This is a genomic window from Lysinibacillus sp. NPDC097287 (genome assembly GCF_044761695.1).
In the GTDB taxonomy this organism is placed as follows: Bacteria; Bacillota; Bacilli; order Bacillales_A; family Planococcaceae; genus Lysinibacillus.
This window is the reverse complement of the sequence record NZ_JBIWCX010000001.1, coordinates 1-230,686: the sequence shown is the minus strand read 5'-3', so window position 1 is coordinate 230,686 and position 230,686 is coordinate 1. Positions and strand designations below refer to the sequence as shown.

Sequence of the window (230,686 nt, the reverse complement as noted above, 5' to 3'; positions counted from 1 at the left end):
CAACTTGGGGAAAAGATCAAGTAGAAGAGTTAGTGGATAAACAACGCGATTTGTACAAGTATTTGCATGATCAAACAATACGTCTTGCAAACGAAGGATATACGATGGATGAAATAGCTGAAATGATTAAGTTACCAGATAGTTTGGCTAAGTATTGGGCGAATAGAGGTTACTACGGAACAGTTAAACATAATGTGAAGGCAATATATAATTACTATTTAGGTTATTACAATAGTAATCCATCAGATTTAGACCCACTTCCACAAGTTGACACTGCTAAAAAATATGTGGAGTATATGGGTGGAGAAAAAAATGTAATGAAACAAGCTGAAGCTGACTATAATGAGGGTCAATATCGTTGGGTCGCACAAGTATTGAAAAATGTTGTGATGGCAAACCCGACCAATGAACAGGCGAAAAATCTATTAGCTGATGCGTATGAACAATTGGGTTATCAAGCTGAATCAGCTATTTGGAGAAATGAGTATTTAACGGGTGCATCTGAGTTACGTAATGGCATTGATCGAGATTACTATATTCAACATAAAGCTAATACTTCAGGAATTACAGCATCAATGCCTGTACAGGATTTCTTGAATTTATTATCAGTTAAGTTAAATGGTATGAAGGCAGATAAGAAACACACAACTATTAACTTAAATGTATCTAATACAGATGAGAAATTTGTACTGACTTTAGAAAATTCTGTTTTACATTACAAAGTAGGTCAGGTTAGTACAGATGCTGATACGACCATTACATTAGATAAGGGTACTTTATTTGGTTTAGGTGCAGGTGCAATTACAATTGATCAAGCAGTCGGTACTGGGAAGCTTGAAATTGTTGGTAGTAAGGACAAATTAGTTGAATTACTTTCACTATTGGATACATTTGATCCAGTACCTAACATTGTTACTCCTTAATAAGAATTTAAATGATTTAACTTTCTCTGATGTATTTAATAATCCCACTTAACGCTAAAGTTAAGTGGGATTTAGTTTGATTTGGAAATTAGTATCTATATAGTCTACTCAATCAAATGCGATATTTGTTGAGTTGTTGAAAGGTATTGGTTATGGCATGCTAGCTTATCACAATTATGATTATTGCTGATGTGTTTATCATTATTTTTTTGGGGGAAAAAGATGAAATGTAATTGAGTAAAGAAATTTTATAGAAATGCAATTAAACCGCGCCGAATAATTTCAAAATATTAATAATGACAATACCGACAATGCCGAAGTCTGAATCACCAAATGTTGTACCTTCGTAACCGATATCGCCCATGAATATAAGCAGAATAGCTGGTATGAAGCTGATGATTACGCCATTAGCGAATGCACCAGCCATGGAACCGATTCGTCCACCAGTCGCATTCCCAAATACCCCTGCGGCTGCGCCAGTGAAGAAATGAGGCACAAGCCCAGGTACAATTACTTTTAAGCCTAAAAGTGGGAGGGCGAACATTGATAGCAATCCTGCTAGGAAGCTGAACAAGAAACCGATGATTACGGCATTTGGTGCAAAAGGAAAAATAGTTGGGCAGTCTAATGCAGGTTTTGAATTAGGTACGACCTTGTCTGCAATACCTTTGAATGCAGGAATAATTTCTGCAATGAGCATACGTACACCTGCTAAAATAATGTACACACCTGCAGCGAAGGTGATGGCTTGAATAATAGCGAAGACGATGAAGTTAGAACCGCCAGATAACTCTGTTTCAATATAAGATTGCCCTGCAAATAACGCCACAATGATAAAGAATAAAGTCATTGTTAAGGATACAGCGACGGACGTATCTCTTAAGAACCCTAGAGATTTTGGGACTTTAATATCCTCCGTTGATTTTCCTTTGTTTCCGAACAGCTTACCGATTTGAGCAGATACATAATAACCAACACTGCCAAAATGGCCGACAGCAAAATCATCGCTACCAGTAATTTGACGCACGAATGGTTGTAGCATAGCAGGGAAAACGACCATACAAATGCCTAGTAAAATAGAGCCTACAAGTATGAGCGGAGCACCACTCATACCACCAACTGATAGGGAAGCGGCGATTAAACAAGCCATAAATAATGTATGATGACCAGTTAAAAAAATATATTTTAAAGGCGTGAATCGCGCTAAAAGTAAGTTCGTGACCATACCAAATACCATAATCATTGCAGTGGATGTACCAAATTCCGTTTGAGCTGCCGCTACAATTGCTTCGTTGTTCGGGATAACCCCCTGCACATTGAATGCATGATCGAACATTTTACCAAAATGATCTAATGATCCAATTAAAACGGCTGCTCCAGCACCCAAAATGACGAAGCCCATAATTGTTTTTAACGTACCTGAAAGAACCGTTGAAGCTGATTTCTTTTGAATGAGTAAACCGACTAATGCGAATAGACCGACTAGTATGGCTGGGGTACCTAAAATGTCATTGACAATAACATCTAACATACCAACACCTCATCCTATTCAAATTTTTCATAGAAATGGTTCGAGCTTTAGTTTAATCTCCGAAACATTCATCATATTGATGATGCTCACAATTTTTCCTTTACTTTCGTCCAATCGCTCGACAATATCTCCTGCACCGATAAAAATATCTGCCTTTTCAGTTATGGCTGATGTTAAATCAGTGTGGGTTACCATTGCTGTTTTTCCGAGTTCAGTGAGCGCCTTTTCCACATTCAATTGCATAATGAAGCTACTGCCTAACCCATTTCCGCATACCACTAAAATTTTCATCATAACCTCTCCCCTGTAGAAAATTGTTTTATTTTATTGAGAATTTCGTCTGTATGCTTGCAGGCGATAACGATGTCGATTTGAGATGGATCATGTATAACTTGCGCTAGATCGACTAATGCCTGCAGATGGGACTCGCTATCTGTAGCAGCTAAAACAAAGATTAAATAAACCGGCTTATCTGGTGCGAACAGTACTGGGTTTTGTAAGTGTAATAAGCTCATGGATAATGCTTTGACGCCATCGGTTGGTCGTGAATGTGGAATGGCTACTTTGGGTGTAAGTACGACATAGGGACCGTATTTTTCTATGGACTGAATCATCGCTTGTATATAGCGGTTTTCTATTTTGTTCTGTTGCAATAATGGTGCTGAAGCTAGGCGAATTGCATCCTGCCACGTGTTTACTTTGTCGGCAATTTGAATTGTGTCTGTATTTAGTAACTCAGTTAGCAAGCAGAAATACCTCCTTTCAAAAGGAATCAAAAAAGCTTTCTATTCATGTTATTAATGCAAGGGAGGCAATTATGTCATGAAGGGGCTTAATTTTAGGGGTTTTGTTGAATGAAGGAGAGCTGTATTTATCTATCTATTTTAGAGACATTTTTGTATGCAGTAATTTTCAGAGGGGAATACGGAATTCGTGCCTCCTAGATGAACAGTAAATAAAAGATGAAATAAACAAGGACAAACTTGTTCTAACTTTTTCAATTTGGCTTACACTTACTATAGGATGAAAGTGAGTAAGGGAGGAAATAGCATAGTTAAAAAATGGGGAATTGTTTCGCTGATTTTATTCGCCTTATATGTTCTTTGTATGTATTTGTATATTTTTCATAGTGGTGGTGGTACTATACCACAAGCTTTGCAAGGGACAGCTGCGGATCCAGCAATATTTATGTCTGAGCGTGAACTATTTCTAAGTGGAGAATATTCAAAGATTAGAAATTTACTCTTCTTTGTTGTGACGCCGTTAGAATGGCTAGTATATTTTTATATTTTGATAATGGGACTTTCACGATGGTTTGAAAAAGTTTCAATTTCACAAACAAAATGGAAATTTTTGCAAAATGCAGCCTATTTATTTTTGTTATCGCTGTTTTTGTTTATTGTGTTATTCCCAATAGATTATTATCGCTATACGTTAAGTAAAAGCTATGGCATAAGTACACAAGACTTCTCTTCTTGGATGAGAGATGGTGTCATTGATTTTTGGGTGAACTTTGGCATGTCCGTTATTATTATATCGGTGCTATATTGGCTCATCAAAAAGAGTACAAAAAGATGGTGGCTCTATGCTTGGTTGTTAACAATTCCTTTTTCCATTTTCCTGATGTTTATACAGCCAGTTGTCATTGATCCTCTTTATAATGATTTTTACCCATTGAAAAATAAAGAATTAGAGACGCAAATTTTAGCGCTCGCCGAAAAAGCAAATATTCCCACAGAGCATGTTTATGAAGTGAATATGGCGGAAAAGACCAATGCATTAAATGCCTATGTAACGGGCGTTGGGAGCAATTCGAGAATTGTGTTGTGGGATACAACCTTAAACCGCTTAACGGAAAATGAAATTCTGTTTATCATGGCACATGAGATGGGGCATTATGTAGAGAAGCATATTTATTTTGGCATAGCGGGCTATTTGTTAATGACGTTGGTTGGACTATGGTTAACCGCAAAGTTAATGACATGGATGATTGCGCGTTATGGCCATATATTAAACATAATAAAGGTAAATGATATTCGCTCCTTACCACTGTTTTTCTTAATTACATCTGTATTATTATTCGCCTCAAGTCCTCTTTCTAATTATATTTCGAGATACCAAGAAACTAGGGCTGATGAGTATGCAATCGAGTTAATAGGGAATCAAGGGGCTGCGGTGACTGCTTTTCAAAAGCTTACGAAAGCAGGCTTAAGTGAAGTGAACCCACCATTACTTGTAAAATGGTTCCGCTATTCACACCCAACGATGCTCGATCGAATCGATAAAGTAGCTGAAAAAGAAGGACAGAAAAAATAAGCTTCACTATTCATGTTTGAAAAGAGCATATTGGATGTTAGGGTAGCGCATTTTGGGGTATTATAGGTAGAGAATGTATTAAATTTTTTTGTTTTAGAATGGTAGGAGAGTCGTTATGCGCAATATTATAATAATCATACTGGCATCAATTTTGGTTGGTTTTGCTTATAACTTTTTGCTAATTCCTCATGAAATTCTTAGTAGTGGTTTAAGCGGAATTGCCATTATGTTGGGGTTAGTAACGCCAGTGAATACAGGTGTTTTGAATTTTTTATTAAATCTTCCGTTACTGATTTTAGGAGTTATGAAATTAGGGAAACGGTTTATTGGGTATACCATTCTATCGGTCGTCGTACTATCGGTCAGCTTATTAGTCATTCCTGTTTACAAGTTAACAAATGAGCCACTCTTAGCTTCTTTATTTGGTGGTGTTATTACGGGCGTAGGGGTCGCAGTAATTTTCCGTGCCTCTGGATCATCTGGTGGCTTCGATATCGTAGCGATGCTTCTAAATAAGAAAAGGGATTTACCTTTAGGGGCATTAATTTCTGGGATGAATGCAGTAGTTGTATTGATTTCAGGCTTTATCTTTAGTTGGGATGCCGCACTGTACACGCTTGTATCGATTTACGCGACAGGCAAGGTGATCGATACGATTCATACAAGTCATATTAAACTTACGCTTATGATTGTCACAAGCAGAGGAGAAGAAGTGAAGAAGAAGTTACTGAGCAGTCTTTATCGTGGTGTGACGATCATGGATGCAGAGGGTGCTTATACTGGGGAAAGAAGAAAGGTGCTTTTCACGGTAATTACGCGCTACCAACTTGGAGAAGTAAAAGAAATGCTTAAAGAAGTTGATCCAACAGCGTTCGTAAACATCACACAGACAACAGAAGTTATCGGTATGTTTGATCGGGGAGGAAAATGAAGCGGCTACGTGAAAGATCATTTCACGTAGCCGCTTTATTACTGAATCTTAAGCATTGTAGCCATTTTCACCAAACGGATTTAGCGTGTCGAGCCATTTTTGTTCAAGCTTTTCCAATTCTTTTTTTGCATCGAAATAGCCTTCCTCTTTTTTCTTTAAATACTCAACAACTTCAATATCAAACGAATCCGCACCGAACGTATTGAAGTCAGCTTGTAAAGCCTTATTTGTATGTGTGTTTGTTTTCAGCATGAACTGAAAGCCATTTAAACGTTTTAAATTGTTGAAGCTTCCGACAAACACTTTACCATTCTGTTTGTTTGTCATTGTAAAAACGCCGGCTTCAATCGGTGTTTCTTTATATAACTCTTTCAATTGTTTCTTGTGATCCATAACGAGCCCCACTTTCTTATTTTTTCACCCAGTAAGCACTACCATCTTCTTGGCGGTCCATAAAGCCATATTCGATTAAATAACGACGAATTTGTACATAGTCCTCATAAATTGGTTGAATGATTTCGGTTAGTTCTTTTTCTGTATACTGTTTCGAGTCGTCCAGTAATTTCGTAATCGCACGTAGTACGACAATTTTATGTTTTTCACGTTTTGGGAAGCGTACAAGTTGCTGCCCAACTCCATTTGGGAAATACTTTTCGATTAGCTCTTGTTCCTCAGAAATCGTGACATCATAGCGTTCATCCACCATAGTAGCGGTTTTGTGGATGGGCACAAAGGTATCGGCTTTTTGATCTTTCTCCTTGTATAACTCCATCATGGCAAGGAAAATCTTTGCTTGACGTTCTTTTTCTTTTAACGCAAAACGGTGATGACGAATCGTTGTTGCACTACCAATCTCTAGCTCTTCTTTAATTTCTAAATCTGATTTCCCTTCATAAAATAAACGCAATATATGACTTTGATGATCTGTTAAGCCAGTCAATTTCTTATTTAAGCCATTTAGATAATGAAAAACGGACTGGTGCTCAGTTGTGATATGAAGTTGCATAAATTTTTCTGCTTCATAAAGGACATTTTCGTGTGGATAAATAATGCCTTTTTCAATCTTTTTACTGCAAAGTAAGCAAGTATAGTGATCATTTTCTTCAGTATAACCCTCTTTTATATCCTCTAAGGATGCTTGCCAAAATAGTTGGTCTAAATCCATGTTGATTCCCCTTTATTACAAACATAAATAAAAAACGTTTGTTTATTTATAAATAAAATAACAAATTGTTTGATAAAAATCAATGGGTAAGCATTTTTATATTTGGGGAATGAGATGTGACTAACTATTTTTGTGTGATATGTCACAACGATGGGGAAGAATTGAAATATAGGCACGTTCCATCATTTCGTTCATATTATATAGAGATAATCCTTTGTAAAACCTAAATTTTGCAAATTGGGCATTTGACATAGGTTTATTATTCAAGGACACATATAGATAACAAGACAATAAAATTAGGGGGCAAAAAAATGAACAAAGAATTTCTACTTTCTTTTAAGGATAAAGTTATAAGAGTAGATCGGGGAGGGCCAGAATCGCGTATAGGTCAATTACTGTCTGCTGAAGATGATCATTTTGCATTACTGACTGAAAAAGATGGTGTCGTTTACTATAGAACGCAGCATATTAAGAGTATTACAGTCAATTCGAAAGATGGCATGGAATTTAATGTTGTGATTCCTGAAAATTTCGAGTTTTCCATTGCTCCAGATTTTAAAACAGTTGTAGGTGGGTTAAAACATCAGTGGGTTAAAGTAAATCGTGGTGGTCCAGAAGCGTTAGAAGGGATTATGGATGAGGTTAGCGATGATTTTATAACGATTATCTCGAAAGATGAAATCATCCGTCTTGCTATGTATCATGTGCGTAACATTAGCTATGGCGTTAAGAGTGACAATGCGAATGATGAGAAAAATGAAAATAAAGACAAAGGCTCAAAAGACAATGATAATAATTCTAGAAATAGAAGAAGATAATCCGGCAAATGGGTTATTGTAGCTGCGTTTTTCTCTTTAAAGGTATTCCTATTTTTATGAAGTACTATGCTTAAATAAATTTCAACTATTTCTCTTACTACCCTCGGTTGATGCACATGACATTTATGAGGAATATGACCTGGAATACGTTTAAGATTTACTTACTAGTCTTATTTGTGACAAGAGTAGGTTTTTAGCAGTATTGCCAAATGGAATTACAATTGAAAGTATCGCTTTATTTTTCAAAGCAGTAGAGTGAGGACTGGATTGATGGACGCACTAAAGTTCCTTGATATTCCAATTGGCTTTTTTGCAACTTTACTTAGATTATATGTGGGTATGTGTACTATTCAACTGTAAAGGAGTGAGAAATTGAATAAAATGATTCAGAATCTTAATAAAGAAACAGTGAAATTGTATATATCAGGAAAAAAAGTACTTAAAGGAATAATTGTTGATTCGGGTAGTGATATGATTGTCCTGTACAACGGCGAAGATTATTATTACATCCCTAATAGTCATATCCATGAATTGAAAGTGGATGATTATAATGAGAATAACATTATAATGCCAACAGAAAACCCTGATATTGTTTTGAATAACAAGGATGAATTGACCTTAGAAAAAGTGCTTTCACATGCTGTAGGCATTTACTCTGAAATCTATGTGACTGGTAATCAGGCACTACATGGTTATATTTCTAATATTATGAGTGATTATTTTGTATTTCAATCCCCTATTTATAAAACGATGTATATTAAAACCGAGCATTTGAAATGGCTCATTCCATATACTGATAATCTATCCCCATATAAACTATCAGCTGCCGAATTTCCAATTCAACCTTTCAATGAAGCATTATCAAAAACGTTCGAGACACAAATTGACACATTGAAAGGTAAATTTCTCGTATTTAATCAAGGAGAAAAAAATAATTTTATTGGAAGAATGAATAATGTTAAAGGACACATCGTTGAGTTTCAAACAGCGAGAATGAATCCTATATATTTCAATCTTCTTCATATAAAAACGGTACATCAAGCTTAATTCTTTACTGTCGCTTTGAGCAGTTGAAATATAGCATAAAAAAATAAAAGCATGTCTTTGGAAAACAGCCACTGAATGGATGCCGTAGACATGCTTTTTTCTTTTGCAAATAATGTTATTTATCATGTGTATTGATTAACTAATTTTACCAAACGTAAATAATAGAAAAGGTGGATTTCCGCTACGGGCTACTCGCTTTCCTGCGGGCGAGCGCCGAGCCGCTTCCTCCGCGTTGCTCCGTGCAGGGTCTCGCCTGTCTCGCTTTCCCGCGGGAGTCGAGTAGCCCTCCGCTACAATCTATAAAGTTGGCATTAATAATATGGTTATTTTTCACAGAAATTATGAGAGAAAACGAAAAATAACCATACAATTATTCCTTAATGAACACGCCTGGTTATTTATTTTTCTTTTTGAAAATCATGATCGACAAAGTGGCTAGCACGACAATTGATACTAGAATGATTATGATGCTGGTCGTAGAACTTAGTAAATGTCCGTTAATGTCGTAGATAACGCCATAATTGACTTTGTATGCTTCGACTGTTGAAGATGGCGCGCCTTCGAAAACAGTCGTAATGGAGTTTTGCATAAAGGCATCTCGCAAAAGCACCGTAGTATGGCTGATTGGGAAGTACATAACTAGGTTTTGTGCAAAGCTAGGTAGCACGCCAACTGGTACGTAAACACCACATAAAAAGCCGATTCCTGTACCAAGAAGTGTGCCTAGTGTTGAAAAAGCATTTTGTGTGTTGACAAACTGCACAAGGAAAACATTAAAAATACTTGCTAATGTGACAGATAATAGTAAGATAGCAAAAACTTTAAAAAAATTAGCAAAACTGAGTAAACTGCCGCCAGTTGCAACGATGAAAATTTCACAGCCAATCAGTGCGACAAAGGAGAAGGCAAGCCCAATCAGAAAAGCATTTGCAACATAACTGAGTTGTATTGTAGCTCTGGATACAGGAGCGGTTAAAAAGTCTGCTGTTGCCTTCGTTTCGATATCCTTTACAGTAATTCCGAAGGCGGCAAGGGTGGTTGTCACAGCCATCATCGATAAAAGTCCAGCTACGAGCCATTCATTGACCATTGTCACCATCTCAGGTGTCGCCTTTGCTACCTGTTCAATAGCGTCAATTTGCATCTTTTGTAGGAAGATTGCGTAGAGGGCAATGACGATGATAACGGATAATAGTGAGAAAAAGACTTGAGTTTTATCTCGGCGAAATACTTTGTTATTGCGACTAACTAAACTAAGAAATGCGTTCATTCGGCAACCCCTCCATCTTCCATAATGTGAATAAAGACATCATCCATCGTCCCTTTAATGACCTCAAAGGATACTAATAGGGGCTCAGCCTTTTTCAGTAATGTTAGTGCATCTAGTGTAGAGTCAACCTTGATGGTATAAATCCCTTGTTTTTCGATGTATGGTAGCCCATTTTCAAGGAGCCACTTTTCACCGTCTGTTTCGTTGTGAAATACTAATGCCATTTGGTCGTATGCGTATGTCGTTTTGAGTGCATCTGGTGTGCCTTGTGCGACGATTTGGCCGTTTTTTAAGACAATGACTTGATGAGCGACAGCCGCTTCCTCCATATAGTGTGTTGTTAAAAAGATGGTCATATTAGTTTCTTGTTGTAATTTCTTGATGGCTTGCCATACGAACTGTCGTGTTTGTGGATCAAGTCCAGTTGTAGGCTCATCTAAAAATAAAATTTGTGGCTTATGGATTAGGGCACGCGCAATATCTGCACGACGTTTTTGTCCACCAGATAATGTGCCGTATTTTTTCTTTTCAATATCCTCTAGGTGGAGATACGTGGAGACGAACTGATAGTTAGCAGTGAGCTCAGCCTTTGTTAAACCATATGTCTTGCCACGATGAATGATATTTTCATAGACTGTGAGCCGTTCGTCGAGTAAGCTTTGCTGAAAGACGACACCGATGGATTTACGTATATCGGCATTATCATTTTTAGTATCGAGTGTGAAATCGTTAATGCGAACAGTCCCACTTGTTTTTTTAAGTAAGGTACATAAAATTTCAATAGTCGTCGATTTACCTGCACCGTTAGCTCCCAAAAAGGCAAAAAGTTCACCTTTGTTGACGTTAAAGGAGACGCCTTTAACTGCTTCGTGTGCACCATATTGCTTTCGTAAATTTTCAACTTGGATAGCAAATGTCATCAAAGGGTCCCTCTTCTCTTTTGAATGGATTTATTCATTTCCTTAATATCTAGCTTCAATAACACATAGATAATACACCAAGTGAGTATATAAATGATGACCATAGAAAGAAGGACACCTGCAACCGTAGAGAGATCTGAAATATCATACCATTCGCCGATATAACCAGCTGTTAACACACATATGGTAATGGCAATAAAGTGAATGAATAATAGAATCGTAAACGGTAAGCGTTCTGATTCTAAGATAAGTGTAATAAGACCAATGACTATGCCCATTACAGCTGCAATTGCGACTTGCTTAAGTAAATCTGCACCTGTCATCACTGCGTTCGGTTCAGAAAACACACTTAGCGACATAACCACATAGGAAGAACTTAGAGAGATGAGTAAACCGATGATTACCATACGTAAAACTTGCATATTATAATTCCCTCCCAATACCCAATTGACGTTTTAACTCTTTTAAATATTTACGACTGACATGAATAGAGACATCGTTATCGAGCACTAATTCTGTCGAGCCTATTTTGCCCATTTGAATGGAGGCAATTTTATTGATGTTAACAAGGGTCGATTTACTGACACGTGCAAAATCTTTGGCCAATTGATCTTCTAACTCATACAATTTGCGCTTCGATTCAAACTCCTGCTCTTCAGTCTGTAAAAAGACCTTCGAACCTTCCGCATAAATAGAATAAATATCATTAATTTTCAACATGTGAATTTCCTGCTGTAAGTAGCCGTCAATGATCGACGATTGTGTCGCTTGTAATTGCTTCATTAGTTTTTCAATTTGATCGTTATACTCTTTTGCATGGATGTGAATTTCAGTTTCTTGAAGCTCACTATTAATCGTTAAATGGATTTTCATTAGGGGCCTCCTTCCGTTAATGTAAATGTAACATAGAAAATTTTGGATAATACACATAGCTTGATAAGTGGTTAAAAATGATTTGTAACAGGTTGTTTTCAGCAGATGTAGTGCATGGAATGTAGTCGCTAGAAAAAGTACTTTTTTCCATGCATAATAGAACTATTCTATCGTAAAGGATTGGTGTAGGTGAATAAGGATTATAAAACTATGCTCCTTACGTTAATAGTTGGTTTTCTGGGTGTATTACTCTTTCGTTTTTTACATATTCCGATGGCTTGGCTGCTTGGCGCGATAGCAGCTGTGCTTTGTGTACAGTTATTTACGACAGTGCAGTTGAAATGGCATAAATTCTTTCGTGATTTTGGTTTAGTCGTTGCAGGTTATTCAATTGGCTATGCATTTACGCCTCAAGCGCTCCATGATATTAAACAGTATCTTGGAAGTATGATTGTGCTGAATATCCTCTTTATTTTGTTATTTATCGGCATTAGTTTTTTAGTCGCTAAGCGCACGGATTTAGATTTGGCGACGGCTTTGACTTGCTGTGTGCCAGGCGGTATGACACAGATTGTGGCATATGCTGAGGAGCAGGGGGGTATGGATATTGCTGCGATTACTTTTTACCAAGTACTGCGTGTGCTACTCATAGTTAGCTTTGTACCTTTAATAGTGGCTGGTACGAATGTAGGAAGCATTACAGAGGACGGGCATTATACTTGGGGGCTTGTTGGGGTGCTTGCTGTTTGTGGTATGGCAGGGTGGCTTGCGCAAAAGGGAAAGATTCCGACTGGCTACATGCTTGGCCCGGTCTTTTTACTGATGGGCTTGAATCTAGCAGGAGTTGATGTGCCAAAGATGCCGATGTCTCTACTACATATAGCGCAGCTTGTAATTGGCATTTATATTGGGCTTCTGTTGAAAAAAGAAGATTTGCATTTATCGAAGCGGCATATTTTTTATGCGTTTGTATCAGCGGGTATTTTTATTGGCGCAGCATATGGTTTTACGTTTGTAATGGAGGCATTATATGGACTTGATTTCGGGACGGGCTTTTTAAGCATTGTACCAGGTGGGCTCGACCAAATGGGCATTATCGCTGCTTCAGTACATGCGAACGTCACGATTGTTACAGCGTTTCAGCTTTTCCGAGTCCTAGTAGTGTCGATTTTGATTGTACCAATGGTAAAGTTTTTTGTGCAGAAATTGAGAGCATAGGTTGGCTATGTATAAAACGAAATTATGGTTGTTTCATATATTCCACGATGACAGATCAGAAGTATGAAAAAAGTATTTTTCATAAAGTTTCTATATATTAGTAACATTTTAACAAACTATTCCATTTTGGATGTTAAAGATGTATTATGAATGTATGTTTAAGTATTTCAATTTTCAAAAGAGATTGTATACAAAAAATTGATTAGCTAAACAGTAAGAACATTTATGACATTAGAGGAGTGGAGTAAGATGCGTGGTTTGATCGGAAATAAGAGAGTGGAAATATCGAAAGAAGAAGCACTCCAATTTTTAAAAACTGGACAAGTTGCACATGTTGCTTCGGTTGGAGAAGATGGATTTCCATATGTAATTCCATTTGTTTATGTGTATGAAGGGGAAGATAAACTATATCTTCATATTGGAAATATACGCGAAAGTCATTTTTGGACGAATATTAAAAGTAATTCTCAAATTAGTATCGAAGTAAGTGAGACGGGTGCTTTACATCCTGGTAAAAAGTATGCTTGCCAGTCTGCATTAGTTTATACAAGCGTTGTACTGTTCGGTACAGTAAAGCATATAACTGATGATTCAAAGAAAGAGTGGTTCTTTGATCGTTTGTTAGAAAAATACGGTGATCCTAAATGGAGATTTGAAAAGGAAGGTTATCCAGTCTTACCTAAAATTGAATTATTTGAAATACAAATTGAACAAGTTACAGGAAAACATAATGAGGGATTAATGCATTGAAAGTAACCAGCTTTAGAAGAGGCTTAATGGAACTAGTTCGCATTGGAAATGTATTGATAGAAAAACGAAAATCATCGTGATTGTTGCACGAGTCGGGGTGGTTATTTTTACTGTCATCAAAGTAGAACATACTTTAACGTCTAAAGATTTAATAGTTATTGAGCCATTTACAAGGGTGGTTTGGCTGTAATTGATCGGGGCTTAACAAGAAATAACAGTGTTACATCGAAATTGAGGTGATTAAAGAAAGGTTATTCAATATCAGTTTACTGATGATTGAATAACCTTTTTGCCTAATATTTAAATTGATGGATTAACGTGTGGAGATTTTCCGCGTTCTTGGATAGTTGTTCTGCGGCGTCATTAATGTCTTCCATTGATTGTAGATTTGTATCGGCAATTTGGGTAACAGAATTTGCCTGATGCCCAGCGTCAGTTGCGATTTTAGCTACCATTTGTGTTGAGGCATTTACCTGCTCAATACGAGCGTAAAGTTCTTCCGCAATACTGGACACCTCTTGGATTTTGCTAGTCACGAGTGTTACTTTTGTTGTGATTTCACCGAATGCAATGCTAGCAGTGTGCGCGACATTGGCACTAGCGGTTGCTTCCTGCTCACTTTGTAGCATATGCTCGCTCGCTTCCTTTGAGAGCTGTTGCATCGTGTAAATAGTTGAGGCAATTTGTGCGGCAGAAGTTTTGGATTGTTCGGCCAGCTTACGAACTTCTTCGGCAACAACGGCAAATCCCTTACCGTGTTCGCCAGCACGTGCCGCTTCTATGGACGCATTAAGTGCTAATAAATTTGTTTGGTCGGCTATGGCGTGAATGACCTCGATAATTTTTCCAATATCATCAGCGTGCGCATTAAGAGTAGTAACCGAAACAGTGCTATTATGTACAACGTTCGTCATCGAGCTCATTTGTGCTTGCATTGCTAGCACGGTTTCTTCGCCATGCTTTGCAGTGTTAAATGCATCAGTGACATATGTAGAAACTTCTTCATTGGCTTCTGTGACAAGGTTTATGCCACTTGCAATATCTGTCATTGTCTCCGCGTTTTCGTTGGCACTCAGCTTTTGCGTATTGGCACCGCTTGCCAGTTGTTGCATACTAGTAGTCATTTTTTTTGTTGTTGCTGTAGCTGAGCTTGCTGTTGCGGAAAGTTCTGTTGAAGAAGTTGACACTTGTGTTGCTGTTTCCTTGACGTTACGCATTAAAGTACGTAATGTGGTAAGCATTTCATTAAAGGCATTAGCAAGTGCTCCAACTTCATCTTTAGATGTAATCTCTAGTCGCTGAGTAGAGTCATTTCCAGAAGAAATCGTATCTAGCTGGACGATTAATCGTTTCAAGGGTTTTACAATGCTACGGACAAAAAGTGTGCCGATAAAAACAGCGATAATCGCAGAAATCAGTGCGATGACAGCCGTTTTGAGTAGCATTTTTTGTGCAAGCGCATTAATTTCTGCAGAAGGAACACCAGCAAATAGCATCCCAATTGTTTCGCCGTGTCCATTCTTAATTGGGTGATATTGTGTTAAGTAGGGCTCACCGATAACCTTAGCAGTACCGTTATAGTTTTTACCTTGTTCTAGTACTACCTTTGTGACGGCAGGATCGGCTGTTGTGCCAACTAAACGCTCGCCATCGACTGTAATATTCGTATTGACACGTGTTTCGCCTGCGAAAATGGTAATCGCTGCATCGGATAATTGTCCTAGCTTGTCTATTAAAGCTGTTTCGTCTGCGATTTTAACATCACCTTTATACAATTCGCCTTCTTGTAAATGCCAGTCTCCAGGAAAGGTTTGCTCTATATTGTATTCACTTAATGCGAAAATTTTTCCAAGGCGCGCATTGTATTCTTTTTCTAGCGTGTTTTTCATTTCACTTGTATTGACTAGACCTATAGCAATAATTACAAAAGTGATAATTGTCACAATCAGTACATTTAATTTCTTTTGCATACTTAAATTTTTCATAGACGACCTCCTGATTTTTTGCGCATAAGTAGGCAATAAGTTTAAGCTAATTAATATTTACTGCCATGTCAATGTATATTTAACTAAATGAAAACCCTTAGTTGGAAATTTTTTGTATTTATAGATAGTATATAACTACTTAATTTGTTTGTATATTTAAAATACAAATAATCTATAAAACTCACAATATATAAATCTTTGCTTATTGAAAGTGTTTTTTGTGCTACTATCAGGGCTCTTTACCGTAATCTGTACTTGTCTTTAATAGTAGCGTTGTTTGGAGCAGACGAATCCCACGACTTGCCCGCGGAAAGGGAGTGGGCAAGTCGCAAGCACATAATATGGTGTAGAGCCATTATAAGATTTAATTATTATGAGCAACACTTAACAAGAATAACGGCGTTACATCGAAATTGAGGTAATTAAAGAAAGGTTATTCAATGTCAGCTTTGCTGAAGATTGAATAACCTTTTTGCCTAATATTTAAATTGATGGATTAACGTGTGGAGATTTTCCGCGTTCTTTGCTAACTGTTCTGCGGCTTCATTAATGTCTTCCATGGATTGCAAATTTGTATTGGCAATTTCGGTAACGGTATTTGCCTGTTGGCCAGCATCGTTTGCGATTTCTGCCATTAATTGTGTAGAGGCATTTGCCTCTTCGATGCGCGCGTAAAGTTCTTCCGCAATACTAGACACTTCCTGAATTTTGCTTGTTACGGATGATACTTTTGTTGTGATTTCACTAAATGCAGTGCTTACGGTCTGGACGATATCGACACTTGAAGACGCTTCCTGCTCACTTTGTTGCATATGTTCACGCGCTTCTTTAGAGAGATGTTGCATTTTGTGAATTGTCTCAGTAATTTGTGCTGCAGAGGTTTTAGATTGTTCAGCTAGTTTGCGTACTTCCGCGGCTACAACGGCAAAACCTTTGCCATGTTCACCTGCACGTGCAGCTTCTATTGACGCATTAAGTGCTAGTAAATTTGTTTGGTCGGCGATGGCATGGATGGCTTTGACGATGTTTTCAATATCATCAGCATGGAGGTTAAGAGCGTTAATCGAGTTCGTACTGTCATGTACAGCTTTCGTCATCGCAATCATTTGAGCTTGCATGGCTTGAATAGTTTCCTCGCCGTGCTTTGCAGTGTCATAAGTAACGGATACATAATTTGAGACGTCCGCGTTTGCTTCTGTGACATGCTGAATACCAACGGCGATATCTTCCATTACCTCAGCGTTTTCAGTAGCGCTATATTTTTGTGTATTTGCACCGCTAGCTAGTTGTTCCATGTTTGCATTCATCTGTTGGGTTGTTGCTGTGGCTAAGCCAGCTGTAGTAGATAGCTCTACCGATGAGGCTGATACTTGTGATGCAGTATTATTCACATCACACATCATCGTGCGTAATGTGGCGAGCATTGCGTTAAAGGCATTTGCAAGTGCACCAATTTCATCTTTAGTAGAAACATTAAGCTGCTTTGTTAAATCACCTTTCCCGGCAGAAATCGTTTCAAGTTGAACGATTAGTCGCTTTAGTGGCTTTACAATGCCACGGATAAATAGGGTGCCAGCGATGATGGCGATAATTGCAGCAATGATGGCAATGGCTGTCATTTTTAGTTGCATTTTTTGTACAATCGCACTTATTTCAGAGGAAGGGATGCCTGCAAATAGCATACCTATCGTTTCCCCTTTTTTGTTTTTTATCGGTTGGTATTGTGTTAGGTATGGTTGACCAACTACCTCAGCATTACCGTTATAATTTTTACCTTGCTCTAGCACGGCTTTTGTAACGACGGGGTCTGCTGTTGTGCCAGTCGAGCGCTCCCCATCGATCTTGATGTTTGTATTGACGCGTGTGTCGCCAACGAAAATGGTAATAGCAGCATGAGATAGTTCACCTAGCTTGTCTATTAAAGCTGTTTCGTCTGTGATCTTAGCATCGCCTTTAAATAGTTCGCCATTTTCTAGGTGCCATTCTCCAGGTAATGTTTGCTCAAAATTAAATTCATTTAATGCAAATATTTGACCGAGACGTGCATTGTATTCTGCTGTTAGCGTATTTTTTACTTCCATTGTATTAACGACGCCAATTGCAAGAAGTACAAATATGATTATTGCAACAATCAACATACTTAATTTGTTCTGCATACTTAGATTTTTCATCGAAGCCCCTCCAAATTTTTTGCGCATAAATAAGCAGTAAGCCAAAACTAATTGAACTTACTGCAAATTCGTTTTTTGCTACATAAAACAACTATATTAGTTAGAAAATGCTATTTTTACTAGTATATAACCATTTCAAACGTTTGTATATTTTAAATTAATAGAAAGTGTAAATTTTCGGAAAATAAATTGTTAAACTTTTCTAAATTGTTTATAGTGTGATATTATAGAACTAATTATGATGAACGGAGGTGAGAAGGGATGAATCAAAACGCTACTGGAACAGGTGTGAAAGACGATAAAGCTATGTATTTTGCACGTGTAATTATTTTTGATTTTGCGACTGACGGGACAGGTCTGTTCATTTTTAGCAAAATTAAATAATAAACGTAGCGGATTAGCCATTCTTTTTCACAATAGGATTTCAGAAAAAGACTGCTTGTTAATGGAGCGGTCTTTTTGTGTTAAAAAATGCTCTTTTCGCTCGCTTTACGGAGGGAAAAACGATGCAAATAAAGGCAGAAAACATACAAAAAGTATTGGGTGGAAATGTAATATTCGAAGGGCTTCAATTGGAGGTAAATCATAGTGAACATGTGGCCATTGTTGGTGCAAATGGTTGTGGGAAAACGACACTCTTACAGCTTTTATCAGGAAATGGAATACCTGATGGGGGGCGTATTATTAAAAGTAAAGAGGCGACAATTGGGTATCTCCATCAAATACCTTATTATCCATCACTTACGGTGAAAGAAGTGTTAGAAGAGGCATTTACAGAAATTTTTGCTTTGAAAGCAAAGATGTCACAGTTAGAACGGGAAATGCAGCTAGAGAGTATTAACACTAAAGTATTACAACAATACGGTCATGTTCAGGAACAATTTATGCAGTGTGGTGGTTATGAAATTGATGCTCAGCTTGCTACTATTGCAAATGGCATTGGTATTGCTCATCTACTTGAACAATCTTTTTCAAAATTGAGTGGTGGGGAAAAGACAAAGGTCATGCTAGGACAAATTTTGTTGAAGAATACATCTATCTTGTTATTAGATGAACCTACCAATCATTTAGATATGAATGCGATTGAATGGCTTGAAAATTATGTGCAAAACTTTACCGGTATTGTGATAGTTGTATCGCATGATCGTCAATTTATGAATAGAATGGCGCAAAAAATCATCGAAATTGAGGATGGAACTGCCTGCACATATATTGGAAACTATGATGCTTTTGTTGCACAGAAAGAAGCGAAGATTGAACAGCAATTCGCTGAATTTGAGGAACAGCAGAAGAAAATTAAAAAAATGCAGGAAGCAATTAAACGCTTAAAGCAGTGGGCGAATGAAGCAAATCCACCAAGTGAGTCTTTACATCGTCGGGCGAAAAATATGGAAAAAGCGTTAGCGCGCATTGAGCGTGTAAAAAAGCCAGCGACTACAAAGAAAATGAATTTAGCATTAATGATGGCTGAGCGGAGTGGCAAAGAAGTTGTTCAAATGAAGGATATCAGACATGCATTTGAAAAAACTTTATTTAAGGATAGTCATTTATCGGTTTATTTTGGGGATCGATTAGCGATTATTGGTGACAATGGCAGTGGTAAATCTACATTACTTAAAATGATTTTACAAGAAATTGAGCCGGATAGTGGCTTTTCTAAAATCGGCAGTAATGTGAAAATCGGTTATCTCTCACAACAATTTGAACAAGAAAATCCAACGATTCGATTAATTGATGCCTTTCGTGAGTGTGTTCTTGTATCTGAAGCAGAAGCCCGACATATGCTCGCACAGTTTTTATTTTATGGCTATGATGTGTTCAAGAGAGTAAATGATTTAAGTGGCGGTGAAAAAATGCGACTGCGTTTGGCACAGCTTATGCATGAAGACATCAATTTACTAGTACTTGATGAGCCGACCAATCATCTAGATATTGAGTCTAGAGAGGTGCTTGAAGATACGTTAGACTCCTTTGAAGGAACGATTATTGGGGTGTCTCATGATCGATATTTTCTCCAAAAGATCTTCACGAGAATTGCATGGATTGAGCATGAACAAATTACGATGTACGATGGCGACTATGAATGGGCTAAGATGAAGCGTCAAACGCAAGAACAAATTCAACTGGCGGTCAATGTGCCAGTTAAGAAAGGAAGACTTGCAAAAGAAATCTCTTTAGAAGAGCAAATCGAAAAGCTTGAAAAAAGGTTAGAAGAATCGACACTTGCAGACGAACAGCGACGAAAGTTAGAGCAGCAACTTGAAACACTTTATGAAAAATGGGTAGGTGAGGGAGAGGAACTTGTATAATAAAGAATGAAGTGAAAATGAGTACTCAACATGTTTGATAGTAAAAGAAATTAACTATCAAACATATCTTTCTTCGGATTTCTGATTTATTATCAAAGTAGGGTTGGTTCTACGGTCATTATCGATCATGAACAGTATTTTTTAGTAGACTTGAAATTTCATAAATAGTTTTTCTAAGAAGAACCACGAACATTTAAGTGGAGCGAAAGGCGGCGACTCCAGCGGGAAAAGCAAGCGAACCGAGACCCTGGACTGAGCGTAGCGAGGGAAGCGGCTCGGTGCTTGCCCGCGGAAAGCGTCCGCCTGTAGCGTAACGATGCGAATAATCATATTTTTTATCTTTATAATGTTCGTATTTGTTGATGGAAATATGAATTATGAAATTGATTCACTTGTAATAATTATAAAAAATAAATCACGTGGATACCAAATTAAGAAATTTAGGAGATTAGAGGTAAATTACTTGAAAAAATTTGGTGTTAGATTTATGTTTTTTAAAGATATGCTTAAATTTTATTTCAAACAATAGGCTGAATAAAATTAAAGCCTCCGGTGGATGTCACAGATTTTGAATAGTTTTGGCACAATTCAAAATTTGGATGCAATGGTTTCTGCGCTTACGTGTAGTGACAGCGACAAATTTTCTGGGGCGAATTTGATTGGAACTTGGAGGATGTAAAAATGCACGGAATTTTAATACGCTATAATGTGTCTGAAGAAATGACTGAAAATCAGTGCTCCAAAAAAATGGATGCATTTGCTTATGTGCAGCGAAGCAAACCTCACGCTGAAGAAAAAATGCTTTCATCGGACGAATTACGAGATCATGCTATTCGCTATATTAAAAGTTTAAAAGAAAACGCAAGTGAACATCTGGTGGAACATCGCACTGGGGAAATTGAACATTTTGATCGACGTTATACAGAGTCATTGAAATCAAAAGAAAGTATTGAAGCACAACTCATTAATCTAGAAGAAATTCTACTATTATTACAATCAATGAATGTACTAGATTTATCACATGCATTTGTAGAAAATTCAGGGAAATTATTGCGCCAACTTAGCCCTTATGCCAATGATGCAGAGCATCCAACATTTCAGACGACGCGTGTGGAGCGCCATTTTTATACGGAATTGTTAGAGCATATTGAGGTAGTTCAAGCGCGTATATTGCGGATGCATAATCCATCCACTATAGAGATGCAGCACAATGAAAAACTATGGAAATCAGTTTGTGAGCAGGCGATTGAAAAAGTAGAAGCACGAATCGAACGGTTTTCAAATGTAAAAATTAAGTATGAGAAAAAGTTACTAGAGCTAAATGAATTAAAGCAGCAAAATGTCGAAGCGAAAGAACGTTTGGATCATGCTGTACACGAGTTAGACCAAATATTAGAAGCGCTAGAATCATAAAAAAAGCATGCCGCTATTAGTACTCTTTTAATGAGAGTATTTTAGCTTGGCATGCTTTTATTGTTTTTATTTTTCGATTGGCGATATATGCGTAGTAAATCGTAAGCGAGCAGTATCATAGCGAAATAAAACATTGGACTGTTTAAAGATAGTCCAACTTGTGAATGACCACCTAGCAATGTAAGCGTAATCCACAAGCCAATGATATAAATTGTTAAACTAAGACGCTGTTTTAGTGAGAGTTTATCTTCTCGCCCTTTTGTCACCACAAGCTGCAAAATAATAAGTGCAATAAACATGGCGGAAATGACTTTTTTAGAAATTACATCAGCAAATGCTATCGACGGAAAAAAATCGATAATTACCATGAAGGTGAAAATTGCAAGTACTGTATAGTTAATGACCCTTGGAAATTTCATGCAATTTCCCCTTCCTACTAATATTACATGTTTCTCCTTGAATAAAAAACACAAAGGAAAAAATCGTCATTTGTATTTTTAAAGTTTATATTTCTTTCCATTTTGATAGGCATGATGAGCTGCTGCCCATAATAAGGGAGATGGTTGGTAAGGTGTTTTTTTTGAGCTGGATTTCTTTTTCTTCCTATAATCAAAATCTGTCGCAGGTTTTTCTTGATATTCTTTTGTTTTTTGAAATTCTTTGACAGAATCTTGTAGCTGATTTGTGCGAACGAGGGCATCTCCAGCTGTCGAGTCAGATTTTCTAATGCCATCAATAGTTAGCAAGGGCACTTGCATTGTGCTGACTTTCGTGCGAGCCATGCGCATCATCAATTCAGTTTGCTCGCGTTCCGCAGAAATACGTAATACACGGTCCACACTTGCTGGGGCGTGTTTTATGAGATAGCTAAGTTCCTCAGTTGATAATTTTTTTCCGCTGTTAAATTTACTGATAATACGCTCGGCTTTCGAGTTACCTTCACCCGTTTTTATCTTCGCTTCCTGCATTTCAGATAACTGCTTTTGAATTGATTCTTTTAGAATAGCAGCAGGATCTTTTATTGCATTTTCTTCATCTGCAATTATTTCTGTTGTTTTTGGAGTATTTGTCTGTGAGGTTTTTTGGGGTAAAAATGTATCTATTGACGGATGAATTTTCATTAAGTAACCCCTCCTGATTTTAGTAAATATATCGGAAGTATTTGTAAAAAGTGAAGAGGGTCATCGGCAAAAATCACAAGATCTATGTAAATTGTAGAATTTCTAGTTGATTGTAAAAAATATACTTGTTATGACAAAGATACAACGTTTAAGAAGTAGTATCACTTTAATTGTTTGAAAATATTAATAATTTTGAAACCTAACGGTGAGTTCATCCGTATAGTAAGTAACGCGATGAAAGGGGTGAAACAATTTGACGCTATTTGGCTATTCGCTGGAGCAAATATATTTGGTTGTTTTAATTTTTGTCGGTCTAGGAACAATTTTGTACATGTTTTTTGGGGATGTCGCAGAGGGCATTGGTGAAGGACTACCCATTTTAAATCCGAGTGTCATTTTATCATTTATCACGATGATGGCTGCAGCTGGCTATATATTGGAGAAGCTTGCATGGCTTTCTAGTGGCATGAATATCGTCGTTGCTTTTATTCTCGGTGCCATTTTAAGCACTCTTTTCTATCTATTCATTCTAGTACCGTTAAAATCAGCTGATGTCTCGCTTGCTTATACCGAAGAATCACTTGGCGGTCAATTAGGGAAGGTCATAGTACCGATTCCGATAGACGGCTTTGGAGAGGTCGTAATCGAATCAGCAAGTGGCATGATTTCTAAACGTGCAACAGGTTTTGACAACGAAGCAATCGATTATGATACAACGGTTTTGATTGTGGAAGTTAAGGAAGGTACGTTATTCGTCAGGGAGTATGAAAAGAAATTTATATAATAGAGGAGAGATTTAGATGACAGGGATGACAGGAATTTTGATTGTTGTAGGAATTGTTGTATTTGTTTTAATCGCTATCGTAGCACTATATATCACTAAGTACCGTACGGCAGGTCCAGATGAGGCATTAATTGTTACAGGTAGTTACCTTGGCTCAAAAAATGTACATACGGATGAGTCAGGAAATCGTATCAAAATAATTCGTGGGGGCGGTACATTCGTATTCCCGGTTTTCCAACAGGCACAACCTTTAAGTTTATTATCAAGTAAATTAGAAGTTACTACACCAGAGGTTTATACAGAACAGGGTGTTCCTGTAATGGCAGATGGTACGGCAATTATTAAAATTGGTGGCTCGATTACGGAAATCGCTACAGCCGCAGAACAATTTTTAGGGAAGCAAAAATCGGAGCGTGAAGGGGAAGCACGTGAAGTTTTAGAGGGACACCTACGCTCAATTTTAGGATCAATGACAGTTGAGGAAATTTATAAAAATCGTGATAAGTTCTCACAAGAAGTACAACGTGTGGCATCACAGGACTTAGCGAAGATGGGGTTAATTATCGTATCATTCACGATCAAAGATGTCCGTGATAAAAATGGCTACTTAGATTCACTAGGGAAGCCGCGTATTGCGCAAGTGAAGCGTGATGCGGATATTGCGACAGCAGAAGCGGAAAAAGAAACACGTATTAAACGTGCAGAAGCATCAAAAGAAGCACAAAAGGCAGAGTTAGAACGTGCAACGGAAATTGCTGAGGCTGAAAAAGAAAATCAATTAAAAGTTGCAGAATTCCGCAGAGAACAAGATATTGCAAAAGCTCGTGCCGACCAAGCCTATGAGCTTGAAACAGCCCGTGCAAAACAAGATGTAACAGAACAAGAAATGCAGATTCGAATTATTGAACGTCAAAAGCAAATTGAGTTAGAAGAAAAAGAAATTTTACGTCGTGAGAAGCAATATGATTCGGAAGTGAAGAAAAAAGCAGATGCTGATCGTTACGCAGTGGAGCAAAATGCGGCAGCAGAAAAAAGTCGCGAGCTGGCACAAGCAGATGCTGAGAAATATCGTATTGAGTCATTAGCTAAAGCTGAAGCGGAAAAGATTCGACTAGACGGTCTTGCTAAGGCAGACGCCGAACGTGCACAAGGGGAAACAGATGCTGATATTATCCGATTACGTGGTCTTGCAGAAGCCGAGGCAAAACGAAAAATTGCGGAAGCCTTTGAATACTATGGTCAAGCAGCTGTACTCGACATGGTTGTGCGCATGATGCCAGAATACGCAAAAGAACTTGCGAGTCCACTTGGTAATATCGATAAAATTACAGTCGTTGATACAGGTGGCGGGGAAGGCTCAGGCGGTGCCAACAAAGTGACGTCTTACGCGACGAACCTGATGTCAACATTGCAAGAAACGCTGAGAGAAACATCTGGGATTGATGTGAAAGAACTGATTGAAAGTTATGCAGGAAAACATACACTACGTCCAGAGTTGTCTCAGATTGCTACTGGACTAGAGAAGAAACAAGATTCAGTGGAGACAGAGAACGAACCACAAACAGTTGAATAAATAAGAAATAGCTACCTAACCATTAACGTTTAGGTAGCTATTTACTATGGGGTTTTCGTCCATTCGTTTGCAAGCATACCGTATACAACATGATCGACAAAGTGGTCATATAGCCATTCTGCTGATCGGATTGTACCTTCATTTACGAAGCCTAGACGCTCAGGAATGGCACGACTTTTTGTATTGTCAACCGCTGCGCGAATTTCAACTTTATTGAATTGAAGTTCTTCAAATGCATACTGACATAAAGCTTGCGTGGCCCTTGTCATAATGCCATGTCCATGAGCTTCTTTACTTAACCAGTAACCGATATAGACTGTTTCGTTGGCATGGTTTATGTTATTGAATCCGGCGATACCGACGATTTTTCCGTCGAATAAAATGACAGTTGAAAGGCATTTATTTTCTTTGAATCCTGCGATATTGCTTTCAATAAAACTACGGGTATGCTCTTCTTTTGTAGTCATGTCCAGCCATGGGAGCCACTCACGTAATGTGCTTCTAGATGTGTCTGTTAGAGCAAAAACACTTTGCGCATCTTCTACTGTCACAGCGCGTAAGGATAATTTGTCATCAATTAATATTTGCATCTCATCTGCCCCTTTTCATTAAAATACTAGGTTAGTCACCATAAAACGAGGTTGAAATTAACGGGTGTATCACTTTGCCATAAAAAGGATATTTATCTATTGTAATTCATTTTACTATGTAATATCAATCATTATGATATAAATCTATCAACTAGGAGGATACACGTTCAATTTCAGGCACGACGGTTGTTCTATTCTTTTTATATAGACTAAAAGAATGCTAATGGCCTTATGGTTTGATATCGTTCTTATAAATGTGCAAATTACCAATGATTTAGGACAACTCTAACAAGGTGATTTTATAATGGTATGTTCGGCATAAGTTTAAATTCGCTGAAATTTGTCTATTTTTTGACAATTTTAGGTGTAATTCAATTAAAGTTGTATTAGAATAATAGTATAACCATAGATTTTTTAATAGATGAAGAGATAAAACAAAGAAAATAGGTTCGGGGAGGGAGAATATTTCGAGGATAAAAGTATTTTGGAGAATGTAACGAAGGCGAAAATTTATGGGGAGAATAAGAAATGGGCTATATAAAAAAGGGGACAAAAGAGTTTAATAAAGCGAATTGGGCATTATTTTTAGCGGGGTTTATTACTTTTGCGAATTTGTATGTGTCGCAGCCACTATTGCCGACATTTTCAGAGGAGTTTAACGTATCGCCTGCAGTTGCTAGTTTATCTTTATCGGTGACGACATTTGCACTAGCGGTGAGTATGATTATTGTGGGCTCATTATCGGAATCTTGGGGGAGAAAGCCGTTAATGACTATTTCCATATTTGCGGCATCTGTTATTACGCTAGCACTTGCATTTTCACCAAACTTTGAAACGATTCTTGGGTTACGAGTGATTCAGGGAGTCGTCTTTGCTGGTTTACCTGCAATCGCCATGGCGTATTTAGGTGAAGAAATTGACCCGCCAAGCTTAGGCGTTGCAATGGGTTTATACATAAGTGGTAACTCAGTAGGGGGACTGAGTGGTCGCGTCATTATCGGTACATTTACAGATTTGTATAGCTGGAAAGTTGGGATGATTGTTCTTGGTCTTTTAAGTATCATTATTAGCGTCATGTTTGTTATGATGCTACCGAAATCTAAACATTTCACGCCACGACCTTTACAATTTAAAGCATTAACAAAATCGCTTATTCAACATTTAAAAGACCCATCCATGCTATGTCTATTTGGCATAAGCTTTGTCTTAATGGGTAGTTTTGTCACATTGTATAACTACATAGGCTTTAAACTAATGGCACCGCCTTACAATTTGAGTGCAGCAATTGTTGGATGGATTTTTGTCATCTATTTAGTTGGCACGTTTAGCTCGGCTTGGTTTGGTAGTTTGGCTGATAAATATGGTAGGCAGAGAATGCTGATAATTGCCATTGCTATCATGCTATCGGGTGCCATTCTAACTATAAACGGCTTATTGATTATGAAAATTTTGGGTATTACGGTATTTACATTTGGCTTTTTTGCAGCGCATTCGATTGCGAGTGGGTGGGTGAGTAAACGTGCCACACATGCTAAAGCGCAAGCGTCATCATTATATTTGTTCTTCTATTATTTTGGTTCGAGTGTTGGGGGAACAGTAGGGGGCGTATTCTGGATGCAGTACGGCTGGATGGGCGTCATCTCAATGATTACCGTTTGTTTACTCGTAGCATGTACCCTAACATTTGTATTAAGGGGCGTTGTAGCGAAAAATCCATTAATAAAAGAAGTGAGTGACATGTGAATGTCGCTCACTTCTTTTTTAACCCATAATATTGTAACCAGCGTCGATGTAAATCGTTTCACCAGTGACACCACGTGATAGGTGAGAAAGCATTACCATTGTCATATCTGCAACTTCATCTTGTTGAACATTGCGTTTTAACGGTGCTGTTTCTTCGATTTTGTGTAAGATCGTATTGAATGAAGGTACACCTTTTGCTGCAAGTGTACGAATTGCACCAGCTGAAATGGCATTAACTCGGATATTATCTTTGCCTATATCTGCAGCAAGGTAACGCATTGAAGCTTCTAATGCTGCTTTTGCGACACCCATGACGTTGTAGCCATCAAGTACACGCTCAGCACCTAAATAACTCATTGTGACAATAGATCCGCCTTCTGTCATATAAGGATGTGCGGCTTTTGCAGTTGAAATAAGTGAGTACGCACTTGTATCCTGTGCAAATGCATAACCGTCACGGGTAGTTTCTAAAAATCGGTTGTGTAAATCTTCTGCATTAGCAAATGCAACTGAGTGCACAATACCGTGAATAACGCCAACTTTTGCCCCAATTTCATCGAAAGCTGCTTTTGTACTCTCATCACTGTTCACGTCGCATTGTACGATAAGTGTACCTTGTTGTCCGTAGTTTTCAAGTTGCTTTTGTAATTTTTTTAGTGAGCGTTCTTGACGGTAGGTGAAGATTACATTCGCCCCAACATCAAATAGACGTTTAGCGATCCCCCAAGCAATACTTCTGTCATTCGCAACGCCCATCACGACGATATTTTTATCTTTTAATTGTAATAGATTATCCATCATTTATATAATCCCCTTTTGAAATGATATCTGTTATTAGTACCAACTACTAAAATCTTATCATATATAAATTATGGATGCAATAACAACATAAAAAAGACGATGCACAAATGGCTCGTCTTTTTGAAAATTTAATTATGAAGTAGGATATGCAAATATCGATCAAGTTTCGTCTGGAGTCGCTCAAACATGGCAGTGGCTCGCTCAACCTCACCCATAAGTTACTTCATTTTAAATGTGAATCTTCTTATTTTTTGTTTGAATGTATATTATAAATGTCTAATGCTTGATAAAATGCGGCATTCACTGTTACCCTAAAACCGTTTTTGGAACGAATGGCTTGTGCAATTTTTTTTATCACACGTGTTTGATCCAAATGAAAGATTGCATCGCTAGTTGTGAAGTTTTTACTGCTGTGCGTAAGAAAGTATTCTTGTTCGAAATTACGATGTAAAATATCGAACGTGTCGTCGGTATTCAATAAATTGAATATCCAAAGGTTGACGGATTTACTAAATTGGAATGCTGTAATATAAAATAAATCATCGTCATTCATCTCGATAATTTTTCGAAAAACATGAAACTTTTCAAGTTCTTCCGTTAAAAAAGTATTGATTGAATAATGAATGGCTTTTGAAGGGCTAAGGATAAGGTTATTCTGATGGGATTTTATAAGAAGCCAGTTATTTAACACAACAGCCCATGTATCTATTTTATTTAAACATGTTGCATCTACATCATGTAAAACAGTTTTCCAGTTTGTAGCAAGTTGTTTAAATTGATCTATATAATCTTGCTGAATAATGTATAAGCTATGATCTATTTCTAATTGATTGAACAGAATAAATCCTCCTATGTAATTCTATATCTCTAGAACAAAAGGAATATAAATCTTAATTAAATGCTATATGTAAAAATTGCTAATTAAGAAGGCATCCTTAGGAAAGGATGCCTTGCTAAATGTATGTGTCACTGTGTAAAGACTACTCGAACTTTAATGAGTCACCATCGAAAGTTTCGTCTGCCACTTTGATAGAATCAGTTGGGCAACCTTCGAAAGCGTCTTGCATGTCTTCTAATAGATCTTCTGGAACTTCAGTAGTCCCCATGTTATCATCTAAAATAACGAAGGCAATTCCTTCATCATCATAATCATAAATGTCTGGTGCCGCTGCTCCGCATGCGCCACAAGCGATACATGTATCTTTATCGACAATTGTGTATTTAGCCATTTCTTTCTCTCCTTTTAAGATGTTCCTACGAAAGCTTCATACTCATTCTAAAGATGTTTAACTCACTTTTCAACATAATACTATTAAATTGGAGGAATTTGCGTCAATGTTTCAGCAAATACTATTGCAAATTTTTCAGAAACTGAATAATGAACGTACCGTTTCCGCTGCATATCATTTACTACGGGGAAAGCGTTCAGGCCAGACGATTCAAGATGTTGGGCTGTTTCAGCTACATGCATTTTTCGGTTTATTGCCAAAATTACCACGTGCTACATTTGATGCTGAAGTAGCTACATTTATGCAATATAGTTGGTTAGATATGCAAGAATCTGGTCGCTATGCTATGAAAAAGCTTGGTTTACAGCGAGCAGAACAAACGCCTGACTTTTTATTTGACGGCTGGCATTACCGAGGGAATGAGCATATGTTTTTTGCGAGATTATCGTTAATTGTACAGAGCTTATCCTATCAAAACGCTGGCATTCGTTCATTTTCACCAATTAGTAAAGACCCGCATGTCCAAGCGTGGGTTCGTACGTTTTTACTCGACCATTCTTACCAATCAGGGCAGGTACAGCAACAATTATTGAATGAGTGCGAGCGAGTATTTGCTATTATTCAAGTATCTAATGCCAACAAGCAACTTGTATTATACCGCTTGAATGGACATGGCATACCAGGGTGGACGTGGCAACAGCTTGCCAGCGAGCGAAAGGAAACAGTGCTAGACAGTCAATTAGCATTTATTGAAGTATTACATACATTACTAAATGAAGTGCATGCTACAAACTCTTATCCACTGTTGAGCAAAATCGCGGAGGGCTTGCGTGTAAAGGCGTTGCTAACAGATTCAGCGCAGCAAACCGCACATTTATATGAACAAGGTTATTCGCTTGAGCAAATTGTACAAATGAGACGTTTAAAACAAAGCACTATAGAAGATCATTTTGTAGAAATTGCTATGAATGAACCGAACTTTTCTATCGGTCCATTCGTCTCTTATATAGATGCAGAAAAAGTTTGGCAAGCTTCGAAGCAGTTACAAACAAAAAAATTAAAATCATTACATGAAGCCGTTGAAGGTATGAGTTACTTCCAACTGCGATTAATTCTTGCGAAGGGGGAGGTGTAGCATATGCAATTAGAACAAACTTTAGCAAAGTATTTTGGCTACACTTCGTTTCGTCCGGGGCAAAAGGAAGTAATCGAAGCTGTAATCGAAGGAAAAGATGTGATTGCCCTATTGCCAACTGGGATGGGGAAATCACTTTGTTATCAGTTACCCGGCTATATGTTTTCAAAACCTGTCATTGTTGTGTCGCCTTTACTTTCTTTAATGCAAGATCAGGTTGAGCAATTGAAGCGATTAGGGGAAAAACGAGTTGTCGCATTAAATTCTTTTCTATCAACGGAAGAAAAACGGTATGCCCTTCATTTTTTAGAGCAGTATCGTTTTATTTTCACTTCCCCAGAGATGCTGTTACAACACCAGGTACAAGAGAAACTTACGCGAATGGAGCTTAGCTTAGTTGTAGTGGATGAAGCGCATTGTATTTCACAATGGGGCTTTGATTTTCGACCGGATTATTTGCGAATTGGCGAGTGGTTTATGCAGAATAAGCGTCCACCAGTACTGGCTTTATCGGCGACTGCGACTGACAAGGTATTAACGGATATTCGTGCAACGTTATCTTTACACGCACCATTTGAATTTATTTATGATGTGGATCGACCAAATATCCATTTGGGCCGTGTAACATTTGAAGATAAAGCAGATAAGGCGAATTGGATTATGCATCATATACAAAAAACGGCTGGACCTGGCATTTTATATATGTCTTCAAGAAAACGAGCTGAGCAGTATAGTGAAACATTAAAACAAGCAGGTATTCGAGCGGCGGCTTATCATGCAGGATTTGGCACAGAGGATCGGCAGTTTATTCAGCAGCAATTTATTGATGGAGAGCTCGATTGGATAGTGGCGACCAATGCCTTTGGTATGGGCATAAATAAGGCAGATATTCGTCAGGTCATTCATGAATCGATGCCTTCAACGGTAGCGAATTATATGCAGGAAATTGGACGTGCGGGGCGTGATGGTAAACCTGCACTCGCGACGTTACTTTATAGCGACGGAGATGAGGACCTGGCTAAATTTGTGTCAACAGGGGATTTACCAGCAACCATTCATGTTGACCGTTATCAAGAACTATTGATGCAAAATGAACATCCATCACAAATGCTGAAAAACGGAGAAGTTGGTGAGACAGCTTTCCGCGTTCTTGATTATTGGATGAAAGAGGAGTCTGTTGAACAGGTAAAAATACGCTTAAATAACCTAGCACTCGAAAAATATCAGTCTATCTATGAAATGCAAAAAATTGCAGAGACTAAGGAGTGTATGCGTCGACAATTGGTTGGATATTTCGGTCAAAATTTACGAGAGAATCCAGAAAATTGTTGTGAAAATTGTGGCATAGATTACGATGAAATTATTAAAGAACGAACTGAAGTAGAGCAGAAAATAGAAATGGTATCGTGGGAGAGTCGGTTGAAACACTTACTAGTAGGTTTGTAGACAATTAACTACAGTCATTTACTTTTTTCGCAAAGTTCGTCATAATAATATGAAAGAATGGAAGTAAAGTTGGAGGGTAAGGCGAATGAGTAAAGAAGACTATCGTGATAAAATTGAAGAACATCGTCAGTCATTTGAAGAAGAAACAGATCAGACAACATTGTCTAGAGCTTCACGTGTGAAACGAAATGGCGGCAATTTAAAGAAACCAAAGAATACGAAACGTACAACACCACTAATGACGATTCTATTTATTATTTTCATATTAATTCCATCATCGATATTAATTTATTTCTTGGCGTTCTATGAGCCTGGAAAAACAATCGAGGAAGCGGAGAAAGATTCATCTGGTTCACCTGTTGAAGTTGCAAAACCCGGCGATAATTCTGGTGATAAAGTAACAATAGAATCTGAAGATAAAGAAGATAAAGCAGATATAGCGGACAAAGACGACAAACAAGCACAAGAACAATCTAAAAAAGATGCTGAATTATTAGCTGCACAGGAAGCGAAGAAGGTAGCAGACGCTAAAAAGGCAGAGGAAGCAGCTGCTGCCAAGAGAGCTGAAGAAGCGAGAAAAGCAGAAGAGGAACGTAAAGCTAAAGAAGAAGCTGCCGCGAAAGTTAAAACATATACTGTAAAAGATAAGGATAACTTATACCGTATCGCCCTAAATCATTATGGTGATGGCAGTGAAGCAACATTAGCAAAAATTCGTGCGGCAAATGGTATGTCTTCGGATATCGTTCAGGTTGGGCAAGTGATTAAATTACCATAAGTATTACGAATTTCATTGATTTGAAATGAAGTTTTTCTAGTATAAAATAATCGACATACGTCAACACCAAGAAATATTGAATCGTATGTCTAATTTAGCAAAGAGACGATACTTCATGGGAATGTATCGTCTTTTTGCTTTCGTTAAGGAGGAGTACGGGAATGATTTATGTTGGGGTATTTCTAGTAATTGCAATGGCATTCCTACTCTATATGTGGAAAGTGGCACACGAAAATAATGTGCTGAATCACCAATTGAAATTGGTTGGTGAACAAGAAAAAATTCGTGTGTTTTTTATTTCTGATACGCATTTGCGTAAAATCAATCGTGATATGATTAATGGGTTAGAGGGATCTTTTGATGCAGTAATTATTGGCGGTGATTTTGCTGATAGAAGAACACCCATCGAACGCATTCATGAAAATTTAGAGTTATTAACATCACTTGGACCCACTTATTTTGTATGGGGCAATAATGATCGAGAAGTTGGGGAAGAAAGACTTCAAGGTATAATGCTTGAGCATGGGGTGCATATATTAGCGAATGATGCGGTATTACTATCAAACAAGAAAAATCGCTTTTGGTTAAGTGCTATTGAAGATACGTCGACAAGAAAGTACAGCTTTGAGGCCGCTTTTGAAAAAATTGATGAAGAAGATCTTGTCGTTTTTATATCACATAATCCGGGTGTTTTTACTCGTGTACGCGCTAAATTTAGAGCTGATTTAATGATTGGTGGGCATCTACATGGCGGTCAAATTCGTGTCGGTCCTTACGGTGTCCATCCAAACGGTTCTTATAGGGAACGTGAAGGCGTCATGACGCTAGTTAGTAATGGTTATGGCACAACGTTATTACCTTTACGTTTAGGTGCGAAGCCGCAATGTCATATTATTGACATTGAAATAGCGGGTAAATAAACAACCATAACTGTATAAAGGGCGTATAATGGTAGCTATAGTCTTTCTTTAGAATTAAAAGGAGTGTCAAATAATGCAACAAGTAGATGCAATTATTGTAGGCGGAGGCCCATGTGGGTTAGCGGCAGCAATATCTTTGCAAAACATTGGCTTAAATCCAATTGTTATTGAAAAAGGAAATATAGTAAATGCCATTTATCATTATCCAACACATCAAACATTTTTTAGTACGAGTGAACGTTTAGCAATCGGTGACGTACCGTTTATCATTGAAGAACGTAAGCCAAAACGTAATCAGGCACTTGTTTACTATCGTGAAGTGGTGCGTCTGAAAAATATTCAAGTAAATCGTTTTGAAGAGGTAAGTAGTGTCGTGAAAAGTGGCGAAACTTTTACGGTAACGACAAGTAAAGATGTGTACGAAACACCTTATGTCGTGATTGCGACAGGCTACTACGATCATCCGAATTATTTGAACTTACCAGGCGAAAAATTACCAAAAGTGCATCACTACTTTAAAGAAGCGCACGAATTTTTTGATACGGATGTATTAGTAATCGGTGGGAAAAATTCTGCAGTTGATGCAGCGCTTGAGCTGAACAAAGCAGGCGCACGTGTAACGGTGGTATACCGTGGTAGTGAGTATTCGCCAAGCATTAAACCGTGGGTATTACCAGAGTTTGAAGGTGTCGTACGTAGCGGAGAAGTGACGATGCATTTCAATACGAATGTCAAAGAAATTCGTGAACATGAGGTTGTACTTGATATAGAAGGTCGTGAAGAAGTACTGAAAAATGACTTCGTCTTTGCGATGACTGGTTATCATCCAGACCATGCCTTTATTCGTGCGATGGGTGTGACGATTGATGAGGAATCAGGGCGCCCGTACTGCGAGCCGGAAACAATGGAAACGAATGTGAAAGGATTATTCATTGCTGGGGTAATTGCGGCAGGGAATAATGCGAATGAAATTTTTATTGAAAATGGCCGATTCCACGGTGATAGTATTGCGAAAGCAATTGCAGAAAGAAAATAAGAATACCGGCTGTATGAGCACTAGCTGCTGATACAGCTTTTTTATACGGATAGAAACGGGAAAGTGACGGATAAACATCATAAAGCGACGGATAAATACACAAACTTGACGGATAGAGTAGTATACCGTGCACAAAGGGGGATTGAAGGATGATTTGGCTGTACTGGTTATTGAGCTATAGTATCGGCAACTTTATGACAGCTTATTTCGTTGGAAAAGTATATAACGTTAATTTGCAGGAGGAACGAAGTAAAAACTTAGGAGCGAGAAATGCGGGGAGTGTCATTGGTAAGGCTGCCTTTACATGGACGTTATTGGGGGATTTATTAAAAGGTGTATTGATTGTCGTGTTAGGTCGTTACTTACATCTTGAGGAATGGGTAATTGTAGGTGGGGCATTCTTTGTTATTGTTGGGCATTTATTTCCGATTTGGCTTAAATTTAATGGTGGTAAAGGTGTAGCGACCTTTGTTGGTGTGGGGCTCGTGTTATCGCCAGAGTTATTTTTGTTTATGGTCATTGGTACGGTCTTAACAGCTCTTGTCACAAGAAGTTTAACACTTGGGATGCTAGGTGGTTTTGTCTTCTATGCAAGTGCTATTATCATTTCAGGGCAGTTACAGACATATATACTGATGCTCTTGGCAATAATATTGATGCTTATCAAACATAAATCAAATATTCAAGAATCTTTAGATAGAAAGAAGTGAGTGGATGTATTGGTGTAAAATTGCACAAACACAAGCTGAATTTGATGCTATTGCAAAGTTGAATTATGCTACTTTTGTAGAGGAAATACCGCAGCATGAACCAAATGAATCGAAACGAAAAATTGACCGTTTTCATACAGAGAATACATATTTAGTCGTTTACAAAAAGACTGAATTAGTTGGTATGTTGGCATTTCGCGATCAGCGTCCTTTTTCGATTGATGAGAAAATCGGGGCGGTCGAGAACTATTTGGAGGAAGATATTTGTGAAAAACTGTGTGAAATACGCTTACTAGCAGTAAATAAGAAATATCGGACAGGGCGAGTATTCCTGAAGTTAGCCCAAGCTCTATATAGTTTTGCATATGAAAAGGGTTACTCTGCAGCGGTCATTTCTGGTACGACTCTTGAGGAAAAAATGTATAAGCAAATGGGTTTTACACAATTTGCACCAGCAGTCGGGGCGGAAGAAGCTAAGTTTTTGCCAATGGTACTAACTAGACAGCAGTTTGAACGTTCTTTGCAACAACGATTAACAAAAGGTAGCTCTACGTTTTATCCAGGACCAGTGAAACAACTAGGGGATATTACACATTCAGATATTTCACATCGTTCGCTTACGTTTCAGGCGCTATTTCAGCGAATGCGAAAAGGCCTTTTGCAAATTTCACAGGCAAACTACGTAGCCACTTTAGTTGGGACAGGAACACTTGCCAATGATGTGTTACTTGGGCAGCTAAAAGGTCAAAATCTAGGACGCGGCCTTATTTTATCCAATGGTGAGTTTGGTGAACGATTAATTGAGCAGTCTAAACAATGGTCTTTAGCCTTTGATACGATTCAAAATTCTTGGGGTGATCCATTTGATCCGAAAATAATTGAGGAACGCTTAGAAACGGGTGGATACAGTTGGTTATTGTTTGTACACGGGGAAACATCGACGGGTACATGCAATGACATGGAGATGCTTGTAAATCTTACAAAAGAATTTGATGTGAAGCTATGTGCTGACTGTATTAGCACATTCGGTGCGATGCCATTTTCTCTAGAGGACTTTTATTTAGCGACGGCTGTAAGTGGGAAGGCAATTGGTGCAATGAGTGGTCTAGCGTTTGTCTTTTCACAAGGATTAGCTGAACCTTCGACATTACCAGTTTACGTTAACTTAGCAAATTATCAACGTGAGCATGTCCCATTCACGATCCCATCAGCTCTAGTGGCCAATGTAGAAAAAGCTCTACAAGCGTATCCTGAAAGATTCGAACTATTACAGGAGCGTTTTCAAGCACTACAACGATTACCTATTGTAGGAAAATATAAATTACAAACTCCACGGTATCCAATGATTATCACATTAAAGTTACCGAGAGCATTTCAAGGGCTTTGTATGGATTTAAAGCTTAATGGCCTGTATTTACATGGGGATAGCCTTTATCTACGTCAGAAAAATTTTGTGCAGATAGCTGTTATTCAGCCTGATTTTGAAGCGGCGCTTATGCAACTTAAAGAGATTACTTTTTATTACGAACAAATAGTGGAAATATAGAAAAGGGCTATCTTAAAAGTAAAATAGTTTGCTGAGGGTATCTATTTATTGATATACAGGTGAAAATCCGCGTAGACTCCTGCGGGAACAGCACAAGACGTAAGACGCAACAAACCGCGCGTAGCGAGGGTTGCGACTAACGCTGTGCCCGCGGAAAGCAAAGCGGATTTTCACCATATAGAAAGCCAGTTGTTCTGCTTAAAGAGATTTATTGGACATCCCCTTATAGTAATTAAGAAAAGAATTCTTTTAAATCAATCGTTTTGTCTAACTGATTGAGACCTATTAATAATTTCAAACGAGCTTTTTGACCGTTTATGCCTGTGGCAAAAAGTGCACCAAGATCTTCAAGCATTTTACCACCGCCAACATAACCATATACACCTTCTGCAATACCGTTAAAACAGCGAGATACAAGTACGACGGGAATGTCACGTTCAAGCAAGGTTTCAATGCCTTTGACGACAGCAGGGGGCACATTGCCTTGTCCAAGTCCTTCTAAAACGACACCATCATAGTGACAGGCAAGAACGACATCTAGTAAATCCTCTTCCATCCCAGCATATATTTTAAGCATAGCTACACGTTTTGATAAATCTTGTAACTCTACATATTGACGACGCAGTGGACCATGATGGAATAAAATACGTGATTTTGTAATAAGCCCAACAGGTCCATATTGTGGAGATTGGAAAGTGTTTACTGAGCTGGTGCTTGTTTTTGTTGTATTTACAGCAAGATGAACTTCATCATTCATCACAACAAGTACACCTTTTCCACAAGCTTCATCATCTACAGCGACACGTACAGCTTCTACCAAATTGTAGACACCATCGGCACCTAATTCATTGGAAGAGCGCATGGCACCGGTTAAGACAATTGGTATATGTAAATTTGTTGTGAGCTCTAAAAAATACGCCGTTTCTTCTAATGTATCAGTACCGTGCGTGATGACAACACCATCAATCTGTTCAGTCGATACTTTTTCTAAAATTAAATTACGCAATATTAGCATTTCGTTCGGCGTAATATGTGGTGAGGGAAGATTGAAAGCCTCTATTTCTATAATTTTGGCAATTGATTCAAGGGCATTACTTTCTTTCATTAGAGGATTTTCTTTATTGGGCAACACAGCACCTTCTTCGCTCATCGCCATAGAAATCGTACCACCTGTATGGATTAGTAAAATTGTTTTTTTCATAAATTATATACTCCTTTTCAAATTTTTCGGGTCTTAACATGGTATAATATTTGCAGTCTATTGTTGAAAGGGGCCGGCAACATGATCATCCTTTTATCAGCTGCCATTGCTCCCGGTCTAGCGCTATTTAGTTATTTCTATTTGCGCAATCAAATGGCAACGGAGCCAAGAAGAACATTAGTCCATACGTTTTTATATGGTGCATTTTTAACTTTCCCTATTATGTTCTTGCAGTATGTGCTGACAGAAGAAGGGGTTTTTCCAAATGCTTTTTTACAAAATGTCCTCTTTACGAGTACTATTGAAGAATTTTTTAAATTTTTTATCTTATTAATTGCCATTTACAACCATATGGAGTTCGATGATCCATATGACGGCCTTTTATATGGTGCGAGTGTTTCGCTGGGTTTTGCAACGGTTGAGAATGTGTTGTATTTACTGTCGTTCGGTTTAGATACGGCATTTATGCGTGCATTATTACCTGTGTCTAGTCATGCCTTATTTGGTGTCGTGATGGGTTATTATTTCGGAAAGGCGAAGTTTTCGAAGCTCGCAAAAACGAAAGAAATGATTGCGATGGCATTGTGTGCCCCAGTAATTTTGCATATTTTATATAATACAATATTATCATTTAAAGGGCATTGGGTATATTTAATGGTACCTTTTATGATGTTTTTATGGTGGTTTGGCTTGCGAAAAGTAAAGTTGGCACATTATCATCTTGTACAGCATTTGCATATGCATAAGAAAATATAAAAGCGTAGAAATCAAAAAAGGTTTCTGCGCTTTTATCTTTATGGAATTGAAGGAGATATCTCTAAGCTAGATGGAGATATCTCTTTTTCTTATGTAAAAAAAGCGTATAAATTTCTTCAATTGTTTCAAGCTATCTAAAAAAGGAGTGATTGTTGTGCGCTTATTAAGCATGATTTTTAGTTTGGTTTTTGCAATTAGTATCGTCTCAATTCCACAAAATGATGCCATTGCTTTTTCAGAGCAACAAATTTCGCGTGGTGCATATGGAGATGATGTCATTGAATTACAATCTAGATTACAATACTTAGGTTTTTACACAAGTAAGATCGATGGCAAATTTGGCTATAACACTTATTGGGCATTACGAAACTTCCAAGAAAAATTTGGACTTCCGGTTGACGGTATAGCTGGTGCGAAAACAAAGAAAGCTTTAGCGGGTAGATCAGATTATGATGAAAAATGGGTGAAGGCGCAGTTAAATGCGGGCAATAAGTTCACTTATTATGGTGGAAAGCCACTTGATCAACAAGTACAGAAAAATCCGAGTGGTGGTAATACTGCCAATAATAATAAAAATAATAACAATAACAATAACAATAATAAAGGTGGCGGAAGCGGTGGTGGTAAGAATACACAACTTCCACCGAAATATACGGAACGAGATTTACAGCTTCTTGCCAATGCAGTATATGGTGAAGCAAGGGGAGAGCCTTATGAAGGTCAAGTTGCAGTTGCAGCAGTTATTTTAAATCGTATCGAGCATCCTGATTTTCCGAATACAGTTTCAGAAGTTATTTTCCAACCACTTGCTTTTACTGCAGTAGCTGACGGACAAATTTGGTTAGAACCAAATCAACGTGCAAAAGAGGCAGTAATCGATGCAATGAACGGCTGGGATCCTTCAGAAAATGCAATTTATTATTTTAACCCAAAAACAGCAACAAGTAAGTGGATTTGGTCACGACCACAAATAAAAAAAATTGGTGAGCATATTTTCTGCTCATAGATAGGAGGGTATCAGATGAGAACAATGCTCGTTATTTTGTCAGCAGCAGTCCTCGGTTTAGGGATATATAGTATCACTTTGCACAACGACAAGGAAAATCTAGAGCGTACTGTGCATGCACAATACACGGAAAAATTAACGGATGCCTCAGAAAAATTATCATATTTACAAAGAGCTGTGTCACAATCGTTATTGTTTCAAGATGAGACAGCGGTTCATAACGAACTCGATACGATTTGGCGACTAAGTTCAGATGTACGTTCATCGATTTCTAATCTTCCAATCGATGAAGAAATGGCGAGTCAATGGTTGGGTTATTTAGGTAGACTCGGTGAAGAAGCGAAGCAAACTGCGAAAACAGGGGATTATATAGCATGGCGAGAAAAAATGCCGAAAATATCCACCAACCTTCAAGCGCTGTCAGAGGAGTGGACAAATGCAACTACAGACTTTTATAAGCAAGATGGAAAAGTAGATGTGTGGATGAAGCATGTAGCTAGCAAGGAGCCAAATACTTCATTTGATAATGTGAAAAAGAGCTTGAAGGATTACGGAGAAAGTGATTTCCCACTAACTTTAAGCGAATCCGATTGGCAGAAAAAAGTAGAGCTTGAAGCATTACAAGATTCACTTATTACGGAAAAAGAAGCGTTAGAAAAAGTGAAGACGTTATTCCCAATGATTAAAGATGCTACGTTCACGGTGACGAAAAGCAATGACAGTGCACCGTATCCATTTTATCATGTTCAATTCCATCAAGGCATTCGTCTTGGTTACGCTGATTTAACTGAAAAAGGCGGACATTTACTTTCTTATTTAGTAGAGCGACCTGTTGATGAGGCGAAACTTTCACAAGATCAAGTTATCAAAAAAGCAGAAGAGCATTTAAAGAAACTGGATATTACTGATGTGGCATTTGTTGAGTCACGTGAAAATCATTTAGCGTGGCATGTAACCTTTGCACGTGTCAATCCGAGTGACAAAGCTTTAATCTATGCGGATGGTGTGCAACTGAAAATTGCAAAAGACACGGGCGAATTACTTGGAGCAAATACGATGGAATATATCCAAGCGGAAACGATCAAACCTCAAACTGCAAAACCAATCGATTGGAACACATTTTTCCAAGATGATGTGCGTGTAGAAGAAGTGAAAAAAATCTATACGGATAATGGACAATTTGATCAGAGACTATGCTATCAAGTGATTGCGGTTCGTGGTGGAAAAACTTCTGAAACCTTCCGAGTTGTCATTGATGCTGAAAATCATAATGTACTAAAAGTGGAATATTTATCTTAAGGAGCAGAAAAGCTTCCAGATAATATAGCAAAAATTTGTATCTCATGCGATAATGAAATTATATTTTTCGTTCGGGGAGATGCGCATGGATATTAAAATTGGTACATTATTACAGTTGGAGACTACTTATAGTAAGCGAATTGAAAAATTTCGCTGTAAAGTGGTTGAGCAAAAAGATAATATCATTTATATTGATTATCCAATAAATGAGGTAACGAAGAAAACTGCCTTCCTTATAGATGGAACAGAATTTAGAGCAACCTTTCAAACGGAGGATAAACAAGCATTTGCTTTTAATACACAAGTAATGGGACGAAAGAGTGGCAATATTCCAATGATCATGTTGTCATGTCCGGAGGATTCGGAGTTCATTAAAATTCAACGTCGTGAATATGTGCGTGTGGAAACACCTGTCGATGTTGCGTTACGAATTGGTGATTACAAATATCAATTTGTAGCAGAAGATATTAGTGCTGGAGGGTTGGCGCTAATTTTAAAGGACTCAGTTAAGTTCAAAGATGGAGATGATGTTGAATTAACAATTGTTTTACCTTTCTCTAACGGAGAGATAAATTATGTTGTGACAAATGCATCCATCGTAAGAATTTTTGAAAGAGATAACATGAAAATTGCAACTATTCGTTTAACAGATACAGATGATATTGATCAACAACACATTGTTCGTTTCTGTTTTGAACGTCAACTAATAAATCGCAAAAAAGACTTGAATCCTTTATGACTAGTTTCAGCACTTTGGGATGAAGCTATAAAGTATCTTACAGCGCTAAAAAGCCCTCTTTTCAAAGAGGGCTTTTTGTTATTTCTGTGATACAATATTCAATGATAGAAAGTGGGGAATCGTATGAAAAAAAACATTCAAATTGCCATTGATGGTCCAGCAGGTGCTGGCAAGAGTACAATCGCAAAAATTGTCGCAGAAACACTTGGTTTCACTTATATAGATACAGGTGCAATGTATCGTGCGGTTACGTATAAAGCGTTGAAACAAAACATACATTTAGATGATGAAACAAAATTAGCTGAAATGTTAGCAGAGAGTACGATTGATTTGAAGCCCTCAGAGCAAGGACAACTTGTCTTTTTAGATGGGGAAAATGTGTCTGCAGAAATTCGTTCAAATGAAGTAACTTCATCCGTTTCACAGGTAGCAGCACATGCAAGAGTACGTGAGCTACTAGTGGCAGAGCAGCAAAAGTTAGCTGCAAATGGCAGCGTAGTCATGGATGGTCGTGATATTGCCACACATGTGTTAAAAGATGCAGAATTAAAAATTTTCATGTCTGCAACGGTGGAAGAACGTGCAAAGCGTCGATTCATCGACAATGAAAAACGTGGCATTGCGTCTTCTATTGAGACATTACAAGAAGAAATTGCGCTACGTGACAAAATGGACAGCGAACGTGAGGCATCACCACTGATTCAAGCAGAAGATGCATTATTCTTAGACACAACTGATTTATCAATCGATGAAGCGGCTCAGGCCATTTTGAAATTAGCAGAAGAAAAAATGGCTTAAATGCTAAAATTACAGACAATTTTTAGAATTTAAGGATTAATTTTTGTTTTTGTCATCAATATCGAATAAAATAGAAATTGAAGATGCGAAGGAGGGTTACATATGTCTGAAGAAATGAACTATACGGAAAACAAAACGTTTCAAGAAGGTGATATCGTCAAAGGTATTGCTGAGAAAGTGGATGAAAAAGCAGTAACTGTTTCAATTCCGGGTGCTCCATTTGATGGAATTGTACCAATTAGTGAGTTATCTAGCCTACACATTGAAAAAGCTTCTGATGCAATCTCCGTTGGGGATGAATTAGAATTGATGATTACAAAAGTTGAAGAAGAAAACTATGTATTATCAAAGCGTAAAGTAGATGCCTTAAAAGCATGGGACACACTTGAACAACAATTTGCTGCGGAAGAAATATTTGAAGCAGAAGTAAAGGATATTGTAAAAGGTGGACTCGTGGTCGATTTAGGAGTACGTGGCTTCGTTCCAGCATCCTTAGTAGAAGATTATTTTGTAGATGATTTTGAAGGCTATAAAGGTCAATCATTATCTTTTAAAATTGTTGAGTTAGATAAAGAGAAGAATCGCTTAATCTTATCTCATCGTGCAGTAGTAGAAGAGGAAAAAGCCTCTCAAAAGAAAAAAGTGATTAATCAGATTCATCCTGGCGATGTTTTAGATGGCAAAGTACAGCGTATTGCAGCATTTGGTGCATTTATTGATCTTGGAGGCATCGACGGACTTGTGCATATTTCACAAGTGTCGCATGAGCATGTAAGTGATGTAAGCGAGGTTTTAGCAGTTGGACAAGATGTAAAGGTAAAAGTTCTTTCTGTTGATCCTGCAAATGAGCGTATTTCTTTATCAATTAAAGAAACACTACCTGGACCTTGGGCAAATATCGAAGAGCGTGCGGCAAAAGGTGCTGTGCTTGACGGTAAAGTGAAGCGTTTAACATCATTTGGCGCATTTGTAGAGGTATTCCCAGGTGTGGAAGGCTTAGTGCATATTTCACAAATCGCACATAAGCATATCAACACGCCACATGAAGTACTAAAAGAAGGTCAAGCGGTACAAGTAAAGGTGCTTGAAGTTAATGCCGATGAAGGTCGTTTAGCACTTAGCATTAAAGAATTACTTGAAAATCCTGATGCTGAAGAAATCATTGATTATGAATTACCTGTAGAAACAACAGGCTTCTCGTTCAGTGACGTAATTGGCGATCAATTGAAAAACTTTAATAAATAATTAATTTTGATGAGACGGGGATGCGTAATGTATCCTCGTCTTTTTTGTGGTATAAGATTTTGGTGAAGAAAAGTGGAATAATGGAATGTTGTGGTTCGTCACCGAAAGTCGGGATCGTATTGGGTTTGAAATGTATTGATACTATAATGATTGTTGATTGGAGTGGAGGCTGGGCGACTCCTGGGGGATCAGCGTCTTAGATGAGACCCTGGAGCGAGCTTGCGAGTAAAGCGGCTCATCAGACGCCCCCGGAAAGCGCACAGCCGGAACGGAAATCAACCTCAGGATATGAGCAGCTATTACTTCATTTTTGGCAGGAATTCATGACTTATTTTTGCGCAAACTGTTAATTCAGGAAGCATGAGTGCTATTTCTTATGATATAATGTCATTTTTCGTGTATAATAGCGAAAGACAAGAAGTTGGAAGGATGAAGTACAGATGACGAAACCAGTAGTAGCCATCGTAGGTCGTCCGAACGTAGGTAAGTCGACGATTTTTAATCGTATCGTAGGTGAACGTGTATCGATCGTGGAAGATATTCCAGGGGTAACACGTGACCGTATTTATAGTTCGGCAGAGTGGTTAACACATGACTTTAATATTATTGATACAGGCGGTATTGAGATTGGAGACGAGCCGTTTTTAGAACAAATTCGTCAACAAGCTGAGATCGCTATTGAAGAAGCGGATGTAATTATTTTCATGACGAATGGTCGTGAAGGGGTAACAGCTGCAGATGAACAAGTTGCAAAAATTTTATACAAAACTAAAAAGCCTGTCGTTTTAGCAGTAAACAAAGTTGATAACCCAGACATGCGCGAAATGATTTATGATTTCTACTCACTTGGCTTTGGTGAACCTTGGCCGATTTCAGGTTCTCACGGTTTAGGTTTAGGGGATTTACTAGACGAATGTGCGAAGCATTTCCCACAAGAAGACGAAGAACAATATGGTGATGATGTTATTAAATTCTCACTAATTGGTCGTCCAAATGTAGGGAAATCATCATTAGTAAATGCCTTCTTAGGCCAAGACCGTGTTATCGTGAGTGATATTGCCGGGACAACTCGTGATGCTATCGATACACCTTATGTATACGATGATCAAGAATACGTGATTATCGATACAGCGGGTATGCGTAAGAAAGGGAAAGTGTACGAAACGACTGAGAAATATTCAGTGTTACGTGCCTTACGTGCTATCGAACGCTCAGACGTTGTTTTAGTTGTTTTGAATGCTGAAGAAGGTATTCAAGAACAGGATAAAAAAATTGCAGGTTATGCACATGAAGCGGGTAAAGCTATTGTTATCGTCGTAAACAAATGGGATACTATTGAAAAAGACGAAAAAACAATGAATTTCTACACGCAGCAAATTCGTGAGCATTTCTTATTCTTAGATTACGCGCCAATTATTTTCGTATCAGCGAATACAAAACAACGTGTACATCAAATTTTACCGATTATCCAACGTGTAAGTGAAAACCATGCAATGCGTATTCAATCATCTATTTTAAATGAAGTGATTGAAGATTCAGTAGCGCGTAATCCTGCACCGACAGATAAAGGTCGCCGTTTACGTCTATACTATGCAACACAAGTGGCAATCAAACCGCCAACATTTGTTGTATTTGTAAATGAAACAGAGCTTATGCACTTCTCATACGAACGTTTCTTAGAAAACCGTATTCGTGAAACATTTGACTTTGAAGGTACGCCAATCCGTTTAATTACACGTGCGCGTGCTTAATCAATAGCATAGTTACAAATGAAGTACGTCAACCCGATTATAATGGGGTGACGTACTTTTGAGTAAAATTTTCGAAAAATTATATAAAATAAGTTCCTCGTTATAAAAACGAAGGTAACCCACAAAGGGGGATTTTTGATGGAACGTGTTTGTGTGTTAGGGGCAGGCTCTTGGGGCTCTGCATTAGCGATGGTACTCGCTGAGAATGGGCATGATACACTGGTATGGACACATCGAGCCGACCAAGCAGATGAAATTAATGAAAAGCATACCAATAAAACATATTTGCCTGAAACAGTATTACCAACAAATTTACGCGCTACAAGTGATATTGCAGAAGCTGTTGCACATTCGGAAACGATTGTTGTAGCTGTTCCGACAAAAGCAATTCGTGAAGTATGCGAAAAGATGGTGGCAACACTTGATAAGAAAGTGTTGTTTGTCCATGTATCAAAAGGAATTGAGCCTGATTCATTAAAACGTATATCTGAAATTTTAGCAGAAAGCTTACCTGCAGAATTTGTAGAAGAAATCGTTGTTTTATCAGGGCCTAGTCACGCAGAGGAAGTCGTGCAACATCATCCTACTACGATTACAGCTGCTTGTGCGAATTTAGCGGCTGCTGAAAAAGTGCAAGATTTATTTATGAGCCAATATTTCCGTGTGTATACCAATGAAGACATCATTGGTGTTGAAATTGGTGGCGCATTGAAAAATGTTATTGCCCTAGCTGCCGGGATTACTGATGGCTTAAATTACGGTGATAATGCGAAGGCGGCACTTATTACACGTGGACTCGCTGAAATTACCCGTCTTGGCGTGAAAATGGGCGGCAATCCGTTTACGTTTTCGGGCTTAACAGGCATGGGTGATTTAATTGTTACGTGTACAAGTGTGCATTCTCGTAACTGGCGTGCTGGCAATATGCTTGGAAAAGGTATGAAGCAACAGGAAGTACTTGAGCAAATGGGTATGGTGGTTGAAGGTGTACGTACAACGAAGGCCGCTTATCAATTAGCAGAAAAGTATGATGTGGCGATGCCGATTTCAACAGCGCTATATGGTGTACTCTTTAATGATGTCGAGCCAAAAGAGGCTGTCGATGCATTGATGATGCGTGTGAAAAAACGAGAAATTGATGAAATGATGCAATAAGAGTGTATAGCCTCTTGTAGATGTTTTAGCATCAACAAGTTTAATTATTTCGCCGTAAAATGGACACAAACAGAAGGCTCTGAAAAGGTCCTTCTGTTCTTTTTTATGTCTAGCATAGTATAATATACGTTGATTACATAAAGTTATAGATTCCAGCGGATGTCATAGATTTTGAATGGAGCCAATTGTGGCTAAATTATTCAAAAATCTGGACGGATATTTAGTTGGACGAAATTACGCCGAAGCGTAATTGAAATGTGAAGTATAGGGAAAGGTGGTTGTCCATTATGGGTCCTTTATCGCATATGCATGCGCTGGATATTATGTGGGTTTCTTTTTATTGTATAGGTTTTATGATTGTATCTGTCGGTTTAATTTATTTAGGTCGACATAAAATTTCCAATGGCTTTCTTCGTACCATAGTGAATTTAATTGCATACATACTGTTTGGACTTGGCACATTTTTAATGGTGCTCGTTGTTGCCACATGGCCTGCTTAAAATGAAGGGGAGTAAGTAACATGAAAAAATTTAGCGCTTTACTTTTGATGGCGATCGTAGCGATATTAATGGTGGGTTGTGCATCTTCAGAAGAAGAAAAAATCGTCCAACAAATGCCAGACGTTGATCAACTTGCAGCTGTGCAACGTGCTGTAAATGAATACCGTGAGGATACGGGAGGACTTGTTCCGATTAAAACGAGCGATATGGATACGGATATTTTTATTAAATACTTGATTGACTTTGAAAAGTTAATACCAAAATATATTGCGCAAATTCCTGGAAATGCTTATGAAAAAGGTGGTATTTTCCAATATATTATTTGGGATCCTGAAAATACTGCTGCAGTAAAACTAGTTGATTTAAATGCAGCTGAGCGTATACGCGAGATTAATATTCGTAAAATGGGTATGAATTTTTTACCAACGATAGGTGAGATTTCTGATTTTGTCTACCAAATTAACTTTGAAAAACTAGGCTTTAAACCAGATAAAACCGTGAAAAGCCCTTATTCTGGAGCAGAATTACCAATAGTTATGACGGGTGATGGCGAATTGCACGTAGACTATTCGATTGATTTAAATCAACTGTTAAAAGAAGACAAACCAGATGTAAAGCCAGGCGAGGATATTCGTCACTTACTTGTCGATAAATACCCAGTTGTGCCAGCATACTCAGTTCCTTATACAGTCGATGAAAACGGTGAACCAACTTATATGATGGATGTCTATATGGCAGAAGCAGAAAAGAAAAAGGAAGCAGCTAAAAAAGCAGCACAAGAAGCGGCCAAAGAAGCTGCTGATGAATCTAAATAAAAAAAGCTCCTCACATTTGTGAGGAGCTTTTTTCATATCTGCAACTTCATTCGCATATAGTGAAAAAGCGTAGATAAAGGAGGCAGAAACCTTGAGTGAAGCGGTATTTAGAGAGATTGCAGAGCGCACAAATGGCGATGTTTATATTGGTGTAGTCGGTCCAGTACGAGTAGGGAAATCAACATTTGTAAAAAAAGTAATGGAGTCTGTTGTGTTACCGAATATTGTGGATGACACGGAAAGAATGCGCGCACAGGACGAGCTGCCACAAAGTTCGCCGGGGCCAGTTATTATGACAGCTGAGCCGAAATTTGTGCCTGCCCAAGCAACTCGAATTGCTGTTGGGGACGATGAGATGACGTTCCAAATTCGTCTTGCAGATTGTGTCGGCTATGTTATCGAAGGTACGAAAGGCTATGAGGATGAAAATGGTCCTAAATATGTGCATACACCATGGCATACTGAGCCGATTCCATTCCAAGAAGCGGCGAAAATTGGTACTGATAAAGTCATCCGTGATCATGCCAATATTGGTATTGTAGTAACTACAGATGGTACAGTAAATGGGATTCAGCGAAGAGCTGCAGAAAAAGCGGAAGAAGAAATTGTGGCTCAATTAAAAGAAATTGGAAAACCATTTGTAATTGTTTTAAATTGCCAAATGCCGGCGAGAGAAGAAACAGTACAGCTTCGCAATGAATTAATCGAACGTTATAATGTGCCTGTTATTCCAGTTGCGATTGATCAAATGCGCGTAGCGGATATTCAGTACATTTTACAAGAAGCACTGTTTGAATTTCCGATTCGAACAATTGAAGTAGAGAAGCCAGATTGGTTAGATGTATTAGATGCATCTCATCCGTTAAATGTAGCACTAGTTGATTCAATGGAAGATGTACTGTCTTCGGTCATGAAAATTCGTGATGTACAACAAGCATCAGATGCATTTAAGGAAATTGATTTCATTGCTTCTAGTGAGGTCGTGAATGTGGATTCTGGGATTGGTACAGCTGTTATTCGTGTAGCCTTACAAAGTGATCTTTATAAGGCAGTATGTAATGAGTGGTTAGATGAGCCGATTGAAACGAAGCGAGACTGGCTTCTATTCATTAAGGAGGCTGCAGAAGCTAAAGAAGCCCAATTGCGCTTTAGAGAGGCGATTAATGATGCAAGAGAGGGTGGCTATGGTGTTACATTGCCGATGATACAGGAGTTTGAGCCTACAGCACCAGAACTAATAAAACAAAATAATTTCTTTGGGGTGCGCATGAAGGCAAATGCACCGTCCTATCATATTATCCGCATAGATATGGAATCGGAATTCGCACCGCTCATTGGATCGGAATTCCATAGTCAGCAATTGTTAAAAGACTTAAATCATGCGTATTTACATGACCGTGATGCGTTATGGCAAACACAACTTTTTGGTACGCCGTTACATGAAGTGATAAAAGAAGGTATTCGTTATAAAATGAATGCAGTTCCAGATACTGCTAAAAAACGCATGCGTCAAACGATTGGTCGTATGGTAAATGAGGGTGAAAGAGGGTTAGTAACCTTTATATTGTAAAAAAGATAATTAAATTAAATATCGAAAAAACTGTGCAGGACTTCACATTTCTATGTGAAAAGTCCTGTTATTTCTGTTTTTTGGGTAAAAAATATATTTTTTGGGTATAATCATGGAGGAATACAGTTGCGTAGCGGTTTTCTATATGTTATTGTTTTTACAGATTGATTCATGACCCTTTGAGAGGAGGTGAATGGTGTGAATAAAACAGAATTAGTAAACTCTGTTGCTGAAGCTGCAGGTCTTTCTAAAAAAGACGCTTCTAAAGCAGTTGAAGCTGTATTTGATACAATTCAAGATGCTCTTGCAAAGGGTGACAAAGTACAATTAATCGGTTTTGGTAACTTCGAAGTGCGTGAACGTGCGGCTCGTAAAGGTCGTAACCCACAAACTGGTATGGAAATCGAGATTGCTGCTAGCAAGGTACCTGCTTTTAAGCCAGGCAAAGCGCTTAAGGATGCTGTAAAATAATACGCGTCTAGTAGTTACATAGAGCAGCCTTCATGTTAACGAACATGAAGGCTGCTCTTTTTGATGTTTTAACCTTGATACATAGAAAATAAACTAGAAATTACTTGAGATATGTTGAATTTTGTTTTGATGAGGTAAGCTGTTTTGCGCTTGCTTATGTGATATGCTACGATGCAAAGAGAAAAAGTGTAATGTTTTGAACCGCAGGAGGGTTTTTAAGAATGTCGAATGTTGATTTAAAGAAAATAGAGGAAGCAGTAAAAATGATATTAGAGGCAGTTGGTGAAGATGTAGACCGTGAAGGCTTATTAGATACACCAAAACGAGTAGCGAAAATGTACGCAGAAATGTTTAGTGGCTTACATGAAGATGCGAAGGATTATTTTAAGACGGTATTCCATGAAGATCATGAGGAATTAGTGCTAGTGAAAGATATTCCATTTTATTCAATGTGTGAGCATCATCTAGTACCATTTTACGGGAAAGCGCATGTGGCATACATACCAGAAGACGGGGTTGTTGCTGGACTTAGTAAATTAGGACGCGCAGTAGAAACAATTGCACGCCGACCACAATTACAAGAGCGTATTACTTCATCAGTTGCCGATACAATCATGGAAATGCTTTCACCTAAAGGTGTATATGTAGTGATTGAGGCTGAACATATGTGTATGACAATGCGTGGACTTAAAAAACCTGGTGCCAAAACAATTACATCTGTTGCGCGTGGCGTTTACGCGGAAGATGAAATAAAACGACGTGAAGTATTGTCATTTATTCAAATGTCTTAAATTACAGGTCTTATTATGTTATGATGTACAAAGAATTTGTCGGATTTAAGGAGCGTAAAAACTATGGCACAAGATTATATAGTTATTCAAGCAGAGGAAGATGGCGTGCATGTAATTGGCTTAACACGCGGTACAGATACGAAATTCCATCACTCTGAAAAATTAGATGCTGGTGAAGTAATGATTGCACAATTTACAGAGCATACATCTGCAATGAAGATTCGTGGTAAAGCACAAATCCATACAGGGCATGGCGTTATCCACAGCGAAGCGAAAAAGTAAAGCGCATAAAAAGAGAAAACTTTTTTATTCCAAATCGTTGCTTATGCTATAATGACACAGTAAGCGAGCGTTAGGTCATGCGAATGATAGACGTATTTGAAAGTGAAATGGAGAAAGGTCTATGGATGCAACATACATTCAAAATTCAATTGCACAGCTAAAAACAGATATTTTCATAGATGTTCGTCATAGAACTTTGCAAAAGTACACGGGGGATCCTGTGCTCGATGAAAATCAATTGTTTTACTTGTTAATACCTTTCTTTAATGGGGAAGAGTGGCAACAAGAGCAAACAGAAGCTGCAATTACAGTAGGTATTGTGTACGCAGCACTTGCGGCACATGATCATATAAAAGAATTAGATGCCACTTCAAAAGACCAACAGTTAACAGTGTTAGCAGGTGACTTTTATAGTGGCCGTTATTATGAGATTTTAGCATCGTCAGGAAATGTCGGATTAATTCGAAGTTTGTCTCAAGGCATTGCGGCACGATGTGAACATCAAATAAAAGTGTATGAACAAGAGGAACGTACGGTTGAACAATGGTTTGCTGCAGTAGAAAATATTGAAGCAGGCTTAATTGCTCAGTTTTTCAACCTTTATGCATTTGGGCACTATATAACGTTGGTAGAGAAAAGTTTACTCCTCCTCCGCTTGGAACGAGAAATGGCAGCACATCAGAACGGACAAGGATCGTTGCTTAATATATATATTGAAAAAAGTGCTATACTTGAAGGCACGACGTATGACATTGTCATGCAAAATAAAATTGTGCAATTAAAAACAGAGCTATTGCAAGAAATTAAACAATCTTCATTTTTACAGCAAGATATAAAGCAGGCTTTGCAGGCACGTGTAGAGGCGAACTTGGTTTCTACTAACTGATAAGAGGGGTTTGACAAGATGGCTAAATCGAAAGAAGAACACGTACACGAAGTATTTGAAAATATTTCGGAAAGCTACGACAAGATGAATGGGGTTATCAGCTTCCAAATGCATGTCGGCTGGCGCAATGATACGATGAAGCGTATGGACGTGAAACCTGGCTCAAAGGCTTTGGATGTTTGTTGTGGTACTGCGGATTGGACAATTGCATTAGCAGAGGCAGTCGGGGAAACAGGGGAAGTTAAGGGCCTCGATTTCAGTAAGAATATGTTGAAAGTTGGAGAGGACAAGGTGAAGCCTTATCCACAAATCGAGCTTTTACATGGCAATGCAATGGAATTACCGTTTCCTGATAATACATTTGATTATGTCACAATTGGCTTTGGGCTTCGTAATGTACCTGATTATTTACAAGTGTTAAAAGAAATGCAACGTGTTGTAAAACCGGGCGGAATGGTCGTTTGTTTAGAAACATCACAATCTGAAATTCCAGGCTATCGACAATTATTCCGATTTTATTTTAAATATATTATGCCGATATTCGGTAGAATCTTTGCGAAGAGCTATAAAGAATATTCTTGGTTACAAGAATCGGCAAATGATTTCCCAGGCATGAAGAAATTAGCGACAATGTTTGGACAAGCAGGTTTAGAAAAAGTAACGTATAAAGCATACAGCGGTGGTGCAGCAGCAATGCATATGGGCTTTAAAAAAGTACGTTAATGGGGGAAGGTTTTCACGCGTGGAAAAGATGAAGTTAAAACTACTCTATTCTGATTTGAAATCAGATTTAGATGTCATCGAAAAAGAATTAGAAACAGCGGTGAACTCGTCTTCACATTTGATTAATGATGCTTCTCTCCATTTATTACAAGCTGGTGGCAAACGGATTCGACCAATTTTTGTGTTACTTGGCGCAAAATTTGGCGACTACCAAATCGATAAAATAAAAGATGTCGCAGTTCCGTTAGAGCTTATTCATATGGCATCCCTTGTACATGATGATGTGATTGACGATTCGGATATGCGAAGAGGTCGCCCAACCGTCAAATCACAGTGGAATAACCGAGTAGCGATGTACACGGGCGATTTTATTTTTGCGCGTGCACTTGAATATATTACAAAGCTTGAAGACCCACTCGTTCATCAAATTTTAGCGCGAACAATGGTAGAAATTTGTAACGGTGAAGTCATTCAAATTGAAGATAAATACAGACTTAATCAAGGTTTGAAAGATTATTTCAGACGTATTAAACGAAAAACTGCATTATTGATTTCTTCTAGTTGTGAACTTGGTGCAGTCGCTGCAGGTGTAGATAAAAAAACTGTCAATCATTTAAAGCGCTTCGGCTATTTTGTTGGCATGAGTTTCCAAATTATAGATGATATTTTAGATATTGTAGCAACCGATAAAGAACTTGGAAAGCCTGCGGGTAGCGATTTATTGCAAGGGAATATAACTTTACCTATATTGCTGTTAAAGGATGACCCAAACATGCAGCCGTATTTAACAAAGGTGTTTGCAGGCACATTAACAGAGCCTGAACGTCAAGAAATGTTGAAATATGTGCGTAAATCAGATGCTATCAAGCAAGCCAATATTATGAGTGACAAGTACTTGAAAAAAGCATTAAAAGAGATTGATGCGTTACCAAAACATCCCGTAAAGAAAAAGCTTCGAGATATCGCTTTAGTTATGGGAAAACGTAAATTTTAGCTTTTTGTTGTACATTTGCTCATAGTTTGTTAATATTTATCGGTAGGTGAAAAACCTGTTAGACGAATTTAAGGAGTGTTTTATAACATGGCAATCGAACAAACATTTTTAATGGTTAAACCAGACGGCGTAGAACGTCAAGTAATTGGTGATATCGTAGATCGCTTTGAGCGTCGCGGTTTCGTACTAAAAGGTGCTAAATTAATGGTAATTCCAACTGAATTAGCAGAAAAGCACTATGCTGAGCACTCTGAACGTCCATTCTTCGGTGAATTAGTAGAATTCATCACTTCTGGTCCAGTATTCGCTATGGTATGGGAAGGCGAAAACGTAATTAAACTTGCTCGTACTATGATGGGCGCAACTAAACCAGAAGAATCTAACCCAGGTACAATCCGTGGTGACTACGCTACAACAGTATCTCACAACATCATCCACGGTTCTGACTCTTTAGCTTCTGCTGAACGCGAAATCGGTTTATTCTTTGGCGAAGATTTAGTTTAATCTGAATCTACTTAAAAGTATAGATGAACATAAACAACTATCGTTTTTTATAGCGATAGTTGTTTTTTTATTTCAAAATACATAGTGTTATAAGAATATCTTTCTATTTTTAGAATTGTTAGAAAATTTTGTTTATAGTACAATTAAATTCTTAACTAACTAATTTCTTAAAGGTGGGATTTCATGGATTTAACTGTACCGTTAATGTTACATGCACATCGAACGCCGAACAAGGTTTGTTTAGTTTATCAGGAAAAAGAGTACACATATCAATCTTTAAATGAGGAAGTCAATCGCTATGCCAATGGGTTATTGGCACAAGGGATTAAAAAGGGTGACAAAATTGCGGTTTTTATGAAAAACTCGGATGATTTTATTATTGCTGCTTACGCAATTTGGAAAGTCGGTGGTGTTCTTGTGCCGATCAATTTCCGCTTAACAGCCAATGAACTGAGTTATATTTTAAATCAGTCAGATAGCGTATTTATGTTAGCAGATGCAGAGCTAGAAGATGTTTGTAAAGAAGTGATAGTTCAGTTGCCCATATCAATATCAGTGGCGATTACGCCGATAGCTAGAACTGAAGGGTTTTTATCATTCCGTGCTCTGCGAACAGATAATATTACTGAAACTGGTGTTGATCTTTCGCCATTGGATGATGCGGAAATTTTATATACTTCAGGGACAACTGGAAAACCAAAAGGCGCCTTATTTGATCATCATACCGTTTTAAATGTGAATGTAGCATATAATCATATTGCGAGATTAAATGAAGAGGATTGTTATCTTTTAGTTGCGCCAATATTCCATTCAGCTGCATTGAATTTAGTGTTTTTAACAACGATGTTTAGTGGGGGCACGCTAGTTGTGCATCGTGATTTCCATCCAGTCGAGGTGTTGAAGGCGATTGAAACGCATAAAGTGACGACTTTCTTTGGCGTTGCAGCTATGTACAATGCGTTTTTACAAGTGCCGCCAAAGACATTTAACTTATCCTCCATACGTTTTTGTGCATATGGTGCTGCACCGATGTCACCAGCACTAATAGAAAAATCAATGGCGTATTTCGGAACTGACCAGTTTTACAATTACTGTGGTCTTACAGAGGGTGGCCCAGGTGGGATTTACCTTTCACCAGAACAGCATAAAACTAACCTTGGTGCTGGTGGGAAACCTATGCCATTTACGAATGCACGTGTTGTTAATGAGCAAATGGAAGATGTAGCACCTGGAGTAGTGGGGGAATTCGTTCTTCGTGGCGCTACTATCATGAAGGAATATTATAAAAAACCTGAGGAATCACGTAAAGCTTTTGTAGACGGTTGGTTATTAACAGGTGATTTAGCAACAATTGATGAGGAAGGGTTTATTACAATCGTTGATCGGAAAAAGGACATGATAATTTCAGGTGGTGAAAATGTTTACTCAGTTGAAGTAGAACAGGTGCTGGACGGGTATTCAAAAATACAAGAAGTAACAGTGATTGGCTTGCCAGATGAACATTGGGGAGAAAGTGTTGCAGCAGTCATAGTATTAAAGCCTGACGAAATAATTGTTGAGCAAGAGTTGAAGGATTATTGCAGAGAAAAATTGGCAGGCTATAAAATTCCACGTCAATTTTTTTATGTGGATCAATTGCCAAGAAATGCATCAGGGAAAATACTGAAATATAATTTACGTGAAAGTTTTGGCACGAAATTGATTAATAGATGAATAGTTTACGAAGATAGCGCATATTGTGCTCAGTGTGCAAAAAAGCTACGTTAAACAAGTCAGTAAGGGGGATTTTTTATGAGAGAAGTAGTAATTGTAGCAGCAGTTCGTACAGCGGTTGGGCGTAGCAAAGGTGCGTTAAAGGATGTACGTGCGGATGATTTAGCAGCGGATGTGTTGCAGGCCGCTGTTAGTCGTGCGGGTATTGATAAGGGGCAAGTGGAGGATGTTATTTTCGGCTGTGTCACGCAAACAGGGGAGCAGGGGGCAAATATTGCACGTACAGCGTTACTGATGGCTGGTTTCCCAGAGACAGTGCCAGGCGTAACGATTGATCGCCAATGCGGTTCAAGTCAACAGGCGGTACATTTTGCGGCACAGGCTATTTTAGCTGGTGATATGGATATTGTTATTGCTGGTGGTGTAGAGAGTATGACAAGGGCACCGATGTTTTCAAATATGAAAGACGCACATAAAGGAAAACGCTTACAAGAAAATCATAATATTATTCATCAAGGGCTATCGGCTGAGAAAATGGCGGAGAAATGGCAGCTTTCAAAAGATCAACTGAATGAATATGCACTCACAAGTCATAGGAGAGCCCTCGCTGCAATAGAAGCAGGTCATTTTGAACAGGAGATTGTTCCGGTGACAGTATCTCAAGAAGATGGTGAAAGCATTACTTTTGCGGTTGATGAAGGCCCACGAGCAGAAACGACAATCGACATTTTAAATGGCTTGAAAACGGTCTTTCAAGAGGACGGGGTGATTACTGCAGGGAATGCGAGTCAAATGAGTGATGGTGCATCGGCTGTAGTTGTAATGTCACTTGATAAGGCGAATGAACTCGGCATTAAACCACTTGCGAAAATTGTGACAAGGGTTGTCGTAGGCTCAGACCCGACACTTATGCTGACAGGGCCTATTGAAGCGACGAAGCGAGCACTTGAACGTGCAGGCCTGACAATCGATGATATCGATACGTATGAGGTAAACGAAGCCTTTGCACCAGTGCCGCTAGCTTGGCTTCTTGAGATTGGGGCAGACCCAGCAAAGCTTAATCCAGATGGAGGAGCGATTGCACTTGGACATCCACTCGGTGCAACCGGTACGAAGCTGTTAACAACTATGCTTTATCGTATGGAACGTGAGAATTTACGTTATGGATTACTTGCAATTTGTGAAGGCATGGGGATGGCGAACGCCACAATTATCGAAAAACTGTAAAAGGGGTTGTGTTGGATGAAATGTCATGAAGTAGTAGCGGTTGTAACAGGTGGTGCGTCAGGTTTAGGTGAGGCGACTGTACGCAAAATTGTAGGAGAAGGCGGCAAGGCTGTAATTTTTGATGTCAATGATGAACGAGCGACTGCCCTTGTACAGGAGCTAGGCGAAAATGTGCAATATGCACGTGTAGATGTAACGAATGAGGTAGATGTTGCAGCTGGGCTGGAACAGGCTCTAGCAGCATTTGGATCGGTGAATGTGGCTGTGAACTGTGCAGGGATTGCCATCGGAAATAAAGTGCTATCAAAACGTGGGGTACATGCACTCGATTCTTTTGAAAAGGTGATAGCTATCAATTTGATTGGCACATTTAATGTAATTCGTCTCGTTGCTGAAAAGATGCAACATAATGAGCCAGATGCAGATGGTCAGCGTGGTGTCATTATTAATACAGCGTCTGTGGCGGCTTTTGATGGGCAAATTGGACAAGCAGCCTATAGTGCTTCAAAGGGTGGTGTCGCAGCAATGACGTTGCCGATTGCGCGTGAGCTAGCGGATATTGGCGTACGTGTCATGACGATTGCACCGGGATTAATAGATACGCCAATGTTTGCAATGCTCCCAGAACCTGCAAGAGTTGCTCTTGGGTCTATGACACCGTTTCCGAAGCGCCTAGGTAAGCCATCTGAATATGCAATGCTTGTTGAAAGTATTATTCACAATGGGCTGTTAAATGGTGAGGTGATTCGCCTAGACGGTGCCATCCGAATGCAGCCAAAGTAAGGGGGAGTATTGATGCGCTATAGTTTTGAAACAGAAGAACATGATATTTTTCGGAAAACGATTCGGAAATATTTACAAAATCATGCGGAGCCGTTTATTGATACATGGGAGAGGGAGAAGAGTGTACCTCTAGCTTTTTGGCAAACACTTGGCGAAATGGGCTATCTATGCCCTCAAGTGGAAGAGCAATACGGAGGGCTTGGGCTGGACTTTGGCTATAATGTCGTCATTTCGGAGGAGCTAGAGCGCGTTGCCTCAAGTTTAGTCGGAATCGGACTTCATAATGATATCGTTGTGCCGTATATAGAAGCTCACGGTACAGAGGCACAGAAAAAGCGTCTGTTGCCGAAATGTGTTACGGGGGAAGTCATTACGGCGATTGCGATGACGGAACCGGGTGCGGGTTCAGATTTAGCAGCTATTCAAACGACTGCTAAAAAAGAAGGCGATACTTACATTGTCAATGGTCAAAAAACGTTTATTACGAATGGTATTCAAAGTAATGTCGTCATCGTCGTTGTCAAAACAGATGCGACTGCGGGGCATAAGGGCATAAGCCTGCTAATTGTTGAAGAAGGAATGGAAGGCTTTAAACGAGGGCGTAAGCTAGAGAAGGTTGGTCTTCATGCACAGGATACTGCAGAGCTTTATTTTGAAGATTGCCGCGTGCCTGTTGAAAATTTACTTGGTCAAGAGGGGCATGGCTTTTATTATTTGATGAATAAGCTACAGCAGGAGCGTTTAGGTGTTGCCATAGGCGCGCAAATAGCGGCTGAGGATATGTTTGAAACAACGCTAGCTTATGTCAAGGAGCGTACGGCATTTGGTCGGCCTATTGGTACTTTCCAAAATACACAGTTTAAAATGGCAGAAATGGCGACGCAAATTGAATTAGGAAAAAGTTTTATAGAAAGTTTGTTAGTGGCGCACATGGCAGGGCAAGACATTGTGACGAAAGTTTCGATGGCGAAATATTGGATTACAGAAAATGCGCGTCAAATGGCTGCTCAATGTATGCAGCTACATGGTGGCTACGGTTTTATGGAAGAGTATAAGATTGCTAGAAGATATCGAGATATTCCAGTAGCTTCGATTTATGCAGGAACGAATGAAATAATGAAAACGATTATAGCTAAGAATATTGGTTTGTAGAAGCAGTCTGCCTTGGATGTTAAATAATTTGAGAATGAAGGGGAGAGATTTTATGCATATGATGGATACACCTTTATTATTAACGAGTTTTTTAAACAGAGCAGAGCGTTTTTTCCATGCAAAGAAAATAGTATCTCGTACAGGCCCTACAACGATTCAGGAGTTTACTTATAAGGAATATGTAAGTCGTACACGTAAGCTAGCGGATGCATTAACGAAGCTTGGTATGACGAGAGGTATGAAAGTTGGTTCATTTGCCTGGAATCACCATCGACATTTGGAAACTTATTTTGCTGTGCCATGTGCAGGAGCTGTACTCCATATGATCAATATTCGACTGGCACCCGAGCATATTCTCTACGTTATTAACCACGCAGAGGATGAAATTTTACTGATTGATGATAATTTAGTACCGCTCATTGCGCCAATTGCTGCTCAGCTAAAAACAGTGAAGCATTTTATCGTCATGGGGGATGCGGTGACGTTAGAAAATTGTCCATTGCCGAATGCTCATTCATATGAGGAATTACTAGCAGCTGCAAGTGATGATTTTGTTTTCCCAGAAGATTTAGATGAGAATGCACCGGCCGGTATGTGCTATACAAGTGCGACAACAGGTATGCCAAAAGGTGTCGTGTATACGCACCGTAGTATTGTGCTTCATAGTATTTCGTTAGGACTATCAGATAATACAAGCCTTGGTGAGAACGATGTAGCACTTCCAGTCGTACCAATGTTCCATGCAAATGCGTGGGGGTTACCGTTTGCAAGTGTATTATTTGGGACGACACAAGTATTGCCTGGGCCGATGTTTACACCACAAATACTGCTTGATTTGATAGAGCAATACAAGGTGACTTTGACAGCAGGTGTGCCAACGATTTGGCTAGGTGTTTTACAGGAGCAACGCCAAAATCCACGCGATTTATCGGCGCTTCGTCTCATTCTTAGTGGTGGCTCAGCATCTCCGGTCGGTTTAGTTCGTGGCTTTGAAGAAGAACAGGGAATTCCGTTTTATACGGGCTATGGCATGACGGAAACATCGCCACTTGTTAGCATAGCGAGTTATCTATCACATATGCACAATTATACGCAAGATGAAAAAATGCAGATTCGTGCGTTGCAAGGATTAACGACGCCACTCATTGAGACACGAATTGTCAATGAAGAAGGTGAAGTACCGTGGGATGGTAAAACGATGGGCGAGCTTACGATTCGTGGGCCATGGATTGCGGCAGAATACTACAACGATGAGCGCACAGCTGAAGCCTTTAAAGATGGCTGGCTTTATACGGGAGACATTGCCGTTATGACGCCAGATGGTTACATTAAAATTACGGATCGGACGAAGGATTTGATTAAGAGTGGTGGAGAATGGATTTCATCTGTGGACCTTGAGAACGCACTTATGACACATAATAAAGTATTTGAAGCGGCGGTTATTGCTATGCCACATGAAAAATGGCTTGAGCGTCCATTAGCGTGCGTTGTACCAAAGCCTGAGTTTAAAGATACAATTACAAAAGAAGAGTTACTAGAGAGTCTTCGTGGTCAATTCCATAAAACATGGATTCCTGATGATGTACTATTCATTGACGAAGTACCGAAATCTTCTGTTGGGAAATTTTTAAAGGCAAAACTACGAGAAGACTTAAAAGATTATAGTATAGAGGTATAATCACAAAGGAGCTGACCATAACCTGGAAAGCTCCTTTATCATGGTTTAATATTCGCTCTAAGCAAAAATACATCCTAAGAATACCTAAACACATTTTTAAGGGATTCATCATCATGAATGAGATTGATTTCCGTTCCGGATGGGCACTTTCCGGAGAGTGTCTGATGAGCAGGTTTGGGGAAACAAGTGTTTTATGTAGCGAAAGGCGAATGCCGTTAGCTAAACTCACCTATGGAAAGCGAGTGCTGAAGGGGAATGAACTACCACTTTATTTAATAAAAGGGAATAGTTTATAATTTACTCATTAAAAGTTAAGAAATGAAACTATCCGTTTGTTTTATCGTATACTCTAGTTAAAGGAAGGATGTGGATGTATGAGCATTGCAATAGTTGCGATAATTGGTGGAGTGGTCATCGCGTTAGCCGGTATTTTTACGGATGCACTTACAAGGGGACAAAAGCTTAAAATGAAAACTGTTCAACAAGAAATAGAATTGGAAAAGCTACGACTTGAATCTTATACGATTGAAACTGAAAAAATGAGATTGGAACTTGAACATTCGAAAGTTCAGTTGCTAGAAACGAAGCAAAGTTCACTGAAGAAACCTTGATTCCCCTTGAAAGCCTATTTCAGTAATGCTATTTTTCCGCTATAATGGAAATAAGACGCTAGAGGGGAAGATGACCATATGTCTGATTATGTACATTTTGTAGAAGGTATTAAGCGTAAAACAGGTATTGATTTAGCTTTATACAAAGAAGCGCAAATGAAGAGACGTTTAACTTCTCTCTATGAGAAAAAAGGTTATCGTGATTTTGTTGATTTTCTAAAAGCGCTAGAGCAAGATCGAGATTTAATGAATGAATTTTTAGATCGTATGACGATTAATGTATCGGAATTTTATCGCAACGGTAAACGTTGGGAAGTATTAGAAAAGAAAATTCTCCCGAAATTATTGCAAACAAATAAACGTTTGAAAATTTGGAGTGCTGCATGTTCAACTGGAGAAGAACCGTACTCATTAGTAATGGTGTTGTCTCAATTAGTACCGCTATCACAAATTCAAATTATTGCTACAGATTTAGATGAAAACGTTATTCAAAAAGCAAAGTTAGGACTTTATCCTGAGCGTTCTTTAGCAGAGGTACCTAAGGATATTCAAGCGAAGTACTTTGAAAAAGAAGGCAACTTCTTTAAAGTAAAAGATGAAATAAAACGTTGTGTAACATTTAAAAAACATAATCTTTTGAGGGACAATTATGAGTCGAATTTTGATCTGATTGTCTGTCGTAATGTCATGATCTATTTTACAGAAGAAGCAAAAGATCAAATTTATGCGAATTTCAGTAAAGCATTGCGCAAGGATGGGATTTTATTTGTAGGCTCAACGGAGCAAATTTTTAATCCATCGCGTTACAATTTTGAAGTAGAGGATACGTTCTTTTACCGTAAAAATAGTTAATTTTATATAAAACCTTACGTACAGTGGGCAAGTCTTTATTCACGTACATATAGTACAAGCATTAGATATTGAGGGAAATACGCTTTTCGCTTGTTAGTGAAAGCGTATTTTTTAAGGTTTTAAATTGCTTCTTTTTGCGTAAATCGTTCAGAATATTCGCATATAATTATATGACGTTAACAAAGGCACTGTTTTTTTAGAAAAAATATGTTATAGTGAAAAATACATACTTTAGCGAGTTGAAGGGAGAAAGTGTTTATGCGTTACTTAACAGCAGGAGAATCACACGGACCACAATTAACAACAATTATTGAGGGGTTACCGTCACTATTACCAATTACAGCAGAAACGATTAATCATGATTTAAAAAGACGTCAAGGAGGTCATGGCCGTGGTCGTCGTATGCAAATCGAAACAGATACAGTAGAAATCGTTGCTGGCGTACGTCATGGGCAGACATTAGGATCTCCTGTCGCACTGGTTGTCACGAATGATGACTGGAAGCACTGGACAAAAATTATGGGGGCAGAACCATTAGCAGATGATGTGAATCCAGAAGATATTAAACGTCAGATTTCACGTCCACGTCCAGGGCATGCAGATTTAGTAGGTGGCATGAAATATGGACATCGTGATTTGAGAAATATTTTAGAGCGTTCTTCAGCGCGTGAGACGACTGTGCGCGTGGCAGTAGGTGCTGTTGCAAAAGCATTATTAAATGAACTTGGTATTTCAATCGTGTCACACGTAACAGAAATCGTGGGCATTAAAGCAGATACTTCAGTAATAGAAGGCAAGTCAGCAGATGAAATCCGTGCAATCATAGAAGCAGATCCATGTTACTGTGTAGATCCAGTAGCATCAGCCAAAATGGTAGAAGCTATTGATGAAGCGAAAAAAGCTGGCGATACAATCGGCGGAGTTGTAGAAGTTATTGTAGAAGGCATGCCAGCAGGTGTAGGCTCTTATGTGCACTATGATCGTAAACTAGATGCTAAATTAGCAGCAGCAATGCTTTCTATTAATGCATTCAAAGGTGTCGAGTTTGGTATTGGTTTTGAAATGGCTCGTCGTAAAGGCTCTGAAGTCCACGATGAAATCATTTGGTCGGAAGAAGAAGGCTACACACGTGCTACAAATCGTCTTGGCGGTCTAGAAGGCGGAATGTCTACAGGTATGCCAATCGTCGTACGTGGTGTGATGAAGCCAATTCCGACATTATATAAACCATTACAAAGTGTCGATATCGAAACGAAAGAACCATTTAAAGCAAGCGTTGAGCGTTCGGATAGCTGTGCAGTACCAGCAGCTTCAGTAGTTGCTGAGCACGTTATTGCCTGGGAAATAGCAAGTGCAATTATGGATCAATTCCACGGCGATCAATTACCACAATTAAAAGCTCAAATTGACGAACAGCGCCGTTATACAAAGGAGTTTTGATGTATGCGCGTACCAGTATCGACAAAATCTCATCAATATGATGTTGTGCTTGGGCATGATTTTTTAGCAGAGGCTGTTAAATCATTTGATGATAAACTGCAAAAAGCAGATAAATGTATCGTTTTTACAGATGCCAACGTATGGGAAGCACAAGGCAACTATTTCAAAGCCAATTTCCCATATGACTTTGAAGTCTTTGTGCTTCCAGGTGGCGAAGCTTGTAAAACTTTCGAACAATATAATGCAGCACAAACATTTTTACTTGAACAAAAATGTTCACGTAAATCATTCATTTTTGCATTTGGTGGCGGTGCAGTTGGCGATTTAACTGGCTTTGTTGCAGCGACATATATGCGCGGTGTGCCGTTTATTCAAATTCCAACGACGATTTTAGCGCATGACTCTGCAGTAGGCGGAAAAACAGCGATTAATCATCCACTAGGCAAAAATATGATTGGTGCTTTTTATCAGCCTGAAGGTGTGATTTATGACACGATCTTTACAGAAAGCTTACCAGAGCGTGAAGTGCGTTCTGGTACAGCTGAGGTCATCAAGCATGCAATGATTTCAAATGAAGCGTGGCTACAAGAGCTCATGGCTGCAGATTCGGTGATTCACTTCAGTACAGCTGAATTAGCGAAACAGCTAAAGGCTGGTATTGAAGTAAAAGCGAAAATCGTATCTGAAGATGAAACTGAGCAATCAGTACGCAAATATTTAAACTTAGGGCATACGTATGGGCATGCCATTGAAGCTGCTGCTGGCTATGGTAAAGTGGCGCACGGTGAGGCGGTTATGATTGGCTTAGTGTATTGTTTAATTCTTAGTGAACGTTATGGTGAGTTAGACCGTGCCTTCACGACAGAATTTTTACAATTTGCGCTCAAAAATGGCTACCCATTTGACGCAGTGAATCGTTATTCATTTGAAGAATTAACGGAGTATTTAGTGAAAGATAAAAAAGCGGAATACGGCGTGCTGCAATTTGTCTTACTCGAAAAAATTGGGGAGCCATTTGTGCGACCAATCGAACTAGCAGAGTGCGAAGAAGTAGACGCCGAATTTAGAAAGCTATTAGCGGAGGTGCTTGTATGATTCGTGGACTTAGAGGAGCAACAACAATTGAATCGGACAAGCAAGAGCTTGTATGGGATGAGACAGCAAAGTTAGTGCGAGAAGTAGTAGCCGCAAACAACGTCGATGTAGATGATATTGCCTCTATTATTATCTCAACAACACCAGATATTACATCAGCGTTCCCAGCGCGTTCGGTACGATTAATGGAAGGCTGGCAGTATGTACCGGTTATGTGTATGCATGAAATGGACGTACCAAATGCTTTGCCATTATGTATTCGTGTATTGATTCATGCGAATGTTGAAGTGTCACAAAAAGATGTGAAACATTTATATTTAAATGATGCAATAAAATTAAGACCAGATTTAGCCCAAGCTAAGTAAAGAGGAGACGGTAGAGATGAAATGGAAACAACAAATTCACGGCATGAAAGCCTATCAACCTGGTAAACCAATTGCAGAAGTACAACGCGAATTTGGTTTACAAGAAGTTATTAAACTAGCATCCAACGAAAACCCGTTTGGTTGCTCACCAAAAGTAACAGCCTATTTAAAAGATGATGCGACGAATCATGCAATCTATCCAGATGGCTACGCACAAAACTTACGTACAGCTGTGGCTGGGCATTTAGGTGTTAACGAAACACAACTTCTTTTCGGAAATGGCTCAGATGATATTATTACGATTATTACTCGTGCTTTGTTGTATCCGGGTGTCAACACTATTATGGCAGACCCATCATTCTCGCAATACTGGCACAATGCTGATATCGAAGGTGCAGAAGTGCGTAAAATCTCGTGCATCGAAGGCGCTCATGATTTAGATGCAATGGCGGCGGCAATTGACGACAAGACTTCTGTTGTTTGGGTATGTAGTCCAAATAATCCAACAGGAGTTGTTATTCCAGATGCAGATCTACGTGCATTCCTAAATAAAGTACCTAGTGACGTACTGGTTATCTTAGATGAGGCTTATATCGAATACGTGACGAATCCAGCGCATAAAGACACACTAACATTAATTGATGAGTATCCAAATGTATTATTAATGCGTACATTCTCTAAAGCTTATGGCCTTGCGTCATTCCGTGTTGGCTATGCAATTGGTCAACCAGAAGTCATTGCTAAGCTAGATCCAGTGCGTGCACCATTTAATAATACAATTTTAAGTCAAGCTGTAGCCACAATTGCACTAAGCGATCAAGACTATATTAAATCTTGTCGTGAAGCGAATGAAAAAGGTAAAAAGCAATACGTTGAATTTTGTGAGAAACATAATTTAAAATACTACCCATCTGATACAAACTTTATTTTCTTTAACACAGGAGCAGACAGTGATGTTGTTTTCCAAGAACTGATGAAACGTGGCTTCATTATCCGTAGTGGGAATGCATTAGGCGCACCGGGCTTTATCCGAATCACAATTGGTACAGAATCACAAAATGCAGCCCTATTAGCCCAACTAGAAGATGTGTTAAAAGAGCAAGGGGTTTTTGCATGACACGGAAAGTACTCGTTATTGGGCTTGGCTTAATCGGTGGCTCAATTGCCCTCGCATTACAAAAAGCGCCTGAAACGAAAATTATCGGCTACGATATGGATGAAAAAACGAGAGAACATGCAAAGACTCTTCAAATCGTGCATGAAGTCGTAACAGATCCTAAAGAAGCTGCAGCTGAAGTGGATGTGATTATTTTTGGTACTCCAGTCAACGCAACGCTAGACTGGATGGAACAATTAAAATCATGGCCTCTAAAAAATAAAGTGATTATTACAGATACAGGTAGTACGAAAAAGATGATTATGCAAAAAGCAGGAGAGTTACGTGCACTAGGCATAACGTTTATCGGTGGTCACCCAATGGCTGGCTCCCATAAAAGCGGTGTGTTAGCGGCAAAGCCTCATCTTTTTGAAAATGCTTATTATATGCTAACGCCACTTGCAGGCGAGGAAATCGTAAATATGGCGCAACTTGAAAGCTTGCTGAAATTTACACATGCAAAAGTTGTGAGTGTGTCTGCTCGTGAGCATGACCATATGACAGCGGTTGTTAGCCATTTCCCACATGTCATTGCTGCTTCTTTAGTGCATCAGCTTGGGGATGAAAAAGGCGAATACCCAATGACACGTTCACTTGCTGCTGGAGGTTTCCGTGATGTGACACGTATTGCATCATCAAATCCGATTTTATGGCGTGATATAACGCTACAAAACCGTGATGAACTTATTGCCCAATTAGATGGTTGGCAGTCAGAGATGGACCGTGTAAAGAGTTTACTACTTGATGGGAATTCGGACGACATTGAAAGTTACTTTTCGGTGGCCAAAGAATTACGTGATGAATTACCAGTGAGTGCGGGCGCGATATTTACATCATTTGATTTGTACGTTGATGTGCCTGACTATCCAGGGGTAATCTCTGAAGTAACAGGCTATCTCGCAGATGAATCGATTAGTATTACGAACCTACGTATTATTGAATCTCGTGAGGATGTTTTCGGGGTACTTGTTATTAGCTTTCAAACTGAAAGTGATCGAGAACGCGCTGCAACATGTATTCAACAACGTGCAAATTTCGAGACATATATATCTTAAAAGGGAAAGCGTCGAACAATCGGCGCTTTCTACACATTGTTGAAAAACATTAACGACAATGAATTTTTTATAGACGTTTATGAGAGTTTGTTCAAAGGCCCCGTTGATTTCCGTTCCAGGGGGCGAGCCTTGAGCCGCTTCGTCGCGTTGCTCCTGCAGGGTATCAAGCCACTCGCTGATCCCCTAGGAGTCGCCGCCTTCCACTCCAATAAACTAGAATTTTGTTGCTAAAAACTAAAATAATTCATTTTTGGGTAGTTTGTGGTATGAGACATGACATATTCATAAAAGTTAGTACCATCTTTTTTAGCAAAATCCACGTTATTCCCACGGGAAAGAATGTGGACTTTTGCTTATATTTTTAGGGGCATCACCATCACATGTACTTGATTAAAATAAAAGCCGCCTCCTTATATCTAGGGTAGAATGACAAGATATATTAATTTTAGATTGCTCATTGATTGGAGTGGAGGCTGGGAGACTCCTGGGGGATTAGCGTTCCGGATGAGACCTTGGAGCGAGCGTAGCGAGTGAAGCGGCTCATCGAATGCCCCCCGGAAATCACCCAGCCGGAACGGAAATCAACCCCATATTATTGTAGTGAAGTATGCTTTCAAGTACAGATTTTGGTGGAGATCCTCTTTAATTTTTCTTAAAGGGAAAGCATCGAACAATCGGCGCTTTCTATCTTCATAATAAGGGGGAGAAAGAACAATGAGTGAAAAAGTATTACAATATAATAAACCTTCCCTACAAGGGACGTTAACAATTCCAGGAGATAAATCCGTGTCTCACCGTTCTGTTATGTTTGGCTCAATTGCGACTGGTAGAACGACAGTAAGCGGTTTTTTACTAGGAGAAGATTGCTTAAGTACAATTGACTGCTTCCGTAAGCTTGGTGTGAAAATTGAGGTTGATGGCACAAACGTGACAATTGATAGTGACGGCATTGATGCGTGGCAAGAACCGACAGAGGTATTGTACACAGGGAACTCTGGTACGACAACGCGTCTAATGCTGGGTATTTTAGCGGGCTCAGCTGTGCATACAGTTATGACGGGGGATGCGTCTATCGGCAAACGTCCGATGCGTCGCGTTATCGATCCACTACGTCAAATGGGTGCTCACATCACAGGACGTGCAAACGGGCAGTATACGCCACTTGCTATTCAAGGCACAACACTACAAGCAATTGATTACCAAATGCCAGTTGCAAGTGCACAAGTGAAATCAGCTATTCTACTTGCGGGTTTACGTGCTGAGGGTACTACAATTGTCCGTGAAACAGAGGTTTCTCGTGATCATACGGAGCGTATGTTACGTCAATTTGGTGCACAGGTTGATGTTGAGAACGGTGTTGTTTCCTTTAAAGGTGGACAAACGTTAACTGGGACACACGTATCTGTACCTGGTGATATTTCATCGGCTGCCTTTTTCTTAGTGGCTGGGGCGATTTGCCAGGGTAGTGACATCACATTAGAAAATGTCGGTGTGAATCCAACACGAGACGGTATCATTGAAGTGCTACAAAATATGAATGCGACAATGTCGATGGTACAAGAAAATGACGGGCAAGCAGAACCGACTGCTACGATAAGAATTCAAACATCTACAATGAATGGAACAACAATCGAAGGTGCTATTATTCCACGTTTAATCGACGAAATTCCAATCATTGCACTGCTAGCGACACAAGCACACGGTAAAACAATTATTAAAGATGCCGAGGAGCTAAAAGTAAAAGAAACAGATCGTATTACAGCGGTCGTTGATGAGCTAAAGAAATTAGGAGCTAACATAGAAGCAACTGATGATGGCATGATTATTGAAGGGCCAACGCCATTAAATGGTGCAAGTTTGAAGACATATGGTGACCATCGCATAGGAATGATGGGGGCGGTGGCAGCTTTAATTACAAATGGTACTGTCACATTAGATGATGCAGATTGTATTGCTGTATCATATCCAGAATTTTTTGAGCATGTTGGAGCTGTGAAAAAATAGCCAACTCAAGACTTCCCAGACCTTTTGGGGAGTTTTTTCTTGTTTAGAAAGTTAATGTCTTGTAGCATAAAGATATTAAAGAAAGAATAGGTGAAGATCTGTGAACAATCCAATGAATGAACTCGTTCAAGCCCTTGAACAAGGTGACTTAACGTTATTAGACCAATTATTAGAATCTTTTTTAACAAATGCGATGCCAGAAGAGCAATATTCAATCGCTGAATTATTTATGCAGTATGGCTATATGAAAGAAGCAGACCGTGTACTCGAGCACTTGCAATTTTTATTCCCGGAAGAAGCTCAACTGAAAATTGACCGAGCAAATGTATGTATGGAGCTTGGGAACGAAGATGAAGCACTTGATCTATTATTAGAAGTCGAAGATACAGCACCTGAATATCCTCAAGCACTTCTTGTATTGGCTGACTATTATCAAATGCAGGGGTTATTTGAGGTGGCGGAAAAGCGTATTAATGAAGCACTAGCCATTTTACCAGATGAACCATTATTACAATTTGCAAAAGCAGAATTACTGTTTGAAACAGGTCGGTTTTTAGAAGCGGCACGATTATATGAAGAATTACTTGAAGTGCAAGAGGAGTTTGCGGGTATTAGCCTGATTGAACGTCTTGCAGAAGTATACCGTGCAGGTGCTGCATATGAAACAGCGTTAGAATTCTATTTAAAGGCACTTGAAGATGAAGTAAAACCGGATATTTTATTTGGTGCTGCCTATTCAGCTTTCCAATCACAAAAATATGAAATGGCTATTAAGCAATTAGAGGAACTAAAAGAATTAGATCCTGACTATTTCTCAGCGTATTTATTATTAGCTGAAGCTTATGCAATGACTGAAGATAATAAAAAAGCGTATGCCGCAATTCAAGAAGGTTTAAAACGTGATGAGTATGATAAATCACTATTCTTATTTGCCGGCAAGATGGCACTAAAAAATAGTCTCCCACAGGAAGCGGAAGGTTATTTGCGTGAAGCGGTCGCGTTAGATCCTGAGTATATGGAAGCGGTCCTAGCATTGATATCGGTATTGGCACAGCAAGAACGTCACGAAGATGTAATAGAACTATTTGAAACGTTACAAAAAAATGATTTTGAGTGGGACGCGCTTTATCCTTATACTGCCGAGGCTTATGCGAATTTAGAGCAGTACGACCGTGCATACGAATTTTACCGTTTGGCATATACTGAATTTAAGGAAGACGCAACATTTTTAGAAAAATATGTTTATTTCTTATTGGAAGACGGAAAACGTACGGAAGCTAGAGAAATTATTGAGCAATTGATTGCATTGCAACCTGGTGAGCCACAGTGGGAAGAGATGTTGGAGAGCTTAGAATTCGAATAGAGGAGGGAGTGGGTATGACTGCTTCTGTATCAGTTGTCGATAAAAAGGCATTTGTTAGATGGTTCTTAAAAAATTATCAATTGAAACGTCGGGAATGTGTATGGATCTTAAACTACTTATTAAGTAATGATGAATTGCTTAAACATATACGATTTGTAGAAGAAGCCCATTATTGTCCTAGAGCTATGGTGATGTCAACGGTCGAATCAACAGGTGTGCCATTCCGTTTTTACAAAGGGAACGTTATGACAGCGGATGCTGAAAAATCTTTTCATGATTTACGCTTAAACGAGAAGGAAGATATGTATCTGCAGTTAAACTTTCCTAATATACCACCAAGCACGCAATACTTAGCGGTTCTTGAAGAAAACCCATTTATGCCAGAGACGTTACTAGTCAGTGAAAAAGACCGTTTACTAGCTGAAGAAATGTTGTCGAGTAGTTTACTGATATTTCAACAAGAGAAACTATTAGCACAGATTGATGAGGCTTTGGATAAAGGTGACGAGGAACGTTTTTATGAATTGTCTAACTTGCTACAAGCATTGAAGCTAACTGCAGAACGGAACTGAGATATACCACTTCAAAAAAATGAGTGCCCTTTATGCATTTCTATATGGTAACATTACAAAGTGAAGTATACTTTTCACTTCGTATTGTCTAACCTAGTAGAAGTGAAAGAGGGTGCTTTTTTACTTTAGCAATACAAGGAGGATTTTTAGATGTATTTTAATGCAAAAGATATAACAGATTTTATGGCGCAGAAAGATTTTATTGATACAGCGATTGTTCCATTAGTATCAGTTGATTTAACCAATGAAAAGATAAAGCAAAGTGGTGCTGAAGCAGATTTTTTACTGTCCCTAACAGCATTTGTTGAACAACAATTTAAAGGACGTCTACTTGTCATGCCGCCATTTTCTTATAGCGCTGTCATGAAAGATGAAGAGATGCCAAAAGTGCTAGAAACACAGTTACATAATGCAGGTTTTAAACATGTATTTTTTATCACTTGTGACCATTTTTGGACAAATTTTGGAGAAACGGTAAATGTTATCTGGTTACCAGCAATACCGCTAGAATCAATGGATAAAGGCGTGAAAAACTCAATTCTTGAAGATCAATTACGCCAAGTTATACCAATTTTTTCGACTAAATGGGCACAAAATTAACATATTGTTTCAATATTTGTTCACATTATCTATGTTTCCACAGAATGCTATATTGACCAAGCTATGGTCTTGATATATCATAGATATGTCCTAGTAATTACTAATTGTAAAAGTATGTCCGTTGGACTGACCTTTAAAGTTAAAAGGGGGGAAAAGGATGAGTAACAATCGAGTTTCACGACGCCAGTTTCTTAGCTACACATTAACAGGTGTAGGCGGTTTCATGGCTGCAGGGATGTTAATGCCGATGGTACGTTTTGCGTTAGACCCAGTACTTCAAAGCAAAGAAGTTGGAGATTTCGTACAAACAGAGCTTAAAATGGCTGACATCACTGAAACACCAACTAAAGTTGACTTTACATTTGAACAAGTTGACGCATGGTACAAAGCTAATGTTACAAACACTGCATGGGTTTATAAAGATGGCGATAAAATCGTCGCATTATCACCAGTGTGTAAGCATTTAGGTTGTATGGTGGACTGGGAACATAAAGACGGTCACAAAAATGAGTTCTTCTGTCCTTGTCACGCTGGGCGTTACACGAAAGACGGAGGCAATGTTGCAGGTACACCACCTCTAGGTCCGTTGGATGAATTTGAAGTACAAGAAAAAGATGGTTTATTAATGGTTGGTCCATCAAAACCAAATACGCTAGTTTAATCTGTTAGGGGGTACGAAATCAGTGCTAAACAAAATTTATGATTGGGTCGATGAACGACTAGATATTACACCGATTTGGCGTGATATTGCCGACCACGAAGTGCCAGAGCACGTTAACCCTGCACACCATTTTTCAGCTTTCGTTTACTGTTTCGGTGGATTAACATTCTTCATCACAGTAATTCAAATTCTGTCTGGTATGTTCTTAACAATGTATTATGTACCGGATGTAGAGAATGCTTGGAAATCAGTTTATTATCTACAAAACGAAGTAGCATTCGGTGAAATCGTTCGCGGTATGCACCACTGGGGAGCTTCATTAGTTATCGTTATGATGTTCTTACATACGCTTCGTGTATTCTTCACAGGTTCTTATAAGAAACCTCGTGAGCTAAACTGGATGGTTGGTGTAGGTATTTTTGGAGTAATGATTGGTCTAGGCTTCACAGGCTATTTATTACCATGGGATATGAAAGCATTATTCGCTACTAAAGTAGGTATCGAAATTGCTGCATCTGTACCATTTATTGGAGAGATGATTAAAGTATTATTAGCGGGGGATGCAACGATTATCGGTGCACAAACGTTAACACGATTCTTTGCGATTCATGTATTCTTCTTGCCTGCAGTATTGTTTGGGTTACTTGCAGCACACTTTATCATGATTCGACGTCAAGGAGTCTCTGGACCGTTGTGATTTTTCTTGACGGTTTGATGATTTTTTAAAGGAGGGGACACTATGCATCGCGGAAAAGGAATGAAATTTGTCGGCGATTCACGTATTAAAGCGAATCATCGTATGCCGAACGTTCCAAAAGATTATTCCGAGTATCCAGGGAAAACAGAAGCTTTCTGGCCAAACTTCTTATTAAAAGAATGGATGGTTGGTGCTGTATTCTTAATTGGTTATTTATTATTAACTGTCGCTCACCCTTCACCACTTGAAGGGCCAGCAGATCCAACAAAACCATATACTCCATTACCGGACTGGTATTTCTTATTTATCTATCAATTATTAAAATACACATATGCGTCTGGTCCATACAATGTAATCGGAGCAATCGTAATGCCAGGTATTGCGTTTATGGCACTTTTATTAATGCCATTCTTAGATACAACTCCAGAACGTAAGCCATCTAAACGTCCATTACCAACTGCATTTATGTTATTAACTTTGGCTTCAATGTTCTACTTAACTTGGGAATCAGTTGTAAATCATGACTGGGTAGCTGGTAAAGCGCAAGGTGCTATCGTGCACGAAGTAGAATTTGATAAAGAATCAGAAGGTTACCAAGCCTATGCTGCTTCATCATGTATTGGTTGTCATGGTGGAGATTTGACTGGTGGCGCAGGTCCTGGTTTAACAAACACAGGTTTAACAGCTGATGAAATAAAGGACATCGCAATCAATGGTTCTGAAAGTGGTGCAATGCCAGGTGGTTTATGGCAAGGTACTGATGAAGATCTTCAAAAAGTTGCAGAATTTATCGAAAGCTTAAAAACTGAATAATTTCTAAAAAGAGTCGGGAAACTGACTCTTTTTTTCATCATTTTTATACATACTGGCAATAATGTAGAAAAAGTAAAACATAGAGGAGTTTTTACACATGCAACTAACATGCGCAAATATTTGGTATTTATTAACGCACCGTTCATTTTTAATAGTATTATTAATCGTGAATTTTTTAGGAACGTTATACGGATACTACTGGTACGGAGGGCAGCTTGCCGTAACGGATCCGATTTTTTATATTTTCGTGCCGGATAGTCCAACAGCTAGCCTATTTTTCTGCTTCGTGTTAGTGGCGTGGATTTTAGGTAAAAGCTGGCCGTTAATGGAAGCATTAGCGCTTATAACGCTCGTGAAATACGGAGTATGGGCAGATGTCATGAATATTTGGACTTTGATCGAAACAGGCTCGATTGGCGGGCAGGGCTGGATGCTTGTCGCTTCACATTTTGCGATGGCTGCACAAGCTGTGATCTATATGTCAAAATATACATTTAAATTGTGGCATGTAGGTGTTGCGGCAGTGTGGACCTTACATAATGATGTCATCGATTATGTGTTTGGACAAATGCCAATGTATCGAGATCTTGAGGCTTACACAAACTATATTGGCTACTTTACGTTTTGGTTATCCATTATTTGCATCAGTTTAGCAGTTTTTTCTGTTAAACGGCGCAATCATTTGCCGAAATAATAAAAACTAGCTAGAATTATATCATAAAGTTAGAAAGGGGTTAAAATATTGTCAACAGGTATGTATATTATCTATTTTGCAATAATTATTTTAGTGCCAATTTATGCACAGATGAAAGTAAAAGGCACGTATAAGAAATTTGCAAAAGTACGTACAGCGAAAGGACAAACTGGTGCTGAAGTTGCGCGTGCAATTTTAGATGCCAACGGTTTGTACGATGTACGTGTTGTGCCGACACAAGGTGTGTTATCTGACCACTATAATCCGGTGACAAAAACAGTTGCTTTATCAGAAAGTAACTTCTATGAATCGAGTATTGCTGGTGCTGCGGTTGCTGCCCATGAGGTAGGACATGCGATTCAACATAAAGAAGCGTATTCAATGCTTACTTTACGCAGTAAGTTAGTACCAGTTGCTAATATTTCATCAAATATGTCTTGGATTTTTGTTATGATTGGTATCTTTGCAAGTAGCTCAAATTTCTTATTGCTAGGTATTGTCTTGTTAGCAGCAGGTGTCGTGTTCCAAGTAGTAACATTGCCGGTTGAGTTTGATGCATCCAAGCGTGCGCTTGTGCAAATGAATTCAATGGGTATTATTACGAATGAAGAAGAACGTCCAGCACGTAAAGTGTTAAATGCCGCGGCATTAACATATGTGGCTGCAGCAGCAGTAGCTGTGCTTGAGTTATTACGTTTGATCTTAATTTTTACGAATATGCGTAGTGATGACTAAATAGAAAGCTCGTTGTAGTACATTTATTGTGCTACGACGAGTTTTTTTGTGTTAAATGTAGTGAAGGGGTGGTAACGCTCAGGTGTTCATAGGTATCGCTCGGTTAGCAGTAATATACGCTCAGGTATGGTGAGTCAAAGCTCGGGTAAATGGTGCGAACGCTCAGGTGTTCAAAGGTATCGCTCGGGTAGCAGTAATATACGCTCAGGTATGGTGAGTTAAAGCTCGGGTAAGTACGGCCAACGCTCCTGGGCACAGAAATATCGCTCGGGTAGAAGTAATTCACGCTCAACTAAGCCCGATTATCGCTCAGCAAACTTGGTTAAATTAGCTAAAAACGCCAGACACAATTTGTCTAGCGTGAAGTTTAGGCAATGGGTTGTTTTTGTTCATCGAGTGTGAAACCTTCACCTGCAACGTCGTGTACTTCAAAAATCGACACGAATGCATGAGGATCGACTTCGTGAATGATTGATTTTAGGCGAACGAGTTCGTTACGGCTCACAACACAGTAAAGTACTTCTTTTTGTTGTTTGGTATAATGCCCTTGCCCTTGCAATGTCGTTACACCTCGTTCCATTCGTAGCGAAATCATATCCGCAATGGCACTAGGATTTTGGGATATAATAATTGCCCCACGTGCTGCATAGGCACCGTCCTGTACAAAGTCAATTACACGTGCACCGACAAATACTGCCACGAGTGTATACATCATGGAGCGCGCATCTAAAAACGTCAGCCAAGACAATAAAATAACAACCGCATCAAACATGAACATTGATTTCCCCATGCTCCATCCGAAATATTTGTGAGCTAGGCGCGCTAAAATGTCGCTCCCACCTGTTGTACCCCCAAAGCGAAAGACAATCCCAAGCCCTAGTCCGACAAATACTCCTGCAAAAAGTGATACGAGGAATAAATCATCCTTTAATGGAATATCGAACTGATAAACTTGGAAGACTTTTAAGAAAATAGAGAGGGAAACCGTGCCAATTACTGTATAAATAAATGCCTTTTTCCCGAGTAAACGCCAGCCTAGGATAAACATTGGAATGTTTAAAAGTAAATTTAGCAATGCAGGGTCCCAACCTAGTGTAAAATAGAGCACGAGGGTAATACCACTAAATCCGCCTTCTCCAAGCTGGTGTTGCATATTAAAATGTACCAAACCAAAGCTGAAAATCGCTGCACCAATCATTATTGCTATGACATTGCGTATTTTAATTTGTTTGAGCATACTACCTCCCGGGAGTTATCTGACAAATGAAGTTGTGCATCTTATTATCTGTTATTTTATTGTTTTTGACAACAATAGTGTAAAATAAATACGATATAATGTAGGAGTGTGAAAATGAATGACTGAACAAATGTCAATGCAGGCTTTGCAAAAGCGAGTAGACGATTACATCGGACAATTTAAAGAAGGTTATTTTCCACCGTTTGAGCTGTTGGCACGTTTAACAGAAGAACTTGGTGAATTGTCACGTGAAGTGCAGGACGTTTACGGACAAAAGAAGAAAAAGAGCACAGAAGGCTCAAATAGTATTGAAGAAGAATTAGGCGATTTTTTCTTCGTCTTAGTATGCTTTGCAAATGCTCAAGGTATTAAACTGGATGAGGCACTACTTCGCGTCATACATAAATTTGAAACGCGTGACAAAGATCGATGGACGAGGAAGGATGAAGAATAATGGCAATTCGTGTAGCAATCGCAGGACCAAGAGGAAAAATGGGAGCTGAGGCTGTACATACTATCATGAAAAATGGCAAAATGGAGTTAGTTGCTGTACTTGATTATAAAGAGGTTGGTGCAACATTAGCAGATTTAGACATGTTCCCTTCCAATTATACAGCACCGATCTTTACGGATATGAAAGAGCTTGTAGCAGCGACTGATCCGGATGTATTAGTTGATCTAACAAATCCACATGCCGTCTATAAGCACACAAAAGAAGCATTAGCATTAAATGTAAGACCTGTTATCGGTACAACGGGCTTTACAGATGCTCAACTAGAGGAATTAACAGCACTGGCGAGAGAAAAGGAACTGGGTTGCATTATTGCACCAAACTTTGCCATTGGTGCGATTTTAATGATGAAGTTCGCCAAAGAAGCAGCGAAATATTTACCGGATGTTGAAATTATTGAAATGCACCATGATCAAAAGTTAGATGCACCATCTGGTACTGGTGTGAAGACAGCGCAAATGATTCAAGAAGTACGTTCACAGAAAAAGCAAGGTCACTTAGAAGAAACTGAAATACTTGAGGGCGCAAGAGGTGCTGATTTTGATGGCATGCGTATTCACTCAGTTCGTTTACCTGGTTTAGTAGCGCATCAACAAGTATTATTTGGTGGGGAAGGTCAACTTCTAACCATTCGTCATGACTCGTTAAATCGTGCTTCATTTATGTCAGGCGTTGCATTTTGCGTCGAAGAAGTGATGAAAATGGATCAACTAGTATATGGTTTAGAAAACATTATTTAATAATGAATGAATAGAGGAATTCTTTTTGTTCATAAGAAAATGGAACTAAATTGCCACAAGGTAAAATTGAGTAGAATAGGGATGATCGCCATGAAAATCGCATTAATTGCACATGATCGTAAAAAGGATAATTTAGTACAATTTGCTATTGCCTACAGAGATATTTTAAGTGAGCATACGCTCTTTGCGACAGGTACAACAGGACAGCGAGTTATAGATGCAACAGCTCTAGAGGTAACACGTTTCCGTTCAGGTCCATTAGGTGGCGACCAACAAATTGGCGCGATGATTGCCAATAATGATATGGACATGATCATATTTTTCCGTGATCCGTTAACAGCACAACCGCATGAGCCAGATGTTTCTGCACTTATTCGTCTTTGTGATGTTTATCAAATCCCACTGGCTACGAATATGGGAACTGCAGAAATTTTATTAAAAGGGCTACAAGAAGGTTTTGTGGATTGGCGATTGATTGCCGAGAGACGTGATTAACCTGATTCAGTGGTGCGTGTAGCACACTAAATTTAGTTAATGCCTTAGACGGATGTCGCAGATTTTTTTTAAAAAAGGGTCGTGCTGCACGATTCAAAATCTGGACACAGATACGTATAGACGTATTTGACTTAGAAAGGATGATAATCGAATGAGAAAGCTAAAAATCGGCATTACTTGTTACCCAACTGTTGGGGGCTCAGGTGTGATTGCAACAGAATTAGGGAAAATGCTTGCAGAGAGAGGGCACGAAATTCATTTCATCACCTCAAGCGTACCATTTCGATTAAACAAAATTTATCCGACCGTCTTTTTCCATGAAGTAGAAGTAAGTAATTATTCAGTTTTTCAATATCCGCCTTATGATATTGCACTTGCAAGTAAAATGGCGGACGTGATTACAGATGAAGGGCTAGACGTGCTGCACGTGCATTATGCAATTCCGCATGCTGTTTGTGCAGTATTAGCCCGTGATATGAGTGGGCAGGATGTTGGCATTGTGACGACATTACACGGTACAGATATTTCCGTGCTAGGTCAGGATTCAACACTTGCGCAGGCGATTAAATATGGTATTGATAAATCTGATGTTGTGACAACAGTGTCAGAGGCTTTAAAAGAACAAACTTATGAACTAATCGATACGGTGAAGCCAGTCGACACGATTTATAACTTCGTTGATGAGCGAGAATATCGCCCATTAGATCCGGGAGACTTAAAAGAACAGTTTGGCATTAGTACGGATGAAAAGGTCATTATTCATGTGTCCAACTTCCGGAAGATTAAAAACTTACCGCATATCATCGACGCATTTATGAAAATTCGTGCTCATACGAAAGCAAAGTTACTACTTGTAGGAGACGGTCCGGAAAAACATCGTATTATGGATATGGTAAAGGAGAGTCCTTACGCAAAAGAAGTGCTATTTTTAGGTAAGCAGGAAAATTTAGCCGAACTGTACGCGATTAGTGATCTTAAACTATTACTTTCCCAACAAGAGTCATTTGGACTTGTATTACTTGAGGCAATGGCTTGTGGTGTGCCGTGTATCGGTTCGGCTGTAGGCGGCATTCCAGAGGTCATTGAACACGGAGTAGATGGCTATATAGTTGAGCAAGGGGATACGGATGCAGTTGCACAATATGCAGTCGAACTATTGAATGATGAGGAAAAATTACAAAACTTCCGTGAGGCTGCAATTCGCGCAGTAAGTACAAAATTCCACTCATCAAAAATTGTCGAGCAATATGAAAATATGTACGAGAAGGTTGCTGAAAAAAGGCATGCAAAACAACAATGAATGGCAAGCGGCATTTACTGTCATTAAACAACTAGAAAATGCGGGCTTTGAGGCAGTCGTTGTAGGGGGCGCTGTGAGAGATGCGTTACTTGGTCGTGAAGTACACGATGTGGATGTTGCAACGAGTGCAATGCCATCCGAGGTCAAGGGGATTTTCACAAGGACGGTAGACATCGGAATCCAGCATGGTACGGTACTTGTACTCGTACCTGAAGCCCCTGTTGAAGTAACGACATATCGTACAGATGGTGAATATACTGATCACCGGAGACCCGAGGCAGTACAATTTGTACGCTCATTAGCAGAAGATTTAAAGCGTCGTGATTTTACGATGAATGCCATTGCGATGCGTCGTGATGGTTCTTTTGTTGATTATTATGGTGGCCGAGAAGACATTGAGGCTTGTGTGATCCGAGCAGTTGGGGAAGCACAGGCCCGTTTTGCAGAAGATGCGCTTCGCATGCTCAGGGCGGTGCGTTTTTCTGCGCAACTTAGTTTTACAATCGAGCCAGCTACGATGCAGGCGATGCGTGAGCAAGCCGCTGATATCGAATGGATTGCAAAAGAACGTGTCAAAGCAGAGTTCGATAAGCTATGGGTAGGCAAAGATGTCCATAATGGTATGGTGAAGCTTCAAGAAAGTGGCTTGGCGGCACATTTGCCAGGTGAATTTAAAGCTGAGCAATGGCAAGGTTTTTGCACGCAGGATGCGCAGGTTGGCTGGGCTTATTTTGCTCTATTACAAGGCGGAAATTGGCCAGAAGTTTTGCGTAGCTATCGTTTATCGAATAAGGAAACTTCATTTGTGAAGGCAGTTTTAGCAGCTTTTGAAGCGCTAAAGGTAGGCTGGACGAAAATGGATTATTTCACGTATTCAGAAGTGGAGCTAGGTGCGGCACTTCATTTTGCCAAGTTGCAAAAGCTCCATGTTGAAGTGACGCTGGACGTTATGCGTGAAGCGCAGGCAAGTTTGCCGATTCGAACGCGTAATGAACTTGTTGTGAATGGCCTGGATTTGCAAAAGTGGTCTGGACAAAAGCGTGGACCGTGGCTAAAAGAGGCACTACAAGCAATGCTAGAGGCGGTAGTGGCTGGCGAAGTAGAAAATGACTGGCAAGACATTAAGGCTTGGTTTGAACGTTTATATGAAGAAATGAAGAGTCTTGATAATACCTTTGAACAATAAAATAAATTTCATAACTAAATAGATAACGAATCCAGCAAAGCTATTATAGCCGAGCTGGTTTTTTTGTGTAAATAAACAAAAATCTACGTCTCAATATTAAATAGACCATCTAAATAGGAATAAATATTTATTGTTTTACGATAAATATAAATTGACTTAGAATGTATTTTTAATTATTATATCAATAGAAAGTTGAGGTGTTTTATGAAACAGAAATAATTATCAAGGTGGTTAAAATTGATAATTTTATTTTGTGGATTATTCGGTTTACTGTTCTGTATGTTGGACCTGGAATGGGGAAGGAACTATTGCTGGACTCAGAAAATTTAAAGGCATTATATATTCCTTTTATTGCATTCATTTGGATTACCGGAATTCCATTTTTTATAGCATTAGTATTGGGGTGGAAGATATGTTCAGATGTAGGCGCTGATCAAGACTATACTATCAAAAATGCCGATAGGCTAAAGCTAATAAGTGTATTAGCAATGACTGAAGGTGGTTTATAAGTTGTAGCATTACTTTACCTTTTTGTAGTAGGTAGTTATCACACAAATATTTTAGTCATTCTATTACTTATTCTATTTTTAGCAGCTGTTATTGCAGTCTTTACTTCTCTGCTTTCATTTTTAGTGAGAAAAGCCAGTGATATAAAACAAGATAACGATCTAACGATTTGAGGTGTTGATTGAAATAATGCCTATCGTTGTAAATCTTGATGTAATGTTGGCTAAAAGAAATATGAGCGTTACAGAGTTATCAGAAAAACTAGGGTATCACGATGGAAAACGTCTCAATATTAAAGAATGGAAAAGCAAAAGCAGTTAAATTTTCAACCTTAGAAAAAATATGCGAAGTTTTAGTCTGCCAACCAGGTGACATTTTGGAATATAAATAAAATCATAATGATGAAATGGAGAGAAATATATAATGAAAAAATATCTAATTGCATCTACGCCGATTCTAATAGGGGTTCTATGTCTAGTGATGAAAGGTATCATTGGTGATGAATTCCTGCCAGACGGAACTATAGTTGAAAAAAACTTCTTTTTAATACCACTAAGTTATATCTTCTTCTTTAGCGGTATTGTTGCCTTATTATTTGTGGCAATGGTTTCAGTATTAAAAAAAGTTACTATTGCCAAGTAAACTATCAAGTCCAGATACTCACAATTTAAAGAAGAGTGAACCCCGAGTGCCTAAAAGCAAATTTTTAGCAACAGTCGATGGTCAATTGTGTGAATTTACAGTATCATAAATACTGATATATATAGTATTTGAGAACTAAAGTAAATAAGTGATTGTTCACTTAACTAAAGGATTGGTTTGAAGATGAGTATTTCGATGAAAGATGAGATTCTGAGAAGATTATTAGCAGCAAATGGGGAAGCGGTTTCTGGGCAAGAATTAGCAGATGAATTAAGTGTGTCACGCACAGCCATTTGGAAGCATATGCAGACATTGCAAGAAGAGGGCTATACATTTGAAACCGTAAAGAAAAAAGGCTATGTACTTACTGGAGTACCAAATAGTTTAAGCCCAATGCAAATTGAACTGTTTTTAAATACTGAGCGCTTTGGTCGACACATTCATCATTTTGATGTAGTGGATTCGACACAAACAATTGCCCATAAGCTTGCACAAGAAGGCGCACTAGACGGCACAATTGTCATTGGGGAAGAGCAAACTGCAGGTCGTGGTCGTATGGCGAGACCGTGGGAATCTGCACATGGGACAGGTATTTGGATGACCGTTATTGTGCGCCCAGATGTGACGCCGCAACAGGCATCAGCTTATACACTTGTCGTAGCAGTTGCTGTGACAAAGGCAATTAAGACACTATATAAAAACGTAGAGCCAGCTATTAAATGGCCAAATGATTTACTGATTAATGGAAAAAAGTGTACAGGTATTTTAACGGAAATGCAGGCAGAGGCTGACTGTGTACAAGCATTACTTGTGGGCATTGGCATTAATGCGAACCAAGTAGAAGACGATTTCTCCCCGGAGATTGCTGACATTGCTACCTCTTTACGTCTAGCAGCAGGCGAAGAAATTAACCGGGCAGCACTTGTTGCGACAATTTTACAATACTTAGAGCAATACACGGAAGTATTCGTAAAGGAAGGCTTTGCGAGCATCAAAACATTGTGGGAGCAAGCATCTTGCACAATTGGTCAACGTATCGAAGTGACAACATTACGTGAGCAATTTGAAGGGATCGCAAGTGGGATTACTGATGAAGGTGTGTTACAGCTAACGCAGGATAATGGTAATGTGAGAACTATCTATTCTGGAGATATTAGAATTATATAAACGGAAAGCTGCAAGTAGATTGTTACTTGCAGCTTTTTGTTTATTTAAGTGATAAGTCTAGGTCTCCGTGTGAAAGTGAGACTTGTAGCTGATTGTCTCCGTTTTGTGATTGTGAAAAATCACCTTCTATTGATTGATCATTGAATGAAATTTCTCCAAAACTCATATTTAAGTCTAATCCAAGTTCACTTTCTTTGTTTAGTAGGTCAAGGTCAATATCGCCAAAACTTGAATCGATCGTCGATTTTCCGTTTAATTCACCGTCGATATCGATATCGCCATGCTCACTTTCTGCAACGAAACTCGTACTAGCAAATTGTCGTAACGACATGTCTCCAAAGGATTGAGTGATTTCAGTATGTCCTGCCACAATGTTTTCCATCGAAAGATCCCCATGTCTTACAATAAGATTGAGTTGTTGGAAATTTAAATGCTCAAGGTTTACATCGCCAAAGCTTGAGTCTAATGAAATGTTTGAGAGCTGTGTATCTTTTGGGACATAAATTTTAATCGTAGGTGTTTTAAATGATGTAAAACCAATTGTGATGCCATTATTCTTTGCGTTTTTGGCATCTACTGTAAGCGTACCGCCCTTTACCTCATACGTAATATCTGTAGTTTCAAAAGAGCTTACTTCTATCGAATAGCTATCCGATGGCAGTATTTCAACATCCACATGTTGATTGTCAATGTTAATGCTTGTAAATGCATCGAGTTCATTGGAATTAGTTACAAAAGACTGTTCATTTGGAACGTGAATACCCGAATTGTTTATTGTAAGAGACCATTTTCCACCTGAGGTATACCCAATAATGGCTAACACAATGCCTATCACAATCATGCTACCTGCAATCTGTTTAAGAGAAGTCATTAGATACGCCCCTTTCGTTTACGAGTAATTCTTTGAAATAACCGTGCTAAGCCTTCTACACTTGCTAGGCAAATTCTTTTAATAAGACGGATGGTAGGAGAGAAGATCAAAACTCCGAATCCTGTAATTGTCAGTCCAATACCTATAAAGAGTAGCGCAGTCGGCCAATGGTCTGTAAGGATGAGAAAACCAGAGACTAGGTAGAAGATTCCACCAAATAAAAATCCGCCCACAATGGCAACAATCGCGATGACCAAGCTGAATACAACGGCACCCGCTGAAAAGATGAGTGCAATTGCCGTCGCGAGAAGTGGTAGCGAAAGTGGTGCCGAAAGTATTGCAAGAATGATGAGCCAGAAAGCTGACATATTCTTTTTTGTAGAAGTTGGTGTTTCGTCTAAATCCTTAATGGCTAAATCAGCTAGTATTTGTGCAGCTACTTGGGAAGGGGGGCCAAGTTGCTGTATGACTTGCTGTTCGTTTCCTTCTCCGGCTTCATCGAAATATTCTTCATAATAAATAAGCGCAGCATCAATTTCATGCACCGGGAGTCGGTGTAATTTGCTTCTTAGACTTTTTAAATAGCCCGCTTTATCCATCTAAATTCCCTCCTATTAGTACACTATCTACTTTCTGTTTATAAATTTGCCATTCGGTAAGAAGCTCCAGTAATCGTAGGCGGCCATCCTTAGTAATACGATAGTAGCGTCTATTTCTTCCTTGAAATGGCTGGTCGTAGGTTGTTAAAAAATCGGCCTTTTGCAAACGCCGTAATACAGGATAAAGCGTCGATTCCGATATATCCATCACAGATTGTACTTGCTGTGTCAATGAATAGCCGTAAGCATCTTCTTTTTCTAATATGGCAAGTACACAGGCATCGAGTAAAGACGAGCCAAGTTGAAACGTCATTTTATCCACCTCACATTCATATCCCTATACAAGGTTTTATATTATATGCTGTATAGTATATAGATAGTATATGGCGTATAACATGGTTTGTCAATTAATGTGAAAATAGTGATTAGAAATGTCATGACCAAAATGTTGTGATTAGAGTGGAGGCTGGATGCCCCTCGGAAAACGCCCAGCCGGAACGGAACTCAACCTCAAGTTACGCGGTGAGATATTAGAAAATTAGAATAATAGAAAATATTGTTTGTAGATGAGACTGGGAATCTGTTATAGTATGTGCTGAAGGGCAGTATCCTTTTGTGAACGGCACCTTCAAAAACGTAAGACAAACTACAACAAATATCTGCCTTGATCTTAATAGACAGGGACGGAAGAAAACGAAGCGTTCTAATTGAACGAACACACTACCCTTCTGCCCATTTTTAGGAATAGAAGGGTTTTTATTGTTTTCTTCTCTTGGAAAAGGAGGAGTTCAATTGAAAACAACATCAGATTTTTTAAAGATGAAAGCAGCTGGTGAAAAAATCGTCATGCTCACAGCTTATGATCATCCATCGGCAAGGTTTGCAGAGGAAGCTGGCGTCGATATGATTCTAGTAGGAGATTCACTAGGTATGGTCGTACTAGGATATGATTCGACGATGCCTGTGACGGTGGCAGACATGGTGCATCACGCAAAAGCGGTACGACGTGGTGCGAAGGATACGTTTGTGGTCGTTGATATGCCATTTGGTTCGTATCATGGCGATGTCAACGATACTTTAAAAATAGCAGTAGCAATGATGCAAGAAACAGGCGCAGATGCACTGAAGGTAGAAGGTGCAGATGATGTTTTACCTGTTATTGCGAAGTTAACGTCTGCTGGTATCCCTTTAGTGGCGCATTTAGGCTTGCTCCCACAATCTGCTGGGGTTTTAGGTGGCTATAAAGTCCAAGGGAAAACAGCAGAACAAGCGAAAAAAGTTATTGAAGATGCAAAAAAATGTGAAGCGGCAGGTGCGTGCGCCGTTGTGTTAGAATGCATTCCACATCAGGTAGCTGAAATTGTATCAGCAAACTTAATAATTCCAACAATTGGAATAGGTGCCGGAGCTGATGTAGATGGGCAAGTGCTTGTTTACCATGACCTGCTTGGCTACGGATCGCATCATGTGCCGAAATTTGTACAGCAGTTTGGGGATATGGGGACTGCGGCAAGTCAGGGGATTACAGGCTATGTAGAATCAGTTAAGGCTGGGACTTTCCCTGCACCCAAGCACTTCTTCACGATGAAGGATGAAGCATTGGATCAACTGTACGGGGGCGTAAAGTAGATGAAAGTCGTAACTACCATCGCAGCATTATCAGCAGAAATTCAAGCAGCAAAAATAAATGAAAAAACAATTGGTCTTGTGCCGACAATGGGCTATTTACATGAAGGACATTTAACACTGGCTCAAGCTGCACGTGCAGAAAATGATCTCGTTGTTATGAGTATTTTTGTGAACCCTACACAATTTGGTCCAAACGAAGACTTTGAAAGCTATCCACGTGATTTACCACATGATCTAGCCTTAGCAGAATCAGTAGGTGTGGATATTGTTTTTGCACCGAGCGTGGAGGAGATGTATCCGCATGACGGAGGTATTCGTATTCATGCGGGCAAGCAAGCTAACGTATTGTGCGGAGCAAGTCGACCTGGACATTTTGATGGTGTCTTACAAGTCGTGGCGAAATTATTCCATTTAACACAGCCAACGCGTGCATACTTTGGTCAAAAGGATGCCCAGCAGGTAGCTATTATTGCCACAATGGTGCGTGACTTTAACTTCCCATTAGAAATGCGTGTCGTGCCGGTTGTGCGTGAAGAGGATGGTTTAGCAAAATCTTCACGAAATGTCTATTTAAGTGAAGTAGACCGAAAGCAGGCACCAGCGATAAACGAAGCGTTGGAGCTGGCTCGAGATAGCTTCTTAGAGAATGGTGACGTGGTGGAGGCAATTGAAATTGCGACAGTGCATATTGCGACGCGTACAAACGGCAAGATTGATTATATTGAACTTTTGGCGTATCCAGATTTAATTCCTGTTACAGATGACACAGAGCAAGTACTACTAGCGGCAGCAGTTTATATTGGTAATACACGTTTAATTGATAACCGTATTTTTAATGTGAAAGAGGGACTGTAATATGCTACGAATGATGATGAACAGTAAAATCCATCGCGCGACAGTAACAGAGGCGGATTTAAATTATGTAGGATCCATTACTATAGATGAAGATATTTTGGATGCAGTCGGAATGCTGCCAAACGAAAAGGTGCATATCGTCAACAATAATAACGGTGCTCGTTTTGAAACGTACATTATCGCTGGTGCACGTGGTTCAGGCGTGATTTGCGTCAACGGTGCAGCAGCTCGACTTGTACAGCGAGGGGATATCGTTATTATCATCTCTTACGTGTATGTTGATAATGCCGAGGCCAAGGATCATAAGCCAACTGTCGCGATTATGGGTGAGGGTAATACGATTAAAGAAATGATAGCGTACGAGCCGGAAGCGACGGTGCTGTAATTTAAGTGAGAAGTGTGTACATTTGTGCATGCTTCTTTTTTTGTGGGGAATATTGGGGATGGTGTGAAGGGTTGTGTGTGGATAGCTCAAGTTTAGTGGAGGGTCGCTCAACATGGAGAGGAAGTCGCTCAAGTTTGGATGAGGGTCGCTCAACATGGGGAGGAAGTCGCTCAAGTTTGGGTGTGAGTCGCTCAAGTTTGGATGTGGGTCGCTCAACATGGAGGGGAAGTCGCTCAAGTTTGGGTGTGAGTCGCTCAAGTTTGGCAAAGGGTCGCTCAACATGGAGAGGAAGTCGCTCAAGTTTGGCTGAGGGTCGCTCAACGTGGAGGGGAAGTCGCTTAAGTTTGGATGAGGGTCGCTCAAGATGGAGAGGAAGTCGCTCAAGTTTGGATGAGGGTCGCTCAACATGGAGGGGAAGTCGCTCAAGTTTGGCTGAGGGTCGCTCAACATGGAGGGGAAGTCGCTCAAGTTTGGGTGTGAGTCGCTCAACAAGGTGAAAAGATCACCCAACCCGACCACGAATCACTCCCCTCAACATATAAAACCTCGTAAAATGGCAGAAGCATGACCGATGAGCCGTATTTATGATAAAATTCATCTATACAAATGTGAACTGTGAGTTGAGATGATGATGGAAAGTCAAAAGTATGCAATTGTAGATTTGGAGACTACCGGTCATTCGCCTGCAAATGGTGACCGGATGATTCAAATTGCAATTGTTATTATGAAGGATTGGGAAATTGAGCGTACTTATACGAAGTTTATTCATCCGGGGAAAGCAATTCCGTCCTTTATTCAAGATTTAACGCATATTACGGATGATGACGTCAAGGATGCTTTGCCGTTTGAGGCACATGCTGATTACATATATGAACTAATTGCCGATTGTATTTTCGTCGCGCATAATACGGATTTTGACTTATCCTTTTTACAAGCAGAATTCAAACGAGCGGGTTTACCGAAGTGGCAGGGCAAAAGTATGGATACGGTCGAGCTGGCAAAGATTTTGTATCCAATGTCCCTAAGTTTTAAGTTGGGCGATTTAGCAGCGGATTTGAACATCGAGTTAAAAAATGCACACAGAGCCGACGATGATGCTCGCGCGACAGCTGAACTGTTCAAAAATTGCTGGAAAGAGTTACTGAACCTACCGCAATTAACACTCGAGCAAATGCACAAACGTTCGTTTCGTTTGAAATCCAATTTGTCACAACTCTTTTTCGAGGCACTACAAATTAAACGCCAACATGTTACTACAAATGAAAATGTTACGTACCACCGCAATTTTGCCATAGGTGATGGTCGAAAAAATCATACAAACAATCCTGATTTGGCTCCTTATCCACAAACAGCAGCCGACAAGGAAGCCCTCATGGCAAAATCGATGAAAAACTTTGAGCAACGTCCGGCGCAATTTGCGATGATGGACGCCATTTGGCAAGCACTAAACAAAAAAGAAGAATGCGTGATCGAGGCATCAACAGGTATCGGCAAAACAGTTGGTTATTTACTGCCAGCCATTTTGTATGCACGAGCGCATAACAAGAAAATCGCAATTAGCACATACACAGCTCATTTACAGGAACAACTTGTGGATGATGAGCTACCAAAAGTAGAAAAAATTCTCGGCACTAAAGTCAATATCGCAGTGTTAAAAGGTATGCATCATTATATCGACTTGTCACGATTTGAGCAATGTATCGCATATGGAGAAGAATCTTACGATGAAACGTTTACCATTTTACAACTACTCGTATGGCTTACAAAAACTGAAACCGGCGTATTGAGTGAACTCAATGTTTCTGGCGGTGGGCAGTTATTTTTAGATAAAATCAGAAAAATGCCTGACGAAAAACCGGCGAGAGGTTTTGACTTCTACGAACAAGCATTAAAACAGAGCGAAACTGCCGACTGCATCGTGACGAATCATTCAATGCTGCTTAGTGATTTAGTGCGTCAAACACCGATTTTCACACAAATTGATGGCTGGATTATCGATGAGGCCCATCAATTTATCCAAGCGGCTATGCAACAGGATGAAACAGTCCTATCCTATACGCAGTGGAAATATGTATTCGGCCAAATTGGCACAATGGAAGAATCTGCACTGTTCCAGCAGTTTAGCCAAGCAGCAAAGAAAAAACATCGTGTTCCTATGAAAAATCTACAACGTCTCGACGAGCAATTTATGCGCCTACAACGAATTTTTGATGAAACGATTCATCATGTCGTACAAAAAATGCAGCAATACTTCAAAGGGAAGCAAACGGTTGGGAGTAAACGTACACTCTTCTTAGAAGAATTACAACTGGCAAAAGAGCCGTTTATCCGTGTCAGCAAACTCCTACAACAGTGGGTTGATCTTGCTGAAGAAGCAGGTCGCTCTTTTGAAAACGACATCGAGCAACTCGACAAAAATGAGAAATTTATATTGTCAGAATGGCACTATTGGATTCGGGAAATAAAGTTAAAAATCACAGATTGGGAAGAAATATTCCTATCGCCACAAGAAGATAACTCCGTATGGCTTGAAATTGATCGACGCAGTGTGCCAGGGAGTTTGCACATCTTTAAAAAGCCTATCAATGTTACACCGGTTATTGAGAAAGTACTCGCGCCACTACGTTCACAAGCAAGCATCGTATGGACGTCAGGCACGATGACCGTACCGGGCAATGAACACTTTATCACGCGTCAACTGGGCATTCATGACAACATAAACGTACTGCAACTTCAGGCACCATCAGCCTATTATGCTGGGGCAAAGGCGTTTATTGTCACAGATATGCCTGACATCCAGCAGGTGACTCAAGCTGAGTATATCGAAGCGGTCGCATTAGCAATTACGCGGACTGTAAGAATGACAGAGGGACGCTGCTTTGTACTCTTCACCGCACAGGATATGCTACGAAAAACGGTCGAGCTTATTCAAGACAGTGAGCTTCTTGACGATTATATGCTCTTTGCACAAGGTGTTACAGGCGGTAGCCGCATGCGTATCCTAAAATCATTCCAAAAATTTAGCAATGCTGTTCTCTTTGGTACAAATAGTTTTTGGGAAGGAGTAGACGTACCTGGTGATGCACTCGCATCCGTTATTGTCGTACGCTTACCATTCTCTTCACCGGAAGAACCGGTATTCAAAGCACGTGCCAAGCATTTAACTGAGCAAGGTCGAAACTCGTTCAACGAGCTATCTCTACCAGAAGCCATTATGCGCTTCAAGCAAGGCTTTGGACGATTGATCCGTTCATCACAGGACAAAGGCGCCTTTATTGTCCTGGATCGTCGTATTACCACGAAATCTTATGGTAAGGAATTTATCAAAGCCCTGCCTCCGATTGATGTAAAAAAACTACAATTGCCAGAATTGCTGAAGGAATTGAGTAATTGGCAGAAATAAATGAAATCCCTCTAGGTCGGAATTTACGACTTAGGGGGATTTTTGGTGTGTCAGTATGGACGTAGGGGAAGTTCCGAGTTACGAAGAAAGATATGGTGGGCGGTAAATCTCCAGTCTGGGGAAAACGAACTTCATAGAATGAGTAGAGTGTGCTAACGGTTATTAAGAATAAAGATAGCGATTGCCTAGTTGGCGTGTGAATTATTATCATCACGAATGACCTTAATAGAATCCTCTACGTGTGATTTTTCTAAGTTCCAAGACTCATGTTTTAAATCAAAATATCGTCATAATCTTTTGGGAAAATGGCCAAAAATAATATTCTGAATTATAGAAATTTAAATAATTTATATAAATATAAGACTCTAAAAATTCCTATATCTTCATTGCAAATCTAAAATTTTATTTGCTTACAATATGTTATTTTGACACATCTATTAACAAATTTAATAGGAGTTCATTCTATTATTATTAAAGAACCTCTAAGTGGATTTTTATACCTTTTTCATAATAAATATTCATTGTTTGTAAAATGTTAAACTTAGCATTTTCATGTGATAAAGTGTATATGATTTAATTTTCATAGCGATTAATCACAAAAAAATATTAAAAAATAAATTGACACTCAATTATTTATGACTTAATATGAGTCTCAGCATAATAATATAGCTCTTATTAATAACCGTTGAGACGAGGGGTCGAAGATACGGTGGCCAAACAATTTAGTTCAAATTGAATTAAATCCAGTGGGCCGAACCTGAGCACAAAATTTACTTTTGTGAACAATAAGAGGAACAGCAGCTGATAGTAATCGAAGCTTTCCTTAAATTGGGTGAGCTTTTTTTTTATGCCCTAAATCTATGAATTTGTTAGGAGCAGTGAAAATTGTCAGAAAAAGTATTATTCACATCGGAGTCTGTTTCGGAAGGACATCCAGATAAAATTGCAGACCAAATTTCAGATGCAGTGTTAGACGCAGCACTATCACAAGATCCACTATCACGTGTGGCATGTGAAGTATTCACAACTACAAACACGGTAATTGTTGGTGGAGAGATCACAACAAAAGCAGAACTAGATTTCGAAAAAATCGCCCGTGATACCCTAATCGGCATTGGTTACACAGATGATAAGTTCGGTATTGATGGTCATACCTGCAATGTACAAGTGTTAGTACACACACAATCTCCTGATATCGCAATGGGTGTTGATGCTTCAAGCGATACAAAAGAAGTTGGTGCAGGTGACCAAGGGATTATGTTCGGTTTTGCGACGAATGAAACTGAAAACTATATGCCATTAGCAATTGAAATGGCGCATATGCTTGTAAAACGTGCAACTGAGCTACGTAAAAATGGTCAATTCAAATGGGCTCGCCCAGACATGAAATCACAAGTAACAATTGATTATACAAATAGTATGCAACCTAAAATTGATACTGTTTTAATGTCAATACAGCATGATGATGATTTTGACCAAGTAGATTTCGTTGAGTACGTTACAGAAAATATTATTAAAGCTGTTGCGAAGCAATTTGGAATGAATGATGACTTCCGTATTTTAATTAATCCAACTGGTCGTTTCGTAGTAGGCGGACCACACGGAGATGCTGGTTTAACAGGACGTAAGATTATTGTTGATACTTATGGCGGGGCAGCTCGTCATGGTGGTGGCGCATTCTCTGGTAAAGACTGCACAAAAGTTGACCGTTCAGCGGCTTACGCAGCGCGTTACGTTGCGAAAAATATTGTTGCAGCGGGCTTAGCAGATAAATGTGAAATTCAATTATCATATGCGATTGGTGTAAGTGAACCGATTAGTATCGCTTTAGAAACATTTGGTACAGAAAAAGTAGCGAAAGATGAAATTCTAGAAGCGATTCGTCAATTATTCGACTTAACGCCAACCGGCATTATCAACATGCTAGATCTACGTAAACCACAATATCAACAAGTTGCGGCTTATGGTCACTTGGGACGAAGTGATGTAAACGTATCTTGGGAAAAAACAGATAAAGTTTCGGAATTAGAGCAACTATTAGCAGTTGCGATGGGACAATAATGCAAAGCGTGCAGAATCGAGTGGCTACTGAGGAGTTTTTAGTCACTCAAGATCGCATGCCGTTATTTGAAGCTTTAGTTAACTATGCTAAACAAGACGTTACGCCGTTTGATGTACCTGGACATAAGATGGGGCTAGAAACAAACCCTTTAAAATGGGTGCTAGGAGAAATGACGCTAAGAATGGATGTAAACTCGATGAAGGAGCTTGATCTATTAAGTCATCCGGAGTCAGTTATTAAAGAAGCCCAGCAATTAGCTGCAGAAGCTTTTCATGTAGACCATGCTTACTTTTTAGTAAATGGAACAAGTGTCGGAATTTTAGCGATGATTTTAGCAACATGTAAACCAGGAGATACATTAATCGTACCTCGTAACTGCCATAAATCAGTGATGAACGGCATTATATTAAGTGGCGCAAAACCAGTATTTATCCAACCAGAAGTTGATCAACATTTTGGGATTGCACATGGCATTTCCGTTGAAAATGTAAAATTGGCACTTGCAGAAAATCCACAAGCGAAAACATTGCTTGTGACGTATCCAACCTATTTTGGTTCGATGAATACACTCGAAGAAATATGCAAGATTGCGCATGAGGAAAACGTAACAGTACTTGTAGATAGTGCCCACGGAGCGCATTTAACATTTTTACCCGATGCAAACGATGCGATACGTGCTGGTGCAGATGCAGTAACGATTAGTATGCATAAAACGGGTGGTTCATTAACGCAAAGTTCGCTTCTTCTACTAAAAGAACAACGAATCGATTCGAAGCATTTGCAAAAAGTATTAAATATGCTTCAAACGACCAGTGCCAATTATTTATTAATGAGTTCTTTAGATGTAGCAAGACGGGATTTAGCATTGTTTGGACAGCAACGTTTTAGCACATTAAAGCCCATAGTTGATGCGGCGATTGATGAAATTGAAAACAATTCAAGCTATGAAGTACTAAAAGCTGAGTACGTACAACAAAATTTCAAGCAATCGTATGATTGGACGAAACTTGTTATTCGTGTAAACGATATTGGTTTAACTGGTTTTGAAGTTTACACAATATTGAAACAACAGTATGGCATTCAATTAGAACTTGCTGAAGGATATGTCATAATGGCAGTTATAAGTCATGTTGATACGAGTGAAACAATCGGTAAATTAGTACAGGCATTAAAACAAATAGAACTTAAACACGCAAAAAAAGATGCAATTCAGTCACCTCATGTGACAGCGAATCAAATAAATAGTTTAGCTATGACGCCCCAACAGGCGTGTAATGCAGAAACAGAAACAATTTCAATTTATAAAGCAGTAGGTCGAATCAGTGCAGATTCGTTAATGATATATCCACCAGGAATACCATTAATAATCCCCGGAGAGGTTATTTCAGAGGACGTAGTAGAATTATATGACTTCTATTTTCTTAATCTTGGGAATGTTCTGATCGAAACAAAAGAAAAAAATCACATCACGGTCGTAAGGGAGACAAATAAATGAGCATTGAATTATCAACATTAGGTAGACACGTATTAATCGAATTTTATGGTTGTCCAAGTGAAATTATTGAGCAAAACGCTTTAATCGAGCAGTTTATGAATGAAGCGGCAGATTATTCTGGGGCAACAATTGTAGAATCGTGCTTCCACCATTTCAATCCTTATGGCGTTTCAGGTGCAGTCATTATTGCTGAATCACATTTAACGATTCACACTTGGCCAGAATACGGATTTGCATCTGTAGATGTTTACACTTGTGGTGATTCAGTAAGCCCTTGGAAAGCTGCAGAATATTTAGAGCAAAAACTACAAGCGAAAAAGACAGAATCATTTGAAGTACCTCGTGGAATGGCAGATAAAATCCGCCAATTTGCAGAACAAGAAATTGATGCAATTTTAGTGAAACAAGAAGTATTAGAGGGCGTGATTTAATGAAATGGTATACAGAGCAATGGAGCGATCACTGTAAATTTTCAATCGGATATAACGAAGAAATTCATAGTGAACAATCTCCGTTTCAAAAAATAGATTTTTATAAAGGTGAAGAGTTTGGTACGTTCTTTACTTTAGACGGATTGATGATGGTCAATGAAAAAGATGAGTTTGTTTATCACGATATGATCACGCACCCAGCATTCGCTACCAACCCAGCTATTAAAAAAGTATTAATTATCGGCGGTGGTGATGGGGGTACTGCTCGTGAAGTACTACGTTACAAATCAGTAGAAAAAGTAGTAATGGTAGAAATCGATGAGTTAGTATTCCGTTTAAGCCAAAAATATCTTCCAATTACAGCAGCAGGTGTTGAAGAAGATCCACGTATGGAAATGATTTTCGATGATGGCTTAGCTTACGTGCAAAATGCAGCGGATCAATCATTTGATTTAATATTAGTAGATTCGACGGATCCTATTTCGGTAGGTGAAGGGTTATTTACAACAGCTTTCTATAAAGAATGCTACCGTGTATTAAATGACAAAGGGATTCTAATTAACCAACACGAATCACCATACTTCACTGAGTATGCAGAAAACATGCGTAAAGCACATAAAAAAATTAAGGGTATTTTCCCAATCGCAAGCGTCTATCAATTCCATATGCCAACATATCCATCAGGACACTGGCTATTTGGATTTGCGTCAAAAGCATTGCACCCAATTAAAGATATCCAAGTTGATGCTTGGGACAAATTTGGTCTGAAAACGAAATATTACAATACAGATTTACATGTTGGTTCATTCGCACTTCCTACATTTGTAAAGGAGGCGCTTGATCGTGATGAATAAACCTTTAAACGTTAGTACTTTTATTGGCTGTGAAAGTGACTATTCTAATTCAGAAATCGTATTATTCGGTATTCCTTTCGACGGAACAACTAGTTTTCGTCCAGGAACTCGCTTTGCAATGCAAGCAATTCGTCCGGATTCATATGGATTAGAAACATACTCTGCATATTTAAAGAAGGATCTTGAAAATAGTGCGATTTACGACGGCGGCGATTTAGAAATGCCATTAGGAAATACGCAAAAAGCGATGGATACGATTTTAGAATATACACGTGGCTTAGTTCAAGATAATAAAAAATTCTTAATGGTTGGTGGCGAGCATTTAGTCAGTTTCCCAACAATCCAAGCAGCATATGAACAATATCCAGATTTACACGTCATTCATATCGATGCCCATACAGATTTACGCGATGAATTTTTAGGCGAAAAACTTTCACACGCAGCAGTTATTCGTCGCTGTCATAATTTCTTAGGAGACGGACGCATTTTCCAATTTGGTATTCGTTCTGGTACTGAACAAGAATTTGAATGGGCAAAAGAACATACGTATTTAGAGCCATTCTATTTAAATACATTAAAAGATATCGTTGAGAAACTTCGTGATGTACCAGTTTACATTACAATTGACTTAGACGTTTTAGATCCAAGTGTTCTACCAGGTACAGGAACTCCTGAGCCAGGCGGCATTACGTACCGGGAATTATTAGAAGCAATCGGGCACTTCCAAACATTAAATAATATTGTTGCAGCGGATGTGGTAGAATTATCTCCCCAATACGATCCATCTGGAGCATCAACAGCAGTAGCATGTAAAACAATTCGTGAAATGCTGCTGACTTTAGCTAAGTAGGTATAAATAACCGAACGTTCGAAGTGATAAACTTTGAATGTGCATCTAGTAATGTTGTTGGCGATTGACGAAAAAAAACTACAACTACCTGAATTGCTGAAAAAAATGAGTAATTGGCAGAAATAATTGAAATCCCCCTAGGTCGGAATTTGTGACTTAGGGGGATTTACTTGTTGGGATATTATAGGGGATAAGAGCGTGCATTTTCTCAAATATGCTTTTGAAGGAAAATTATAAAGAAAAAGGACTGTTGAAAATTACTTTTCAACAGTCCTTCACTAACCAAGTACAATAAAATGGTAGTTTAATTTATTCGTTTTGGTAGTTTATTTTAATTTCGGATTAGATAATCAAATGCACCTAAAGATGCAGTAGCACCAGATCCCATTGAAATAATGATTTGCTTATACGGGCTGTTCGTGCAGTCTCCAGCAGCAAATACGCCAGGGATATTCGTTGCCCCGTGTTTATTTACAATGATCTCACCGAATTTAGTACGTTCAACAGTATCACCTAACCAGTCAGTATTAGGTACTAGACCGATTTGAACAAATATTCCGGCAAGCTCAATGTGCTTAGCTTCTCCTGTTTCACGCTCAACATAAGTAACACCGTTTACTTTGTCAGTACCAGTAATTTCTTGAGTTTGAACATTTGTTAGAACCGTTACATTCGGCAGACTGTGTAGACGATCTTGTAATACAGAATCTGCTTTTAGCTCTGCATTAAATTCAAGAACGGTTACGTGCTTCACAATTCCTGCAAGGTCGATAGCTGCCTCAACGCCGGAATTTCCGCCGCCAATAACTGCTACGTCTTTACCAGCAAACAATGGACCATCACAGTGTGGGCAGTAAGCTACGCCTTTATTTTTAAACTCAGCTTCACCAGGCACACCAACATTACGCCAGCGAGCACCTGTTGAAAGGATAACAGTTTTGCTCTTTAGAACAGCACCGTTTTCTAGTTCAATTTCAATAAGGTCTTTCTTTTCTAAACGTTTAGCACGCTGTAAATTCATGACATCAATGTCATACTCTTTTACATGCTCTTCAAGGTTTGCTGCGAGTTTAGGACCTTCAGTTGCTTTTACGCTAATAAAGTTTTCGATGCTCAAAGTGTCCATAATCTGACCGCCAAAGCGTTCAGCGACGATTCCTGTACGAATGCCTTTACGTGCTGCATAGATGGCAGCACTCGCTCCAGCTGGTCCGCCTCCAACAACTAGGACATCATATGGATCTTTGTTAGCAAACTCCGACGCATCTGTTGTATTGCCCATTTTAGCAAGGATTTCTTCAAGTGTCATACGACCGCTACCGAATGATTCACCATTAAGGAAAACAGTAGGTACGGCCATAATGTCTTTGGCTTCGACTTCTTCCTTAAATGCACCACCATCAATCATCGTATGTGAAATGTTAGGGTTTAGAACGCTCATAACGTTTAGAGCTTGTACAACATCAGGACAGTTATGACAACTTAAACTAATGTATGACTCAAAATGATATTTGCCTTCAATTTTTTTCACTTGATCGATGATTTTCTGATCAACCTTTGGAGCTCTTCCACTTACCTGAAGTAAAGCCAATACTAATGAAGTGAATTCGTGTCCAAGAGGAATACCCGCAAACGTTACGCCAGTTTCTTCGCCGATACGATTTACGCTAAAGCTAGGTGTTCTCTGTAATTCTGCTTTTTCTACTTTAATTCTAGATGACATAGTGGCTAATTCATCTACTAAAGCCAACATGTCACGAGAAACATCATCGGATCCTGCACTAACTTTGAGTAGCACATCGCCCTCCATCATTTGAAGATATTGGGCTAATTGTTCTTTAATTTCTGCATCAAGTATCATGGATTGGACTCCTTAAATTTTACCTACTAGATCAAGGCTTGGTTTAAGTGTAGAAGAACCTTCTTGCCATTTTGCTGGGCAAACTTCACCTGGATTGTTACGTACATATTGAGCTGCCTTAATTTTGTTTACAAGAATACTTGCATCACGGCCGATGCCGCCAGCGTTGATTTCAAGTGCTTGTACAACACCGTCTGGATCGATGATGAATGTTCCGCGATCTGCAAGACCTGCTTCTTCGTCTAATACATCGAAAATACGAGTGATTTTTTGTGAAGGGTCACCGATCATAATGTATTTAATTTTGCTAATAGCTTCTGAGTGATCGTGCCATGCTTTATGCGTAAAGTGTGTATCTGTTGATACAGAGAAAACTTCTACTCCAAGTTCTTTTAGCTCAGCGTATTGGTTTTGTAGGTCCTCAAGCTCAGTAGGGCAAACGAATGTAAAGTCTGCAGGGTAAAAACAAACAACACTCCATTGACCTTTCATGCTTTGTTCAGTAACCTCGATAAATTCGCCGCTGCCAGCATTGTAAGCAGAAGCTTTGAATGGTTGAATTTCTTTTCCGATTAGAGACATAATAAATCTCCTCCTAATTATGTTTTGTTCTTAGTTAGTTTGAGTATAAAGTCATAATTTTATAAGGGAAATAAAAATTGTTATTACATATAATCATTATTCCTTAATTAAAATGATTCTAATACAAAACCTATTATTATATAGAATTAATTTTATGTCAATAATTATACTAGGAAAATTATTGTTATGTATCTGTACTGGTACTTCAATAGATAGTGGGGCTATTCTTTTTGTATAGAAATAAGCTAAAGAAAATCATCCTCAAAAATTATTTGAATATCAATGCCAAGGTACAATTAGCAAAAAATAATAAAAAGAACGATGGAAATTATGCTCTTACAGATATGTTTTTTCTCAATTTAGTATTCATATTGAGATTGACGAGGCTCATCATAATCTCAAGTTAAGAATGATAGTATAAGAGAAAATGGTATTTTTTCTGATAATCTTGGTAGACAGAATACATAACCACATTTAGTGCACTCGATATGACTTATGGGTGTGCTTTTTTTATCTCCAAAAAATTTCCTCATATATGGGGAAGGAATCTTGTCTTTAAAATAGTGACTGAAAATTCGGAATGTCTAATATAATGTACGGATAAAAGTTATTTTTTGAAGCAACTATGTAGTACCACCTATCGGCTAAACTTTATGAAAGAAATAAGTTGAGGAGGTGAAAAATTGCTTACGGTTAGAGGGTTTCAACTATTAACGAAGCTTCTAGAAGCGGGGAGTCCTATGAACTTAAAGGATTTGTCCGAAGAATTTGAAGTTAGTAAACGAATGATTAAATACGACTTGGACGACGTGAAAAGTTGGCTTAGTAAGCAAGGCATTGAGGTGTTCTCACAGCCAACGAAAGGGATTTGGATTGAATGTGACAAGGGAAAACGGAAATCTATTATTCAAACATTGCCTGAAATTGAGCGAAATAATGTCTATCTGAATCAAGAGGCAAGGGTAGGGAAAATGATTATGTATATGCTTGTCGACATGGAGTATATAACGGCATCTACTTTTTCAGAGCGTCTTGATGTCAGTAGAAATACATCTTTGAACGATATTAAACAAGTTATTGAATACTTACAACCTTGGGGAATTGAGTTAGAAAGAAAGCATCGAACAGGCTATAGGCTTGTAGGAGAGGAACTTTCATTAAGATTACTATTTGAGCATTTGATCCATGCAAACTTAACGAATAGTGAAGTGTATAAAATTATGAGCTATGTGACGAATCGTGATACATCGGGTGAAGGACTGATGTTATTTACTGACATCCTACCTTATTATCAAATTGTTGAAAAACAGATGGTCAAGTTATTTTCTTCAGCAGCTAAACATGCGCTCCATGAATCTGATTTATTAAGAATTTTATTTAGACTAACGATCTCCATTACGCGCATGAATGCAGGATTTACAATGAGTGATTACCGTATTTTAACTAAACCAGAGCCAACAAATTTAACGGTGCAGCTAATGGAGAATGTCTACCAACAGTTGCAGTATCCGTTGCTTGAAGAGGAGTATCGCTATGTCTCGGGGGAAGTGGATAATAATCTCAATCAAATTGATCTTGTAAAGGTGACAAAAGAAATTATTCAATATGTGAGTGATGTTCAAGGCATCCATTATTATAAAGATCCAAAACTATATAATAATCTATTTGCCCATCTGTCGCTTCGTTTTCAAAAAGGTGAAATTAATTTCATAGAAATTAATCCCTTTACGAAAGAGTTGAAAAGGGATTACCTAGAACTGTTTTTAGTTATTCAGAAGGCTTGTCAATTGTATTTGACACATCAAAAAGTTTCGGTGCCAGATTCGTTTGTTTCGTTAATTGTTCTCCACTTTATCGTCTCTTTTGAAAAAAGGTTCAATCAGAAAGGGAAAATTCGCACTTTATATGTTTGTTCAACTGGAAGAGGTGTAGCACGGCTCATTAAAAATCGAGTGGAAAGAGAGATATTTGATATTGAAATAATCAAAAATTGCTCAATTATGGAGGTAGATGAGATTTGCAGTCGGGAAAAAGTCGATTTCATTATTAGTATTTTTCCAATTGAAATAGATATTCCTGTTGTAATTGTAGATCCGCTACCTAGTAAAAAGGATATTGAAGCAATTAATAAAAAGGTGAAAGAATTACTTTGCAATAACAGTTTTCAATATAACAACTCGGTAGAGAGCATTGAGGAGAAAATTAGTAGTAAAAATACGGAATTTATCAGTCAAGAAATAATCTTAAAAGGTTTTGAAATTAATCAAGAAATTCAGTTAGCCTTTGTAGACGAAATTGAAGTATCTAAGAGACAGGCACTGATGCTACACATCTATTTAATGGTACATCGTTGTTATTTCGATAAGCAATATGATAACTATGCTTATTCTAGTAGCCATTGTCATAGTGAAGAAAGGATTGTCAGGGTTAGGGAAATTTTAGATGCACATGAGCTCCGAGCACACGAAGCTGAGGTCATTGCTATTCTGCAATATTTAAGAAGTTAGGGGTGTTCCTATGGGAGAGGGAATCATCATTAAAAATGGTACTGTCATTGATCCTCAACAACAGATAATCGAGAGAAAAGAAATTGCTATACAAAATGGGGTTATTGTAGCACCTGAAAAGATGGATGATACAAATATAACTTATATAGATGCTGAAGGTTGCTATGTTTCACCTGGCTTTATCGATATACACGTTCATATTTTCACTGAGCAGACAGAACTTGGTATAGACGCAGATCTAATCGGTATTAAGCAAGGTGTGACAACGGTCGTTGACGCGGGCAGTACAGGTATCTCGAATTATAAAGACTTTAAAGAAAAGGTAGTAAAGCGAAGTCAAACAGAAGTGCTGTCATTTTTAAATATCTCACGAAAAGGCTTAACGAGCGGTCTTTCTGAACTTGCCAATCTAGAAGATTTAATGACGTTGGAGGAGGCAAGGGAGATTTTCAAAAATGAGCCAAGTATTGTCGGATTGAAGGCTCGGATGAGTGGATCTGTTGTCAAAGACAGTGATATTAAACCACTTGAACATGCTCGTAAACTAGCCGACCAATTAAACGTTCCAATAATGGTTCATATCGGTAATCCGCCACCCAACTTACAGGAGATTTTGCCGCTTTTGCGTAAAGGGGATATTGTGACGCATGCATTCCATGGTAAGAAATATGGGATTTTAAACGCACAGGGAACGCTTATTCCAGAGGCCTCAGCTGCTTTACAGCGAGGTGTATTATTTGATATTGGACATGGTACGTCGAGTTTTAGTTACGAAACATTGATAACATTTCGCAAGAGCTATGATGAACCATTTACGACAAGTACAGATTTATATAGTTTAAATTATCAGTATCCAGTTTGTAGTTTGATGACAACAATGACTAAGCTATTGGAGCTTGGGATGCCATTTATGGAGGTTGTGAGGTCAGTGACAGTGAGAGCCGCGCAGGCGCTAAGATTAAATGATAGAGGAACGCTCGCTTTAGGAACAAAAGCTGATATTACACTTTTTAAGAAAGTAGAAAGGCGCGCAATGCTAATAGACTCAGAGGGAAAAAAGCTAGAAGCAAAGCAAATTCTAACACCTTATATGGTATTGAGGGATGGAAAGGTAGTGTATCACGATGAAACAACAAAGCCCAAATGAGCAGGAGATAATCTGTAAAAACGTGGATCCCGATTTATGTAGAACTATTTTAAGTTATTCAAAAAGACTTTTCGTAGATAACAACATTGTTATGACAGATGTTCAATGGTTGTCATTTGTCTCACATGTTTCAGGAATGGTGTCTCGCTCAACCTTTAAGGAATCGATTCCACCGATTGACAAAGAGATATTTAGTGAAGTTTCAGAAGAATCCATTGCATTGGCAAGTGAAATATGTCGCCAAATAAACCATTTGCAAGATGATGAAAAGTATCTTTTATCGATCCATATTGAGACGGCAAAATTTAATTAAACAATAGGGGGTATTGAAGCTGAGTAAAATTATTGTTGTGATTGGTGATCGGTTGGGGAAGGGACAAAATGTAGGGAAAGGGGTGGAGGCGGCAGGTGGTAAGGCAATCGTTATTAGTGGAATGGCTGCCGATATGAAACTTGGTGACATGATGAATGAAGTAAAAGCGGACATGGGGATTTCTTTTTGTGGAAGTGGAGGAGCGGGAGCTATTACAGCACAAACAAAATATGGATACCCTGCCCGCTATGGTATGCGTTCTATCGACGAGGGGTTAACGGCCCTTAGGGAAGGAAAAATCGTGCTTGGTTTTGGTTTTAATGACTCCGAAGAATTAGGAAAAAGACTTACGGAAGAGTTCATAAAAATAAGGGGTTGATTTTATGAAAAATATTATTGAAACGACAGTCCGTATCGAGGGAAAGGGAGATTCGAAAGAGAAAGCACTCAATATTGCTTTAGGAAATATTCAGAGAAAAATCATGAAGGACTATAAAGAGAACATGATAATTCGTATTGAGCCTATCAATGTTGAAGTGATTGAGGCGAAGGAAACTTCGCATATAGAGCGCTTTCTATTTTTCTTTTTCCCGAGACAAAGAAGCAAATATTCAGTTGTATTAGATGTAGATATAAACTTATTTCTTTTGGATGTAGAAAAGATTAATTTTGAAAAAAATGAACAGGGAAACAGCTTGAAGGGTCAAGTATTGGGAAGCCACTTTTTGAAATAGAAGGGGGATGAATAATGGAAATACTCATCATTATTTTTAAGTCAATCATCATTGGCGGATTAGTAGGTTTTGGTGTGGGTGCTGGTGCAGCTCGGATGTTTCACGCACCAAAAGCGCAAGGAATGGGTGCATTTCGAACATTGGGAGAGTTAAATGCGTGTGCAGGGGATTCTGCATCACACTTTTCATTTGGTTTGGGTTTTTTCTTTAATGCATGGGCATCGTCAGTCGGCGCGGGTGCATTAACGCAAGATGTTGATCATCGGATTATTCCAAACTGGGCTGCTGCTGTATTAATGAGAAAAGGTAAACGTCCAGAGGATACATTGCATAATCCAAAAAAGATGGCCATTGCAGGTGCAATTATAGGTGTATTTGTTGTTACATTTTTAAATTCAACAGCCTCGGCAATTCCAGAATCATTGCAGGCTATTGCGCTAAAAGTATTAGTTCCAGCAGCGAATTTACTCATCAACCCCGTCATGCCGGTTATCTTTTGGCTAGCTGCTTTAGATTCGGGTAAACGATCTGGTATTTGGGGAACGATTTTTGGAGGAGCGGCACATCTAGTTATGGGAAATGCGGTTCCAGGTATCGTGCTCGGAATTTTAATCGGTAAAGGTGTAGATGATGGCGGCTGGAACAAGGTTACGAAGACATTATTGATTTCAGTTATTCTCCTATTTATTCTAAGTGGATTTTTCCGCGGGTTTGATATTCAGCTTATTCAAGGGTTTAATCTCCCTGTACCTGAATGGTTGATCGATCTACACAAATTAATCGGATATGAGGTGAAGTAAATGAGTGGACCAAGTGAAATTAATGTAAAAAACTTTTGGTATGCAGATTGGTCATTCCCTTTTTTAGTAGCATTATTGTCATCGGGTGTGTTTGCCGGAACCCATATGTTTTACGTTTATAAGATTGGGGCTTTTAATGATGTTGCAATTGTTGCGATGCTTGAAGTGGGATTACAAGGAGGTGGCTATGGAGTAGCCGCAGCGTTTGGAGCTAGTTTTCTATTTGCACGTGTTTTGGAGGGCTCTCTTGTCGGGATATTAGACATTGGTGGTGCCATTCAAACGGGGGTTGGAATTGGGATACCTGCTCTGTTGCTAGCCGCAGGAATGACCGCACCAATTGAAAATTTTGCGTTTTCTTTACTGACAGGAGCAATTTTAGGTATTGCAATTGGATACATCGTCATTTGGATTCGTAAACTTACAGTGGGGCAATCGAATTCCACTTTTGGCGCAGATGTAATGATGGGGGCGGGGAATGCATCCGGACGATTCTTAGGACCTCTAATTATTATTTCAGCTGCCTCTGCGTCTATTCCAATTGGTGTAGGTGCTGTAACTGGCGCAGCAATTTTCTATGCTTGGAAAAAACCAATTGTTGGTGGTGCTATTATAGGAGCAATGCTATTAGGAGCATTTTTCCCGATTTCATTAGACTGAGGTGGAAAAAATGTCTATTTTTGAACAGCTAGGTTTGTCACCTGTGATTAATGCAAGTGGAAAGATGACAGCGCTTGGTGCATCGGCAGTAAGTGAGGAAGTTGCACAAGCACTGAAAGAAGCATCACAAGATTATGTCAATATTGATGAAATGATGAAATTTGCAGGCACAGTTATTGCTGAAATTACAGGTGCTGAGGATGGTTGCCCGACAAATGGTGCTGCCGCAGGAATTGCCATTAGCACTGCCGCGATCATTGCAGGAGAAAATCTGACGTATATTGAAAGGTTACCTAATTCAGATGGATTGAAAAATCAAGTGATTATTCAAAAAGGGCAGCAAATCCATTTTGGTGCAAGCATTGCGCAAATGATCAGTTTGGGTGGGGGAAAAGTAGTAGAAGTCGGTCAGGCAAACAAAGTCGAAGCACAACATATTGAAGAGGCAATTAACGAACATACAGCTGCGCTCATATATATTAAATCACATCATGCTATTCAAAAAGGGATGCAACCGATTGAAACAATGATTGAAATCGCAGAAAAGCATCATATTCCTTTAATAATAGATGCTGCTGCAGAAGAAGATTTAAAAGAATATATTGCCATGGGTGCAGACCTCGTGATATATAGCGGTGGTAAAGCATTAGAAGGTCCAACATCGGGATTTATTTGTGGCAGAAAAGAATTAATAGAAGCATGCCGGAAGCAATATAAAGGAATTGGTCGTTCAATGAAGATTAGCAAAGAAGGTACGGCTGGTTTACTTGTTGCGCTAAAGCAATATGCCTACAAGGATAACGATGCAATGGGACAGCTTTCGAGGATGGAAAGGCTCTGTGAGGCGTTAAAGGATGTTCGAGGAGTAACATGCTCAGTCAAACGGGATGAGGCAGGTAGAGAAATTTACCGTGCAAATATCGAAGTGGACAGCAGGCAAGCTGGTATGACTGCTGGTGAATTGCTACATGCATTAGAAACAGGAAATCCAGCCATCTTTTTGCGCCATCACTATGTGAACATTGGTATCGTATCTGTTGACCCTAGACCTTTGCTGAAAGGGCAAGAGGACATTATTGCAGAAAACATCAAACGAATATTAGCTAAAGGAGCGAAGTAATGTACATTAACCATCAAGTCGTTTTTAACGTATTGGCGAAGGATCTAAAAAATGCCCAAGAACTTGTGGAAATTGCGAGAGATCGCGTTTTAGTCGGAGTGATGGTCAAGGATTTTCCAACAGAAGGGGCAGCTATTCAGCTCATTAAAGAGTTTAAAGAAAATAGTATCCCAGTGTCAGTTGGACTGGGGGCAGGTGATCCTACGATGTGGAGAAAAGTTGCTACTGTATCTGTAGCAACTTTACCTAATCATATTAATCAGATATTTCCAGCAACAGGTTATACACTTGGAAGAATGGAGCAATCTACAGGAAAAGCTCCTATGATTAACGCTTTAGTCGAACCAACAGGTATTCCTGGAAAGGTGTACATTGCCACAGGTCCAATTAGTTCAGCTTATCGCGAGTCAGTAACTTGTGAACTTGCTGCGGTGATGATTGCTGAATTAGGCATTCCTTCTGTAAAGTTTTACTCTATAGAAGGTGACAAGCGTTTGGATGAATTAGCAGCAATGACAAAGGCCGCATCTAAGGCAGGCATAAAAATCATTGAACCGACCGGGGGAATTACCCTCGACAATGTTCATAAGGTCGTACAAATATGTCTTGAAAACGGTGCAGAAATTGTTATTCCACATCTATATACATCAATAATTGATAAAGACACTGGCGAAACGAAGCCTTCTGTGCTGAAGCAATTGGTGGAGATGGTCTGGTGACACTGTCATATTAATAGATTAAAGGTATAACTAGAGAATTTATTGATGAAATTCCTAATGAATAAAAATTTCTTAGGCAATTAGCTGATGTGTTAAAAATAAAAACTTATTTAGATACATCACGGTGAAGCGTAACATAAGTAAATGTGTTTTTCCAAAATAGAATATGTGAAAAGGTATGCGAACAGAGTTGTTTCGCATACCTTTTTAGATGAGATGGGTTCCAAAATGGTGTTTGAATTTGAGGCAGTCCCACTTTGAAAGAAGATGTTAGCTATTTATTTTGCATAGAAATGAGCCAAATAAAATCATCTTCATCAATAATTTGTATGTCTAGGCCAAGGCTAATCAACTGCTCAGCTTTTAATTGTTTTGTACTTATCCCTCGACGTTTCTTCCCAAGAATTAAGAAATCGGTCTCTTTTGTAACAGCCCCTTGCATCATCCCACCATAAGCACGCACTTTTCTTGCAGCTTCTGAACGTGTCATCGTGGAGAGGGCCCCTGTAAAGACGATTTGTTTATTAGTAAATGGATGCATTAAACGTTCGGATGGATCGGATAGGAAGATGACTTCTGTGTTGTCTATATTATTGTTCATGTAGGATCTCCTTGATTGAATGGCAAGATTTCTCCCTCATTATAGGTGAGATTGATTGATTCGAGAAGCGGGAACCCGTATACCAAGGAATAACTTTCTCGACGTAGACTCGATGCTGCTAAATAGTACTTTTTCGTAAATATGTTACATAAAATTGATTGGCGAATTGCTGTAAATTCGACGCCTAACTGAAAATCTCATTATATAATAAACTAAATGATATTGTCGGGTTGTTAAGACAGCCTATTCAAGTTGTCTATTGTCCTTTTATTATGGTAAGTTAAGAAAGTTATTTTGCACCAACAGGAGGAAAAACATGAAAAAATGGTTTTACTTAGCTGGCTTAAGTGCCTTGTTATTAGTTGGATGTACAAACGAGGAGCAAGGGAAAGAAGCGGTTAATGAAACAGAAAAAATGGAACAAGAATATCAAGTAGAAGTAGTAGAAGAAAAGCAAGTGGTAAATGCAGAAACACTTACTTTAGAACAAGCAATGCAAATTGATGAAAATAATTTTTACAATTTTAAAGACAGCTTCTCTACGACGGGTCCTTATTATGGAGACGAATATTTAGAAGAAGATGAAACACGCCAAGATTTATTAAAGCGATTCCATACATTTGCAACAGATCAATTCTTTACGGAAGAATTTCTACAAGAATTTAAAGAAAGTTGTATATCTTGTGATAGGGCTTACCCATTCCCACAAGCGATTAGTAGTACAATCGATCCAACACTCACTATAGACTCAAATCAGCAATTTACTTTAACAGGGCAGATTCCTATTACTATTTTCACAAATGAAGGTATACTGTCAAAAACATTCGTGCTAGCAGGCGAGCAGTGGAAGTTAAATAGCACATCTTTTACCGTGACAAGGAATGCGGCTGATTTTAGTTCAGAGGATGAGAAGGAATATGTAGAACCGGAGAGGTCTAATAAAGCACTACAATTTGAAGAATCGCTGAATCAATTACAAGAAACATATAATGATATTCAAAGTAACCACTTGAAAAATAGCCAAGGCGATCAGGTAAATGCTACGAATGAAGTACTGCTAGATATACAGGATGTCATAGCAGAAATGGAAGCAACCATTGTCCCACATGATGACTATTATCAAGCGAACAAGGCGGTTTGGGACAATGATGTACAAAAAGCTATTGCGAATATCGAACAGGAAACAATGGGGGATTCAGGGCAGGAATTAGCCATGAAAAAAGTCGAACTAGAAATGCAATTATATCGCGCATTTAACATTTTATGGCGATATAATGAAGTATTGTAATTCACCATCACATAAAATACTAATACTCCTCAAAGATATGACTACAACATATCTTGGGGAGTTTTTTTGGATTGTAATCGTCAAAAAAGTAGATACCAATGATGGCGGTATCTACTTAAATCAAATGTCACTCCTACCTTTGAACAATCATGGGAAATTAAATCATCAGCAAGTGAGAAGACCATAACGAATAATGATATGGTTTTCCAGTTTTTGAATTATTTATTATGTCAATTTGTCTAATAATCATCATTTATAAACTACTTTAAATCCTGAAATCTCCAAAATGAATCAAATACTGTACTAAGTAGAAGAAAAACGTGTAGTTTTAAGATGTCTTCGATTTGCCTTCGTAGTATATAATTGGTTTACTGTGTTTGAAACCGAAAATACAGCAAAAAACTTATGTAACATGAAATTTATTATTAAATATCACCTTTTTGATGTTTGAAAACGAATTATATTTAAATTATTTTATTTAATGTTCGGTTATTGATTTGCGTGTTACATGGATTGAAGGTATTATTTAATGAGTAAATTAGAGAATAAATGGATGCGTGCGGTGTTACCGGCACTGTTAATTCATTGTAGTATTGGTACGGTTTATTGTTGGTCATTGTTCAAGGGGGATATTGCCAATTATATTGGGAAGCCGATCGGAGATGTGGAATGGGCGTTTAGTATTGCCATTTTTGTACTTGGTATGTCTGCTGCGTTTGGTGGGAAGTTTGTAGAAAAAGACGTGCATAAGTCTTCTTTGCTTTCAGCGATATTTTTTGTAGCAGGTATGGTTGGTACAGGTTACTTTATTTATCAAAAATCACTGCTTGGTATTTATATTTGTTATGGTGTGATTATGGGGATTGGGCTAGGGATTGGTTATTTAACGCCAGTAAAAACGTTAATGCTTTGGTTCTATAAGCAAAAAGGTTTAGCGACAGGTCTTGCCGTAGCTGGTTTTGGTCTTGCAAAAGTAATTGCGAGTCCTGCTATCGAAATGCTTCTAGGTCCAACGAATACAGATGGAACGTTAGTTGATCCAACAAATATTTATAAGATGTTTTATATTTTAGCAGCTGTGTATTTAGTGATGATGCTGATTGGTCATTGGCTTATTAAGAAACCAGCTGGCTGGGTTGAGGAAAGTGTACATACAGAAAGCTTTAATTATATGGCGGTTTTAAAAAATAAAACATTTATTGGAATTTGGCTAATGTTTTATATTAATATTACATGCGGATTGGCACTTATTTCACAAGAAAAAGGGATTCTCTATTTCATTGGATTTGGTGCTGTAGGTCTTGTAAGTTCGTTAACAGCTGTCTTTAATGCTGGTGGTCGTTTGTTCTTCGCAGCATGGGCGGATCGTTTAAATGACCGAAATACAATTTATAAAATCATTTTCATTTCAGCAATTGCATTAATAGGAATGACAATTGCGTTTGATGGCGTAAATAATTCAATGGCACTACTTATTATCGCTTTACTTTGTGTCATTAATGCAGGTTATGGCGGTGGCTTCTCGAACCTACCACCACTATTAGTAGATCGCTTTGGCATCCATAGCATTAGTACAGTGCATGGTTTAGCGTTATCAGCATGGGCTTTTGCAGGTTTATCAGGAAATCAGCTAAGTGCGTATATTCTAAAACAGACGGGATCATATGATGCTGTACTATATGTCATCTTAGGCCTTTATGTAATCGCAACAGTCATTAGTATGTGGGTTGTGAAACCAGAAAAGGTTCATTTAGAAAATAACAATTCGAATACACAAGGCGAGAAGTTGGTAGCTAACTAAAAAAGTTGATTGTAGCGGAGGGGGCATACCCGGGGACAGTGAGCATTCATAGCGGAAATCAATTTACCACTTTAATAGTAATCTTAAAAATTAGTTAATCAACATGCCTGTAATTATAAATGAAATTAATGGAAATATGGTAAAATAAAGAGGCAACTGTATATTGTGAGGGTGGTTGGTTGTCACGCTTCTTTCTGAGTCAGAAAGGAGGTGATAATTATGGAAACATTTCTTGAATTCTTTCGTGAGATTTTGAAGGGCATTATGCGAGAAATCGTTGCATTCTTCTTTCGAAAGAACGTTTTAGAACACAAGAAAACCACTCCTCGCCACGTAAAGCACCAGAGTGGTTCTCGCAAGAAAGATAATTTATAGACAACCACCACCTTTACGGTAGAAGTTGCATTTGAGAAGTGTTATGCGACACTTCTCTTTTTTTATTCTATGACTATTATACATAAATTAATCACTAAAATAAACTCTGGGTTAAGCTTATACAAGAATGTAGGCGCCTAATTTACATAGTTAGTCATTATTACTCGGAAAAGCAAATGTTGAATGGGATTCACTATTTTCTTCAAACCACTTCTCTGAAATTGTTTTTGTTTTTGTGAAGAAGCGGACTTGGTCTGGTCCAAACATATGCCCTTCACCGAATCTCGAGCGTTTCCAACCGGCAAAGTTATGGTAGCCGACAGGGATTGGAATTGGCACATTTACACCGACCATGCCAACTTCGATTTCAGTAGTGAATTTACGAGCAGCTGCACCATTATTTGTGAAGAGTGTGACACCATTACCTAGCTCATGGGCATTGATTAGGTCAATGGCTTCCTCTAATGAATCAACTCGGACTACGTTACGAACTGGGCCAAATACCTCTTGTTCATAAATTTCCATACCTGGTTTGACATTATCTAATAGTGTAGGGCCTAAGTAGAAGCCATTTGAGTTTTCCGTGATGTCTGGGTTACGGCCATCGCATACGAGTGTTGTACCTTCTTCTAGGCTACGTTCGATAAAGCCAATGATTGTGTCCTTGGATTGTTTGGTAATAACGGGTCCAAAATCAACCTCTGGATCCGTATATGGTCCAACTTTTAATTTTGAGATTTTATCAGCTAGAATTTTTACAAGGTTATTCGCTGTTTCTTCGCCAACAGGAATAACAGTAGAAATGGCCATACAGCGTTGAGAAGCGGCCCCGTAAGCAGCGCCTAAAAATGCGTTTGCGACTTGCTCTAAATCGGCATCCGGCATGACAACCATATTGTTTTTACCGCCACCTAAGGCTGTGACGCGTTTACCATGTTTAGCTCCTGTTGTATAAATGTAATCGGCAACTTGTGTTGAGCCTACAAACGAAATGGCTTCAACAGTTGGGTTTTCTAGTAATTCATTGACAGTATCCTTGCCGCCGTTGATGACTGTCCAAACGCCATCTGGTAATCCAGCTTCTTTCCACAGTTCCGATAAAAATAGTGCTGAACAAGGTACGCGCTCAGATGGTTTTAAGATAACAGAATTGCCGACTGCCACTGCCATACTAGTAATAGCTAGTGGCACCATCACAGGGAAGTTGAAAGGGGAAATCGCTGCAACAACGCCGAGTGGTGCTTTTGTTGAGTATGCATTGATGTGTCCACCAACATTTACAGAATACTCGCCTTTTAGGAGGTGGGGGGCATTGATGGCTAAGTCAACAGACTCTAATCCCCGCGTGATTTCTCCCCTAGCGTCTTCGATTGTTTTACCACTTTCTGTACATATCATGTCGATTAATTCATCCATATTTTCTGTCATCAATTGACGGAACTTCATGACAATTTCTACACGTTTGCCAACGGACAGCGCACGCCATGCTGGAAATGCGGCTTTAGCTGTTGCAATTGCTTCTTGCACTTCTTCTTTAGTAGCGATAGGGACACGTGCAATGACTGAACCTGAACTTGGGTTGAAGACATCTGAGAATTGGCCACTCTTTCCTGGTACGATTTCCCCATTAATGAAATGCCCCAGTTCTGTTACTTCTATATTGGTTACCATAAAATTAATTTCCCCCTTTAGTTTTCGGCTCTGTTAAATTATATTGTTGTTTTTGTGCGAAAATGGCTACGCTTTCCGCGGGCAGTAGCTGAGCCTCCTCGTCGCTATGCTCCTGTGGGGTCTCAGCTTTACTGCTATTCCCGCAGGAGTCTCCGCCATTTTCGCACAATAAGTAAACAGCTTATAATCTTCTTCTAAAATACAATAGGACTGTATAACATAGCCTAGTTTTGATATGGTTTACGGCTGTTGTAGAAGTTCTTTTAGTGCGTTGGTGAATTTTTCTACGATGAAATCCTTTTCTTCCAATGAGATTATAAGTGGTGGTGAAAGTGCGAGAACATTGTTATATCCTGCAACGGTTACACCATTTTTTCCGATAATGAGACCCTGATCTTTACATAATCCAATCACTTTATTGACAGCAGTTACGTCGAGTGGTGCTTTAGTGTTTTTGTCGCTCACAAGCTCAATGCCGAGTAGTAAACCTTTTCCTCGGATATTGCCTACGTTTGGATGATCTTTTAAACGCTCTTGTAACTCTGCGAGGATAATCGCACCCATTTCTTCGGAACGTGCAAATAGATTTTCTTGCTCCATAATTTCGATATTTTTAAGGGCAACAGCACATGCCGCTGGAGAACCACCGAATGTGTTTACATGGCGGAAGAAGTCGTACTCCTCACTACCTGCAAATGCCTCGTAAATTTCACGTCGTACAGCTGTTGCAGATAGTGGCATATAAGCGCTCGTTAAACCTTTTGCCATTGTCACAATATCCGGCTGAATGCCATAGTTTTGGAAGCCAAATGCTTTCCCTGTACGTCCGAAGCCACAAATCACTTCGTCAACAATCAGCAGGGCACCATGTTTTTCACAAACAGCTTTTACCCCACGTAAATAATCTTCATGTGGCATAATCACGCCGCCACCAGTAATAATAGGCTCCAGAATCACACCAGCAATCGTTTCGGAATATTCCCATGTCATGACATTATCGATCGCTTGAACAGATGGTAGTGCAGATGGGTCTGTAATATGGTCTTCATTGGCACGGTAAGTATCTGGTGGCGCGACATGAAGAAAGCCCGGTGCTAAAGGTTCGTACTTGTATTTACGCTGTGCTTGACCTGTTGCCGATAATGCGCCCATTGTGCTGCCGTGGTATGCACGATAGCGAGAGATAAATTTTGTACGGCTTGTGTGTCCTTTTTGCTGATGATATTGGCGAGCGATTTTAAATGCTGCTTCGTTCGCTTCTGAACCGCTATTCGAGAAAAATACAACATATTCATCGCCTAATAACTCGCTAATTTTTTCACTCAATTGAATGGCAGGGATGTGACCAACTGATAGTGGTGTATAGGTATTTTCAAGCAATTGATCGTAGGCTACTTTGGCGATTTCTTCTCGCCCGTATCCAACGTTGACACACCATAATCCAGCCATGGCATCTAAGTAACGTTTCCCATCGATGTCAGTAATCCAAGCACCTTTTGATTTTTCTACGATCATTGTGGCATTTGGGTTGTATGGCTTCATCGAATGCCAAACATACTGTTGATCTTTGACTTGCCAATTTTGACCTGTTAAATTCGTCATCGAACATCACTCCTTTGCTATAAATCTATTATTCAATTTTTGCGGCAAATAAGCATTGTACAAAATGTAAAATAAATGGAATTACTCATTTTACATAAAGGTAAGATTAAGAAGAGTGAGACCATTCAGTTGCCACTAACATCAATTCTAGGGCTAGTCGCTTTTCTGGTTTCATAAAATCATGCCCAAGCAGTTGTTCGATTTTTTCCAAGCGATGATACAGTGTTTGTCTGACGATAAAGAGGCGCTCAGATGTCTCTTTTTTGAGCCCATTAGTTTGCAAGTACACTTTTAACGTTTCGACTAAATTGCTGTTATGTTTTTGATCATATTCGATGAGCGGATTGATATATTCTGCCACCATCTCCATAATGGCAGGGTTTTTTTGTAATTGAAAAATTAAATGGTGGAGGTGCAAATCATCGTAAAAATACGAGATTTCTTGTGATTTCCACCGGATTTGCAAGGTGTCTTTGGCTGTAGTGAAACTGTTTTTGACATCTTGTAAGTTGGTAACGTATTTGCCAACTGCGAGTGAAATTTTTAACTTAGCATATTTTTTATTATGATCGTGTATCTGTTCAATGGCTTGTTCTATGCGATGTTTATATGTCTCTCCCTCACGTAGATTCGCTAAAATGAAGATAAGCTGGTGATTTTTTTCTACAATAAAAGGGAAAAAACCAAAGTTCTCAAACACATTGCGTGTAAATAACTTATAGTACGTTAAATCACTATTTTTGCTTTTTTGGATTTGATGGATCATAACAATCCAGTGATTCGTAATAGTAGGTGCATGATGCTCATGAATGAAATGCGACAACTCCTCGATATTGGGTACCCCATTCAACCATTTCTCCAATATTTCACGATCCTCTAAACCTTTTTTCTCTTCTATATATAAATCTCGCAATAAATATTGTGATAGTGCAATAACAGTACGATCCAAAATGAGCGCATCATATTCATTGATGATACGCAGCGGAGAAAACAAACAAACCTCACCATAGCGTTGATTGAGGATATTGACATCACAACGGATTAAATGTTTTTCTTTATACTCGAAGCTCGCTTGTTGTTGCATCGACTCAAACTTGTCCTGATGAATATTTGGGATGAAAATCGGTTTTTGTCCGTTGAACGTAAAGATAACCTGCAAGCCCAAGTGTTTATATAAATGCATAAGAATTTGCTCGTAATTATTGGCAGTGAGTGTGTATTTATTAATTTGTTGCGCATAGTCTTCAAGGTTTTTCACCATTCCATATTGTTGATTGATGAGAATGCTGTGTATTTCTTGTGTGATTTCGACAAAAGCGACTTCCTCTTGAAAAATGATGAGAGGAAATTGGTAGTCTGTAGCCATTTGCTGTACGAAATCAGGGATAGTTTGAATTGAGCTACCTAGTTCAATGCATAGTCCAGCAGCTTTTGATGCAATTAATTGGTCAATAAATTGTTTAAAGCCATCATCATTGTTTTTTAAATGAATACCCGTCGTCAATATTAATTCATTGCCTTTTAATAACTTTGCAGTTTCCATATTTTCGACGATATGTACCCATTTGATGATATTTTGTTGTCCATTTGCACCTGCAATTAGCTTTGCGCTGCTGAATAATTTTTTTGTCAGTACATCTGCTACAGTGAGTGAAAAACCATTCATACCTTCCTCCTCCTAGAACAAGCAGCGTTTTCAAAATAAGTTAGTCAATAAATTCTTTGTGGAAGTTTTGAGAGTTTGTACAATGTACCCGTTGATTTCCGTTACAGGCGGACGCTTTCCAGGGGGCGAGACTTGAGCCGCTTCGTCGCGGTGCTCCTGCAGGGTCTCAAGTTGCTCGCTGATCCCCTAGGAGTCGCCGCCTTCCACTGCAATCAACTAGATTCTTATTTAAATTAAGTATTTTTACTTTACGAAATAGGTAAAGGAGATGAGCAATCTAATTTTGTAATAGATAGATTGTTGTTTTATATGATTTCATTATGGATTTTAGAATAACTAATTTTAATTGAATTTTCTGACTAAAAAGGTTTCACAATTACAAGCTTCAATTATTGATGCGTCAATACATCTTCTATTAAGAAAGCCATGTAAAGATTTGTTTTTGTAAATGGATTGTTTAAGTCCATATCTAATAGCATTTCTATTTTTTTTATTTTATAAAGGACCGTGTTGCGGTGGATAAATTGTCGTTCGCTAATTTTACTCGTACTGCCGTTTTCTTCGAGAAAAATGCGTAGAAATGTTGAATAATCGGTGTTATGCAAATCATCATATTGATGAAGTTGTCCAAGGATATCTTGGCTGAATGATTCGATCAAGGTCCGATTTTGCACACCCATAATAATTTTATATGCACCAATTTCTTTGTATTTGTAAAGGAAGCGGTTGTTATGCAGTTGAGCTAATTGAATGACAGTGAGCGATTCATCGTAACTTTTTCGGATGTTTTCATAGTCCTTGTAAAAATTACCTTTGCCGATGATGACATTTAAGCTGCTATTTTTCTGTGTGATTTTGTCGTAAATTTCTTCAACGGTTTTTGAGTAGGGGATATTTGGTGTGTTTATTTGTGCTCGGTCGATTAGGAAGATGAGGTGATTTTTATGCTTTAGTCTTAACAAGCGTTTATATCTATTTTGGAATGCGAATTGAATCATGACTTCATAGCGGTCAATCCTGCTTTGTGCATCCGTTGTGGTGCAGGTGATGATGGCAAATTCTGAGCTTGGTGGGAATCCGAGTTGAGCTAAATTCTGTTTAATAGATTCAGCGTGTTGTTTGAAGTGAAACAGTAAGTTGAAAAGGATTTTATCTTCAGTAGATTGTTCTTGCTGGTGATTGGCGATGAATTGAAATGTTGTTTTTAGAAGATCGGCAACACGACAATCCCAAGGCATTTGAAAAATGGGAAAATCATGTTCATTGGCAAAAGTGATGACCGATTCAGGAATGTCAGGAATGAAGGGTCCTGTATTAACGATAAAACCTGCTACTTTTTTTGTGTACGCTAGTTTAACTAGTTGTTCTAAAGAAGAATTTTGATGCGGAAAATTAATGCCTGTTGTCACGACTAATTCATTAGGTCGGCAAAACATGATTAGATCAATGCTTTCTACTACGTTAATACCTGTAACTTTTCGATACATACCGCTTTGTCCAGCTACTAATGTCAGCATAGGGAATAGAGCCCCCTCTACGATTTTACGAATCGTCCCCATAACAAACCCCCTTATTATGCAAATAACTTACCATAAATTATGTGCACTTGCACATTTTTTTTTAGCTTCCTATCCATATCTTGCAATTCTTTTCTATTTTAGAATTTTAATAATAAACACCTTTTTAGTAAATGTGAAAGAGAGGACTTGCATATGTATAAATGTAATAGTAGTCGTTTGCAAGAGTCGATTGAACAGTTTAGTCAATTTGGAGCAACTGCCAATGGTGGCGTAACCCGTTTGTCTCTTTCGAAAGAAGATGTGTTAGCGAGAGACTACTTCTGTGAAGTATGCGAAGAGTTAGGCATGGAGATAAAAGTAGATGACATGGCGAATATCTATGCCATTCTACGAGGAAAAAAAGATTGCCCACCAATCGTAATGGGATCACATTTAGATTCTGTTGAAAAAGGTGGGAGGTTTGATGGCGTCTTAGGTGTTTTAACAGCAATAGAGGCTGTCAGAACAATAAAGGAAAACGACATTGAATTAGATATCCCATTAATGATTGTGAATTTTACGAATGAAGAAGGCGCTCGCTTTGATCCCGCGATGATGAGCTCAGGTGTAATTGCATCAAAATTTAGTAAAGACAAAATGGTACAGTCTGTTGATAAAAATGGCACCACGTTTAAAGCTGCACTACAAGCGAGTGGTTATGAGGGAGAGAAAGAAAACCGTTTAACAGAAGCGCTTGCGTATATTGAACTGCATATTGAACAAGGGCCAGTACTAGAAGCGAAGCAACAAGAGATTGGTGTAGTCGAAGGCGTTTTAGGGATGGTTTGTTATGAAATTACGGTTACAGGCGAATCAGATCACGCTGGAACAACGCCAATGTCGATGCGTAAAGATCCGATGATTGTAGCGTCTCGCATCATATCGGATTTACATGAGCAACTTGGAAAGATTAATGAAGAACTTGTTTACACATTTGGTCGTATGAACGTTTCGCCTAATATTCATACAGTCATTCCAAACAAAGTTGCGTTTACCATTGATTCGCGCCATCAAAATCCAGAAGTGATGCGACAAGTAGAAGATATTCTAAAGGGATTACCGTCTGAGGAAAAAGGTTGCCACGTCCATCCAGTAAAGCTTTGGGGACGTGATACGGTGTTTTTTGATGCATCTATTTGCAATGAAGTAGAAAGATCTTGTCAGGACTTTGGCTACTCATGTCATCGAATGTTTAGTGGAGCGGGGCATGATGCACAGTATATCGCGGGTTTTATTCCTTCAGCGATGATTTTCGTACCGAGCATAAAGGGGAAAAGCCATTGCGAGGAAGAAGAAACGACATTTGAAGACTGTGCGAAAGGTGCAGATGTGTTACTTGAAACTGTGCTGACGCTACAAACGAAGTTCGTAATGGGAGAGACATATACTTTACATTAATATTTTCAAAATAGAAGACTTCTAGCGTGTCTATTACTTTATCAGCGCGAAATAGACTTCTATCAGCGGAAGTAGTCGTTTTATCGGCGGAATTTGCCATTCTATCAGCGATTCTAAATTTATTATTCAGTGTATTAAATTTATCAAACGAAGGGTGAGGGGTATATTGAAAAAAATTATTACAGGTGGACTAGTTGCGACAGCGTCAGATGTGTATGAGGCAGATATTTTAATAGAAAACGGAAAAATTGTTCAAATTGGCAAGGATTTATCAGTCGATGGAGCAGAAATTATTGATGCAACGGGTAAATATGTAATGCCAGGAGGAATTGATCCCCATACGCATTTAGATATGCCATTTAACAACACGGTGACAGACGATGATTGGAAGTCTGGCACGATTGCAGCTGCATTCGGTGGCACGACGACGATTTTAGACTTTTGCCTATCTGCAGGTGAAGAACAGCTTGCAGCAGCAGTCGAAAAATGGCATGAAAAAGCAAAGGGCAACTCGGCCATTGACTACGGATTCCACTTAATGATTGGTGATTTAACGCCTGAGACAGAGGCGGAATTACCGTTATTACTAGAGCAAGAAGGCATTACGTCCGTGAAGGTATTCATGGCATACGCGAAAGAATTCCAGGCAACAGATCGTACGCTTTTCAAAGCATTCAAAATTGCGAAAGACTTAGGTGCTGTCGTGATGGTGCATTGTGAAAATGGTTCTGTTATCGATGAACTAGTAGAGGAAGCAAAGCGAGCTGGTCATACAGAGCCAATTTATCATGCACTGACTCGCCCTGCAGAATTAGAAGGTGAAGCAACGAAACGAGCAATTGAATTAGCACATATCGCAGGTGCCAAACTTTACGTCGTCCACGTTACTTGTAAAGAAGCATTAGATGAAATTATCGCAGCGCGTGAAAAAGGGTATGACGTCTACGGGGAAACATGTCCTCCTTATTTAACACTTGATCAATCAGCTTTAGCACAGCCAGGCTTTGAAGGTGCTAAATATGTGTGGTCTCCACCACTTCGTCCGAAATACCATCAAGAGCATTTATGGAACGCCTTAAAAGCAAAGCAACTTCAAACGATTGGTTCTGACCAATGTTCATTTAGCTTTAATGGGAAGAAGCAATTGGGCTTAAATGATTTCTCTAAAATTCCAAACGGTGGACCATTTATCGAAGATCGCTTTGGGATTTTATATTCGGAGGGTGTAGCGAAAGGAAGAATTTCAATCAATGAATTCGTCGATATGATCTCAACAAGTGCTGCAAAAATTTTCGGCTTATACCCACAAAAAGGAACGATTGCAATCGGTTCTGATGCAGATATCGTGATTTTCGATCCTTCAGTAAAACGTAAAATTTCAGCAAACACACATCACATGAATGTCGATTATAACGCTTATGAGGGCTGGGAAGTGACAGGGGAGCCAGTCAGCGTACTCTTGCGCGGCGAGTATGTCATTAAGAATAAAGAGTTCGTAGGAGTATTAGGCAGTGGACAATATATCAAACGTAAACTACAACCGACTGCTGTACAAACGATTAAAGTGTAATTGTTATTAAACAACGATTGAACACATGAGGGGGATGTGGGAATGGTTCCGATTCAAGAAAATGCATTGACTGCACAACTAAAACGAAATTTTGTTGAAATGAATAGCAGGATGACGAAAAACGAAGCGCTAGAAGAAGCCAACCGCTGCCTATACTGCTATGACGCACCTTGTATTAAAGCTTGTCCAACAAGTATTCAAATCCCAAATTTCATCAAAAAGATTGCATCTGGAAATATGAAAGGTTCGGCCATGACGATTATGGAGGCAAATCCAATTGGTGCCAGCTGTGCGAGAGTTTGCCCGACAGAGGAGTTATGTGAAGGGGCTTGTGTATTAAATTCATCCACAAAACCAATTAAAATCGGACATTTGCAACGTTACGCAACGGATTGGGCGATGGACTCAGATGTTGAGCTATTTAAGCAAGGACAATCGAATGGTTTAAAGGTAGCGATAGTTGGCTCTGGTCCAGCTGGTTTATCAGCGGCACGTGAACTAAGTCGTTTCGGCTATAGTGTCACAATTTTTGAAGCGGAAGCAAAAGCAGGTGGTTTGGGGAACTACGGCATTGTGTCATTCCGATTACCAAATGATGTGGTGGATTGGGAAGTTGAACAAGTTGTAAAACTAGGCGTTGACATTAAAACGAATACAGCAGTTGGCGTTGATATTTCAGCGGATGAAATTTTAGCTGAGTATGACAGTGTTATTTTAGCGGTTGGTATGGGGGCTGTGCCTAACCTGGGTATTGAAGGTGAGGACTTAGCTGGTGTGCATGATGCTATTGAGTTTGTGAAGCAAACGAAAATAGGTTCACTTACTGAGGAGATAGTTGGTAAACGAGTTGCTGTCATCGGTGCTGGTAATACGGCTATCGATGGTGCGACATGTGCGGTTCGTTTAGGTGCTGAACAAGTAGAGATTCTTTACCGAAGAACAGAAAAAGAGATGACAGCCTACAAATTTGAATATGAGTTTGCCAAACAAGATGGTGTTGCATTTAAGTGGCTGACAGCTCCGAAGAGAATTATTGGTGATGAGGCAGGGAAAGTAGTTGGACTTGAATGTGTAAAAATGCGACTTGGTGAGGCTGGTGCGGACGGCAGGCAACGACCTGAAGAGGTTAAAGGCTCTGAGTTTATCATAGAATTGGATGCCGTCATTAAAGCAATTGGGCAAACGCGCTTCGTATCGCTAATTGAAGCGTTTGCGTTACAGCATACGAATGGTGTGGTTGATATTGACGAAACGACAATGCAAACATCTAATGAAAAAGTGTTTGCATGTGGAGATGTCGTATTCGGTAACGGTCAAGGGGAAGCGATGGTTGTAACAGCGGCACAGCAAGGTAAAGATGCGGCAACTATCATACACGAACGTTTTAAAAAACCTAGTGAAATTGCATAACTGCATTCAGCGGTAATGTTCACCTACTTTGGTGGTACGAGGAATGTGGTATTGGTATTGAGCAGTGGATATATTAACGAGTGCTGAATGAAGTTACAGCCTCCGGCGGATGTCACAGATTTTGAAAGGAGTAAAACGTGCTTGCACGATTCAAAATCTGGACACAAATTCGCTGGGGCGAATTTGATTGAGGGGGACAGGGCATGGCAGACTTACGAATTGACTTAGCAGGCATTAAATCACCAAATCCATTTTGGTTAGCATCAGCACCACCGACCAACTCAGGTTATCAAGTACAACGTGCATTTGAAGCGGGCTGGGGAGGCGCTGTTTGGAAGACGTTAGGTGATCCGATTTTAAATGTTTCTTCACGATTTGCGGCAGTTAGTTATAATGGGCAACGAGTAGCAGGTTTTAATAATATTGAACTAATTACAGATCGTCCGTTAGAGGTCAATTTAAAAGAAATCTATGAAACGAAAAAACGCTTCCCTAATCATGCAATTATTGCTTCTTTAATGGTCGAGCCAAAACAAGAAAAGTGGCATGAAATTGTGAAACGAGTAGAAGATGTGGGGGTTGATGGATTTGAGCTTAATTTTGGTTGTCCACATGGGATGGCAGAACGAGGAATGGGCTCTGCCTCTGGGCAAGTACCTGATTTGGTGGAAAAACAAACGTACTGGGCAAAGGAAGTAGCGCGCACCCCGGTCATCGTTAAGCTAACACCGAACATCACGGATATTACCGTAACGGCAGAAGCGGCGGTCCGTGGCGGAGCAGATGCGATTAGTATGATTAATACGATTAACAGCTTAGCCGGTGTTGATTTAGATACCTGGAATACAGTGCCACATGTTGCTGGCAAAGGAGCACACGGTGGTTATTGTGGGCCTGCTGTAAAGCCAATTGCGTTAAATATGGTGGCAGAGTGTGCCCGTAACCCTGCAATTAATGTACCGATTTCAGGCATCGGGGGTATTTCAAATTGGCAGGATGCTGCGGAATTTATATTGATGGGTGCATCAGGTGTGCAAGTGTGTACAGCGGCGATGCATCATGGATTTAGCATTGTTGAAGATATGATTGATGGTCTTAATAACTATCTAGATGATAAAGGCATTGCATCTGTAATGGATTTAGTCGGTCGATCCGTACAACGTTATTCTAATTGGGGCGACTTAGACTTAAATTACAAAATTGTCGCTGAGATTAATAATGATGTATGTATTAACTGTAATAAGTGTCACATAGCTTGTGAAGATACGTCGCATCAATGTATTGATTTGTACACAGAGAGTGGTCGTCCGATGCTAAAGGTCCGTGAAGAAGATTGTGTAGGTTGTAATTTATGCTCGATTGTGTGCCCTGTAGATGGTGCAATCACAATGGTCGAAAGAAAATCTAATATTGCACCAATGACTTGGAATGAACGCCAATCCCTTATCAGTAATTTTGCTCGATAAGATGCGCTGATTTTTTGTGAGCTGGAAATCTACCTTAAAGGAGAGACATGAATGGCGAATGGTGGGAATTATTTAAAATCACCAGATTTACTTCCAGTGACACATCAACAAAGAAGTATCGGGACATTTGGTTTTGCAGTGATTTGGATAGGGATGGCCATTGTATTAGCCGCCTTTGCAATTGGTGGATCAGGAATTATGAGTCTGCCATTGCCTATGGTGATTTTTGCAACAATAATAGGTTCTGTTTTAATTGGCGTATTTATGACGTTAATTGGTGACATCGGTATTGAACATGGCTTGTCTTTCCCGGTTTATATGCGAGCTCCATTTGGGACAATAGGTACGCACTTACCTTCGCTCGTTCGCGGCGTAACAGCAGCATGTTGGTTCGGGATTAACACTTATTTTGGTGCGATGGCGATTAACGGTATTTTGAATTTATTATTTGGATTTAATAATTGGTTTTTATGTTTCCTCGTTTTTGCAGCATTGCAGTTATTTAATACATCGCTTGGCATAAAATCTATAGAGCGCTTCGCAGATTTAGCTGCACCGATCATTATTTTAATTTCGTGCTGGATGTACATTACGCTAGCAGACAATGCAACGTCTCAGGGCAAAGATGTATGGACTTGGGTGGAATCACCAACGACAGGGATGGCAGCTTTTACAGCATTCATGGTTGTGGTCATGGCAAACATGGGATTCTGGGCGACATTGGCAGCTGATATGCCGACGTTATCTCGTTTCTTTAAAGCACCAAAAAATGAACGCAATTGGTTCAAACGCAATAAAACACAATTAGTTGGTTCTTTAATCGTCATGCCAATTACCAATACGTTTATCGTAGCGATTGGTGCGGTTTGTTATATGGCAGTGGCATCTGCTGATCCAATAAATGCGTTACAACAAAGTGCAAGCGGCTTCATTTTAGGGATCTTATTACTGATGATTGTGTTAGCACAATGGTCTACGAATACGTCAGCAAACGTTATACCTGCAGCAACGATTTTCTCTAATATCGGTGGACCAAAAGTGCCGTTCTGGGTTGGGGTTATCATTGCGGGTATTATTGGGATTTTAGCACAGCCTTGGAGTCTATTCGGCGTTTTGGTAAATGCATTATTAATCATTGGCGGTATTTTAACAGCAATTGTAGGTATTCTATTTGCCGATTATTATTTAATTCGTAAACGTCGGGTGAATGTAAAAGAGCTTTACGAATTAGACGGTCAATTTAAGTACTTGAATGGCTTTAACTTAGCAGGCTTAATTGCGTGGGTGATTGGCGGTATCTTAGCGAATGTGTTCCCAGCATATTCTTCATTAGTCGGCTTCTTCGTCGGAGCTCTCGTTTACTATGTACTAGCGAAATATTGGTGGTTCAAAAAGTACCCACAAGCGGAACTAGACGACCCAAGTGACGCAAAGTATCTAGGCATTACAGTCGGTCATGATTGGGACGATATACTCGTGCAAGAAACGGAAAAAGTACGATCAATTGTGCGGGTGAAGTGAACCCAATACTCGAAGTTATAGGTGCTGAATATTAGAGTGAGGTGTTGGTGGTATGTCGGATCATTTATTAAGTTTGGATGAAATGAAAAAAATAGATGACTTTTTAGACACAGGCTATAAAGTCCACTATGTTTATGAAAACTTAAGTGGTATGTTTATCGAGTTTGAACGGCAGGAAGAAGAAGTTTGTTTGCCGATTCTGACGGCCGAAGCGCGCAAATATTTTGCGTCAAAACTTCAAAATCAGGAGTTGTCGTAATTCAGTTATAAATGTTGTGTAGAGCAATATTAATCTACGAAAAGAGAAGCATCTTTGGGTTAAGATGCTTCTCTTTAAAAATTTAATGTATAACAATATACTTTTTACCAAGAGCCAACATCATTATACTGATTACTAAGAAGTATAATGGCATGGTCATTAGTGAACCATTATGAATAAGGCTGATGCCAAATGTTATGAGACTAACTAAAAAGTAATAACCTAAACTGAATATCGCGCCCGCTGTTCCAACAACATCTTGAAAACCTACTAGAGCAAGACTTAAACAGTTTGGTAACGCAATACCAGCACCTAATAGCATGATAAAAATAGCCATTAACATACTGATAATTACCATCAAATTAGGCAGTATTGTTAGCGTAGCTACAAGTACTAAAAATAATGATCCACCAGCCATGACTAAGCATCCGAGGTGAATAATCTTTTCAGGCTGACACTTATTTAATAGTTTTTTAGAAACCATAGCACCAATAATAGATGCTAACGCTACAACTATACCTAGAAAACCATAGAGTCCGGGTGACATGTGAAAGTGCTCAATAAAAATAAAAGGTGCTTCAGCATAATAACTGAATAAAATTCCGTTGATGCCACCAATCAGCAAGCCGAAGACAAGGACACGCGGTGATGAAATGATACGTTTCGCAACGGGAAAAATCGCAACTTTTTTTCTAGTTGAGTCATTTGTTGTTTCAGGTAGCCTCAAATAGGCATAGATAAACAACAAAATACTCATTATCACAAGGACAAAAAAGACAGCCTTAAAACCATATACTTGATCTACCCAGCCACCAATTAGGGGGCCTACTGCAGGCGTAAAAGCAATAACCGCCGATATTTGTGCAAACATGGCATGCCTTTTACTTCCTGATACACTTTCACGCAAAATAGTTTGTGTAATTACTGAGCCAGTAGCAGCCCCAAAAGCTTGAATGAGTCGGCTGAAAAGTAGAAATGCTACAGAATCAGCGTAAAAACACATGAAACTACCAATTCCGTAAAATAGTAAACCACCCAGCATTGCAGGTCTTCTTCCGATAAAATCAGAAATCCATCCCCAACAAAAAACTCCTACTGCAAACCCAACAAAATAAATACTTAAGGTTAACTGCACTGAGCTGTTGGTTGCACCAAATGCAACTGAAATATCTGGGAGTGATGGCGAATAAATCGTTTCGCTAATTTGTGGAAAAGCCACAAGTACAATCATTAAAAAGATAGACGGTGTTACATGTTTATTCAATTTGTTTTGCCCTCCTACAAGCATGGTCTATTTTCTAATAAAAGAGATAAACCTAGCTAGGGAAAGGGAGGGACCATTATTAATATACGATCATATGAAGACATGATTAAACCACCTTATTATGCTATTTGTAGGAGAACGTAGTGCTATGGACTATTATACATATTTTTCAGAGGGTATCTAGTAGGGATTGGAAAGAGTGGTCCATAACCATAAATGGTGATATTTTGACATGAAGTTAATTGCAGGATATTATTATATGTATCTTGCATTAAAAATCTAACCGAACTAGGAGATTAAATGATGACAGAGTTGAAAAAATTAACGATTCACCGAGCTTTAACTGAACTAAAAATGCTAAATCATCGTATTGAAGCAGCGACGAATGAAGTAAGTGTTGTCTTACCTAATCGAAAGAGCAATGAAAAGATAAATGGAATTGACATTAAAGAATATGAAAAACAGATGCAAGCTTCTTATGATAAGGTGACAAGCTTAATCCAATATCGTAACCGCATAAAAGCACTCGTTGTTGAATCGAATGCTACAACAAAAGTCATCATAGGTAGTGATGAAATGACTGTAGCAGAAGCAATTGAACGAAAACAGTCTATTGGTTATGAAAAACAGTTACTAGATAGAATGCAGCAACAATATCGTACAGCTATTAAAACAGTCGCAAAAGAAAATGATGCACTGCCAGCAAAACTCGAAACATACTTAGTAAACATTCTTGGAAACAAGGAAAAGCAATCTGCAGAAGAAGTAAAATTACATACTGAGACATTCATGAAGCGCAACGAATTTGAATTCGTTGATCCAATGAATGCGAAAAAAATGATTGAAGCATTGAGTAGTCGTATTGAGGAGTTCGAATCAGAGGTGGATGCCGTGTTATCGGAATCCAATGCGACAACGTTTATTGAAGTACAAGCTTAAATAGAAATACAAATTTAATAGATTTGCATGGCCTAGCGAAAACAGAAAACGTATCAGTCGCTCGTGCTTAGAGGGGTGTGTGCGAGTTGAAACATCAAAACACACCTCACACAAAAGGTTTTTAACCAACTCAACTTAACTTATCTAGCATTAATAATGCTATTAGTTAAAAGTTCAAAGGGTAAAGCTAAAAGCGCAAAGTTTACGTTTCAAAGTTCTTAATAATTTAAAGCTAAAACCTAAAAGTTAAAGGTTCTTTAAAATCCTGGGTTTCTGGTTGAGGTATCGACTTTTCAGGACCGTCTGTCATCCACCAGGCAGCTTGTGCTGTGCAAAACTATAAATTAATGATGTGGAGTTTACATAAATGATTAAGCCCGATGAGTTAAAAGAATTCTCTTTTGCTCTCAAAATAAAAAGGTAACTTTCAGTAGTTTGAACTGAAGGTTGCCTTTTTTATTTGTTTACGTGATTATATCGACTCTCATGAAAAAAAACAGCGTTCGCGGAGTGGAAATCAGCACTCATTGAAACAATTCAGCGTTCGCGGAGTGGAAATCAGCACTCATTGAAACAATTCAGCGTTCGCGGAGTGGAAATCAGCACTCATGGACACAATTCAGCGTTCGCGGAGTGGAAATCAGCACTCGTGGAACCAATTCAGCGTTTGTGGAGTGGAAATCAGCACTCATGGACACAATTCAGCGTTCGTGGAGTGGAAATCAGCACTCATGGATACAATTCAGAGTTCGCGGAGTGGAAATCAGCACTCATTGAAACAATCTTTCAGGTCAAACATTTACAACTTCATTAACGATCCAAGTATGCCAAATCGTAAATAATACATACTATCTATGCACGCATAAAAATTTATAAATTGAAAATATTTATTTTTATGTAACGTTAGTAGACTACCTACGTCTAATCACTTTGTAATCAAATATTTATTAAAAAGGAGAGTTTTTTTATGAAAAAAATGATAGTAATATTGCTAACGATGGTGTTAGCGATGGTAGTTTCAGCATGCGGGGTAGGTAAGACTTCCACAGATGATAAAACCACAAATATTGAACCAAGTAAATCTGCAAAAGAAATGACAGAGCAAATGCTAACAGAAGTCGAGCAACCAACTCTAATGGAATTATCGGCAGAGGAAATGCAGAACCTATACAATATAGATCCTGCAAAACTAGAAGATTTCTCAGTTCGAATTCCAATGATGAACGTAAAATCAAATGAAATTGCCATTTTTAAAGTGAAAGATGCGAATGATCTTGCAGAAGTTGAAGCAGCTGTAAAAACTAGAGCAGAAAATGTCATGAAGAATTTTGAACAGTATCTTCCGGATCAATATGAAAATGCAAAAAATCATAAAATAGTTGTAAAAGGAAATTATGTGTTATTTGTTATTTCCGATCAAGCAGACGAACTTATTAAAGTTTATGATAGCTTCTTCGAAAAAAAGTAGGCAGCTATGGTATTTAGTAGCCTTCTTTTCCTATTTGTGTTCTTGCCGGCAGTTTTAACGCTTTATTATTGTTCGCCAAGAAGTATTAGAAATCTCATTTTATTTATCATGAGCCTTGTCTTTTATGCTTGGGGCGAGCCGGTATACATCGTGATTATGTTAGTGTCTACGCTGACGGATTATTGTTTCGGTTTGCTCCTTGATAAACCGAATATGACCGCGGTCAAACGCAAGGGCGTTGTAGCATGTTCTATTGTAGTAAATCTCATGCTGCTATCTTATTTTAAATATGCTGATTTTCTAATTCAGAATGTAAATGCGTTAATTGGGACGAATATCCCTTTAACCGAACTTCCTTTGCCTATCGGAATATCTTTTTACACGTTCCAATCAATGTCTTACATTATTGACGTCTATAGAGGGACAGCGAAAGCACAGCGCAATTGGATTGACTTTGGCACATATGTCGCCCTGTTCCCACAATTAGTGGCAGGGCCGATTGTGAAATATAACTCGATTGCAGAACAGCTCAAGCAGAGAACTGAAAACATGAAGATGTTCGCAAAGGGTGTTCGTAGGTTTACAATTGGACTCGCGAAGAAGGTGCTACTTGCCAACAATATCGGCCTGCTTTGGGATACAATTTCTAGTTCCAATCCAGAGTCGATGCCAGTGTTAACGGCCTGGCTAGGCATCATTGCATTTGCCTTCCAAATCTATTTTGATTTTAGTGGTTATTCAGATATGGCCATTGGTCTTGGGCTCATGTTTGGCTTTCGATTTAATGAGAATTTCAACAAGCCATATATTGCGCAGAGCATTACTGACTTTTGGCGGAGGTGGCATATCTCGCTTAGCAGCTGGTTTCGTGATTATGTCTATATTCCACTTGGTGGCAATCGACGAGGGTTAGCCATTCAAACGCGTAATATTTTGATTGTGTGGATGCTGACAGGATTTTGGCATGGGGCTAGCTGGAACTTTATAATGTGGGGCTTGTATTTTGGTGTCATTCTCTTTTTTGAAAAATGGTGGGGACTAGCATTACTTCAACGTGCACCACGCTGGATTAGACATCTCTATGCAATCATCCTCATTCTTATTGGATGGGTGCTATTTGCCTTTGACCAGCCTTCCTTAATTGTAGGTTATTTGGCTGCCATGTGGGGACTCAATGGTCAAGCGCTTTGGGATAACGAAACCGTGTATTTCTTTTATACAAATGCCGTGCTACTCATAGTATTGATCGTCGCGTCAATACCTATGAAGCAATGGTCAAAATCGAATGAATTATCGATAGCTCATCTTGCTTGGTATGGCTTTCTCTATTTACTTTCTGTTGCCTACTTGGTAGATGCCACATTCAATCCATTTTTATATTTTCGTTTTTAGGGAGGTAGAACTTTATGAAGCACATATCAGAGCGATTATTAGTTGTTGGATTTGTCGGTACAACTTTTCTAATCGCTATACTCTTTTTCATTTTGCCTCATCCACGTTTTTCCGAACTAGAAAACAGGTATTTACAAGCAGCGCCACAATTCACATGGGATAACTTGATATCCAAGAAATTTGCCGAAGAAGCGGAGAGTTTTATCACAGATCACTTTCCGTTTCGAGACAAGTGGCTATGGGTTAAATCAACGTCAGAACAAGCCCGTTTGCAACAAGAAAATAACGGCATCTATCACGGCAAAGATGGCTATTTATTTGAAAAGTTTTTAGAGCCTGACTATACAAAGGTTCAGCGATATACAGCTTCGGTAAACCGATTTGCAAGCAATCATCCAACAGTGAAAATTACTTTCATGCTTGCGCCTACATCGATTGGTATCTATCCGGAGCGATTACCTTGGTTGGCACCGTCGTATCCTCAAAGAGACGTAAATCGGTTTATCGGTCATCAAATAGATGATGGAATCACCTTCATTGATGGCTTAGATGTTCTCACACCGCATGCATCAGAATCGATTTACTATAGGACCGACCATCATTGGACGACATATGGCGCCTATTTGGCTTATGTTGCCTATGCGGAGCAGCGAGGATGGCAGCCACTTTCACAGAGGGATTTTTCCATTAAAACCGTGAGCGATTCATTTCTAGGGAGCTATCATACAAGAAGTCAGTTTACGGGTTTAACGCCGGATACGATTCAAACCTACATACCTCGTAATCCAGCTCCTACAGAAATGTACATCGCGGATACGAATCAAACTGTGTCAGGCATGTATGATGAGAATTTTTTGACGAAGAAAGATCAGTATTCTTACTTTCTAGGTGGGGTTCATGCGCTAATGAAGCTAACAACTGCGCTTGACCCGAATCAAATTGAACAAGATAAGCTACTAGTCATTAAAGACTCGTATGCACATAGTCTACTGCCGTTCCTCACAAATCATGTATCAGAAATTCATGTAATCGACCTTCGCTATTATAATGGCAGCATTACTAATTATTTGAATGAGAATGGCATTAAAGATGTTCTATTTTTATTCAACACAGCAACGCTAGTTGAAGATGCATCACTTTTGAAATTGAATTAAGTGGAGAAGGATTATTTCTTTGCCGAACGAATCACTCCTGCACAATACAGTCCCATTCAAAAAAGCACATCACGCAAAGGTGATGTGCTTTCAAAATTTACTTCGCGAAAAAAACAGGTCAATCTTTTTTCTTCATAATAAAACTTAAATGTCGACCACTTTGTTTATCTTCACGATAAGAGAAGCAGCTCGGGCTTACAAACGTACATGTTGTGTCTACTGAAATTTGCTGAGACGGAATACCCGCTAACTCACATTGTTTTTTCACAGTAAGCTGATTGTCAATGTGGTACTTCCCAGTTTCTTCATTAACATACATGAAGTCATCTGCGTAGCCAAGGTCTTTGAATTGCACATACACATCTGTATCGACTTCGAATTTTTCCTGACTTAGGGCCATACCAATTTGTACGTGAAAATCACTAGGGTTACAATTTTCCACTTCTACTAAGTGCTTAAATAATTTCAGTGTGATTTCTTTAACAGTACCTTGCCAGCCAGAATGAACGACGCCGATAAGGCCATTCGCTTCATTGTAAAAAATAACCGGGACACAATCGGCCGTAAAGCTGCATAATAACAAATTTGGCTCATACGTGTAGAGAGCGTCGGTGTCCATAATAGCAGTATCTGGATTGTCGGCACCTCGACCTTTATCAGCGAGTGTTACCTTATGAAAATTCGCGCTATGCGTTTGATGGGTACAGACAAAATGATCTACATCGCAGTGCAAGGCAGCAGCTAATTTCTGACGGTTCATTAGAACATTGTCGGTGCTCTCGCATATGTGGAGGGCCATGTTGTTGCTTTCAAATTCAGTCTCATCTTTGAGGGTAGTCCCTGCGATGAATTTCTCGTTGTCTACATAAATTTTTGTTTTCATCTCATCACCTTCCCTTAATATATAGTAAAAATTTGCGAATGTATAGGCTGACCTAAATGAATAGGGGACACCGATCTGTTCATATAGTAACAGAGGCGAGTAGCGGTTTTCATTAATTAAAAGGATGGTGTATTTGACAAGTCATATTAATTGGTTTTTTGTGTTGCAATTAGGGATGGCTCTGTTTTGGATTGTGACTTACATACTCATTATATTTCGAGGATTTCGAGATAAAGCGTATGGCATGCCGATGGTCGCGATTTGTGCCAATATTTCATGGGAGTTCATTTTTGCATTCATTTACCCACAAAATGATTTACAACAGAAAATCACGATGATTTGGTTTGCCTTGGATATTATTATTCTGATGCAATATTTAATGTATGGTCCAAAGGAATTCAAAAAATACCTTTCAAGGACTCTTTTTTATTCATCTTTCTTCATCACACTGGGCATTAGTTTTCTCATGATGCTGACAATCATACATGAAATTAATGATTTCGAAGGGAAGTACATTGCTTTTTCACAAAATTTAATGATGTCTGGCTTATTTATCTCTTTATTGTTTTGGCGAGGGAATTTGAAGGGACAGTCTCTAGCTATTGCGGTCTTTAAAATGCTAGGGACATTATGCGCTTCAATAGCTTTCTATCTTTATTTCGAAACAAGCCTAATCACGATTATTAGTGTTGCTATTTTACTATATGATTGTTTTTATATTGGCCTAGTTTACAAGTTAAATAGAAAAAAAATCACTCTCTAACGTTGAGAGTGATTTTTTATATGTATTGCTATGCCTTTAGTGGGGATATGTCGTAGTAATATATTCCTGTTACAACTATATTTCAAACGTATTACTGAGGCGAATTGCAAGAAAACCGTTACCAAGGCAATCATCACCTACATAGTTTCCACCGTAATAGTACTGTAAAAATTCTACCATATATTTAGGGATGAATTATGCTAGAAAACTATTTACTATGGTTGTAGACACACCGAAAGGAATGGGTAGATGTTTAATAACATAAAAAAAGTGGCGATGGCCTCAGTATTATCTTTATCTTTAGTCGTACCAATGACTGCGATGGCAGCAGGTTCATATACAGTAATTTCAGGAGATACACTTTGGAAAATTGCCGTTAAAACGCAAACAGGTGTACAGGAGTTAATCGATTTAAATCCACAACTTTCAAATCCGAATTTGATCTACCCTGGTCAAATTATTAATGTCCCTACAAATGAACAAGCGAGTGTAGAACAAGAAGTCATCAAGCTTGTCAATGTGGAAAGAGCAAAAGCTGGTTTACCAGCATTGAAAGAAGATTGGGAGCTTTCAAGAGTAGCGAAGTACAAGTCTCAGGATATGCGTGACCAAAACTATTTCAGTCATACAAGTCCAACATACGGTTCACCATTTACAATGATGAAAAACTTCGGCATCACGTATAAATCAGCTGGAGAAAACATTGCACAAGGTCAAAGATCAGCAGCTGAAGTAATGAAAGCATGGATGAACAGTGAAGGGCACAAATCCAACATCATGAGCAAAAACTTTACACATATTGGGGTAGGGTATGTAGCAGAAGGCAACTACTGGACACAAATGTTTATTTCAAAGTAATGAAGAGAAGGGCTGTTCCACCAAGTGATTGGGGGACAGCCCTTTTTTATTGTTTCTTAAAAAGAATCGCTTTTGTTCGTGATTTGACACCGAGTTTACTATAAATAGTCGATAAGTATACGCGAACGGTACCTTCTGATAGATCTAGCTGTTCCGCGATTTCACGATTCGTAACACCTTCAGCTAATAAATTAAACACTTCTTGTTCACGTGGCGTCAGTATATTGTCCAATTCAATGTTTGTGCTGTAAGTTATTTGAAGCTGTTGTAAATAATACAGCGAAATAGATTTCCGTTTAGAGCCATCCACTTGTAATTGTTTAAAATAACGTTCTAAAAGTGGATGAATTTCTGTCTCATCTAAAAACGTACGAATGTAGAAATATGGAGCTGCTTGCTCTAATGCTTCATGTAAAATGTTTAGTGCAACATCTGTATTACCTATTCTGTTATGACAAATTACCTCAAGAACCGACGCCTCCATAATAGTGGCAACTTGATGGTCTTGCTGTGCTTTTGTTTTCGTTTGAATGACGATCATTAAAGCATCCTCAGGTTGTTCTTTCAATAGTAATAATCGAGCGTACACAAGCATCCAAAAGGGTTGTTTTGTTTTCGTTGCTAGTAATTCCATCTCGGCGCTTTTACTATCACCTGCTAATACATAACAATATGCCTGCATGATACGGAGGGTCATTACCCAATGTTTTTCTTTGACCACATCCTTTACTTGCATCAGCATAGCCTGTGCAGAAATTAATTGCTTTTCGGTTATATAAATTTTCGCCTTTAATAAATACATAGGGATCAATAAGCCAGGGTCACTATACTGATGGCCGTATTGAATCGCTAATTCAACTTCTTTTTTTGCAAGATCTAGTAAGTTTCGTTCATATAAAGATTCTGCTGATACCCCATAGCTAAATGCTGTGATAATGGTAGTCGTTTCTCGAAAGAAATTGGCGATGGCTGTTCCATCCTCCATTGTCGGCAGTTTTCCTTTTGAGCCTATACTTGTACGTAATAGTTTATATTCGAAAATATTATATTGCATCGGTACTTCATCCCAACGAGAGGGCACAGCTCCTTTGGTATGTTGTTTTTGAATAATTTCTTTGGCTATTTGTAAATCTCCACCTGTCGATATGATGGCATATGCCTTTACAGTTTCATAAATATACGCTATTGCCTCATTTTCTTTCTTATCCATCCATTGCTCGGTATGTTGGCGAATTTCAAGCTCCTGCATAAGTGAGGAGGCTACATCTATATCTAATGTAGAAAGAGAAGTAATAACACCCATGACAAGCATTTCATAGGGAACTGTATAGGAATCACTTCGTAATTGATGTAACCAGCGCATAAAGGTAGCAGTTTGGCCAGCTAAGTATAGCTCAACAAGGTGTTCTGTGATCCATAAATCTGCCAGTTCGAAAAGATCATGTTGCAGTGCAAGCTCAATAGCTGAGATGAAATCCCCAATGTCATGCAAGAGAGTAGCAGTATCCGAAGCAAATTTCGTTACTTGTTGTACTGAATACCTTCTTTTGAATTCGCTTTGTAAAACTTCCGCAAACAAATGATGGTAGCGAAAAACTGGTTTTGTTGACTGTAATCGAACGATAAAAAGCCCTTTCTCTTCTAATTCTCCAAGCAGTTCATAGCTATCTATTCGCTGCGTAAGTTTATTACAAATAGAAGGTTCTAGCTCATTTAATAGTGATGTACGTAAAAGAAACTCTTGTGTAGGTGGTGAGAGAGTCGTAATAATTTCCTGCAATAAAAATTCAGAAACATATGGCTGTGCTTGCATATGCCAATGCCGTTCCGACTCTGGATTTGTAGATAAACTAGCCAATAATAAGCCTGCTATCCAACCTTCCGTCCGTTCCACAATGAGTTGAAGGGTTTCCTGGTTGTGTAAGGTTAAATTTTTCATGGCATAAAATTGTTTTGCTTCTTGATGGGTAAAGCGTAATTGATCCGTATTAAATTCACAAACCCATTGCTTGGCTCGCCATTTTGCAATAGGTAGTGGCAATGCTGTACGTGTCGTTAGATAAACGTGTACATGCTCAGGGAGCTGCTCGATAAATTGCGTCATCATTTGGTGAATTAGTGTGTTTTCTATTAAATGATAGTCGTCCATTACAATATGCAAGGTCGCTTCCATAGCATTGAATTCGTGTAAAAGTGCGTCAATTAGGAATTCAAAAGTAGCCACGTCTTGTGATTGAAAGAGTGGTTTGAGCACTTTGTCAAGCTCGGATTGACTAGCATGAGCCACTGCATGTACAACATATGTCCAATAACGAATTGGGTCATTGTCGGCAGGGTCTACAGATACCCATGCGATTTGCTCTTTTGTCTGTTTTAGCCATTGACTTAGAAGTGTTGTTTTACCATAGCCTGCGGGTGCCCGTAAAATCGTTACCTTTTTAAGCGTATTGTTGCTGAAAGTATCATAAAGCCGCGTTCTTTCCACTGCTTCAGACATGCTGTGTGGGACATTTGTTTTAGAAGAGAGTAGTAAGACTGACATCTTGTAGCCTCCGTATGTTCAAAAAAATAGATAGTGTGAACATCGTATTTTTAAAAATATTCTGAAATCCATCTAATGTATATACAATTCTAATATAAAATATACAAATTTTATAGATGTTAATAGTAAAACATTAACATTCGTCAGTATTGCATATGTAATTTCTAATTTACAGTAGAAGATAGGTACTAAGGAAAGGACAGTATCAAACTATAAGGAAGGAGTTTTTCTTTATCAACATTTAAAGATGTGGAATTCTAGGGGGATTTACATTGAACAATTTGCTACCTGTTGTAGCCATGTTCTCGAACGCAAGTACGAAATTTTTTAAAAAAATGGAGGTTAGTAATTTATGCACACTACAATTGATATCGATCTTAAGTTAAAACAGGGGTTCCGTTCTTTATTCCCGGATTATGCAACAAAGCTCGAGAAGGCAACTTCCCAAGAGGAAATCAATAAGCTTCAAGCTGCTTTTATTGAAGAAAGCAAGCAAGCTTTGGCTGATGCTCTAGGCAAGGATATCTCTGAATTGGTAGCAAGTGATCAAACAGCACCAATTCTTTTGAAAAAGGAGACTTATGAATTTCTCGTAAATGCGACTGGTGATGACATAAAAAATCAAATGAAAGTACTTATTGATGGTCTTGGTCGATTAAAAGGTATGGAAAATGACGAAGCAGGTATTGTGGCTGCAAAAATTCTTCTTTCTGGTGCGATAGGAATTGGCTCCTTAGCCACTTCAGCAGCTATAGCAAAATTGGTGGCTGGAGCAGCTGAAGCAGTCGCCGTTCTTGCTGGTGTTACATTTGCGACAGTTCAAGTAGTTGTCGCGGTTGCAACCCTTGTCATCGTATCTGTCATTATTCCTATTATTTATTTTATGGTAAAACCAGCAACTGCTCTAGTGTTGTTAATCAATGAATTGGACAAGCCTCTTACATTTGTAAGCGATCACAATGTAAGCGGCAAGCCAGTGCTAATGACAACGCCTATTCCGGAAGGTGTCGAAATCCCTGGGGCTGGTAAATACCCTGTATCAGGATTTATTGTGACGGAGAAGAAAGAAATGGCTTTAGTAGGAACACAATATGGCTTTACGATGAAATACGGCAATACAGGTACTCAACTTTCTTTCGGCGTAGAATGTCCGTTAACATCTATTATGAAAGATAATAACTGTTATTGTGCCATAGATGAAAATGCTGAGACAGTTGCTGTGAAGACTACAGATAAGAATAAGCAATTCTGGGAAGCAGAAAAAAACGGTCTCAAATTAAGCATTCGTTGCAATTCAGGAAACGGTTCAATCGCTTATTACGTAGCACGAGCATATAAAGCGTAGACAGAAGAATAGGCCTAACTATTTCACCAAATTTGGTAGATAGCTAGGACGAACTATTTTCAAATGTTAATAGTCGAACCATTAACATTCGTCAATATTGCAGAACTTTTTTCTGTTATATAGTGGATGTGAGCAGATTACCTTTTTAGAGAATGAGTGTTTGCACTCTTGTTCTGCTACAGTGAAAAAGAAAGATAGAGGGAGGATGATTATGAAAAACAGGCTTCATAAAACACTGTCAATGTTGGCCATCTGTCTATTACTCTCGCAAACCTTTTTCGGGAGTTTGCCAGTGTTCGCACAGACTAAAAGTAACGAATTGACCATTATGATGACGGAGAACGGACAGCCATATGTAGAAGGTAGCGTCGCGACAAGTCCTGTCACGATTCAAGTGTCGACAACTTCTCCTGATAGTGCGGGCATAGAACTATCACTAGATCTTGGTGCCACATGGAAATCATATGATCCAACTGAGCCACTACTATTGGAGGATGCGGGCGATCACGATATTTGGTTTAGGCTAATAGATCAAACAGCCATTGAAAAACGCCGTATTCAAATCGCCCCAGTTTCGGCGTTCCTTTCGACACAGGCAACTAGTGCTACAACAGCAGACAGCGCCATTATTTATGTGAATGAAGCATCGTCTGCTGGAGGGGATGGGGGAAGCTGGGCAACCGCTTACAATGACTTACAGGCGGCACTAGACCAAGCAACTGATGGCAATCAAATTTGGATTGCCACAGGAACGTATAAACCATCAAAACAGTCAGATGTAAAAGATTCTCGAACAGTTTCATTTCAAATGAAAAATGAAGTAGGAATTTACGGCGGTTTTGTAGGTACAGAAACTACACTAGCTGAACGAGATTTCAAGACAAATGAAACGATATTAAGTGGTGATATTGGTATAGTCGGCGATAATAAAGACAATGCCTATCATGTATTCTACCATCCACAAACCTTAAGTTTAACAGATACAGCGATTTTGGATGGTGTCACAATCAGTGAGGGCAATGCGAGTGTACCTCTTCTTAATGTTCCAGAATCTTCAGGAGGCGGCATGTACAATGCCAGTAGCAGTCCGACTGTAACGAATGTGAAGTTCATCGGAAATACGGCTTCTGTTTTTGGCGGAGGCATGAACAATTGGAGTAGTAGCAGTCCGAGCCTTATGAATGTGGAATTCATTGAAAATACAGCTAATGGTTTAGGGGGCGGCATGCACAATGATAGTAGTTCCGGTCCAACCGTAACGGATGTGAAATTCATTGAAAATACGGCTTTTAATGGAGGTGGAATGTCCAATAGTAGTAGCAGTCCGACCGTAATGAATGTGGAATTCATCGGAAATGAAGCTTCTGGAGTCGGAGGCGGCATGTTAAATTGGAGTAGCGGTCCAACCGTAACGAATGCGGAATTCATTGGAAATGAAGCTTTTTCTGAGGGAGGCGGCATGTTCAATAGTAGTAGTAGCAGTCCGAGCCTTACGCATGTGGAATTCATTGAAAATACGGCTGCTAATGGAGGCGGCATGTCCAATTGGAGTAGCAGTCCGAGCCTTATGTATGTGGAATTCCGCGAAAATACGGCTTCTTCTGAAGGAGGCGGTATGTACAATAGTAGTAGCAGTCCAATCGTAACGAATGTGAAATTCATTGAAAATACGGCTTCTGATGGAGGAGGCATGTACAATAATTATAGTAGCAGTCTGTCCGTAACGAATGTGGAATTTCACGGAAATACTGCTTCTTCTGAAGGAGGCGGCATGTTCAATAGTAGTAGTAGCAGTCCGAGCCTTACGCATGTGGAATTCATTGAAAATACGGCTGCTAATGGAGGAGGCATGTCCAATTGGAGTAGCAGTCCGAGCCTTATGTATGTGGAATTCCGCGAAAATACGGCTTCTTCTGAAGGAGGCGGTATGTACAATAGTAGTAGCAGTCCAATCGTAACGAATGTGAAATTCATTGAAAATACGGCTTCTGATGGAGGAGGCATGTACAATAATTATAGTAGCAGTCTGTCCGTAACGAATGTGGAATTTCACGGAAATACTGCTTCTTCTGAAGGAGGCGGCATGTCCAATAGTAGTAGCAGTCCGATCCTTACAAATGTCACGATGAGTGGCAATACAACGAATGGTAGTAGTAAAGGAGCTATCTATAATAATTATAGTTTTCCTAAAATTAACAATAGCATCATTGTCGGAAATAACGGCCCAGCAATTGAGGGGCAAAGAGGAACGATTGAAAATAGTCTGATTGATGATGAGGAAAGCGGAATTGTAAAGTGCAAACTGTATGATCGTACAGGTACGCCTGGAAGTGCTGTTACTTATACAGCAGAAGAAATTTTCATTCGAACTGACCTTACCAAGGCAAATTATCGTTTAAAAGCAGATTCACCCGCGATTGATAAAGGAGCTTTATATCAAGAATTAGCACAAGTTACAAAGGACCTTGATGGTAATGATCGGATTCAAGGAGCGAGCATTGATTTAGGTGCTTATGAATATACTCCTCCATCTGCCTTAACAAATTTGCGGGCACCTGCGGGAGATAGAGAAGTTGCATTAATGTGGGACCCTGCACTTGACCATGCGTCCTATGAAGTATATCAGTATGAAGGACCAATTGCTCCAAATGATGAGCAACAGTGGCAGCTTGTGAATGGTAATGTAATCATTTCACAACCCACTCACATCGTCTCAGGTCTAACAGTTGGTTCGACTTACTGGTTTAAGGTGAAGGGAATTAGTAAAGAAGGCTATGAAAGTAACTTCTCACAAGTTGTATCCGCAATACCCTTTGCTGCAATAACGAGTTCGAATAGTATGCCACTTTCTGTAGAAAAAGGTACAAAAGTAGAGGATATTTCGTTCCCTACGACTGTAGACATTTCTTTAAGTGATGGTACGACATTACCTGCTATTTCTGTTGCTTGGGACAAGACAAGTGGCAGTTACCAATCAGACAAAGCGGGGACGTATACATTTACTGGGGAGTTACAAAACTTACCGAATCATGTGTTGAAGAAGTCAGTCGAAATTTCTGTTCAGGTATCGCCAAGTGCAAATGTAAGCTTGAAGAGTATTCATTTGAATGGCAGTGAGATACCGAACTTTGACGGACAAACGCTCGACTATACGGTTTCAGTCCCTTATGAAACAACATCTGCCAATCTGACGACAGAAACGGTCGATGCAGATGCGCGAGTGACAATCACTGGTGGCAATCCACAGAGCTTACATGTAGGCGATAATGTGGTGGAAGTGGTCGTGACGGCGGAAAATGGGGATTCAAGTACTTACAAAGTCTCTATCAAACGAGAAGCGAAGAAAACACCAACACCAGACCCTGGCGAAAATGGGGGAACAACCCCGAATCCGACACCAAATCCTAGCGGTAATGGGGGAACAACAACAGAGCCGACACTGAATCCAACTCCAGAACCGAAGCCGGAATCAAAACCAAAGCCAAAGCCGGAGTTAAAACCAGAACCAACCCCAATTCATTTTTCTGACATCGCATCAGATCACTGGGCGGCAGATTTTATTCACCAAGCAGCAGCGATGGGCATATTTAAAGGATATGATGACGGACGTTTTGGACCAAATGACAACTTAACACGCGCTCAGTCCGTATCCATTCTTGTGCGGATGCTTGGGTTAGAGCCTAGTTATACATCAAGCTTCACAGACATCCAAGGCTACGCGAAAGAAACACAAGCTGAAATAAACGCCGCCTACCAATTAGGACTTGTGAAGGGACAAAACGGTAAGTTTAATCCAACAAGCGAAATTACTCGCGCACAATTTGCGTTAATTTTGTATCGCGCATATGAAATGTTAACAGGCGAGCCATACAGCCCAACGCAAATCGCTCCATTTGGTGACATTGGCAAGTATGATGAAGAAACAAAAAATGCAATTTCTATGCTACATGAACTTGGCATCGCAGACGGCTTGGAAGGCAACTTCATGCCAAGCAAGCCTATCACACGTGCACAGGCAGCAAAAATACTTGTCAACACGGCAAAAATATTGGAACAATTAAAGAGTAGTAAATAAATAATAGGGCATCTAGAAGCTGAAATTTCAGCTTTCAGATGCCCTTTTTTTCTATTACATCATGAGCTGAGCAATCATTTTACAAAATAGTCCTTTTCTCTTATTTTTAAAATATTCTATTTTTTTAACCTAAATTTAACCTTTGCTATTTATTCTAGTTAAGAATGATGCAATATGAGTGTTTTATTTTGGGTAGTTATTATCTTTTTGAAAATTAATATGCGTACCATTAACATTCGTCAGTATTGCATAATCATTTCCTATTCTAAAGTGGAGTTGAGACGCTTAGAAGAGATAAGTATTTAAATATACAAGAAAGGGGGCTTACGAAAAGGTGGATCTAGGATTTTGTTATAGAGGTGTTGATAGAATACGAACCTAGATGCCAAGTAGGAACTTACTAACTAGATTGCTGTTAGTTGAAGTAATAGAAAATGCTGTGCGAAGGATAATAGAGTTGCTTATTGAATGTTTAATAGCAACGTTCAAGGAGGGCAAATGAATGAAGAAAAATAAACGGGCGGGATTAGTAGTTCTAATTTTATTATTATCTGTAATAGTCCCTGATTTTGCACCACTTGCTGTAGGACGTACAGTAACAAAGACTTATACAGCCACCGCGGATACGATGCAATTAAATGGCCAAGCGCAATATAACGGCATTTATGATAATTACGGTGATGGTTATCTTTATGTAGGCATGAGCAATAATGACGGCTTCGTCAATGTTCAGAATAGAACAGGCGTATCCTTCAATCTAGGGGCGCCAGAGGGGACTATCGTGTCTGCAGAGCTGGTCTTGACGGTCGCTACTGTTCTCAGAGTTCCTAACCATAATTTGTATATGGAAGTTAGGGGATCCGCGGTGAATGATTTGAATCTGGTAACTTTCCCCTCTGTAAATACGATTAGTTCCTATGCAGATAAATTCACAGCGAAGAGCATTTCTGAGGTGCCAATGGGTACTTATCTTCAGAATCAGACAATTACGCTTAATGTTAAGAGTGCTGTCGATGCCTTTACAGATGGCTCTGATCGCAAAATAACCTTGACACTTAACGGGAATGAAGCCGATGCGGATAGCGGGAAATTTTTATTGTACTCCTTAGAAGCTTCGAATGCTGCATTTCGCCCGAAACTAGTCGTTACTTATGAGACTGGACCTGTCAATACTCCTCCTACAGGTTCTTTCACGATTGCTGGAGGAGCAGCGACAAGCTCCAGCACAATCGATCTATCTATAACGGGATCAGATCCTGACGCTGGTGATCGTGTTACCCATATGAGATTTGCGGATAGCGTAGCTAATTTATCGATGGCATCTTGGTTGCCTTTCAGTGATAGAGCAACAACCAGTCTCACAGGAGGAGATGGAGCGAAGACCATTTATATGCAGTTGAGGGATTCCAATAATGGGGTCTCAGCCAATTACTCTCAGACCATTCTATTGGATCAGACACCACCAACAGGTACATTGAACATTAATAGTGGTGCTACATGGACGAATTCAAACACGGTCACTTTGAATGGAACCTATTCAGATGGAAGCGGCTCAGGAGTTACGCATGCACGTCTCTCTAATAATGCTGGTAGTTGGGAGACTAGTTGGTTCAATATAGCTGAATTGAACGGGAAGTCTTGGACTCTGCCGACTGGAGAGGGGGGTAAAACCGTCTATGTACAATATAAAGATAATGTCGGCAATACAAGCAGCTCAACGATCAGCAGTACCATTACGGTTGATACAATAGCTCCTATTATTTCGAATGTAGTGAATAACAAAGCATATACCAGCAAAGTTAATCCTCTATTTAATGAAGGCAGCGGATTGCTTAATGGGAGCCCTTATACCAGTGGTACAGATATTACGCAGGATGGAACGTATACGTTGATTGTCAACGATTCAGCAGGCAATAGTGCGACGGTGAGCTTCAGTATTGATACGGCGTTACCCATCGTGCTTGGAGTAACGAACGGCGGAATATACAATACGAGCAAAACGATTACCTTTAACGAAGGAACAGCAACCTTAAACGGAGCTGCTTTTGTTAGAGGTGCACAGGCTTCAATTGATGGTGTGTATACTCTGATTGTAACGGATACTGCAGGTAATGTTACAACAGTAAACTTCGAGATTGATAAGGTAGCCCCTATAGTGACAGGGGTTACAAACAATGGAAATTATAAAGAAGCTGTCACGGTTAATTATAACGAAGGAATAGCAACATTGAATGGCTCTGCGTTTGCCAGCGGGACGGAGGTTGATCAGGATGGCAGTTATATCCTGATCGTAACGGATGTGGCAGGAAACGCAACTACCGTAAGTTTTAAGATTGACACAGTAGCTCCCACGGTTTCGGGCGTAACCGCTGGAGGCAAATACAAAGAAATGGTAACGCCGAGCTTTAACGAAGGAACGGCAACGTTGAATGGCGTAGCCTTTACCAGTGGGACGGAAATTGATCAGGATGGCGGTTATACTCTTGTCGTAACGGATGCAGCAGGCAATGTGGCAACCGTGAGTTTTGAGATAGATATGACTGCGCCAACTGTGACAGGAGTAAGCAACGGTGGATCTTATAACTCGAAAGTAACTGTTGGCTTCAACGAAGGAACAGCGACACTGAACGGAGTGGCCTTTGCTAAGGATACAGAGATTGATAAAGATGGAGCCTACACGCTTGTTGTCACAGATGCGGTAGGCAATGTAACAACGGTAAACTTCACGATTGATACGACAGCACCGAGTGTAACAGGAGTGTCTGACGGTGAGGTTTACAAGAATAAGGTAACTGTCGGATTCAATGAAGGAACAGCGACGTTGAATGGAGTAACTTTTGCTAGTGGTATGGAAATTAATCAGGATGGTAGTTACACGCTGGTCGTAACTGACGCGGTGGGCAATGTAACGACAGTTAGTTTTGAGATTGACACAAAAGCTCCAATTATTACTGGAGTAACTGCTGGTGAGGTATACAAAGCGAAGGTAGCGCCTATCTTCAACGAAGGAACAGCGACGTTGAATGGAGCAACTTTTACCAGTGGTACGGAGATTGACCAGGATGGAGACTATGAGCTTATCGTAACGGATGATGCAGGTAATGTAACAAAGATTAAATTCATCATTGATAGAACTCCGCCCACAGGAACTGTGATTATTGATGGAGGGGCTGAGTGGACGAGCGTGAAAGATATAAGCCTTGCCCTTAATGGTGATGACGGAAGTGGCGTTGAAGAGATGCGCTTTTCTAATAACAATCTTGACTGGAGTACCTGGGACCCATTCAGCACCACAAAGGCGTGGATTCTTGAAGCAGGTGACGGGGAAAAAACAGTCTATGTACAATTTAAAGACAAGATTGGCAATATAAGTGGAACGATGATTACCAGTAAAATTAAGTTAGATCAAACAGTACCCACAGGAACGATTGCCATTAATAGTGGTTCTGCTACTACTAATAGCAAATCTGTGACGCTTAGTCTGACTTCATCTGACGGCGTGGGAAGTGGAGTCACTGAAATGCGTTTTTCTACAGATGAGCTAACTTGGTCAGCATGGGAAAAAGTAGCGCTCACAAAAAAGTGGGATTTAGTAGGGAATGCTGGGCAAAAGAAGCTTTACGTGCAATATCGTGATGCTGCGGGGAATTTAAGCGTTTCAAACATGGCATCAATTGAGTACAAGACTAGCAGTGGTTCAGATAATGGTGGCGGTGGCTATAATCCGACACCGGAGCCAAGCCCAACACCGAATCCGACACCAGTAGAGCCAAAGCCGGAACAACCAGCGCCAACACCGACAGAGCCAACGAAGCCAGTCCCAACACCAGAAGGACCGAAGCAACCAGAAATGCCTGAAGAGCCAAAGTCTAGCATTACATTCAACGATATTTCCACGAACTGGGCAAAGGACATGATTGAAGACATCGCAGCACGTGGCATTATCACAGGTTACCCAGACGGCTCATTCCGACCAAATGAACCAATCAGACGCGAGCATGTAGCGGTGATGTTTGCTCGTGCTTTTGAGCTAACACCAAAACGCGAGGCCACTCAGTTTAGTGATGTACCAACAAGTCATCCTTACTACGATGCCATTACAAAATTACAGCAAGCAGGCATCATAGACGGCTCAAACGGCAAATTCAATCCAAACGAACCGCTAACGCGTGCACAACTAGCGAAAATACTTGTGCTCGCATTTGGTTTAACACCAGGCGGCACAAGCACATTCCAAGACGTGCCAACAACGCATTGGAGCTATGACTATATTGCGGCATTAGCAGACGTCGGCATTGCACTAGGCGACAACGGTAATTTCAGACCAGATGAGCCAGTGACACGCGCGCAATTCGTGGCATTTATGTACCGAGCACTTAATTTATAAAAATAACACGCTACAAAAGTGAGAATCTAAACTTTTGTAGCGTGTTTTCCTTTGTAAATAAGTTAGTAGCCATAAATAAAAGTGAATGAAAATAAACACACTACGATATATAGACGAATAAGATGTGTCTGAAGAAGTACCTTAGAGGTAGGTGTTCGAGAGTGAAGAAAAAATGGATGGCTACACTTTGTTTAGTAAGTGCAATTGGATTAGCAGGATGTCAGGGGAAATCAGAGAAAGAGCAAAAAATAAACGACTCGGCACAACAAATCGAGGAAATAAAGAAGCCAGTTACCTACGAAGTAGATACACAAGAAGTCGTCAATATCGTCGATCCAAATACATTGGAAATCATACACACGCTATCGCCGCAAGACCTAGGTTATGATGAGGACTTTGAAACGTATAAAAAGAAAATTGAACAATTAGCAAAAGAGTTAGCGAGAGGGACTGACACAGAAGCGGGTTATGATCAGCGAATGGTGCTTGATCGGATGGATGAAAAAGGACAAATCATTAAAGGAAGTCCAATGATTCTTTTAAAAGAAAGTGAATTGGTGGAGAAGATTCTCGCTGTATCAGGAACTGGCGGGAATGTTGAAATGCCCTTGTATGTCACAGAAAGCGGCTATTATTTAGAAGATATTCCTTACTTAGAAGACGTAGTCGTTGCCTCCTATACAACGTATTTTAACACTACGGACGCTGGCAGAAACAAAAACATTGAGCTGTCAGCACAAGCTATTAATAACGTCATCGTTGGCAGTGGCGATCAATTCTCCTTTAATACAGTAGTAGGTCCAAGAGATGAGGCGAATGGCTATCAACCTGCGCCTGAAATCATCAATAAAAAAGTAGTGATGGGCATTGGGGGAGGTATTTGCCAAACCTCCTCAACACTTTTCAATGCAGTCGATCAGGTACCTATTAAAATGGTAGAAAGACACCACCATTCATTAGATATAGGTTATGTACCAAAAGGAAGAGATGCCACCGTATCGTATGGTGGATTGGACTTCAGATTTCAAAATACTAGCGACGTTCCATTTTTAATCAAGGCAATCTACGGTAAAGACTTTCTGACAGTGGAAGTAAGGACATCGGAGAGATATGAAGAGATTTTAAAGAAGCCCCAGTAAGCTAAAAATAGTAATTGGTAGAAAAGATGTTGGTTTTCTCATAATCAAAAGTCTAGGACGATATTTGTTTAAAGTACGAATTAGAATGCTTGTTGTTAGAGTGAAAGCTGGGTGAGCCTTGGGGAATTAGCGTCCTAGCCGGAACGGAAATCAACTCCTCAAGGCCTGATGTATGCAGATTTTAATTACTATAAACAAAAATAATAAAGGCTGTTGTAGAAAGTCACTTTTCACTGACTTTTTACAACAGCCTTGCGTACATAAGAATCAATTATTTATAGTTCGGATGGACAGTTCATTAATCGATTGATACATAATGCTGAATGCAGTACCGGCAAAATTGAATGTTTCAGCACGATCTTCTAAGTTTTTCTAGCTACAAGATATGTCATTTACTGCAAAAGTGGACTTTTACTTAATAGAAACAATGTGTTTTTTAGTCTGTCGCCGCTAATTGTGAACTTTGGCCGTTTGCACGGCACACAGCAGATATCGTGGATTTGGATAGCAGCAGTTAACATTCAATATCTGTGTGTGGTGATGTGCTACATTGAAACAGTTGCGACAGGTTGTAAATGCTTCAAACCGTATTCGAGTGATTCGATAATAGTTGGAATATGCTTAACTTCTGTATAAGGTGAGATTGAGAACACCTTTGCTGCAGCAACAGGTACAAAATCATTTGTATCTTGCGCTTTTACTGTGCAAATACGTGTCGTATCGCCAAAGAATACAGTATCTCGATTTTCTCCTAATATTTCAAATAGTTGATTGTTTAATTGGTTTACATGGGTAATTTGTTCTTTTGTCATAAGACCGCCTTGTTCTTTGTCCCAATCAAAGCCAGTAGGGTAATAACGGAATACTGTAACTGGTCCTATATTGTGTGGGTTGACAACCTCAAGAGGTAGGTTTGACTGCTTCAATTGCTTTCGGAAAGCGACATTCACTCTTACATAGTTAGCAAGAATTTTTTGGTATCCCTCTTTCCCAAATGCTTGTAATGCAGCATAAATTGTAATTGAACTACCCATACGAGAGCATTCAAGTGTGTAACCTGTATGGTATGACCCATAGCCACGATTCCCTACATACGGCGTCTCAAAATCATCTAAATCTAGTAAACCAAGGCTTTGACCATCCTTTACTAAAAATAAGCTCGTTAAATACGGTGTTTGCCCCAGTTTTTGGAAGTCGAAGCATAGCGAATCAGCTAACGATATATGTCTCATTTTTTCAGTAATTTGTTGTAAGCCTTCAAAAACGTCCGCTTCAAAGTGAAGTGGGTTTAGCGTATAATCATAGTCATTAAAGAATGCATAAAAACCGCCTAATGCTGAATCAGCATGGATGTGGATTGGTTTTAATTGGTGCTTTTCTTCAATCTCTGTTGCGATTTTCTTAATGATTGAAACATCATCAATAGCGAAATGGTCTGTTGCTCCTGTAGTTGCTAAGATATAGACAGGGATACCGCCTTTTGCGATTACTTCTTCAAGTCGCGCTTGTAAATCTTCCATATCCATAGTAAGGTCTTTGTCAGCTTTAATGCGGATCAAATTGTTACTACCAATGCCTACAGCTTCAACAGATTTCAGTAAGCTATAATGTGCATTTTCTGAAGCAAAGCAATATAAATTGTTCGGCACACCTTCTTCTTTGGCATGAGGGAATTGCTTGGCAATTGCTAATCGTAAACCACTAAACACGGCACCTTGTCCTCCCCATGTTGTGTAACCATAGCTTTTTGTGAAATCATAGCCAACAAGCTTAGACATCATAGAAATGACTTTTACTTCACACTCTGCACCAGCAGGTCCATATACATCCCATAAATTGTTCCCATTGAGTAAGGTAGTTGTCAGCATACCTAATATGCCTGGAACACTTGCCATTGGCATTACATTTGACACGAAATTATGTGACACGTAAGGATGGCCCTGCATCAATTCAGTAAGTTCTTCAACCACCATATCTAATGATGAACCAGTAGTGGGAACAGTAGAATTTTCCATGAAGTCTAGGTAAAGTGTTGGAGAATATACTTTCTTTTCGCCTAGAAAGGCTTTATTTGGATTCTTTAATAAATCCATTGCTGTTAAAATCTTTTCAATTTGGTGTAAGATAGCGTTTCTTTGTTCCTTGTTGCCATCTTCGCTTTGAAATAGTTGCTGGATATCGTTCATTGAATTATACATCTCTTTTCTAATTTCTTTTCTTCCTAAATTATCCTTCTCAATAGTAATACCATTATATCGAAATATTAATAAATACAATCTACTGATTTTTTTTCTTCCAACAACAAAAAAGGTAATGTCTCTAATCAACAAGACCCTAAATGGAAATACCAAATGCAAAATAACACTATTTTTAAGTTTTTTTATAATAATAATTTTTGTTTTGTACTCTGGAAAACGTTCCATATCCTGTCGTACATAAGATATGAATGATTCCCTGCAATATTGTGTAATGCTGGTAGAATCTCGCACTAAAGAGGACCGAGAAAATTCATTAACTATACTTTATATCTATATATTTTCATAATAAATAAATTATACTGATAAAAATATTTTCAGTTTTGTCGGCCGAAGGAGTCTCGACTTCAGCGGGAAATAAAAGAGAAACGAGACAATGCTCGGAGCGTAGCGATGGGAGCTAATGTTTTATAAGTGAAAGTGAGCATACCGTAGAGGATATCAACCTACCACTTTAATAAAAGTGGTGAAAATTAGTTAATCAAGATACCTGAAATAATAGGATAGACATGATATTTGAAGGAGTAGTAGATGAAAACTAAAGTAAAGAAAGTAGTGATGGATTTCAAGATTCCAGTCATGGCACAGAATAGATTCTACAATAAAGCTGAAAATTTACGCATAGTCTAGTAGCTGTGCTAGACTATGTCCAAAATTTCAGCTGGGGCATACACTTTGTAGTCCGGTTTTTCGGAGCGAACGACTTCAATAGCATCATACCCCCAGCTAACCCAAATAATTGGGATACCAACCTTCTTACAGGCAACAATGTCTCGTTGCTCGTCACCAACATATATCACCTCTGAAGGCTTCAAATGTTGATCTTTTAAGTATTTATGAATAATTTTATCTTTGCCAAAAATACGACTAGAGCAAATTACATTTGTGACAGTGTCAATTTTGTTCAATTTTAAAAATTCTAAAATATTTTCTTGATCATTAGAAGAGATGATGCTGATTGTGTAACCTTTCTTTTTGAGCTCTATTAACAAGTCTTTCATGCCATCAATAAGGTGGACATCCTTTATGGATTGGCGGTATAACCGATAAAATTGAGGAATAAAGATGGGCATTTTATACATTGGAAAGTTAAATAATTTACTACGCTCCATGATGGATAATTTTTTCAGAGATTCTAATTCATCGAGCTTAATCTTTTTATAATGATATTTATCGGCTAAGGTATTCCACGCAGACATAAAAACCTGTGTAGAATTGGCTAGTGTGCCATCAAAATCAAAAATGATATGTTTCATGGGTAGTTGAGCTCCTTTAGGATTTAGTTGTATCGTCGTCATATCTTAGTATGTTACGCATTGTGGGAAAATGTAGTCATACTTTTGTCTTGATGCCATTGTTTTGTTTTTTAGAACGTATCCATTATCCTCTAAAATTACTTTCATTTAAAGAATATACATACTCTAATTGTAATAACACTTCATTGATAAATTTCCTAAATCTATTGACAAAGAGACGGATTTTAAAGGTTAATGGAGATATATGACAAATTATGAAATCATCGATAGAATAAAACTACCTGTTTAGAAAGTGGGTTTAATAGTTGAAGAATAGATTTAAACAACCTACATTACTTATTCAATTAATTGGATTTATTTCTATTATTGTTTTGATCACAGTCCTTTCTGTAAGCGTTATCTTTTCTTCGATGATTGATGATATTACAAAGAAATCACTCGGCAATCAAGCGATGACAGTGGCAAAGATGGTAGCACAAAAGGATGTAATTATAGAGGCCTTTGATGATCCTGAGCCTTCTTTAACGATTCAACCTATAGCCGAGGAGATACGTAAATCAACTGGTGCAGGGTATGTGGTGATTGGGAATACCGACAATAACCGTTATTCTCATCATGAAACAGAAAACATCGGGAAAACAATGGGGACGAGTAACCGTAAAGTGTTTGAAGAGGGTGCTTCTGTTATTTATGAAGGTACTGGTATATCAGGTGAAGCGATTAAAGCCAAAACGCCTATTTATAAAAATGGAGTGATTGTTGGTGTATCATCCGTAGGTTTTTTAACAGATGAAGTGGAAGTAAGAATGAACGAGTACCGTTTAAAGTTATTCGAATTTTCTGTCGTTATTATATTTATTGGTATTATTGGGGCAATTATCATCGCAAGAAGAGTGAAAAAATTAATTTTTAACCTGGAACCGGAAGAAATTTCGTTTTTATTTAAGGAAAAAGAGGCAACGATCGAATCGATAAGAGATGCTACTATAGGTGTGAATAAAAATTATGTCATTACTTCAATCAATAAAAGAGCAAGAGAATTACTGCAAGGCGACCAAGTTGAGAGGGGGGGCAGAGTAGTTGATAGTCGGCTAATTAAATTGATTGAATCTGTTATTCTAACAAAACAAAGTCTAATCAATCAAAAGTATTTGTTTGGTCACCAGCTATACATGGTAGATGCTGCACCAATTATACAAAGAGAACAGACAAGCGGAGTAGTTTTGACGATCCGGCCAACATCGGAAATTGAACAGCTAACAAAAGAAGTCTCACAGATTAAGAGTATTTCTGATAATATTCGAGCCCAAAATCATGGATATTTAAATAGGTTAAATACGATATATGGGTTAATTTCATTAGAGCAATATGATGAAGCAAAAGAGCTGATCTCAGATGAAGTGAAAGAACGTCAGGATTTTGTTGTGTTTTTAACTTCTTCTGTAAAAGACCCATTTATTGCAGCTTGCCTTCTTGGGAAAATCAATCGTTCAAAGGAATTGAAAGTACTACTAGAAATTGATGAGGAGAGTAATTTGGCGCAAGTCCCAGAATCATTTAGCCCTAAATTATTTGTTACAGTTCTTGGAAATGTCATCGATAATGCCATGGAAGCGGCAAGCAACGCTAAAGGAGAACAAGCAAATGTCAAGGTATCGTTTACTGACATTGGGAGCGAATTGATTTTTGATATCGAAGACAATGGGAATGGTGTTCCAGAGAAGTGGCATGAAAAAATATATACGGAGGGCTTTACGACAAAGGTTGGAGAGAATCACGGACTAGGCCTAGCCATTGCTAAAAATACAATAGATCTAATGAATGGAGAAATCTATTTGTCTACCAGTGATTCTGGTGGAGCTCGATTTACAATTGTTATTCCAAAGAAAATGGTATAAGGGAGAGAGAACATGACGAATCGTCCTATTCATGTAATGATAATAGAAGATGATGAAATCGCCATCAAGATTTATGAAAATTTTACACATAAGGTCGAAGGATTTCAGGTAGTAGCAACCACGAGTACAGGAAAACAGGCAATAGAGTTAATTAATGTTTTTACGCCAGATCTGATTTTACTTGACGTATTTCTTCCTGATATAAAAGGTACTGATTTATTATGGGAAATTAGAAAAAAGCACAGGGGTGTAGATGTCATTTTGATAACTGCAGCCAATGATGTTGATACTGTTAGTGAGGCGATTAGAGGCGGTGCTTTCAGTTATCTTATGAAGCCCATTATAATTGATAAGTTTTTGGATACGCTAGAAAAATATAAAGAAACGAGATTAACATTATTAAATCTAACAACTGTTGAGCAAGATGATGTTAACAGTTTTTTTAGAATAAACAGTCGTGAAGAGCTAGTTGTGAAAACCGAAAAAGTAGGAAGTTTGCCAAAAGGTATCGACAAACATACGTTAAAAAAGGTCAGACAAAGTATGGAAAAAACAAAGGTAAGTATAAATGCGGAGGAATTGGCGAAAGTTTTTGGAGCGAGTCACTCTACTGCAAGGCGTTATCTTGAATATTTAGTAGCAAATGATGAGATGGAAGTGGAAATTTCATACGGAACGATTGGTAGGCCGGAACGTAGGTATCGAAAAAAGTAGGAATAGAAAAAAGGATGTTAGCGACTGTTAAGGTCAACTTACATCCTATTTTTTTATTTTTTTTCTATAAGTGCCATCCATTCATCTATGGTAAAGGATTGTAAATTGCCGTCGGTTGATTCTATCGAAAAGTAGTCTTGGATTGCTTTGCTAGCGTAAAGCAAATGGGTGTCCACTGTATTAATTTGTTCTTCGGAAGTTGTTGTCCGGCTAACCCAATCAGGATAGTTAAATGTTTTTTTACGATGTTCTGATTTTACTAAAGTTAAGTCAGCTTGTTCAATCCATGTTGTCCATTCTTGTACGGAGTAGCTGCGCACATGGCTGACATCACGTAACTTTTCCAACAGATTGACGAACTCATCCAATATCTTCTCTTCTGGAGCAATATTATCGATAAGAATAAATTTACCGCCCGGTTTTAGAACACGGGAAACTTCCTTAATAAAAATGTTTGGATTTGGAAAATGGTGTGGGGCAATCCTACATGTGACTGCATCAAACGTATTTTCTAAAAATGGCAGCGACTCTGCATCTGCTATTACGTAAAAAATATTAGATGCAGATGAGTTTAAATGGCTTCTTGCTGCTTCAAGCATTTGATAAGTTAAGTCTGTCGCTACTACTTCTGCCACATGAGGGGCTAAAGCTTTTACGACATGACCCCCACCAGTGGCAATATCAAGTACGATAGATGTGGAATTCACCTCTAGCCAATCTTGTAAAAGAGTTAGGTCTGATCCTTTTGCATGCGTGCTACTAGTGACATAACTTTGTGCATGTTGGCTAAATTGCTGCTGTACTTTTTGTTTGATTGATTTTGTTTTATCATTCATTTTTTATTTCTCCTTTAGTATAGATAAAAAAGAGAAGAGTAACCTCTGCTCTTCTGATTAAATTAGAGTACTTGTAATCTAATATTATTTTTGCATATTCAGGGATTCTAAAATTTCTTGTATCAAAATTTCTTGCTCTGCTAAAAATCCAGCAAATTCTTCAGAGTTTTTATAACCGTTCTCCCAACCATTTGTTTCTAGAGCAGTTTCCCATTCAGGTGTTTGGGTCATTTCTGTTAATGTTTCATCCCAAAAATCTACTGCATAGTCTGGCATTTCTTTTGGACCGAACAGCCCACGCCAAATAGTGAATTCTGCATCAATTCCTGCTTCTTTATAGGTAGGAATATCTGCAAAAATGCCTGTGAGTCTTTCGGGTGAGGACACACCAAGTACTCGGATTTTTCCAGCTTTTAAATATTCTCCTGTGCCAGAAATGTCAGTAGCAAGAACTTCTGCATGACCGCCAATCAAAGCTGTCATAGCCTCACCGCCACCATCATATGAGATGAACTTAATTTTCGTTGCATCTACACCAGCTTTTACGGCCGGTAACATTGCTACTAGGTGATCTTGAGAGCCAGGAGCAGAGCCACCTGCTAATGAAAGACTATCGGGATTTGACTTTAAATCTTCAAATAAAGATTGTAAATCCTTGTATTTAGAATCAGCGGGTACCACAATTGCACCATAATCCTTTGTTAGCTGTGCTAGCGGTGTTAAATCCTTATAAGAGTAAGGGCTATTTCCTTCTTTCTTTAAGTTATTAATAATTAACGGAACGGAAGGTAGATACAGACGATAAGGGTCTTTCGAATCTTGGTTCATAAAATCAGCAATACCAACGGCTTGACCACCGCCTGGTTTGTTTTCAACAGTGATCGCTTGCGTGACTAACCCTGTGTCAGCTAAGACTTTCGTTAATGAGCGTGCGGTCGTATCGAGGCCACCACCAGCCCCTGATGGAGCATTAATGGTAAAAGGTTTCTCAGGATAAGCTACTTTCTCTTTGTTATTGTCATCTGCTTCAGATGAGGAACTAGATCCACCACATGCTGCCAGACTAAGAACTAATGCCCCACTGGCTAAAACACTGCCCCATTTTTTCCAGTTGAATGTTGATAACATTTATTTTCCCCCTTTGTATGGATAAAGCTAATTGATAACGCTTTCAAAGGGAATCGTATCATTGGCAGAATATTTAAAACAGTTTGCGTACATTCATTCTATAAATCACATAAACCATATTTATTTCATATTTTTCACGAAAAATTAGACGTGAGAAATAAGATGCAGCACCAAAACCTGTTCTAGAATAATTTTATTTTAATATAAAGCACAGGTAGAAGAGGAGATCTAGCTCACGCCCGACAACGAAATAAATCCGATTCGTTTTATAGCAAAGACAGCCAAAAGATATGCATACCAAATATCCCTAGATACATAACAGAAACGCCTACTAAAGAATATAGAAATAGTATTTGGAATTTTTCTTTGCTTTTCTTATATACTAAATAGGATGCCAATAAAATCAAAATTGAAAGAACAATTTTTATACAAATGAATAAGTTTGGACTAGTCGCTGCAAAAAATTTCATAAGTGGATTTAATTCTTCTATCATATTGTTCATTAAGCCATAATTAGTAGCAATACCGTCGAACAAATTTAAAAAGGCAACCAATACACTGAAAGCTATAATAATCCGCTTATTTTTCAATTTAACATCCTTCTTTTTGCGTAGAGTATAGGTAACGTTAAATTGCATTATATACATGTCACAATTCATCTATTCATGATACGGGTGAATAGTAATTAGATAATTGCCTCAACTTCGAGAGTAGTTATTATTCTCATTGCTATGTATAATAAGAGTCTATGTTAGGAATTCATTTTTCGAAAATAGTAAAAAACAAATGAAAATAAAAGAGGCTTCGTAATGAGTAAAAATGGATTTAAGGATTATACATTAAGTAATGAAATAATAATGGCACTAGATCGCTTAGAATATACACAACCAACAGAAGTTCAAAGCAAAGTCATTCCGTTAGCATTAGAAAAAAAGGACCTTGTTGTAAAATCACAAACAGGTAGTGGGAAAACAGCATCGTATGGCATACCGATTTGTGAAGCCGTTGATTGGCTAGAAAACAAACCACAAGCGTTAGTGTTAACACCGACAAGAGAACTTGCAGTTCAAGTAAAAGAGGATTTTACGAATATCGGGCGATTTAAACGCATTAAGGCAACAGCGGTTTATGGAAAACAGCCAATTGCTATTCAAAAAACAGAACTAAAGCAAAAAACACATGTGGTTGTTGGTACGCCAGGACGTATGCTAGATCATATTGAAAGAGGCACACTGGTCTTAGACAAAATTCGTTATCTTGTCATTGATGAGGCAGACGAAATGCTGAACATGGGCTTCATCGAGCAAGTCGAATCTATCATTAAACAAGTACCTCAAAATCGTGTAACAATGTTGTTTTCAGCTACGTTGCCTGAAAAGGTGAAAGACTTAGCGCTTAAATATATGAAAACACCGACTGATGTAGAGATAAAGGCTACAGGGTTAACGACCGATAAAATCGATCATTCACTTTACGTAGTGGAAGAAGAACAAAAACTATCTGTGCTGCGTAACGTGACGATTGTTGAAAATCCAGATAGCTGTATCATCTTTTGCCGCACAAAGGATAGAGTCGATACATTATGTGAGCAGTTAATCAATTTCGGCTATAGCTGCGATAAAATTCATGGCGGTATGGTACAGGATGCTCGCCTTGAAGTGATGAATGATTTTAAAAGAGGCGATTTCCGCTATTTAGTTGCCACAGATGTAGCCGCTCGCGGGATTGATATTGATAACATCACGCATGTCATCAACTATGATTTACCTTTAGAGAAAGAAAGCTACGTGCATCGTACTGGAAGAACGGGACGAGCAGGTCTACAAGGGAAAGCAATCACACTTGTAACACCATTTGAAGATCGTTTTTTAAGTGAAATTGAAGACTATATTGGTTTTAAAATTCCTAACAAAGTAGCGCCTACTGAAGAAGAGGCTTCGAAAAAGAAAGCTGCTTTTGAAGCGAAAATGGATATTGAACCAGCATTGAAAAAGGCAAAAAGTGAAAAGCTGAACGAGCAAATCATGAAGCTATACTTTAATGGTGGTAAGAAAAAGAAGCTGAGAGCTGTAGATTTCGTTGGAACGATTGCCAAAATAGGTGGCGTAACAGTCGAGGATATCGGCATCATAACAATTACAGATACGTTTACTTATGTAGAAATACTAAATAATAAAGGACCTATCGTCTTAAAAAACATGAAGAAAACGACAATCAAAGGTAAGTTATTGAAAGTATATGAAGCGAATAAGTAAGAAAACAACAGCCAGTTCCCGGTATTTCACCAGGGACTGGTTGTTTATTTTGACGTTGCGTCCCGGAGTAAATACTTATGTCAGTAAGGATCTGATTGTCTTATCTTGATAATATAAAGAAATAATGGAGCTACTTAGCTGTTGCCATGCATGATTGGTATGTGAAGGGTCATATATTATAGGTAAAGAGATAGTTAGTAATTTATTGGAGTTGGGGGTAATTCAATTGACAGTTAAGAAGGAAGCTATATATGCAGTCTTTGGTCCAGAGTTTTCGGGGATTGTGCTTTCATTTCATGAATATCTAAATAGAGTAAAAGGCAAGAAAAAGACCATTGGCAAAAAGTTTTCATGTGAAAAAACTGCCTATCAATGGCTAGAAACCAATAAAGTATCTTCTGTGAATTCATTAAAATCAACTAAACCAAAAGAAACGGTTGCCAACAAAGCGAAGAAAGTGACTAAACAAAATACGGAAGTAGTTATCTATATAGATGGCAGCTACAAAAATAGTCGTGGGAAGTATGGAGTCATAGGTTTTGCACCAATGAAAACTGAGCCGTTATTTAAAACGTTTGGCTATGTTTTTGATGAGGAGTTCAATAAACTACATAATATCGGTGCCGAATTGATGGCCTGTTTACGCGCTCTAGAATGGGCTTACAGTAATGATATGAAAACGGTTCATATTATTTATGATTGCGAAGGTGTTATTTCTATCCAGGAGAAGGAGCAAACACAGGGTGCGCGGAAGACATATTATCAAACAGTTCAAGCATTTAAAAGTAAATTAGACATTCATTTTCTACATGTACGCCATGGCAATAATGCTTTACATCAGAAAGCACATGTACTATCTCAAATGGCAGTCCATTAAAATTATAGTTTGTAGAGCCCCTTACGTGTAAGGGGTTTTTTGTGCGTGGTGAAATAATAATAAGGCGAGACGGATAGAATCATTGAACTGACGGATAAAATGTTCAAAGTGACGGATAAAATTGATGAACAGACGGAGAAAATCTAAAAGTGACGGATAGGACCAGAAGCAGGGGATTATATTGCAGTTAAACTTGTGGAGACAAATAAATATGATGTAAACAAAAGTCGTAACTCTCGCAAAAAAGCAAGAGGGGGATTTATTTTTTTTGTGTGTTTTTAGTGTCTTTTGGACGGACTATTCACTTTTTACTAGTTTTATCGAGCTTTTATCTATCATATAACAGTTGATATTTTAATCTTTAAACAATTGTGATAGACTAGTAGAAGTTTATAATTGATACAAAGAAGTTGTGTGACTGGGTGCACTTTGGCTTGCTGTGATGACTATGGTGGAAGCGCCTACATCTTTTTTGCAAATATAAGGGGATAAGGAAGGTTAAAATGAGCAACAAACATAAAAAAACAGAAGTTATTTTAATTGGTGCTGGAATTATGAGCGCTACTTTGGGATCAATGCTAAAAGAATTAGCACCAGAATGGAATATCAAAGTGTTTGAGTCGCTTGAAAAAGCTGGGGAAGAAAGTTCAAATGAATGGAATAATGCAGGAACGGGACACGCTGCGTTGTGCGAGCTGAACTACACATCTGAAAAACCGGATGGTACAGTTGATATTAGCAAAGCGATTAATGTTAATGAACAATTCCAACTTTCAAAGCAGTTTTGGTCTTATCTTGTAAATAGTAACCTAATCAATAATCCACAAGACTTCATCATGCCAATACCTCATATCAGTATGGTACAAGGTGATAGCAATGTAGCGTTTTTAAAGAATCGTTTTGAAGCAATGTCAAAAAATCCGTTGTTCAAAGACATGGAATTTTCTAATGATCCGGAAACATTGAAAAAATGGATTCCGCTTATTATGGAAAACCGTCCAGCAGGAGAAGCGATTGCGGCAACAAAAGTAGACGAAGGTACGGATGTTAACTTCGGTGCTTTAACACGTATGTTAATTGACTACTTAGAAACTAAAAATGTTGAAATTAACTACAAACATACTGTCCAAGCGATTAACCGTACGAAAGAAGACAAATGGGAACTTAAAGTACACGATATTGATGGCTGTAAAATGGAATATCATACAGCAGATTTCGTCTTCCTTGGAGCGGGTGGAGGAAGCCTAGAATTACTTCAAAAAACAGGTATTCCTGAAGGGAAACACATTGGTGGATTCCCAATCAGCGGACTATTTTTGGTATGTAACAAGCCAGAGATTGCTGAGCAACATCATGCAAAAGTTTACGGAAAAGCTAAAGTTGGTGCTCCACCAATGTCTGTTCCACACCTTGACACACGATATATCGATAGCAAAAAATCATTACTATTTGGACCGTTCGCTGGTTTCTCACCAAAGTTCTTAAAAACAGGTTCAAATATGGATTTATTCGCTTCTGTAAAACCGCATAATATCACAACATTATTAGCTGCGGGTGTTAAAGAGATGGGCTTAACAAAATACCTAATCCAACAACTTCTATTATCAAAAGAGCAACGTATGGATGAATTACGTGACTTTATCCCGAACGCAAATATCGATGATTGGGATATTGTAGTCGCTGGACAACGTGTACAAGTTATTAAAGATACTGAAGCTGGCGGTAAAGGAACACTTCAATTCGGTACGGAAGTTGTTAGTGCCGCTGATGGTTCAGTTGCTGCATTACTTGGTGCTTCACCAGGAGCTTCTACTGCTGTTCACGTTATGATTCAGGTAATTAATAAATGCTTCCCGCAACATGTAAAAGAGTGGGAACCAAAATTAAAAGAAATGATTCCTTCTTATGGCAAGTCACTAGCAGAAAACCCAGAGTTATTACAAGAATTGCATACTTCAACATCACAGGTGCTAGGTCTAAGCGAAAAATAGTCAGAACTTAGTAAATCTTTGAAAGTAAAAAAATTTACTGATGAAATAGAGAGATAAGATATATAATTTACTTAATGCATTGAGTGAATACAAAAATATCATAGAAAAAACAATTAACCTTCAATCTTCGGATTGGAGGTTCTTTTTTTGTATGGAAGCAAAAGCAGAAGTTTTTAAAATAAAAAATCTTGAAATGGACAAAATACATGATGAAGAGTATTGATGCGGTAATGATTTCTTTGATCGATACTTTTCAAGACACATCAAATCACAAGGAGGAAATTTATGCCAAATATAGAAGTGAACTGTACTGTATCCAATTGTATCTTCCATGCAAAAGGGAATATTTGTGGGGCTGAAAAAATCAAAATCGATATGGATTACCACTCAAATACAAAAAATAATACAGAGTTTGCTTCTGACTTTGACTTTCACAGCATGTCTGAAGAAGCCAATCAATCTTCTGACACGTGCTGTAAAACGTTCAAATCTAAAGAAAAAAGCTAAAAATAAATTAGTTTTTAGAGTAAGTAGTTTGAACGTATGGGTTATTTAGCCATGTAGATGATAAAGATATTGAGAACTGCACCCCAACTGTTAGACATTAGCTAATAATTGGAGGTGCAGTTTTCTTATACGTTTACTGTTGAATTACCAATAATTAGGGTGTGTGTTTAGGTTAAAGTGGATCTCTAAGTAAATGTAATATGAGGTTTTTTTATACGATGTTGAGTATTCAACTTTTTTATCAAAAATATTCTCCGTCTAAGGTGTAAATGCATGCAAGTACAAATAGTGGGTAAAATTGTACGTATGTTTTATGGTAATTTGTAAGAAATAGATATAAATAAGGTCTTAAGTTATTGTTGAGTTTCTTGCGAGCGACACGATATGAGTCTTTAGTAATGAGTCTGGCTAATTAGTGAGCTAGTTATGTAATTTTTTTCAAGAAAGGATTATCTATTAAACAAGTTATTTAGTTGATTATTATAGTATAATATTAGAGATAGGAAGAGAGTATTGATTTTGCTTCATTTGCAAGTGAATAGTTAGAAGAAATTCACATGAACTACCGTTCGGATTAAAATGATAAGGAAGTACGAGGTTTTATGAAAAATCGCAAAATAAAGCTTATTTTAGTGTTATCTATGGTCTTATTATTATTATTCACAAGTTTAAATGTCATTACTTCTTATGTGAAGATGACAAAGACGGTCGAAGAATCAATCGCAAATCAAAGTCTTGAGTCAGCAATTTCTATAGCGTCTGCTATAGATACTGAAGCATATAAACAATTTTTGAAAGATCCCGTAAGGAACGAATATTACTGGGAAATAAGAAGTTACTTAAATGATGCAAGAGAAAAACTGGGTGCTTTACATGTCTATACATTAGAAATTGATAATCCGGTGGTTTCAAAGGCAATGATAAACGGTTTCCCTGAAGAATTAATAGATAGTTATACTATTGGTGAAGTTTGTACAGTTCCCGCAGCTCAGGTTAGAAAAGCTTATGCAGGAGATACATTTGTAACAGGTGTAATTGAGGATCAAAATTATGGCTCCTATCTTTCTGTTGGAGCGCCGATAAAGGATGAAACAGGTCAGGTTATTGCATATTTAGGTATCGATATTGGTGTCAATACACTAAATGTTATCAAAGGAAAAGTTCTAGAAAATAATGTGTTGAACCTAGTTTTTAATGGTGTATTTATATTGTTCGTTATTGTTTCATTTTTATTTTTGCAAAGCTGGTATCAAAAAGAAATGGCAAAAGAGGTAGGAGTTACTGAGGATATGTATCTAGGAGAAATAAAAACCTTGATCACCTCTGTTTCTTCATTAAGACATGATTTTATCAATCACATTCAAGTAATTCATGGGCTACTTCAATTAGGGGAGTCGGATCGGGCACAAAAGTACTTATCGTCACTATCTAAAGAAGTTCAGTCGATTCAATCTCTAAAATTGAATATAGATCATCCTGGTTTGTCTATATTATTACAAACCAAAAAATTAGCTGCACAAAATAATAATATTAATGTAGATTTCACGATTTCTCGTGATTCATTTGATAAAATAAAAACAACAGATTTAATCAAAATACTATCGAATCTAGTTGATAATGCTATTGATGCAACAATTGAATTGCCTGAAGAGCAACGAAAAATTACGATTTGTTGTACAGCGGATGATAACCAGTATGAATTTAAGGTTACGAATACGGGTCCAACTATTGTTGAGAAGGATCAAATATTTAAACAAGGTTTTTCAACAAAGAGGGCTGAGCAAGGAAAGTTAAGAGGGCAAGGTTTATTTATTGTAAAAGAAATTGTGCGTAAATATGATGGGGAAGTTTCTATTGATTCGACAAATGATTTAGAGACGACAGCCATTGTAAAAATCCCACTGAATTAAATAAAAGATAGTAAGCTTCCTACAAATTGCTGTGGGAAGCTTTCTATTTTGAAATTTATTATATTATGATAGTATTCTTAGATAGAAGTTTCTTAATATAGTTTCGATAAGTAAATGAATGTTCTAGATGAGATTCGGATAATTTAAGCGATTATCCAACCTTTTAATAAAAAAGATGAGGAAGTACAAGTTTATATGAAAAACCGTAAAATAAAGCTGATTTTAGTGTTAGCGATTGTCTTATTATTGTTATTTACAAGTTTAAATATCTTTACCTCTTATGTGAAGATGAAAAAGACTGTCGAGGAGTCAATAGCAAACCAAAGTCTGGAAGCAGCAATATCCATTGCGTCATCAATGGATATTGAAACTTATAAGAAGTTTTTAGAAAATCCAGGTAGGAACGAATATTATTGGGAAATTAGAAGATACTTAAATGATGCAAGAGAAAAGCTAGGTGCTTTATATGTATATACATTGAAAATTGATAATCCTAAGATTTCCAGAGCAATGGTAGTAGGTTACTCTCCAAATGATTATATGTTTGAAGATTATCCGATAGGTGAAGAGACTATAATTCCAAAAGAACAGATATCACTAGCTTATTATGTTGGAAAAACATTTGTAACAAAAGCTATGGAAGATGTAAGATACGGTAGTTATTTAACGGTTGGTGCACCTATAAAGGATGAAGTTGGGAAGATGATCGGTTACCTTGCTATTGATATTAGTACCAATACACTGGATGAAATCAAAGGTAAAGTGCTAAAAAATAATATCCTTCTTTTTGTTTTTAATGGTGTAGTTATTTTGGTTGTAGTAGGCTCTTTTTTAGTTTTGCAAAGATGGTATCAAAAAGAAGTAGCTAAGGAAGTGGGGGTCACTGAAGATGTGTACCAAGCAGAAATTAAAACATTAATTACTTCTGTATCTTCATTAAGACATGATTTCACCAATCATATTCAAGTTTTACATGGGCTACTCCAATTAGGAGAAATTGAACGAGCACAAAAATACATAGCATCGCTGTCTAAAGAAGTTCAGACAATTGAATCGCTAAAATTAAATACAGATCATCCTGGTCTGTCTATATTATTGCAAACAAAGAAACTAGCTGCACAAAATTATAATATTGATATGGAGTTTACGATTTCTCGTGATTCATTTGATAAAATAAAAACAACGGATTTAATCAAAATATTATCGAACTTAGTTGATAATGCCATTGATGCAGCGATAGAATTACCAGAGGGTGAACGTAAAATAACGATTTGTTGCACTGCGGATGATAACCAGTATGAATTTAAGGTTATGAATACAGGTTCAACTATTGTTGAGAAGGATCAAATATTTAAACAAGGTTTTTCAACAAAGAAACCGGAGCAAGGTAAGATAAGAGGGCAAGGATTATTTATCGTAAAAGAAATTGTACTTAAATATGATGGGGAAATCTCTATTGGTTCGACAAATGATTTAGAGACAACAGCTATTGTGAAAATTCCATTAAAGAATAATTAATCGTAAGTTGTAAACTTTGTAAAAATCCAGTATACTTTCTTCGATAAAGAATGCTACCTATGACAGAGCTAAAGGATGAAAATAGATGACATTTGAAGAGATATTACCACGTTTAAAAGCAGGCGAGAAAGTAATTCGTGATGGTTGGGGCGGTGCCGAGTTATATGTAAAGCTTGTTGGACAAAGTGAACATGATGGCGAGAACTTAAACCCTTATTTTTTAATTAATGTACGTGGTGAGGGCTACACAATGTTCACACCAACTGTTTGTGACTTGTTAGCAGAAGATTGGATAATTGTAGACTAATAGAAAAGGCTCATGAGCAATCATGGGCTTTTTGTTTTGAGGAGAGATGTTATGAAATTTGAAGAGTATGCAGGTAAGACTGTATTTGTAACGGGGGCTGCCTCTGGTATTGGTCAGGCGCAAGCCATTGCTTTTTTAGAGAATGGGGCAAATGTATTTGCGTTTGATTTGGATGAGCAGGGGCTACTACAGCTACGTAAACAATATCATGAACGCTTTGCTTATCGGGTAGGGAGTGTTTGTAATAAGGAGGATGTAGTGAGAGCATTTGAGGAAGCTGTAGCGACATTCAAACATGTGGATATTTTACTTAATACTGCAGGTGTGTTAGATGGCTTTGCAAAAACGCTCGATACAGATGAGGCGCTTTGGGATCGAATCATGAATACGAACGTTAAGGGTACATATTTTGTGACGAATACGATTTTACCTCATATGTTAAAACGGAAAACGGGTGTAATTGTTAATATGGCGTCTATTGCAGGACTCGTGGCCGGTGGCGGTGGTGCAGCGTATACCGCATCAAAGCATGCCATCGTTGGTTATACCAAGCAGTTAGATTTAGATTATTGCAGTGAAGGGATTCGTGCTAATGCGATTGCACCTGGCGCTATTCAGACACCGATGAATAAGGCCGATTTTGAAGGAGATGGTGAAATCGCAAAATGGGTAGCAAAAGAAACACCAGCTGGCCGTTGGGCGCAACCAAGTGAAGTGGCAAGTTTAACACTTTATTTGGCGAGTCAAGCAGCTGACTATATGCACGGAGCTATCATACCGATAGATGGTGGTTGGCTTACAAAATAAACCTGTTAAACTATGGTTTTTTCTGTTACAATGCGCAAGTAAGCAAAATTTGGCTTGCACTACGGCACTTCTGTTAGGGCGAAATGCTCTCTTCCTTTGGTCGTAGTTATTACTAAAATAGCGATCGCGCTATTTTACAAAGGAGAATGAAAATTGGATACGTCTGTTTTTAAAGATTCATCACGCACTTCTGTAAGTGAACTTACAAAGACTGCGCTTGTTGCAGCTTTGTATGTGGCGGTAACTGTCTTATTGTCAGTTATTAGTTTTGGCGCTGTACAACTACGATTATCGGAGATGTTCAACTATTTGGTATTGTACCACAAGCGGTATGTAGTGGCAGTGACGCTTGGCGTAGTACTCGCAAATTTCTTGTCACCAACTTGGATACTAGATGTACCAATCGGTGGAATTGCGACATTTCTTGTATTACTACTATGTCGACGTGTAACGAAAAATATTACAAATGATATTATGAAAATGGTTGTGACCGCATTGATTTTTGCTTTTTCAATGTTCACAGTTGCAGGGCAATTAACCATCCTATACGATCTTCCGTTTTGGGCGACTTGGTTTACGGTTGGAATTGGTGAGCTGTTGTCGATGACTGTTGGTGGGTTGACGATTTTCTTATTAAATAAAAAGATCGATTTATCGAAATGATAAAAAACGCATTCGCTTAGGCTAACGGGTTCGGAGTAAAAAATCAAATTATAGTAGTAATTTTAGGTCCAAATCTCAAATGATTTGGACCTTTTGTATTTATAAATAAAGGGTTATGATTTAAAAGTGTATAAATTAGCACGTTGACGATAGTTTGAAATCTCTGCTAAAATGGTTACTGATTTTTATGTTAAGTTGATTGCTGAAATAATTGAGTTTATTTTAATGAAGTTTATTAAACCAAAGAATAATACAATAGAACATCCTTTAGCAACGCTAGTAACAAATTTATTGTTTCTCCGTCAAGGGATAAGACATTAAGATATTCTTACCATTGATATGAAGTAATTGCTAAATAGAATCTAAGCAATTCTGGTGCTTTGGAAATTCTATTTTAATGTACTCTAAAAATATGTTGGCAGCATTAGAAATGTGTTTCGTATTTGAGTAAATCCAGCCAGAGGATGACTTTGTTGAATGATGATCGACTAGTTCGATTGCGACAAGGTCACCATTTATATAATGAGGGTCATTTAACATTGTGAAATCTGAAGCAAAACCTAAAGCCGTACCTTCAACTCCGGCTTTGATGAGCTCTTCTGTATTATTTGAACTAAATAAAATATTCAATGGTCCATAGTTTTTGAAGAAATCATCGATGAAACCTTGATCTCCATTATAATATACAGCGGTTTGATTCAGCAGTTCCAGAGGACTTATTGTGTCTTGGAACGCTAACGGAGAATTTTTGCTTACATATACTTTTATTTTTCCTTCTAACCAAACTTCAAAAGACAAATCTGTTCCTTTTTTTAATATATCCCCGTACACAGCGACAAAACCCATGTCTATTTTATTTTGTTGGATTTTTTCAATTATATCTGGCGTTCCAGTTTCAATAATTTCAAAACTTACATTAGGGTAGGCGGCATTAAATGAAATCATGGACTTGATCAGGTATTTCATAAAACCAGGAATTGTAGCTATTTTTAATTTCCCATGGATCAAGGAGGCATCTATTTGAGCTTCCTCTTTTAATTTTTGTAGTTGTATCAAAATATCATTTGAATTTTTAATGATTTTTCTTCCTTTATTTGTAGGTATTGTACCTTTTCTTGAGCGTTCAAATATTTTTATTCCAAATTCTTTTTCTAGATTAGAAATAGATTGGCTGATTGCAGAAATAGATATATGCAAGTTTTGAGCAGCGCTAGTAATAGATCTCGTCTTCGAAACCTCCACAATATGGATCAATTGTTCGATATTCATAGTAACACTTCCTTTAATTATATTTAAATGATACTTCAGAAAAATCGAATTTACTTGAGTATAAAATAATCGTATATTAAATTCAAGATATTCCTAATTTTCGGAATATTGAACTTCTAGTAAATATGGAGGCAACCTATGAATTCTAGCTAGAATGGAAATTTCGAGAGAATTGCTATGGGGCTCCTAAACATTATGCACTTGAATGTCGTGATTAGAGAATGACTTATGTAGTATTCAATCTGATAAATTATCGCATTACAGCTAGCGTATCTCCTTAAGAATCAGTAAGGAGATACTGTGGCCTTATTTGTGGTCTTCTATTAAAAAAGAACGACGGCCTATGTGAAAGATAAAACTAATTTAAAAACTGTGGGAGGAAATCATTATGACGAAAGAGATAATGACTGTGTTAGGTCCTATAGCTCCTAACCAATTGGGTTTTACATCTATGCATGAACATATCCTTGCTGATGTAGGTTTTTATGCCAAAGTGGCTGAAGAAACAGTTCCTACAATTGACAAAATTTTTTTTCCCGCTAAACCGGATGAACCAGTTAAAATCGAAAATTTGAGTTTTCTTAATCATGGTTTTTTTAGTATATCTAAAGACAACACAAGCTTATTAGATGAGGAACTGATGAATGCAGAAGTTAAGGACTTTAACATAGCTGGCGGTTCGGCCATCCTTGAACTCAGCATACCTGGTATTCGAGGGGATGTTGAAGGGCTTAGAAGAATCTCCGAGAAAACAGGTGTGCATATTGTGGCATCAACTGGATTATATGCGGAAGATTCTTGGCCAGCAAAATATCTTGAAATGTCAGTGGATGATTTCAGTAATTATATGAAAAATGAAGTTGAACAAGGTATTGAAGGAACGAGTGTCAGGGCTGGTCATCTTAAATTTGCTCCCAATTCATTGAGTTCTAGATCAGAGAAAATGGTGAGAGCGATTGCTCGAACTTCCGTGAATACAGGCCTTGCTGCTACTCTACATCAAGGCCTTCAAATGACTAAAGACGATGGGCGGAGAATGGCGAAAATGTTGATTGAAGAGGGAGCGGATCCTCAACGGGTAGTGTTTGCTCATATGGATAAATTAACTTTCAACTACCCTGAGTCTTATCAATTGAACAATTATTTGTTAGATCCTGACTCACGTCGACTTGATATGGAGTACGCGAAAGAACTGCTTGATCTTGGATTTACGCTCAGCTTCGACACTTTTGGTCATAATTGGAACCTTGAGCCGATTGGTCTATTAAACCAAACAGATTACGAAAGACTTGCTGGTTTGGTAGCTTTGATAAAAGAAGGGTATTCCAAACAACTCGTGATTGGTTGTGATGTTTTTACTAAGATGTTGACTCGTCGTTATGGTGGAGACGGATATAGTCGTATATTAAATTTCGTCGTACCGGCTCTAAGAAATATAGGGACTCCTGAGGTAGACATTCAAAATATAACGGTAGAGAATCCAGCTCGTTTGCTAGCGCGTTAATAAAGGCAGAGAAAAAAGATGACATTGAACAAGTTTTTGTATTCTTTTGAGGGCAATGAAAACCTTATATATCTATCATGACCATGTAAAATAGGGCACTTAAGGTTCAATTTTGAACAAAAAGTGCCCTATTTCTTTGATCTTTTTTATTCTTTTTCTTTTAAAGTGTTAATGTCCGCTTTAGATTTACCAATGAAATAAGGCTTTAAAGATAAAATTAGAATTATCACATATTCAACAGAAGGATACTGAATGTTACACGAGATTGAATACAATGGTGAAGTGATAAAATCAACAACTGATACATATGGGTCTGGTAGTATAAATACAGCAACCTGCAGATCCATAGATGTTAAAGAGGCGAAGAAAGAACTGATTACTCATTTACAGGTTGTGACCAAACCAATATAGATATAAGCATTATAACAATTTGGAAATAAAAGTAGGTTCTATTTGAAATAAAAAAAGCAAGGTACTCGACAATTCAATCGTCGAATACCTCGCAAAAATAATTGGTCTTTTTCAGTACTCTCACATAAGCGAGAAGGGAGGATCTGTGGAAACTTTAGTCTAAGGGGGGTACTAAGCTTCCGCAGATTTTAAAAAATCATGGATAAAATAAATGTCCAAATACAAACAAATGCAAGTAATGCAATACTGTATTTTAACGTCATTTTTGTTAACTCGGCTTCTTTACCAGTTTCTCCAACGGCAGCAGTGGCAATGGCTATCGATTGTGGGGAAATTAGCTTAGCCATTACACCACCTGCTGTATTTGCAGATACTAATAAAGCTGAATCGACACCTATAATGCTACCGGCTGTAGCCTGAATAGGGGCAAACAATGTATTGTTATTTACGACGGATCCAGTCATAAATACGCCAATCCATCCGAGTATTGGTGATAATAATGGGAAGATTGCTCCTGTAGTTGCTACAGCCTCACCTAATGCACTTGTTAATCCTGCATATGTCATGAGCTTAGCAATACCGAGAATCGCACAAATCATCACAATTGGAATCCAAAATTCTTTAATAGTTCGTCCTAAAAGTTTAAAACCATGACTGAAATTAATGGATTCTGTTGTTAAAATCGTTGTGATACCTGCCAGCAAAATGGCTGTACCTGTTGCACTTACTAAATCAATGCTTGAACTTAATGATGAACCTGGAATGCTAAACGTTAATTTAGTAAAGGCTAGCGCGCCACCTTCTGCGAATAATGCCTTAAATGGCGGTAAACTCCAAATGAAGATAAAGATACTTAACAAATAGAACGGTGACCAAGATTTTATGACGTCACTCGTTGAATGTTTTTCAATTTTAACTTCTTTACCGTTAAGCAAGAAGATATTCTTCGGCTTCCATTTTTTTAAGAAAACCGCTAATAATCCCATCGCTAGTAAAGGCGGAATAATATCAGCTAATTCTGGGCCCATAAATACGGTAATAATGGCTTGCGTAACCGTATAAGTACCAGATACAACAAGAATCGCTGGTAAAGTTTCCTTAATCCCTTTAATCCCATCAATTAAGAAGACAAGTAAGAAAGGAATTGTAAAGTTAATGATCGGTAACGTTAATGCTGTCATTGCAGAAACATCCATTGCCGTTACGCCGCCTTCTAAATTCAATGTTCCCGTAATGGCTACTGGAATACCAATGGCACCGAACGCTCCAGAAGCACCGTTTGCAATTAGACATAGCATCGCAGCTTGCAGTGGTTTGAATCCTAAAGAAACTAATAACACCGCGCAAATCGCGATTGGTACACCGAAGCCAGCAGCTCCTTCTAAGAAGGCGTTAAAACAGAATCCTATAAGAAGTAGTTGGAGGCGTTGGTCCTGAGAAATACCGGCAATACTCGCACGTAAGATATCGAATTTCCCTGAATCAACTGAGATTTTATATAACCACACGGCCATAACAATGATATAACCAATCGGCCAGATCCCCTGAATGGAACCTTGAATGACACTACCAACTGATTCGCCCATCGGTAATTTAAACACTAACATAGCGATAAAGAATGTAATCACTAAATTCAATAAAGCTGCATAAATTCCCTTCATTTTAAAGATTGTCAAACATAAAAGAAATAAAATAATTGGAACAGCTGCGACTAGTGAGGAGAGTAGTAAATTATTGAATGGATCGTAAGTTTCTACTAACATGATGTATAGCTCCTTTGTTAGATGTCCCTACTCCATTTTGATATTACTGCCAAAATGGAGATTGAATTTCTTTCAATGTTTTAACGGAATGATCTAGCTTAGCTTTTTCTTCATCACTTAGTGGAAGCTCTACGATGCTCTTTCTTCCTGAACGATTAATGATTGTAGGAACACCAACATACACATCATTGTGACCATATTCTCCTTCTAATAATGAACCAACAGGTAAAACAACTTCTTCATTTCGTAAGATGGCTTTCGTGATTCGTGCAAGACCCATTGCGATACCGTAATAAGTGGCACCTTTTGACTCAATAATTTCATAAGCTGCATCACGAACTTGGACGAAGATTTCATTTTTACGCTCTTCTGATAACTCAGATGCAATACGTTTACCTGAAATGTTCGCGCTGCTCCAAACAGGAAGTTCTGAATCACCATGTTCACCAATGATATAAGCATGAACACTTGTTGGTGCTACACCAAATTCTTCGCCTAGTAGGTAACGGAATCGTGCAGAGTCTAAAATTGTACCTGAACCGATTACTCTTTCTTTTGGTAGGCCAGAGAATTTCCAAGTTGCATGAGCTAAAATATCTACTGGGTTAGAAGCAACTAAGAAAATACCGTTGAAGCCAGAAGCCATAATGCTATCTACAATTGATTTGAAAATTTTAAGGTTTTTGCCTACAAGATCAAGTCGAGTTTCACCTGGTTTTTGTGCTGCACCTGCACAAATAACAACGATAGCAGCATCTTTACAATCACTATAATCACCATAAGTAATTTTTTGAGGAATTGGCGCATATACAAGACCATGATTTAAGTCCATTGCATCTGCTTTTGTTTTTGCTTGGTTAATATCGACAAGTACTAATTCTTCACAAATCCCTTGGTTAATTAAAGAGTAAGCGTAACTAGACCCAACTGCTCCTGCACCAACTAATACAACTTTATTTCCACCTGTTAAACTCATCTTACATGCCTCCAGTTCAATTTTTATAATCCATAAAAGGAATTTCAGAAATGACTAACATAGTTTGGCACTGATTATTAGGAATATACGCTCATTAAGAAGGAGTTTTATATCCTAACATGCCAAGCACTGCTTTGAATTACACATCATCTATTGGCTAAACGTGTGCTTTTTTTTATCATTTGTACTTTCTTCTACTTGAATAGGTTAAATAAAAAAGGTTCTAGATTAAGGTGTTCTATTTCCTTGGCATTATGAAAATGTTCACTTTTCAAGGAAAAAATAGACAACTTATGTTTTGACCGGTCAACTTGTATTTTGTGTTGTCTAATTGTATGGCTATAAAATAGCACAGGTTTATTTAGTTTTTCAAACCTATTTTGGAATTTGTCAAAATAAATTTGAATTTTTTTCGGATATTGTTAAAAAGTGTTCAAAAGTTTTATTATTAGCTTAAAGCTACACTTAAACACTAGTCTGAAATGAAAAAGAGCAACATATTTTACTTAACTTTAGCCAAGCTAATAGTAAAGGAATGACATGAATGAAGAGATGTAATGCATTTTAAGGGGATTTTTAGAGTTTCTTCTTATTATATTGAAGAGATGAGGGAAGTTAAAAAGAAGAGGAAAGGATATTTTCTACTGAACGCATTAGATTATTTACTATTAGAAGAATAACCAGATAGGATTGAAAATGATGACGAAAACAATAGTTGAAAAATTAAACTTAAAGAAATTCGAGAAGGTGGCAGTATTACATTTACCAGCAGGCGCGAATTATTTAGCTGAGTTGAAAGATTATGACACGGAGCTAACAGATAGTACTTACGATCTTATATTTGCGTTTGTCTTAGATATGGATTCATTAAAAGGTGTCGTTAACGACGTGATCGTCAATAATTATCTAAATAAAAATGGCTATATCTTTTTAGCGTATCCTAAAAAGGGGAATAAAGTATACCCAACTTTTATTCATCGTGATGATCTATTGGAAGGGTTAGGTGCAGACGAAGCCGGTTACGTTGGTACAAGTAACATCAAATTTGCCCGGATGGTTGGATTAGATGATACTTTCACAGTAGTTGGACTAAAGGAAGACTCAAAAAGTAAGAATAAGGTATCGACCAAAGCCAGCCAATGTGTAGACGATTACATTGCATTGATTCCTGAAATTGAAAATGATCTACAAGATACATCAGATTTACTCGCGTTTTATCAATCCTTAACGCCGGGCTACCAAAAAGACTGGGCTCGTTATGTCTATAGTGCAAAACAAGAAGCTACTAAAGAAAAACGCCGTGAGGAAATGAAAGCAATTTTAAGTGCGGGCTATAAAAGTCGGGAGTTATATCGGAAAGATAATCAATAAAACCAATCAGGTGCTTTAAAGGTATAAAAAATAGTAAGCATTCACTAATGGAAATTTCATTGTGAATGTTTTTTACTTTTATTGGTTCATCACCAGCATTTGAGGATGACAGTACATATAGATTTTAGAATGCATGTTGATCTTCGTTCCGGCTGGATGCCCCCCGGAAAGCGCATAGCCGGACCGGAAATCAACCCTATATTATGGTAAAGAACCTATATATAGAAAAAATAGGTTTTTTCGAGAAAATATTTTGACGAAAATGTGAAAGGGTTTTCAATTTCATGTGGAAAACTCGAAAATAGGTTTGAAAAGTGAAATGTACCTGTGGTATTTTATATACATATCAATTAGACAACTTAATATACAAGTTGACCGGTCAAACAATTAGTTGTCTACTTTTTTCCTTGTAATAGAAAACGCATTCATAATTCTGAGGAAATAGAGCACCTTAATGTAGAACCTATTTTAATTAAACTTATTTAGAAGGAGACTTATACGATGAGCACAAATCACAAAGAAACACCACACATTAAGCCTAATGGAGTAGAAATTGCAGAAACAATCCTATTACCAGGGGATCCACTACGCGCTAAATTCATCGCAGAAAACTTTTTAGAAGATGTAGTGCAGTTCAATGAAGTGCGTGGCATGCTTGGTTATACAGGTACTTTTAAAGGTAAAAAAATCTCAGTAATGGGTACAGGTATGGGTACTGCAAGTATGGGTATCTACTCTTGGGAATTAATCAATGTGTTTGGGGTTAAAAACTTAATTCGTATCGGGTCTGCGGGTTCAATTCAAGACGATCTGAATTTATATGACATTGTGTTTGCAATGGGTTCATCAACAGATGCAAACTACGCACACCAATACAACCTACCTGGACATTATTCAATCACTGCATCATATGAATTATTAGAAAAAGCTAAAAAAGTTGCAGATGAAAAAGGTTATCCAGTTCGTATTGGTAATGTTCTTGCTAGTGACGTTTTCTACAACGCTGATTCAACAGCAATGGAAAGATGGAGCAAAATGGGCGTTTTATGCGCAGAAATGGAATCTGCAGCACTTTACATGAATGCTGCACAAGCAGGTGTAAATGCACTTTGTATCTTAACAATCAGTGACCACATCTTCAAACATGAGAAAACAACTCAATTAGAAAGACAAACAGCATTTACTAAAATGATGGAAATCGCTTTAGAACTTGCTGAGTAAATAAGCTATATCAACCTATAAAGTCTGTGGGGAAAAGGAAGTTGTTTAATTTCCCTCACCCCCTCAGACTATTTTAATGTCTAAAACCAATCGGAAAAAATATTAACTATTACGAGAAGGAGATCTTAAAAATGGAAGCAATAAATAAAAATGAAACACAAAGCTTCAATGCAAAAAAAGCAGTTCCTGTTATTTTGTTTTTCTTTCTATTCGCTTTAATTATTGATAACTCGTTTAAATTAGTATCTGTAGACATCGCAAAAGACCTTGGAATTTCAGCAACTACGGTTAGTTGGCAAGCAACATTGGCGGGTCTTGTAATTGGTATTGGGGCAGTAGTTTACGCTTCGTTAGCAGACTCAATTAATATCCGTACGCTGTTGAGTGCAGGTGTTATTTTCATCGTTGTCGGATCGATAATTGGCTATCTGTTTAGAGATAATTTTGCAATGATTCTTTTTGGACGTATTATTCAAACAGCTGGTTTAGCATCTGCTGAAACATTGTATGTTATTTACGTAACGAAACACTTACCTAAAGAGGAACAAAAGAAGTTCTTAGGATTAAGTACAGCTAGTTATGCAATGTCAATGTTGGTTGGTTCATTAACAGGTGGATTTATTTCTACTTACTTACACTGGACAACTTTATTCTTAATTGCTTTAATTGCAATCTTTATCCTTCCATTCATCTTGAAGTTATTACCTAAAGAAGAGTCTAGAAAGGCTAATGTTGACGTAATTGGATTATTCTTAATCGCAGCAATCGCTACAACAGTTATGCTATATATTTCAAACTTTAACTGGCTATACCTAATCGGTTTTGCAATAGCATTAGGTCTATTTTTAACTTACATCAATAAGAGCTCAAAAGCTTTAATTGATGCGACTTTCTTCAAAAACCAGCATTTCATTCGCACGCTACCAATTGTATTTGTTATTTACTCAGTACAATTAGGTTATATTTTCGTGTTCCCATTCATTTTAGAGGGAATTTATGACTTGAAACTAGATATGATTTCACTGTTACTAATTCCAGGTTATGTGGCATCAGTTATTGTTGGTTCCCTTTCTGGTAAAATTGGTAAATTCTTAAACAGTAAACAAGCAACACTGATGGCATTATGTGGTATCGCGGTTGCGCTATTCATTCCAGGATTATTTACTGAAAGCACTGTTGTTATCTATGTACTTTCTATGATTGTATTCTCAGGTTCATTCGCGTTAATGTATGCACCTTTACTTGATACTTGTCTTAGCACGATTCCTAAAGAAAAATCAGGAACAGCAATTGGTTTCTACAACTTAACAATCAATGTATCCGGTTCTATCGGTATTGCTTACACTGCAGCAATGCAAGATAATTTAGAAACTTCAACTGTTTTAATTGCCCTTTCAGTTATAGCAGTTGTTGCCCTTGGACTGTACTGGGTGCTATTAGGGAAAATTGCGAAAGAAAATTAAGTAAGATCTTGTAATTGAATGTGTCACAGCTAACACTGTGACACATTTTTTTCTATATATTAGAGGAATATGAAGATTTAGAATGCTTAAAAAATGTTATAATACATAGCGAGGATATAACTAGTTGATGGTCCATAATTTGAAAATAATATAGGTGTGTGAGAAGATGGAATACAAAATCGCTAAGGAGCAAAATAGAAAAAAACCATTATATAATACTGTATATGATCAATTATATAAGCTGATAATGAATGGTACATTTTCGGGTGATAGCAAATTGCCTTCGGAACCAGAGTTAGCTAAAATGTGTGGGGTCAGTAGAATGACTTTAAGACAAGCGCTTTCACTTTTACAAGATGATGGATTGGTGAAAAGGGTCCATGGCAAAGGAAATTACATAACAAGAATCCCTACAAAAGCGCCGAAAATCGGTCTAGAGAAAATAGGAAACCCCATGTATAAATCTCATTCAAAACAAATTGATGATGTTGAGATGAGTTTTAGAATTGATTTGGAAAGTGAGTATACACAGCAAGTATTAGGTAGGAAGGCTGCAGCAGTGGTCGCGTTTGAGCGGTGGTATAAATGGGAAGGGGAAGTTGTAGGATACTCCTTTACTTTTATGGCAATTGAAGCAGTTACTGAATTGAATTTAAATCTCCAAGAGAATGATCAATTATTAGAGATGCTTGAAACTCGAATTTATGAGCTTGCCAATAGAGCATCCATCGAAATCAAGCATTCAACTTTAGCTATTTCTTCGGTACAGAAATATGAGGTTGTTGGTGGAGAAGACTGTGATTTATTACTTGAGAGTGTGTTTATCCATGAGGACTATCCATTGGTTTATAATAAATACTATATCCCTAGAGAATTTAGTCTCTTAAAAATAAATGCTGTACGGTAGATGCCATTGGCACAACTTATTTAGCAAAGATGTATTATGACTTTCATAAGACAATAAAAGCCTCTGTATGTGGATCCCACTTACAGAGGCTTTTTTGTGGTGATGATTGTCATTTTGTTATGAAAGTAATGGAACATCCAAGTTAGTAATAAGGAAAAATAGGAAGCGAGAAAAACAAGTTCGTGGTATTAAACGAAAAACAAAGAATATGGATAAAGCTAATTGAAGAACGCACTTTAGAGTGCCAAAATGAGTTCTTTAATGACTACTGGCATATGCACTTGCCAGTGGGTCAAAATTTTATAGATTCTTAGAGAACGGCCACAAAGTGAGACGTCATTGCCTACAAACAATGTTCGTCGAGATCAGCCGCGATCTACTGATTTTTCTCGATTTCGATGTGAGCAGAACGGAAAAGTTTCCCGATGAGTTGCCATCCTTTTATGGCTTCGTATTGCGCTAAGCTAAGCTTTCAAGGGCGAGTCCGAACTTACCCGCGGAACAGATGACTTTACCCGCGCAAGCACGTATTATACCCGCGAAGTAAATGACACTACAACTAAATTTTCCATTTTCAAACAAAAAAGGTTGCATGATGTTTTAAAAGTGCGTATAATGTGAATATAGTATATATACAATATTAGAACTTAGGGGGATACTTGTATATCGTTTTCAATCAATAGATCATCATCTCACATGATTAGTGGAATGCGTGAAGCATGGATTGGGGGAGGAAAGAAATAATGATACAAGTCTCGATTATAGGCTTTATTTTTGTCGTAGTACTAGTAGTTCTTATAAAGGTGTTTCAGGACTCAATGCCAAGAATCAGCTGTCTACTAACAAATTTTATATTTTTTGTATTATTTTTCGTCTTCATATGGTTGATCTCAAGTTGGTAAGAGAAGAGGGATTGAGGGAGGAAAGAAATCATGAAAAAAGTCTCGATTATGGGGGTTATTTTTGTCGTAGTGATATTGGTTCTTTTAAAGGTGTTTGAGGACTCAATACCAAAAATTAGCGATCTACTAACAAATATACTAATTCTTGTATTATTCGGAATTGTCGCCGTTGTATATGGTGTATCTCAAATGAGTAAAAGAAGTTGAGTAAAAACAAAGAAGAGGGATTAACATGCAAATAATTCTTGCCAATAGTTCGAAGGAGCCGATTTATGAACAAATTACGCATCAAATTAAATCGTCAATTTTATCAGGAGATCTGAAAGATGGAGCCGCTTTACCTTCCATGCGTCAACTCGCAAAGGATTTACATGTGAGTGTCATCACGACAAAGCGCGCTTATGAGGAATTGGAGAAGGCTGGTTTTATTTATTCCATTGTCGGCAAAGGTTCTTTTGTCGCAGAACAAAATTTAGAAGTCATGCGAGAGCGCAAGCTGAAGGCCATTGAGGAGCAGTTGAGTGCGGTCATCATGAACAGTAAAGAAATTGGTCTATCACTGGATGAACTACAGCAATTACTGAAGATTTTACATGAGGAGTGACATGAATGGAAAATGTAGTTGAATTGACAGGTATCACGAAAAATTTAAAAGGTTTTGCCGTTAAAAATATGAATTTACAAGTGAAACAAGGCTTTGTGACGGGCTTCATCGGCGCAAATGGTGCTGGTAAGTCGACGACAATCAAAATGATTATGAATTTATTAAAGCCGGATGCTGGGGACGTCAAGGTTTTCGGGTTGGACTACAGGGCGCATGAGAAGGAGATTAAGGAGCGCATTGGGTTTGTCTACGATGGCAATGTGTTTTTTGAAGGGCTGAACTTAAAAGATATAAAGCGCATTGTTGGGCCTGCTTATAAAAACTGGGACGATGCCTTGTTTTATCAATATGTAGAACGATTCGGATTACCCCTTAATAAAGCGATCAAAACGTTCTCCAAGGGGATGCAAATGAAGGCATCATTGGCGATCGCCCTATCCCATCATGCAGAACTGATCATTATGGACGAACCAACAGCAGGCTTAGACCCGATTTTCAGACGGGAGCTGCTAGATCTTTTACAAGAATTAATGCTTGATGGTAGTCGTACGATTTTCTTCTCAACGCATATTACAACAGATTTAGATCGTATCGCAGATTATATCGCGTTTTTACAGAACGGGGAATTAGTATTTAACCAGTCCATTCATGATGTCGCTGAAAAATATGCGCTCGTGAAAGGCGGCATGGATTTGCTAGATCGAGATACGGAAAAAGCCTTTGTCCATGTTCATCCTGCACCAACTGGTTTTGAGGCATTAACGGATAATATTAAAGCCGTGAACAATATATTCGGGGATTCGGTGGTCATTGAAAGAGCATCTTTGGAAGAAATCATGTACTACATGAAAGGAAGAAAAAGCTATGTTTAATTTAATCAGACGTGATCTCATACTACAGAAAAGACAAATATTAATTTTTATCCCTTTTATTGCAGTCTTTATCATTTCGGACTCACATCCAGCTTTAATTTTTCTAGTTGCCAGTATCTTTATCCCCTTTAACACATATACGTACGATGAAAAAGCAGAGACGAATATTTTGTTAAATTCTTTACCCTATACACGTAAGGAAATTATTGCATCACGCTATATTGGTGCGATTGTTTACATGGGATTATCCATTGGGATCACAAGTATAGCTTTATTTGTTTTCGATAAACCGTTTACGATTACTGATATGGCAATTGGCAGTGGCTTATTCTTATCATTTGTTGCGCTTACCTTCCCGTTGTTTTATATATTTAGGGGAAAAATTTCAATGGTTATTATGATTATATTTATCCTTTCAGCAATCATAGGGCCGCCTATTGTGTTGTATTTAGCTGAACATTTAACAACAATTACAGATTTTATTGTCAGCTTATCCATCCCCGCTTTATATACGGGAGTGGCAGCTGTGATCTTGATTCTTTATGCGGCCTCTTGGAGCGTAACCACGATTATTTACCAACGAAAAGCGTTCTGAGTGACCCTGTGAACTAGCTGAAAATCATAGAAGTCAATTGTATAACGCAAGAAATAGCAATACTCTTATGGAAGCGTAAAATGTCACTACACAAAATCTATAGAGGGCACTGAAATAATGTAATTCCAAATAAGGCAATCTCCATGTTAGGAGGTTTCCTTTTTTTTGTTTTGCGTAGGAGGCTTGTTTAGGTAGATTCTTTGGAAGTGGCAACTCAACCATTCGCAAAATCCGTAATATGTATATTCATAATTCAACCACGCATTTATGATAAATATAATACTTTCATAATAAAAACTAAAAAACAGGAACATATTGTACTTGTCAATTATGTTCCTGCCTATGATTTTATTGAGTTTCACTATTAAATTCTAATGAAGTATTTTTACTTATCCTCATCAACTACCATAAACGGTTTGTTCAAGTAAAAGTACATGAAGGCCATAAACAATGTCCCGCCAATAAGGTTTCCAATTGTAACAGGAATGATATTGTGAATAATGCCACCAATTGTAACAGCATCTGGATGCTGTGTAGCCATAGAAATAGAAAAGGTAACAAAATTTGCGATACTATGTTCATAACCCGAGATAAAGAAACCAAAAACAAGCAGCATCATGATGAACATTTTTGGACCATCGCCCTTAGCACCATAAGGGAGGAAAAAGGCAAGGCACACAAGCCAGTTACATAGAATACCACGGAAGAATAATTCAGCCGTCGGTACTAAGGTTTTTCCTTGGGCTACACTTACTAAAAAGCCATTTACCGAGGGATCTTTGAAAAGCCCGGTCGCATAAATTAAAAGTGCAAATAAAACGGCGCCAATGATATTTCCAACATAGCTGTATATCCATAGCTTTCCGACATCTCTCCATGCCATCTGCTTACGCAATGCAGCATAGGTATAATAGAAAGTGTCTCCTGTGAACAAATCGCCACCGCCATAATAAATCAGGATAATAGCTATGCCAAATGTTAATGCTGCAACGGGATATGCTAATGGAGAATGTTCTGCGTAAAAGAAATTACCCGTCTTAAACGCTACAATAACACCAAAACCAATGAATAAACTTGCAAGTATAGCTCTTAAAAGATAGTTGAGAGAGCTACTTTGATGAATAAATAATCGTTTTAAAGCCAATGCTTCTATTTTCGATAATGCTTCTTTTTCCAATTTAAATCACCACACTATTTAGTTTAGATTGGATTGGATTTATCCAATCATCTTAAGTTGTCATACATTTTTGTAATTAAATACATAGCATTTGGTAGAAAACATGTCGCCGCCAGTAGCGGTGACACGTGTTTTGGTGCTGCTGTTTCTTCATGCTTACTTCTTGGTTTCATTTGGTTTGGTTGTATTTGTTTTGGGTTTGTTGTTATTTGAAGAACTTTCCTGGGTGTTGCCACTACTTGTAGAAGAGGAAGACTTAGCGTTGCTGCTAGTAGTATTAGCATTTTTATTGCTATTTGGATTACTGTTTGCAGTATTCTTAGAATTCTCATTTCCATTTGGTGTTGAATTTGTGTTGGACGCACCAGTCTTAGCAGAATTTCCGTTGCTATTTGTTCCTGCCGCATTTTGTGATCCGGCAATGTTCGCTACATCGTTTAAAATTTGCCCAACTTGTGGCGCAACAGTTTGCGCGATGTTAGCAATTGTTTGAGTAGCAGATCCACTCGCCTGAGAGGTGCTACTATTCGCAGTAGTTTGTCCAGTACTACCACTCATACTTTGAGCCCCAGCCATTGCACTTTGAGCTGCGTTTCCACCAGCAAACATCTGCACAATATTTTCGACTATCTGCATAATGTTTTCACTCATTTGTCCAGATGTACCGCTTGAAGCATTTTGTCCAGATTGGTTGCGACTATTTGATGTAGCTCCAGTACTAGCTGATGCATCTTGAGAGTTGTTGCCAGCAGCCATTTGTTGTAGCATGTTACTGCTCATCATCGATGAATTCATCGCTTTTACTGGGCAAAACTTTGTTACACCTTCTGCTGCTTTCATTGAACCTAGCAAGATGAGCATTCGCCCACCTCTACTTTCTGGTTTACGTGCAAGTCGTGCCGCACCGTACGCTAGCATTGCTGAACCAGCCATGAAACGGGCAAAGGCATTTCTTGGACTGAGGTTTTGTTGTGTATGTGTCATTTGTATGGATCCTCCTAACTGAATTTGCGAATTAGCGTTGAAGTCTTCAAGAAAATCTATTCAACTGACATGGAAGAGTTTTTGTTCTAGGATTTAATGTTGAAAAATATAATCCTCCATTTCAGCTTTAGAATCCCCCAATTTTTTCTTTTTATTCGCATTCAGTGCGGTAGACAGACGTCTGACAACAATCTATTTTAAGAGAAAACCTTAAAAAATGAAAGTGAAAAATTAGGGCTTTTTTTTGACATTTTTGCGTGTCTTTCTAAAGATTTTTTAGTTGGAAATTTATCCGATATTTGGTGTTCGCATATTAAAAATTTGTATGAGGTTAATATAGTGAGCAAGGTAATTAGTGATTGGAGTAGTTGGGAAAACTCGTTTTTGAGAGGGGGAGGGGAAATTGACAAGCTGACAAAATGGGGATATTAATTCAAGCGTAGAGGGAGTGGCGAATTATTTTATTGCTTGTGCAGCGTATTATAAGTAATTAAAGATGGCGTCGGTAAACAGTCTACACTTGACTTTTTGTATTTGTTATTCGATGACGAATCAATTTATGTACAAGAATTCAATTTTTAATTTATTTAGTATTTGTCACTCCTTCCGTGCATATTCTCGGGACATTTTACAATACTATCTCTAGATCGATTTTCTAATTGGTAGGAAGGGATGAGCAAATTTGGCAAAGCACTCAGAAACAAGTTGGAAACAGGACCACCCAAGCACTTTATTTGGAAACTCTGTTCAAAAAGCATATCGTTTGTTGACGCATGCGAAGTCTCACCCAGAGGAGATAGCGGTTGAGCATGCTTTCGATCAAATTTCACATGCAGAAAATGCACACTCTAATGCAGTACAATATGGAGAGCATTTGGATATGGTACAGCAAAATAAAGCACTGTTAGAGCAGGTCAAGCAGCAATTACATGAAGTGCAAAAGAGTATAAAAAACCTTTAATTATGAGGCAATAACCCCCGACGTTTTCACAAAGCGTACGGGGGTTATTTACGGGGGTTATTGTTGCAAATTTAATCATGTTGAAAATAGATTAAATAATATATATTTTCTACATTCAGTTTTAACACCAAACGATTATTTTATAAGGTGTGGTTTGTGCAGGTATACTTCTTGTTGTAGGACCATAGATCACAATGAGGTTTCGGTTCGCAGGATTTTTTGTAAATGGTTGCCCATTTGTTAGCAGGATAGGGGTATAGGGTGAGAGATTTAATTTTAATTGACCATCACTACTCACCAGTTGATTATTAAAAAAGTCTACTTTTACATATTGATAGTTGTTTTCCTTTACAACGACAAGTACAGAATATTGTGGTGGGTATATTAAAGGTACAGGTGCATCCCCATCATAATATCCAGTAATTTGATTCCCTACAGTCACAATTTCATGGTTTACAAAGTAAGTAGTAGGGGAAATTACGAAATTGACGATGCCACCATTTCCATTTTCTACAGTCATTAGTTTGTAACAACCTTCTCCTTGCCCATCTTGCCCGGTCATAAAATCATTTATCTGTGTAACAATCCCACGAAAAGATTTAAAATTTACCATAGCCATTCCTTTCTTTATATAATCTTGGATTGGTAGTTGTTTTTCTTCATTTTTAATTTATGCATCATTTCCAAGATGCGTGATAAAGATGGAATTGAACCTTCATAGTTCTACTATAACTATTTGAATTTGAAAGAATAGCCTTCTTTTTTTGTAAAAAAAGAGAGTAGTACCATAAGTAAGTGAAGTTTTCTATGTTTATAGTAACAGCCTTCAAGAATTATATAAATGTTGTATAATCATAAGATAATTAATCTGCGAAGGATTATGTTATTATACAGTGGAGGCGAACTAATTGAAGTGGATTTCTAAAAAGAATAAGAAGCCGATTATATTATTAATTATAATAATATTTATCATTGCCGGTTTACTTGATATAAAATACCAAGGATTATTTTATCAACTATTACCTAATTCCGTTCAATCATATTTATCTGGTTTTTAGTAATAGTTTGAAGTAGAAAGAAAAAACATAAAGAAAAAGCTACCTGCCATGATAATTGGCAGGTAGCTTTTCGCTTTTACTAGATATAAAATTCACGGGAGCGTTACGAATTGCTTTGGGGTTATATAGGAAATACAAGCCTGTATTCTACTTTCACTATTAATTATTTGAAAATAGAAGATTTTCTTAACGTAACACAAACTGAAATGGCTACAGTAATTCCTAAAATATTTTGAACGTGGTCCGCTGGAATAAAGGGAAGTGGTGCAACCCAATTCGCATAAAGGAATAGTTGCGCAAAGTTGTCTTTTCTTTTGATTTCCTAACAATGGATCTTTTTGACCTAGTATCTGGTTGGACATTAATTGGAGTAGTCAATCCTAATAACAATATTCAAAATTTATTACTTTATGTTTGTTCGTTCGGTATATTTGTTGGAGCTCGTTGTTCCAGGAATTGAATATGCTAGAAATGGGGGGAGACTATTTTAGAGATCAAAACAAATGAACTTAATGAAAATATAGTAGATTTTTAGACCCTCCGCAATCATCTGTGGAGGTTTTTTAGTTATAAAAGAAGGTAGGTGATAATATGGAAACTAATACGCTTTGGGTGTCCATTATTGGTGGTATTACTGCTTGGATCGCATATTTAATTGGTGGTGTAGACGAATTGATAACAGCACTGGGTATTTTAATGGCTATTGATTTTACATTAGGTGTAATGGTAGCTTGGTTCATTAAAGATGTAGATTCACGCAAAGCTTTTAAAGGGCTTTTGAAAAAGACAGCAATGATGTTAATGGTCATTGCTGCAGTGCAATTAGATAGAGCTACAGATAGCGGTGATTTTATGCGGCATGCTATGATTCTATTTTTAATCGGTATGGAAGGAATCAGTATGATCGAAAACCTTGGTCATTTAGGAATCAAGGTACCCCGTTTTTTACAAAATGCATTTACACAATTACAAAATAAAAATGATGATAAACCGAAAGATAGTGAGGATGCACCTAAAGACGATGAAGATAAATGACAAACGTAAAAACTACATGGTGTGATTAACTTTTGTAGCACTAAGTAGGGTGTCTATTATTCCAAGTATGTTATAAGACATTATTTCGGAAACGTATCGTAGCTAAGCACGCCAAAACTACATGTATGTACAAGACCGAGATAGATTGTTTCATGGACACTTGGAAATAGGAATCCGGTGACTGCTAATCGTTTGGTAGGGTTGCATAATAAAGTTCAGAATAGCGAAGTAAATAGAGGGAAGGCTAGGTACTCATAATATTAATTGAACTGCACCGCTAATTGTTAGTTAGTGTCTAACAATCGGAGGTGCAGTTCATGAATAGGCGGTAAAAATAATAATATTGTGCCGGATTCATGCCGACAGTGTTTAAAAAGATTGAGTTTATGTGAACGTGGTATTCGCAATAACTTGATTTTATCGACTTTCTACGATTATATACAACTCATTTAAAACCTTCACTGATCAAATGTAGATGAGAAGGGTTTTAAATTATTGTGCTGTTAAACCGCCATCAATAACGAATTCTGAACCAGTTGAGTAGCTTGATTCTTCTGATGCTAGGAATAATACTAGGTTGGATACTTCTTCAGATTGTGCCATTCGTTTTAATGGAATATGTTTTGCAAATTCTCTAATTTGCTCAACTGCATCACCTTCAGTAACCATTGGTGTTTCGATGACACCAGGATGTATTGAGTTAACGCGGATACCGTAATGAGCAAATTCTAGTGCAGCAGCTTTCGTCATCCCACGCACAGCGAATTTTGTATCTGTGTAACCAATTGCACCGCCTACTAAACCATTCATTGAAGAAATATTAACAATTGAGCCACTTTCAGTTTTTTGCATAGAAGGTAGTACTGCTTTCATGCCAAGGAATACTGACACTTGGTTGATGTCGACGATTTTACGGTATTGATCTAATGTCATTTGTGCGATTGAAGATGCGATACTAATACCTGCATTGTTTACTAAAATATGTACTGGTCCGAAAGCATTTTCAGTTTCAGTGACAACGTTTGTCCAATCTGCTTCGCTGGAAACATCTTGTTTAATGAATTTTGCGTTTTCGCCAAGTTCTTGAGCTAATGCTGTTCCTGCTTCTACATTTAAATCTGTAATAACTACTTTAGCACCTTCTGCGATAAATTTACGTACGTGTGATTCACCCATACCGCGTGCGCCACCTGTAATAATTGCTACTTTTCCTGCTAAACGACCCATGTAAAATCTCTCCTTGTTATCGAAATTTTTATAATTCTAAATTATTAAAATACTATTTATATTATAGATTACTTATATTTTCTGGTCAATGTTGTTTAGAGAGATGGCGCCTCTAAAGTAGCACATTTAGAGTTTTCAAAATCTGCTACTATTTTTCTGCATAATCCTATTTCTGATGGTAAGGCTAACAAAGAATAGGTACAAAAAAGGGGAGAATAGATCATGTTGTCATTTCAACCAAATTGTTGGTCAGAACACGGGGAGCTTCAGGTGGTTATGCTTTGTTCACCCTCGAAGTTGGATGTTCCAGATTTAAAGATTGCTGAGAATGTGCAGTGGAGTGCGCCGGTGCATCATATAAAAGCCGAGGAGAATTTCTTGGGATTTAAAGAAGCTTTAGAGGATGCAGGGGTGAAGGTGATTGATTATTCAAAGGAGTTAGCACCTGATGTCCAAAATTTGAGTGAGCAGCTCATAAATCGTTTTTTCGTACGTGACCTTGCTTGTGTGTTTGGCAATATCATTATTCCAGGTGAAGCGGGAATTTCTTTGAGACGTCCAGAGTATATACATGCCCATCAGCTGATGGAAAAGTGGTTTCCTGAAATGTTTTATAGAAATGACAAAAATAGTGGGGGAGCGCTAGAGTTTGGGGATGTATTAATTCTGAACAAAGATGCCGTATTTATCAACATTGGTACACGGACAAGCATTGAAGGCGTAGAAAAAACGAAGGACAAAATTTTCAAGGCTGGATTTTCTGAAATTGGCATTATTGATTTGCCACGGAGTTCAGATACGTTACATTTGGATATGAATTGCAATGTAGTAAATGAAAATTTAGTGATTGCCAAGAGCTTCATGCGTTATTTTCCAGTGCATGTATTGACGGAGACTGGGGCTCGATTTGAAATGACTGAGCAATTTCTAGGTCGTCATGGTTTTGAGGTCCATTGGCTAGAGAAATATACTACGATTCCTGACATCAACTTTCTTAACCTAGACCCGGAGACGTTATTAATTAGTAAGAAGGCAACGAAGCAAATCTTTAAAAATCATCCTTTATTGCAAAAGAAGAAACTCATAGAAATTGAAGTAACAGAGTTAGAGAAAGCTGGTGGAGGCATTCGCTGTATGACCTTACCACTAAGACGGATATAGGAGTTATCCAAATGGAATCAAAAACAACCAAAGGTAGTATGCTGTGGTGGCAGCTTTCTCTTCTCGGAGTAGGGTGTACAATCGGAACAGGATTTTTCCTCGGTTCAAGTATGGCCATTAAGAAAAGTGGGCCAGCTGTTTTAGTCGTCTTTCTGTTAGCTGCAATTGGCACATACATCGTCTATGATGCTCTTGTGAAGATGTCTGTTGATCATCCTGATAAAGGATCTTTTCGTTCTTATGCTAAAAGAGCATTTGGCAGTTGGGCCGGATTTAGCAATGGATGGGTCTATTTAATTTCTGAAATGCTGATCATGGGTAGTCAGCTTATGGCGTTGGGGATATTCACACAGTTCTGGTTTCCTGGTCTACCGTTATGGATTGGTACATCGATTTTCGCTGTTTTAAGTTTGCTTGTCATTCTTACAGGTGTCAAAGGGTTTGAAAAGTTTCAAAATATTTTTGGTATGATGAAGATGGCGGCTATTGTGATGTTCATTGTTGTAGCTGTGGTCATTTTCACTAGAGGGATGAATGGTCAAACAAGTGACGTCTATTCGATGCTAGATACCTATAAAAATTTCTTTTCAGAGGGTTATCGTGGGATTTGGTTGGCATTACTTTATGCATTTTACGCTTATGGTGGAATTGAAGTAATGGGGCTTATGGTGATAAATTTAAAAGATCCAAAACAAGCACCTAAAGCAGGTAGAATTATGATACTTGGACTAACTATTATCTATATTTTGTCCATTGGTCTTGCGTTGGCGCTTGTTTCTTGGAAGAACTTTAAATTAGAAGAAAGTCCATTTATTACAGCACTTGAAAATTTTCAGCTGCCATATGTGACGGATATCTTCAATGGTATCCTTATTATTGCAGGCTTCTCGACAATGGTTGCCTCGTTATATGGCGTGCTAACGATATTAACTTCGCTTGCAGAAGATCATGATGCTCCAGCCTTCTTAGCGAAAAAAGGGAAATTGAAAGTGCCGCTACCCGCATTTCTATTTATAACAACGGGATTACTTATCACCATCCTCATTGGCTTCTTCATGCCAGAAAAGATATTTGAATATATGATAACAGCAGCAGGTTTGATGTTACTTTATAATTGGCTATTTATTTTAGTGACGTACTTGAAACTTATGAAGGTATCGAAATGGAATCGAGTGAAAACGATCATTGGGATGCTTTTAATTGTTGTAACTGTATCGGGAACGATAGGCGAAAAAACAAGTAGATTCGGATTTTATGTAAGTCTATCCTTCATCGTTATTATAGGAATTGCTACCTTTATAAAAGTGAAAAAGGGGAAGCTCGATTGATGCCTGTTGCATCCTTAGAAATGGACATTTGGAGGCACTACGGTCATCGTCACTTAAAAAATACTGCTTCCATTCATGATTGTCTTCTTGACCATACCATTTTAAATCGGGATGACCTGGAATCCCATCATAGTCACAAATGCGCTGACGAATCAGCGTTTTTAATTTGCGACCAAATACTGTAGAGTCGTTAATTTCCGTAAACACAAAGCGCGGCTGAAAAGCTAGTAACAGTGATGGGAAATGACGACTCTTTCGACGCTTATGCGCAGGCGTCGCACAAAAAACAAAATAAGGTTCCTCGTCGAAACAAAATTCCCATGTATGATGTGTGGGGTCAATTGGAATATCTTCAGGCCAATTGTTATCGTCAAAAGCTGTCATATTATTTAAAGTGTCCCAAAATAACCTCCTATAATCCTCTACATCATAGCTTTCAATTACCTCTTCAGGTGTTTCAAAGAAAACCGCTAGCGACGTATATTTCCCTGCATTACGTGCGATTTCCCCATACTCCCTAACACAATCTGCAAGTTCTTTTGCTGAATTATTTTTGCGTGGATCCCCTACAAAACTAAAACGAAGTTGGTTCATTAAAAAACCTTGTCGTGCAGGAACACACGGATACATATTTTCATCACTTGCTACCATTTCAGTGAAGGCTTGATAAGCGTTTTGTTGCCATATAGGAAGGGTTCCTACTTGCGCGTCTAACCAGCTCTTCTCGAAAACTTTACCCACTTGAACTACCTCCTTCCATACAGTACTAGACTATTAAAGAAGTCGGAAATGGGTGACAGATTATATTTGGTACATAGTTCAAAGTTGTGGGTGATGCGTTATGGAGGTGGAATGCTCCGTAATAGGCAGCAGCGATTTGTTTGCCGAACTTATTGTATAAATACCTTTCTTTGCAAAACACCTATTGCACGGTCAATTTCTGCTAAATCTTCATCCGAAAGCTTTTGTATAAGGTTTTGGAAACGAAATTCAATAGTGGCAAAGGCGTCATCCATCATAATCTCCCCATCTGATGAGAGACGAATATACTGTTTTCGACGATCTTCTTGGTCCGTTATCTTTTCTATTAAATTTTTTTCATATAATTTCTTTAATTCTCTGCTCGTATTAGGCATAGACATATGCATGCATTCACTAATTTCAGAAGGTGTAACAGGCTGACTAACTTTGATATTTTCAAGGATTTTATATTGAACGGATGTAATGTCATCTGTTTTTATGTTTTGTGTTAATTCATGTGTAACCTCGTGAACAGAAGTTGTAAACGATACGAATTTATTAAATAGGGCTTTTTTGTCCATAATTTTCACCTCTTACAGACAAGATAACAAAAAACTTATCATAAAACAATTATCAATTGACAACTAACTTCTTTCCGGATTATTATTTACTTATCAAATGATAAGTAATGGGGGATGTCATGAAAACGTTAATTATTTACACGTATCCAAATCACAAAAGTTTAAATTATGCTTTTTTACAGGAAATCATTAAGGGGTGTAATGAAAATCCATACATAAAGGAATTACAAGTCGTAGATTTATATGAAGAAAAATTTAATCCACTTTTAGAATTTAACGAGCATAAACGTAGACGTGATATGTATCGTGATCCTGAATTAGAAAAATACAGAGAACAAATTACTTGGGCCGATAAGATTGTCTTTGTTTATCCAATCTGGTGGGGAAGACCTCCTGCAATGCTTATGGGATATATTGATCAATTGTTTGCTGCAAATTTCGCATACAAGGATAAGAAAGGACTGTTTCCAGATGGGCTTCTGACAGGAAAGTCTGTAGTCTGTGTCTCTACGATGAAGGGACCTGCAAAATATCCACTTTTTTGGCTGAATAATGCCCATAAAATTTTAATGAGAAAAGCTCTGTTTAATTTTGTTGGTATTAAAAAGGTGAAGTTTTTTGAATTTGGCAACATGGAGAGTTCGAAAGGGAGACAGACGAAAAAATTAGAAAAAATTCATCATTACTTTAAAAAAGTTGCTAATTGAAAGAAGAAGTCATAGGAATTTACAATTGACGAAACCCACAATAACCGCTGAAAAAAGGCGTTGAGTGCTGAAAAAGACCAAGCGACCGCTGAAAATAAGAAGTAAGTGTTGAAAAACCACTAGCTGCCACTAAAATCCCTTTTGTTTGTTGGTTTTGCAATGTTGTTAATGACTTTAGTGACAAATCGGATCTGGAAAAGTGCTGAGGGCGAAGAATGCTAAAAAAAATTGTTCTATGACTATAATTGATTAACGTAACTTTTAGGTCATTGTTAACTGTTAGTGTAGCTGTATCATGGTTAATTTGATTATGTGGATGGATATAAGTAATGAAAATTTTGGGTGTAAAAAACAAGGTCCCTCAAAAATAAAGGGACCTTTATCTTAATGGCATTTCTAAATTATCGCCGTTTATTTCGCTTTTTTGTTGTGGGATTACGTTGATTCACCGATTGATATTGCAGATACTTAGAAAGTTTGGTCTTAGTGTTACCTGCGTTATCTTCGTGTGGTTCTGCTGTGTCCTCAAGTGTAGTAGTTGGGATTTTCGTATCTTGAGGTTCGATAGGCGGAACTTTCGTTTGTTGTGTATTGATGAGTGGAGCGGTAGTGACATTAGGTGTATCAGTAGCGTGCTCTTGAACTGCATGTGGCTGCTGCACGGGGTGAACATCTTTGATGACGAGTATAGGCCGCATCATGTCGTGGTCTTCGTGCTCTAGGAAATGACAATGCCACATGTAATGACCGGTATGTTCTTTCCAATGCATAATAATTTTTGTGACCATGCCTGCATCCGTTTTAACGGTATCTTTCCAACCGCGCTCATAGTCTCGTGGTTCCTCTGGGTCACCAGTATACTCAAGTTTTCCTTCGTTTTGATAAAGCTCTACATTAAATGGGCGGCGTTCAAGGATTTTAAACTGGACTAAGTGTACATGAATGGGGTGAGGGAAGGGGGTTACATTAATAATATTCCAAACTTCAATGCTATCAAGAGAAGGTTTTTCCGTTGTAGGTTCATGGTACATCCGACCATTCAAGAGCAGCATTGGTCGGCCGAAATTATCTAAAGTGGCACTTAACGGTAAGTCTCGTTGGATATGGGCATGGTGTTCATGTAAATCCATCGATTCAGCCAGTCTCTCTGGTATTAGGCTTGTATCTTCGCCTTTCAATGGAAGGTCAACTCTAAACTGCAAGACGATACTTGTATGTTCTCCCGGGAACTCTGTATCTGTATTTACTAATGTGATTTCTTGGCATTCGAGATTTGAAAAATCAACTATGATATCAGTTCTTTCCGCTGGCAGTAGTTCAATGGAATTGATAATGATAGGCTCCGCTAAGAAACCTCCATCTGTCCCGAGCTGAATCAGTGGTTGTTCGTTTGAGAGACTTAAAACATAGCCCCTTCTATTAGAAGCATTCACTATACGGAAGCGATATTTTCTAGGCTCTACACTTAAATAAGGCCACACTTTTCCATTCACAGTGATTGTATTGCCAACAAATCCGGGTGTGATTGATGGGTGTACAGGAACAGGGAATGGTGGTGCATCTGGATAAAAAATCGAGCCGTCCTCATTAAAGGAGCGGTCCTGAATCATTAACGGAATTTCATAGGGGCCACATGGAAGCTGTAGCCGTTCTTCGAGCGAATCGCGAAGAAGGTAAAAGCCTGCCAACCCAGCATAAACATTCAGCCTTGTGATACCCATTGTGTGGTCATGGTACCACATTGTTGTGCCAGGCTGATGATTTGTATATTCATGTACCTCTCTTTTGAATTTTGGACCTGTATGGATATAATCTCTACTGTACCAAGACTCGGGATTACCATCGCTTTCCCAGTCAACATTTGCCCCGTGTAAGTGCACGACGGTTCTTACTTCTTGTGAATCATTGGCACTGTGAAGGGTGAAATCTACGGGAAGAAAATGTTTTGTCGGTAATCGGTTATTATATTTCACATAGGTTGTTTGGTCTTTTTCAGCCTCGATTGTAGGTCCAGGACAGAGCCCATCATATCCCCAAATGGTAGTCATTCGGAAATGTTTATGGAAACGATGTCGTGCTTCTTTCATTTGTAATTCATAATAAGAGTTTCTAGGATAGCCATTATTATTCCTAGATCTAGCAATAGTCGGCTTTTGTAGTTGATCTACAAATTTAGGAATTGTATTTGGGTCAGATGGATTTACATCTTTATACAAAAAGCTCACTTCCTTCTTTATTCATTAACGAATTTTTTTGTACACTTAATAATATGGGCGAAAACAATTATGCAACTGGGCGCATTATGAATTTATTTGGGTGTAGTAAAAGGAATTCACCATCACGAATAGGGGATTTCCGTTCCAGCTGGACGCTTTCCGGGGGGCGTATGATGAGCCGCTTCACTCGCTAGCTCGCTCCAGGTTCTTATCTAAGACGAATGCAAGCGGGTCGGTGCTTGCTCGCGGAAAGCGAGCATCCCGTAGCGGAAATCAACCTACCACTTTAATGGTAATGCTAGAAATTGGTTAATTAATACACCTGGAATCTTAAAAAATGCATATTAAATAGAAGAAAGTTTATGATGAAAAGGCTATCATTTTTTGAAGAATAGAAAAAAGTAGAAAAAGTTGCTCGAATCATTTGAAAACGTTGGTGTATCAACGTACAATATATGAAATTAGGAAACACGACAGCACTAATTTGGTGTATAATGTTGTGGTATGAGGAAAGAAAGCAGGTTGGCAAAAATGAAAAGCAAAATTGGACTACTATCAGTTATTGACACTCAAAAAGATCGAGCGAATTTGTTCGGTGAAGTGCTCGATTTAGAATATAAGGTGAATGTATGAAAAACTGGTTGATTTTCATTTCTGTTTTTACCTTTTCTTTGTCACTTGTCATTGCTGTTTTAGTACTCTGGAAAGCTGAGGCTCCCTTCCATTCAATTGAAGAACAGGCTGAACAGTTGGCACTCGATGCCAAAGCCCTCGCAATTGTCTCGGAGTCTTACACGTATAATGGTAAAAATTCGTATGTCACTGTTTTCGGGGTAGACGAATATGGTGATCAAAAGGCTGTCTTTGTTCCGACGAATCTAGAAGAGGATTCGATTCAGGAAGTGTTTTTAAAGGATGGTATTACGGAAAAGGAAGCATTATCGGTTTTGAAAAATGAAGGAAATGTACAAAAAGTTCTACACATGAAATTGGGCTATGAAGAGCCTGGTGCCGTGTGGGAAGTTACGTACTTAAACAATGAAGACAAGCTAAACTATGTCTATATTTTGTTTGAGGACGGCGATTGGTGGAAACGCATTAAGAACTTATAAGAGGAGTAGATTCCGTATGAAAAATTTATTAGCTAACCGTGTAAAAACTTTAACACCATCTTCAACTTTAGCCATTACTGCAAAGGCAAAGGAATTAAAGGAACAAGGCATTGACGTAATCGGCTTAGGTGCTGGTGAACCAGACTTTAACACACCACGCAATATCTTAGACGCTGCTATTGAATCAATGGAAAAAGGCCATACAAAATATACTCCTGCTGGCGGTCTTCCAGTACTTAAAAAAGCAATCATTGACAAACTACAACGCGATAATAGCCTTACATATAAACCAAATGAAGTTATCGTGGGTGTTGGTGCGAAACACATTCTTTATACTTTATTCCAAGTAATTTTAAATGAGGGCGATGAAGTCATCATCCCAATCCCATACTGGGTATCATATCCAGAACAAGTGAAATTGGCTGGCGGTGTACCAGTTTATGTTGAAGGTACACGTGAACAAGGCTACAAAATTACAGCTGACCAATTACGTGCAGCTGTGACGGATAAAACAAAAGCTGTGATCATCAACTCACCAAGTAACCCATCAGGTATGATTTACTCTCGTGAAGAACTAGCTGAATTAGCAGCTGTAGCAGAAGAAAAAGATATTTTAATCGTGTCAGATGAAATTTATGAGAAGCTTGTATACAATGGTATTGAGCATTATTCTATTGCTAAAGTTTCTGACGCAGTGAAAGCACGTACAATTGTAGTAAATGGTGTAGCAAAATCTCACTCTATGACAGGCTGGCGTATCGGATATGCTGCTGGGGATGCAGAAATTATTAAACCAATGACAGACCTTGCATCACATTCCACTTCAAATGCAACAACAACGGCACAATATGCAACAGTGGAAGCATATAATGGGTCTCAAGACACTGTAGAAGAAATGCGCCAAGCATTCGAAACTCGTCTTGAAGAAATCTATCCACAACTTAGTGCAATTCCTGGTTTCAAAGTATTAAAACCACAAGGTGCATTTTACTTGTTCCCAGACGTAGCAGAAGCTATGGAGAAAACTGGTTATGATTCAGTAGATGCATTTGCAGCAGACATTTTAACAGAAGCAAACGTAGCAGTGATTCCAGGCTCTGGCTTTGGTACACCTACTACAATGCGATTATCTTATGCTACATCTTTAGAATTATTAGAAGAAGCAGTCCGTCGTATTGATACTTTTGTAAAATCAAAATGGCAAGACTAATCCTTCTAAACAACTTTGGAGGACCTATATGAAAAAAATTATGATTCAAGATATGCCAAAGCATATCGGAGAAACTGTAAAGTTAGGTGCTTGGTTATCTAACAAACGTTCAAGTGGTAAAATTGCCTTCTTACAACTTCGTGATGGTTCAGGCTTTGTACAAGGCGTTGTTGTCAAAGAAGAGGTAGGCGAAGAAATTTTTGCAATTGCAAAAGGTATGTCACAAGAAACTTCTATGTACATTACAGGTGAAGTAAAAGCAGACGAACGCTCAAGCTTTGGCTGCGAACTTGCTGTAACAGGTATTGAAGTGATTCATGCGGCACAAGATTTCCCGATTACACCTAAAGAGCATGGAACAGAATTCCTTATGGATAACCGTCATTTATGGTTACGTTCTCGTAAGCAACATGCGGTGATGAAAATCCGTAACGAAATCATTCGTGCAACGTATGAATTTTTCAACGACAACGGTTTTACAAAAATGGACCCACCAATTTTAACGGGATCGGCTCCTGAAGGTACTTCAGAGCTATTCGCTACAAAATATTTTGACGAAGATGCGTATCTTTCTCAATCTGGTCAGCTTTATATGGAAGCGGCTGCGATGGCATTAGGGAAAGTATTCTCATTTGGTCCAACATTCCGTGCCGAAAAATCAAAAACTCGTCGTCATTTAATCGAGTTCTGGATGATCGAGCCGGAAATGGCTTTTGTTGAATTTGAAGAAAACTTAGAAGTGCAAGAACAATACGTTTCTCATATCGTGCAATCAGTTTTAGCTAACTGCAAGATAGAGTTAGAGCGTCTTGGACGTGATACTTCAACACTTGAAAATATCAAAGCGCCATTCCCACGTATATCTTATGATGATGCGATTAAACTATTACATGAACAAGGTTTTAATGATATTGAATGGGGCGATGATTTCGGTGCACCGCATGAAACAGCGATTGCCAATTCATTTGACAAACCTGTATTCATCACTTGCTACCCAGTAGGCATCAAACCGTTCTACATGCAACCACATCCAGATCGTGACGACGTTGTACTTTGTGCTGACTTAATCGCACCAGAAGGTTACGGCGAAATTATCGGTGGTTCTGAGCGTATCCATGACTATGATTTACTTAAATCTCGTCTTGCAGAACATAATTTATCTTTAGATGCGTATGCATGGTATTTAGAGCTTCGTAAACAGGGCTCTGTACCACATTCAGGCTTCGGTCTTGGATTAGAACGAACAGTGGCATGGATTTCAGGAACAGAACATATTCGTGAAACAATTCCATTCCCACGTTTATTAAATCGTCTTTACCCATAATAGGTTAGAGAATACACACACATTAAAAAGTCGCGTAGTGAGCATGTTGGCTACGCGGCTTTTACTAACTTTGGCAAGTACAATTACGCAAAAGGTGTAATTGATAGAGAAGGAGTCATGCATAAATGAATACTAATAATAACCGGCTCCGCACGTGGACTGAGCAGAGGAATGTTACTGTTCCTCAGCTTTTTTTTCAGTTTTATAAGGAGTTAAATATTGAGGATGAGGAAGCACTCATTGTCATACATTTACTTGCCTTTCATATGGAGGGGAACAGCTTCCCAACACCGAATGATTTAACGAGCCGCTTATCGATGTCTGATAATGAAATTTCAACTCGTTTACAACGCCTCATGCAAAAGGGCTTTCTCGAAATTACACGTGATGTCGATGAAAGCGGAAAATTATATGAAAAATATTCGGTTTACCCACTTTGGGAGCGCATCATGCAGCTGATTGAAATGAAAGAACAAAAGCAATCTGCTGTTTCATTGCGTCAAGAAGAGGGAGAGATATTCCGTTTATTTGAAGAAGAGATGGGTCGTCTTTTATCTCCTTTAGAGCTTGAAAAAATCGGTTCGTGGTTAGATGAGGACAAGCATAGTCCAGCACTGATTAAAGAGGCGTTGAAAGAAGCGGTATTTGCTAGCAAAATGAGCATTCGTTATATTGACCGTATTTTACTGGAATGGAAAAAGAAAAATATTTCGACACCGAAAGCTGCACAAATTCAAAGTGAGCAATTTCGTGAAAAACAAAGCTTCAATCGTCAGCCGGGTCATGCACCACAGCAGGAAACACAGTCGACAAACAAAGTACAGTTTTATAACTGGCTAGAAGAGAGAGAGTAGGGGTTGGTCTAGAATGTTAACGAAAAAGCAGTGGGAGCATTGTTTAGCTGAGATGGATCGTATGTTTCCCGATGCACATTGTGAGCTTGTTCATGAAAATCCGTTTGAATTAACTATTGCGACTCTTCTTTCAGCACAGTGCACGGACGTTCTTGTTAATAAGGTTACAAAAACATTATTCCAAAAGTATAAGAAGCCAGAAGATTATTTAGCAGTGCCATTAGAGGAATTACAGCAAGATATTCGTTCAATTGGCTTGTATCGCAATAAGGCGAAAAATATTCAATTACTATGTGAGCGATTGCTCGTTGAATACGGAGGGGAAATTCCGGCTAGTCGTGAGGCACTTGTGACGTTACCAGGCGTCGGGCGTAAAACAGCCAATGTTGTATTGTCTGTTGCTTTTGATGTGCCAGCACTTGCAGTTGATACGCATGTAGAACGTGTTTCAAAGCGTTTAGGGTTATGCAGGTGGAAGGATTCGGTTCTAGAAGTCGAAGAAACGATTATGAAAAAAACGCCTATTGAAAAATGGTCGAAAACACATCACCAGTTAATTTTCTTTGGACGTTATCACTGCAAGGCGCAAAACCCTGGCTGTCATGCATGCCCATTATTACCGGATTGCCGTGAGGGACAAAAGCGTTTGAAAAAAGGTTTGGTGAAAGAAGTATGATCGGTTTTCGTGTAGAAGCAATTTCAAAAGAGATCGTCGATGCTTGGTTTGCAGAATGGGAAGCATTAGAGGCACGCATTCATACTGCTCACGATGCTCGAAACGGCGAAGCAAAAGGCTTGATGGAAGAAGCGATTGTTTTATTTGAACGTCTGCTGATAGACAGTGCGGACGCGAGTGAAATGGCACTGGACCCTTCCGAAACCTATGAGGTGATGCCGATTAATGGAGCAGAGCGTCTAGCCTTTATTAAGACTAAACCAGGGCAATATGCATGCTATCGTCAGCTTGATGAGTTATTTAAAGAAACGAAAAAACGCACCGCGCGCTTACGATTACAGGCGGCTAAGAAATAGAAAGAGAGAGCAGCTACTTTTAAAAGTAGCTGCTTTTTTAATTGAGGAAGAGTGTGAGACGGATAGAATTAGAGAAGTGACGGATAGAAAGGTAAATGTGACGGATAGACCATCGGAAGTGACGGATAGAACATAAAAAGTGACGGATAAAAACCAGAATTCCAACAAAAAAGCAGGGCAGCCATCACTAGATGCTGCCCCGCTTTAACGTTATTCGACTGTTTCATCCTCATCTTCATTCGGATTGGAAGGTTGTATTGGCGGTGTTGGTGGAGTTGTACCGGGTTGACCGTCATTATTGCCTCCGTTACTGCCTCCATTGCCATTGTTGTTTCCGTTGCCTTGGTTTCCGTTATTATTGCCGTTACCGTTATTGTTATCATTACCTTGATTGCCGTTATTATTACCATTACCTTGATTACCGTTGTTATTACCACCTTCATTTTCTTCAGGTGGTAAAGGTATTCCTAAATCCGGTGTCTCAGGTTCTACAGGTTCTAATTCTTCCTCAGTAATGCTTGTAACTTCAATTGAAGCTGTACCTGGTTCACTTCGCACATCTTCAGCAACAGCTACGACAGAAATGGTATATTTACCCTCAGAAAGCGTATTGGCTACTGTTAGTCCGTTATCATCTGCCGTGCCAAGTGTTTCTGTTTTTCCATCTTCAAGTGTAGCAGTTACTTCAAATGTTACAGGCACTAGTTCGTTCGTTTCTTCATCAAATATAGGATCGTAAGACCAATCAACACTGATCGATTGCCCACCTAAGTCTAGGTCTGCTTTTACATTATAAGGCGCAGGAATTGTTTTTTCTTCGTACTCGCTTGACACTTCAGTAGGCTCAGTACCGCGCACAAATAACTCAGTTTGACGTTTTTCAACAGGTGTAAATTCACTCGCTAATTTTAATGGATTTGTGCCAATTTCGATTGTTGCTTCTACAACAGAACTTGGTTTTTTGAAACGGGCTGTTTCGACGTCTTTAGATAACTCGCTCATAATATCCTTAAATAGATATTGTGGTAAACGTCGTTCATCCCAAGTTGTGATAGGCTCAGAGCGTTTTTCATAACCACTCCAAATAGCGATAGAGTAGTTCGTTGTGTAACCAGCAAACCAAGAATCTGGCACACTTGTACTTGGTAAATTGTATTTGTTAAATTCGTCATTTGAATAGTTGGTCGTACCAGTTTTACCAGCGATATCTAAACCTGATATACGTGCAGATGGTGCAGACGCGTCAGGTTTGTTACTAACAACGTCACGAAGCATATCCGTCACCATATATGCTGTGTAATCACTCATCGCTACATTTGGCTTTGGTGTATAGTCTTTTGATGTTTTACCATCACGGTAAACAATTTTTGTAATGGCATGAGGATCATTGTATACGCCGTTATTCCCAAAAGCAGCGTAAGAAGCAGCCATTTGAATCGGAGACATCGTAATAGCTCCACCACCGATTGCATCGGCCTCGTACACATTTTTAGCATCAATCCCTAAACCACTGATAAATTCTTTCGCTTTTTCAGCACCGACTTCTTTAAACACTTTTACAGCAGGGACATTACGTGAAGCATATAGGGCTTTACGTACAGACATAGTACCCATATATTTTAAATCCCAGTTTCTAATGGTTTGTTTTGAGTTAGTATAGTTCATAGGTTCATCGACAATTGTTTGACCTGTTGACATTTTTAAATATTCAATGGCAGGACCGTAATCGAGTAAAGGTTTCATCGCAGAACCTGGGTGGTTTTGTGTTAAGTCATCTGCATAGTTAAAGCCACGTTCTGCGCCGTAGTTACGACCACCACCGACAGCTAAAATTTGACCTGTTTTTGTATCAACAACACCAATGCCAGATTGAATGTTTTCTGTTGGGAAGTTGCGATCATCATTCATAATGCCTTCAACTACTTGTTGTGCTTTAGGATCAAGTGTTGTGTAAACTTTAATCCCTTCAGCCATTGCTGAACCGTCACCGTTTTCTTCAAGCTCGTCTTGGACAATATCCAAGAATGCATCATATTTTGTGCCTGCAAATGCTTGGCGTGTCTCTTCATCAGCAAGACCTGCTTGAATATCAACAGCTTTTGCTTCTTCCATTTCGGCTTTAGTGATCTTCCCATGCTGCACCATTAAGCTTAATACGATGTTACGACGTTTTTCGGCACGCTCAGGGTTTTTAATTGGGTTGTAAGCATTAGGCAATTGCATCATTCCAGCAAGCATTGCTTCTTCATCTAAAGATAATTCACTTAATTCTTTTCCATAGAAGTATTTCGCAGCTGTGCCAATTCCGTATATACGGCCTGACATTAGTACTTTGTTGAAGTACATTTCGAAAATTTCTTCTTTTGAATATTTGCGCTCAAGCTGGAATGCAAGCCAAGCTTCTTGTGCTTTACGTTTTAATTTTTTCTCATTTTGTAAAAACGAGTTTTTGACAACTTGTTGTGTAAGTGTGGAAGCTCCTTGAGCACCAAAGCCTTCACGTATGTTGGCAAGAATGGCGCCACCTAGTCGATAAAAATCTAGACCATGGTGTTCAAAAAATCGTACGTCTTCTGTGGCAAGCACTGCATCTACCATAGATTTGGGTATATCTTCAAATTTCACATATTCTCGGTTTTCAGCACCAATTGTCGCGAATTTTTCCCCGTTTTTATCGTAAAACTCAGAGGAAACGGGGTCTTTTAATAGTTCCTCATCGAGTTCAGGTGCTGTACTTGCATAAAAAGCAAATAAACCAGCCCCGGCTACTAAGCCAGCCACTCCTAAAAATAGTACCGTTAAGAAAATGCGTTTTAGCCAATTTTTTGATGGTGTTTTTGGTGTATCCTTTTTATTTTTTCTAGCGCGGGCCTTTTTAAGGTCTCCGCGTGTTTGACGACGTTCAGTCATTTTTTAATCTCCTCACTTTCAAAACCTAGTCTTTAGATTCGATGAACCGCTGTAAAACTTTTAAATAGTCGATTCTTGGATAGTAGCTTGTCTGAATTTCATAAGCTTCTTGCTCAATCTGTGTCAGCGGAATCGATTTACGTTCACCTTTTTCCATAGCACTCCAGGCTTTTTGTAAAACTTCAAATGGCACGATAAAATAGCGCTCAAGTGCTGAAAAGCGCATGATTATAAAGGCCACACCTAATTGCTCCGTAACTTGCTGCATGTGTGTCATTTGATGTGTGTGAATATTTTTTAATGGAAAACTCGTTTTAGATGAGGTTTCCTTTGCATCAAAATCGACATAATACCCGTTCCACACCCCATTATAGTCTGTTGTCGAGGGTGTTCGAAAATAAGCTTCCCTTATAACAGCTGCACTTCTTGATGGATACTCTACTTTGACGATTTGTACGGGAACAGGTTTCTTGTGAATTATGGCAAGTCGCTTGTTAAGATAATAAGCGTTAGCTTCATCGATTTCATCTTCTAATGTTTTCCCTCGATTACTAAAGGAATAGTCTTTTTCCTTTTCTGTCTTCTCAGCTTTAGAAATAGGCGTTTGCGGCGTGTATACCTTCCCATTTGGATAGCGAATTGTCACTTATAATCACCTTCTATAATACTTGCTATTATACACGATATTTTAACATGATTCAGTACAAGTCACCCACTTATATATGTGGTAGATATAGCCAATTGTATAGAGGGGAACTGAATTATAAAATATTTAGCGAATTAATTCTTCTTTGCTCCAACTTTCACTTATTTTGTCACACATGAAGGTAATTTTATACATGTGCGGAATACAAGTACATAAGAAAAAGGGGGCGGTATGTTGAAGAAATTGGAACAACTAGTTGCACAGTTGGATTTCGTCAATCAATTACTTTTAACGAGAGTATCATTGGAAAGCAACGTACACAGCATGCAATTTTTTGTGCAAATTGAATCACTAAATCAGAAAGTAAGCTTAGCAGAAAAGGGAAGGCAAGTAAAGAATGCTTGTTCGCCTAACAGTAGTGAAAAACGCTAGACTTTGGTACACTAACCTCATATAGAATTCGAAACTAAATGAGGTGCAAGTGTATGTTATTAATAGAACAAACTTCAATTTTAATAGATGAATGTACAAAATGTGTAGAACGATTTTGGAAAATGCGTGAGGAAGACCGCGCACCAGATTTTTTTCAAGAGGTAAAACCGCATGCTGACAAAATACATGCATTACTAAAAGACTGGCAGCAACAAGCAGATGTTTGGATCAAAGAAAATCGTCCTAAATATATGCATTCACAACAAATTGCTTCAGCGGTGGAATCGATGGAGCAATTTGTTGTGCAATCCTTTTATAAGGAAACAAGTAAAAAACGTTTTCTCGATGCGACACATTCCACTTCCTATACAATAAAGAACTTTTACAATTTAATAGAGGAGGGAAATCGTGATGCTGTCGAAAAAACGGACGATTAGTGAACTGCTAAACGAGTGGCGCTATGATGAGGAAATAAAAGAGCGTATTTTACATTGGCACACGTTAGATGGGCGTGAGGCAAAACTTGCTCCTTTTCCTGAAACGTTGCACCCTTCGCTTATCAAAGCACTTCACACACGTGGCATAAGGCAGCTCTATACGCATCAGCGAGAAGCATTTGATTTAGCAAACAATGGGCAATCGTTTACTGCGGTCACACCAACTGCTTCTGGGAAATCATATTGCTACCACTTACCCGTATTACAAAAGATATTAGAAGACAAAAATGCGCGTGCGATTTATTTATTTCCGACAAAGGCACTGGCTCAAGATCAAAAAAATGATCTGAATGACCTGATTGAACAGACGGGGGAAGACATTTTAAGCTATACGTACGATGGTGATACAGCACCAGGCATTCGTCAGAAAGTACGTAAGGCAGGTCACATTGTCATGACCAACCCGGATATGCTACATTCAGGTATTTTGCCGCATCATACAAAATGGGTATCACTCTTTGAAAATTTGCAGTATATCGTCATTGATGAGTTGCATACATATAAAGGTGTATTTGGTTCGCATGTGGCGCATGTTATTCGCAGGCTAAAGCGTATTTGCGAATTTTATGGCAGTAAGCCCCTGTTTATCTGTACGTCTGCTACGATTAAAAATCCAAAAGAGCTAGCAGAAAAACTTACGAATGAAACACATGCATTAATAGCCGATTCAGGTGCACCTGTCGGGAAAAAAACATTTTTGTTTTACAACCCACCGATCGTCCATAAAACATTCGGTGTCCGACGTAGTGCAGTTCTAGAAGTCAGTGATTTAGCAAAAAGATTATATACAGCAGGTATTCAAACGATTATTTTTGCAAAGAGTCGTGTGCGAGTGGAAATGATTGTGACTTATTTAAAGGAACTTACACGTAATAAACTAATGGATGAGTCAGTGCGCGGCTATCGTGGAGGCTATTTGCCGTCAGAGCGTCGCGTTATTGAACGTGGTCTGCGTGATGGGTCTATTCAAACGGTTGTCAGTACAAATGCATTGGAACTTGGTGTAGATATTGGCCAATTACAAGCATGTATCATGACAGGTTACCCGGGAAATATTGCAAGTGCATGGCAACAAGCTGGACGTGCGGGGCGTCGCCAAGACGAAGCACTGATAATTTATGTGGCACAGTCGACTGCGCTTGATCAGTATGTCGTCCAGCATCCGTTATTTTTACTCGGTAGTGCGCCAGAAGAGGCACGTATTTATCCTGAAAACATGTTAATTTTAATGGACCATTTAAAATGTGCGGCATTTGAATTACCTTTTTCAGTAAATGATCCTTATGGAGAGTATGAAATTCAGGAATTGCTCGATTATTTAGCTGAAGAGGGCGTTGTATTTAAGACGAGTGATAAATGGCATTGGATGAGTGATCGTTTCCCAGCGCATGATATTAGCCTTCGTTCGGCTTCGCAGGAAAATGTGGTGATTATTGATATGACCGTGCCCGCACAGACGAAAGTGATTGGGGAAATGGATCGTCATAGTGCCATGACATTACTTCATGAGGAAGCGATTTATTTACATCAAGGGGTACAATATCAGGTAGAGAAGTTAGATTGGGAAGAGAAAAAGGCTTTTGTGCGTGAAGTCGATGTGGATTATTACACAGATGCCAATTTAGCAGTGGAAATGAAGGTGCTTGAGGAAGACCGCAGCCGTGATTATCATGGAGGTACGATTAGCTTTGGTGATGTCGGGCTTGTGGCTCAGGCGACGATTTTTAAAAAAATTCGATTTGGTACACACGATAATATTGGCTCAGGACCTATTCATTTACCACCAGATGAAATGCATACAAGTTCATCGTGGTTGTCCTTTAAAGCGCCAGAAAAATGGTCGGAAGCGGAGTTAACGGATGCCATGACAGGTGCAGCGTATGCCATGAATGCATTTATACCACTATTTATCCAATGTGATAGTAGCGATGTGGCAGTTGTGCCGCAAGTGAAAGCGACACATAATGAAGCGCCTACGTTTTTTGTGTATGATAAATATCCAGGTGGCATTGGATTAAGTGAAAAGGTGTATGATTTATGGGAAGAACTACTGCTTAAAACAAAGCACCATGTAGCTAGCTGTGCATGTGAGGGAGGCTGTCCTTCCTGCATCGGTGCGCAAGACAGTTTACAGCAGGCAAAAGGAAGAGTCTTACACGTTCTACGCACTTTATTAGCAGAAAATGAGTGATAATAATGTCTTACGAAAATAAAATACTACAAATGAAAAAAATGCTCGGTAAAAAAACTGAAAAACCTAAAGCAAACGAACAAAAACCAGCATTTCAAAAACCTGAAATCCCTAGCTACACATCAAAGTGGGAGCAAGCTGGTTTAAAACGAATTGACAATGAATATGGCATTGTCTTTTTGCGAGAGGTCCACTTTCCACGAACATATCAGCATGGACATTATCAGTTACAGGAATTTTTCAACGCTGTGGCCAAATGGCAACACGCTGATTTTTCACATCCATACGCATTAGATGTAGAAGAGAATGTGTTATTTTTTGATACGGAAACGACAGGATTAAAAGGTGTGGGCACGCAAATTTTTTTACTTGGTTTTTTAGAAGTGACTGAAGAGGATTTTGTGCTGACGCAATATGTATTAGCAGATCCGGCTCATGAAGCGGCATTGTTATTTGAATCGAGACTGTGGCAAAAAACAGCGACGGTTGTTACGTATAATGGTAAGAGTTTTGATTGGCCACAGCTTGAAACACGTTGGACACTCAATCAAAAAGTGTTACCGAAATTACGTGCGCAGCGCCAAATCGATTTACTGCATAGTTCGAAGCGTTTATGGAAAAATGATATGGAGCGCATGAAGCTAAAATCTGTTGAGGAAGAAAAGCTTGGATTTTTGCGAAACGGAGATATTCCAGGTTATTTAGCTCCAATCATTTATTTAGATGCTGTTAAAAGTGGTATACCAGATGCACTGATGAAAGTTCTATTGCATAATGAATGGGATTTGCTGTCGCTCATTACACTCTATGTACATTCTACAAACCTGTTATTCGAAGAAATGGATGACGAGTCGGCAAAAACGTACACGAATATTGGGAAATGGTATGCGGATTTAAAAGAGGGCGCCAAAAGTGTCCAGGTTTTAGAAAAGGTGACTTCACAGTTCAATGCGCTAGAAGCCGGAGATGCCCAATTTCATTTAGCCTTTCAATTAAAAAGAAACAAACAATTTAATGAAGCCATTGATGCCTTTGTAGCGTCAATACATTTTGTAGACTCACGGAAGAAATTACAGGCACTAGAGCAGTTAGCAATGCTCTATGAACATCAAATAAAAGATTTTCATCAAGCGAGAAGTTACGCGATGCAAGCCATTGAACTAGTCGCAACCTCGGAGGAATTACTTGAAGAGCAAAAGCAGAAATGGGAAATTTTATTTAAAAAACGGCTTCTACGGTTAGAGAATAAAAAATAATTTCCCGGGGAAGCGCAAAATACGACAAGTTTAGCGTTTTAATAAGGTTTTGAACGATATATTTATATAAAATATGCTATAATGTATCCGTGATGTACTGTGTAAGGAAGGGCGATGTGAATGGACATTAAATTAACGTCAAAAATGATTCTTGAAAAAGAATTTAAGAAAAATTTTAAAGGTTACAATGTAGAAGAAGTCGATTCATTTCTTGATGAAATAATTCAGGACTATGAAACGTTCGAAAAAGTAGTGGCCCAGTTAAGAGAAGAGAACCGACAATTAAAAGAAGAAGTTGAAACTACACCGAAAAAACAAAGTGTTGCACCTGCTAATGGCACAACAAATTTTGATATTTTGAAACGACTTTCTAATTTGGAAAAACATGTATTTGGTAGCAAGTTGTACGAATAATTTTTGCAGATATGTTGTATTACTCAACATTTTCTAGTATAATATCGTTATCATCATGAAATTCGAGTAATCGCTGCGACGCTAGACGTCGTAGAGGAAAGTCCATGCTCACACGGTTCTGCGATGACCGTAGTGTTCGTGCTTACTGAAAAAATAAGGTAAGGCAGCCTAAAAGCTGACGGCGGAAGGAAAACCTAAGTCTTTGTGATATGGTTGAAACTTCCTGAAAGTGCCACAGTGACGAAGCTTGCTTGGAAACATGCAAGGTGGAACGAGGTAAACCCCACGAGTGAGAAACCCAAATTATGGTAGGGGCACTCTCCTGAAGGAATTGAACGGATGGAGGGACGAGAGAATGCTCTCGTAGATAGATGATTACTACCCGGCTGTACGAGGCGTAAGCTGTTTGAGTACTCGGGAACAAAACATGGCTTACTGAATTTTTTGATGTTTACCTATTTGTTATCAAGCGCTCTCCAATTAGGTGGAGAGCTTTTCTTTTGTAATAGAATAAAAGTTAAAAACTTCCAATTGATGTCTAAGTGAAAGCGTCACCCCTTGAAATTGATGCTGACATGATGTTAGTGATGTACCTATGACATATTTCTGTTGGTACAAAAACATCTGTCTGCAATGCCACAAGAGGTGGCGTTTTTCAAAACTAGGGGTAAGCGGGCATTTTAGCATTTTTTTAAATGAAGGTAGCAAACGAGATGGGATGGAGCCAAAACATGAACGTTGTAAATGATCGTACTAGCCTTGATAAGCTAAATTCGATTTCAAAATATCCTACTGCATTAATGACAAAAATATTTGAAAATGTATCGGAAGGCATTATGATCACTGATAAGTATAAAAAAATTGTGATGGTGAACCCTGCATTTGAATTCGTTACAGGCTACAAAAGAGACGAAGTAATTGGGAAATCTCCAGCGGTTTTACAATCAGGTATACATGAGCTACCTTTTTATATAAGTATGTGGGAAAAAATACGACAAGATGGAATTTGGCAAGGTGAGATTTGGAATCGTCGGAAAATGGGAGATGTCTATCCTGAGTGGTTATCAATAGTTGGTGTAACCAACGACGAGGGAGAAATCACAAATTATTGTGGTATTTTTACTGATTTGTCCGAAAGAAAGACAGCAGAAATTGAACTGGAGAAAAGTTTATTAACAGACTCATTAACGGACATATCAAATCGATTTGCCTATATCGAGAGAATGACTAGCTTAATAGAGTCGACTTCTACTATTTCTCATTCAGTGCAACATGCAGTATACGTCTTAAATTTAGATCGTTTTAAATTAGTTAATGATACTTTAGGACATGCTAGTGGTGATACGATTCTTATTGAAACAGCAAAAAGAATTCAAACATTACTTAAAAACAAAGATATTATTGCTAGATATGGCGGCGATGAATTTATCATTACGCTAACAAATGTGAAAAATGCAAGAGAAGCAGCAAACTTCGCTGATCAGATTATTAGTGTCATTGAACAACCAATGAATATTAACGGTCAGGATATTTTTATCTCTACAAGTATAGGTATTAGCATGTATCCAAAGGACGGAGAATTGGCGGAAGAGTTAATTCACTGTGCGGATAAGGCAATGACATATTCAAAGAAAAATGGGCGAAATGGCTATGCATTTTATTTCGATGGTCTACATACAGACTCACAACGTGTTCTGCTTTTAGATGCTGAATTACGTAAAGCCATCGAAAATCATGATTTTGAATTGTTTTTCCAACCGAAAATTGACTTAGAGAAACAGTCAATTCAAGGTCTAGAGGCATTAGTTCGCTGGAACAATAAAAAATTAGGCTTCGTCTCACCAGCTGAATTTATTCCGTATGCTGAAGAAACAGGGCTGATTATTCCATTAAGTGAAATTATTTTTAATAAAGCGTGTGAAGCAGTAATTGAATTACAAAAACACGGAAAAAATATGCCAATTGCTATTAACGTATCAAGTATACATTTTAAGCAACAAAACTTCTTAGAATCAATACAATCTATTTTAGAACATCATAATACGCCTGCAAGTAATTTTGAAATTGAAGTAACCGAGCGTACAGTGATGAATAGTGCGACTGAAACTGTAAGCAAGCTTGTCAGATTGAAACAACTTGGCTTTAAAATTTCAATTGATGATTTTGGTACAGGGTATTCATCATTAAGTTATCTGGTTCGATTCCCGCTCGACTGCTTGAAAATTGACCGTAGCTTTATTCAACATATTTGTTCGCTTGATGAAAAACAAGCTGTCGTCGATGCAATCATTCAAATGTCGCACCGCTTAAAAATGAAAGTCGTGGCAGAAGGTGTAGAACAATCGCAACAAGTGGATATACTAAGGAAGATGAATTGTGATATTATTCAAGGGTTTTACTACAGTAAGCCTTTACCAATGCACGAATTACTTGAGTTTATTGAGTTTTGGGAAAATGAACACCAAGGAAGGAAATAAAGTATGGCACAATATAAATTAGTAGCAACATCTGCAATGGGTCTAGAAGCAATCGTGGCACAAGAGGTGCAAGCACTAGGCTATGAAACAACAGTCGATAATGGCAAGGTATACTTTGAGGGAGACGAAACGGCTATTGCTCGTGCGAATCTATGGTTACGCGTAGCAGACCGTGTGAAAATCGTCGTAGGACAATTCCCTGCCACTTCGTTTGAACAATTATTCGAAAGCGTGAAGGCACTTCCATGGGAGAAATATTTACCGGTTGATGCAGCATTCCCAGTTTCGGGTAAATCTGTGAAATCAAAATTATTTAGTGTTCCGGATTGCCAAGCAATTACGAAAAAAGCAATTGTTGAACGATTGAAGCAACATTACAAACGTATCGGGTTTTTAGATGAATCTGGTGCTACTTACAAAATTGAGGTTTCAATTTTAAAAGATGTGGCTACGCTAACTATTGATACATCAGGTGTTGGTCTTCACAAACGTGGTTACCGTCAATCACAAGGGGAAGCACCGTTAAAAGAAACATTAGCCGCAGCGCTTATACAAATTTCAAAATGGAACCCAAATCGTCCATTTGTTGACCCGTTTTGTGGTTCAGGGACAATTGCCCTTGAAGCAGCAATGTTCGGTCAAAATATTGCACCAGGCTATAATCGTGAGTTCATCTCAGAAGAGTGGCCATGGATGAAGGCTAAAATTTGGGAAGCTGTTCGTGACGAAGCTGATAGCATAGCAAATTACGATCAACCAATTGAAATTATCGGAACGGATATTGACCATCGTATGGTTAGTATTGCACAAGAAAACGCACTAGAAGCGGGCTTCGGAGATATTATTACGTTCAAACAAATGCAAGCACGTGATTTCACAACTAGCCTAACGGATGGTGTCATGATCGGTAACCCACCATACGGTGAACGTATTGGTGATGTGGAAGTCGTGGAGCAAGTCATTCGTGATTTAGGACAAGTAATGAAAAATCATCCAACATGGTCTGTCTATATGTTATCTTCGATGAAAAACTTTGAAGATTTATATGGTCGTCAGTCTACGAAGAAACGTAAATTGTTCAATGGCTTCATTGAAACGAATTACTACCAATTCTGGGGACAAAAGTCTAAAAGAGACTAATGTTGATTTTTTACCAAAAGTCGGGGCTGACATCTAATTTTTAGAGCGTATTGATCTTAAAATGCTCGTTGATTGGAGTGGAGGCTGGCGACTCCTAGGGGATTAGCGTCCCTGGAAAGCGCCCAGCCGGAACGGAAATCAACATTAAGTTATGATGATAACCTTACCTTAAATATTGAAAAAAAAGTCGGGTACGGAAGGTGAGATGTTTCTTACCTTCCGTTTCGTCGCGTATAATAGGAATGATTGTAAGAGGGGGAAAGTTAACTTGCGAAAATCTTTACCATTTGCATTATCAAAAGAAATGTCGTTTTTCGAATCATTAGGAAATTGGATGGGCGACGTTCTATATGATGAATTACCAGAGAAGGGCTTTGAATGTCGCGATGAACAGATTTTCATGGCATATCAAATTGAGCAGGCTTTAAAAGAAAAGAACGTGCTATTTGCGGAAGCGGGCGTAGGGACAGGGAAAACGATTGCTTACTTACTACCAGCTGTATCCTATGCACGTTACACAGGAAAGCCAGCACTCATTGCTTGTGCGGATGAAACTTTAATCGACCAGCTTGTTAAAGAGGGCGGCGATATTTATAAACTACAAAAAACACTTGGTCTTGACATCGATGTGCGCTTAGCGAAATCACGTGACCAGTATCTGTGCTTAAAACGTTTTGAAGAAGCAGAAAAAGTAGAAACGGATGAATGGATTGACGATATTTCATTTTCAATTCCAGATGGTGTGTATGCGCAAGGTTCAATGATTGCTGTGCAACCATACGGGGATCGCAGTGATTATCCATCAGTAAGTGATGAAGATTGGCAAAAAGTCAATTACAATTCAATCATGCAATGTTCTGTATGTGACCTGCGTAATCGTTGTGGTCAAACACTACACCGCGCGCATTATCGTAAATCAACGGATTTAATTATTTGCTCACAGGATTTCTTGATGGAGCACTTAGCAACAAAAGAATCACGTGAACGCGAAGGTCAACTTGCACTTTTACCTGAAGTATCAATGATGGTACTAGATGAAGGGCACTTACTTGAATACGCAGCACAAAAAGCGATGACGTATAAAGTGCAGGCAACGACAATTGTTCCGTTAATGGAACGCTTAATGGTTGATGGTGTGCGTGAGCGTACATTGTATGCCATGGAAAAATTACAGGATGACCACGAGCTATTTTTCGACCAGCTACGAGATGATGTCGTGCAATCTGGAGAAGATCGTAAACGAATTAATAAGTCTGCCACATTAATGAAGTATGGTAAGCAGCTTATTGCCGATGTAGAAGTATTACTAGAAGAATTCGTCTTTGAATCAGAAATGTATATGATTCCTGAGTACGAATTAAATATGGCTGAGGAATATTTAGAGCAGTATGAGGCATCTTTACGTATTTTCACAGCGCAAGGTGATGCCGTAGACTGGCTTGAAGAGACAGATGGCGAAGAAACACTTGTTATTATGCCACGTCTTATTACTGAAGTATTAGAAGAAAAATTATTCTCGAAAAAACTACCAATCGTTTTCTCTTCTGCAACACTTTCAGTGAATAAGGATTTCTCGTATATTGCCTATAGTTTAGGAATTCGTGAGTACCAATCATTCTCAGTGCCGTCACCATTTGATTATGAAGAAGTCATGAAAATTTACTTGCATGAGTTGACACAGCAACAAAAAACAGCGCGTGTACAACAACTGTTAAAAGATGGCGAGAAAACGTTAATCTTATTTAAATCAAAACAAGCGATGTTAGATTTTAAAAATGAATTACCAATAATGGAGCGCATGTATGTAGCGTTTGAAGGTGATCGTGAGTTATCAGCGATCGTTCGTGATTTCCAAGAAGGTACAGTGAAAACATTATGCTCGTATCATTTATGGGAAGGCTTGGACTTACCAGAGGAAGCTTTAACGCGCGTCATTATTTTTGACTTACCTTTCCCACCACATGATCCATTATTCGATGCGAAACGATCATTTGCTGAAGATCCATTTGAAGAGGTCGAATTACCATTCATGCAGTTACGTTTACAGCAGGGGATGGGACGTTTGATCCGTACATCTAATGACCATGGGGATATTCATATTTTATTAAATGAAGAAGAAATGAAGCAGCGTGCGTCATTTGAAAATATTTTAGCAGTAGCACCAGAAATGAAGTAAAAGTAAAAGTGATTTTGCATTAATTTGCAAAATCACTTTTTTTGAGTTAATTTCAATTTTCAACGGTCTATGCTGGATAACTAAAGGTGATTTCATAAAGGAGGAAAGGCATCACTTTTTCGTTATTGTGCAAAAAAATCCCTTCCGAAAGTGGAAGGGAGGGGTTTACTACCAAAGATCGTTATAGCCTTTTGCACCAGGAGGAGCGTTTGAAATAATATCGATTAGTGGAATTGTATAAGCAAATAATATTAATGCTACTAAAATTACAAGCCACAGTTTGAAGTTTTCTAATATTGGTGGTGTATGTCCGCTACTCTCGTGAACATCACCTATTGGGAATTCTTCTTCGCCTTTTGGAGCGAACCATATTAGTTTTACGACAACATACATAATGACTAAAATAGCAATGAATAGGATGGTTCCACCAACGGCTTGCGCGATTTGATAAGGAATCCATTCGTAAGCTTGCTCGGCACCGCCATATTCAGAGTAATCAGAGCGACGAGGTGCACCGAGTAAGCCTGCGATATGCATCGCAGAAGACATAATCGTCATACCAACTGCCCATAAAATACCTGAAATATTTGCAAGCGAGTTTAACGATTTTGATAACTTGCGCCCAGTTAAATGTGGAATTAACCAGAATGCTGCACCAAAGTAAGTTAACACAACTGCGGATGCAATTGTTAAATGGAAGTGCCCAGGAATCCAAATCGTGTTATGCACTAATTGGTTCATTTGATAAGAGGCATTGACGATACCTCCTGCACCACCAGGGATGAATGCTAACATACCGATGAATGGAACGAAGAAGCGTGAATCGTTCCACGGTAATTTTCTGAACCAGCCAAAAATACCTTTACCGCCAAGCTCACGTCCGCGTAATTCAAACATAGCAAACATTGAGAAGGCAGTCATTAAGGATGGCACAACTACAGCCATCGTTAAAACAACTTGAATAAATTTCCACGTACTGTCAATACCAGGCTCTGTTAATTGGTGATGTAAGCCAACTGGTACAGAGAAAAGTAAGAATAAAACGAATGAAAGTCGTGCTAATGAATCAGAGAAAATTTTCCCGCCGATTACTTTAGGAATCACAACATACCATACCATGTAAGCTGGGAGTAACCAGAAGTATACAAGAGCATGACCGAAATACCAGAATAATGTACGAGATAATAACACATCTACGCGTTCAATTAAGCCAAGTGACCATGGAAGTAGTTGGAATAGTACAGATACAGCTACACCCAACGTTGCTACAAGCCATAGAAGGTTATTTACGACAACCATGAAAGATAGTAAAGGACTCGGTTGACCGCTCCCTTTGTTCTCTTTACGCCATTGCATGTAACGTAAAACTTGACCTGCACCACCAACCCAAGAACCCACAACGACTAAAGTTAAGCCTAAGTAGAAAATCCAGTGCGCTTGAAGAGGGGCATAGAACGTATATAAAACAGTTGCTTTATTTAATAAAACCATCACTGCAGCTGCAGTAGTACCAATTGTCATTAGCCAGAAACCAATCCAGCCAAGACGACGTTGTAAATCTGAGAACGTTCCAGAAGTACGACTAACGCCAGCGATTTGGAAGCCAAAAATGAAAAATGTAGTTAAAATAAGGCCGAGTAAAACACCATGAACCGTTAAAACTTGATAATAACCAATACCTGCTGGCAATGTGAATTGACCAGAGCGTACGAATACTTGTAATAAACCAGCCAGACCACCTAATAATAATGCGATAAATGCCACGTAAATGTGTGCAAGTGCTAACTTCGCATCACGGCGATCCACTGTAGTCAATTTATTCAGACTCATTTGGATCCACCACCTTTAACATAGAATGCATAAGCGTATGTCCCGTACCGCAGTATTCATTACAAAGGACTAAGAACTCTCCTGCTTGATTAATTTCTGCTACATATTCAGAAATGTAGCCTGGTTCAAGCATCATGTTAACGTTAGTACCCGCAATTTCAAAACCATGAATAACGTCTTCACTCGTTGCAATGAATTTAACTTTTGCACCTAGAGGCACTTCGATTTCAGGTGGATTATAGTAGAAAGCAGAAGCTAGAATAACGACTTCATAATCCCAATCCTTACCTTCAACCTTATGGACACCAGGATTATCAAATGGTGCAATTTCTTTTGCTTTCTCATAATCTATTGTTTTCTTCCCGCTGTTAGGATGTGAGCCTTGATGGAATGCACCAATACCGAGAATGATGAGGAAAGCTACTAATGTACCTACACCAAATACAATCCAATATTTCTCGTACTTATGTATATGCATATTTCTCGTCCCTTCTATAGTTAAATGAATGACAACTTGACGTAATTGCATCTGCCGCTTACGCTACGAAATACACTCGTCGTTGGATAAATCTAAAAACGATCCATGAATAAATTAAAGCAGTACACCCACACTAAAATAACAATGACGCCTACTCCCATTACTGCATAGAGTGTACCTTTAAGATTATCTTCTGATTTCTTTTTGTTTGCCATCCTTGCTCCCTCCTACGCTTACAAAATGGACTTTCTTAATGACATCATATAAAAATTTATTTTGTTGTGATGTGAAAAAAATCACACATACGGTTGGATTGTGTGAAATAAATGTGAAATATATGGTAATTGTGTAAAAAAAAGAATGGGTTGTGCCGAAAGTGATAAAATCCACTTTTGGCACAACCCACAAAATTAGTATGTAACTTATTTAAATAGACAGTTATAGCATATACGTTGCTTTCGCGTAGTAATAAGTACTTCGCAACAACTTTTTCATTTCTATTCTTCTTCAATTGTTAGGAGAACTGTTAACGGTCCGACACCTGGAATATTGACAGGAAGGGCAAAAGCTTTGTCAAAACCGTACAACTTAGTGTTCCCGACCATAACAGTTGGAGGTGTAATATCAATTTCTAAGTTCTCATGACCAACAGTTGTACATAAATTACCAGCAATCATATTACCGAATTCTCCCGTGAAGGATTCAAGCATTTCACCTTCTAAAGGCATGCCGAACATTGTGTTACCAATTCCACCGAAGATTTCAGGGGAGGAATCAATAATTACTCGACCTTTTAAGTCACCGATGAGCCCGATTAAAACGCCCATTTGTTGTTGTTCAAAAGGTTCAGAGACAATACTAGGTGCTTTAACTTGGATGTCCATTGGTAATATCGCTTTTAATGCATGGATAGTACCGTTTAAAATGGTTTGAAAGTGCTTCGAATTACTCATAATAACCGCATCCTTTTTCCGACTTTTCTACATCTTACCATGATAAAGAGGTAAGATGAAAGTATGACTTGACGAAACATAGCAAAATTATTATCATTATTAATGAGAATGATTTTCATATTCATTAAAAAGGAGCGGTCAAAAATGGCATTCATATTTATCGGTGCAACAGTAGCAATCTATATTGGGGTAGGGAAATATGTGATGAATCAGGCGACTGCCCACATAAAATAAATGGTCAAGTATATCTAGAAAACTAGATATGCTTTTTTTTTGCTTTTATGTAGGATGGTTTTGAAAATGAGTTAGGACGGGGAACGGACTTTCTGATTTACTCACAGCAACTAAAGCAAACGAATCAATGCTAAAAAGTAGTGGGAAAGTCTCCGTTCATTAATTCGACTAAAGCGCCGAATTTAATCAATGATTGGTTTTGAATCGACGACAAAACAATACAACGGAATAAACTAAGCATTCCTAATTACCAATCTTGCCCGAAGCCATTCATATATTAAGAGGGAAATAGATTTACGTTAGTGTCACCAGCTCGACAGCCTCTATAACCAACGGAGTTCCAGCAGATAGATTGCCTGTAACCGTGTTAAAAGTCAATTCCGTTGCCGTAATTGTATATGAATCGCCCTCTTGTAACACACCGTTAATATATAAATTATAATAACCATTCGTTACAACAGGGAAAGAAGCCGCAGCAGTCCCACTATCATCTAAAAATGAAGTCGCAGCAACAGTCGTACCATCAGCGATAACTAAAGGTGCTGCCAATACATTGAAAAACCTTGTTGAAGTACCTGTAACATTTACATTAATATTAATAAGAGAAAGCGCCATTGTTTTCACCTCCTTTCAACTATTGTGCACCCCAGTATTAATGTGAAATGATACTCGATCAATTCACTTTTGCAGAGAATCCCAATGATTCAATTATGATAGGGGTACCTCTAAAAATCGTTGCTTGTTGCGGAATAAAGGCTAAGGAATTTGTAGTTATATTATAAATTCCGCTCTCTTGAATCAGCCCGTTAATATAAAGGTTAGTGTACCCATTTGGGCTATATATTGCGAATTCAGTTACTGGGTTGCCGTTATCATCTGAAAATAGATTAGAAGAAATTATTGCTCCATTCGTTAAACTTAAATTAGAATTAAGAATATAAAAGTATCGATTGACAGTTGGAACAATACTTATTTCAGAAGTATTTATTTGGAGAGCACCGCTACATGCAGAGCTTACCTTGATCTTTGTATGAGACATAGAGCACTCTTCACGATGATCTAGATAAATACTTTTTACTACAATATTTTTCTTGTTTTGATTTTTCACAATCTTTTTACCTCCTCTGATACTATAGGCGTACCAACAGTTTGATTTTTATGGAGACAATCATCACATAATCTGATAGCAAGCCTTCAAAAGGACAGCTCTTTTTCATAGTGTATGAGGGAGTTTGATATTTGAATGGTTGCTCATCACTACAAATATGCAGTTAATGGAAAATGAATAATACGCCCTAACCCCTGATATAAAAGCATTTTATAGAAAATAAGTGTTATACTTTGCATATTGATTAAGGTAGAATAATAATTATGAACAATTAATTGGATAAAGGGGTAACTGTTTTATGAATGAATTTGATCAACACCTAGAGGGATTACTTAAACAAGCGTCATTACAATACATAATTTATCAGCATAACGGGGATACGGAGCGTATGGAGAAGACGTCACTGTTTGCACGTAAATTACAGCAAAAAGAATACGTGATTGGCTTTGCAGGGCATTTCTCTGCCGGCAAGTCGAGCATGATTAACGCGTTATCGGGAGAAAATTTACTGGCATCTAGTCCGATTCCGACAAGTGCGAATATCGTCAAAGTCCATAAATCTGAAGAGGACTTTGCAATCGTTTACATGCATAGTGAAAAGCCTGTAAAGTTTGAGGCTGGTTATGATTTTAAAACGGTAAAAGAGTTAAGTAAAAATGGGGATTTAGTATCTCAAATTGAAATTGGTCATAGTGCCTCAACGTTGCCACTAGGTGTCACGGTGATGGATACGCCAGGGGTCGACTCAACAGATGATGCGCACCGTATGTCCACAGATTCAGCGCTCCATATTGCTGATATCGTATTCTATACGATGGACTACAATCATGTGCAATCAGAACTGAATTTTCAATTTACAAAACAACTGATGAAATATAATCCGAATGTCTATTTAATCGTCAATATGATTGATAAGCATAAGGAAAATGAACTAAGCTTTGAAGAGTTCAAGGCAACTGTGCATAACTCGTTCGCGGCGTGGGGTGTTGAGCCAAAAGGCATATTCTTTACATCTCTGCGTGAATTAGAGCATCCACATAATGATTTTGGCACAGTGAAGAAAATTGTCATGGATAGTATGAACGACTGGCAAGATCAGCTTGTACTAACAGCAACGAATACACTGCGTTTACTTCAAAGTGAGCATGACACGTATTTAAGTGAAGAAAGACAGGACCGTTTAGATATTGATGAAGATATTTTAAGTGCGGATGACTGGGCGCATCATGCTGATATTTTAGAACAGTACAATAAGCTAAATCGCCAAGTGGAGCTGTTTTCAATTGAGGCATGGAATGAAACGTTTGAAGATGAGCGTAAAGAGCTACTTGCCAATGCAGCGATCATGCCAGCCGATTTACGTGATAAATTACGTTTATATTTAGAGAGTAAGCAAGATGGCTTTAAAGTGGGCGGTTTATTTTCTGCGAAGAAAAAAACCGAGGAAGAGCGTAATCGTCGGAAAGAGGATGCTTACAGCACATATCAAACTGTTGTACACGCGCAAATTTCAGGGCATATAAAGGCACTTATGAAAAAAGTACTTAAGGATGTTGGAGCGTTAAGTGACGAACGTGCGGCAGCAGTTGATGCACATGCGTTTGATTTACCGTTTTCTTTAATAAAAGATCAAATTCAAACGGGGGCTATCCTTACAGGGGATGCAGTATTAAACTTTGCAAACCGTGTAGCAGAAGCGACGAGACGTTATTATATTCAAAATACAGATGCGTGGAAGGATGCTCAGGCAGGTACTCTAGAAGCCGTTGCAACTGAGACGTCTGCACCATCAAAGCTGAAAATGGCGAGCATGCAAGCAAAAGTGGACGCTATTAACGCTGTATTAGAAATTGAAGATTATCAAAAATACAGTGCGACAATTATGCACCAAGCAAGTAACGAAATTCGCAAAGAAGCAAATACACAATTAGTAGTATGGGAGAAAGCTTTTGCGCAAGCGTTAGCAGAGATTCGTTTGTTTGAAGAATCAATGTTAAAGCCAAAAGAAGTCGCAGTACAAGAGGAAGCAGCGCAACAAGCAGTTAGTGTGACAAGCTTACCGATTGACGGTGTTATTAAACGTGCACTGCATACGGCTCAATCTGTTAAGGATGTACAGGGCTTTGCGGAAGTAGCGCGTTACCTGGAAAATAAGGTAGAGCGTCTGCAGAAAAAGGATTTCACAATTGCGCTATTTGGTGCGTTTAGTGCCGGGAAATCATCGTTTTCAAATGCATTGATGGGGGCAAAGGTGTTACCTGTGTCGCCAAATCCAACAACTGCTGCGATCAATAAAATTCGCCCAGTGACACCAGAGCATCCACATGAAACAGCGGATGTGTTGTTGAAAACAGAGGCGCAAATGTTAGAGGATATTCAAGGGTCATATGCGGCAATTGGTCTGTCGGTTTCTTCATTAGAAGAAGCATTTAAACGTGCAGATGAAGGACTCGCTGTGCAATTAACAGATGATCGCTTAAATGTGCATAAATCGTTTATTCGTGCTTATAAAGAAGGCTATCCGACGTTTAAATCAGAGCTTGGTGAAGTAATACGCGTTGACCGTGAGGAATTTGAAAAGTTTGTCGCACAAGAAAACAAATCATGTTTTGTTGATAACATAGACTTCTATTATGATAGCCCTCTAACGAGAATGGGCGTAACACTTGTAGATACACCAGGAGCAGATTCAATTAATGCGCGTCATACTGGCGTTGCTTTTGAATATATCCGTAATGCTGACGCGATTCTATTTATTACGTACTATAATCATGCATTTGCGAAGGCAGACCGAGAGTTCCTTATACAGCTTGGTCGTGTAAAGGATGCATTTGAACTTGATAAAATGTTCTTTATTGTCAATGCCATTGATTTAGCGACAACAGAGGAAGAACAAGAAGATGTAAAAGGTTACGTGCGTTCTGAGTTACAACGCTTTGGCATTCGTTTCCCACGTCTGCACGGGGTTTCGAGCTTAATGGCATTGAAAGAAAAAGTGGAGGGTGCAGATTTTGCATCGGGCATGCCACCATTTGAGGATGCTTTCCATAACTTCTTAAATGACGAGTTAAGTGCATTAGCTGTGCAAGCACTTGCAGAGGAAGTCGACAAAACGGAGCAACGTTTCGGCGACTTAATCGCACAAACAGAAGAAAACTTGAAACGTAAAGATGAGCGTTTAGAGGAACTTACATCTCTTGAAAAGCATGTGAAATCGAAATTTAGCTCAATCAACACAGGTATGATGGAAAGTGAAACAAAGCAAGAACTTGATGAGTTACTTTACTATGTACTGCAACGTGTGTATTATCGTTACCCTGAATTCTTTAAGGAAGGCTACAATCCGTCTACCTTTGCAGCGATGCCTGCTCAACAAGCACTTGAGCACGCTTTAAAAGAAGTATTACAAAGTTTACGTTTTGACTTTACACAGGAAATGCGCGTGACGAATTTCCGTCTATCGCAGTTTATCGGCAAGAAAATGCAGTTACGCTTCAAAGATGAAGTACGTGAGCTAAAAGAATACAACCGTAGCTTCTCATTCTTAGCGTTTGAATCTTCAGAGCCAGATTTACTGAACTTTGAAGGGCCATTTGCAGAAAGTGCGAAATACGCGGGTGTCAAATCACACTTCCGCAACCAAAAGGCTTTCTTTGAGAAAAATGAAAAAGTAAAATTAAGCGAAGCACTTGAGGCACTAACAAAACCAGATGCACAAAGTTATTTAGATGTGCAAAAAGCTTCACTCATGACATGGGCAAATGCCTTTATTCAAGAGGAAGCGGAACGATTACGCGGATATATTTTACAACAAGCATTAGAGCAAATTGAGACAGAACGACTTGTACTACAAGAGGAAAGTCGCTTAGCAACATGGAAGTCTATTTACGCACAATTACAATACGCATGAGGTGATTCAAATGGGAAATGTATTCAAAACCGTTGAGGAAATTCAAGTGGATCAAGTACGCTTTGTTGATGCACGTTTCGACTTACAGGATAAGGCGGGAGGTCCACAAGCATTTGCGAATGGGCATGCACCAGGAGCGGTGTATTTTAATTTAGAGCAGGATTTATCGGATATGACGAGTGGTAATGGGCGTCACCCGATGCCAAGTAAAGAGCAATTGGCTGCACTTTTTGAGAAGTATGGTTTTACTTATGACGATACAATAGTTGTGTACGACCAGGGGGCAGCACCGTTTGCACCGCGTGCTTGGTGGATGCTGAGATATGCAGGCTTCCCGAATGTTTTTATATTGAATGGTGGGGCTGCAGCGTTAGAAAAGGTTGTGGATTTTACAACTGAACAGGTTGTCTATGAACCGAGCACTGTAGATTTTGCCTGGCAGGATCGGCTGTATGCACCACGTGAAGCAGTCAAAGCAATCGCTGACGGTGAAGTAGCAGCGACATTGCTTGATGCACGTGCTGCAGCTCGTTACCGCGGGGAAGTGGAGCCACTGGATAAGGTAGCTGGACATATTCCTACTGCGAAAAACTTTGACTGGGAGCAGTTGAAGGCGGATGGAGCACTTCATGCAAATGACGCTTTGCTTTCGAAGGTAGCGAAGGATGAGCATGTTGTCGTGTACTGTGGCAGTGGTGTGACTGCATCTCCTTTATATGCGGTGTTAGCGGATGAAGGCTATGAAAATATTCAATTATATGTAGGTAGCTTTAGCGATTGGATTACACAGTACGATATAGAGACAGGGACAAATGAATAATTGATAAGAAACGCTCACTTTTGTGGGCGTTCTTTTTGTGTAGACGGATAAAAGTGTGAAAGTGACGGATAAAATGCTTGAACTGACGGATAAAACTCGAGTTTAGACGGATAACCATCACGACGATGAAAAAAGTTTAAAAATGAAGAGCCAAATCCGATATTTTACGGTCTAATAGGTAGAGGGAGGTGAGCTATGTGCTAGAAGTACTTGTCAAACGTGTGAAAGACGGCGATGCGGAGGCCTTTGCTCAGCTTTTTGCGCAATACGAGGTAGATCTCTATAAAATGGCATATGTGTACGTCGGCAATGAAGCGGATGCGCTCGATATCGTGCAGGAAGTGGCGTACCGTAGCTTTAAGTACATACATTCCTTACAAGGGGCAACTTACATAAAAACCTGGCTTATGCGAATTGCGATAAATTGTGCAACAGATGTGTTGAAAAAGCGTGGCAACATCATGCCGTACGAGGAAGATTTCGAGGAAAGCGATGAACCATTTGAAGAGCTACCCGAAAAATGGGCACTTGAAGATGTCATGACGAAGCTCACAAAAGAGGAAAAGGATGTTATTCTCCTTAGGTTTTATCAAGATCATACGTTGCAACAAACCGCCGCTATTTTGCAATTAAAACTTGGGACCACAAAGACGATTTTGTATCGTGCGCTGAGAAAGTTAAGGCAGGTACTAGAACAGGAGGTGCAAGAATGAGTGACTTCAATAGACAAATGGACGATATAAAAGTTCCGGAAAATCTGCATCAACGGAGTTTACAAGGGATTCAGCAGGCGCAAAAAGAGAAACGGAAGCCTCAGAACTGGTTGCCAAAGGTAGTGGCAATGGTTGTGACAGTTGCTGCTGTTAGCTTTATCTTATTAAGTGCCGGTGGAAGGAATGGATATCAACAACAGGCGAGTACATTTATAGAAAAAAGCTCATTCTCACCTCAATTTTACTGGCTTATTGCGATTGCTCTAATGTTAGTGACCCTATTTGCAATACGACGTGCTATACATAAAGGCATGAATCGGAAAATAGGCATTGCTTCAGGTTTCATTATGGTATTAATGCTCGGCAATAGTGCTCTTTTTCTGCAGCATCAATTAGTAAGGCCAATTACAGTACCACTTGTACATGATCTTTTTGCCGGCAATGCGGCACATGATTTGGAAATTCGCTATATTATCAATAAAAATGACCATCGCTCGGTCAGCTATTTACAGGCAGGAGAGTTAACATTGCAGGCGTTATATCGAGATGAGACTAAAAAAAATGATGTTTTTTATTATCCGAATGATGCGTCAGAAGAAGATCGTTATCAGTTAATGCGTTCGGCTTATTTTCAAGGGAATACAGAGGAAATGCAAGCGCTAATTGACAGTGATGAGGTGTTTCTTGTGTTAGATGATGGTGAAAAGTTGCCAACGACACTACAAATTGATTTTGATGTCCAGCATGGTCAGATGCTTAAAGCGGATATGTATATGACTGAAAATAATATGAATGATGGAAACATGGTCAGGACTGGTGTTATGGAGAGTGATGCCGTGTTTGATGAAGTATACATGCCTAAAATGCTTGAAGGTAATGTGGCCTTAGAAAAAATGGTTGTTGATAAGGTGACTTATTTAGAAGCGAATTTTCCGGTATCTGTTAAAAATGGGCAACTGGTGACCCTTTTTTTCACTGGCGTTAAGACGTCAGTTGATATAAACACAATGATCGGTGTTAGGGGGCCAAATGGATTGTTCCCAATCTGGATTTATAGTAAGGCGGATATGAATGTACAAAAAATACGAGAGGAGATTGAGCGACATGATGGTGCATAAGGAAAAACAGCGGCAGTTAAAGTTAATGAAATGGCTAACAATAGCACTTGTGTTGAAGCTCATCTATCTTGATGTATTTCCGGGGGCCTACTATGTTCAGCATTTGTTGATGTACGTAGTCTTTTTTAAAAGCTTATCTTATTATAATGGCGTATCGCATGCGAAGCACTATATTAGGGTTGGATTTGGCTTATTGCTCGTGAATATGCTATTTGAAGGTTTGTTTGTGCATTATTGGTTGCTGATTTTGACGGCAGCTATTGATTTACTCATTGTCTATGAATTTTTTAAAATTATCCGAGCGATTGAAGACGAATGTAAGCTAGTAGGATCGACCGCACGTATTATGAAAAAGTATATGTGGCTTGCAATTTCGGTCATGATAAGCTGGACATTTTTAATGAATTTAGAATATTTTTCACAAGTTGTGCTGTTAATTATCGGCGCTATCATACTGTTTGGAATTAATGTGAGATTGCTCATCCACCTTCGTCGCTTGAAAAAACATGTCAAATCGACGATGCATTTTGTGACATATACATAAAATGACTGACTATTCATTTTATGGTACACTCTTTGTTGAAGGGGCAAAGGGGGAGAAATGATGTTTAAACTAGAGAAAAGTGTAGTTATCGACAGAAATGATGATGTGCAATGGGCGCAAGGGAAGGTCGCGGTTCAGGGGATAGCGATGAGTGTATACAGTTTTTATGTGGATGGCTTACTGATTGATACGGGCTCGAGCTCACTTTCGCAGGAGTTTCAATCGTTCTTTAACGAAGTAGATATACAGCAGGTGGCTTTGACGCATGCGCATGAAGACCATGCTGGAAATGTGGCATGGATCCAACAACATAGGGATGTACCGATTTATATTCACCGTGAAGCGGTAGATGAATGTGCGAGCGATTCGAATTTACCATTATATCGTAAGGTGCTGTGGGGAGAGCGACCTGCATTTACTGCCAAGCCATTAGGTGACACGCTTCAAACGAAACAGGCGACGTGGGATGTCATTGCGACACCTGGTCATACAACCGATCATTTATCATTTTATAATCGTGCTACAGGGGCAATGTTTACAGGAGATTTGTATGTGCAGACGAAAACAAAGGTAGTGTTGGATGAAGAAAATATTGTACATACCTTATCGTCATTAAAGAATCTATTAAAATATGATTTTGAACAGATTTATTGCTGTCATGCGGGTTTTTTAGCAAATGGGCGAGCGAGAATCATTGAAAAGATAGCTTATTTAGAAGAATTGGAGGGGAATATTCGCAAGCTTTACGATCAAGGGTGTGTGCTTGAAGAAATATCAAAGAGCATTTTCCCTCGCGAATATCCAATTACAAAAGTATCAGGCGAGCAATGGTCGTCGAATCATATCATTACCGCATTTATACAGCATTTTTCGAAAGAGTCCTTACGCTAAGGGCTCTTTTTTTATCTGTACTCAATATGAACAAAAATAACCAATCTATTTTTTAAAGGGATATGAGGGATTTCCGTTCCGGTTGGCGCTTTCCGGGGGCGTCTGATGAGCCGCTTCACTCGCAAGCTCGCTCCAGGGTCTCGGGCCAACACGATGTTGGTCACGAAGGCGTTGTCACAGGATGTGACGTTTTTAGCCTTTGTTCCTTTATTGTGATCCCCCAGGAAGCTTTGCTCTGTAGCGAAAGGCGAATGCCGTCAGCTACACTCGCCCAGCCTGAACGAAGATCCAAATGCCAGCTACTATTAATGAGTTCTAAAAAAGAATGCTTCATTTATAGTATCCTGTCTCCCCCTATATAGTTAGTAGTTGCTGAAGCGGAAAGTGACTTTTATTAGACGGAGATAAAAGTTTGATAATTCACTCAATTTAAGTCTGTATAATAAAAAAGATTGTGAAATAATATGGATAAAATGTGACGAAGTTAGATGTGACAATGGATGCGCTTACATAAGATTGTGAAATATTTCTCATTTATCGAGAAAAAATACTATGTGAAAAGATGAACAGCATTATTGGCTCTATGTGTACATTTTGATATAGGCATGTTTACGAAAGCGTTATATTGATATAATTGATTGTGAAAATCATAACAAAAGAGTAAAATTGAATTTAAGAGAATAAATGCGTGGAAATGAACAAATAACATGGATTAATAAGGAAATGTGTTGACTATGTTTTCACAAAGTATTATGATTCTAAAATATAAAGACGAAAGTAAATTTAAAAGAGAAAAGGATGGGATCGAATGGATATTATGAAAAAGGCTTTAGATATGCATGGATATTATAATGGTAAGTTAGAGGTTATTTCAAAGGTACCTGTACAGGATGCATATGATTTGAGTTTAGCCTATTCACCTGGTGTAGCGGCACCGTGTATTGAAATTGAAAAAAACCCATCCCTTGTGTATGACTACACGATGAAGGGCAATATGGTGGCAATTGTTTCGGACGGTACAGCAGTATTAGGTTTAGGGGATATTGGACCAAAAGCAGCGCTTCCAGTTATGGAAGGGAAGGCAATTTTATTAAAGCGCTTTGCCAATGTTGATGCATTTCCAATTTGTTTAGATACAAAAAGTACGGATGAAATCGTCAGTATTGTGAAGGCGCTTGCCCCAACATTTGGAGGTGTAAATTTAGAAGATATTTCTGCGCCACGTTGCTTTGAAATCGAAGACCGTTTGCGCCAAGAATGCGATATTCCTGTATTCCATGACGATCAACATGGTACGGCAATTGTAGTAGGTGCGGGTATGATTAATGCAAATCGCATCGTGAAAAAAGATATTGAAACGATGAAGATTGTTATTAACGGTGCGGGTGCAGCCGGTATTGCTATTTTACGAATTCTTGTGCAAATGGGCTATAAAAACATTTATATGTGCGATACAAAAGGTATCATTTATGAAGGTCGTACGGAAGGTATGAACCCGATTAAAGAAGCTGTGGCGCACTTAACGAATCCAGAAAAGCAACACGGTACGCTTGAGGATGCTCTAGAAGGAGCAGATGTCTTTATTGGTGTTTCTGTAGCCAATTTATTGACACAGGCACATATTGAATCGATGAATGAGGATCCAATTGTGTTTGCATTAGCAAATCCAAACCCTGAAATTACCTACGAAAATGCGAAGGCATGGGGTGTACGTATCATGGGAACTGGACGCTCTGATTATCCAAACCAAATTAATAATGTGCTAGCTTTCCCGGGGATTTTCCGCGGAGCACTTGATGTACGTGCAACAGATATCAATGAAGCGATGAAGTTAGCTGCTGTTGAAGCGATTGCATCACTTGTAAGCGATGAAGAATTAGCAGAAGAATTCATCGTGCCGAAATCATTTGATGAACGCGTTGTAGAAATTGTATCACGTGCAGTTAGTGGTGCAGCAGTTGAATCTGGTGTATCCGAGTTGTTCCAGCAAACACCAGCAGTCGCAAAATAATATATCTAAATTCCCTTCTTACATTAGTGAGAAGGGGATTTTTTGTTTAAAAGTTTATTAAGAGAAATAGGGCATTTGATTGAAGTGATATTTTTTTGCTTTTTTTTATATAAAAATATTAAAAAAGTATCGTTATTGGATTGAAATTTATAGTAGTTTAGATTTAAAATTAGATATTGTTAGTATCTTTATATAGGTAATAGGTCTATTGGAAATAGGTATGAAAAGTAGTGTTTTATCAAAAAAGTTGTGTAATTTAATAATTGACTACTTTAACAAATTTATTTTTTAGAAGGTGCATCCAGTGAAAATGACATCAATTTTTAAATTTCGATCGATTAAGACCAAACTAATTCTTTTCTTATTTTTTCTGTTAATAGGTCCATTAGTAGTTTTAGGAATTTTAAGTTATCAGCAAAATAAAATAAATTTAGAAGAAGTAGGAAGAGAAAATTTAAAAAACAGTGTAGAAATGACAATCGAAATGATTGAACTTCTAAATAAAGACGTTGAAAAAGGAATTATTACATTAGAAGAAGCGCAAGAAAAATTAAAAGTAGCAATTTTAGGTGAAAAAGATGCTGAAGGAAATAGAGCGCTTAATAAAAATATTAAATTAGGTGATAATGGTTATATTTTTATTGTTGACCAAGAAGGGAAATCCATTGCTCATCCTACACTTGAGGGTAGTAATGTATGGGAAAATACCGGAAGTAATGGCGTGAAGTATATTCAAGAAGCCATTAAAATGGGGAATGAGGGTGGAGGTTATATTTCGTATGATTGGCCGATACCAAATTCAGACAAACTTGAAGAAAAAGAAATCTACTCAAAAACTGATCCCTATTGGGGCTGGACGATTAACGCAAGTACGTATCTTGTCGAATTCAATAAACCAGCAGAAAAAATCTTAAAATTAACTTTACTGATTGTTGGCGTTGCGCTAGTAGTGGGGCTTTTAGTTATTTGGATTTTTGCAAATAGTTTAGTTAAGCCGATTAATCAAGTATCAGAGTCGATGGTTCGTTTTGCGGATGGTGATTTATCGAATCCAAGTATAGAAATACATTCGGATGATGAAATAGGTAAATTAGCAAGAGCGATGAATCAAATGCATGAAAAAATGAGAGATATGATTTATAAAATCTCTCAAGCTTCTGAATTGATTGCGAACTCAAGTAAAGAACTAACGCAATCAGCAACTGATGTGAAACTAGGGACGGAGCAAGTGACACTTACCATGCATGAATTAGCTTCTGGCTCGGAAGGTCAAGCAAATTATGCGAGTGAGCTAACGTCAATGATGGAACGATTCACATCTGACTTGTATGAGACAGGCAAACATGGCGAGAATATTCGTGAGTCATCCGTAGAAGTATTAGACATGACAAAAGAAGGTAGCAAGTTAATGGCATCTTCAAACAAACAGATGGTGAAAATCGATGGTATTGTCCAAAATGCTGTAGATAAGGTAAAAGATTTTGGTGTTCAATCACAAGAAATTTCAAAATTGGTTATTGTCATTAAAAATATTGCCGATCAAACAAATTTACTCGCTTTGAATGCTGCGATTGAAGCTGCACGAGCAGGTGAGCATGGAAAAGGCTTTGCGGTTGTTGCGGACGAGGTGAAAAAACTTGCAAAACAAGTAGCTAACTCAGTTAATGACATTACTAACATTGTGACGAATATCCAAAATGATTTTAGTGCAGTGTCTAGTTCATTAGAAGATGGCTATAAAGAGGTGAAAAAAGGAACAAATCAAATTACAGCAACCAGTGAGACATTTAATACAATCAGTCATTCTATAACAGATGTAGTAGAGAGTGTTAAATTGATCTCGACGAGTCTATCGTCAGTCGTAGAAGAAGGACAAAAAATGCATAATTCTATCCAAGAAATTGCTGCGGTAGCTGAAGAATCCGCAGCAGGGATTGAACAAACTACGGCTACAACAGAACAAATAAATTATTCAATGGAAGATGTAGCTACTAGGTCAGCGCAATTAGCTGAATTGGCACAGAAACTAAATAAAACAATTGTTCACTTTAAACTATAGGATTTTTTAGCACACTTAATCTAGAAAATAGTGAATGTAATAAAAAATCTCCCTTCTCTATAGGGGACTGACCTAATAACATGAGACAAATAAAAACACCTTTCATTGAATAACGGGTATTTAAACCTGAAATAATCAATGTGGAGGTGTTTTTCTATGGGAACAAGAGTCAGTTATCCAATCGAAGTAAAAATGAAGGCCATTGAAATGAAATTAGCAGGTGTATCAACTAAAGATATTATGGATCAATTAAATGTTAGAAATAGGACTCAAATACAAACATGGATGAAATGGTATCGTAATGGCGAACTTCACCGCCTTGAACAGCCCGTTGGTAAACAGTATGCCTTTGGTAAAGGACCTGAATATGAAAGTGAAACAGCTAAGCTACAAGTAGAGAATCGTTATTTGAAACAACAAATTGAGGTTCTAAAAAAGTACGCAGAATTGGAGAGGAAGTGGTTCCAGGAGCCGTTGTAAAGTTAGTAGATGAGTTAAAAGAATTCATGCCTATTGGTGAAATCTGCA

At 38.5% G+C, this 230,686-nt stretch carries 206 protein-coding genes, 1 other RNA gene and 3 pseudogenes (1 of these 210 cut by a window edge); 155 read left to right on the top strand and 55 right to left on the bottom strand.

Annotation, left to right across the window (positions count from 1 at the left end; all coding sequences use genetic code 11):
* On the top strand, positions 1 to 923 hold the 3' end of the coding sequence (locus ACIQ2D_RS01050; protein WP_402858061.1) for an alkyl/aryl-sulfatase. 1,102 nt of this gene lie to the left of the window's left edge; only the last 923 of its 2,025 coding nucleotides appear in the window; the start codon falls outside the window, past its left edge; it ends in the stop codon at positions 921 to 923.
* A 262-nt stretch (positions 924 to 1,185) separates the two neighbouring features.
* Here ACIQ2D_RS01050 and ACIQ2D_RS01045 read toward each other — a convergent pair whose 3' ends face one another.
* Genes ACIQ2D_RS01045 through ACIQ2D_RS01035 form a run of 3 tightly spaced genes read right to left on the bottom strand, consistent with a single transcriptional unit; the run spans position 1,186 to position 3,200 of the window.
* Entirely contained in the window at positions 1,186 to 2,454 is a 1,269-nt protein-coding gene (locus tag ACIQ2D_RS01045; protein ID WP_402858059.1) for a PTS ascorbate transporter subunit IIC, read from the bottom strand.
* Between the two features lie 27 nt (positions 2,455 to 2,481).
* Positions 2,482 to 2,745, bottom strand: a complete 264-nt coding sequence (locus ACIQ2D_RS01040; protein WP_402859181.1) for a PTS sugar transporter subunit IIB — start codon at positions 2,743 to 2,745, stop codon at positions 2,482 to 2,484.
* On the bottom strand, positions 2,745 to 3,200 hold the full coding sequence (locus ACIQ2D_RS01035; protein WP_402858057.1) for a PTS sugar transporter subunit IIA: 456 nt from the start codon (positions 3,198 to 3,200) through the stop codon (positions 2,745 to 2,747). The genes ACIQ2D_RS01040 and ACIQ2D_RS01035 overlap by 1 nt, the downstream gene beginning before the upstream one ends.
* Positions 3,201 to 3,504: 304 nt before the next feature.
* Between ACIQ2D_RS01035 and ACIQ2D_RS01030 the strand changes: the two genes are divergently transcribed.
* Positions 3,505 to 4,770 carry a M48 family metallopeptidase gene (locus tag ACIQ2D_RS01030; protein WP_402859178.1) on the top strand — a complete coding sequence of 422 codons (1,266 nt, stop codon included), beginning with the start codon at positions 3,505 to 3,507 and terminating at the stop codon, positions 4,768 to 4,770.
* 115 nt (positions 4,771 to 4,885) lie between these two features.
* The gene (locus ACIQ2D_RS01025) at positions 4,886 to 5,701 is read left to right on the top strand and encodes a YitT family protein (protein WP_402858054.1); all 816 of its coding nucleotides are present in this window, start codon (positions 4,886 to 4,888) and stop codon (positions 5,699 to 5,701) included.
* A 48-nt stretch (positions 5,702 to 5,749) separates the two neighbouring features.
* Here the strand turns inward: ACIQ2D_RS01025 and ACIQ2D_RS01020 are convergent, their stop codons facing one another.
* Positions 5,750 to 6,094: a GIY-YIG nuclease family protein gene (locus ACIQ2D_RS01020; RefSeq protein ID WP_402858051.1), complete on the bottom strand. Its 345-nt coding sequence runs from the start codon at positions 6,092 to 6,094 to the stop codon at positions 5,750 to 5,752.
* Between the two features lie 16 nt (positions 6,095 to 6,110).
* On the bottom strand, positions 6,111 to 6,866 hold the full coding sequence (locus tag ACIQ2D_RS01015; RefSeq protein ID WP_402858048.1) for a DUF2087 domain-containing protein: 756 nt from the start codon (positions 6,864 to 6,866) through the stop codon (positions 6,111 to 6,113).
* A gap of 311 nt (positions 6,867 to 7,177) precedes the next feature.
* Between ACIQ2D_RS01015 and ACIQ2D_RS01010 the strand changes: the two genes are divergently transcribed.
* Together ACIQ2D_RS01010 and ACIQ2D_RS01005 are read left to right on the top strand one after the other, a co-directional pair.
* Entirely contained in the window at positions 7,178 to 7,684 is a 507-nt protein-coding gene (locus tag ACIQ2D_RS01010) for a hypothetical protein (protein ID WP_402858045.1), read from the top strand.
* A 381-nt stretch (positions 7,685 to 8,065) separates the two neighbouring features.
* A complete protein-coding gene (locus ACIQ2D_RS01005; RefSeq protein WP_402859175.1) occupies positions 8,066 to 8,731 on the top strand; it encodes a DUF2642 domain-containing protein in 666 nt (221 codons plus the stop codon).
* A gap of 394 nt (positions 8,732 to 9,125) precedes the next feature.
* Here the strand turns inward: ACIQ2D_RS01005 and ACIQ2D_RS01000 are convergent, their stop codons facing one another.
* The 4 genes from ACIQ2D_RS01000 to ACIQ2D_RS00985 are packed head-to-tail and all read right to left on the bottom strand — an operon-like array spanning position 9,126 to position 11,794.
* Positions 9,126 to 10,001, bottom strand: coding sequence for an ABC transporter permease (locus ACIQ2D_RS01000; RefSeq protein WP_402858042.1), 876 nt, complete (start codon positions 9,999 to 10,001; stop codon positions 9,126 to 9,128).
* Complete coding sequence (locus ACIQ2D_RS00995; RefSeq protein ID WP_402858039.1) at positions 9,998 to 10,921, bottom strand: ABC transporter ATP-binding protein; 924 nt, start codon at positions 10,919 to 10,921, stop codon at positions 9,998 to 10,000. Before ACIQ2D_RS00995 ends, ACIQ2D_RS01000 begins: the two co-directional genes overlap by 4 nt.
* Positions 10,921 to 11,343, bottom strand: a complete 423-nt coding sequence (locus ACIQ2D_RS00990) for a DUF3021 domain-containing protein (protein WP_402858036.1) — start codon at positions 11,341 to 11,343, stop codon at positions 10,921 to 10,923. The genes ACIQ2D_RS00995 and ACIQ2D_RS00990 overlap by 1 nt, the downstream gene beginning before the upstream one ends.
* Position 11,344: 1 nt before the next feature.
* Entirely contained in the window at positions 11,345 to 11,794 is a 450-nt protein-coding gene (locus tag ACIQ2D_RS00985; protein WP_402858033.1) for a LytTR family DNA-binding domain-containing protein, read from the bottom strand.
* Between the two features lie 210 nt (positions 11,795 to 12,004).
* Between ACIQ2D_RS00985 and ACIQ2D_RS00980 the strand changes: the two genes are divergently transcribed.
* Positions 12,005 to 13,012: an AbrB family transcriptional regulator gene (locus tag ACIQ2D_RS00980; protein WP_402859172.1), complete on the top strand. Its 1,008-nt coding sequence runs from the start codon at positions 12,005 to 12,007 to the stop codon at positions 13,010 to 13,012.
* 249 nt (positions 13,013 to 13,261) lie between these two features.
* Entirely contained in the window at positions 13,262 to 13,762 is a 501-nt protein-coding gene (locus ACIQ2D_RS00975) for a pyridoxamine 5'-phosphate oxidase family protein (RefSeq protein WP_402858030.1), read from the top strand.
* A gap of 293 nt (positions 13,763 to 14,055) precedes the next feature.
* Here ACIQ2D_RS00975 and ACIQ2D_RS00970 read toward each other — a convergent pair whose 3' ends face one another.
* Together ACIQ2D_RS00970 and ACIQ2D_RS00965 are read right to left on the bottom strand one after the other, a co-directional pair.
* Positions 14,056 to 15,747 (bottom strand): methyl-accepting chemotaxis protein, encoded by a 1,692-nt coding sequence (locus tag ACIQ2D_RS00970; protein WP_402858027.1) that lies wholly within the window; start codon positions 15,745 to 15,747, stop codon positions 14,056 to 14,058.
* 476 nt (positions 15,748 to 16,223) lie between these two features.
* Positions 16,224 to 17,918, bottom strand: a complete 1,695-nt coding sequence (locus ACIQ2D_RS00965) for a methyl-accepting chemotaxis protein (RefSeq protein ID WP_402858024.1) — start codon at positions 17,916 to 17,918, stop codon at positions 16,224 to 16,226.
* A 261-nt stretch (positions 17,919 to 18,179) separates the two neighbouring features.
* Between ACIQ2D_RS00965 and ACIQ2D_RS00960 the strand changes: the two genes are divergently transcribed.
* From ACIQ2D_RS00960 to ACIQ2D_RS00950, 3 genes are all read left to right on the top strand, one after another.
* Positions 18,180 to 18,302: an RAxF-45 family protein gene (locus ACIQ2D_RS00960; protein ID WP_402858021.1), complete on the top strand. Its 123-nt coding sequence runs from the start codon at positions 18,180 to 18,182 to the stop codon at positions 18,300 to 18,302.
* 122 nt (positions 18,303 to 18,424) lie between these two features.
* The gene (gene abc-f, locus ACIQ2D_RS00955) at positions 18,425 to 20,227 is read left to right on the top strand and encodes a ribosomal protection-like ABC-F family protein (RefSeq protein WP_402858018.1); all 1,803 of its coding nucleotides are present in this window, start codon (positions 18,425 to 18,427) and stop codon (positions 20,225 to 20,227) included.
* 681 nt (positions 20,228 to 20,908) lie between these two features.
* Entirely contained in the window at positions 20,909 to 21,640 is a 732-nt protein-coding gene (locus tag ACIQ2D_RS00950) for a hypothetical protein (protein ID WP_402858015.1), read from the top strand.
* 41 nt (positions 21,641 to 21,681) lie between these two features.
* On the opposite strand, the gene ACIQ2D_RS00945 is transcribed toward ACIQ2D_RS00950, so the two are convergent.
* Positions 21,682 to 22,059 carry a hypothetical protein gene (locus tag ACIQ2D_RS00945; protein WP_402858012.1) on the bottom strand — a complete coding sequence of 126 codons (378 nt, stop codon included), beginning with the start codon at positions 22,057 to 22,059 and terminating at the stop codon, positions 21,682 to 21,684.
* A gap of 78 nt (positions 22,060 to 22,137) precedes the next feature.
* Positions 22,138 to 22,761: a hypothetical protein gene (locus ACIQ2D_RS00940; RefSeq protein WP_402858009.1), complete on the bottom strand. Its 624-nt coding sequence runs from the start codon at positions 22,759 to 22,761 to the stop codon at positions 22,138 to 22,140.
* Between the two features lie 253 nt (positions 22,762 to 23,014).
* Here ACIQ2D_RS00940 and ACIQ2D_RS00935 point away from each other — a divergent pair, with 253 nt between their 5' ends.
* Together ACIQ2D_RS00935 and ACIQ2D_RS00930 are read left to right on the top strand one after the other, a co-directional pair.
* Entirely contained in the window at positions 23,015 to 23,545 is a 531-nt protein-coding gene (locus tag ACIQ2D_RS00935; protein ID WP_402754572.1) for an NfeD family membrane protein, read from the top strand.
* Positions 23,546 to 23,561: 16 nt separating this feature from the next.
* Positions 23,562 to 25,118 (top strand): flotillin lipid rafts scaffold protein FloT, encoded by a 1,557-nt coding sequence (locus ACIQ2D_RS00930; protein ID WP_402858006.1) that lies wholly within the window; start codon positions 23,562 to 23,564, stop codon positions 25,116 to 25,118.
* Positions 25,119 to 25,162: 44 nt separating this feature from the next.
* Here the strand turns inward: ACIQ2D_RS00930 and ACIQ2D_RS00925 are convergent, their stop codons facing one another.
* Complete coding sequence (locus ACIQ2D_RS00925; protein ID WP_402858003.1) at positions 25,163 to 25,708, bottom strand: GNAT family N-acetyltransferase; 546 nt, start codon at positions 25,706 to 25,708, stop codon at positions 25,163 to 25,165.
* A 528-nt stretch (positions 25,709 to 26,236) separates the two neighbouring features.
* Here ACIQ2D_RS00925 and ACIQ2D_RS00920 point away from each other — a divergent pair.
* Positions 26,237 to 27,451 carry an MFS transporter gene (locus tag ACIQ2D_RS00920; RefSeq protein WP_402858000.1) on the top strand — a complete coding sequence of 405 codons (1,215 nt, stop codon included), beginning with the start codon at positions 26,237 to 26,239 and terminating at the stop codon, positions 27,449 to 27,451.
* 18 nt (positions 27,452 to 27,469) lie between these two features.
* Here ACIQ2D_RS00920 and ACIQ2D_RS00915 read toward each other — a convergent pair whose 3' ends face one another.
* The 3 genes from ACIQ2D_RS00915 to ACIQ2D_RS00905 all read right to left on the bottom strand — a co-directional run bounded on the left by ACIQ2D_RS00915 (position 27,470) and on the right by ACIQ2D_RS00905 (position 29,481).
* Complete coding sequence (locus tag ACIQ2D_RS00915) at positions 27,470 to 28,252, bottom strand: enoyl-ACP reductase FabI (RefSeq protein ID WP_402857997.1); 783 nt, start codon at positions 28,250 to 28,252, stop codon at positions 27,470 to 27,472.
* Positions 28,253 to 28,496: 244 nt separating this feature from the next.
* Complete coding sequence (locus ACIQ2D_RS00910; RefSeq protein ID WP_402857994.1) at positions 28,497 to 28,943, bottom strand: hypothetical protein; 447 nt, start codon at positions 28,941 to 28,943, stop codon at positions 28,497 to 28,499.
* A gap of 289 nt (positions 28,944 to 29,232) precedes the next feature.
* Positions 29,233 to 29,481: a ferredoxin gene (locus ACIQ2D_RS00905; protein WP_053584054.1), complete on the bottom strand. Its 249-nt coding sequence runs from the start codon at positions 29,479 to 29,481 to the stop codon at positions 29,233 to 29,235.
* Positions 29,482 to 29,587: 106 nt separating this feature from the next.
* Between ACIQ2D_RS00905 and ACIQ2D_RS00900 the strand changes: the two genes are divergently transcribed.
* The 7 genes from ACIQ2D_RS00900 (at position 29,588) to ACIQ2D_RS00870 (ending at position 37,052) form a co-directional block, all read left to right on the top strand.
* Positions 29,588 to 30,616 (top strand): YpbB family protein, encoded by a 1,029-nt coding sequence (locus ACIQ2D_RS00900; protein ID WP_402857991.1) that lies wholly within the window; start codon positions 29,588 to 29,590, stop codon positions 30,614 to 30,616.
* 3 nt (positions 30,617 to 30,619) lie between these two features.
* Complete coding sequence (locus ACIQ2D_RS00895) at positions 30,620 to 32,062, top strand: RecQ family ATP-dependent DNA helicase (protein ID WP_402857988.1); 1,443 nt, start codon at positions 30,620 to 30,622, stop codon at positions 32,060 to 32,062.
* Between the two features lie 85 nt (positions 32,063 to 32,147).
* A complete protein-coding gene (locus ACIQ2D_RS00890) occupies positions 32,148 to 32,840 on the top strand; it encodes a LysM peptidoglycan-binding domain-containing protein (protein WP_402857985.1) in 693 nt (230 codons plus the stop codon).
* A 161-nt stretch (positions 32,841 to 33,001) separates the two neighbouring features.
* Positions 33,002 to 33,760, top strand: coding sequence for a metallophosphoesterase (locus ACIQ2D_RS00885; protein WP_402857982.1), 759 nt, complete (start codon positions 33,002 to 33,004; stop codon positions 33,758 to 33,760).
* A gap of 73 nt (positions 33,761 to 33,833) precedes the next feature.
* Positions 33,834 to 34,796: a YpdA family putative bacillithiol disulfide reductase gene (locus ACIQ2D_RS00880; RefSeq protein WP_402857979.1), complete on the top strand. Its 963-nt coding sequence runs from the start codon at positions 33,834 to 33,836 to the stop codon at positions 34,794 to 34,796.
* A gap of 149 nt (positions 34,797 to 34,945) precedes the next feature.
* Positions 34,946 to 35,506: a glycerol-3-phosphate acyltransferase gene (locus ACIQ2D_RS00875; protein WP_402857976.1), complete on the top strand. Its 561-nt coding sequence runs from the start codon at positions 34,946 to 34,948 to the stop codon at positions 35,504 to 35,506.
* A gap of 4 nt (positions 35,507 to 35,510) precedes the next feature.
* A complete protein-coding gene (locus ACIQ2D_RS00870) occupies positions 35,511 to 37,052 on the top strand; it encodes a GNAT family N-acetyltransferase (protein ID WP_402857973.1) in 1,542 nt (513 codons plus the stop codon).
* Positions 37,053 to 37,284: 232 nt separating this feature from the next.
* On the opposite strand, the gene ACIQ2D_RS00865 is transcribed toward ACIQ2D_RS00870, so the two are convergent.
* Positions 37,285 to 38,253 carry an asparaginase gene (locus ACIQ2D_RS00865; protein WP_402857970.1) on the bottom strand — a complete coding sequence of 323 codons (969 nt, stop codon included), beginning with the start codon at positions 38,251 to 38,253 and terminating at the stop codon, positions 37,285 to 37,287.
* 81 nt (positions 38,254 to 38,334) lie between these two features.
* Between ACIQ2D_RS00865 and prsW the strand changes: the two genes are divergently transcribed.
* The 39 genes from prsW to ACIQ2D_RS00670 all read left to right on the top strand — a co-directional run bounded on the left by prsW (position 38,335) and on the right by ACIQ2D_RS00670 (position 75,804).
* Positions 38,335 to 39,009 carry a glutamic-type intramembrane protease PrsW gene (gene prsW / locus ACIQ2D_RS00860; protein WP_402857967.1) on the top strand — a complete coding sequence of 225 codons (675 nt, stop codon included), beginning with the start codon at positions 38,335 to 38,337 and terminating at the stop codon, positions 39,007 to 39,009.
* 154 nt (positions 39,010 to 39,163) lie between these two features.
* Positions 39,164 to 40,015, top strand: a complete 852-nt coding sequence (sleB, locus tag ACIQ2D_RS00855; RefSeq protein ID WP_402857964.1) for a spore cortex-lytic enzyme — start codon at positions 39,164 to 39,166, stop codon at positions 40,013 to 40,015.
* Positions 40,016 to 40,030: 15 nt separating this feature from the next.
* Positions 40,031 to 41,314 carry a PepSY1/2 domain-containing protein gene (locus tag ACIQ2D_RS00850; RefSeq protein ID WP_402857961.1) on the top strand — a complete coding sequence of 428 codons (1,284 nt, stop codon included), beginning with the start codon at positions 40,031 to 40,033 and terminating at the stop codon, positions 41,312 to 41,314.
* 85 nt (positions 41,315 to 41,399) lie between these two features.
* Positions 41,400 to 42,053 (top strand): flagellar brake protein, encoded by a 654-nt coding sequence (locus tag ACIQ2D_RS00845; protein WP_402857958.1) that lies wholly within the window; start codon positions 41,400 to 41,402, stop codon positions 42,051 to 42,053.
* A gap of 123 nt (positions 42,054 to 42,176) precedes the next feature.
* On the top strand, positions 42,177 to 42,851 hold the full coding sequence (gene cmk, locus ACIQ2D_RS00840) for a (d)CMP kinase (protein WP_402857955.1): 675 nt from the start codon (positions 42,177 to 42,179) through the stop codon (positions 42,849 to 42,851).
* A 102-nt stretch (positions 42,852 to 42,953) separates the two neighbouring features.
* Positions 42,954 to 44,096 carry a 30S ribosomal protein S1 gene (rpsA, locus tag ACIQ2D_RS00835; RefSeq protein WP_402857952.1) on the top strand — a complete coding sequence of 381 codons (1,143 nt, stop codon included), beginning with the start codon at positions 42,954 to 42,956 and terminating at the stop codon, positions 44,094 to 44,096.
* Between the two features lie 440 nt (positions 44,097 to 44,536).
* On the top strand, positions 44,537 to 45,847 hold the full coding sequence (gene der, locus ACIQ2D_RS00830) for a ribosome biogenesis GTPase Der (RefSeq protein WP_402857950.1): 1,311 nt from the start codon (positions 44,537 to 44,539) through the stop codon (positions 45,845 to 45,847).
* 138 nt (positions 45,848 to 45,985) lie between these two features.
* Positions 45,986 to 47,002: an NAD(P)H-dependent glycerol-3-phosphate dehydrogenase gene (locus ACIQ2D_RS00825; RefSeq protein ID WP_402857947.1), complete on the top strand. Its 1,017-nt coding sequence runs from the start codon at positions 45,986 to 45,988 to the stop codon at positions 47,000 to 47,002.
* Positions 47,003 to 47,289: 287 nt separating this feature from the next.
* On the top strand, positions 47,290 to 47,502 hold the full coding sequence (locus ACIQ2D_RS00820) for a DUF2768 domain-containing protein (RefSeq protein ID WP_402857944.1): 213 nt from the start codon (positions 47,290 to 47,292) through the stop codon (positions 47,500 to 47,502).
* A 20-nt stretch (positions 47,503 to 47,522) separates the two neighbouring features.
* Positions 47,523 to 48,317, top strand: a complete 795-nt coding sequence (locus tag ACIQ2D_RS00815) for a hypothetical protein (protein WP_402857941.1) — start codon at positions 47,523 to 47,525, stop codon at positions 48,315 to 48,317.
* 91 nt (positions 48,318 to 48,408) lie between these two features.
* Positions 48,409 to 49,887, top strand: a complete 1,479-nt coding sequence (spoIVA, locus tag ACIQ2D_RS00810; RefSeq protein WP_402857938.1) for a stage IV sporulation protein A — start codon at positions 48,409 to 48,411, stop codon at positions 49,885 to 49,887.
* Positions 49,888 to 50,085: 198 nt separating this feature from the next.
* Positions 50,086 to 50,358, top strand: a complete 273-nt coding sequence (locus tag ACIQ2D_RS00805; RefSeq protein ID WP_053584035.1) for an HU family DNA-binding protein — start codon at positions 50,086 to 50,088, stop codon at positions 50,356 to 50,358.
* A gap of 221 nt (positions 50,359 to 50,579) precedes the next feature.
* A complete protein-coding gene (gene folE, locus ACIQ2D_RS00800; protein ID WP_402857935.1) occupies positions 50,580 to 51,149 on the top strand; it encodes a GTP cyclohydrolase I FolE in 570 nt (189 codons plus the stop codon).
* 63 nt (positions 51,150 to 51,212) lie between these two features.
* Positions 51,213 to 51,431 (top strand): trp RNA-binding attenuation protein MtrB, encoded by a 219-nt coding sequence (gene mtrB, locus ACIQ2D_RS00795; protein ID WP_053584033.1) that lies wholly within the window; start codon positions 51,213 to 51,215, stop codon positions 51,429 to 51,431.
* A 121-nt stretch (positions 51,432 to 51,552) separates the two neighbouring features.
* Positions 51,553 to 52,317, top strand: a complete 765-nt coding sequence (locus tag ACIQ2D_RS00790; protein ID WP_402857932.1) for a heptaprenyl diphosphate synthase component 1 — start codon at positions 51,553 to 51,555, stop codon at positions 52,315 to 52,317.
* A gap of 18 nt (positions 52,318 to 52,335) precedes the next feature.
* Positions 52,336 to 53,040, top strand: coding sequence for a demethylmenaquinone methyltransferase (locus ACIQ2D_RS00785; RefSeq protein ID WP_402857929.1), 705 nt, complete (start codon positions 52,336 to 52,338; stop codon positions 53,038 to 53,040).
* A gap of 19 nt (positions 53,041 to 53,059) precedes the next feature.
* The gene (hepT, locus tag ACIQ2D_RS00780) at positions 53,060 to 54,034 is read left to right on the top strand and encodes a heptaprenyl diphosphate synthase component II (protein ID WP_402857926.1); all 975 of its coding nucleotides are present in this window, start codon (positions 53,060 to 53,062) and stop codon (positions 54,032 to 54,034) included.
* An 87-nt stretch (positions 54,035 to 54,121) separates the two neighbouring features.
* Entirely contained in the window at positions 54,122 to 54,538 is a 417-nt protein-coding gene (gene ndk, locus ACIQ2D_RS00775) for a nucleoside-diphosphate kinase (RefSeq protein WP_402857923.1), read from the top strand.
* A gap of 183 nt (positions 54,539 to 54,721) precedes the next feature.
* Positions 54,722 to 56,251, top strand: a complete 1,530-nt coding sequence (locus ACIQ2D_RS00770) for a class I adenylate-forming enzyme family protein (RefSeq protein ID WP_402857920.1) — start codon at positions 54,722 to 54,724, stop codon at positions 56,249 to 56,251.
* A gap of 78 nt (positions 56,252 to 56,329) precedes the next feature.
* A complete protein-coding gene (locus ACIQ2D_RS00765) occupies positions 56,330 to 57,478 on the top strand; it encodes a thiolase family protein (protein ID WP_402857917.1) in 1,149 nt (382 codons plus the stop codon).
* A 15-nt stretch (positions 57,479 to 57,493) separates the two neighbouring features.
* The gene (locus tag ACIQ2D_RS00760) at positions 57,494 to 58,261 is read left to right on the top strand and encodes a 3-hydroxyacyl-CoA dehydrogenase (RefSeq protein ID WP_402857914.1); all 768 of its coding nucleotides are present in this window, start codon (positions 57,494 to 57,496) and stop codon (positions 58,259 to 58,261) included.
* A gap of 9 nt (positions 58,262 to 58,270) precedes the next feature.
* The gene (locus tag ACIQ2D_RS00755; RefSeq protein ID WP_402857911.1) at positions 58,271 to 59,413 is read left to right on the top strand and encodes an acyl-CoA dehydrogenase family protein; all 1,143 of its coding nucleotides are present in this window, start codon (positions 58,271 to 58,273) and stop codon (positions 59,411 to 59,413) included.
* 52 nt (positions 59,414 to 59,465) lie between these two features.
* Positions 59,466 to 61,091 carry a long-chain fatty acid--CoA ligase gene (locus tag ACIQ2D_RS00750; RefSeq protein WP_402857908.1) on the top strand — a complete coding sequence of 542 codons (1,626 nt, stop codon included), beginning with the start codon at positions 59,466 to 59,468 and terminating at the stop codon, positions 61,089 to 61,091.
* A 374-nt stretch (positions 61,092 to 61,465) separates the two neighbouring features.
* Positions 61,466 to 61,702, top strand: a complete 237-nt coding sequence (locus ACIQ2D_RS00745) for a hypothetical protein (protein ID WP_402857905.1) — start codon at positions 61,466 to 61,468, stop codon at positions 61,700 to 61,702.
* Between the two features lie 78 nt (positions 61,703 to 61,780).
* On the top strand, positions 61,781 to 62,554 hold the full coding sequence (locus tag ACIQ2D_RS00740; protein ID WP_402857902.1) for a CheR family methyltransferase: 774 nt from the start codon (positions 61,781 to 61,783) through the stop codon (positions 62,552 to 62,554).
* Positions 62,555 to 62,812: 258 nt separating this feature from the next.
* On the top strand, positions 62,813 to 63,994 hold the full coding sequence (gene aroC, locus ACIQ2D_RS00735; RefSeq protein ID WP_402857899.1) for a chorismate synthase: 1,182 nt from the start codon (positions 62,813 to 62,815) through the stop codon (positions 63,992 to 63,994).
* A 3-nt stretch (positions 63,995 to 63,997) separates the two neighbouring features.
* A complete protein-coding gene (gene aroB, locus ACIQ2D_RS00730) occupies positions 63,998 to 65,089 on the top strand; it encodes a 3-dehydroquinate synthase (protein ID WP_402857896.1) in 1,092 nt (363 codons plus the stop codon).
* Positions 65,086 to 65,454 carry a chorismate mutase gene (gene aroH, locus ACIQ2D_RS00725; RefSeq protein ID WP_402857893.1) on the top strand — a complete coding sequence of 123 codons (369 nt, stop codon included), beginning with the start codon at positions 65,086 to 65,088 and terminating at the stop codon, positions 65,452 to 65,454. The genes aroB and aroH overlap by 4 nt, the downstream gene beginning before the upstream one ends.
* Positions 65,455 to 65,470: 16 nt before the next feature.
* Positions 65,471 to 66,571: a histidinol-phosphate transaminase gene (gene hisC, locus ACIQ2D_RS00720; protein WP_402857890.1), complete on the top strand. Its 1,101-nt coding sequence runs from the start codon at positions 65,471 to 65,473 to the stop codon at positions 66,569 to 66,571.
* A complete protein-coding gene (locus tag ACIQ2D_RS00715) occupies positions 66,568 to 67,665 on the top strand; it encodes a prephenate dehydrogenase (protein WP_402857887.1) in 1,098 nt (365 codons plus the stop codon). Before hisC ends, ACIQ2D_RS00715 begins: the two co-directional genes overlap by 4 nt.
* Positions 67,666 to 68,379: 714 nt before the next feature.
* Positions 68,380 to 69,669 (top strand): 3-phosphoshikimate 1-carboxyvinyltransferase, encoded by a 1,290-nt coding sequence (gene aroA, locus ACIQ2D_RS00710; RefSeq protein ID WP_402857884.1) that lies wholly within the window; start codon positions 68,380 to 68,382, stop codon positions 69,667 to 69,669.
* Between the two features lie 112 nt (positions 69,670 to 69,781).
* Positions 69,782 to 71,032, top strand: coding sequence for a tetratricopeptide repeat protein (locus ACIQ2D_RS00705; RefSeq protein ID WP_402859169.1), 1,251 nt, complete (start codon positions 69,782 to 69,784; stop codon positions 71,030 to 71,032).
* Between the two features lie 14 nt (positions 71,033 to 71,046).
* On the top strand, positions 71,047 to 71,604 hold the full coding sequence (locus tag ACIQ2D_RS00700) for a ReoY family proteolytic degradation factor (RefSeq protein WP_402857881.1): 558 nt from the start codon (positions 71,047 to 71,049) through the stop codon (positions 71,602 to 71,604).
* A gap of 150 nt (positions 71,605 to 71,754) precedes the next feature.
* Entirely contained in the window at positions 71,755 to 72,204 is a 450-nt protein-coding gene (locus ACIQ2D_RS00695) for a DUF2487 family protein (protein ID WP_402857878.1), read from the top strand.
* Between the two features lie 157 nt (positions 72,205 to 72,361).
* Positions 72,362 to 72,865 (top strand): Rieske (2Fe-2S) protein, encoded by a 504-nt coding sequence (locus ACIQ2D_RS00690; RefSeq protein ID WP_402857875.1) that lies wholly within the window; start codon positions 72,362 to 72,364, stop codon positions 72,863 to 72,865.
* Between the two features lie 22 nt (positions 72,866 to 72,887).
* A complete protein-coding gene (gene qcrB, locus ACIQ2D_RS00685; protein ID WP_402754525.1) occupies positions 72,888 to 73,562 on the top strand; it encodes a menaquinol-cytochrome c reductase cytochrome b subunit in 675 nt (224 codons plus the stop codon).
* A 42-nt stretch (positions 73,563 to 73,604) separates the two neighbouring features.
* The gene (locus ACIQ2D_RS00680) at positions 73,605 to 74,375 is read left to right on the top strand and encodes a menaquinol-cytochrome c reductase cytochrome b/c subunit (RefSeq protein ID WP_402857872.1); all 771 of its coding nucleotides are present in this window, start codon (positions 73,605 to 73,607) and stop codon (positions 74,373 to 74,375) included.
* Positions 74,376 to 74,472: 97 nt separating this feature from the next.
* Positions 74,473 to 75,069, top strand: coding sequence for a lipoprotein heptaprenylglyceryl N-acetyltransferase LhaT (gene lhaT / locus ACIQ2D_RS00675; protein ID WP_402857869.1), 597 nt, complete (start codon positions 74,473 to 74,475; stop codon positions 75,067 to 75,069).
* 60 nt (positions 75,070 to 75,129) lie between these two features.
* Entirely contained in the window at positions 75,130 to 75,804 is a 675-nt protein-coding gene (locus tag ACIQ2D_RS00670; protein WP_483869740.1) for a zinc metallopeptidase, read from the top strand.
* A 367-nt stretch (positions 75,805 to 76,171) separates the two neighbouring features.
* On the opposite strand, the gene ACIQ2D_RS00665 is transcribed toward ACIQ2D_RS00670, so the two are convergent.
* A complete protein-coding gene (locus ACIQ2D_RS00665) occupies positions 76,172 to 77,041 on the bottom strand; it encodes a YitT family protein (protein WP_402857863.1) in 870 nt (289 codons plus the stop codon).
* Positions 77,042 to 77,159: 118 nt separating this feature from the next.
* Between ACIQ2D_RS00665 and ACIQ2D_RS00660 the strand changes: the two genes are divergently transcribed.
* The 9 genes and pseudogenes from ACIQ2D_RS00660 (at position 77,160) to ACIQ2D_RS00620 (ending at position 83,589) form a co-directional block, all read left to right on the top strand.
* Complete coding sequence (locus ACIQ2D_RS00660) at positions 77,160 to 77,495, top strand: nucleotide pyrophosphohydrolase (RefSeq protein WP_402857860.1); 336 nt, start codon at positions 77,160 to 77,162, stop codon at positions 77,493 to 77,495.
* Positions 77,495 to 78,292 (top strand): 4-hydroxy-tetrahydrodipicolinate reductase, encoded by a 798-nt coding sequence (gene dapB, locus ACIQ2D_RS00655; RefSeq protein ID WP_402857857.1) that lies wholly within the window; start codon positions 77,495 to 77,497, stop codon positions 78,290 to 78,292. Before ACIQ2D_RS00660 ends, dapB begins: the two co-directional genes overlap by 1 nt.
* A gap of 90 nt (positions 78,293 to 78,382) precedes the next feature.
* A complete protein-coding gene (gene mgsA / locus ACIQ2D_RS00650; RefSeq protein WP_402857854.1) occupies positions 78,383 to 78,787 on the top strand; it encodes a methylglyoxal synthase in 405 nt (134 codons plus the stop codon).
* Between the two features lie 151 nt (positions 78,788 to 78,938).
* Complete coding sequence (gene bshA, locus ACIQ2D_RS00645) at positions 78,939 to 80,087, top strand: N-acetyl-alpha-D-glucosaminyl L-malate synthase BshA (protein WP_402857851.1); 1,149 nt, start codon at positions 78,939 to 78,941, stop codon at positions 80,085 to 80,087.
* On the top strand, positions 80,071 to 81,273 hold the full coding sequence (locus ACIQ2D_RS00640) for a CCA tRNA nucleotidyltransferase (RefSeq protein WP_402857848.1): 1,203 nt from the start codon (positions 80,071 to 80,073) through the stop codon (positions 81,271 to 81,273). Before bshA ends, ACIQ2D_RS00640 begins: the two co-directional genes overlap by 17 nt.
* Positions 81,274 to 81,566: 293 nt before the next feature.
* Positions 81,567 to 81,953: pseudogene (locus ACIQ2D_RS00635) on the top strand (DUF2975 domain-containing protein).
* 16 nt (positions 81,954 to 81,969) lie between these two features.
* Positions 81,970 to 82,171: pseudogene (locus ACIQ2D_RS00630) on the top strand (helix-turn-helix domain-containing protein).
* Positions 82,172 to 82,203: 32 nt separating this feature from the next.
* Positions 82,204 to 82,422, top strand: coding sequence for a DUF3955 domain-containing protein (locus ACIQ2D_RS00625; RefSeq protein ID WP_402857845.1), 219 nt, complete (start codon positions 82,204 to 82,206; stop codon positions 82,420 to 82,422).
* Between the two features lie 183 nt (positions 82,423 to 82,605).
* On the top strand, positions 82,606 to 83,589 hold the full coding sequence (locus ACIQ2D_RS00620) for a biotin--[acetyl-CoA-carboxylase] ligase (RefSeq protein ID WP_402857842.1): 984 nt from the start codon (positions 82,606 to 82,608) through the stop codon (positions 83,587 to 83,589).
* Positions 83,590 to 83,629: 40 nt separating this feature from the next.
* On the opposite strand, the gene ACIQ2D_RS00615 is transcribed toward ACIQ2D_RS00620, so the two are convergent.
* Genes ACIQ2D_RS00615 through ACIQ2D_RS00605 form a run of 3 tightly spaced genes read right to left on the bottom strand, consistent with a single transcriptional unit; the run spans position 83,630 to position 85,372 of the window.
* On the bottom strand, positions 83,630 to 84,460 hold the full coding sequence (locus ACIQ2D_RS00615; RefSeq protein WP_402857839.1) for a DUF4097 family beta strand repeat-containing protein: 831 nt from the start codon (positions 84,458 to 84,460) through the stop codon (positions 83,630 to 83,632).
* Complete coding sequence (locus ACIQ2D_RS00610) at positions 84,460 to 85,059, bottom strand: DUF1700 domain-containing protein (RefSeq protein WP_402857836.1); 600 nt, start codon at positions 85,057 to 85,059, stop codon at positions 84,460 to 84,462. Before ACIQ2D_RS00610 ends, ACIQ2D_RS00615 begins: the two co-directional genes overlap by 1 nt.
* Positions 85,052 to 85,372: a PadR family transcriptional regulator gene (locus ACIQ2D_RS00605; protein WP_402857833.1), complete on the bottom strand. Its 321-nt coding sequence runs from the start codon at positions 85,370 to 85,372 to the stop codon at positions 85,052 to 85,054. Before ACIQ2D_RS00605 ends, ACIQ2D_RS00610 begins: the two co-directional genes overlap by 8 nt.
* Before the next feature lie 479 nt (positions 85,373 to 85,851).
* On the opposite strand from ACIQ2D_RS00605, the gene panB reads away from it, so the two are divergent.
* The 9 genes from panB to speB all read left to right on the top strand — a co-directional run bounded on the left by panB (position 85,852) and on the right by speB (position 97,023).
* The gene (gene panB, locus ACIQ2D_RS00600; RefSeq protein ID WP_402857830.1) at positions 85,852 to 86,688 is read left to right on the top strand and encodes a 3-methyl-2-oxobutanoate hydroxymethyltransferase; all 837 of its coding nucleotides are present in this window, start codon (positions 85,852 to 85,854) and stop codon (positions 86,686 to 86,688) included.
* Entirely contained in the window at positions 86,689 to 87,543 is an 855-nt protein-coding gene (panC, locus tag ACIQ2D_RS00595) for a pantoate--beta-alanine ligase (protein ID WP_402857827.1), read from the top strand. It begins immediately after the preceding gene.
* A gap of 1 nt (position 87,544) precedes the next feature.
* Positions 87,545 to 87,928 carry an aspartate 1-decarboxylase gene (panD, locus tag ACIQ2D_RS00590; RefSeq protein ID WP_402857825.1) on the top strand — a complete coding sequence of 128 codons (384 nt, stop codon included), beginning with the start codon at positions 87,545 to 87,547 and terminating at the stop codon, positions 87,926 to 87,928.
* A 628-nt stretch (positions 87,929 to 88,556) separates the two neighbouring features.
* Complete coding sequence (gene dinG / locus ACIQ2D_RS00585) at positions 88,557 to 91,331, top strand: ATP-dependent DNA helicase DinG (RefSeq protein WP_402857822.1); 2,775 nt, start codon at positions 88,557 to 88,559, stop codon at positions 91,329 to 91,331.
* Positions 91,332 to 92,216: 885 nt separating this feature from the next.
* Positions 92,217 to 93,392: a methionine adenosyltransferase gene (metK, locus tag ACIQ2D_RS00580; protein ID WP_402857819.1), complete on the top strand. Its 1,176-nt coding sequence runs from the start codon at positions 92,217 to 92,219 to the stop codon at positions 93,390 to 93,392.
* Positions 93,392 to 94,888, top strand: a complete 1,497-nt coding sequence (locus ACIQ2D_RS00575; RefSeq protein WP_402857816.1) for an aminotransferase class I/II-fold pyridoxal phosphate-dependent enzyme — start codon at positions 93,392 to 93,394, stop codon at positions 94,886 to 94,888. Before metK ends, ACIQ2D_RS00575 begins: the two co-directional genes overlap by 1 nt.
* On the top strand, positions 94,885 to 95,319 hold the full coding sequence (speD, locus tag ACIQ2D_RS00570) for an adenosylmethionine decarboxylase (RefSeq protein WP_402857813.1): 435 nt from the start codon (positions 94,885 to 94,887) through the stop codon (positions 95,317 to 95,319). The genes ACIQ2D_RS00575 and speD overlap by 4 nt, the downstream gene beginning before the upstream one ends.
* Positions 95,319 to 96,173 (top strand): polyamine aminopropyltransferase, encoded by an 855-nt coding sequence (gene speE / locus ACIQ2D_RS00565; protein ID WP_402857810.1) that lies wholly within the window; start codon positions 95,319 to 95,321, stop codon positions 96,171 to 96,173. Before speD ends, speE begins: the two co-directional genes overlap by 1 nt.
* Positions 96,166 to 97,023, top strand: coding sequence for an agmatinase (speB, locus tag ACIQ2D_RS00560; protein WP_402859166.1), 858 nt, complete (start codon positions 96,166 to 96,168; stop codon positions 97,021 to 97,023). Before speE ends, speB begins: the two co-directional genes overlap by 8 nt.
* Positions 97,024 to 97,354: 331 nt before the next feature.
* Here the strand turns inward: speB and ahpF are convergent, their stop codons facing one another.
* Together ahpF and ahpC are read right to left on the bottom strand one after the other, a co-directional pair.
* Positions 97,355 to 98,884, bottom strand: a complete 1,530-nt coding sequence (ahpF, locus tag ACIQ2D_RS00555) for an alkyl hydroperoxide reductase subunit F (RefSeq protein ID WP_402857807.1) — start codon at positions 98,882 to 98,884, stop codon at positions 97,355 to 97,357.
* Between the two features lie 12 nt (positions 98,885 to 98,896).
* On the bottom strand, positions 98,897 to 99,466 hold the full coding sequence (ahpC, locus tag ACIQ2D_RS00550) for an alkyl hydroperoxide reductase subunit C (protein ID WP_402857804.1): 570 nt from the start codon (positions 99,464 to 99,466) through the stop codon (positions 98,897 to 98,899).
* 683 nt (positions 99,467 to 100,149) lie between these two features.
* Here ahpC and ACIQ2D_RS00545 point away from each other — a divergent pair.
* The 9 genes from ACIQ2D_RS00545 to ACIQ2D_RS00505 are packed head-to-tail and all read left to right on the top strand — an operon-like array spanning position 100,150 to position 107,466.
* The gene (locus ACIQ2D_RS00545; protein ID WP_402857801.1) at positions 100,150 to 101,973 is read left to right on the top strand and encodes a BglG family transcription antiterminator; all 1,824 of its coding nucleotides are present in this window, start codon (positions 100,150 to 100,152) and stop codon (positions 101,971 to 101,973) included.
* Positions 101,974 to 101,983: 10 nt separating this feature from the next.
* Positions 101,984 to 103,120, top strand: coding sequence for an amidohydrolase/deacetylase family metallohydrolase (locus ACIQ2D_RS00540; RefSeq protein WP_402857798.1), 1,137 nt, complete (start codon positions 101,984 to 101,986; stop codon positions 103,118 to 103,120).
* Positions 103,098 to 103,433, top strand: coding sequence for a hypothetical protein (locus ACIQ2D_RS00535; RefSeq protein ID WP_402857795.1), 336 nt, complete (start codon positions 103,098 to 103,100; stop codon positions 103,431 to 103,433). Before ACIQ2D_RS00540 ends, ACIQ2D_RS00535 begins: the two co-directional genes overlap by 23 nt.
* A 19-nt stretch (positions 103,434 to 103,452) precedes the next feature.
* Entirely contained in the window at positions 103,453 to 103,812 is a 360-nt protein-coding gene (locus ACIQ2D_RS00530; protein ID WP_402859163.1) for an SFCGS family glycine-rich protein, read from the top strand.
* A gap of 4 nt (positions 103,813 to 103,816) precedes the next feature.
* Positions 103,817 to 104,167 carry a DUF4312 family protein gene (locus tag ACIQ2D_RS00525; RefSeq protein ID WP_402857792.1) on the top strand — a complete coding sequence of 117 codons (351 nt, stop codon included), beginning with the start codon at positions 103,817 to 103,819 and terminating at the stop codon, positions 104,165 to 104,167.
* A 14-nt stretch (positions 104,168 to 104,181) separates the two neighbouring features.
* On the top strand, positions 104,182 to 104,967 hold the full coding sequence (locus tag ACIQ2D_RS00520; RefSeq protein WP_402857789.1) for a DUF4311 domain-containing protein: 786 nt from the start codon (positions 104,182 to 104,184) through the stop codon (positions 104,965 to 104,967).
* Complete coding sequence (locus ACIQ2D_RS00515) at positions 104,968 to 105,627, top strand: DUF4310 family protein (protein ID WP_402857786.1); 660 nt, start codon at positions 104,968 to 104,970, stop codon at positions 105,625 to 105,627. It begins immediately after the preceding gene.
* Between the two features lie 10 nt (positions 105,628 to 105,637).
* Positions 105,638 to 106,747, top strand: coding sequence for a DgaE family pyridoxal phosphate-dependent ammonia lyase (locus ACIQ2D_RS00510; RefSeq protein ID WP_402857783.1), 1,110 nt, complete (start codon positions 105,638 to 105,640; stop codon positions 106,745 to 106,747).
* The gene (locus ACIQ2D_RS00505; RefSeq protein WP_402857780.1) at positions 106,747 to 107,466 is read left to right on the top strand and encodes a KDGP aldolase; all 720 of its coding nucleotides are present in this window, start codon (positions 106,747 to 106,749) and stop codon (positions 107,464 to 107,466) included. The genes ACIQ2D_RS00510 and ACIQ2D_RS00505 overlap by 1 nt, the downstream gene beginning before the upstream one ends.
* Positions 107,467 to 107,740: 274 nt before the next feature.
* On the opposite strand, the gene ACIQ2D_RS00500 is transcribed toward ACIQ2D_RS00505, so the two are convergent.
* Positions 107,741 to 108,067: a BRCT domain-containing protein gene (locus ACIQ2D_RS00500; protein ID WP_402857777.1), complete on the bottom strand. Its 327-nt coding sequence runs from the start codon at positions 108,065 to 108,067 to the stop codon at positions 107,741 to 107,743.
* A 316-nt stretch (positions 108,068 to 108,383) separates the two neighbouring features.
* On the opposite strand from ACIQ2D_RS00500, the gene ACIQ2D_RS00495 reads away from it, so the two are divergent.
* The 3 genes from ACIQ2D_RS00495 (at position 108,384) to ACIQ2D_RS00485 (ending at position 111,531) form a co-directional block, all read left to right on the top strand.
* The gene (locus tag ACIQ2D_RS00495; protein ID WP_402857774.1) at positions 108,384 to 109,355 is read left to right on the top strand and encodes a hypothetical protein; all 972 of its coding nucleotides are present in this window, start codon (positions 108,384 to 108,386) and stop codon (positions 109,353 to 109,355) included.
* A gap of 529 nt (positions 109,356 to 109,884) precedes the next feature.
* Positions 109,885 to 111,156, top strand: coding sequence for an OFA family MFS transporter (locus tag ACIQ2D_RS00490; RefSeq protein WP_402857771.1), 1,272 nt, complete (start codon positions 109,885 to 109,887; stop codon positions 111,154 to 111,156).
* A 219-nt stretch (positions 111,157 to 111,375) separates the two neighbouring features.
* Positions 111,376 to 111,531 carry a hypothetical protein gene (locus tag ACIQ2D_RS00485; RefSeq protein WP_402857768.1) on the top strand — a complete coding sequence of 52 codons (156 nt, stop codon included), beginning with the start codon at positions 111,376 to 111,378 and terminating at the stop codon, positions 111,529 to 111,531.
* Between the two features lie 150 nt (positions 111,532 to 111,681).
* Here the strand turns inward: ACIQ2D_RS00485 and ACIQ2D_RS00480 are convergent, their stop codons facing one another.
* From ACIQ2D_RS00480 to ACIQ2D_RS00465, 4 genes are all read right to left on the bottom strand, one after another.
* Positions 111,682 to 113,202 (bottom strand): CoA-acylating methylmalonate-semialdehyde dehydrogenase, encoded by a 1,521-nt coding sequence (locus ACIQ2D_RS00480; RefSeq protein ID WP_402857766.1) that lies wholly within the window; start codon positions 113,200 to 113,202, stop codon positions 111,682 to 111,684.
* Between the two features lie 240 nt (positions 113,203 to 113,442).
* Complete coding sequence (locus ACIQ2D_RS00475) at positions 113,443 to 114,804, bottom strand: aspartate aminotransferase family protein (protein ID WP_402857764.1); 1,362 nt, start codon at positions 114,802 to 114,804, stop codon at positions 113,443 to 113,445.
* A 106-nt stretch (positions 114,805 to 114,910) separates the two neighbouring features.
* Positions 114,911 to 116,470 carry a PucR family transcriptional regulator gene (locus ACIQ2D_RS00470; RefSeq protein WP_402857761.1) on the bottom strand — a complete coding sequence of 520 codons (1,560 nt, stop codon included), beginning with the start codon at positions 116,468 to 116,470 and terminating at the stop codon, positions 114,911 to 114,913.
* Between the two features lie 389 nt (positions 116,471 to 116,859).
* Positions 116,860 to 118,029 (bottom strand): PucR family transcriptional regulator, encoded by a 1,170-nt coding sequence (locus ACIQ2D_RS00465; RefSeq protein WP_402857758.1) that lies wholly within the window; start codon positions 118,027 to 118,029, stop codon positions 116,860 to 116,862.
* 153 nt (positions 118,030 to 118,182) lie between these two features.
* On the opposite strand from ACIQ2D_RS00465, the gene ACIQ2D_RS00460 reads away from it, so the two are divergent.
* The 6 genes from ACIQ2D_RS00460 (at position 118,183) to ACIQ2D_RS00435 (ending at position 125,653) form a co-directional block, all read left to right on the top strand.
* Positions 118,183 to 119,427: a Zn-dependent hydrolase gene (locus tag ACIQ2D_RS00460; protein WP_402857755.1), complete on the top strand. Its 1,245-nt coding sequence runs from the start codon at positions 118,183 to 118,185 to the stop codon at positions 119,425 to 119,427.
* 166 nt (positions 119,428 to 119,593) lie between these two features.
* Positions 119,594 to 120,997: a dihydropyrimidinase gene (hydA, locus tag ACIQ2D_RS00455; protein WP_402857752.1), complete on the top strand. Its 1,404-nt coding sequence runs from the start codon at positions 119,594 to 119,596 to the stop codon at positions 120,995 to 120,997.
* A gap of 42 nt (positions 120,998 to 121,039) precedes the next feature.
* Positions 121,040 to 122,407: an NAD(P)-dependent oxidoreductase gene (locus ACIQ2D_RS00450; protein WP_402857749.1), complete on the top strand. Its 1,368-nt coding sequence runs from the start codon at positions 121,040 to 121,042 to the stop codon at positions 122,405 to 122,407.
* A gap of 203 nt (positions 122,408 to 122,610) precedes the next feature.
* The gene (gene preA, locus ACIQ2D_RS00445) at positions 122,611 to 123,873 is read left to right on the top strand and encodes an NAD-dependent dihydropyrimidine dehydrogenase subunit PreA (protein ID WP_402857746.1); all 1,263 of its coding nucleotides are present in this window, start codon (positions 122,611 to 122,613) and stop codon (positions 123,871 to 123,873) included.
* 51 nt (positions 123,874 to 123,924) lie between these two features.
* Positions 123,925 to 125,394, top strand: a complete 1,470-nt coding sequence (locus ACIQ2D_RS00440) for an NCS1 family transporter (protein WP_402857743.1) — start codon at positions 123,925 to 123,927, stop codon at positions 125,392 to 125,394.
* A 52-nt stretch (positions 125,395 to 125,446) separates the two neighbouring features.
* A complete protein-coding gene (locus ACIQ2D_RS00435) occupies positions 125,447 to 125,653 on the top strand; it encodes a hypothetical protein (protein ID WP_402857740.1) in 207 nt (68 codons plus the stop codon).
* 82 nt (positions 125,654 to 125,735) lie between these two features.
* Here the strand turns inward: ACIQ2D_RS00435 and ACIQ2D_RS00430 are convergent, their stop codons facing one another.
* A complete protein-coding gene (locus ACIQ2D_RS00430) occupies positions 125,736 to 126,917 on the bottom strand; it encodes a multidrug effflux MFS transporter (protein ID WP_402857737.1) in 1,182 nt (393 codons plus the stop codon).
* 303 nt (positions 126,918 to 127,220) lie between these two features.
* Between ACIQ2D_RS00430 and ACIQ2D_RS00425 the strand changes: the two genes are divergently transcribed.
* The 4 genes from ACIQ2D_RS00425 (at position 127,221) to ACIQ2D_RS00410 (ending at position 131,870) form a co-directional block, all read left to right on the top strand.
* Complete coding sequence (locus ACIQ2D_RS00425; protein ID WP_402857734.1) at positions 127,221 to 127,856, top strand: hypothetical protein; 636 nt, start codon at positions 127,221 to 127,223, stop codon at positions 127,854 to 127,856.
* Between the two features lie 967 nt (positions 127,857 to 128,823).
* Positions 128,824 to 129,324 (top strand): DUF4358 domain-containing protein, encoded by a 501-nt coding sequence (locus ACIQ2D_RS00420; protein ID WP_402857731.1) that lies wholly within the window; start codon positions 128,824 to 128,826, stop codon positions 129,322 to 129,324.
* A gap of 6 nt (positions 129,325 to 129,330) precedes the next feature.
* Positions 129,331 to 130,716 carry an MBOAT family O-acyltransferase gene (locus ACIQ2D_RS00415; RefSeq protein WP_402857728.1) on the top strand — a complete coding sequence of 462 codons (1,386 nt, stop codon included), beginning with the start codon at positions 129,331 to 129,333 and terminating at the stop codon, positions 130,714 to 130,716.
* A 14-nt stretch (positions 130,717 to 130,730) separates the two neighbouring features.
* Positions 130,731 to 131,870 carry a DHHW family protein gene (locus ACIQ2D_RS00410; protein WP_402857725.1) on the top strand — a complete coding sequence of 380 codons (1,140 nt, stop codon included), beginning with the start codon at positions 130,731 to 130,733 and terminating at the stop codon, positions 131,868 to 131,870.
* A gap of 118 nt (positions 131,871 to 131,988) precedes the next feature.
* Here ACIQ2D_RS00410 and pgeF read toward each other — a convergent pair whose 3' ends face one another.
* The gene (pgeF, locus tag ACIQ2D_RS00405) at positions 131,989 to 132,753 is read right to left on the bottom strand and encodes a peptidoglycan editing factor PgeF (RefSeq protein ID WP_402857722.1); all 765 of its coding nucleotides are present in this window, start codon (positions 132,751 to 132,753) and stop codon (positions 131,989 to 131,991) included.
* A 133-nt stretch (positions 132,754 to 132,886) separates the two neighbouring features.
* On the opposite strand from pgeF, the gene ACIQ2D_RS00400 reads away from it, so the two are divergent.
* Both ACIQ2D_RS00400 and safA read left to right on the top strand, forming a co-directional pair.
* Positions 132,887 to 133,516, top strand: coding sequence for a transmembrane-type terpene cyclase (locus ACIQ2D_RS00400; RefSeq protein WP_402857719.1), 630 nt, complete (start codon positions 132,887 to 132,889; stop codon positions 133,514 to 133,516).
* Positions 133,517 to 133,765: 249 nt separating this feature from the next.
* A complete protein-coding gene (safA, locus tag ACIQ2D_RS00395; protein WP_402857716.1) occupies positions 133,766 to 134,374 on the top strand; it encodes a SafA/ExsA family spore coat assembly protein in 609 nt (202 codons plus the stop codon).
* A gap of 46 nt (positions 134,375 to 134,420) precedes the next feature.
* Here safA and ACIQ2D_RS00390 read toward each other — a convergent pair whose 3' ends face one another.
* Positions 134,421 to 136,916: a winged helix-turn-helix domain-containing protein gene (locus ACIQ2D_RS00390; protein ID WP_402857714.1), complete on the bottom strand. Its 2,496-nt coding sequence runs from the start codon at positions 136,914 to 136,916 to the stop codon at positions 134,421 to 134,423.
* A 352-nt stretch (positions 136,917 to 137,268) separates the two neighbouring features.
* On the opposite strand from ACIQ2D_RS00390, the gene ACIQ2D_RS00385 reads away from it, so the two are divergent.
* The 4 genes from ACIQ2D_RS00385 to ACIQ2D_RS00370 all read left to right on the top strand — a co-directional run bounded on the left by ACIQ2D_RS00385 (position 137,269) and on the right by ACIQ2D_RS00370 (position 147,862).
* A complete protein-coding gene (locus ACIQ2D_RS00385; RefSeq protein WP_402857712.1) occupies positions 137,269 to 138,261 on the top strand; it encodes a hypothetical protein in 993 nt (330 codons plus the stop codon).
* A gap of 211 nt (positions 138,262 to 138,472) precedes the next feature.
* Positions 138,473 to 142,336: an S-layer homology domain-containing protein gene (locus ACIQ2D_RS00380; protein ID WP_402857709.1), complete on the top strand. Its 3,864-nt coding sequence runs from the start codon at positions 138,473 to 138,475 to the stop codon at positions 142,334 to 142,336.
* A gap of 502 nt (positions 142,337 to 142,838) precedes the next feature.
* Complete coding sequence (locus ACIQ2D_RS00375; RefSeq protein ID WP_402857706.1) at positions 142,839 to 146,723, top strand: S-layer homology domain-containing protein; 3,885 nt, start codon at positions 142,839 to 142,841, stop codon at positions 146,721 to 146,723.
* 161 nt (positions 146,724 to 146,884) lie between these two features.
* Positions 146,885 to 147,862, top strand: coding sequence for a VanW family protein (locus tag ACIQ2D_RS00370; protein WP_402857703.1), 978 nt, complete (start codon positions 146,885 to 146,887; stop codon positions 147,860 to 147,862).
* A 545-nt stretch (positions 147,863 to 148,407) separates the two neighbouring features.
* Here ACIQ2D_RS00370 and ACIQ2D_RS00365 read toward each other — a convergent pair.
* Together ACIQ2D_RS00365 and ACIQ2D_RS00360 are read right to left on the bottom strand one after the other, a co-directional pair.
* On the bottom strand, positions 148,408 to 150,048 hold the full coding sequence (locus ACIQ2D_RS00365) for a pyridoxal phosphate-dependent decarboxylase family protein (RefSeq protein ID WP_402857700.1): 1,641 nt from the start codon (positions 150,046 to 150,048) through the stop codon (positions 148,408 to 148,410).
* A gap of 707 nt (positions 150,049 to 150,755) precedes the next feature.
* Complete coding sequence (locus ACIQ2D_RS00360) at positions 150,756 to 151,373, bottom strand: HAD-IA family hydrolase (RefSeq protein ID WP_402857698.1); 618 nt, start codon at positions 151,371 to 151,373, stop codon at positions 150,756 to 150,758.
* A gap of 305 nt (positions 151,374 to 151,678) precedes the next feature.
* Here ACIQ2D_RS00360 and ACIQ2D_RS00355 point away from each other — a divergent pair, with 305 nt between their 5' ends.
* Positions 151,679 to 153,271: a sensor histidine kinase gene (locus tag ACIQ2D_RS00355; protein WP_402857695.1), complete on the top strand. Its 1,593-nt coding sequence runs from the start codon at positions 151,679 to 151,681 to the stop codon at positions 153,269 to 153,271.
* Positions 153,272 to 153,283: 12 nt separating this feature from the next.
* Positions 153,284 to 153,985, top strand: coding sequence for a response regulator (locus tag ACIQ2D_RS00350; protein ID WP_402857693.1), 702 nt, complete (start codon positions 153,284 to 153,286; stop codon positions 153,983 to 153,985).
* A 53-nt stretch (positions 153,986 to 154,038) separates the two neighbouring features.
* Here ACIQ2D_RS00350 and ACIQ2D_RS00345 read toward each other — a convergent pair whose 3' ends face one another.
* The 3 genes from ACIQ2D_RS00345 to ACIQ2D_RS00335 all read right to left on the bottom strand — a co-directional run bounded on the left by ACIQ2D_RS00345 (position 154,039) and on the right by ACIQ2D_RS00335 (position 156,539).
* A complete protein-coding gene (locus ACIQ2D_RS00345; protein ID WP_402857690.1) occupies positions 154,039 to 154,821 on the bottom strand; it encodes a class I SAM-dependent methyltransferase in 783 nt (260 codons plus the stop codon).
* 84 nt (positions 154,822 to 154,905) lie between these two features.
* Positions 154,906 to 155,949, bottom strand: a complete 1,044-nt coding sequence (locus tag ACIQ2D_RS00340) for a tripartite tricarboxylate transporter substrate binding protein (protein ID WP_402857687.1) — start codon at positions 155,947 to 155,949, stop codon at positions 154,906 to 154,908.
* A 266-nt stretch (positions 155,950 to 156,215) separates the two neighbouring features.
* Positions 156,216 to 156,539: a DUF5658 family protein gene (locus ACIQ2D_RS00335; protein ID WP_402857684.1), complete on the bottom strand. Its 324-nt coding sequence runs from the start codon at positions 156,537 to 156,539 to the stop codon at positions 156,216 to 156,218.
* Between the two features lie 219 nt (positions 156,540 to 156,758).
* Between ACIQ2D_RS00335 and ACIQ2D_RS00330 the strand changes: the two genes are divergently transcribed.
* The 9 genes from ACIQ2D_RS00330 (at position 156,759) to ACIQ2D_RS00290 (ending at position 166,784) form a co-directional block, all read left to right on the top strand.
* Positions 156,759 to 158,204 (top strand): DEAD/DEAH box helicase, encoded by a 1,446-nt coding sequence (locus ACIQ2D_RS00330; RefSeq protein WP_402857681.1) that lies wholly within the window; start codon positions 156,759 to 156,761, stop codon positions 158,202 to 158,204.
* A 226-nt stretch (positions 158,205 to 158,430) separates the two neighbouring features.
* Positions 158,431 to 159,081 (top strand): reverse transcriptase-like protein, encoded by a 651-nt coding sequence (locus tag ACIQ2D_RS00325; protein WP_402857678.1) that lies wholly within the window; start codon positions 158,431 to 158,433, stop codon positions 159,079 to 159,081.
* A gap of 488 nt (positions 159,082 to 159,569) precedes the next feature.
* Positions 159,570 to 161,072 carry a malate:quinone oxidoreductase gene (locus ACIQ2D_RS00320; protein WP_402859160.1) on the top strand — a complete coding sequence of 501 codons (1,503 nt, stop codon included), beginning with the start codon at positions 159,570 to 159,572 and terminating at the stop codon, positions 161,070 to 161,072.
* Between the two features lie 285 nt (positions 161,073 to 161,357).
* Entirely contained in the window at positions 161,358 to 161,579 is a 222-nt protein-coding gene (locus tag ACIQ2D_RS00315) for a DUF1540 domain-containing protein (protein ID WP_402857675.1), read from the top strand.
* Positions 161,580 to 162,181: 602 nt separating this feature from the next.
* A complete protein-coding gene (locus ACIQ2D_RS00310) occupies positions 162,182 to 163,489 on the top strand; it encodes a sensor histidine kinase (protein WP_402857672.1) in 1,308 nt (435 codons plus the stop codon).
* A gap of 195 nt (positions 163,490 to 163,684) precedes the next feature.
* Entirely contained in the window at positions 163,685 to 165,007 is a 1,323-nt protein-coding gene (locus ACIQ2D_RS00305) for a Spo0B domain-containing protein (RefSeq protein ID WP_402857669.1), read from the top strand.
* A gap of 85 nt (positions 165,008 to 165,092) precedes the next feature.
* Positions 165,093 to 165,314, top strand: a complete 222-nt coding sequence (locus tag ACIQ2D_RS00300; RefSeq protein ID WP_402857666.1) for a DUF2829 domain-containing protein — start codon at positions 165,093 to 165,095, stop codon at positions 165,312 to 165,314.
* A 51-nt stretch (positions 165,315 to 165,365) separates the two neighbouring features.
* Positions 165,366 to 166,121 (top strand): 3-oxoacyl-ACP reductase, encoded by a 756-nt coding sequence (locus ACIQ2D_RS00295; protein WP_402857663.1) that lies wholly within the window; start codon positions 165,366 to 165,368, stop codon positions 166,119 to 166,121.
* A 153-nt stretch (positions 166,122 to 166,274) separates the two neighbouring features.
* The gene (locus ACIQ2D_RS00290) at positions 166,275 to 166,784 is read left to right on the top strand and encodes a QueT transporter family protein (RefSeq protein ID WP_402857660.1); all 510 of its coding nucleotides are present in this window, start codon (positions 166,275 to 166,277) and stop codon (positions 166,782 to 166,784) included.
* 351 nt (positions 166,785 to 167,135) lie between these two features.
* On the opposite strand, the gene ACIQ2D_RS00285 is transcribed toward ACIQ2D_RS00290, so the two are convergent.
* Positions 167,136 to 168,053 carry a LysR family transcriptional regulator gene (locus ACIQ2D_RS00285; RefSeq protein ID WP_402857657.1) on the bottom strand — a complete coding sequence of 306 codons (918 nt, stop codon included), beginning with the start codon at positions 168,051 to 168,053 and terminating at the stop codon, positions 167,136 to 167,138.
* Between the two features lie 388 nt (positions 168,054 to 168,441).
* Here ACIQ2D_RS00285 and ACIQ2D_RS00280 point away from each other — a divergent pair, with 388 nt between their 5' ends.
* Together ACIQ2D_RS00280 and ACIQ2D_RS00275 are read left to right on the top strand one after the other, a co-directional pair.
* Complete coding sequence (locus ACIQ2D_RS00280) at positions 168,442 to 169,557, top strand: phosphotriesterase family protein (protein WP_402857654.1); 1,116 nt, start codon at positions 168,442 to 168,444, stop codon at positions 169,555 to 169,557.
* Between the two features lie 252 nt (positions 169,558 to 169,809).
* Entirely contained in the window at positions 169,810 to 169,968 is a 159-nt protein-coding gene (locus tag ACIQ2D_RS00275) for a hypothetical protein (protein WP_402857651.1), read from the top strand.
* A gap of 188 nt (positions 169,969 to 170,156) precedes the next feature.
* On the opposite strand, the gene ACIQ2D_RS00270 is transcribed toward ACIQ2D_RS00275, so the two are convergent.
* Together ACIQ2D_RS00270 and ACIQ2D_RS00265 are read right to left on the bottom strand one after the other, a co-directional pair.
* Positions 170,157 to 171,731, bottom strand: coding sequence for an L-lactate permease (locus tag ACIQ2D_RS00270; RefSeq protein ID WP_402857648.1), 1,575 nt, complete (start codon positions 171,729 to 171,731; stop codon positions 170,157 to 170,159).
* Between the two features lie 43 nt (positions 171,732 to 171,774).
* Positions 171,775 to 172,707, bottom strand: coding sequence for an L-lactate dehydrogenase (locus ACIQ2D_RS00265; RefSeq protein WP_402857645.1), 933 nt, complete (start codon positions 172,705 to 172,707; stop codon positions 171,775 to 171,777).
* A 696-nt stretch (positions 172,708 to 173,403) separates the two neighbouring features.
* On the opposite strand from ACIQ2D_RS00265, the gene ACIQ2D_RS00260 reads away from it, so the two are divergent.
* The 8 genes from ACIQ2D_RS00260 (at position 173,404) to ACIQ2D_RS00225 (ending at position 180,642) form a co-directional block, all read left to right on the top strand.
* Positions 173,404 to 174,078: a YdeI/OmpD-associated family protein gene (locus ACIQ2D_RS00260; protein WP_402857642.1), complete on the top strand. Its 675-nt coding sequence runs from the start codon at positions 173,404 to 173,406 to the stop codon at positions 174,076 to 174,078.
* Between the two features lie 501 nt (positions 174,079 to 174,579).
* A complete protein-coding gene (gene deoD, locus ACIQ2D_RS00255; RefSeq protein ID WP_402857639.1) occupies positions 174,580 to 175,299 on the top strand; it encodes a purine-nucleoside phosphorylase in 720 nt (239 codons plus the stop codon).
* 131 nt (positions 175,300 to 175,430) lie between these two features.
* Positions 175,431 to 176,762 (top strand): MFS transporter, encoded by a 1,332-nt coding sequence (locus ACIQ2D_RS00250; RefSeq protein ID WP_402857636.1) that lies wholly within the window; start codon positions 175,431 to 175,433, stop codon positions 176,760 to 176,762.
* 166 nt (positions 176,763 to 176,928) lie between these two features.
* Positions 176,929 to 177,669, top strand: coding sequence for a GntR family transcriptional regulator (locus tag ACIQ2D_RS00245; RefSeq protein WP_402857633.1), 741 nt, complete (start codon positions 176,929 to 176,931; stop codon positions 177,667 to 177,669).
* 932 nt (positions 177,670 to 178,601) lie between these two features.
* A complete protein-coding gene (locus ACIQ2D_RS00240) occupies positions 178,602 to 178,778 on the top strand; it encodes a hypothetical protein (protein ID WP_402857630.1) in 177 nt (58 codons plus the stop codon).
* A gap of 25 nt (positions 178,779 to 178,803) precedes the next feature.
* Positions 178,804 to 179,175: a GntR family transcriptional regulator gene (locus ACIQ2D_RS00235; RefSeq protein WP_402857627.1), complete on the top strand. Its 372-nt coding sequence runs from the start codon at positions 178,804 to 178,806 to the stop codon at positions 179,173 to 179,175.
* A gap of 5 nt (positions 179,176 to 179,180) precedes the next feature.
* A complete protein-coding gene (locus tag ACIQ2D_RS00230; RefSeq protein WP_402857624.1) occupies positions 179,181 to 180,047 on the top strand; it encodes an ABC transporter ATP-binding protein in 867 nt (288 codons plus the stop codon).
* A complete protein-coding gene (locus tag ACIQ2D_RS00225; RefSeq protein WP_402857621.1) occupies positions 180,040 to 180,642 on the top strand; it encodes an ABC-2 transporter permease in 603 nt (200 codons plus the stop codon). Before ACIQ2D_RS00230 ends, ACIQ2D_RS00225 begins: the two co-directional genes overlap by 8 nt.
* Before the next feature lie 385 nt (positions 180,643 to 181,027).
* Here ACIQ2D_RS00225 and ACIQ2D_RS00220 read toward each other — a convergent pair whose 3' ends face one another.
* The gene (locus ACIQ2D_RS00220) at positions 181,028 to 181,819 is read right to left on the bottom strand and encodes a formate/nitrite transporter family protein (protein WP_402857618.1); all 792 of its coding nucleotides are present in this window, start codon (positions 181,817 to 181,819) and stop codon (positions 181,028 to 181,030) included.
* Positions 181,820 to 181,975: 156 nt separating this feature from the next.
* The gene (locus tag ACIQ2D_RS00215) at positions 181,976 to 182,803 is read right to left on the bottom strand and encodes a YgaP family membrane protein (RefSeq protein ID WP_402857615.1); all 828 of its coding nucleotides are present in this window, start codon (positions 182,801 to 182,803) and stop codon (positions 181,976 to 181,978) included.
* Positions 182,804 to 183,485: 682 nt separating this feature from the next.
* Here ACIQ2D_RS00215 and ACIQ2D_RS00210 point away from each other — a divergent pair.
* Positions 183,486 to 183,764: a hypothetical protein gene (locus ACIQ2D_RS00210; protein ID WP_402857612.1), complete on the top strand. Its 279-nt coding sequence runs from the start codon at positions 183,486 to 183,488 to the stop codon at positions 183,762 to 183,764.
* A gap of 121 nt (positions 183,765 to 183,885) precedes the next feature.
* Here the strand turns inward: ACIQ2D_RS00210 and ACIQ2D_RS00205 are convergent, their stop codons facing one another.
* Entirely contained in the window at positions 183,886 to 184,377 is a 492-nt protein-coding gene (locus ACIQ2D_RS00205) for a hypothetical protein (protein WP_402857609.1), read from the bottom strand.
* 1,036 nt (positions 184,378 to 185,413) lie between these two features.
* Between ACIQ2D_RS00205 and ACIQ2D_RS00200 the strand changes: the two genes are divergently transcribed.
* Positions 185,414 to 185,857, top strand: coding sequence for a phage holin family protein (locus tag ACIQ2D_RS00200; protein WP_402857606.1), 444 nt, complete (start codon positions 185,414 to 185,416; stop codon positions 185,855 to 185,857).
* 492 nt (positions 185,858 to 186,349) lie between these two features.
* Here ACIQ2D_RS00200 and ACIQ2D_RS00195 read toward each other — a convergent pair whose 3' ends face one another.
* Complete coding sequence (locus tag ACIQ2D_RS00195; protein ID WP_402857603.1) at positions 186,350 to 187,084, bottom strand: glucose 1-dehydrogenase; 735 nt, start codon at positions 187,082 to 187,084, stop codon at positions 186,350 to 186,352.
* A gap of 222 nt (positions 187,085 to 187,306) precedes the next feature.
* Here ACIQ2D_RS00195 and ACIQ2D_RS00190 point away from each other — a divergent pair, with 222 nt between their 5' ends.
* Both ACIQ2D_RS00190 and ACIQ2D_RS00185 read left to right on the top strand, forming a co-directional pair.
* Entirely contained in the window at positions 187,307 to 188,245 is a 939-nt protein-coding gene (locus tag ACIQ2D_RS00190) for an arginine deiminase family protein (protein WP_402857600.1), read from the top strand.
* A gap of 11 nt (positions 188,246 to 188,256) precedes the next feature.
* Positions 188,257 to 189,573, top strand: a complete 1,317-nt coding sequence (locus ACIQ2D_RS00185; protein WP_402857597.1) for an amino acid permease — start codon at positions 188,257 to 188,259, stop codon at positions 189,571 to 189,573.
* Here ACIQ2D_RS00185 and ACIQ2D_RS00180 read toward each other — a convergent pair.
* Together ACIQ2D_RS00180 and ACIQ2D_RS00175 are read right to left on the bottom strand one after the other, a co-directional pair.
* Positions 189,508 to 190,314, bottom strand: a complete 807-nt coding sequence (locus ACIQ2D_RS00180; protein ID WP_402857594.1) for a YqcI/YcgG family protein — start codon at positions 190,312 to 190,314, stop codon at positions 189,508 to 189,510. The genes ACIQ2D_RS00185 and ACIQ2D_RS00180 overlap by 66 nt on opposite strands.
* 149 nt (positions 190,315 to 190,463) lie before the next feature.
* Entirely contained in the window at positions 190,464 to 190,895 is a 432-nt protein-coding gene (locus tag ACIQ2D_RS00175; protein WP_402857591.1) for a MarR family winged helix-turn-helix transcriptional regulator, read from the bottom strand.
* A 119-nt stretch (positions 190,896 to 191,014) separates the two neighbouring features.
* Here ACIQ2D_RS00175 and ACIQ2D_RS00170 point away from each other — a divergent pair, with 119 nt between their 5' ends.
* The gene (locus ACIQ2D_RS00170; protein ID WP_402857588.1) at positions 191,015 to 191,602 is read left to right on the top strand and encodes an NAD(P)H-dependent oxidoreductase; all 588 of its coding nucleotides are present in this window, start codon (positions 191,015 to 191,017) and stop codon (positions 191,600 to 191,602) included.
* A gap of 401 nt (positions 191,603 to 192,003) precedes the next feature.
* Here the strand turns inward: ACIQ2D_RS00170 and ACIQ2D_RS00165 are convergent, their stop codons facing one another.
* Positions 192,004 to 193,818: a multicopper oxidase family protein gene (locus ACIQ2D_RS00165; RefSeq protein WP_402857585.1), complete on the bottom strand. Its 1,815-nt coding sequence runs from the start codon at positions 193,816 to 193,818 to the stop codon at positions 192,004 to 192,006.
* Positions 193,819 to 194,447: 629 nt separating this feature from the next.
* Between ACIQ2D_RS00165 and ACIQ2D_RS00160 the strand changes: the two genes are divergently transcribed.
* The 6 genes from ACIQ2D_RS00160 to ACIQ2D_RS00135 all read left to right on the top strand — a co-directional run bounded on the left by ACIQ2D_RS00160 (position 194,448) and on the right by ACIQ2D_RS00135 (position 199,350).
* Positions 194,448 to 194,930, top strand: coding sequence for a cell wall elongation regulator TseB-like domain-containing protein (locus tag ACIQ2D_RS00160; protein WP_402857582.1), 483 nt, complete (start codon positions 194,448 to 194,450; stop codon positions 194,928 to 194,930).
* 16 nt (positions 194,931 to 194,946) lie between these two features.
* The gene (locus ACIQ2D_RS00155) at positions 194,947 to 196,140 is read left to right on the top strand and encodes a pyridoxal phosphate-dependent aminotransferase (protein WP_402857579.1); all 1,194 of its coding nucleotides are present in this window, start codon (positions 194,947 to 194,949) and stop codon (positions 196,138 to 196,140) included.
* Positions 196,141 to 196,168: 28 nt separating this feature from the next.
* Positions 196,169 to 197,464, top strand: a complete 1,296-nt coding sequence (gene asnS, locus ACIQ2D_RS00150; RefSeq protein WP_402857576.1) for an asparagine--tRNA ligase — start codon at positions 196,169 to 196,171, stop codon at positions 197,462 to 197,464.
* Between the two features lie 125 nt (positions 197,465 to 197,589).
* Positions 197,590 to 198,318 carry a DnaD domain protein gene (locus tag ACIQ2D_RS00145; RefSeq protein WP_402857573.1) on the top strand — a complete coding sequence of 243 codons (729 nt, stop codon included), beginning with the start codon at positions 197,590 to 197,592 and terminating at the stop codon, positions 198,316 to 198,318.
* A 13-nt stretch (positions 198,319 to 198,331) separates the two neighbouring features.
* A complete protein-coding gene (gene nth, locus ACIQ2D_RS00140) occupies positions 198,332 to 198,994 on the top strand; it encodes an endonuclease III (protein WP_402857570.1) in 663 nt (220 codons plus the stop codon).
* Positions 198,991 to 199,350 (top strand): YpoC family protein, encoded by a 360-nt coding sequence (locus tag ACIQ2D_RS00135; protein ID WP_402857567.1) that lies wholly within the window; start codon positions 198,991 to 198,993, stop codon positions 199,348 to 199,350. Before nth ends, ACIQ2D_RS00135 begins: the two co-directional genes overlap by 4 nt.
* A 210-nt stretch (positions 199,351 to 199,560) precedes the next feature.
* On the opposite strand, the gene ACIQ2D_RS00130 is transcribed toward ACIQ2D_RS00135, so the two are convergent.
* Both ACIQ2D_RS00130 and recU read right to left on the bottom strand, forming a co-directional pair.
* The gene (locus ACIQ2D_RS00130; RefSeq protein WP_402857564.1) at positions 199,561 to 202,260 is read right to left on the bottom strand and encodes a transglycosylase domain-containing protein; all 2,700 of its coding nucleotides are present in this window, start codon (positions 202,258 to 202,260) and stop codon (positions 199,561 to 199,563) included.
* A gap of 25 nt (positions 202,261 to 202,285) precedes the next feature.
* Positions 202,286 to 202,906, bottom strand: a complete 621-nt coding sequence (gene recU, locus ACIQ2D_RS00125; RefSeq protein WP_402857561.1) for a Holliday junction resolvase RecU — start codon at positions 202,904 to 202,906, stop codon at positions 202,286 to 202,288.
* A gap of 234 nt (positions 202,907 to 203,140) precedes the next feature.
* On the opposite strand from recU, the gene ACIQ2D_RS00120 reads away from it, so the two are divergent.
* The 9 genes from ACIQ2D_RS00120 (at position 203,141) to ACIQ2D_RS00080 (ending at position 213,489) form a co-directional block, all read left to right on the top strand.
* Complete coding sequence (locus tag ACIQ2D_RS00120) at positions 203,141 to 203,338, top strand: endonuclease (RefSeq protein WP_402857558.1); 198 nt, start codon at positions 203,141 to 203,143, stop codon at positions 203,336 to 203,338.
* A gap of 53 nt (positions 203,339 to 203,391) precedes the next feature.
* On the top strand, positions 203,392 to 203,775 hold the full coding sequence (locus ACIQ2D_RS00115; RefSeq protein ID WP_402857555.1) for a YppE family protein: 384 nt from the start codon (positions 203,392 to 203,394) through the stop codon (positions 203,773 to 203,775).
* Complete coding sequence (locus ACIQ2D_RS00110; RefSeq protein WP_402857552.1) at positions 203,750 to 206,026, top strand: DEAD/DEAH box helicase; 2,277 nt, start codon at positions 203,750 to 203,752, stop codon at positions 206,024 to 206,026. The genes ACIQ2D_RS00115 and ACIQ2D_RS00110 overlap by 26 nt, the downstream gene beginning before the upstream one ends.
* 5 nt (positions 206,027 to 206,031) lie before the next feature.
* Positions 206,032 to 207,282, top strand: a complete 1,251-nt coding sequence (locus ACIQ2D_RS00105) for a ribonuclease H-like domain-containing protein (protein WP_402857549.1) — start codon at positions 206,032 to 206,034, stop codon at positions 207,280 to 207,282.
* A 120-nt stretch (positions 207,283 to 207,402) separates the two neighbouring features.
* Complete coding sequence (gene gpsB / locus ACIQ2D_RS00100) at positions 207,403 to 207,696, top strand: cell division regulator GpsB (RefSeq protein ID WP_402857546.1); 294 nt, start codon at positions 207,403 to 207,405, stop codon at positions 207,694 to 207,696.
* A 58-nt stretch (positions 207,697 to 207,754) separates the two neighbouring features.
* Positions 207,755 to 208,136, top strand: an RNA gene (gene rnpB, locus ACIQ2D_RS00095) — RNase P RNA component class B.
* Between the two features lie 291 nt (positions 208,137 to 208,427).
* On the top strand, positions 208,428 to 210,173 hold the full coding sequence (locus tag ACIQ2D_RS00090; RefSeq protein ID WP_402857543.1) for an EAL domain-containing protein: 1,746 nt from the start codon (positions 208,428 to 208,430) through the stop codon (positions 210,171 to 210,173).
* A gap of 3 nt (positions 210,174 to 210,176) precedes the next feature.
* Positions 210,177 to 211,313 (top strand): THUMP domain-containing class I SAM-dependent RNA methyltransferase, encoded by a 1,137-nt coding sequence (locus ACIQ2D_RS00085; RefSeq protein WP_402857540.1) that lies wholly within the window; start codon positions 210,177 to 210,179, stop codon positions 211,311 to 211,313.
* 268 nt (positions 211,314 to 211,581) lie between these two features.
* Positions 211,582 to 213,489, top strand: a complete 1,908-nt coding sequence (locus ACIQ2D_RS00080; protein ID WP_402857537.1) for an ATP-dependent DNA helicase — start codon at positions 211,582 to 211,584, stop codon at positions 213,487 to 213,489.
* Positions 213,490 to 213,657: 168 nt separating this feature from the next.
* Here the strand turns inward: ACIQ2D_RS00080 and ACIQ2D_RS00075 are convergent, their stop codons facing one another.
* From ACIQ2D_RS00075 to ACIQ2D_RS00050, 6 genes are all read right to left on the bottom strand, one after another.
* Positions 213,658 to 215,319, bottom strand: coding sequence for a b(o/a)3-type cytochrome-c oxidase subunit 1 (locus ACIQ2D_RS00075; RefSeq protein ID WP_402857534.1), 1,662 nt, complete (start codon positions 215,317 to 215,319; stop codon positions 213,658 to 213,660).
* Complete coding sequence (locus ACIQ2D_RS00070; RefSeq protein ID WP_402857531.1) at positions 215,306 to 215,797, bottom strand: cupredoxin domain-containing protein; 492 nt, start codon at positions 215,795 to 215,797, stop codon at positions 215,306 to 215,308. The genes ACIQ2D_RS00075 and ACIQ2D_RS00070 overlap by 14 nt, the downstream gene beginning before the upstream one ends.
* Before the next feature lie 92 nt (positions 215,798 to 215,889).
* Positions 215,890 to 216,012, bottom strand: a complete 123-nt coding sequence (locus ACIQ2D_RS00065) for a hypothetical protein (RefSeq protein ID WP_402857528.1) — start codon at positions 216,010 to 216,012, stop codon at positions 215,890 to 215,892.
* A gap of 282 nt (positions 216,013 to 216,294) precedes the next feature.
* Positions 216,295 to 216,750 carry a chemotaxis protein CheX gene (locus ACIQ2D_RS00060; RefSeq protein ID WP_402857525.1) on the bottom strand — a complete coding sequence of 152 codons (456 nt, stop codon included), beginning with the start codon at positions 216,748 to 216,750 and terminating at the stop codon, positions 216,295 to 216,297.
* A gap of 528 nt (positions 216,751 to 217,278) precedes the next feature.
* A complete protein-coding gene (locus ACIQ2D_RS00055) occupies positions 217,279 to 217,599 on the bottom strand; it encodes a DUF4183 domain-containing protein (protein ID WP_402857522.1) in 321 nt (106 codons plus the stop codon).
* A 58-nt stretch (positions 217,600 to 217,657) separates the two neighbouring features.
* Positions 217,658 to 218,092, bottom strand: a complete 435-nt coding sequence (locus ACIQ2D_RS00050; RefSeq protein WP_402857519.1) for a DUF4183 domain-containing protein — start codon at positions 218,090 to 218,092, stop codon at positions 217,658 to 217,660.
* A gap of 298 nt (positions 218,093 to 218,390) precedes the next feature.
* Between ACIQ2D_RS00050 and ACIQ2D_RS00045 the strand changes: the two genes are divergently transcribed.
* From ACIQ2D_RS00045 to ACIQ2D_RS00005, 9 genes and pseudogenes are all read left to right on the top strand, one after another.
* Complete coding sequence (locus ACIQ2D_RS00045; protein ID WP_402857516.1) at positions 218,391 to 222,002, top strand: dynamin family protein; 3,612 nt, start codon at positions 218,391 to 218,393, stop codon at positions 222,000 to 222,002.
* A 10-nt stretch (positions 222,003 to 222,012) separates the two neighbouring features.
* Positions 222,013 to 222,822, top strand: a complete 810-nt coding sequence (locus ACIQ2D_RS00040; RefSeq protein WP_402857513.1) for a sulfurtransferase — start codon at positions 222,013 to 222,015, stop codon at positions 222,820 to 222,822.
* 197 nt (positions 222,823 to 223,019) lie between these two features.
* Entirely contained in the window at positions 223,020 to 223,535 is a 516-nt protein-coding gene (locus tag ACIQ2D_RS00035) for an RNA polymerase sigma factor (RefSeq protein ID WP_402857510.1), read from the top strand.
* A complete protein-coding gene (locus ACIQ2D_RS00030) occupies positions 223,532 to 224,653 on the top strand; it encodes a hypothetical protein (RefSeq protein ID WP_402857508.1) in 1,122 nt (373 codons plus the stop codon). The genes ACIQ2D_RS00035 and ACIQ2D_RS00030 overlap by 4 nt, the downstream gene beginning before the upstream one ends.
* Positions 224,640 to 225,197 (top strand): hypothetical protein, encoded by a 558-nt coding sequence (locus ACIQ2D_RS00025; protein WP_402857505.1) that lies wholly within the window; start codon positions 224,640 to 224,642, stop codon positions 225,195 to 225,197. The genes ACIQ2D_RS00030 and ACIQ2D_RS00025 overlap by 14 nt, the downstream gene beginning before the upstream one ends.
* Positions 225,198 to 225,257: 60 nt before the next feature.
* Positions 225,258 to 226,088, top strand: a complete 831-nt coding sequence (locus tag ACIQ2D_RS00020; RefSeq protein WP_402857502.1) for an MBL fold metallo-hydrolase — start codon at positions 225,258 to 225,260, stop codon at positions 226,086 to 226,088.
* Positions 226,089 to 226,896: 808 nt separating this feature from the next.
* Positions 226,897 to 228,099, top strand: coding sequence for an NAD(P)-dependent malic enzyme (locus tag ACIQ2D_RS00015; RefSeq protein ID WP_402857500.1), 1,203 nt, complete (start codon positions 226,897 to 226,899; stop codon positions 228,097 to 228,099).
* Positions 228,100 to 228,409: 310 nt separating this feature from the next.
* Entirely contained in the window at positions 228,410 to 230,158 is a 1,749-nt protein-coding gene (locus tag ACIQ2D_RS00010; RefSeq protein WP_402859157.1) for a methyl-accepting chemotaxis protein, read from the top strand.
* Positions 230,159 to 230,314: 156 nt separating this feature from the next.
* Positions 230,315 to 230,686, top strand: a pseudogene (locus ACIQ2D_RS00005) (helix-turn-helix domain-containing protein); the annotation flags it as partial.

Excerpts from the sequence above, each read along its gene's own strand:
- ACIQ2D_RS01040 (WP_402859181.1), bottom strand. The coding sequence starts at position 2,745 with ATGAAAATTTTAGTGGTATGCGGAAATGGGTTAGGCAGTAGCTTCATT.
- ACIQ2D_RS00865 (WP_402857970.1), bottom strand. The coding sequence starts at position 38,253 with ATGAAAAAAACAATTTTACTAATCCATACAGGTGGTACGATTTCTATG.
- folE (WP_402857935.1), top strand. The coding sequence starts at position 50,580 with ATGTCGAATGTTGATTTAAAGAAAATAGAGGAAGCAGTAAAAATGATA.
- ACIQ2D_RS00670 (WP_483869740.1), top strand. The coding sequence starts at position 75,130 with ATGTATATTATCTATTTTGCAATAATTATTTTAGTGCCAATTTATGCA.
- ACIQ2D_RS00145 (WP_402857573.1), top strand. The coding sequence starts at position 197,590 with ATGAATACTAATAATAACCGGCTCCGCACGTGGACTGAGCAGAGGAAT.
- ACIQ2D_RS00970 (WP_402858027.1), bottom strand. The coding sequence starts at position 15,747 with ATGAAAAATTTAAGTATGCAAAAGAAATTAAATGTACTGATTGTGACA.
- ACIQ2D_RS00900 (WP_402857991.1), top strand. The coding sequence starts at position 29,588 with ATGTTTCAGCAAATACTATTGCAAATTTTTCAGAAACTGAATAATGAA.
- abc-f (WP_402858018.1), top strand. The coding sequence starts at position 18,425 with ATGCAAATAAAGGCAGAAAACATACAAAAAGTATTGGGTGGAAATGTA.
- ACIQ2D_RS00665 (WP_402857863.1), bottom strand. The coding sequence starts at position 77,041 with ATGCTCAAACAAATTAAAATACGCAATGTCATAGCAATAATGATTGGT.
- ACIQ2D_RS00260 (WP_402857642.1), top strand. The coding sequence starts at position 173,404 with ATGATGACGAAAACAATAGTTGAAAAATTAAACTTAAAGAAATTCGAG.
- ACIQ2D_RS00425 (WP_402857734.1), top strand. The coding sequence starts at position 127,221 with ATGACAGAGTTGAAAAAATTAACGATTCACCGAGCTTTAACTGAACTA.
- ACIQ2D_RS00875 (WP_402857976.1), top strand. The coding sequence starts at position 34,946 with ATGATTTGGCTGTACTGGTTATTGAGCTATAGTATCGGCAACTTTATG.
- ACIQ2D_RS00915 (WP_402857997.1), bottom strand. The coding sequence starts at position 28,252 with ATGATGGATAATCTATTACAATTAAAAGATAAAAATATCGTCGTGATG.
- lhaT (WP_402857869.1), top strand. The coding sequence starts at position 74,473 with ATGCAACTAACATGCGCAAATATTTGGTATTTATTAACGCACCGTTCA.
- gpsB (WP_402857546.1), top strand. The coding sequence starts at position 207,403 with ATGGACATTAAATTAACGTCAAAAATGATTCTTGAAAAAGAATTTAAG.
- ACIQ2D_RS00905 (WP_053584054.1), bottom strand. The coding sequence starts at position 29,481 with ATGGCTAAATACACAATTGTCGATAAAGATACATGTATCGCTTGTGGC.
- ACIQ2D_RS00680 (WP_402857872.1), top strand. The coding sequence starts at position 73,605 with ATGCATCGCGGAAAAGGAATGAAATTTGTCGGCGATTCACGTATTAAA.
- ACIQ2D_RS00170 (WP_402857588.1), top strand. The coding sequence starts at position 191,015 with ATGAAAACGTTAATTATTTACACGTATCCAAATCACAAAAGTTTAAAT.
- ACIQ2D_RS01005 (WP_402859175.1), top strand. The coding sequence starts at position 8,066 with ATGATTCAGAATCTTAATAAAGAAACAGTGAAATTGTATATATCAGGA.
- ACIQ2D_RS00520 (WP_402857789.1), top strand. The coding sequence starts at position 104,182 with ATGGAAATACTCATCATTATTTTTAAGTCAATCATCATTGGCGGATTA.
- ACIQ2D_RS00240 (WP_402857630.1), top strand. The coding sequence starts at position 178,602 with ATGAAAAAAGTCTCGATTATGGGGGTTATTTTTGTCGTAGTGATATTG.
- ACIQ2D_RS00090 (WP_402857543.1), top strand. The coding sequence starts at position 208,428 with ATGAACGTTGTAAATGATCGTACTAGCCTTGATAAGCTAAATTCGATT.
- der (WP_402857950.1), top strand. The coding sequence starts at position 44,537 with ATGACGAAACCAGTAGTAGCCATCGTAGGTCGTCCGAACGTAGGTAAG.
- preA (WP_402857746.1), top strand. The coding sequence starts at position 122,611 with ATGGCAGACTTACGAATTGACTTAGCAGGCATTAAATCACCAAATCCA.
- ACIQ2D_RS00185 (WP_402857597.1), top strand. The coding sequence starts at position 188,257 with ATGGAATCAAAAACAACCAAAGGTAGTATGCTGTGGTGGCAGCTTTCT.
- ACIQ2D_RS00605 (WP_402857833.1), bottom strand. The coding sequence starts at position 85,372 with ATGACGTTTCAACTTGGCTCGTCTTTACTCGATGCCTGTGTACTTGCC.
- ACIQ2D_RS00420 (WP_402857731.1), top strand. The coding sequence starts at position 128,824 with ATGAAAAAAATGATAGTAATATTGCTAACGATGGTGTTAGCGATGGTA.
- ACIQ2D_RS00310 (WP_402857672.1), top strand. The coding sequence starts at position 162,182 with ATGAAAAATCGCAAAATAAAGCTTATTTTAGTGTTATCTATGGTCTTA.
- ahpF (WP_402857807.1), bottom strand. The coding sequence starts at position 98,884 with ATGATACTTGATGCAGAAATTAAAGAACAATTAGCCCAATATCTTCAA.
- ACIQ2D_RS00895 (WP_402857988.1), top strand. The coding sequence starts at position 30,620 with ATGCAATTAGAACAAACTTTAGCAAAGTATTTTGGCTACACTTCGTTT.
- ACIQ2D_RS00885 (WP_402857982.1), top strand. The coding sequence starts at position 33,002 with ATGATTTATGTTGGGGTATTTCTAGTAATTGCAATGGCATTCCTACTC.
- ACIQ2D_RS00450 (WP_402857749.1), top strand. The coding sequence starts at position 121,040 with ATGGTTCCGATTCAAGAAAATGCATTGACTGCACAACTAAAACGAAAT.
- asnS (WP_402857576.1), top strand. The coding sequence starts at position 196,169 with ATGAAAAAAATTATGATTCAAGATATGCCAAAGCATATCGGAGAAACT.
- deoD (WP_402857639.1), top strand. The coding sequence starts at position 174,580 with ATGAGCACAAATCACAAAGAAACACCACACATTAAGCCTAATGGAGTA.
- ACIQ2D_RS00500 (WP_402857777.1), bottom strand. The coding sequence starts at position 108,067 with ATGAACAATAATATAGACAACACAGAAGTCATCTTCCTATCCGATCCA.
- ACIQ2D_RS00825 (WP_402857947.1), top strand. The coding sequence starts at position 45,986 with ATGGAACGTGTTTGTGTGTTAGGGGCAGGCTCTTGGGGCTCTGCATTA.
- ACIQ2D_RS00770 (WP_402857920.1), top strand. The coding sequence starts at position 54,722 with ATGGATTTAACTGTACCGTTAATGTTACATGCACATCGAACGCCGAAC.
- ACIQ2D_RS00190 (WP_402857600.1), top strand. The coding sequence starts at position 187,307 with ATGTTGTCATTTCAACCAAATTGTTGGTCAGAACACGGGGAGCTTCAG.
- ACIQ2D_RS00230 (WP_402857624.1), top strand. The coding sequence starts at position 179,181 with ATGGAAAATGTAGTTGAATTGACAGGTATCACGAAAAATTTAAAAGGT.
- ACIQ2D_RS00065 (WP_402857528.1), bottom strand. The coding sequence starts at position 216,012 with ATGGCAAACAAAAAGAAATCAGAAGATAATCTTAAAGGTACACTCTAT.
- rpsA (WP_402857952.1), top strand. The coding sequence starts at position 42,954 with ATGTCTGAAGAAATGAACTATACGGAAAACAAAACGTTTCAAGAAGGT.
- ACIQ2D_RS00010 (WP_402859157.1), top strand. The coding sequence starts at position 228,410 with ATGACATCAATTTTTAAATTTCGATCGATTAAGACCAAACTAATTCTT.
- ACIQ2D_RS00505 (WP_402857780.1), top strand. The coding sequence starts at position 106,747 with ATGTACATTAACCATCAAGTCGTTTTTAACGTATTGGCGAAGGATCTA.
- ACIQ2D_RS00950 (WP_402858015.1), top strand. The coding sequence starts at position 20,909 with ATGCACGGAATTTTAATACGCTATAATGTGTCTGAAGAAATGACTGAA.
- ACIQ2D_RS00975 (WP_402858030.1), top strand. The coding sequence starts at position 13,262 with ATGCGTGGTTTGATCGGAAATAAGAGAGTGGAAATATCGAAAGAAGAA.
- ACIQ2D_RS00235 (WP_402857627.1), top strand. The coding sequence starts at position 178,804 with ATGCAAATAATTCTTGCCAATAGTTCGAAGGAGCCGATTTATGAACAA.
- aroC (WP_402857899.1), top strand. The coding sequence starts at position 62,813 with ATGCGTTACTTAACAGCAGGAGAATCACACGGACCACAATTAACAACA.
- ACIQ2D_RS01015 (WP_402858048.1), bottom strand. The coding sequence starts at position 6,866 with ATGGATTTAGACCAACTATTTTGGCAAGCATCCTTAGAGGATATAAAA.
- ACIQ2D_RS00350 (WP_402857693.1), top strand. The coding sequence starts at position 153,284 with ATGACGAATCGTCCTATTCATGTAATGATAATAGAAGATGATGAAATC.
- ACIQ2D_RS00995 (WP_402858039.1), bottom strand. The coding sequence starts at position 10,921 with ATGACATTTGCTATCCAAGTTGAAAATTTACGAAAGCAATATGGTGCA.
- ACIQ2D_RS00055 (WP_402857522.1), bottom strand. The coding sequence starts at position 217,599 with ATGGCGCTTTCTCTTATTAATATTAATGTAAATGTTACAGGTACTTCA.
- ACIQ2D_RS00280 (WP_402857654.1), top strand. The coding sequence starts at position 168,442 with ATGACGAAAGAGATAATGACTGTGTTAGGTCCTATAGCTCCTAACCAA.
- ACIQ2D_RS00025 (WP_402857505.1), top strand. The coding sequence starts at position 224,640 with ATGATGGTGCATAAGGAAAAACAGCGGCAGTTAAAGTTAATGAAATGG.
- ACIQ2D_RS00525 (WP_402857792.1), top strand. The coding sequence starts at position 103,817 with ATGAAAAATATTATTGAAACGACAGTCCGTATCGAGGGAAAGGGAGAT.
- ACIQ2D_RS00690 (WP_402857875.1), top strand. The coding sequence starts at position 72,362 with ATGAGTAACAATCGAGTTTCACGACGCCAGTTTCTTAGCTACACATTA.
- ACIQ2D_RS00615 (WP_402857839.1), bottom strand. The coding sequence starts at position 84,460 with ATGACTTCTCTTAAACAGATTGCAGGTAGCATGATTGTGATAGGCATT.
- ACIQ2D_RS00415 (WP_402857728.1), top strand. The coding sequence starts at position 129,331 with ATGGTATTTAGTAGCCTTCTTTTCCTATTTGTGTTCTTGCCGGCAGTT.
- ACIQ2D_RS00760 (WP_402857914.1), top strand. The coding sequence starts at position 57,494 with ATGAAATGTCATGAAGTAGTAGCGGTTGTAACAGGTGGTGCGTCAGGT.
- ndk (WP_402857923.1), top strand. The coding sequence starts at position 54,122 with ATGGCAATCGAACAAACATTTTTAATGGTTAAACCAGACGGCGTAGAA.
- ACIQ2D_RS00130 (WP_402857564.1), bottom strand. The coding sequence starts at position 202,260 with ATGACTGAACGTCGTCAAACACGCGGAGACCTTAAAAAGGCCCGCGCT.
- ACIQ2D_RS00265 (WP_402857645.1), bottom strand. The coding sequence starts at position 172,707 with ATGAGTTTAACAGGTGGAAATAAAGTTGTATTAGTTGGTGCAGGAGCA.
- ACIQ2D_RS00540 (WP_402857798.1), top strand. The coding sequence starts at position 101,984 with ATGGGAGAGGGAATCATCATTAAAAATGGTACTGTCATTGATCCTCAA.
- ACIQ2D_RS00920 (WP_402858000.1), top strand. The coding sequence starts at position 26,237 with ATGGGCTATATAAAAAAGGGGACAAAAGAGTTTAATAAAGCGAATTGG.
- ACIQ2D_RS00385 (WP_402857712.1), top strand. The coding sequence starts at position 137,269 with ATGCACACTACAATTGATATCGATCTTAAGTTAAAACAGGGGTTCCGT.
- ACIQ2D_RS00990 (WP_402858036.1), bottom strand. The coding sequence starts at position 11,343 with ATGCAAGTTTTACGTATGGTAATCATCGGTTTACTCATCTCTCTAAGT.
- ACIQ2D_RS00060 (WP_402857525.1), bottom strand. The coding sequence starts at position 216,750 with ATGAGTAATTCGAAGCACTTTCAAACCATTTTAAACGGTACTATCCAT.
- hisC (WP_402857890.1), top strand. The coding sequence starts at position 65,471 with ATGAAATGGAAACAACAAATTCACGGCATGAAAGCCTATCAACCTGGT.
- ACIQ2D_RS00705 (WP_402859169.1), top strand. The coding sequence starts at position 69,782 with ATGAATGAACTCGTTCAAGCCCTTGAACAAGGTGACTTAACGTTATTA.
- ACIQ2D_RS00075 (WP_402857534.1), bottom strand. The coding sequence starts at position 215,319 with ATGAGTCTGAATAAATTGACTACAGTGGATCGCCGTGATGCGAAGTTA.
- ACIQ2D_RS00375 (WP_402857706.1), top strand. The coding sequence starts at position 142,839 with ATGAAGAAAAATAAACGGGCGGGATTAGTAGTTCTAATTTTATTATTA.
- ACIQ2D_RS00485 (WP_402857768.1), top strand. The coding sequence starts at position 111,376 with ATGGAAACATTTCTTGAATTCTTTCGTGAGATTTTGAAGGGCATTATG.
- ACIQ2D_RS01045 (WP_402858059.1), bottom strand. The coding sequence starts at position 2,454 with ATGTTAGATGTTATTGTCAATGACATTTTAGGTACCCCAGCCATACTA.
- ACIQ2D_RS00270 (WP_402857648.1), bottom strand. The coding sequence starts at position 171,731 with ATGTTAGTAGAAACTTACGATCCATTCAATAATTTACTACTCTCCTCA.
- ACIQ2D_RS00305 (WP_402857669.1), top strand. The coding sequence starts at position 163,685 with ATGAAAAACCGTAAAATAAAGCTGATTTTAGTGTTAGCGATTGTCTTA.
- ACIQ2D_RS00940 (WP_402858009.1), bottom strand. The coding sequence starts at position 22,761 with ATGAAAATTCATCCGTCAATAGATACATTTTTACCCCAAAAAACCTCA.
- ACIQ2D_RS00870 (WP_402857973.1), top strand. The coding sequence starts at position 35,511 with ATGTATTGGTGTAAAATTGCACAAACACAAGCTGAATTTGATGCTATT.
- aroA (WP_402857884.1), top strand. The coding sequence starts at position 68,380 with ATGAGTGAAAAAGTATTACAATATAATAAACCTTCCCTACAAGGGACG.
- ACIQ2D_RS00535 (WP_402857795.1), top strand. The coding sequence starts at position 103,098 with ATGAAACAACAAAGCCCAAATGAGCAGGAGATAATCTGTAAAAACGTG.
- ACIQ2D_RS00820 (WP_402857944.1), top strand. The coding sequence starts at position 47,290 with ATGGGTCCTTTATCGCATATGCATGCGCTGGATATTATGTGGGTTTCT.
- ACIQ2D_RS00295 (WP_402857663.1), top strand. The coding sequence starts at position 165,366 with ATGAAATTTGAAGAGTATGCAGGTAAGACTGTATTTGTAACGGGGGCT.
- pgeF (WP_402857722.1), bottom strand. The coding sequence starts at position 132,753 with ATGAAAACAAAAATTTATGTAGACAACGAGAAATTCATCGCAGGGACT.
- ACIQ2D_RS00490 (WP_402857771.1), top strand. The coding sequence starts at position 109,885 with ATGAGTAAATTAGAGAATAAATGGATGCGTGCGGTGTTACCGGCACTG.
- ACIQ2D_RS00790 (WP_402857932.1), top strand. The coding sequence starts at position 51,553 with ATGGATGCAACATACATTCAAAATTCAATTGCACAGCTAAAAACAGAT.
- ACIQ2D_RS00160 (WP_402857582.1), top strand. The coding sequence starts at position 194,448 with ATGAAAAACTGGTTGATTTTCATTTCTGTTTTTACCTTTTCTTTGTCA.
- ACIQ2D_RS00435 (WP_402857740.1), top strand. The coding sequence starts at position 125,447 with ATGTCGGATCATTTATTAAGTTTGGATGAAATGAAAAAAATAGATGAC.
- dinG (WP_402857822.1), top strand. The coding sequence starts at position 88,557 with ATGATGGAAAGTCAAAAGTATGCAATTGTAGATTTGGAGACTACCGGT.
- ACIQ2D_RS00285 (WP_402857657.1), bottom strand. The coding sequence starts at position 168,053 with ATGAATATCGAACAATTGATCCATATTGTGGAGGTTTCGAAGACGAGA.
- ACIQ2D_RS00845 (WP_402857958.1), top strand. The coding sequence starts at position 41,400 with ATGGATATTAAAATTGGTACATTATTACAGTTGGAGACTACTTATAGT.
- ACIQ2D_RS00460 (WP_402857755.1), top strand. The coding sequence starts at position 118,183 with ATGTATAAATGTAATAGTAGTCGTTTGCAAGAGTCGATTGAACAGTTT.
- ACIQ2D_RS00965 (WP_402858024.1), bottom strand. The coding sequence starts at position 17,918 with ATGAAAAATCTAAGTATGCAGAACAAATTAAGTATGTTGATTGTTGCA.
- ACIQ2D_RS00105 (WP_402857549.1), top strand. The coding sequence starts at position 206,032 with ATGTCTTACGAAAATAAAATACTACAAATGAAAAAAATGCTCGGTAAA.
- ACIQ2D_RS00985 (WP_402858033.1), bottom strand. The coding sequence starts at position 11,794 with ATGAAAATCCATTTAACGATTAATAGTGAGCTTCAAGAAACTGAAATT.
- ACIQ2D_RS00510 (WP_402857783.1), top strand. The coding sequence starts at position 105,638 with ATGTCTATTTTTGAACAGCTAGGTTTGTCACCTGTGATTAATGCAAGT.
- ahpC (WP_402857804.1), bottom strand. The coding sequence starts at position 99,466 with ATGTCTCTAATCGGAAAAGAAATTCAACCATTCAAAGCTTCTGCTTAC.
- ACIQ2D_RS00470 (WP_402857761.1), bottom strand. The coding sequence starts at position 116,470 with ATGAATGGTTTTTCACTCACTGTAGCAGATGTACTGACAAAAAAATTA.
- ACIQ2D_RS00250 (WP_402857636.1), top strand. The coding sequence starts at position 175,431 with ATGGAAGCAATAAATAAAAATGAAACACAAAGCTTCAATGCAAAAAAA.
- ACIQ2D_RS00085 (WP_402857540.1), top strand. The coding sequence starts at position 210,177 with ATGGCACAATATAAATTAGTAGCAACATCTGCAATGGGTCTAGAAGCA.
- ACIQ2D_RS00175 (WP_402857591.1), bottom strand. The coding sequence starts at position 190,895 with ATGGACAAAAAAGCCCTATTTAATAAATTCGTATCGTTTACAACTTCT.
- ACIQ2D_RS00205 (WP_402857609.1), bottom strand. The coding sequence starts at position 184,377 with ATGGTAAATTTTAAATCTTTTCGTGGGATTGTTACACAGATAAATGAT.
- ACIQ2D_RS00365 (WP_402857700.1), bottom strand. The coding sequence starts at position 150,048 with ATGAACGATATCCAGCAACTATTTCAAAGCGAAGATGGCAACAAGGAA.
- ACIQ2D_RS00765 (WP_402857917.1), top strand. The coding sequence starts at position 56,330 with ATGAGAGAAGTAGTAATTGTAGCAGCAGTTCGTACAGCGGTTGGGCGT.
- ACIQ2D_RS00225 (WP_402857621.1), top strand. The coding sequence starts at position 180,040 with ATGTTTAATTTAATCAGACGTGATCTCATACTACAGAAAAGACAAATA.
- ACIQ2D_RS00410 (WP_402857725.1), top strand. The coding sequence starts at position 130,731 with ATGAAGCACATATCAGAGCGATTATTAGTTGTTGGATTTGTCGGTACA.
- ACIQ2D_RS01020 (WP_402858051.1), bottom strand. The coding sequence starts at position 6,094 with ATGGATCACAAGAAACAATTGAAAGAGTTATATAAAGAAACACCGATT.
- ACIQ2D_RS00925 (WP_402858003.1), bottom strand. The coding sequence starts at position 25,708 with ATGCAAATATTAATTGATGACAAATTATCCTTACGCGCTGTGACAGTA.
- ACIQ2D_RS00245 (WP_402857633.1), top strand. The coding sequence starts at position 176,929 with ATGGAATACAAAATCGCTAAGGAGCAAAATAGAAAAAAACCATTATAT.
- nth (WP_402857570.1), top strand. The coding sequence starts at position 198,332 with ATGTTAACGAAAAAGCAGTGGGAGCATTGTTTAGCTGAGATGGATCGT.
- ACIQ2D_RS00960 (WP_402858021.1), top strand. The coding sequence starts at position 18,180 with ATGAATCAAAACGCTACTGGAACAGGTGTGAAAGACGATAAAGCTATG.
- ACIQ2D_RS00575 (WP_402857816.1), top strand. The coding sequence starts at position 93,392 with ATGCAAAGCGTGCAGAATCGAGTGGCTACTGAGGAGTTTTTAGTCACT.
- ACIQ2D_RS00030 (WP_402857508.1), top strand. The coding sequence starts at position 223,532 with ATGAGTGACTTCAATAGACAAATGGACGATATAAAAGTTCCGGAAAAT.
- ACIQ2D_RS00945 (WP_402858012.1), bottom strand. The coding sequence starts at position 22,059 with ATGAAATTTCCAAGGGTCATTAACTATACAGTACTTGCAATTTTCACC.
- ACIQ2D_RS00890 (WP_402857985.1), top strand. The coding sequence starts at position 32,148 with ATGAGTAAAGAAGACTATCGTGATAAAATTGAAGAACATCGTCAGTCA.
- ACIQ2D_RS00200 (WP_402857606.1), top strand. The coding sequence starts at position 185,414 with ATGGAAACTAATACGCTTTGGGTGTCCATTATTGGTGGTATTACTGCT.
- ACIQ2D_RS00195 (WP_402857603.1), bottom strand. The coding sequence starts at position 187,084 with ATGGGTCGTTTAGCAGGAAAAGTAGCAATTATTACAGGTGGCGCACGC.
- ACIQ2D_RS01025 (WP_402858054.1), top strand. The coding sequence starts at position 4,886 with ATGCGCAATATTATAATAATCATACTGGCATCAATTTTGGTTGGTTTT.
- ACIQ2D_RS00115 (WP_402857555.1), top strand. The coding sequence starts at position 203,392 with ATGTTATTAATAGAACAAACTTCAATTTTAATAGATGAATGTACAAAA.
- ACIQ2D_RS00360 (WP_402857698.1), bottom strand. The coding sequence starts at position 151,373 with ATGAAACATATCATTTTTGATTTTGATGGCACACTAGCCAATTCTACA.
- ACIQ2D_RS00480 (WP_402857766.1), bottom strand. The coding sequence starts at position 113,202 with ATGGTAACCAATATAGAAGTAACAGAACTGGGGCATTTCATTAATGGG.
- ACIQ2D_RS00610 (WP_402857836.1), bottom strand. The coding sequence starts at position 85,059 with ATGGATAAAGCGGGCTATTTAAAAAGTCTAAGAAGCAAATTACACCGA.
- panC (WP_402857827.1), top strand. The coding sequence starts at position 86,689 with ATGAAAGTCGTAACTACCATCGCAGCATTATCAGCAGAAATTCAAGCA.
- aroH (WP_402857893.1), top strand. The coding sequence starts at position 65,086 with ATGATTCGTGGACTTAGAGGAGCAACAACAATTGAATCGGACAAGCAA.
- ACIQ2D_RS00345 (WP_402857690.1), bottom strand. The coding sequence starts at position 154,821 with ATGAATGATAAAACAAAATCAATCAAACAAAAAGTACAGCAGCAATTT.
- ACIQ2D_RS00475 (WP_402857764.1), bottom strand. The coding sequence starts at position 114,804 with ATGACGAATTTAACAGGTCAAAATTGGCAAGTCAAAGATCAACAGTAT.
- ACIQ2D_RS00930 (WP_402858006.1), top strand. The coding sequence starts at position 23,562 with ATGACAGGGATGACAGGAATTTTGATTGTTGTAGGAATTGTTGTATTT.
- ACIQ2D_RS00390 (WP_402857714.1), bottom strand. The coding sequence starts at position 136,916 with ATGTCAGTCTTACTACTCTCTTCTAAAACAAATGTCCCACACAGCATG.
- ACIQ2D_RS00315 (WP_402857675.1), top strand. The coding sequence starts at position 161,358 with ATGCCAAATATAGAAGTGAACTGTACTGTATCCAATTGTATCTTCCAT.
- ACIQ2D_RS00300 (WP_402857666.1), top strand. The coding sequence starts at position 165,093 with ATGACATTTGAAGAGATATTACCACGTTTAAAAGCAGGCGAGAAAGTA.
- ACIQ2D_RS00700 (WP_402857881.1), top strand. The coding sequence starts at position 71,047 with ATGACTGCTTCTGTATCAGTTGTCGATAAAAAGGCATTTGTTAGATGG.
- ACIQ2D_RS00515 (WP_402857786.1), top strand. The coding sequence starts at position 104,968 with ATGAGTGGACCAAGTGAAATTAATGTAAAAAACTTTTGGTATGCAGAT.
- dapB (WP_402857857.1), top strand. The coding sequence starts at position 77,495 with ATGGCAATTCGTGTAGCAATCGCAGGACCAAGAGGAAAAATGGGAGCT.
- ACIQ2D_RS00045 (WP_402857516.1), top strand. The coding sequence starts at position 218,391 with ATGAATGAATTTGATCAACACCTAGAGGGATTACTTAAACAAGCGTCA.
- ACIQ2D_RS00815 (WP_402857941.1), top strand. The coding sequence starts at position 47,523 with ATGAAAAAATTTAGCGCTTTACTTTTGATGGCGATCGTAGCGATATTA.
- ACIQ2D_RS00850 (WP_402857961.1), top strand. The coding sequence starts at position 40,031 with ATGAGAACAATGCTCGTTATTTTGTCAGCAGCAGTCCTCGGTTTAGGG.
- ACIQ2D_RS00110 (WP_402857552.1), top strand. The coding sequence starts at position 203,750 with ATGCTGTCGAAAAAACGGACGATTAGTGAACTGCTAAACGAGTGGCGC.
- ACIQ2D_RS00880 (WP_402857979.1), top strand. The coding sequence starts at position 33,834 with ATGCAACAAGTAGATGCAATTATTGTAGGCGGAGGCCCATGTGGGTTA.
- ACIQ2D_RS00015 (WP_402857500.1), top strand. The coding sequence starts at position 226,897 with ATGGATATTATGAAAAAGGCTTTAGATATGCATGGATATTATAATGGT.
- mgsA (WP_402857854.1), top strand. The coding sequence starts at position 78,383 with ATGAAAATCGCATTAATTGCACATGATCGTAAAAAGGATAATTTAGTA.
- ACIQ2D_RS00340 (WP_402857687.1), bottom strand. The coding sequence starts at position 155,949 with ATGTTATCAACATTCAACTGGAAAAAATGGGGCAGTGTTTTAGCCAGT.
- ACIQ2D_RS00625 (WP_402857845.1), top strand. The coding sequence starts at position 82,204 with ATGAAAAAATATCTAATTGCATCTACGCCGATTCTAATAGGGGTTCTA.
- ACIQ2D_RS00715 (WP_402857887.1), top strand. The coding sequence starts at position 66,568 with ATGACACGGAAAGTACTCGTTATTGGGCTTGGCTTAATCGGTGGCTCA.
- panD (WP_402857825.1), top strand. The coding sequence starts at position 87,545 with ATGCTACGAATGATGATGAACAGTAAAATCCATCGCGCGACAGTAACA.
- safA (WP_402857716.1), top strand. The coding sequence starts at position 133,766 with ATGTTTAATAACATAAAAAAAGTGGCGATGGCCTCAGTATTATCTTTA.
- speD (WP_402857813.1), top strand. The coding sequence starts at position 94,885 with ATGAGCATTGAATTATCAACATTAGGTAGACACGTATTAATCGAATTT.
- ACIQ2D_RS00750 (WP_402857908.1), top strand. The coding sequence starts at position 59,466 with ATGCATATGATGGATACACCTTTATTATTAACGAGTTTTTTAAACAGA.
- prsW (WP_402857967.1), top strand. The coding sequence starts at position 38,335 with ATGATCATCCTTTTATCAGCTGCCATTGCTCCCGGTCTAGCGCTATTT.
- ACIQ2D_RS00020 (WP_402857502.1), top strand. The coding sequence starts at position 225,258 with ATGTTTAAACTAGAGAAAAGTGTAGTTATCGACAGAAATGATGATGTG.
- ACIQ2D_RS01000 (WP_402858042.1), bottom strand. The coding sequence starts at position 10,001 with ATGAACGCATTTCTTAGTTTAGTTAGTCGCAATAACAAAGTATTTCGC.
- ACIQ2D_RS00275 (WP_402857651.1), top strand. The coding sequence starts at position 169,810 with ATGTTACACGAGATTGAATACAATGGTGAAGTGATAAAATCAACAACT.
- ACIQ2D_RS00330 (WP_402857681.1), top strand. The coding sequence starts at position 156,759 with ATGAGTAAAAATGGATTTAAGGATTATACATTAAGTAATGAAATAATA.
- ACIQ2D_RS00465 (WP_402857758.1), bottom strand. The coding sequence starts at position 118,029 with ATGGGGACGATTCGTAAAATCGTAGAGGGGGCTCTATTCCCTATGCTG.
- ACIQ2D_RS00155 (WP_402857579.1), top strand. The coding sequence starts at position 194,947 with ATGAAAAATTTATTAGCTAACCGTGTAAAAACTTTAACACCATCTTCA.
- aroB (WP_402857896.1), top strand. The coding sequence starts at position 63,998 with ATGCGCGTACCAGTATCGACAAAATCTCATCAATATGATGTTGTGCTT.
- ACIQ2D_RS00620 (WP_402857842.1), top strand. The coding sequence starts at position 82,606 with ATGAGTATTTCGATGAAAGATGAGATTCTGAGAAGATTATTAGCAGCA.
- ACIQ2D_RS00980 (WP_402859172.1), top strand. The coding sequence starts at position 12,005 with ATGCTCCTTACGTTAATAGTTGGTTTTCTGGGTGTATTACTCTTTCGT.
- ACIQ2D_RS00660 (WP_402857860.1), top strand. The coding sequence starts at position 77,160 with ATGACTGAACAAATGTCAATGCAGGCTTTGCAAAAGCGAGTAGACGAT.
- mtrB (WP_053584033.1), top strand. The coding sequence starts at position 51,213 with ATGGCACAAGATTATATAGTTATTCAAGCAGAGGAAGATGGCGTGCAT.
- ACIQ2D_RS01010 (WP_402858045.1), top strand. The coding sequence starts at position 7,178 with ATGAACAAAGAATTTCTACTTTCTTTTAAGGATAAAGTTATAAGAGTA.
- speB (WP_402859166.1), top strand. The coding sequence starts at position 96,166 with ATGAATAAACCTTTAAACGTTAGTACTTTTATTGGCTGTGAAAGTGAC.
- cmk (WP_402857955.1), top strand. The coding sequence starts at position 42,177 with ATGAAAAAAAACATTCAAATTGCCATTGATGGTCCAGCAGGTGCTGGC.
- ACIQ2D_RS00215 (WP_402857615.1), bottom strand. The coding sequence starts at position 182,803 with ATGACACATACACAACAAAACCTCAGTCCAAGAAATGCCTTTGCCCGT.
- bshA (WP_402857851.1), top strand. The coding sequence starts at position 78,939 with ATGAGAAAGCTAAAAATCGGCATTACTTGTTACCCAACTGTTGGGGGC.
- ACIQ2D_RS00495 (WP_402857774.1), top strand. The coding sequence starts at position 108,384 with ATGAAAAAATGGTTTTACTTAGCTGGCTTAAGTGCCTTGTTATTAGTT.
- ACIQ2D_RS00640 (WP_402857848.1), top strand. The coding sequence starts at position 80,071 with ATGCAAAACAACAATGAATGGCAAGCGGCATTTACTGTCATTAAACAA.
- ACIQ2D_RS00380 (WP_402857709.1), top strand. The coding sequence starts at position 138,473 with ATGAAAAACAGGCTTCATAAAACACTGTCAATGTTGGCCATCTGTCTA.
- ACIQ2D_RS00745 (WP_402857905.1), top strand. The coding sequence starts at position 61,466 with ATGAGCATTGCAATAGTTGCGATAATTGGTGGAGTGGTCATCGCGTTA.
- ACIQ2D_RS00695 (WP_402857878.1), top strand. The coding sequence starts at position 71,755 with ATGTATTTTAATGCAAAAGATATAACAGATTTTATGGCGCAGAAAGAT.
- ACIQ2D_RS00070 (WP_402857531.1), bottom strand. The coding sequence starts at position 215,797 with ATGCATATACATAAGTACGAGAAATATTGGATTGTATTTGGTGTAGGT.
- ACIQ2D_RS00785 (WP_402857929.1), top strand. The coding sequence starts at position 52,336 with ATGGCTAAATCGAAAGAAGAACACGTACACGAAGTATTTGAAAATATT.
- ACIQ2D_RS00740 (WP_402857902.1), top strand. The coding sequence starts at position 61,781 with ATGTCTGATTATGTACATTTTGTAGAAGGTATTAAGCGTAAAACAGGT.
- speE (WP_402857810.1), top strand. The coding sequence starts at position 95,319 with ATGAAATGGTATACAGAGCAATGGAGCGATCACTGTAAATTTTCAATC.
- ACIQ2D_RS00440 (WP_402857743.1), top strand. The coding sequence starts at position 123,925 with ATGGCGAATGGTGGGAATTATTTAAAATCACCAGATTTACTTCCAGTG.
- ACIQ2D_RS00040 (WP_402857513.1), top strand. The coding sequence starts at position 222,013 with ATGGGAAATGTATTCAAAACCGTTGAGGAAATTCAAGTGGATCAAGTA.
- ACIQ2D_RS00135 (WP_402857567.1), top strand. The coding sequence starts at position 198,991 with ATGATCGGTTTTCGTGTAGAAGCAATTTCAAAAGAGATCGTCGATGCT.